Origin of the sequence: Silvimonas terrae (genome assembly GCF_014202765.1) — a bacterium.
GTDB lineage: Bacteria > Pseudomonadota > Gammaproteobacteria > Burkholderiales > Chitinibacteraceae > Silvimonas > Silvimonas terrae.
Genome location: NZ_JACHHN010000003.1, coordinates 286,194 through 515,023, shown reverse-complemented (window position 1 = coordinate 515,023; position 228,830 = coordinate 286,194). Strand labels below are relative to the sequence as shown.

Genomic DNA, 228,830 nt, shown 5'->3' with positions numbered 1-228,830 from the left:
CCGCGCGGGACAGGTAGTGATAAACACGCTCGTCCCAGTAGCCAAAGTTGTAACCCTGGGTAGGGCGATCGCTGGCGACCTTGACCCAGGCCCCAGCACGTTGCTGGTACCAGGTGCAGTAGAACCCGTTGAGGTCGATCTCCAGTTTGATAGCCTGGGTGGTGAGGGTGGCGCGCTGGGCATCAACGGCCAGTTGGTAATCCGGCCGGGAAAAACCAGGCAGTGCGCGGGCATCGTGGCCGTGCAGCGGTACATCGGTCATGCCAGGGGCGATGGTCCAGCTGCGTGCACGTGGCGCGGTGCCGGCGGGCAAGACTTCCACGCGGATCAGGTCTTGTTCCAGCACCTCAATCTGGACTGCATGCCCCGCTGGCGCGCTAAAGCGCAGGATGGCCTGCCGGGGTTGATCCAGACTGAATACGGGGGCGACGCGCCCGCTGGTATCGTAAAGCTGGGAAGAAATGGTAATGGCCATGAGTGATCACCTGAACATACAAAAAGTTTAAGCGGTTAAAACGGGTTGGCCAGGTCGCTTTGCAAGCGGCCTGGCCCTCAATCAGGCGGTGTGCGGGATCAAGTCCGGGCTGCCACGCCCGCGCTCCCACAAGAGGCTGATCATGATGACTGCGCCGATCAGGTCAAATAGCCCAAGGCAGACAAACACGCCGGTGAAGCCGGCCGCGCCCCAGACAGTGGTGACATGACCAATAACCAGGGTGGAAATGGCCGCAGCAATCCAGGCAAACGAGCCGCGCAGGCCGTTGGCGGTGGCAACTTGCGCTAGCGGCGTGGTTTCCATCACCAGCACGCCCAGCATGCTCGACACCAGCTGGTGGCCAAGGCCGCCCATGGAAATCAGCAGTACTGCCACGTAAGGGCTGTCAACAAACGCGGCAGCCACCAGACTCACCATGACCACCGCGCCGCTGGCAGAGGTCACAATGGCGGCGTTGATCCGGGACAGGTTGAAGCGGCGGCTGATCCACGGTGTGAGATACCCACCTGCCAGGCTGCCCAGGTCCGCCAGCAGAAACGGCAGCCAGGCAAACATGGCAATCTCTTTGAGTTTGAAACCGTGGACCTGGGCCATATACAACGGCACCCAGAAACCCAGCGCTTGCCACGCCGGTTCGGACAAAAAGGCGGGCAGGCCAATGCCGTAGAAGCGCTTTTGCCGCAACAACCCGCCCAGCGAGGTCCACAGCGAGATGTTCGATTTTGGGGGTGGCGGGTCCTGGTCGGCCACGATGTAGTCGCGTTCCGCCGGGTTGATCAGCGTGCTGTCCCGCGGGGGGGCATAGACCTTGAACCAGACTGCCGCCCAGAGGATGCCCAGCATGCCGGGCACCACAAATGCGGCTTGCCAGCCAAAGACCGAGTGCAGGCCATAGATGAGCGGCGGCGCCAGCATGCCGCCGAGAGAGAACCCCACGCCGCCCCAGCCATTGGCCACCGTGCGTTCTTTTTTGGGAAACCACTCGGTCATCACCTTGGTATTGGCCGGTGCCGCAGCGGCTTCGGTGGTGCCCATGAAAAACCGCAGAATGGCCAGATGCAGCCAGCTACTGGCGCCAGAGTGAAAAATACAGGTGACGGACCACAACACGGCGCACACGGCAAAGCCGATTTTCAGCCCGATAAAGTCAATCAGCCAGCCGCACACGGGTTGGGCCAGGGTGTAGGCCAGCTGGAATGCGGTGGTGATATAGCCGTACTGCTCGTTGCTCATGTTGAACGTGGATTTCAGTTCCGGCGCCATGATCCCGAGCGAATTGCGGGTGATGTAATTGAGTGTCACCCCGGAAATAAACAGAACAATGATCATCCAGCGCATGTTGCGAAATCCGGTTTTGACCGGTCGCGATAAACTTGTCTCTTGCATATTCATGGCAATACCTCACCGCCGGAGCACGCGCACCGGGGCTGTCAGAGCAATGGGGGAAGGCGGCCGGGGAGACCGGCCGCGTAGCGCAAAACACACTCAGAAACGCAATACCGAGCCGATGCGCAAACGCCACTCGTTATCGTCGTTAGCGAGGCTGGCCACTTTGCCCAGATAACCCACTTCGGCGTAGGGGATCAGGTTGGGCTGGACGGCGTAGCTGACCTTCAGGTTGTTGAGGTACTGCCAGTTGCGGCCATTGTTGTAGACGAACTGGTTATCGTCTTTGCGGTTCCAGGCGTAGTTGTACTCAATGGCGGTTTTGTCACCAATCCATTTGGTCAGCCAGAAATCAAACTGCCATTGATCATTGCGGCCGTAATACGTCTGGTCAGCCGGCATATGCCAGTTGGTGCCCACGTCATAATTGTTGTGGTCATAACGGGCGCGCACATCGGCTCGCCAGGTGGGGGCGAAACTCCAGTTCACGCGCACATAGGGTTTGATGGCGGAACCGGCGCTACTCCAGGTAAGAAAACCGCCAGGAATCACCGTCAAGTCAGGGCCGGTCTTGTACAGATACCAGGCTTCGATCTCGTTGTAGTCAGACTTGAACTCATTGAGCGAGCCCTTGCCGTTGAACATGCCGGCTTCAAGGGAGGCGCCAAAATTGTTCTGCCATTGGTTGCCCACCTTGATGCGTGAACGCCAGGCTTCGCTACCGGTACGGTATTCGCCACGAACATCCACATCAAAGGCGTGGGCTGCGGCGGTCACAGTCAGCAGGGTTGCCGCCAGAACGAGTTTTTTATGGTTTGCTTGCATGAGACTCCCCCTCTTATGGGTTTTGTTGGTCAGCAAGCCGCGGTCGTGCGTTTCTGTGGGGTAAAGCTGCCCTTGACCCCGGCCGGTTGGCGGGCGGGGCTGGCATGTTCTGATCTATTTGTGTGTGCGGGGCGGGCTAGACGCCGGAGTAAGCGGCAAAGCCGCCATCTACCGGGATGACCACGCCATTTACAAACCCGGATGCGGCCGGGCTGGCCAGCCACAATGTCGTGCCGGAGAGTTCGGCTGATTGGCCAAACCGCCCCATCGGCGTGTGCGCCAGAATCTTGCCGGCGCGCGCGGTGGGCTCGCCACTGGTCTCATCGAACAAGAGCTTGTGGTTCTGCGCGGTCAGGAAGAACCCCGGTGCAATGGCGTTCACCCGAATGCCGGTTTTGCAAAAATGCACCGCCAGCCACTGGGTGAAATTGCTGACCGCCGCTTTGGCCGCGCTATAGGCCGGTATTTTGGTCAGCGGGCAGAAGGCGTTCATGGAAGACACGTTGATGACGGTACTGCCGGGCCGCGCCAGACCATCTGCTTGTAACATCTGCCGGGCAAACACCTGGGTGGGCAGTAGCGTACCCAGGAAATTGAGGTTGAACACAAAGCCGATGCCGGCGGGGTCCAGATCAAAAAAACTGGTCAGAGAGGGATCCGCCAGATCGCCTGGTTCCAGCCACTCTTTGCTGGTAGTGCCCTTGGGGTGATTGCCCCCCGCCCCATTGAGCAGCAAGGTGCAGGGCCCCAGTTCGGCCTCAATGCGGGCGGCGGCGTGTTCCAGCGAATCCCGCTGCAATACATCCGCACCGATGCCAATGGCTTCACAACCGGCGTCGCGCAGACGGGCCGCGATGGCTTCGGCTGCCTGCGGGTTCAGATCAAGTAGCGCCACTTTCATGCCGGCATAGGCCAGCACGCTGGCCAGTTCGCTGCACAGTACGCCGCCGGCGCCAGTCACCACGGCAACCTGGCCGGCGAGATCGGTCGGCATGAAGGGCAGGACGGTCTCATGAGTTGTGTTCATTGCGCGCTCCCTTGAGTGGCAGCGGCTTCTTTGGCAATGCCTTCCCACAAACCGTTGAGATAAACCGCACCCAGCGCACGATCGTACAAACCATACCCGGGTTTGCCGGTTTCGCCCCAGATCATGCGGCCATGGTCTGGCCGTACATACCCTTCAAACCCGGCATCAAAATACGCGCGCATGATTTCCGCCATATCCAGCGAGCCGTCCGCAGAACGGTGGCTGGTTTCGTAAAAGTCACCCGCTTCGTTATTGCGGACGTTACGCATATGGGCAAAGTGGATGCGGCCACGGCCGGCAAACTCGCGCACCATGGCGGCGATGTCGTTGTGGCAATCTGCCCCCAGAGAGCCAGAGCACAGCGTCAGCCCGTTGGCCGGGCTATCGACAATAGCCAGCAGCCGTTCCAGGTCTTGCCGGTTCTTGACGATACGCGGCAAGCCAAAGATGGGGCGGGGCGGATCATCCGGGTGGATGGCCATTTTGATGCCGGCTTGTTCGGCCACCGGAATCACACGCTCCAGAAACCACGCCAGGTTCTTCCACAGTTGTTCTTCGCCAATGGCGTTGTATTCGGCCAGCAAGGCTTTCAGGGCCTCGGGTTTGTAACTGGCATCCCAACCTGGTAGCTGGATGCCTTGGGCAGGATCAATCTGGTTAACCGTCTCTACTTCGAAGGCGAGCGTGCTGGAGCCGTCTTCCAGCTTTTTTTCCAGCGTGGTGCGGGTCCAGTCAAACACCGGCATGAAGTTGTAACAGACCACCTTCAGGCCACATTGAGCCAGGTTTTTCAGGGTCTGGGCGTAATTGGCGACCAGTTGCTCGCGACCCGGCTTGCCCAGTTTGATGTCTTCATGCACCGGCACGCTTTCAATCACTTCAAACTTCAGGCCCTGCGCTTCGATTTTCTGTTTGAGTGCCATGATGTTGGCGACTGGCCAGACGTCACCTACCGGCACGTCGTAGACGGCACTGACAATGCCGTACATGCCAGGAATCTGCCGGATGTATTCGAGCTTGACGGGGTCGGCATCGCCGTACCAGCGGAAGGTCATTTTCATGGGGATTGCTCCAGTCACGCTTGTGGTCATGTGGTATGGTGGTCAGGCCACCTGAAAGTGATTGCAGTATTGCCACCTAACCGGCGATCCGCAAGGTGGGCAGATTGACGTATGGCAAAGAATGTTCAGCCAGTACCGCCGGTCTTTGACATAACCCCAAGGGGCACGGCACATTTCGTCAGGTAGCCGTGTTTATTTCAGGAAAATCTCAGGAAAACTAGTATGGATTTACCCACGCTCAAGGTCGAACGCCTTTATCGGCAAATTTCCAGCCTGATCATCCAGTACATCAAGGATGGCCGCTTCAAGGTGGGTGAAGCCTTGCCGGCAGAGCGGGATCTGGCAAAGCAACTGGGGGTGGGGCGCTCTTCCGTGCGGGAGGCGCTGATTGCGCTGGAGATCGCCGGGTGGGTGGAAATTCGCACCGGGACCGGCGTATTTGTGCTGGCGGCACAAGAGCCAGTGGTGGCCGCGCAAGGTGCAGATGTCACCAGCGCCACGGCATTGCTGGAGGCCCGCATTCTGTTTGAGGGTGATCTGGCGGCCGTGGCTGCAGAACGCGCTACGACGGCGCAAATTGCTGCCCTGGGTCTTTTGCTGGAGGAAATGGCGAACGAGGGTGAAGAAAACGCGGCGTTCCACGATAGTGACCGGCGTTTTCACTGGCTGATTGCCGAGATGACGGGTAACGAAGTACTGCAGGAGATGGCGCAGACGCTGTGGAACAAGCGTTACTCGCCATTATTTCAGCAACTGGAAAACCACTATGGTGTGGCACAGTGGGCACCGCAGGTGGTGGCGGAACACCGGGCCGTACACGCCGCGATTGCGGCGCACGACCCGGTTGGCGCACGCGCAGCCATGCAGTACCACCTGGAACGCGTGCTGGACAAACTGTTCCGCCAGACCTGATCAAGCCCCGCTGCGGGTGGCATCGATCAGGGTTTTTACGCCGGCTTCATCCCAACCGCTTTGCAGCACTTTCAACAGCGCCACGCGTTCATCCGTGAGCACCACAGCCTCTTTCACGCCCTGCAGTGCGGATAGATCAGCGGTCAGGCCGGCCGCGTCGCCACGCCAGTTTTCGCCAATGTGGAACATCTGGGTCTTGACCGGCAAGGGTGGTTGCAGACCCAGCGTGACCACCAGCCACAACGCCATCAGCCCGGCACACAACCAGAACACCGGCGTTGCGCCGGCATGCTGGTACAACAGCCCGGCGGCGGCGGAACCCACAAACATGGCCAGCGACTGACACGTGTTGTACACGCCCATGGCAGTGCCTTTGGCGGCCGTGGGGGCAATCTTGCTGATCAGGCTGGGCTGGGTAGCTTCCAGAATGTTGAACGCAATGAAGTACACCCCCAGCCAGATGCAGATCATGGTCAGATTGGGCATGTAAAGCGCCATACCGGTCTGCGCCACCAGCATCAGCGCAATGGCCAGCAGAAACACATTTTTGAGCTGGTTGCGCTTTTCCGCCACGATCACGGCCGGCACCATGAAAATAAAGCCGACGATAACCACGGGTAGATAGATTTTCCAGTGACTATCCACCGGAATATGCCCAAGGCTGGCCAGCAGCAACGGCATCACGGTAAACATGGCCATCTGCGCCGCATGCAGCGCAAATACGCCGTAGTTCAGCCGGCGCAATTGCGGGTGTTTGAGCACGGCGGGCAGGCGTGCGGCGCTGGCTTCGGCGTCCGAGTGAAAGCGCGATACCGCCGGGCTGGGGATGATCTGCCAGACGCCAATGATTGCGGCCACCGTGAGCACCGCAGTCAACAAGAAGATGCCCGGCAGGCCAATCCAGTTTGCCAGTTTGGGCGCGGCCACCAGGGATACGGCAAAGGTCATGGCAATGCTGCCGCCAATCATGGCCATGGCCTTGGTGCGGTTTTCTTCACGGGTCAAATCGGCCAGCAGTGCCGTAATGGCAGCAGAAATCGCCCCCGCGCCTTGCAGCGCCCGGCCCAGGATCATGCCTTCGATACTGGTCACGCTGGCACACACCAGGCTACCAATGGCAAACATCACCAGCCCGAAGTAAATCACCTTCTTGCGGCCAATACGGTCAGACCACATGCCAAAGGGCAACTGCAATACGGCCTGGGTCAGGCCGTATGCACCAAAGGCCAGACCCACCAGCGTGTGGTTGTCGCCGCCTGATAAATGGGCGGCGTAGACCGCAAATACGGGCAAGATCAAAAACATGCCCAGCATGCGCAGGGCGTATAGCCCGGCCAGGCCGAGTGAAGCTCTTAGTTCCAGAGGTGTCATATTCAGTCCGGCAGCCTTGCGGCCGCCAGTTATTGTTTTGCGGGTTGTTCCAGATTAGGCAGGAACGCAGTCAACAAGCCAATCAAGGGCAGAAAAGCGCACACCTGGTACACATATTCAATGCTGGTATGGTCGGCCAGCGTGCCCAGCACGGCCGCGCCGATCCCGCCCATGCCAAAGGCAAAGCCAAAGAACAGCCCGGAGACCATGCCCACCTTGCCGGGGATCAGTTCTTGCGCGTACACCAGAATGGCGGAGAACGCGGACGCCAGAATCACGCCGATGATGGCGGTCAGCACACCGGTCCAGAACAGGTTGGCGTAGGGCAGCATCAACGTAAACGGCGCTACACCCAGGATCGATGCCCAGATCACATATTTGCGGCCGATACGGTCACCCACCGGGCCGCCAATCACCGTCCCGGCTGCCACGGCAAACAGGAAAATAAACAGATGGACCTGCGCGGCCTGCACCGTCAGGTTGAATTTATGCATCAGGTAGAAGGTGAAGTAACTACCAATGCTGGCCATGTAGAAATACTTGGAGAAAATCAGCAGCAGCAAGATGCTGATGGACCAGCCCACCTGGCGACGGCTCAGGTTATGCACCATCTTGCGCCCACCCTTGCCACGCGCGCCCAGGTGGTGCGCCTTGTACCAGCCACTGACCTTGACCAGCACCGCAATCGCCAGCAAGGCCGCGACCGAGAACCAGGCAATGCTGGGCTGGCCGAACGGCACAATGATCGCTGCCGCCAGCAAGGGGCCGAGCGATGAACCCAGGTTGCCACCCACCTGGAACAACGACTGCGCCAGGCCATGCCGCCCACCCGACGCCATGCGCGCCACGCGGCTGGATTCCGGATGAAAGATCGACGAACCGGTACCGACCAGTGCAGCAGCCACCAGCAAAATGGCGAAATTGGGAGCAACCGACAGCAGTAACAGCCCGCTCAAGGTAAAACCCATGCCAATGGGCAGGGAATACGGCTGGGGTTTTTTGTCAGTGTACAAACCTACCAGCGGTTGCAGCAGTGAGGCGGTGATCTGGTAGGTGAGGGTGATCAGGCCAATCTGCGCAAACGAGAGGTTGAAACCGCCCTTGAGAATGGGATAGATGGCGAGGATCAGCGACTGGATCATGTCGTTGAGCAAATGCGAAAAACTGATCGCGCCCAACACTTTGAAGGCCGTGCCCTGTTCGCTGGGAGCGGCCGTGCTGGCCGGTGTGCTCAGGCTGTTTTGCATGCTATTGCAAGTAACTGTATCGGGAGGAAGTGTGTAGTTTATCAAATTGCCAGGAGCGGCGTGGGAGGGGTTGGTACGGGGGTGTGTGCTGAGCGCCTGCAACCCAAGGCGTGGCCGGTAAGGTATGGCCGCCACTTCTCTGATTTACCCGATTGAGCATACCTGTGTCTCTGTGTCTCAGCTGGAATCCGGCGCAAGGGGGCCGCCGAGGTGGAATTGCGGAGCGAAAAAGTCCGGGGGTCGCTTTTCTTTTGGTTACTTTTCTTTGGCGAAGCAAAGAAAAGTAACGTGCTCCGGCCACCGCCGGTATGTAAAACAACCGCGCCATCAGGCGCTAACAGGTGTTCAAGGTTTTCTTGCTTAAGCCAGCAAAGGCCCCCTGCGGGGGCCGTACTGGATTCCCGCCTCCGCGGGAATTACGAGTCATCAGAACTCATGCACCTCATACTCGCAAAGATCCGGCGCGACAGGATGTCAGCCGCAGCGAAAGGCGGCGCTCAGCCCAACGCCAAGTAAGCACCAGCACCCCAGCGCACCCACCCCGCGAGCGGCGGGCAGCAAGCCTGCCAACTCCCTCCCCACTGGAAATCCCGTAAAAACCCCATATCTGTTCCAACATGTTTAACCGGTCGATTCTGTTATATTGACGGATTGGCCTTTCCGACTGGCACACGGCGCATGAACTATCGTCCCGCTATCGAACAAGATATTCCGCTTATCCGCATTCGCGGCGCACGTACGCACAATCTCAAGAACGTGAACCTGGATCTGCCCCGCGGCAAGCTGGTGGTGATCACCGGGTTATCGGGCTCGGGCAAGTCTTCGCTCGCGTTCGATACCCTGTATGCGGAAGGCCAGCGCCGGTATGTAGAGTCGCTCTCTGCATATGCCCGCCAGTTTCTGCAACTGATGGAAAAACCCGATGTAGACCTGATTGAGGGCCTGAGCCCGGCGATCTCCATCGAGCAAAAAGCCACCAGCCACAACCCGCGCTCCACCGTGGGTACGGTGACCGAAATCCATGATTACCTGCGCTTGCTGTTTGCCCGCGTGGGGACGCCATACTGCCCGGACCATGAGCAGCCGCTGGAATCGCAAACCGTCAGCCAGATGGTCGACCACGTGCTGGCGCTGCCGGAAGACACGCGCCTGATGATCCTGGCGCCGCTGGTGATTGGCCGCAAAGGCGAGAATCTGGAGTTGTTTGACGAATTGCGCGCACAAGGTTTTGTGCGGGTGCGCGTTGACGGTGAGGTGTGTGAGCTGGACGCCGTCCCCAAGCTGGACAAGAACAAGAAGCACACGATTGAGGTGGTGATTGACCGCCTTAAGGTGCGTGACGATGTCAAACAGCGCGTGGCCGAATCGTTTGAAACTGCGCTGCGCCACGCCGATGGCCGTGCTATTGCCGTTGAGATTGAATCCGGCAAGGAACACTGGTTCTCCGCCAAGTTTGCCTGTCCGGTGTGCAGCTTCAGCCTGCCGGAACTGGAACCACGGCTGTTCTCGTTCAATAACCCGATGGGCGCGTGCCCCAAGTGTGATGGTCTGGGGCAGATCACGTTCTTTGACCCCAAACGGGTGGTCGCGCATCCGGAACTGAGCCTGGCGGCCGGTTGTATCAAGGGTTGGGACAAGCGCAACCAGTTTTACTTCCAGATGCTCACCAATCTGGCGGCGCATTACGATTTTGATACCAATACCGCGTGGGAAGACCTGCCCGAGCGCATCCAGCAAGTGGTGCTGTTTGGCTCCGGCAAGGAAGAAATCACCTTCGTGTACCTGAACGAGCGCGGCAGCCGGTTTGAGCGTGCGCACACGTTTGAAGGGATCATCCCTAACCTGGAGCGTCGCTACCGCGAAACAGACTCTGTGGCGGTGCGCGAAGAACTGGCCAAATACCAGAACAACCAGTCCTGCCCGAGTTGCGGGGGCTCTCGCCTGCGCCGGGAAGCGCGTTATGTGCGTGTGGGCGATGAAACACTGCACCAGATTTCGCAAATGGCGCTGCGTGATTCCAGCCAGTTTTTCACTGCGCTGAGCTTTGACGGCAACAAGGCGCAGATTGCCGAGAAGATCGTCAAGGAAATCCGCGAGCGGCTGGGCTTCCTGGTCAATGTGGGGCTGGATTACCTGAGCCTGGAGCGCAGTGCAGATACGCTTTCGGGCGGGGAGGCGCAGCGGATTCGCCTGGCGTCACAGATTGGCTCTGGCCTGACTGGCGTGATGTACGTCCTTGATGAACCGTCGATTGGCTTGCACCAGCGCGATAACGATCGCCTGATTGCCACGCTGATGCGTTTGCGGGACCTCGACAACACCGTGATCGTGGTCGAACACGATGAAGATGCGATCCGCGCGGCCGATTACCTGGTGGATATGGGCCCCGGTGCGGGCGAGCATGGCGGCCAGGTGATTGCCGAGGGCATTCCGGAAGCGGTGATGAAGAACCCGAATTCGATCACTGGCCAGTTCCTCTCTGGCGCACGCCGGATCGAACTGCCGCCGGCGCGTCGCCAGCCAGACCCGGACAAATGGTTCACGCTCAAGGGCGCACACGGCAATAACCTCAAGTATGTTGATCTGGCACTGCCGGTGGGCCTGCTGGTGTGCGTCACCGGGGTATCTGGCTCCGGCAAGTCCACGCTGATCAATGACACGCTCTACGCCATTGCCGCACGGGATCTGAATGGTGCGTCGACCGAGCCTGCGCCGTACCACGAAGTTCACGGCATGGATCATTTCGACAAGGTCATCAATGTCGACCAGTCTCCGATTGGTCGTACGCCGCGCTCCAATCCGGCCACCTATACCGGTTTGTTTACGCCGATCCGGGAGTTGTTTGCCGGTGTGCCGGCGTCGCGTGAGCGGGGTTACGGGCCAGGTCGCTTCAGTTTCAACGTCAAGGGCGGTCGCTGTGAAGCCTGCCAGGGCGACGGCGTACTCAAGGTGGAGATGCACTTTCTGCCGGACGTGTACGTGCCTTGCGACGTTTGCCACGGCAAGCGCTACAACCGCGAAACACTGGAAGTGCAGTACAAGGGCCGCAACATTACCGAAGTGCTGGAAATGACGGTCGAGCATGCGCTGGAATTCTTCAGCGCGGTGCCCTCGGTTGCGCGCAAACTGCAAACGTTGATGGATGTCGGCCTGGGGTATATCCGCCTTGGCCAGTCAGCCACAACACTGTCTGGTGGTGAGGCCCAACGGGTGAAGCTGGCGCTGGAGCTGTCCAAGCGCGATACAGGGCGCACGCTGTACATCCTGGATGAGCCAACTACGGGTTTGCATTTCCACGATATCGACCTCTTGCTGGGCGTGGTGCGGCGCTTGCGCGAGCACGGCAATACCGTGGTCGTCATCGAACACAACCTGGACGTGGTTAAAACCGCAGACTGGATTGTGGACCTTGGGCCGGAAGGGGGCGCAGGGGGTGGGCAGATTATTGCTGTTGGGACACCGGAAGATGTGGCGAAGAGTTCGGCGTCACATACCGCCAAGTACCTCAAACGCGTGCTCGATAGCCACCAGTAAACTGTCGGGCTGACCCGACAAAAAAAGCCTCCGCATGCGGAGGCTTTTTTTATTGGCCTGGCCGGGCTGGTAAAAACCAGCCAGAACCGACTGCTTAGCCGTTAGGCTGGTAGATCACCAGATGCACGCCCGGCGTAAACGATTGTTGCGGGTTCCAGCGCTTGATGTCGGCGCTTTCCACATTGTGGCTGCGGGCAATGGAGTTCAGCGTGTCGCCGCGCTTGATGACGTACTTCTGGGCCACTGGCGAGGTATAGCTGATCCGCTTGATGCCGGCAGTGTTGCCGTTGCTGGCCAGCTTGAGGGTTTGCCCCAGCTGGATGTGGTTGCTGTGCAGGCCGTTCATGGTCTTGATCGATGCCACCGTCACGCCATAGTGTTTGGCGATACTGAACACGGTATCGCCACGGGCAACACGATAAGAAATCACGCCACTGGCGCTACTGTCATCGCGCACCGCAACCGGGGCGAGGCGACGCGCTTGCGGCTTGTCATTGGCGCCGGTATCCAGCGGATCTGCGGCTCGGTTGGCCGCCAGTGCAAGCAGTGTTTGTTGTTCCGCAGAGTTCACGTCCGCATTTTTCGGCACCAGAATGGTCTGGCCTCGGGCGACGCGCTCACGCGGGTTGATGTCGTTGACATCTTTCAGCTTGTCCCCCGGCATGCCAAACGAAGCGGCCAGCTTGTCGAGGTTTTCACCCTGACGGGTGACATACGGTTGCCAGTTCAGCAGCGGCTTGTCGTAGCTGGCCAGGTTCTTCTGGAATACGTCGACCTTATCGGCCGGTAACACCAGCAAGCGCTCATCCTTGTGCGCGATCACCGGGCGGATAAATCCCGGGTTCAGACGCAGCAATTCTTGTACCGGTGTCTCGGCCAGTTCTGCCGCTACTTTCACGTCCATATGGCGATCAGGGCTGACCGTCGCAAAATAGGCGCGATTGGGAATGTCATTCAGCTGAATGCCATAGGCGGCCGGATTTTGCACAATGTTGCGGATCGCCAGCAACTTGGGCACGTAGTCGCGGGTTTCATTCGGCATGCGCAGGCTGTTGAAATCGGTCGGCAAGCCCGCTGCCTGGTTTTTGGCGATGGCACGGGCCACCGCGTTTTCACCCCAGTTGTACGATGCCAGCGCCAGTTGCCAGTCACCAAACATGCCGTGCAGCTCTTGCAGGTAATCCAGCGCGGCCTGGGTAGCAGCCACTACGTCACGCCGGCCGTCGTACCACCAGGTGCGTTCCAGCCCGTAGCGCTTGCCGGTATCCGGAATGAACTGCCACATGCCAGCCGCCTTGGCAGAAGATTCCGCCTTGGGGTTGTACGCACTCTCAATCATGGGCAAGAGCGCCAGTTCCATCGGCATGCCACGCTTTTCTACTTCGCCGGAGACAAAGTACATATAGCGCTGGCCGCGTTCCAGAATCCGGTTCAGGTATTCCGGGCGGGCGGCGTAGTAGTTTTCCCACTTGGTGACGAGCGCGCTATCGGTGTCGTCCATGGCAAAACCGCCACGCAAACGATCCCACAGGGAGTCATACGATGCCGTAGTCACGGCTGGCGCGACGGCAGAGGAACCCTCTCCGAACAGGGCAGACACGGTCTGGCGGGTGTCGTCGTTGATCTGGAAAGCGGGGTCGTGGAGTTGGTAATCAAGCCGGGCAGTTCCGACTGGTTCTCCTTCAGCAAACGTCGCTGTACTGAGCAGGCTGGCAATAACGCCAGCGAGCAGTCGGTATTTCATGATGCCAAGGCCCTGATTAATTTCAAATTGAACGGATGTTGCCGGGGCATGCCCCCACTGTCAACAAGGCAACTCTGAGAAATCAGGAGGATGAACGGCTCACCCGCGAAATTCATCCTTCCACCGGCGCAAAGCTGCAAAAACACCAACCGGTTGCCGGGTTGCCGGGTCCCGGTTTTGTGCTGCGGCAATGACGGCGGGTTCAGTCGTGCGCAAGAACGGGTTGGTTGCCAGTTCCAGGCCAATACTGGAAGGTAGTGTGGGCTGGCCGGTTTCGCGTTTTGCGGTTTCGTTCAGGATGCGGGCAGCCAGTGGCGCGCTGTCTGGCTCGACTGCGCGGGCAAATCGCAAGTTGGAGAGCGTGTATTCATGGGTGCAATACACCTGGGTGTCCTGGGGTAGTGCCGCCAGGGTGGAGAGCGAGTGGAACATTTGCGCTGGCGTGCCCTCAAAAAGGCGACCGCAGCCGGCAGCAAACAAGGTGTCGCCACAAAATACCCCACCGGCGCCGACATAACCGATATGGTCCAGCGTGTGTCCGGGCAGGCCAATAATCCGGAAGTCCTGATCGAGCAGACGGATGGTATCCCCATCTGTGACCGGATTGGTCACACCGGCAATGCTGCCGGGCCCATACACCGGGCAGGGCGCGGCGCTGGCCAGAACAGGCAGGCCACCCACATGATCAGCATGGTGATGGGTGGCCAGAATGGCGACCAGATTGAGGCCGTGGGCCTTGAGATAATCCAGCAAGGGTTCGGCGCTGCCAGGATCAACCGCTACAGCGTCGGTGCCCTGTTGCAAAAGCCAGATATAATTGTCATCAAAAATCGGAATCGGGGTGATCTTGAACATGGACATGCCCGTCAGCGTGGAAAACACGTTCGACTATTTTGCCGCCTGGCTGCAAAGCCCGCTAGGCAGTTATGTACTAGCGGAAGAGGCAAGCTGGTTTGACCGCACAACGGCCGATATTTTCGGCTACAAGGCGGTGCAGCTGGAATTGCCGCAAGTAGACTGCCTGCGCAATAACCGCATGCCCTGGCGTGCCATCGCCGGGCAGTCGGCGGGTGTGCGCGTGCGCTGCATGCCAGAGCTGTTGCCGTTTGAGAACCAGTCGCTGGATTTGCTGGCATTGCCGCACGTGCTGGATTTCTGCAAAGACCCGCATCAGGTGCTGCGGGAAGCCGAACGTGTGCTGGTGCCCGAAGGGCGTTTGCTGATCACGGGTTTTAATCCGTGGAGTTTGTGGGGCATGAAGCGCTTGCGGCATCGCCAGCACAGCGTGCCCTGGCAGGGGCAGTTCATTGCCTTGCCAAGGCTGAAAGACTGGTTGTCACTGCTGAATCTGGAATCCATGCGCGGCGAGTATCTGTGTTACAGCTTGCCGGTGCAGCAGGAAAAATGGCTGCAGCGTTCCCGCTTTCTGGAAAACGCCGGAGATCGCTGGTGGCCGGCCGCCGGTGGCGTGTATTGCCTTGATGTGGTCAAGCGGGTGCGTGGTGTCCGGGTTATTGGCCCCAAATGGAAGCGCGTACCGGCCCCCGCGGGCACGCCCGCCACCGCCATCGACAAAATGCGCCTCCAGGCCGAAAAAGACCGCTGCAAACCGTGAGCCCGCCGGGTGAGTGGCGTCTTGGTTAGTTGCGCTCATCCCGATCGCAGGCTTTGGCCGTATCGTTCAGGTCTTTCAGGACTTTTTGCGCCTCGTCGCGGTTTTTGACCTGAATATGCAGATCATGGCCGCTGCCCAGGTTGCCACCGCCAAAGACAATGTGGACGTCGTTATCGGTGACATCAACGTATTGCACCACGGTCAGATTCAGCCAGCGATCCGGTTTACCCTGCATGTCCTTGCCCCAGGGGGCATGCCACAAGCAAAATGGCGCAGCCTCGGCCGCGGCAGACGTCAGGCCGGCGGCCAGGAAAGCAAGCAGAAAGACAAAACGCATTGTGTGCTTCTCCATAAACACATAAACAAAAACCGGACGCTAACACGGGCCAGTGCGGTGATGTCCCCAAGGGGACAAGGCACGCGAAACGAAGACAGTACGATCAGTATGGCAAGTGAGCGTAACGCAGCCAGCAGGGCAGTGTTTGCGGCTCAGGCCCTAAGGAATTGAATGCCCATTGTAGAGATGTATACCGACGGTGCCTGCAAGGGCAACCCTGGCCCGGGTGGCTGGGGCGCTTTGTTGCGTTATGGCGATAAGGAAAAAGAACTCTTTGGCGGCGAGCCACACACCACCAACAACCGCATGGAGTTGATGGGCGTGATCAAGGGTTTGTCGCTGCTGTTGCGCGCCTGTGAAGTCACGGTGTTTACCGATTCACAGTACGTCAAGAACGGGATTGAAACCTGGATTCATGGCTGGAAACGCAATGGCTGGAAAACGGCCGACAAAAAACCGGTGAAAAACGCCGATCTCTGGCAAGAACTGGACACCCAGGTGCAACGCCATCAGGTGACCTGGCGCTGGGTGAAAGGCCACGCCGGTCACGAATTCAATGAACGCGCGGACCAGTTGGCTAACCGCGGCGTTGACCAGGTGCTCGGGCGCCTTTAAGTAACCGATAGAAAACCATCATGCGTCAAATCATTCTTGATACTGAAACAACCGGTCTGCGGGTCGATGACGGCAACCGCATTCTGGAAATTGCTGCGCTGGAAATGGTCGACCGCAAAATTGTGGCCGAACACACCTTGCATCTGTACATCAACCCCGGGCGCGACAGTGAAGAAGGCGCGTTGAATGTCCACGGATTGACCACGGAGTTTTTGTCCGACAAACCCAAATTTACCGCGATTGCGGATGAGTTTCTGGCGTTCGTGAAAGACTCGGAACTGATCATTCACAACGCCCCGTTTGACGTGGGCTTCCTGAATGCCGAACTGGGCCTGTTGGGGCGCGGCAAGATTACGGATTACGTCGCCAACGTGATCGATACGCTGGCGATGGCCAAGGATCAGTTTCCCGGCAAGCGGAACAGTCTGGATGCCCTGTGCGATCGCTTTGAAGTGGACCGCTCCGCCCGGGTGTTGCACGGCGCGCTGATCGACTGTGAGTTGCTGGCGGAAGTCTATCTGGCGCTCACGCGCGGCCAGGATAGCCTGCTGATTGATTTCCAGCCCGATGACAGCCCGACCGGGCTGGCCAGCGCCAATGCCAACCGCGCGGCCCGCAAGCCGCTGACCATTTTGCAACCGACTGCCGATGAACTGGCCGCCCACGCAACCTATCTGGATGACCTGGACAAGATCGTCAAAGGCCAGTGTCTGTGGCGTGCCATTGAAGACCCGGCCCCGGCTGAATCCGGAACGGTGCAATGAGCATTATTGCGCTGTTGCCAGCTGCCGGGAACGGTAGCCGCATGGGGGCGGCTATCCCCAAGCAATATCTGCCCTTGTGCGGCAAAACCGTGGTGGAACACACGGTCGCCGCGCTGCATGCCGTGCCGGAGATTGATCTGGTGGCCGTGGTCATCTCGGCCGATGACACGCGCTGGGATGAGCTGGCCTGGCACGGTTTTGAGCGACTGTTGGTGCTGCGTTGCGGCGGCGATACCCGTGCTGCGTCGGTTTGCAACGGGCTTGATGCCTTGCGCGCCGCCGGCCATGACGCGCAAAGCTGGGTGCTGGTGCATGATGCCGCCCGCCCGTGCATTGCTCCGGAACTGGTCTCCGGCATGATCAGTGAGCTTGCCGATGATCCGGTCGGGGGCATTCTGGCCGTGCCGGTGGCCGATACGCTCAAGGCGGCAGATGCAGACCGGCGTATTGCTGCTACACGCCCGCGGGATGGTCTGTGGCAAGCGCAGACGCCACAGATGTTCCGCCTGCAACCGTTGCACGATGCGCTCGTGGACGGTATGGGGCCGGATATCACCGATGAGGCCAGCGCCATTGAAAAAACCGGTCAATCGCCAAAACTGATACACGGTAGCCCGTGGAACCTGAAGGTGACCTACCCGCAGGATTTACACCTGGCCAGCCTGATCCTGGCCAGCGCAACCATCGACAAGGATTAAGAAAAACATGGCAGAAACACTGGTGATCGAGGGCGGTAGCAAGGCAGAACGCTACCAGTCGCTGGAAAAGCAACTGATCGCCTTGCTGGATGGTGAGCCCGACCCTATCGCCCGCATGGCCAATACCGCTGCGGCACTGCAAATGACCTTTGGCTGGCTGTGGATCGGCTTTTACCGGGTGGTGGGTGAGCAACTGGTGCTCGGACCCTTCCAGGGACCGATTGCCTGCACGCGGATTGCCTGGGGCAAGGGGGTGTGTGGCGGGTCCTGGGCACAGAACAAAACGCTGGTGGTGCCGGATGTGGATGCGTTCCCCGGCCATATCGCGTGTTCTTCGCTCTCTCGCTCTGAAGTGGTGGTGCCGCTGCACGACGCCGATGGCAAAGTGACTGGCGTGCTGGATGTCGATAGCACAGAACTGGCGACGTTTGACGATGAAGATGGCTATTGGCTGGAACGCCTGATGGCCGTGATGACGGGCGTGTCATACAAGGTGCCGGCATGAGAATCGGTCAGGGCTGGGACGTTCATCGGCTGGTTGAAGGGCGCAAGCTGATCCTGGGGGGCGTGGAGATTCCGTTTCATTTGGGTCTGCTGGGCCACTCGGATGCCGACGCCTTGCTGCACGCCATTACCGATGCCGTGCTGGGCGCGGCCGGCCTGGGCGATATCGGCCGGCATTTTCCGGATACTGACCCGAATTTCAAAGGCGCGGACAGTCGCGTGTTGCTGCGCGAGGCGGTGCGCCGTGTTGGCGAGGCCGGCTGGCAGGTGGGCAATGTCGATGCCAGCATCCTGATCCAGCAACCTAAAATGGCCCCGCATATCCCGGCCATGGTGGTCAATATTGCGGCGGACCTGGGTGTGACACCAGGGCAGGTGAATGTCAAAGCCAAGACCTATGAAAAACTGGGCCCGGTGGGGGCGTCCGAATCTGTAGAGGCCCAGGCCGTTTGCTTGCTGCTGCCTCGTGAACACGGCGTCATTGCCCAGTGAGCACAGCGCGTGAAGTGATCTTGCTGGACGGCGGCATGGGCCACGAACTGGCGCGCATTGGTGCGCCGTTCCGCCAGCCGGAATGGTCGGCGCTGGCGCTGATGGAGGCCCCGCAGTCCGTGCGTTCAGTGCATGACCACTTTATTGCAGCTGGCGCACAGGTCATTACCACCAACAGTTACGCCGTCGTGCCCTTTCATGTGGGCGAAGCCGTGTTTGCGGTCGAAGGCCGGCAACTGGCCGCACTGGCAGGCCAACTGGCGCGGGATGCGGCCACGGCGGCGTCGCATCCGGTACGTGTGGCTGGTTCGTTGCCGCCCACTTGCGGCTCTTACCGGGCCGATTTGTTTGATCGCAAGCAGGCTGATCGCATTCTCGCCTGCCTGATCGGTGGCCTTGCACCGTTTGTCGATGTCTGGCTGGCAGAAACCCAGAGCACCACCGCAGAGATCGTCGCCGTGCGTGCCGCCCTGAATGCGCAAAGGCAGACGCAACCGCTGTGGGTGTCCTACACGCTGCAAGACGAACAGCCGGATCCCGCACACCCGCGTATCCGCTCGGGCGAGGCTGTGGCAGAGGCTGTCAGGGTTGCGGTAGAACTGGGTGCGGCCGCAGTGCTGTTCAATTGCAGCCAGCCAGAGGTGATGAGTGCGGCGGTCAAGGCGGCGCAGACCATGCTGGCGAATCTGCAAGCCAGCGTGCCACTGGGCGTCTACGCCAATGCTTTTCCACCGCAAAGTGTGGATGCCGAAGCCAATGGCGCGCTCGATGAATTACGCCCGGATCTGGACCCGCCAGGTTATGCCCGGTGGGCGCAACGCTGGCTGGACGAGGGCGTGAGTATTGTGGGTGGCTGCTGCGGGATCGGGCCGGATCACATTGCTTGCGTGCATGACGTGATTGAACGTCACCGCTAACCGGTGTGGGTGTATCAGTGAACGTGCGCCGGGCCGCGCAACCCGGCTTGGGGCTGGCCGGTTTCATCCAGTAACGCGGCATCTTCCAGCGTGCGCATGGCCCATTCGCCATCTTGCCATTGCAGATATCCCCCCGCGCCGGCATACCAGTCTGGCAAAACCCAGCGCGTGCCAAACGAGGCCTTATGTCGCGCCGGGCGATGGGTGTGGCCATGAACCAGCACGTCCGTCCCGGCCTGGCGTAGCGCGCCTTCAATCGCGGCCGCATTGACATCCATGATGGCGTGCATCTTGGTCTGGTTGGCGGCAGAAGACTGTGCCCGCAATTGCCCGGCTTTGCGGTTGCGCCAGCGATAGGGCAGGGCCGACCAGATGGCCTGGGCCCAGCGGCTGCGGACAATCCGGCGAAACTTCATATAGCTGACGTCGTCGGTGCAATACGCATCACCATGCGCCAGTAACACCGGCTTGCCGTCATCCAGTGTGATGACGGATGGATCAGGCAGGATACGCAAGCCGGCTTCGCGCGCCAGCCGTTTACCGCAGAGAAAATCCCGGTTGCCCGGCATGAAATAGATGGCCACACCGCTGGTGGCGAGCGCCTTGATCGCCTCGGCCATGCCGGCGTAGTACGGCTCTGAGAGCTGGTCATCCCCGATCCACGCGTTAAACAAATCGCCCAGGATGTATAGCCGGCTGGCGGTGCGAGCGTGTCCAGCCAGAAAACGGCAAAATGCCGCCGTCGTGGCCGGGTCAGCCTCAGACAGGTGCAGATCAGAAATAAACAGGATGGGTCGGGTCATCATGAATCAGCAGGATACAAAAAGCGCGGCCAGATGACCGCGCTTTTTTGTGCCACAAAGGTCAATCGCTTATTCGAGGACTTCTGCGCTGTCGATGGTGACATCGTCGCGCGGCACGTCCTGGTGGAAGCCCTTGTTGCCGGTCTTCACGCCCTTGATCTGGTCAACAACGTCCTTGCCCTCTACCACTTTGCCGAACACGGCATAGCCCCAGCCTTGCGGTGTCGGAGACTTGTAGTTCAGGAAGTCATTGTCAGACACATTGATAAAGAACTGGGCCGAGGCGGAATGCGGTTCCGGCGTGCGGGCCATGGCCACGGTGTACGCGTCGTTCTTCAGGCCATTCGCCGCTTCGTTTTCAATGTTCTCGCGAGTCGGCTTTTGCTTCAGGCCAGGCTCAAAACCGCCGCCCTGAACCATAAAGCCATCAATGACCCGGTGGAACACCGTACCGTTGTAGTGGCCGTCTTGTACATATTGCACAAAATTGGCGACGGTTTTCGGTGCTTTGGCTTCGTCCAGCTCCAGCACGATATCGCCCATGGAGGTGGCAAGCTTCACTTTGGTCGTCATGGTCTAGTGTCCTTTGATGGGTTCTACAAATTTCAAACGTTATTTGGCGCTGCCGGCGCGGGCGCTTTTGAGCAGCACCGGCGTAGTGGGAACATCACCCGGCTGGGTCGGTGTGTTGGCAATGGCGTCAACAACGTCCATGCCCTTGATCACCTTGCCGAACACGGTATAGCCGTAACCATCACGGCCAGGGTAATTCAGGAAATCATTGTTCTTGAGATTGATATAGAACTGGCTGGTGGCCGAATCCGGATCAGCGGTGCGGGCCATGGCCAGCGTGCCGCGATCATTCTTCAACCCGGCCTTGTATGCGCGGGCCGCTTCGTTTTTGACGGGTGCGCGCGTCGGACGTTCACTCATGTTGACGTCCATACCGCCGCCTTGCACCACAAAGTCCTTGATCACCCGATGAAAGATAGTGCCATCGTAGTGTTTGTCTTTTACATATTGCAGAAAGTTGGCGACGGACGCCGGAGCGGCATCCGGGTACAACTCGACCGTGACCTGGCCTTTGGAGGTTTCCAGAACCACTTGCGGATTGGCCGCTGCAGCCATGCCTGCGATCAGTGTCAGGCCCAGTGCCAGCAAGAACTTTTTCATGCGTAATGACTCGATGAGGGACAAGAGCGGCAATGATATCACGGCATGCAAGCGTGTCCTTGCGCTAGAATATGGACCAGTTTGCGCCTGCAAACCGGTTGATTACTGGATACCCTCGCCATGCTGCCTTTGCCTCGTCTGCCCGTCCTGCCGTCCGTTGATCGCCTCATTGGCGAGTTTGATGTCATGTTGCGCACCCTGGCCGCGCCGGCCATGAGCGAACGGGCACATCCGGATGCGCATATCGATGAGGCCGACATGACCGAGGCTGACAAGGCGCATGCCGCCGGCCTGATGCGCGTCAATCACACCGGCGAAGTCTGCGCCCAGGCCTTGTATCAAGGTCAGAGCCTGACTGCACGTGACCCGGCTGCGCGAAATGCCTTGCGCCATGCTGCGCATGAAGAAGTAGAGCACCTGGCCTGGACCGAACACCGTCTGCATGATCTGGGGAGTCACCCCAGCGTACTCAACCCACTATGGTACGCAGGTAGTCTTGCGCTGGGCGTGGCAGCTGGTGTGATCGGGGATAAGTGGAATCTGGGTTTCCTGGTCGAAACCGAGCGCCAGGTTGGGGCGCACCTGCAATCACACCTGCTGGAATTACCGCCGCAAGACGCCAAAAGCCGTGCTGTCGTTGAACAGATGCATACCGATGAAATGCAGCACGCCCATCTGGCCGAAGACATGGGCGGGGTGCCGCTGCCCGCCCCGGTAGTGCGTCTGATGGCGGGCACTTCAAAGATCATGACATCCCTGGCGTACCGCTTCTAACGGTCTGTAAATCCGCCAGAAGGAGGAGGTCACGTGGGCGACCTCCCGAAATGCTTGATTTGAATCAATAAATCTCCAGGACAAAGTGCCGGGTCGGAACTTGTTCACAGAGTTGGCCCGCGTCCGACGCGTATAACTGCATGTCATATCATTTGACCTTGCGGGTGCGGCATGTCGCTTCTACGTTCTCCTTCTGAAATTGTCGATTACATGGCCCATCACGGCACCGAGAAAGCGCGGATGCCTGTGTGGCGCTTGGGCCTGATGGCGGTACTGGGCGGGATGTTCATTGGCCTTGGCACCCTGCTGGCCATGGAAGTTGCCGGTGGCGCTACCGGCCTTGCGGCGACGAACCCGGGGCTGGTGAAGCTTTTGTTCGGCGCGGTGTTTCCGCTGGGCTTTATTGCCGTCACCCTGACCGGGGTCGATCTGTTTACTTCTAATTGCGCCGGCGGCTTCACCGGCTGGTGGCAGGGTGGTATCGGCCACAAACTGCTGGTGCGCTTCTGGGTCATCTCTTTTGTTGGTAATGCCATTGGTGCTGTGGCGACCGCATGGTTGTTCGGGCTGGAAACGCATTTGCTGACGTCGGACGCGGCCACCCAGTTCCTCGTCAATATCGCCCAGGGCAAAGTGTCACACCCGTTCTGGATGACCTTCACCAAGGGGTTGCTCGCCAACATGCTGGTCTGCGTGGCCTCCATGCAGGGTTATTCCGCCAAAGATACCTTTGGACGCATGCTGGGCATCTGGTTCCCGGTGATGGCCTTTGTTACGCTGGGTATGGAGCACAGTATCGCCAACCTGTTCATCATCCCGGCGGCCATGATGGCCGGTGCAGATATCAGCATGAGCCAGTTCATCATCGGCAACCTGATTCCTGCCACGCTGGGCAACCTGGTGGGCGGCGCACTGATGATTGGCCTGCCGTATGCGCTGATTTATCTACCAGCCCGTAAAAGCCAGCCAGTCAGCACAGCTGAGCCAGAAGTGACGCAAGGCTGCGTGCCAGACCTCGTTCCCTGAACCCTCTGCACCTGCAAACAGAAAAGGCCGCTTGTCAGCGGCCTTTTTGTTTTTCTTTTCTATATAGGGCGCCAGCCCAAGGGGCTTATTCGGCCTCGCGAATCTCAAAATCATGGGTAATGTCGGCGGTCTTGCCCAGCATGATGGAAGCTGAACAGTATTTCTCTGCCGACAGTTTGATGGCGCGTTCCACCAGCTCGGGCTTGAGTGCCTTGCCAGTCACAATGAAATGAAAGTGGATGCGGGTGAATACTTTCGGGTCTTCCGTGGCACGGTCGGAGTCGACCTCCACGACACAGTCGCGCACGTCGGCACGGCTTTTCTTCAGGATATGGATCACGTCGTACGTGGTGCAGCCTACGGTGCCCATCAGCACCAGTTCCATCGGGCGCGGACCCAGGTTACGGCCACCGCCTTCTGGCGCGCCATCCATCAATACCGCGTGGCCGGAACCGGATTCGGCCAGGAAGCTGACTGCTTCAACCCATTTCAATCGTGCTTTCATTATCAATCCCGCGTGTCGGTCTGAATATAAAGATTATATGTGGTGCAAGATTGTAGCCTTTCAACCTGGCGTGCGGCCAGCCGCGGCGGACTTTGCCTGGATTGCGGCATTGCAACAATTTCTGCTTGAAACGATTTAGCTGTTTGTCATATACTCAAATCGCAACGTCAAGGTTCGCCTTGATGTTGTCTCCTCCATCCTCCTTCTTTGGTGGAATTCAGCGCAATCCAGACCAGGATTGCGTTTTTTTTACCACCGTATGTCAGTGTTAGCGCATCCCGACACATTCAGGTTTGACAGAGCCTTGAATACAGGGATAAAATCCGCGACTTTCTCCAAATCGAATTGTGGATACGAGCAGTTATGAAAACTTTTTCTGCCAAGCCGCACGAGGTAAAGCGCGAGTGGTACGTCGTTGACGCCACTGACAAAGTGCTGGGTCGTCTCGCGGCTGAAATCGCCAAGCGTCTGCGTGGCAAGCACAAGGCCGAGTACACCCCTCACGTTGATACGGGCGACTACATCGTAGTGGTTAACGCAGACAAACTGCGCGTAACCGGTGACAAGGCAACGTCCAAGATTTACTACCGTCACTCCGGCTTCCCGGGTGGTATTTACGAACGTACCTTCACCGAACTGCAAAACAAGTTCCCGGGCCGCGTGCTCGAGACCGCAGTGAAGGGCATGCTGCCCAAGGGCCCTCTGGGCTACGCCATGCTCAAGAAGCTGAAGGTTTATGCTGGCACTGAGCACCCGCACTCTGCCCAGCTGCCGCAAGTTCTGGATATCTAAGGAAAGCCCACATGGTAGGCAAATACTATTACGGTACCGGTCGTCGCAAGAGCGCAGTTGCTCGCGTGTTCCTGACCAAGGGTACTGGCAACATTGTTGTTAACGGCAAGCCGCTGGACCAATACTTCGCTCGCGAAACTGGTCGCATGGTTGTTCGTCAGCCGCTGGAACTCACCCAGAACCTGCAATCCTTTGACATTCTGGTCAATGTGGTTGGCGGTGGTGAAACCGGTCAAGCTGGCGCGCTGCGTCACGGCATCACCCGCGCTCTGATCGACTTCTCTGCTGAACTGAAGCCGACTCTGAAGGCTGCTGGTCTGGTGACTCGTGATGCCCGTGAAGTTGAACGTAAGAAGGTTGGTCTGCGCAAGGCCCGCCGTCGCAAGCAGTTCTCCAAGCGTTAATTCGCTGCGAGCACTTGCTGCACAGAAAACCGCCCCTTGTGGGCGGTTTTTTTATTTTCAGACTTTGCGAACTGGCGATCCGTCTGGGCTTCATGGTTTCATCACCGGCTTTTGATGGCGGACGAGCGGTGTGCGTCGGCAGACTTGCGATGGCATGCGTTACAGAGATGCCAGTAAGGTTGGCGCTTTAGTCTGTTAGAATCATCAGTCTGATTTTTAGCCATGGGAGACGAGCAAACATGATCAACGTAGGCATTGTTGGCGGCACAGGTTACACCGGTGTAGAACTGCTGCGTCTCCTGTCGCGCCATGGTGGCGTCAAGATCAAGGCCGTGACCTCCCGCAAGGAAGCCGGCATGCCGGTGGCAGACATGTTCCCCAGCTTGCGCGGCTGTGTGGATGTCGCATTCTCCTCGCCGGATGACTCTGACCTTAAAAAGTGTGATGTTGTCTTCTTTGCCACGCCGCATGGTGTGGCCATGGCCCAGGCGCGTGAACTGCTGGAGGCCGGGGTCAAGGTGATCGACCTTGCCGCCGATTTCCGCCTGAAAGATCCGGCTGAATTCCAGAAATGGTATGCCATGGAGCATACCTGCACGGATTTGCTGGCCGAGGCCGTGTATGGTCTGCCGGAAGTAAACCGCGATGCCATCCGCAAAGCCCGTCTGATCGGCATGGCGGGGTGTTATCCGACTTCGGTACAACTGGGCTTCAAGCCCTTGCTGGAAGGCGGCAAGAAGCTGATCGAAACCGACACGTTGATTGCCGACTGCAAGTCCGGCGTGTCCGGCGCGGGTCGCAAGGCAGAAGTGGGCACCTTGTTTGCCGAAGCTGGTGACAACTTCAAAGCGTATGGCGTGAAAGGCCACCGCCATTCGCCGGAAATGGTCCAGGGCCTGACCGCCATTCATGGTGCACCGGTCCATCTGACCTTTGTGCCGCACCTGACCCCGCTGATTCGGGGTATTCATTCCACGCTGTACGCCCGCATTCTGCCGCAAGCGCGCGATACCGATTTTCAGAAACTGTTTGAAGAATGCTTTGCCAATGAGCCGTTTGTGGATGTGATGCCGGCCGGTGCCACACCGGAAACCCGCTCTGTCCGCGGTTCCAACTATGCGCGTATTGCGGTACACCGCCCGGGTAATGGTGACTTGTTGATCATCCTTGTGGTGGAAGACAATCTGGTGAAGGGCGCGTCGGGTCAAGCCGTGCAAGTGATGAATCTGATGTTTGATCTGCCGGAGCAGCAAGGGCTTGAAATTGTTCCGTTGCTGCCCTGAGCGCGGCTGACGCATGCGACGTCTTTATCGTTTACAGCGGGCGCGGCTGACAGCCGCGCCTTTGTCTGTCAAGCCAGCGCCGGGCCTGACCGGCCGGTTGTTGCAACTGGCTACGCTGGTCGGCGTGCTATCGGCAGCCGTGGTGGCTGGCGTATGGTGGGGTTACAAGGATGGCGCCCGCCAAGAGCAGGAACGCCTGGGGCAGGCCGCCAGAGCGTCGATTGCCAACGCCAGTGCGCTAGCGCAAGCCAGCTTGCAACTAGCAGAGAAAACCCAGCAATTGCAAATGGCAGAGGCCGCCCGCACGGCACTGGCCAGTGATCTGGCGAGTGCGCAGCAGGAACTGGCCGGTAGTCGCGAACGGCTGGCTTTTTTTGAGACATTACTGACTGCCAACGACCGCGCTCATCAGGTAAGTTTCGCCTCCTGTGAATTTGAGCCGGGCGAATTGAACAAATGGCATTACCGTCTCACCGTGGTACAAGGGGTAGACCGCGCACCGGAGTTTGATGGTGTGCTCAATATTGCGGCGACCAGCAAGGCCAAACCTGCGCGGATTGAATTTGCGCAGCAAACGGTGCGGGTCAAGCACTACCAGCGTATTGAGGGTGATGTGACCATGCCCGAGGGCGCACGGCCGGAACTCTTTGAGGCCACGCTGGGTGTCAAGGATGCCAGGACGACGCTGGCGCAATGTCAGAAGAAAGCCGGAGGAATTTGATGTTCAAGAATAAAAAAGGTAACCAGCGTATCGATAGCCTGATCGGTCAGGGCAGCACGGTCAGTGGCGATGTCGTATTTGCTGGCGGCCTGCGGGTTGATGGCACGATCCGCGGTAGCGTGACAGCGGCCGATGAAAAAAACGGTACGCTCGTCGTCTCGGAAAAAGCACGGGTTGAAGGCAAGGTGCGTTGTAGCCATCTTGTACTGAACGGCGAAGTGCTGGGCCCGATTGAGGTCTCGCAGTTCGTGGAGTTGCAGCCCAAGGCGCGGGTGAAGGGTGACCTCACCTACAAAACCCTGGAAATGCATCCGGGTGCGGTGATTGAGGGCCGACTGATTCCGCTGGCTGGTGCATCGGTGGTGACACCGGCGAGCACGGACAAGCCGCATCAGGTGGCGCAAGAGAAAGAAACCGCCCACGTTTGAAGCGGCGCACCGCACTGGCGATGTCCGCTTTGCATAATGTGATGGATTGACCGCCCGCCATGCGAGGCGGATAATCCAACTATATTAGTCAACTATTGCAGGAGCATCCCATGAATGCGGTAGCCGAAATGCCGAGCCCGTTTATTTTTACTGATTCTGCGGCCGGCAAGGTACGCGATCTGATCGAGGAAGAAGGCAATCCTGATCTGAAGCTGCGCGTGTTCGTCACCGGCGGTGGCTGCTCTGGCTTTCAGTACGGCTTCACTTTTGACGAAATCGTCAATGAAGATGACACCGCTGTTGAAAAGAGCGGCGTGACCCTGTTGATCGATCCAATGAGCTACCAATACCTGGTGGGCGCTGAAATCGACTACGTAGAAAGCCTGGAAGGTTCGCAGTTCACCATCAAGAACCCGAACGCCACGTCGACCTGCGGTTGCGGTTCGTCGTTCTCGGCCTGATCCTGCGTCTTGGGGTCAAATCAAAAAAGGAAGTCTGCGGACTTCCTTTTTTCATGCCTGCGACATCCATAATGATGATTTTCCGCACGCAAGGGTCAATACATGTTTGAAGCGGCAGAGCTGGGTCATCATATCGACAAGGCCACCTGGAAGGCAGAGGAACCACCGCTGCGCGAGGCGCTACTCGACCTGCAATACCAGATGCATGAGCGGGCCGAGCGCTCCGTGGTGATTTTGCTGGCCGGCGTGCCCACGGCCGGCAAGGGTGAAATGGCCAACAAGCTGATGGAGTGGATGGACCCGCGCCATATCGCCACCCACGCTTTCAGCACGCATCCGCTTGATGATGCTGGCCGGCCGGAGATGTACCGCTTCTGGCGCAGTCTGCCACCCAAAGGACAAATATCCATCCTGTTTGGTGGCTGGTACGCCGGGCCCATCTGGGCCGGGGAGCACCAGCAAGACGCCGCCACCTTGCAGCGTGAGGCGGAAAAGATAGCCCGCTTTGAGCGCATGCTGGCGTCGGAAGGCGTGCTGCTACTCAAATTCTGGTTGCATCTGTCTGCGCCGGAACTTAAAAAACGCATGCAGAAACTCTCTGACAACCCGCTCACCGCCTGGCGGGTAGCGGATGAGGATCATGCGTATCTCAAGCATTACCCGCGCAACCTGGATAGCGCCCGCAAACTTTTGATGGCGACCAACCTGGCCTTGGCCCCGTGGCGTGTGGTGGAAAGCGTGGATGAGAATTTCCGTGCGCTCACCGTGGGCCGCCAGCTCAAGGACGCGCTTTCTCACCATGTCGCGCGCAGCGCTGAGGCTGAAAACCGGGTTGAGGCGCCGCCACTATTACCGCCGGTGGATGGTCTGCGGTTGCTGGATACCCTCAAGCTCAACCATGAGCTCGACAAACACGATTACCAGCAACAACTGGAAGCGTTGCAGGGGCGCCTGAACGGACTGAGCCGCGACCCTGGTTTTGCCAAAATGGCGGTAGTGGTGGCATTTGAAGGGATGGATGCCGCAGGTAAAGGTGGCGCCATTCGCCGTATTACCGGCGCGCTGGATGTCCGCCAATATCGGGTGGTGCCGATTGCGGCCCCCACCGATGAAGAAAAAGCCCAGCCCTGGTTATGGCGCTTCTGGCGGCATGTGCCGGCGCGTGGCCGTTTTACCGTATTTGACCGTACCTGGTACGGCCGCGTGCTGGTCGAGCGCATTGAAGGTTTTGCCAGCGTGCCAGAATGGATGCGCGCCTACAACGAGATCAATGATTTTGAAATGCAGCTGGATGCTGCTGGCGTCGTTGTCGTGAAGTTCTGGTTGTCGATTGATCAGGACGAGCAACTCAAACGCTTCCAGTCCCGCGAAGAGATCGGCTACAAGCGTTTCAAGATCACCGACGACGACTGGCGCAACCGCGAAAAATGGAGCCAGTACGTAGAGGCCGCCAGCGACATGATCGAGCGCACCAGTACGCCGCATGCACCGTGGCACCTGATTGGCGCCAATAACAAGTATCATGCGCGGATCAACGTGTTGCAGACCTTGTGCGACGCCATTGAAGCAGGGCTGGCCCGGCAGGCCGGCGCTGTGACCCGGACGTCGCACAAGAAAAAATGATGACCTGAACCGGATGCCGGCCGCGTTGCGGTCCGCGCATCTTTTATTGCTTGCCGGAGATTAGTGCATGAAACCGATTCTTGACGCCGCCGTGCTTGATCAATTGTTCAACAACGCGCGCACCTATAGCCATTTCAAACCGCAGGAAGTGACGGACGCGACGCTCAAGCGCCTGTACGAACTCTTGCGCTACGCCCCGACCGCTGCCAACGCCAACCCGGCCCGTTTTGTGTTCGTCAAATCGCAAGCCGCCAAAGAAAAGCTCAAGCCAGCCCTGTCCGCCGGTAACGTAGACAAAACCATGGCCGCGCCGGTGAACGTCATCGTCGCCTACGATCTGGAGTTCTACGAAAAGCTGCCCAAGCTGTTCCCGCATGCCGATGCCCGCAGCTGGTTTGCCGGCAATGATGCTGCCATTCAGAGCACGGCATTTCGCAACGGCAGCCTGCAAGGCGCTTATCTGATCGAAGCGGCCCGCGCGCTGGGGCTCGATTGCGGTCCGATGTCCGGTTTTGATAACGGCGCGGTCGACGCCGCATTCTTTGCCGGCACGCCGTGGAAATCCAATTTCCTCATCAACCTGGGTTATGGGGACGATACGCAACTGCATCCGCGTAATCCGCGCCTGGATTTCGACGAAGCCTGCCGTATCGATTAAGCTTGTCTCCGGCCGCCACCGCGCGGCCGGGCAGGGCGCCTGCGCAACGCGGGCGCCCTCTATGCACAGAACAATGATAAAGCCGCATCGGGTGTGCTAACCTGGTGCCGGACGTGGATGGACGCATCCACTTTGGGGATCGCACGCAACATGAGTGACTGGAGTGTCTGGAAAGCGCTGGAAGACTGGCGCAGCCGCAAGCACGAACTCGACCCGATGTTTGCCGCTGCCGGCGTTGCGCCGGAGCTGGAATCCATGGTGTCGCGCGTGCTGGTGGATGTCCGCCGCGCTCCGCCGACCCCGCCGCTGCAAAGTGGCAACAAGCCCCAGGACGACGACGAATACAAGCGCTACACCGAGGCTTTCTACCGCCATTACGATGACAGCCTGTTCAAGGCCGAGTCTTTGTTGCGCCACGCCTGGGTGCCAGAGGCTGAACCGCTGGCCCGCAATGTCCGTACCGAAGTGGCCCGATTGCGTCAGGCCATGGCGGCCAATCCGGGCAAACTGCCCGACTTTGCCCGGCTGGAGGTCTTGCTAGGGCATTACCTCAAGCTCGACGACCCGGCGCTGCCCATCAACCCGCAAATGCTGGCGGCCCGCAAGCAGACGCTGATCGAAATAGCCGGCTACCCGCTGCTGGTCCAGCATTCGCAATCGCACCAGTTCAACGATCTGCTGCCGCCGCTGGCTTCCAGCTCGTTTGAGGCTGACTTCAACCAGCATCTGCAAACTTACCTGGAAACGCCGTGGTTACACTCCCGGCTGATTTCACAGTGGTATGCGACGGTCGTGGTGGATATGGCCATCGCCCGGCGCAAGCGTGATGCCGTGGATGACGAACGTATTCGCGAGTCCCTGGGCTGGCGCTGGCCGGCCCCCTCGGTATGGCTCAAGGATTTCGACCAGGCTGACCAGATGTGGTATCTGGTGTTGGTGATCATTGCCATCTCTGCGCTCTTTATGGAGTGGTGGTGGCTGGCGTTGGCCTTGATTGTCTGGATGAACCTTTCGCTGGGTGCGTTTCGACGCGAACAGAAAGAGATCGAACGTCGCCGGGCGCATATCGTGGCCCGCTTGCACCTGCTCAAGAAAGTGCGTGACCGGTTTGCCAATGGTCACACGCCGCTGGAACGGCTGGAAACCCAGCTCCATCAGCTTGACGAAAATGGTGACCTTTTGAACGAGCGCGTGTTGCAACTTTTGCGCCTGCACCAGCACACCGCGTAATCCGGACCCGATCTGACCGAAGACGGCTTGCCGCTGCCCGCGCTGCGGTACAATCACGCCTTTCTTGCTGTTGGCACTTATGTCCGCCCGTCCCGCACCTCTGGAAATCCTCCAGCACGTTTTTGGTTACCGCGATTTTCGCGGTATGCAGACCGATATCGTCCAGCATGTGACTGAAGGCGGTGACGCGCTGGTGCTCATGCCTACGGGCGGCGGCAAATCCCTGTGCTACCAGATTCCCGCACTGGCCCGGCCCGGCTGCGCCGTGGTGGTATCCCCGCTGATTGCGCTGATGCAGGACCAGGTGGATGCCCTGCGCCAGCTGGGTGTTTCGGCGGCGTTTCTGAATTCCACCTTGAGTGCAGAAGAATCACGCGAGGTCGCACAAGCCTTCGTCAACGGGGACTTGCAGCTGCTGTACGCTGCGCCAGAACGCCTGGTGACGCCGTCCTTCATGGCGCTGTTGCAACAAGCGCAGATTGCCCTGTTTGCCATTGATGAGGCGCACTGCGTCTCGCAATGGGGGCATGATTTCCGGCCGGAATACCTTGGATTGTCGGTGCTGGCCGAACAGTTTCCGGGCGTGCCGCGCATTGCCCTGACCGCCACGGCTGACCATGCCACCCGGGAAGAAATCGTCACCCGGCTGGCCCTGCAGGACGCGCGCCAGTTCATTACCAGTTTTGATCGCCCCAATATCACCTACACCATCGTCGAGAAAAAGAACGCGCGCGATCAGCTCCTGACCTTGCTGCGACGGGAGCACGAAGGTGAGGCGGGCATTGTCTACTGTTTGTCCCGCAAGAAAGTAGAAGAAACAGCCGCCTGGCTGCGGGAGCGCGAGATCAAAGCGCTGCCGTATCACGCCGGACTGGACGCCAGTACCCGTGCCAAACACCAGCAACTGTTCCTGCGCGAAGAGGGCGTGGTCATGGTGGCGACCATTGCCTTTGGCATGGGTATCGACAAGCCGGATGTGCGTTTTGTGGCGCACCTGGATTTACCCAAGAGCATTGAAAACTACTACCAGGAAACCGGCCGGGCCGGCCGGGATGGCCAGCCGGCCACCGCCTGGATGGCCTATGGCCTCAACGATGTGGTGTTGCTGGCCGAGATGATCGAGCAAGGCAATAGCGGCGACACCCAGAAACAAGTAGAGCGCCGCAAGCTGGATGCCATGTTGGGTCTATGTGAGGCCACCGGCTGCCGTCGCCAGGCGCTCCTGAGTTATTTTGGTGAGCAAACCGCGCCTTGTGGCAACTGCGACAATTGTTTGAACCCGCCTCAACTGACCGATGTCAGCGAATCGGCGCGCAAAGCGCTGTCCTGCGTGTTTCGCACCGGTAACCGCTTTGGCGTGGGGCATCTGGTGGACGTGTTACGCGGCAAACTCAATGACAAGGTCAAAAGCTGGAATCACGACAAGACCAGCACTTTTGGCATTGGTCAGGATGTCGATGAAGCCACCTGGCGCGCCATTTACCGCCAGTTGCTGGCGCGGGGGGCCTTGCAAGTCAGCGGCGATGGCTTTGGTGGCCTGACCCTGGGCGATGCCGCCCGGCCGATCCTGCGCGGCGAAGCGCCGCTGTACCTGCGTGCCCGCACCGAGAAGTTCAAGGTGCGTGAACGGGATACCAGCGAGTTCCTGGAGCCAGAAGACAAACAACTCTGGGCTGCACTGCGCCGTAAACGCAAGGAGCTGGCCGATGCGCAAAACGTGCCGGCCTACGTCATCTTTGCCGACGCCACACTCAAGGAAATGGTCCGCCTGCGCCCGGCAGACCGGTACGAGATGGCGCGTATTTCTGGCGTGGGTGATCGCAAGCTGGAGAAATACGCCGAGGACTTCCTCGCCGTGATTGCCGAGCGGGGGTGACGAATACGCATCCCGCGGGCTCGTCATTCCGCTCCTCGGCGGCCCCCTTGCGCCGGAATCCAGGGGGCCTTTGCCGGCAAGTACCACCAAGTAGCCCCGAATGCCCGGCCGTAGGCCTTCATCCGGGCTGCGAGTTCGTCTTATGCCGGATCACGCAACAGCGTCAATGCCGTCACCCGGCTCAATCTGCGCCGCTCCCAAGCCGTCACCGCGCTGGCCAGGGCCACGCCACTGACCACACTCACCAGCGGTAGCCATGCATTGAAGCTGACCGGCAAATCGAGCACCTGCTTACCCAGCGCCCAGCCTGCCACGCTGGCGCCCAATCCGGCCACCAGACCCGCCACGGCGCCAATCGCCAGACCTTCCCAGCGCTGGATCGCGGCAATGTGCTGCCGCTGCGCACCCAATGCGCGCAGGATGGCGACCTCACGCTGACGTTCTGGCGCGGTGGTTTCCAGCGCGGCGACCAGCACCACCAGCGCCGCGACCAAGCAAAAGGTAAACACCAGGCTTAATGCGCTGGTCGCCAGTCCCAGCACGCGGCGGACTTCGGCCAGCACTTCGCCCACATCAATCACCGTGACGTTGGGGTAGGCGTTGACGATCTGCGGCACCAGCGTGGTATTGCCCGGCGGCAGATAGAAGCTGGTAATCAGGCTGGCCGGCAAATTGCGGAACAGCGCTCCCGTGCCGGTGACAAAGAAATTGACCTTGAACGAATCCCAATCCACCTTGCGCAGATTGATGACGCGGGCGGTGATGGGGGTGCCGGCGACGTCAAAGGTCAGCTCGTCACCGACTTTGATATGTAGTGTCTCGGCCAGGCCGCTCTCAACCGAAAAACCGGGTGCGGATTCGCGCAGTGGCACACCGGCCTGCAGGCGGTTGTCCTCCCGCAAGGTATCGCCCCAGGACAGGTTGAACTCGCGCTCCGCCAGTTGCCGGGCGCGATCATCTTTCAGGCCATCCACCTTCACGGGCTGCCCGTTGCGTTCGGTCCAGCGGCCCCGGATCATGGGTTGCAGCGGGGCATCGGTGACACCCGCGGCGGCCAGCGTGCGGCTGAATGCCATGGCCTGAGCAGGCTGGATGTTGATCGCAAACTGATTGGGGGCATGCTCCGGAATCTTGCTTTGCCAGGTCGCCAGCAGATCATGCTCCACCACGGTCAGCAGCCAGACTCCCAATAACCCCATGGCCAATGCCGCCATTTGTGCCATCGATAGCCACCGCCGGCGGATCAGCTGGCGTAACGCAATCCGCGCCGCAAAACCCCGGCTGAAGCGGCTTAACAGGCTCAGGCAGGCCCAACCAAGCAGTGCGGACACCACCAGCGCCCCCGCCATGGCCCCCAGTACGATGAGCGTGAGTTTGAGGCGCCCGCCCAGCCAGAACATCAGCGCAATGGCGCACAGTCCGGCCAGCAACCAGGTGGCCCAGACGGATGCTGGCGCGGTGCTGTCGTGGCGCAAAACGCGCACCGGTGGCGTGCGTGCCAGTTGCAGCAGGGCAGGGCCGGCTGTTCCCAATAACAGAATGCCGCCTAGACCTGCCGCAATCAGCCAGTGCCCCAGGTCGCCCGGTGGCAGCGGTGCGGGCAGGCGGTCCTGCACCAGCCAGCCCAGCCCGGCCTGGGCGCTCCAGCCGATGGCGCCGCCGATCAGCGCTGCCAGTAACCACAGGATGAAGAGTTCGGCCCAGAGCATGCCGGCAATACGGCGGCGGGATGCCCCGATCGCGACAAACAAGGCCACGGCGTCGGTCTGGCGCAGCGCGTGCCGGCGTGCCGCCAACAATACGGCGGCCGACGCCAGTGCGGCGGCCAGCAGCGTGACCAGACGCAAGAAGTCTTCTGCGCGTTCTAGTGTCACTTTGACTTCCGGCCGGGCGCTACGCACATCTTCCAGTCGTTCACCGCGTTGCAAGTGGCCTTTGGTGGCGGTTTTCCAGGCGGTGACGTCGGGTACGGCGCCGGCCACGAGCAGACGGTAGCGTACCCGGCTGCCAAACCCGAGCAAGCCCGTTGCGGGCAGGTCGGCGGCGTTCATGGTCAGGCGAGGCTGCAGGCTGGAGAAATCCAGCGCGGCATCGGGTTCCTTGTCCAGCACGGCGGCCACTTTAAAGTGGCTTAAGCCCAGATCCAGCGTGGAGCCCACCTTGAGACCCAGCAAGACCCCCAGGCGCGGATCGATCCAGACCTCGCCGGGGGCAGGAATCCCCTTGGCCGGGCGCACACCCGGGCCGTCTTGCAGGGTCACCGTACCGCGCAAAGGATAGCCCGCATTCACCGCCTTGATGGCGGAAAGGCGGGCTTTGCCATTGGCGCTGACCATGCTGGGAAAGCCCGCGGTATGCGTGCTCGTCAAATGAGACGCGCTGGCGCTTTGCTGGTACTGGTCAGGCACCGGATGGTCCGCAGACAGCACGGCATCGGCCGCCAGCAGGGTATTGGCCTGGGCATTGAGCAAACTGCCCATGCGGCCCGTGAGGATGCCCACGGCGGTCAGCGCGGCGACGGTGACGATCAGCGCCGCCAGCAAGGTGCGATAGTCTCCGGCCACCAGACCGCGCCGGAAGCGGCGAAGCGTCAGTCGCCAGATCATGCGTTGACCCATTCAAGCATACGACCGGCTTCCAGCCGCAGGCGCGCACCACAACGGGCGGCCAGGGTTTCATCGTGCGTGACCAGCACCAGCGTGGCCCCGGTTTCGCGGTTGAGTTCAAACAGCAGGTTGGCGACATGTTCGCCGGTATGGCTATCCAGGCTACCGGTGGGCTCATCCGCAAACAGAATGTCGGGCTGGGTGGCAAACGCACGGGCCAGTGCCACGCGCTGCTGTTCACCCCCCGACAGTGTGCGCGGGGTGTGCTCCAGCCGTTTACCCAGACCCACCCGGTCCAGCCAGTGGCGCGCGGTTTCGCGCAATTGCGCGGCGGGCACTTTGTTGCCCAGGAGTTCCAGCGGCAACATCACGTTTTCCAGCGCTGACAGCTCAGGTAACAGCTGAAAAGACTGAAACACAAACCCGGCATGCGCGCCGCGCAAGCGGGCACGGCCATCTTCATCCAGCGTCGAGAGGGTTTGCCCGGCCAGCCGTACCTCGCCATGGCTGGGGGTATCCAGCCCGGCCAGCAAAGACAGCAGCGTAGATTTACCCGAGCCCGATGCGCCCACAATCGCCAGACTCTGCCCGCGGGTGAGTGTGAACGAGATATCCTGCAGGATGTCGATGGTTTCATCGCCGGCAATGACGCGCTTGCCCAGTGCGTCCGCCGCCAGCATGTCAGGAGAAAGAGAATTGCGTAGATCGTTCATTGTGGCTGCTTTGATCCTGTTGATCAGCAAAGTGGCATGTGCGGCCGCCGTTGCGCCGGTAATGCTGGTGTTTGGCGATAGCTTGTCCGCCGGTTACGGGCTGGCGGCCAATCAGGCCTGGCCCAGCTTGTTGCAACGTGATCTGGCTGGCAGCAAGACGCCATATCGCGTCGTCAATGCCAGTGTATCGGGTGAAACGACCGCGGGCGGCCTGACGCGGCTGCCCGCAGCACTGAAAGAACATCATCCCAGACTGGTGGTGCTGGAACTGGGGGCCAACGATGGCCTGCGCGGCTTGCCACTGGATGTCGCCCAGCGCAACCTTGCCCGGATGATCGAACTGGCACAAGCGGCCGGTGCCAAAGTCCATTTGATCGGCATGCAGATGCCGCCCAATATGGGGCCGGACTACACCCGCAGTTTTGCCAATATGTACCCCGCACTGGCCAGACAGTATCGCACCGGTTTGACGCCGTTCTTGCTGGCCCCCGTCATCATGCACCCGGATATGTTCCAGGCCGACCAGTTGCATCCTACCGCCGCAGGCCAGCCCTTGCTGGCAACGCAAATCCGCAAAGACCTGGCACCGCTGCTTTGATTTCGATTTGCCCTGCGCGGGCATAAGACAACAAAAAAGGTGCGAAGATTCGCACCTTTTTTGTTGAGGCAGATCATCAGTTACGATCAGCCGGACCTTGTGGCTGGTTTTCCACCAGCTTGACCACCTGTTCCACCCCGGAAACCACGCTAGCTGCCTGTGCCGCACGGTCCGCCACATCCGGCTTGGCAATCCCCAGCAGGTACACCACCTTGCGCTCGGTGACGACCACCAGATGCAAACCGCTGGAATCCATGCCGCTCTGACTGACGATGGAGGTCTTCACCCGCGTGGTCAGTTGCGCGTCGTTCAGGCGGTCGGTAGTCGATGACACCGGGCCGGCGACCGTGGAGTTATACACGCGGCGCACGCCGGGCTGGCTTTGGGCTATCTGCTGCACGCGGCTGCGGGCGGCTTCGTCCGGCACTTCGCCGGTCAGCAGTACGTTGCCATTAAAGATATTCACGTTCACGTGCGCCTGGTCTTTCCAGGTGTCGTTAATGTTGGCGCCAATACGGTTGCCCAGATCCACGTCAGCCTTGATGGTTTCGGCCGGGCGCGGGTCAGTACCAATCAACACGCCCAGTGCCGCACCGCCGGCAAAGACTAGCGGTACGCAGCCTTGCAGGCCAATCATCACCGCCACGCCAGCGGCTGCCAGCCCTTTCTTGCTCAACAATCCTTTCATGGCTTACTCGCCCCCTAACAGCAAATAGTCGATGGCATCACACATCGCATGGATGATGGTGACGTGCATTTCCTTGATGCGCGCACTGCGTTCTACAGGCACGCACAACAGTGTGTCTTCATTGGAAAGAATGTCAGCCACCTGGCCGCCATCCCGCCCGGTGAGCGCAACCACGCTCATTTGCCGGTCATGTGCCGCATGTATGGCAGAAATGACATTGGCAGAGTTCCCGGATGTTGAAATGGCCAGCAGCACATCGCCTGCGCGGCCAATGGCGTGGACCTGGCGCGAGAACACCATGTCAAAGTCGTAATCGTTGGCAATGGCCGTCATGGCCGAGGTGTCGGTCGAGAGCGCAATGGCCGACAAACCGGGGCGCTCGCGCTCAAAGCGGCCGACCATTTCGGTGGCAAAGTACTGTGCATCGGCGGCGGAACCACCATTCCCACAGGTCAGAATCTTGCCGTCAGCAATCAGTGTTTGCATCAGGCGCTCGGCCGCCTGGGCAATTTGCGGCGACAGAATTTCGCGCGTCAGTTCGGCGGCGGTGATGCCATCGTCAAAGTGCTGGCGCACGCGTTGCATCAAATCCATTCAATTAATATCCGTCAGAAGCGTCGATACAGTTTTTCAGCCAGTGCAACTGATTGCCTTCAATGATGATGGCGTCGAAGCGGCACGGCGGCTGGGGCTGCAATTGGGCCAGATAAAGGGTTGAGGTGGCAAGTAACCTGGCTTGTTTAGCCGGGGTAATGCTAAAGGCTGCACCGCCAAAACGGGTGTTACGGCGCTGGCGTACCTCCACAAATACCAGTGTTTCGCCTTCTTGCGCAATCAAGTCGATCTCACCAAAGCGGCAATGCCAGTTGCGGGCGAGCAGGGTCAGGCCGCGGGCAGCCAGGTAATCTGCTGCGCGCGCCTCCGCCGCATCTCCCTGTTGCTTCATGGCGCGGAAGCTGGGGCTGGATCGGGCGCTTCGGTGTAGCCGGGCGCTTCTGCGTTGGGAATGCTGACCGACAAGGTGCCAGGCACCAACTCGCGCTGAACGATGTTGTGCGGGTCCATTCGCAAACGGCCAGTCAGGCCATCTTTGATGGCCAGCTGGTCCGGCGGGGTAAGTAATAGCGCGGCGGCAATCTTCCAGGCATCTACCCCCATGGCAAACAAACGCTCCAGATCGTTGGAGGGCGAGCGGGCGTGTTCGTAAATCTTGTATTCAGGGGTATCCGGGTTGATCAACCAGGGCATGTCCAGATAATGAATACCGGCCAGATCCAGCATGGCTGTCGTCGGCAATTTACCCGTGTTGATCTGGCTGCTGGCATAAATAGGTCGCCCCGTGCCAATAAACGGACGCACCCGGCGCGCGGTGCGCTCATCCATGGCAAGGAACACGGCATCTGCATCCATCAGCTCCAGTTGCCCCTTAAGCAAGGCGAACTCTTTGGGCCCGACTTTGAGCACGGATGCACCCTCAACGCCCTGAGCGCGCCAGCCATCGGTAAAGCCCTGGGTCATGCGCAAGGGCAGGGCCCCATCGACCGAGATCACCACGGGGCGAGAGACACCATCGGATCGCATCTGTTTGGCCACCTGGGCGGCTTCGGCTTCCAGCGACAGGCTAAAGCTGAACAAGTGGGGCTGGCGCGGCGTTTCGCCATCAAAACTGTTAAGGGCCAATACCGGAAAGGAGAATTCGCCACTGTCTGCCAGCTTGTTGACCGCGCTTTTGGTCAACGGCCCGATCACCGCTGCGGCACCCATCTGACTGGCCCGCTCAAACTGCGTCAGGACGTCTTCATCGGCATCGGTCGTATCAAAGATACGCAAGGGGGGCTGGTTACCGTCAGAAAGCGCGGATTCCGCCGCGAAGAGACCGGCCTTGATCGCCTCTACCGCCGGTCGCCATGCTTTGGCTTTGGCGGGCAGTAATACCGCAATGAAATTACCACCCTTGGACGGGGCCGCTTGTGGCGCTGAGGCGCTGGCTGACGCGGGCAAAGACATCGGTACGCTCGCCGCCTCGCTGGCCACCGGCGCCGAGGCAATCCGCATTTGCAGGACGGGTTCTGCATGCAACGGGCTGGCCGCCAGCATGGTCAGGCCGTATAGTACGGCCGCGACACCGCGCATTACCGCAGGGAGAACCCGAGCGTGCATACAGAGCCTTTGATTGTCAGTAAGTCTTCATTATATGTGGTGGCCACGCCCATCGGTAACCTGCAGGACCTGACCCCCAGGGCCATCGACGTGTTGCGTGGCGTGAACGTCATTGCCGCTGAAGATACCCGCGTCACCGGCCAGCTACTCAAGTATTTTGGCATTAACACGCCCATGATCAGCTTGCGTGAACACAACGAGCGTGCAATGGCCGAGAAACTGGTACAGCGTCTGCAGGCTGGTGACGCTGTCGCCCAGGTATCAGACGCCGGTACGCCCGCCATTTCTGACCCCGGCGCGCAACTGGTCGCCGCCGTGCACGCCGCTGGCCTGCGCGTGATCCCGGTGCCGGGTGCATCCGCCCTGACCACCGCGCTCTCTGGCGCCGGCTTTACGTGCCCGCATACATTGTTCTACGGTTTCTTGCCGCCCAAATCCCGGCAGCGCCAGGACGCCATCGCTCCGTTAGTCACACTGCCTTATGCCACTGTATTTTATGAAGCCCCCCACCGCATCCTTGATACCCTCAAGGACCTGGCCGACGGCTTTGGTCACGACCGCACCGCCCTCATCGCCCGCGAACTGACCAAAACCTTCGAAACCCTGCGCCGCGCTCCGCTGGGCGAACTCTTGCCTTGGGCTGAAGCCGACAGCAACCAGCAACGCGGTGAGTTCGTCATTGTCATCGACGCCGCCCCGCCGGCCGCGCCAGACGAAACCAACGCCCACGACCACGTCCTGCACCCCTTGCTGGCGGAACTCCCGCTCAAACAAGCCGTCGCCATCGCCCAAACCATCACCGGTGCCCCCCGCAACGCCCTGTACGAACGCGCGTTGGAACTAAAAAAAGCAATGCAATCGTAACAAGCACTTGCCAGCCGCCCTGCATCTGGTTAATAATCCCGCCTCCTGCCCGAGTGGTGGAACTGGTAGACGCGCCGGACTCAAAATCCGGTTCCGAAAGGAGTGTCGGTTCGATTCCGACCTCGGGCACCAGACACTAGGTCACGCAAGTGACCGAATAACCCGCAAAGCCCCGTAGTACAAGGCTTTGCGGGTTTTTTTATTCCCGCTGTTTTTGTCCCGTCTCCGCAATAAATCGCAGTTTTACACTACACTGTGTCCCGTCAGTGTCCCCGTGAGTGTCCCAAAATGGCGACCATAGAGAAGCGCTCAAATGGCCATTACCGCGCCCGCATCCGCCGTGGCGACGTGAATGTCTCCGAAACTTTCCGTACCAAGGCTCAGGCTGTTGCTTGGGCCGCACAAGTCGAAAGCGATATGGAGGCCGGCCGGCTGGGCCTGATCCCCAATAAAACCTTTGCTGAGCTCCTCGAGCGATACATCGAAGATGTTATCCCTTCCAAGCGGGGCGCTACTCGCCTTGCTTCTAAGGTTGATGTGATGACCTTGGCCAAGATCAGCGGACATCGAGATCTTCGCATCCTTCAGAACACCTACTACGCTCCAGATATGAGTTTGGTGGCCAGTAGACTGGATTAAAAATGAGCCGAACTGCAGAAACCGCGAAAAAAGCTGCCGAATGTTTTCTCCAAGGCGACCTAGCAGACATGGCTAGTGAGGTCTCGATCATTGATGCCCAGACACAAGAATTCCCGGCAGGTTGGGTTTACTTCTATCAGGCCTCGAAGTTTCTGGAGACTAACGACGTTCACTATGCACTTGTCGGTAACGCGCCAGTTTTTATCCCGCGAGCTGCAGGCGCGGGCTGGTTTCTGAATTACCACCGGTCACTGGATGAGGCAATGAGCGCATATGAATATTGCGGTGACCCTAACGCGCTAGCAAATGCTGAAATCGACTTGTTGGGTTGGCGAGCTGATGCAGAAAAAATACAAGCAACTCAAATCGTGAGAGCTAAAAGTGGCTGGCCATTGGGGGCTTCTAAACAAGCCATCGATAGTTGTCTGGATAGACATAGAGTGAAAATCCCAATGACATCTGTAGCTGCAGCGCAGGAATGCGTCTCGGAGCTAGATAGAATAGGATTTAACGCGACGGTGTCATATGGAAAGTAAAAAAGGCCGAACCCGGCCTTTTTTTATTTGCGCTTTTCTTGGCGAGCTTCAGCCCAGCGAATAACCTCTGTAGCCCGCCAGCGTCGAATAGCGCGCTTTTCGCCCTCAGTGGGTAGGTGGATGGCCTTGGGGAAGTCCGGCCGACATGCATAACGTTCTGAGGCATGACGGGCGGATATATCCCGCACCCGCTGCTGTCGCGCACCGAGTTCTCGAGCTTCGTGACTGACTACCTGGTGTTCGGCAATGCCGACTTTGAGAGGATCGACTCGGTCATGGGCAAGCCGCTGGCATTACGGGCGGCGCTGGCCAAGTACACACGGCGCGGTGTGGATCTGTCTCAGTATTTCCCCGCCACGCCTGCCCGCTAAATAGGTCGCTTTTCTTGCAGCCTTGCACCAGTCCGGTCACCTTTTGTTGCTGCGGGGTTTCGGCGGATTTTTAGGGGTAGAGGAATCTTGCAATTTCGTGCGTTTTCTTGCAGCCCTGCGTTGTTTTCTCGAAGACTATTTTTTGAGGTAAATCAGGAGCCGGCTTTGACCATCCCTACGCAATCGAATATCTTTGTAAGACGAAGCCTACGTGGGTGAGGTTTGGAACGCCTATATTCAGGGGGAATATGGAAGACCTTAATGCTTTGAAGAGATTAGATGTCGATGGAGCAACGTACAAAGGTTATATTGTCGGAATAATAGGTATCATATTTGGTGTTTTTTCTTTAATAATTGGTATTTATCCTTTGTTTAATAAGGATGAAAATTACCGGTATCTCGTTCTTTCAGGATGGGGTGCCGCTATTATTATATCTGCCGTTTTATTTTTTATAATCTGCAAATTAGTAAATGTTATAAATGAGCAATTTTTGCAGTTGCAGAAAATTGCAGAAGAACGAGAGCAGATAAAGGCAGCAAATCAACGGCTTATTGAAATTGATGCGTATGTTATTGGAAATGCTACAAGACGAACGGCAGAAAGAAGAAGAAAATCTAACGAAGTCCCCGGTGTTGAAAATTCAGTTGATGAAGGAAAAGAAAAGTGAGCATTTCTATCGATTTCAATTCAAAGAATTATTATCCGGCCCTTCGTTCTAGGCCTGCCGAGATATTGGGGTATAAAAATTTAAAAGATTCTGTAAAGGACAAAATAATCCCGACATTTACTTTGGGAGCTTGGCCGAGGCACCAGGATTTAAAAGAGGGACTCAATAATACGTTAGCTGCTGTTGGTGGTCGGCCTTTTATTTTGGACCTCTCCAAAGAGCCTTTGCATCAGACGGATGATCTTCAAAAGCTATTGGACCCTAACGATGGTTTTTCCCTCTGGAAGGAGTTTACTGCAAATATAGAGAACGTGATTCCCGTTGTCCAAATAACCTCATCTTCTAAAATGGCACAGGTGATTCGGCAAGCGAGAGCGTTTGAAAGCAGAGGGCTCGGAAAGCTGGCCTTTCGCTTACCGTTTAATCCACAAATCATTTCATTTGCGTCTGCTGCTCTTGCCTCTCTCGACTCTGCAGACAATGCGTTGGTTATAGTGGATGCGGGATATATCCGTGACTCTATGGCTTCGTCACTTATCGCATCTGTGAATACTATCAATGAAATAAGAGATGGAGTTGAGGAGGCAACTATTGCCGTAATTTCCTCGAGTTTCCCGTCCTCAGTAACATCTTTCCTGACGGGGGGGCCATCCACAGGAGTGATCGGGATCTTGGAGCGCGACTTGCATGAACAGATTGGGGCAGATGCGGCCATCTATGGCGACTACGGGTCGATTCACGCTAAGGTTTACGTAACCGGAGGGGGGCGATATACCCCACGTATCGATTATCCTTCGCCCGAGGACTGGTGTTTTGAACGCAGGCCGGATACAACTTCGGAAGGCTATATCGATGCCGCACAAGCTTTGTTAGACAAGATCCCATCTATCGCGAAAGAGGATACGTGGGGGGCGGAAATGATTCGAAAAGCGGCTGCCGGCAGCATCGATGGTATGAAAACTCCATCGAGCTGGATTGCAGCACGCGTCAATATGCACATTGAACGACAGGTGAACGTATATCCAGCTACGTTTGCTGATGATTTTGAAGATTTAATCTAATTTTTTTCGTGTCCTAATAAATACGGGGGCTCCTGCTGGGAGTTCCCCATATTTTCTTGAAAAGACATCGTAATCAAGAATGCGGCGCTCAATATTTTCTGGCGAAATATGCGCCAAGCTGATTTTAGGTAAATCGCTGATCTTTCTTAATCTTGTAAGGTCGTTAATGGTTATTCGATGGGCAAGGCCATTTATAAATTGGTCGTGAGTTTTTTTGTATCTATTTTTAAGGCAGTCTAGTAAATGTTTACGAACCAAGTTGACGGATATGATTTCTGAAGCTTGTATCAGGCTTTCTTTCTTTTGATACAGCTTTGAAGAAATTCCATTCTTCTTTAGAAGGGTGAAAATTTCAGCCTTGGTTAAATGGCTACACAATGCATCATGCCCTGATACTTTATCGGTTCTGCCTCTTTTAACGACCTTTAGTGAAATTTTTTGATTGGAAGCGCTTGCGACCCATAACTCCACATTGTTTGGAATCATGCTTGCGATTTGAGTTGCGTGCTTTTCTGTTGTTACTACGGTAACTTTATCAAAAGTCTGGAGATACGTCGCAAGTTGCCCATCCAAACGTCTCAGGGTGTCGACGTCACTTTTAATTTCGAATGCATGCAACTTACCATTGGCTACGGCTAAATCAACCCTCCGCGACCAATTGGCAACGACCATTTCATTGATTAAGACCGCATCATTAAGTGCGCCGGACTCAATCAAACGCTCAATAACTGCGCATTTGATATGCGCTTCATTCAATAAAGTGTTTTTCATGAGCCGTTAAAGTAAGTCAATCATTACCTTGGTTATAATAGTTCAAAACTCAGTGTGGGACTCTCCGAGCCGACAGATAGCCAAGTGGCGCCGCCGGATTGTATCTCCAATCACTGTGTCGTTGGTAGATGGTGTAGTGTGCGTCTTCTTTCTCGCGTTCGGAAGAGAGCTGTGTTGTGCCGACGTGAGGAATAGCAGCTTAGTGCTTGCCTTCGATCAGAACCGGATCTCTAGTCGCTACCACGCTTTCGATAGTCTTGGGGGGGAGTTTGGTTCCTTTATACGGAATCGCACCGAGCTGTGTCGGACATCCATCCGGGTGGAAATAGTGTCCCAAAATTGTCCCAAGATGACAAAGTTTGGCTGTATTTATAGATTTTAGTTTCCGACCTCGGCACCAGATTCCCTTCCAAAGTTGCCTTAGGAAGGCTCAAAACCCCAGAAGAATCAACGCTTCTGGGGTTTTTTGTTTTCCGGGTTATTCAGAAAAACCTGGTCAAGGCAGCCTGAATTGTGAGGCTATATCGCATATCACGCAGCCTTCTGCACAAGCGCTTGTTCCCCCGGCTGGATAAGCAAGCGGTTGGCAAAGAAACAGATTAGCGCCAGGATCAGGTAGACCACCAATAGTGCTGGCGCGCTGTGTACCGACAACAGGCTTAGCAGGAAGGAGGTCACGCTGGTGATCAGGATGTTGATCAAGAACATCAGCGCGGTGGCGGTGCCGGCAATATGCCGGAACAAAGACAAGCCGCGACCCATGGACATGGGGAACAACATTCCCTGGCCGAAGAACATCAAGGCGCTGATGCCGCACAACAGGGGCAGGCTTTCTGGCCAGAATTGCGAGAACCCAAGCCCCACCAGTACCACGGCCAGCAAAAGGCTGGTCATGACGTGCTGCACACGCGCAACCGGAAACCGCTTGACCATGTAGCGGCAAACAAAGGTGGCGAGCATGAATACGCAGCCTAGCCCAAAGGCAATGTGGCCAAACATGATGGGGGAGTAATGCCAGGCGCTCTGGATAATGAAGGGGCCGACGGTGTTGAAGGCAATGCTCATCGAATAAATGGCCCCCATCAGTATCACCATGCCCATAAATTGCCGATGCCGGATGACCTCTGCCAGATTACGGCGGATGGTGGGCAAGGCCAGTGGGTGGCGGCGAAAATGCGTTTCCGGTACCAGAAAGACGACCAGCAGCCACATTAGCGTCATGGAGACGGCAAAGAACACAAAGCAAGCCTGCCAGCCCGCGTACACCTGCAGATAACCACCCAGGACCGGTCCGATGATCGGGCCAAGGCCGAACATGCTGCCGGAGAGCACGCCAATCTTCACCAGTTCATGCGATTCCAGTACGTCCGGAAAGATGGAGCGCGCCACGACCGAAATGGTGCCCACCATCAAACCCTGAATCAGCCGGGTAGCCAGCAGCACCGGCAGCGTGGGCCAGCACAAGGGCAGCAGGCTGATCAGTACGAACCCGGCCATGCCGCCCAGCAGCAATTTGCGGCGCCCCCAGGCATCGGTCAAAAAGCCGGAAAAGAAGTTACCCAGCGCGTAACCCAGCAGATACAGGCTGATCAGGTTTTTGACGGCGCCGTCGGATTGGCCCAGCGCCACGGCCATGGCCGGTAATGATGGTGCGATCAGGTCGACGGCCATCCCGAACAGCGGCATCAGCAGTAACAGTACAGCCAGCAAGCGCTTCTGCTGCCCGGGCGCCAGAGAGAGTGTGTTATTGGTCATTTATTGATCCTCGTCGGGCTGCAGGTTGGCTTGCATCCTGGTCAGCATGGTGTGCATCAACGCAAGTTCGTCTTTGCTGAAGCCGCTAAACAACTGCGCCTCTACGCTGTTCATGGCTGCAAGCAAGGCGGGCATCCGCTCGTTGCGGCAGCGCTCGGTCATTTCGACGAACATGCAGCGGCGGTTTTCCTGCCAGGGGCGGCGCGATACGTAGCCGTCTTTTTCCAGTGCATCCAGCGTTCTGGCCAGTTGTGCCGGGTCCATATCCAGCCGGCCCAGCAGGCTTTTCTGCGTGCCGTCGCCATGCACATGCAGCATGAGCAGCACCTGGCACTGCGGTCGGGTGATCCCGGCACTTTGCAGGTAACTGTCCAGCCGGCGGCGCTTGAGGTTAACGATGTGCGCCAGATTGTGGCCAAGGTAGGGAAGCATGCTGGCTCCTGCGTTGATTTATACAACAATTGTATTTATCAATTCATGACAAAGTCAATTGTCATGTGCGGTGCAGCAAGAGTTCTCTAAAGCAGGAGGGTCAACAAAGCATGAAGCAGCCGTGCAATTACCGGCTCAGGTATTGCATACCGTACAACAGCGCTAACGTCCCCAGCGCCCACCACGGGGCGGCCTCGCGCTGCACCCATTTGCGGCTGCGGGTGCGCCAGGGCGTTTCAACGTAGCGATGCAACAAGACTGCCGCGCCCAGGGTGATGGCCAGAAAGACAAGATAGACAAGCAGCGCTTCACCCAGATAGAGATGCGGCAAGTTGCTGCCATCATCCGGGAGACGGTCTGGGAGGCCATAAAACAAAGTCAGAAACAGCAGATACAGCACAAAGGAATGCACCATATAGATGGCATAAGAATGCTGGCCCAGCCATTGCAGCGCCCGCGCGCGCAGCACGCGCTGAAACACGCCCGGCCGGCCGCAGACAATGCCCAGAATCAGCAAGCCGGCCAGCGGGAAGATCGCCACATCGTTGCGCACGCTGTGGTTAAACTGCAAAAACGCCAGTAACAAAGCCAGGGCCAACCACGGGGTAAAGGCTGGCAGGGCGGGGGCGCGTGCCTGAACCAGCGCGGCAATCAGACAGCCCAGGAAGAACCCGGCCACGCACCACACCAGGTTGATGTAATCCGCGCCGATTTTGGCCCACATCATGTACATGGCCGCCGTTGCCAACACGGCGCAGACCCACAGTTTGATGCGCGGTAGCAGACACACCACCCCCGCAAACAGCAGGTAGGTATAAAACTCCACACTGATTGACCACGCGGGCCCGTTAAAAGTGAAACCGGCGTTATGCGGGCCAATGGCCTGGATCAGCAACAGTTGCTGGAAGAAGGCATGCCAGGTGTTAGAGACAAACGGGGTGCCCAGGTCATAACCCATTTGCAGCAACGGTGCCTTGAGAAACTCCATCAGCACAAACGCGGCCAGCATGACCAGATGCACCGGGTATAAGCGCCCCAGCCGCAACAACTGAAAGCGCAGCACCGCGCCGCCGGACTGCAATTTCTGACCATACGCGGTGTACATCACAAAGCCGGACAAGACGAAAAACAACTGCACCATCAGCGCGCCGTTGCGGATGATTGCGACATCATGCAATGCGCTATTCCAGCCGGGAACATGAAACAGCACCACCAGCAATGCCGCCAGCCCGCGCAGGCTTTCCAGTTCAGCGTAGCGAGGGGCGCCAGCGGGCGCAGGGGGCAAGGAGGACATAACGGCGACGGCAGCACGGAAAAGGGGCCTGGATCGTAACCGATGCCCTGCAAACCGGCAACTTTGCCCGTAATTTCAGCAGGATGGCTGTTGGCTGGCGCTGACAAGAGACCGGGATGATGCGCACACGCTGAATGACACGACCCTGGGGCTGGCGATGTTTTGGGTAGCACATCTGCGAGAGGAGCAGGTGTCGCGGTTACGAACGGTGCCCCGCCCGGGTTTTGCGTCGAGAGCGGCAAGGGGTTGGCGTCAGAGGGCGCCCAGATATCTGATCTGATTGATATTTTTCTTGAATCCTTGGGGTCAGCACCTAGGCTTAGCCATGCGGTCCAGGCCGCCTTTCCCTCTAACCTGCTTTCATTGGAGGTGCCCGGTGACAAGATCCATCAGTACTGATACCACTGCAACGAGTGCGAAGGAGTCTGCACTGGCGCGCATCGCAAAAGGGCGGCGCGTTGATGCGTTGTTCAGAGCGATGGAGCATGACTATCTGCTCCAGCAACAGTTTGTGACGGATCCGGCCCAGATCATTGCTGAATACGTGAAAGGGCGGTCCATCCCGGCAAGGGAGGCGGAGGAAAGCAACCGGCTGATATTCGCGGTTTTTGCGAACCGGTCGTTGCTTGTGTGGCTACACGGATATGGCCGCGAGAACCTTGGCCAGACGGTGAGCCGGCCACGGTTTTTCCAGGACTTTGGTGCCGCCTTGATTGAGACGAAGGGACACCATGTCCTTTATGCCTTGATGAGCGAGCGAACAACGGGCCAATCCTTGATGCTCTCGGCAGAACCACTACTCGATATTCTGTTCAGCCCTGGTTTTCTTGGCCTCCCGGGGAGTCGGGGTGGCCGAATCGCCGATGAGACCGAGGATGGGACCAACGACGGGACCAATGACGGGACTAACGACGGGACCAACGACGGCACTAACGACGGGACCAACGACGGCACTAACGACGGGACCAACGACGGCACTAACGATGGGACCAACGACGGCACTAATGACGGCACCAATGACGGAACCAATGACGGAACCAATGACGGCACTAACGATGGCACTAACGATGGCACCGATGACGGCACGGGCCCCCAAGGTGGCTCGACCTTGACTGCGGTGGTATGGAAGACATTCCTGCCCCCGACAACTCAGCCACCACCGCCTCCCTCGCCGCCCATTACCCTGACCGGGACGGGGTTCACGCGATCACCCTTTACACGAACAGAGACCGCTTCTACGCTCCAGGTACAACCGGAGGACCCGGATGATGAGCGCTTCCGGTTGATTGGCTCGACTTACGCCCGCCCCACGCTTGATGCACTACACCAGTTTGCGCTGGAGTTGGCACAGCTTGGCGAGCTCAATGGTATTGAGTTGGCTGGCGATGCGTAGTCAGGGTGCCTACGCCGAAATTGCCTCGCCGGTGCAAAACCGTCGGTTCGACCGGGCACTGGCCGAGCAATGGATACGAAATGGTGAGCTTTCGCGGCTAAGGCCACTGCTTTACGAGGCCGCAGTCGATGCGGTGAGTGAACTGGAGTGGTTGCAGCGTGTGGCGTCGGCGGCAATGCGGCGCGGTGAACTGGCGCTGGCAAGCCGCTGCCTTCAGCTCGTGGCGGAAATCCGCTGGGGAACCGCCATTCGGCCACAAACTGCAGAGTTCGTTGGGCGGCCGCTGCCACTCCATCCTGAACCCCGGTTTCTGACCGCCTCGAAACTCGTCCACGACGCAGCCCAGTTCCGCTATCTGCAGTCGCTTGGGGTACTTGGCGCGGAGTTCGACCCCGTCATTGGAGAATACGAAGCCATCAGTCGTGAACTCAAGGCGGGTCACGCGTGGCGAGTGCCGCTTGATGGCCCACTTTACGAGCGAGTCGGTGCGGTTTTCAATCTGATGGCCAACACACGGGAAACGCCCCGCTTGCAACGGGCTTTGTCCTTGACGTGGGATGGTGCGGCAATCGAAGCCGCTTACGATGCGGCGCCATTGGGCGTGGTCGTGATCGACAATTTCCTGACCGCAGACGCCCTTCGCGAGGTGCGAGCTTACTGTCTGGAGTCCACGGTCTGGACCGGCAATCGCTATGCGCACGGCCGGCTGGGGGCGTTTTTTCATGACGGCTTCAACTGTCCACTCCTGATACAGATTGCGGAGGAAGTGAGAGGCGCGTTTCCCAACCTGTTGGGAAATCGTTATCCACTTCGGCAGTTATGGGCATTCAAGAACACGGAATGTCTACCCGCCGATGTCACCACGCACGCGGATTTCGCCGCCGTGAATGTGAACTTCTGGATCACACCCGACGACGCCAATCTTGAACCTGACCGGGGTGGGCTTGTTGTCCACGGTGTCGAAGCGCCGCTTGGGTGGGGCTTTGACACGTATAACTCCCGCAGCGACGTTATTCGCGCATTTTTGCGGGCGACCAGAACTGAGCCCTTAAGAATCCCGTATCGCCAGAACCGGGCCATCATCTTCAATTCCGATCTTTTTCATGCAACGGACAAAGTCACGTTCAGACCGGAATACGAGAACCACCGGATCAACGTGACGATGTTGTTTGGGGATCGGCAAAACGATCACGCGCATCACGTTGGTGCCACGGCGGGACAGGGACTACCGGCCAGCCGTTCCTGGCGCTCAAAGTCCTTTTCGCTTGCTCGCAGGATGCGCTAGGTCGGCATTGATTGCGCGTTGATCTTGTCTATTTGTTGTTCCACTCATGCTGATGCAGCGGCAAATGGCCGGTCCCTTTGCCGATCAACCCTTTCTGCGGTCAAACGGCGCAAACACCCCCTGGGCCCAATCGGCAAACGCCAGCAGCTTGGCGCTGCGGTGCCGATTGAGCGGGTACAGCAAATGGAGTGGGTGATGTGGGCGGGTCCAGTCTGGCAAGACTTGCCGCAACTGGCCGTTGTCCAGCCAGGGCTGCGCGGCAAAGCGGAAGGTCTGGCCTATGCCGACACCCGCCAGAAGGGTGCTCAGGTGTGCGGTGCTTTCGTTCACGGCAACGGCGGGATCGGCCTGGACCAGACGCCGTTCGCCATCCTTGTGAAACTCCAGCGCAAAAGCCCGGCCGGTAAGTGATGAAAAATAGCCGGCGATGGCATGGCCTGGCAGGCGTGCGGTGTCGTCGGGGCGGGCCGGCTGCGTCTGCAAGTCATCCGGGTGCGTGGGTTCACCACGTGCTTTGAGGTAGACCGGGCTGGCGACGGTGACCCAGTCCAGATCTGCCAGATGGCGTGCCACCATCGAGGTATCGGGCAAGTCTCCACCGCGGATCACGCAATCTACACCTTCCCCGATCAGATTGACCGGCCGGTCGCTCACGCCCAGGTCGACGTGCAATTCCGGATAACGGGCCCGCAAATCCGGCAGCGCGGGGATCAGGATCTGGTTTGCCAGCACCGAACCCACATCGACGCGGATGCGCCCGCGCAATTGTGCGCGGGCATTGGAAACGGCCTCATCCATTTCTTCCAGTTCGGCAATCAATCGGGCTGCCCGTTCGTAATAGGCTGCGCCTTCCGGCGTGACGCTGACCTGACGTGTCGTCCGGTGCAAAAGCTTCACACGCAGATGCTTTTCCAGGTCCTGGATGAGCTTGGTAGCGGTGGCGCGCGGCAGGTTCATGGCGTCCGCGGCTTTGGCAAAGCCGCCGGCATCCACAATCCGCACAAACACGCGCAGGGCGAGGAGGTTATCCATGGTAGGGATTATTCATGAGTGGAAATTATGAAATGAGTTTTGGCTAGTTTATCCATGGGAGCGAATTGAATAAAGTGGCTTCACCTCTTCACCACACATGAAACAAGGAGCACATCATGGCTAATCGTCTTGCTAACAAAGTTGCAGTGATCACCGGCGGTACCACAGGGATTGGTCTGGGCGCAGCCAAGGCATTTGCTGCCGAGGGCGCGGTTGTTTACATCACCGGTCGCCGCAAAGCGGAACTGGATGCCGCTGTCGCCGCCATCGGCCCCAATGCCCACGGCGTCCTGGCAGACTCCACCAGGCCGGACGATCTGGACAAGCTGTACGCCCAGATCAAAGAGCGCCACGGCCGGCTGGATGTGCTGTATGCCAACGCCGGGGGCGGCGATATGTTGCCGCTGGGGGAGCTGACAGAAAAACACGTGGATGACATCTTTGCCCGCAACGTCAAAGCCGTGATTTTCACCGTGCAAAAAGCATTGCCGTTGCTGGATAAAGCGGCGACCGGGGCTTCGGTCATTCTGGCGGGTTCAACCACCTCGGTCCTGGGTACGGCGGCGTTCAGCATCTACAGTGCGTCCAAAGCGGCGGTACGCAACCTGGCGCGGAGCTGGATTCTTGACCTGAAGGGCCGTGCTATCCGCATCAACACCCTCTCGCCCGGCCCGATCCAGACTCCGGGGCTGGTGGAACTGGTTGGTAACGATGCCGCGCAGCAGCAGGGCTTGCTGGATTACCTGGCGTCGCAAGTACCGCTGGGCCGCGTGGGGCAACCGGCTGAAATCGGCAGCGCCGCAGTTTTCCTGGCGTCTGATGAATCGTCTTACGTAAATGGTGTGGAACTGTTTGTGGACGGCGGCATGGCGCAGGTTTGATCCGCTTGACCAGACACAGCACAACGGGCTGCCAGCAGGCAGTCCGTTTTTTTTGACTGGCGTATCTATTGAATGCGCTTTGGCTGCAGCGGCATGTTAATGATAATTTCTGATATATTGGATGCGTTTGATATTCTCTATTGGACTAAAAATGATTGGTTCATCCCGCAGCATCTGGCGAGAAGGCAAGGTGGTTCATGTCATTGACCAGACCCGGCTGCCGCATCACACCCAGGTGAAACAACTGACCACGCTGGCGGAGGTGGCTCAGGCCATTCAGGACATGGTGGTGCGCGGCGCGCCGTTGATCGGGGTGACTGCGGCTTATGGGGTGGCGCTGGCGCTGCAAGCGGCGGCCGATGACGCCAGCCTGGCGACGGCCGTGCAAACGTTGATTGCCACGCGCCCCACGGCGGTGAACCTGCGCTGGGCAGTGGAACACGTGGCGGCGCAACTGGCGACGGTGGCACCGGCGGCACGCGCAGAACACGCTTTGTTGCTGGCGGATGAACTGGCGCAAGCGGACGTGCACACCAATGAAGCCATTGGCGAGCATGGTGCCGCCCTCTTGCAACAGCGCTGGCAAGCGCTGGGTTATCCGGCCAGGCTCAATGTGCTGACCCATTGCAACGCTGGCCGCCTGGGCTGCGTGGATTGGGGTACGGCACTGGCCGCCATCTACAAGGCCCATGCGGCTGGCGTGCCGGTGCATGTCTGGATGGATGAAACCCGGCCGCGCAACCAGGGCGCCAGCTTGACCACGTGGGAACTGGCAGGGCGGGGCGTGCCGGCAACCTTGATTGTCGATAACGCGGGCGGCCTGTTGATGCAGCAGGGGCAGGTGGATGTCTGCATTGTCGGCGCGGATCGCATCAGCGCGCGGGGTGACGTCTGCAACAAGATTGGCACCTACCTCAAAGCGCTGGCGGCGCAAGCGCATGCCATTCCGTTTTACGTTGCTGCACCGCTGAGTACCCTGGACTGGGGCATTGTCGATGGTGTGCACGAGATTGAAATCGAACAGCGCAGCCCGCGTGAGGTAACGCATATCTCCGGTCGCAACGAGGCGGGCGAAGTGGTCACAGTGCAGTTGGCCCCTGACGGCACTGCGGCGCTGAACCCGGCATTTGATGTCACCCCGGCCGTGCTGGTGACCGCCATTGTGACGGAGCGCGGCGTAGTGCCGGCCAGCCATGCGGGCCTAGCGAGCTTGCGGGAACCGGCGCTGGCCTGATCCGCGCGGCTTATCCGGCCAGGTGGAGTGTGACCGGAGTGTCGATGCGGATACCGGCAAAGGAGTCCACCGGGGTTTGCCCTGGCAACGGGGGCGCGGGGAGCGCTGCGTCGTTGCGGGTGATCAGCAGCGCATGCCAGCCGGCCGCAAGCGCGGCGGCGACTTCTGCACTGTGATCAGACAGGAACAACAGGGTGGAGGGGGGGTGGCCCAACTGGCTGGCAATACGCTGGTAAGACCCGACCGCCTGCTTGGCGCCGGTTTCGGTATCGAACCAGTGACTGAACAAGGGGCGCAGATCGCCTTCATTGGTGTGGCCAAACAGCAAGTGCTGCGCCGCCACCGAGCCCGATGAATACACACCCAACGTGATGCCGGCAGCATGCCAGGCGGTGAGCGCGGGCAAGACGTCCGGGTAAACCGGCGCAACCAGGCTGCCATCGGCGTAGCCCGCCTCCCAGATCAAACCTTGCAGGGTTTTGAGCACGCCAATCTTGCGGTCCTCGTCACTCCATTGTTCCAGGCGGGAGATCGCTTGTTCCAGGCTCAAGGGCTGGCCGACTTCTTGTTGCACCTGGACCAGCACACTGCTGGCGGTTTGACTCTGGGCGTGTTCTCGCAACCATGGCCTCAGGCGCGGGCGGGCATAGGGGAACAGCACGTCACGCACAAAGGTCAGGGGCGTGGTGGTGCCTTCTATATCGGTAATGATGCTGCTGATGCGTTCCTGCAAGACGTTATTCCCCATGTCGTGGAAACTGGCGGGCAATGGGCGAGCCGGTAAAGTGCCCCACCCAGCCGGCCGGATCAATAAACAGCCGGATGGCGGTGAAGTGGGGTTCGGGACCCATATCAAACCAGTGGGGCGTACCGGCTGGCACGCTCAGAAGATCCCCCTTTTCGCAGGTCAGCTGGAATACACGCTGGTGCAGGTGCAGATAAAACGCCCCGCTGCCGGCCACGAAAAACCGTACCTCGTCCTCGCTGTGGGTGTGTTCATCCAGAAACTTCTGCCGCAATGTGGCGCGGTCGGGATGGCTGGGACGCAGGCTAACCACGTCGGCGGTGATATAGCCGCCCAATTGGCGCAGCCGGGCAATATCGTCGCTATAGGCAGCCAGAATGCTGGCCTGGTCGGCGTCGTCGGTGAGTGCGTGGGTGGCCTGCCATTGTTCAAACGCCACGCCAACACGAGCCAGTTCGCCGGCAATGTCGCGGGCGTCGGTCAGGCTGGCCAGCCGCGTTTGCGGGGCGTCGTCGGCATAGATATCAAGTTGGCTCATGCGGTGATCCTTTCCCATTCAAGCTGTAACTGCAGCAAGGCATCAAACGCCTCCAGATGGCGCTGCGCTTCTGCACCGTTGCGTCCCCATGCGTACAAACCGTGACCGGCCAGCAAGTAGCCGGGGGCCAGTGCGTCGGCCGGAAAATCCTGCAGACGTTGTTCCACCTGACCGGCCAGGGTGGGGATGTCCTGGCTGTTGGCAAAGACCGGCACCCGCACGCTTTGGGTGTGAGTGTGAATGCCGGCAAAGGCCTTGAGCAGTTCCCAGCCGGCCACTTTGATCTCGCCTTGCTGCTCATGGCGGCGCGAGATCACGGCGGCGTTTACCGCATGCACATGAAAAATCGCTCCGATGGCGGGGTCGGCCCGATAGCGGGCGATGTGCAGCGGGGCTTCGGCGGACAAGCCAGCGGGCAGGGGTTCCGCCAGCGCGACCAGTGCCAGGTCGGCCTCGGTCAACTGGCCTTTGTCCCGGCCTGACAAGGTGACGACGGCATGATGGGCGTCGACCCGTGCAGAAAAATTGCCACTGGTGGCCGGCACCCAGCCGCGTGCGGCGGCAAAACGGCCGGCGGCGATCACCTGCTGTCGGGCCTCATGGACTGCTTGTGTGCTGCTGCTCATGCCACGGCCTCCAGACGGGTGTGGTTGGGCGTGTCCTGGCGGAGTTGGGCCAGGAGCGTGTCGATGTCCGCAATGTCTGCGCTGTGCAGCAACAGATGCTCGGCCAGTTGTAATGCGGCCGCTTCTGCCGCTGCCCGCGTGGGGCGGTCGGCAATGCTTTCAAAATCCAGGTTATGCGCAAAACCCAGAATGCGACGGATGATTTCGGCCCCGGCAAAGCCCAGTGCATCGGCAAACACGGCGCGGATACGCTCGGCGCGTTCGGTGGCAAATGCCGCTGCGGTGGCGGGGGAGTCAAACAACCGCGCCGGCCAGGCATCGCCGCTGGCGTGCGCCTGCCACAGCGCGTCATACCGCTGGGCAAAGTGCTGCCAGAACAGGCGTACCTGCTGCAGAATGCCGTCGGCAAAGGCCTGGCGATTGTCCTGGGCGGTGGCGTGGCCGGGCTGGGCAAACCAGGCCATCAAGAGATTGGCCATGAACAGACCGGCATCGAACCCGACCGGCCCGTATACGGCAAACTCGGGGTCGATCACGCGGGTGTCATCGGCGCTGACCATGACTGAACCGGTGTGCAAATCACCGTGCAGCAGCGCTTCTTTGCGGGTCAGGAAGGCATGGCCCAGCCGCGCCACGGCGGCCCGCACTGCGGCGTGGTTGCGGATGGCGGCGGCGGCATGGTCCAGCTCGGGCGTGGTCCAGCGGTTGCGTACCAGATCTTCAAACGGATCGGCAAAGATCAGTTCTGCCGTGACCCGGGTCAGCGCGACATTGCGGGAGAACACGGCGCTGTGTGCAAACACCGTCTCAAACGGCTGGGCGAGCGGAGAGGTCAATACCGCGCTGCGGGCGACGAACTCCGCCACTGCAAGGGCCGCTTGCGGGTAAGCGTGGCCGGCCACCAGTTCCTGGCGCAAAATGCGGTGCGGGCTGAGTAGCTCAATCACGCTGGCAAACAAGCGTGGGTCGTAATGCCAGCTTTGCGGGATCAGCCCGGCCAGGTGCGGCCCGGCAATGGCGTAGTGCTGATGCTCAAAAAACGCCCGTTCCAGCGGCATGGGCCAGCTTTCGCCAGCCGCCCGCACGTAAGGCAACGATTGTTTGACGCACACGCCACCCGCCGGGCCACGCACCAGGAACACCAGGTTCAGGTTACCGTCACCGACTTCTTCAATCTGCCAGGCTGCGCTGTCGCCACCCAGTTTTGCGGCAAGGTGCGGCAACCCCGCCAGCCAGGCGCGCAGGCGGGCGTCATCCAGCGTCTGGTATCCCTCAGGTACGGGCAAGCTCACGATAGGTTCTCCGGTGGGCTGGATGGGTGAACAGGATGAATGAACAAGGATTAGTGAACGGCCGGAATCCATGCCGCCAGGGCGGCGTCGCTACGGCCAAAAGCAGGCAGTTTGCTGGCCAGTTCATCCACTGTTTTGATGTCGTACTGATCCAGTTCGGCGCGGGTAATCAAGACCGGTTTGATGGCAATGTGTTGCGGCGGGTTGGCACCGGCCACGGCCAGGGCGGCGGCGCGCACGCTGGTGGCGCCGACCACGGACGGATTGGTGGCGGCGGTGGCCACCCACGGGCTGCCGGCTTCACGGATTTCTGCAATATCGGCGGTAGAGACATCCGCGCTGTAAATCTTCAGCTTCTTGCCGCTGCCCAGATCGGTGGCGGCCAGCTTGGTGCCACGGGCAAATTCATCCCACGGCGCAAACACCACGGTGATATCCGGATTGGCGCGCAAAGCGGCGTTGGCTTGCGCGGCGACCGAGGTGGCCACCGGGGCTGAAACGGTGCCCCAGCGGGCTTTTTCCACAATGCCCGGATTGGTCTTCTTGACGCTGCTCCACACCGCATCGCGGCGATCAAGCGGGGCGAAGCCCGGGACATAGACATAGCCGGCCTTGAAGGCCTTGCCGTTATCTTTCAGCGCCTGGCCCAGCACGGCTTCGGCCAGGTCCTTGTCGCTTTGCTCAATCTGCGTGACCTTGGGGTTATCCAGGTTCACATCAAACGCAATGACCTTGATACCGGCGTCGACGGCTTGCTGGACGACATCCTTGAGCGCTTCCGGCTGGCCGTGATTGATGATGATGGCCTTCACCCCCAGGTTGATGGCTTGCTGAATCTGGTCACGTTGCAGGGCGGCGTCTTCCTTGCCGGGAAATACGCGCAGATCAATCCCCAGGGCACTGGCCTGGCGCTGGGCGCCGTTGTCAAAAGCGCGGAAGAAATCCCCGCCAGAGATATACCCCACCAGGGCCACCTTGACGCCGCCTTTGTCAAACGGGGCGGGGGCGCCCTTCAAACCCTCGGCGTGGGCGCTCAGGCCGGCAACCAGTGCGGCAATACCTGCCAGGGATTTCAATGTGAACGATGTGCGCATGCTGCTCTCCTGCAAAGATGTGGTTATGGTGTGGTGATGATGTTTTCAGGCCCGGCCGCGACCGGGGCCAAAAGTGAGAGCCAGTGCGCCAACCAGCACCAGCCCTTTGACAAAATCCTGGGTATAGAACGGCACGTTGAGCATGGTCAGGCCGTTGAGTAGTACCCCGACAAACAAGGCCCCGACGACGGTGCCGACAATGTGCGGACGGCGCGCGTTCAGTACGGCAAAGCCGATCAAGGTGGCGCCCACACTATCGAGCAACAGCGAGCCGCCGCCCGAGACATCTCCCCGACCCACCCGCGCGGCAATGATCACGCCACCCAGGGCCGCCAGCGTGCCGGAAAGCACATAGGCCAGCGTGCGGTAACGCGCCGTGGGTGCGCCCGCCAGCGCGGCGGCTTGCTCGTTGCCGCCGGTGGCATAAAACACGCGGCCCCAGCGGGTACGCTGCATCAGCAACCACAACGCCAGCGCAATCACGGCAACGATGATCACCGGTACGGGTACACCCAGTAGCCGCGCCCGGCCCAGCGCCAGGAAGCCCGGGGCAAAAGTGCCGCTGGCGCTGCTACCGTCCGGCAACATCAATCCGGTACTGATGGATTGACCCCCTGTGGGGATCAGTTGCAGCCCGCCCAGCAGGAACATGGTGCCCAGCGTGGCCAGCAAATCCGGAATGCGCAGACGCACCACCAGCAAGGCGTTGAACAGGCCAATCGCCGCGCCACTCAACAGCCCGAACAACACGGTAGGCACGGCGCCCCAGTGCCAGACCACCATGGCGTAACTGCTGGCAATCAGGGCGGTAGAGGCGGTTGCGCCAATCGACAAATCAAACCCGCCGGCAATCAGCGCCACCGTGACGGCCAGCCCCAGCAGCGCTTCAACCGAGGTGGATTGCAAAATGCTCAAGAGATTGGCGGGTTGTACAAACGCCGGCTCTTTGCTGGCAAAGCCTGCGATCAGCAACAACAAGATCAAAAACAGCGCATGGCGGCGTAACAGGGCGAGCGAGAAAACCGGCTGCGGCAGCTGGTGCGTCTGGGTGTTCATGCAAGGGCTTCCTCAGCGGGGTTGCTGGCCTGGCCAGCAAAACGTTCCAGTTGTTCGATGTGATCCAGCAACGATGCGCCGTCACGCAGCGGGCCAGGATCGTAAATGCCGTGCTGATCCATGATCAGCACACGGTCAGCGACTTCTACGGCCTCTTCCAGATCGCTGGTGGCAATGAGCACGGCGCGGTCGGTACTGGCGCGGATGGCGTTGACCAGATCGTGCCGCGCGCCAATGTCGACGCCTTGAAAGGGTTCATCCAGCAGCAAGACCTGGGCGGGCATGGATTGCCAGCGCGCCAGCACCACCTTCTGCTGGTTGCCGCCAGACAACTGATCCGGCGTGGCCTGCGGGCCGGGTGCGCGGATGCCCAGGCGGGCGATCCAGCTGATAGCGCGTTCATCCAGCGCGGTGTGATCCAGCCAGCCGCTTTTGAACAGCTGCGGCAGATGGGGCAGGGCGATCAGATCGGCCAGGGTGGCGCCCAGCGTGGTCGTCGGCAAAAAGCTGCTACGCCAGCGGTCTTCTGCCGCCATAAAGACGCCAGCCGCAATGGCTTGCGCCGGATTGCGGGCCCGCCACGGCTGGCCGTTGAGCAGCACCCGGCCACTCGCCAACCTGCCCGCACCAAACAGCACGCGCAGCAAATGGCTTTTGCCAGCACCCAGATTGCCGGTCAGCGCCACCACTTCGCCGGCACGCAGTGTCAGGTTGATGGCCGGGCTCTCTGGTAACAGCCGGACCGCGTCCAGTTGCAGGCGCACCGGGCCGGGTGCGGTTGGCGTGAGCGCCTTGCTGCGGAGCGGCAGCGTACCTCCCGTCAGCACGCGCAAGGCGGCATCCAGATCCAGCGGCGCGGCAAAACCACCCGCCACCTGGCCGTTGCGCAAGACCACGGCCCGGTCTGCCAGGCGGCGCAGATCAGCCGGGCGGTGAGAGATATACAACACCGCAATCCCGGCGGCGCGCAGTTGATCTACCGCCGCAAACAGGCGCCGGGATTCGTGGGCGGAGAGGCTGGCAGTGGGTTCATCCAGAATGACAAGGCGGGCGTTTTCATAGAGGGCACGTGCCAGCGCCAGTAGCTGGCGCTGCGCAGTGGTCAGGTCGGCAAAATCCGCGGTCAGGGGCAGGCCGCCCGCTAGGTCTCCCGCCACGCGCGCGGCTTCTGCCAGCAGTTGGCGCGGGCTTTGCAGCACCGGGCTGGCCGGATCGCACAATTTGCCCAGCAACAGGTTCTCGGCCACAGTCAGACCGGGCACGCCCAACTGGCTGGTTTGCTGGTGGACCGTGACCACGCCGGCAGACAGTGCGGCGCGTGGCGAGCCAAACGTCACCGGCTGACTTTGCCACAGCACCTGGCCGGCATCGGCGCGTTCTACCCCGGCAATGATCTTGACCAGGGTAGATTTACCCGCGCCGTTCGCCCCCATCAGCGCCAATACTTCACCGGCATGCAGGGTCAGATCCACGCCATCCAGCGCCACGGTCGCGCCATAGCGCTTGCGAATCTGGCGCAGGGCGAGCAAGGGCGATGAGGTGTCCGGTGTTGTCATGGGGCATATCAGTAAACAGAGGAGCCCAGCCTACACCGCACTCTATATTCCACAAAATAATTACAAATGATTTTTACAGATCAATTTGTTTGTTAATTGCTGGGGCTTTGGCGGGGTGGAAAATTGGCAATATCAAACCGCGTTGTGGCCCCAGCGCACGCGGCCTAGTACTGGATCACCCCCGGAATGCCGCCACCGGCGGGCAGCACCGCGCCATTCAGTGCCGTGCTGCGGGGCGAGGCCAGAAAAGCCACGATGTCTGCGATCTCGCTGGCATCTACAATGCGGCCGATGGTGTTGTGCCGGGATGCGGTACGTTCGGCCTCGGCATCCGTGCGCTCCGTGCGGGTGTGACCAGGGTGGACCGTCACCACGCTGATGCCGTGCGGCCCCAGTTCATCCGCCAGGTTTTTGCTGATCGCGGCCACGCCGGCATTGCGCAAACTGGCAATGGGCCGGCCGGTGCGATACAACGCCAGGCCGCCAATATTGATGATGCGGCCCCAGCCATTGGCTTGCAGATGCGGCGCCACCGCGCGGGCGGTGCGCAGATAGCCGATCACTTTCAGATCAACGTCCAGCAAGGCTTCTTCATCCACAACCTCTGCCAGGCTCCGTGCGGGCGAGATGCCACCGGGCACCGCAGCGGCATTGATCAGAATGTCTACGCCCCCAAGCGCTTCCACCGCATGTGCGACCAGGGCGTTGACCGAATCGGCATTGCCGGTATCGGCCACCACCGCAACTACCTTGCGGCCGGTTTCGCCGGCCAGTTCTCTGGCCGCGCGCTCCAGGTCTGATTGCCCGCGTGCGGCAATCACCACGTCTGCACCTTCACGCGCCAGTTGCCGCGCAATGGCTTTGCCGATGCCTTTACTACCGCCAGTCACAATGGCGCGTTTGCCTTCCAGTTGCAGGTCCATGCTGTGGTCTCCGTCAAGAATCAGGTGGCGCCGTGATCCACGGCATCACCCCTTGTTGAGCAGAAGGCGTGCCAGCGACAAAACCGGTCAGGACGACGGTTTTGCCGCTGTGATCAGCAAGCGTTGTGTGAAACGGGACAGCCGGCGCGACACATTGTGTGGTTTACGCGCGGCGGCGTGCGGATCACGCCGCGTCTTGGGGGTGCCGCGCAAACAAATGCGCCGACATATAGTCGACAAATACCCGCAGCTTGGGCGATAGATGCCGGCTGGAGGGCCAAAGCAAACGGAACGTGCCCGAGTGCCGGGTATGCGCCGCCAGCACCTGAACCAGCCGGCCCTGCGCCAGTTGCGGCCTGATGGAAAAGTCGGGCAGGCACGCAATGCCGAGGCCCTGTTCTGCCATATAAATCAGCGGTTCAATCGTGTTGACCACAGCGGACACCGGTAATTCCGGTTGTGCCAGCGGCCACGGTTCCAGCTTGCCGCTGGTGGCAAAGCGATGATGCAGGCAGACATGAGCTTGCAGGTCTGCCGGCGTGGCGGGCAGACCCTGGCGTGCCAGATAGGCGGGCGAGGCCACCAGCAATAACTCAAAGGTGCCCAGCACGCGGGACATCAGGCGTGAGTCACTCAGTTCACCGGCGCGGATCACCGCATCAAAACCCTCTTCAATGACCTCCACCAGCCGGTCGCTGAAGTCGATCTCCAGGGCGATTTCCGGGTAGTGTTGCATGAAGGCGCTCAGCGTGGGCATCATCAGCATGCCGGCCAGCGGTAGGCTGATGCGCAGGGTGCCGCGCGGTGCCTCCTGGCTGTGCATCAGTTCCTGCTCGGCGGCTTCGATCTCGCTGAAGATGCGGCGGCAGCGCTCCAGAAAACATGCGCCTTCCGGGGTGAGCGTGATGGCGCGGGTAGAGCGATGAAACAAGCGCACGCCCAGTTTGTCTTCCAGCCGCGTTATCGCCTTGCCGATGGCCGAAGAAGACACGCCCAGCTTGCGCCCGGCGGCCGTAAAACTGCGGGTGTCTGCGGCCTGCACAAAGGCACTCAGTGAACCAAGGCTATCCATGATTTGAGCATTTTTGTCCGATATGTCAGGAACTATAGCCTGATTGTCCGCAACGGCGCTGGCCCATATCGTTAGGGCAAGCGGTAAAGCGGCCTGATGCCGGCTATCCGTACCTTGTTTCCTGGCAACCTCGGAGGAGATACACCATGTCTGCGACAACCCCATCCACTGACCGCTTGCCCTTGCCCGCCTTGCTGGCGCTGGCCCTGGTGGCATTCATTACCGTGTTGACCGAGGCCTTACCGGCCGGATTATTGCGCCAGATGAGCGCAGGGCTGGGGGTGTCGGAAGCCCTGGCCGGCCAGTTGGTCAGCCTGTATGCCCTTGGCACCTTGCTGACCGCTATTCCGCTAACGGCCGCTACCCAAAGCTGGCGGCGGCGGCCGCTGCTGGCCGTGGCCATTCTGGGCTTTGCCGTCACCAATGCCGTGACCGCGTTGTCCGGCCACTATGAACTGACGCTGGTGGCGCGCTTTTTTGCGGGCGTATTTGCCGGGCTGTTGTGGTCTCTGGTGGCTGGGTATGCCTCCCGGCTGGTGCCCGATCAGCTCAAGGGCAGGGCAATGGCGATCGTCATGGCGGGTATTCCGCTGGCGCTGTCGGTGGGTATTCCGGCGGCCACCTTTCTGGGTATTCATGCGGGCTGGCGGTTTGCCTTTGGCGGCATGAGCCTGATTGCGCTTGGGCTGGCCGGCTGGATGTGGCTGCGGATTCCGGACTACCCTGGGCAAACAGCGGGGCAACAGCGGTCGATTGCAGAGGTGTTCATGTTGCCCGGCATTCGTGCCGTCCTGTTTGTGACGCTGACCTTTGTGCTGGCGCATAACCTCTTGTACACCTACATCGCCCCGTTTCTGGTGCCGTCCGGGCTGGCCGACCGGGTTGATCTGATCTTGCTGGCCTTTGGCATTGTGGCACTGGCCAGCGTGTGGGTGGTCGGGCTGCTGGTCGACCGCTGGCTGCGGCAACTGGTACTGGCCAGCACCGTGCTGTTTCTGGCGGCGGCAGGCGCGCTCGGGTTCTGGAATCACAGTGCGGTGACGGTGTTTGGCGCCATTGCGGTGTGGGGGCTGGCCTGGGGCGGGGCGGCGACCTTGTTCCAGACCGCATCGGCCAAAACGGCAGGCAGTGCGGCCGAGGTGGCGCAGTCCATGATCGTGACGGTGTGGAATATCGCCATGGCGGCGGCCGGTGTTGGCGGCGGTTTGTTGTTGCAGCGCGAAGGCGCCACGATCTTTCCGTTTGCCTTGATAGCCTTGCTGTTGCCCGCACTGATTGTGACCTTGCGCTCCCGCCGGCATGGTTTTCCGTCAGCAGAACGCGTTTAGCCGGGCGGCGTATCAGTCTTCCGTCGCAATCCCGCGCAGGATCAAATCAATCCCGGTCAAAAAATCCGCCCGATCATCGTGCGTGCGCAAGCAGGTGGCCATGCTGCGGGTAAAGCCAAACTCATCCGCGTCGAGCGCCAGCCAGGTATTGGCCATACTGGCCAGAAACCCGTCCCGCTCAATGCCTTCTTGCCGGGCAAATTGGGCATTGGCGGCGTTCTGGCCGCCGACGCCCACCATGTAATTGACCAGGGTACAGGCCACCACCCATTGCGTTGCCTCCGGCACGCCCAACTGGCGTACCTGCTGGCCGATGTGTTCCAGCAATCGCACATGGGGCAACTGCCCCGGTGCCTGCGTCAGCGCAGAGCCCACCCAGGGGTGAGCGTCGATGGCCTCGAACACCGCCAGCGCGATGGCCCGCACGGTGGCATGGGGCGTCGCCGCACCCGCACCCCCGGCCGCTTGCAGGGTACGGGCAATGACTGCGTCGCAAACCGCGGTCAGCAAATCATTTTTGTGGGCGATATGCCAATAGATGGCGCCTGCCCCGGTGGCGAGTGCATCGGCCAGTGCCCGAAAAGTCAGACCACTTTCGCCGCTGGTATCGAGCAGGGTGATGGCGGCTTCAATGATCCGTTCGCGTGATAACGCGTCTTCCCTTTTGTCCGGGCTGGGGTTTTTTCTGGGCATCGCTCGTCTTGACATGAATGGAACAATGTTCCAATACTAGCATGGAACAACGTTCCACAAGCTACGCATACGGCGGTTTGTGGGATCACACCAACGCCATCAGCAAAGTGCAATCTAATGAAAACTACGAATCCATCCATCGCCATTATCGGGGCCGGCCTGGGCGGCCTGATGCTGGCCCGTGTCCTTCATGTTCACGGCATTGCCGCGACGGTCTATGAGGCCGAGGCGTCACCCGCCGCACGTACCCAGGGTGGCTTGCTGGATATCCATGATTTCAACGGTCAGCTGGCGCTCAAAGAGGCGGGCCTGTACGCAGAGTTTCTCAAGCTTATCCACCCTGGCGGCCAGGCCAGCCGGGTTTTCGATCAAGGCGGTAATCTGCTGTATGCCGATGAAGACGATGGCAGCGGCGGCCGCCCGGAAGTGCGCCGGGGCGAACTGCGCCAGATTTTGCTGGATGCCTTGCCCGCGCAAACTGTGCAATGGGGTCACAAACTGGCCAGTGCATCTGCGCTGGGGCAGGGCCGCTACAGCCTGGGTTTTACCAATGGCAGCACGAGCACGACAGACCTGCTGGTGGGTGCAGACGGGGCGTGGTCCAGAGTGCGTCCGCTGCTCTCTGACGCGCAGCCGGTGTATGCCGGGTTGTGCTTGATTGAAACCTGGCTGTTTGATGTGGATCAGCGGCACCAGGCCACCGCCCGGATGGCGGGTGGCGGTTCCATGTTTGCGCTGGCCCCCGGCAAGGGCATCCTGACTCATCGCGAGCCAGAGGGCGTATTGCATGCCTATACCGTGCTGCAAAAGCCGCTGGACTGGTTTGCCACAATGGACCAGACCCGCATCGCCGCAGAATTTGCCGACTGGGCACCGGCGCTGACCGCACTGATCACCGCCAGCGATACCGATCCGGTACTGCGGCCCGTGCATGAACTGCCGGATAACCACTGCTGGCCGCGTATGCCTGGTGTGACCCTGCTGGGGGACGCCGCGCACCTGATGGCGCCATCGGGCGAGGGGGCTAATCTGGCGTTACTGGATGGTGCAGAACTGGGCAAAGCCATTGCCGCGCACCGGGGCGATATGGAAGCGGCGTTGCGCCAGTACGAACCCGCACTGTTTGCCCGCAGCGCGGCCGCAGCGGCGCAGGCCAGAGAATTGCAGCAGATTTGCTACGGCGAACATGCGCCGCAAAGTCTGGTCGAGATGTTTTCCGGGCCTCAGACGTAAGGCGTACCGGCCAGCGCGGCTTTCACGCCCTGCGTGCCCTGATCGATCAGCGCCAGAAACGCCACGTTGGCCGCGGCGGTATCCCGGCGGGTCTGAAAAACGCGGTGCGCGTGCAGAAACGCGACCGTCCAGGTGGCCACCAGCAGATTTGCCGCCAATTGCGCGTCGGGCTCTGCAGCTTCCTGCCCGGCACTTTCAGCCAGTGCCGTAGCCGCCGTCTGTGCCAGTTCATCCCGCATGGCGCGCGCCCGCGCTTTCAGGGTGTCGCTGTTTTCTACCGTTTCGATAAACCCTTTGCTCTCGGCCGAGAACGTCACAAACGGGCTGCGGGCAGCAATCAGCCGGTGTGCCAGCAGGCGCAGGGTTTCGATGGGAGAGACACCCGCTTCGCGCTGGCGCAAGGCCGCGCGCAGGGCATCGTGCGCTTCTTCATCCCGGTCAAAGAACATGTCTTCTTTGCGCGGGAAATAGTTAAACACCGTCATCCGCCCGACGTCTGCGGCGGCGGCGATTTCATCCACCGTCACGTTATCAAAGCCGCGCTCAAGAAAGAGGCGTGTGGCGGCATTGGAAATACTTTGCCGGGTGGCAAGGCGTTTGCGGGTACGCAGGTCAGATGGCATTGACATGCCGGCGATGATAGCACATGCTATTTTGTACTCAGTACATGTTTATATTTAATCCATGAACAAATCCCTTGTTGTGATCTTTACGGCGATTGGTCTTGATGCCGTCGGCATCGGCTTGATCTTTCCCATCTTGCCGCGCCTGTTGGCAGAGGTAACCCACGCGGCCAACGTGGCGTACTGGATCGGCCTGATGACCGCGTTGTACGCCGTCATGCAGTTTATTTTTGCGCCGGTACTGGGGGCGTTGAGTGATCGGCTGGGGCGGCGCCCGGTGTTGCTGATTTCGCTGGGCGGCGCGGCCATCAATTACCTGCTGATGGCCTTTGCGCCCCAGTTATGGATGCTGTTCCTGGGCCGGGCTATTGCTGGTTTGACCAGCGCCAATATTGCGGTGGCCATGGCCTATATCACCGATGTTTCAGCGCCGGATCAGCGCGCCCGGCGCTTTGGGCTCTTCAACGCCGTGTTTGGCGCGGGCTTTATCATTGGCCCGGTGCTGGGTGGCGTGTTGGGCGACTACGGCCTGCGCTGGCCGTTTATGGCGGCGGCAGTGCTGAACGCGGCCAATTTCTTGCTGGCACTGTGGGTCTTGCCAGAATCACGCACCCCCACGCGGGCGAAAATCGACTTTGCCGCGCTCAACCCGTTGCGGCCCTTGCGCTGGGCGCTCTCCATGAAGCCCTTGCTACCGGTGATGCTGATCTTTTTTATCCTCAGCGCCACCGGCGAGGTCTACGGCACGTGCTGGGCCTTGTGGGGCAATGATGCATTCCAGTGGAACGGCCTGTGGATTGGGCTTTCACTGGGGGCGTTTGGCGTGTGTCAGACCCTGGCCCAGGCGTTTTTGCCGGGGCCGGCAGTCAAGCTGCTGGGGGAGCGTGGCGCGGTGCTGGCCGGTATTGCCAGCGTGTGTGTGGCATTGACGGTGATGGCGCTGGCCCGGCAAGGCTGGTGGGTGTTTGCCATCATGCCGGTGTTTGCGCTGGGCGGGATTGGATCGCCGGCCTTGCAAGCCATGGCCACCCGCCAGGCGGATGAAAGCCGGCAAGGGCAGTTCCAGGGCGTGCTGGCGTCGGTGGTCAGCCTGGCCTCCATCATTGCGCCGCTGGTGTTCTCCACGCTGTATTTCGTGGTGCGTACGCAGTGGCCTGGGGCAATCTGGTTGTCGGTGATGGCGTTGTATGTGATTGCCGTACCGCTGGTGCTGGGCTTGCAGTTTGGCCCGGCCGAACTGCACGCCACCGGGGCTGCGGCGCAAGAAGCGTAGCCCCCGGTGGTGATCTGTTTGCCAGGTGTGCCGGTTTTCGCGGTACGCTGCCGGCTTTGTCGCCGGCACCAGACCGGCTCCATGACTGGAAGAAACAACCATGGCATCTCTTCACGCGCCTTCACCTGATTGCGACACTGCACTTGCAGCGGCCCTGATTTCTGCCCGCCTTGATCGCCTGCCCGCCACGCGTACGGTCTGGAAACTGGTGGTTCTGCTCAGTCTGGGCTTCTTTTTTGAGCTCTACGATCTCTTGTACACCGGTTATATCGCACCCGGTCTGGTGAAGGGCGGGCTGCTCACGGCCACCACGCAGGGTCTGTTTGGCACCACCGGGGTGGCCAGTTTTATTGCGGCGTTGTTTGCCGGTTTGTTTATCGGCACCAGCGCCTGTGGTTTTCTGGCTGACCGCTATGGCCGCCGCGCCGTCTTTACCTGGTCTTTGCTGTGGTATTCCGTAGCCAACGTCGTCATGGCGTTTCAGGACACCGCACTGGGGCTCAATCTCTGGCGTTTTCTGGCGGGTATTGGCATTGGTGTAGAGATGGTGACCATTGGCGCGTACATCTCTGAACTGGTCCCGCGTGAAATCCGTGGCCGCGCTTTTGCCTGTGAACAAGCAGTGGGTTTCATGGCGGTGCCATTTGCGGCCTTTCTGGCGTATTTGCTGGTGCCGCATCCATTTTTGGGCCTGGATGGCTGGCGCTGGGTGGTGTTGATTGGCGCGCAAGCAGCCATTGGGGTGTGGTGGATACGCCGCTCGTTGCCGGAAAGCCCGCGCTGGCTGGCCCGGCAAGGGCGCGTGGCCGAAGCCGAACAGATTGTGGGCGCGCTGGAAGCACGTGTTCAGGCCGAACTGGGCCACCCGTTACCGGAGCCGGGCGCGCCTGACCTGGCAGAACAGACTGAGGCAAAGGGTCGTTTTGCGGATATGTGGGTTGCCCCGTATCGCAAACGCACCGTCATGCTGGTGATCTTCAATATTTTCCAGACCGTGGGTTTTTTCGGTTTTGCCAATTGGGTGCCAACGCTGTTGATCAAGCAGGGCATTACCATTACCACCAGCTTGATGTACTCCAGCCTGATCGCCATTGCCGCGCCGGTGGGGCCGCTGATCGGCTTGTATATTGCCGACAAGATTGAACGCAAAACGGCCATTGTCGTCATGGCCGCAGTGATCATGATCTGTGGTCTGGGCTTTGCCCACAGCACCGATGCCGCCATGCTGGTGACGCTGGGTATTTTGATTACCCTGGCCAGCAACATCATGTCGTACAGCTATCACGCCTATCAGGCAGAACTGTTCCCCACCGCCATCCGCGCACGGGCGGTGGGCTTTGTGTATTCCTGGAGCCGTTTTTCCGCCATCTTTTCCTCATTCATCATCGCCGCCGTGCTCAAGGGCTTTGGCACGCCAGGCGTGTTTGTGTTCATTGCCGCTGCCATGCTGGTGGTGATGCTGGTGATTGGTTTGATGGGGCCAAAGACCAACGGCCTGGCGCTGGAAAAAATCTCGCACTAAGGCAACTGCGCCATCCAGTCGCGCACCGCCTGCACAAACAGGCGCAGGGCGGTGGGCGGATGGCGGTTGGCCGGGTAGTACAGACACAAGCCGGGGAACGATGGGCTCCACTCGCCCAGCAAGCGCACCAGCCGCCCGCTGGCCAGGTGTTCTTCAATTTGCGCTTCGTTGATCCAGGCAATGCCAATCCCCTGCACGGCGGCTTCAATGGCCAGGCGCATGCTGCCCACGGTGATGGGGCCAGTGACATCCAGGTTGATGGGGCGTCCGCGCCATTGCATATCCCAACGGTAGAGTGCGCCGCTCTCAAAGCGGAAACGGATGCACCGGTGCTTGAGCAGGTCCAGCGGCACCTGGGGTGGGGCATGCCGCGCCAGATAGTCGGGCGAGGCCACAGCGGCAAAGCGGATGTCTGGGCCAAACTTCACCGCAATCATGTCTTTGGGTACTGCCTCGGCAATGCGTATGCCGGCGTCGTAACCGGCGGCGACGATATCCACCAGCCTGGAATCCACCACAAACTCAATGTGGATATCCGGATAGCGCGCCAGAAAATCCGGCAGCACGTGCTGGAGCAGCGGCATGGCCGCCGATTCTGAACTGTTGATCCGCAATGCGCCGGAAGGCCGCTCCCGCGCGTTGGTGACTTCCTGCAGGGCATCATCGATATCGGTCAGCGCCGGGCGGATGCGGTTCAGCAGTTTTTCGCCGGCCTCGGTCAGCGCCACGGAGCGGGTCGTGCGATTGAGCAAACGCGCACCCAGCCGCTCCTCCAGTGCACGCATGGCATGACTGAGGGCAGAGGGCGAGACCTCCAGCGTGCGCGCTGCCGCCCGGAAGCTGCGTTGCTCGGCTACGGCCATAAAGGCGGCCAGTTCAGAGACACCGGTTTTCAACATTGATGAAAATCCTTCATCAAGAGATGCCATTTTGGCTGGATTGTTCAGTTTATCACTGGGCCATACACTTTCCCCATCGACATCTGCAAAGGCAATCACCATGACACAGCAGCGAACCTGGCTCATTACCGGCATCAGCAGCGGCTTTGGCCGTCACCTGACGGAGCAATTGCTGGCGCGCGGTGACCGGGTGATTGGTACCGTGCGTGATCTGGCCAAAACAGCCGATCTGGGCGCGCAATACCCGCAGACCTTTAGCGCGCAGTTGCTGGATGTCACCAGTACCGACGCCATCGGCAATCTGGTGGAGCATGCATTTGACCAGTTCAAGCGTATTGATGTGGTCATCAGCAACGCCGGTTATGGGCTGTTTGGCGCGGCGGAAGAGCTATCCAATGCACAGATTGACCAGATGATTGCCACCAATCTGGTTGGCTCTATCCAGTTGATCCGTGCGGTGATTCCGCATCTGCGGGCGCAGGGCGGCGGGCGCATCATCCAGCTGTCGTCTTATGGCGGCCAGGTGGCGTTTGCCGGCAATTCTTTGTACCACGCGACCAAGTGGGGAATTGAAGGCTTTGTGGAGGCCGTGGCGCAAGAGGTTGCCGGATTTGGCATTGGCATGACGATCGTGGAGCCGGGCGGCGCCCGGACCGAGTTCCGCTACGGTAGCGCGCAAGTGGCCAGCTTGCTGTCAATCTATGACGACACGCCTGCCCATGCCTTCTTGCGCATGCTGGACCCGCAAAACGGCCTGGCGGCGGGGGACCCGGCCCGCATGGCCGCCCGGATCATAGAAAGTGCGGACATCCACCCGGCGCCGCTGCGCATGGTACTGGGCTCGCAAGCATTGCAAAGCACCATCGACACCTTGCGTCAGCGTCTGGCCCATTTTGAAACACAGACCGCGCTGGCGGCATCGACCGATTTTCCGGCCGGCGAATAAACACACCAGGAGTACACCATGCAAACACGCACATTAGGTCACAGCCAACTGGAAGTCTCTGCGCTGGGTTTGGGCTGCATGAGCATGAGCGCCGCATACGGGCCACCGGCCAATCAGGCCGACATGATCCGCTTGATCCGCAGCGCACATGATCTGGGCGTTACGCATTTTGATACGGCAGAAGCCTATGGCCCGTTTGCCAATGAAGTCCTGGTGGGGGAGGCCCTGCGGCCCATCCGCAATCACGTGGTGATTGCCACCAAATTCGGGTTTGATATTGATCTGGAGACGGGCGTGCGCAAATCAGGCGGCACCAACAGCCGTCCGGAACACATCAGAGCGGTGGCAGACGCCGCGCTCAAGCGTTTGCGCACAGATCACATCGATCTGTTTTATCAGCACCGGGTTGATCCGGATGTTCCCATGGAAGAGGTCGCAGGCGCAGTCAGGGATTTGATCGATGCCGGCAAGGTACGCCGTTTTGGCCTGTCAGAAGCCAGCGTGCAGAGCATCCGCCGCGCGCATGCGGTGCAGCCGGTGACCGCTGTGCAGAGCGAATACTCATTGTTCTGGCGCGGGCCAGAGGCCGAACTGCTGCCCACCCTGGCCGAACTGGGCATTGGTTTCGTACCCTTCAGCCCTTTGGGTGCAGGTTTTTTGACCGGCAAGATCGACGAACACACCCAGTTTGACCCGAGTGATTTTCGCAATCACGTACCCCGTTTTTCACCCGAGGCCCGTAAAGCCAATATGGCACTGGTGGAGGTGGTAAAGCGGCTTGCCGCCAGCAAAAACGCCACGCCTGCGCAAGTCGCGCTGGCATGGCTATTGGCGCAAACACCATGGATTGCGCCCATCCCCGGCACCACCAAGTTGCACCGGCTGGAAGAAAATCTGGGTGCACTGACGCTGGCGCTGACGGCGGACGACCTTGCCACCATCAATACCGAAGTCGCCAAAGTAGATATTCAGGGCGCGCGGTTGCCGGAGGCGAATCTGAAAATGACCAATCTGTGATTCGCCCCGGCGGCTGGCCGTCACGGAGCGCTCCTTATTTTTGCGGTTCCGGCTTGGTGTCTTGCGGCTCGGACGCGGTCATTTTGCTGGTGGCCGGCACCGTGGTGCTCTTGTGATGTTTGCTGGACTTGTGCGTGGAGGAGTGCGCAGCGGCGCTGGCAGGCTGGGCGCCTGATGCACCCTCAGCCAGGGTAAAACCAGAGAAAGCAAAGCCCGCAAGGGCGAGAGCAGCGATAGCAAGTTTCATGATGTGTCTCCTGTTTGATTCATCTCGACCGATTTCTATCGATCACAGGAAACAGCTTGCGCTGAGCACAAAGTCAACACTATCAGTCACTTGCAGACGCTGCTGTAGGTCATTCTGAAACCGGGTGCCAGCTAAAGACCCAGCCAGCCGCCTGATTGGCTGGCATCAGTCCGCGTACCCCTTGGGGGGCCGGGGTGGCGCCGTACTGGCGCGCGGCTTGAGCACGGGCTCGGACGTCACGCGCATCTCGTCCGCTACGTCTGCCGGGGCCGGTTGCTTGATCAGTTTGCGCAAGAGATCGACCGCCATTTCGGCCGCCTCTTGCGTGGGCACGGCGACGGTGGAGAGTGCCGGCCGGGTTTCCTGCGCCATCTGGATATCGGTAATGCCGATCACGGAGAGGTCGTCGGGCACGCTCAGTTTCAGGTCGGTGGCGGCATGCATGACGCCAATAGCGGGCAGGTCATTGGTGGCAAAAATAGCGCTGAGGCCCGGTTGATCCAGCAACAAGGCCCGCGCCGCCTCGTAGCCGCCCTGTACGGTATCGAGGCCATTGCGGCAGTGGCTTTCCGGCAAATCAACCCCGGCTGCACGCACGGTATCAATAAAACCCTGCATCCGCGTGGTGTGCACGCCGCCCTTGCCGTTGCCGATAATCACGCCAATCTGCCGGTGCCCCAGCCGCAGCAGATGTTCCGCCGCCAGTTGCCCGGCCAGGCGGAAATTCACCGCCACACAAGGCAGGCCAGGCGGTTCTTCCGGTTTTTCCCACATACACAACACCACCGGCGCGCGGCTTTGGCGCAGGGTGCCGAAATCCAGATTGCAGTTCATCACCAGCACGCCTTCCGAGAGCGAACCCGACAACTGATTCAGATAGGCATAAGCGGTGGCGGGGTCATCGTTGGTATTACACAGCAGCATAAAGCTGCCGTGATCGCGCGCGGCTTGCTCCACCGCCAGCGCAAATTCCGGATAGAACGGGTTGGCAATGCTGGACACCATCAGCGCCAGGGTCGGGCCACGACCTTCGGCCAGAGCACGCGCGTTCAGATTGGGGCGATAACCCAGCGCACTGATCGCGGCCATGACGCGCTCGCGGGTTTCCTGACTCACCCGCCCCCGGTTGCGCAACACGTTGGAGACGGTGGCGGGGGTGACGCCAGCGTGACTGGCAACCTCTGAAAGTGTAGTCATGATGTTTTTGTTACCTGTTCTGGCGCTGGCCGCCATCAAGGGTGTGGTTGACGTCTATCCCGCAGTGCTGTTGATTTCAATGCATTTTACGCTGCAGGGCAGCATGAAAAGTGTGCGGCAATAGCATGCCACTGTATTGCAAATGACAAAAATCTGCTGATATAGTCCGTAGCAACTGATCGCAAACTACATCCGGGCAGACGCTGCCAGTTCAGTTTGATGTGGCTGGCGGCTTTTTTTTGAAATGCATGATTAAGCGCTTAATCATATGGCGCAATCACACCACGGAGCCAGGTTGATGGCAAGCATTTCGTTGAGAGGGGCGCAGAAAAGCTATGGCGATCACCAGCAGGTGATCCGCAATGTGGATCTGGAGATTGGCGACAACGAGTTCTGCGTGTTTCTGGGGCCATCGGGCTGCGGTAAATCCACATTGTTGCGGATGATTGCCGGTCTGGAAGACCTCACCGATGGTGAACTGCGCATTGGCGGCCGCCTGATGAACGAGGTCTCTTCGGCCGAACGCGGCGTGGCGATGGTGTTCCAGAGCTACGCACTGTTCCCGCATATGACGGTGTTCGAAAACATGGCCTTTGGCCTGAAGCTGGCCAAAACGCCGGTGGAGACCATCAACCAGAAGGTCAACGCCGCCGCCCGCATTCTGCAACTGGAAAACCTGCTGACGCGCTATCCCAAGGCGTTGTCTGGCGGCCAACGCCAACGTGTGGCGATTGGCCGCGCCATTGTGCGCGAGCCGGGCGTGTTTTTGTTTGACGAACCGCTCTCCAATCTGGATGCCACCTTGCGCGGGCAAACCCGGATCGAGATCGCCCGCCTGCACAAGCAGTTTGCTGCCGCCAGCGTGGTGTACGTCACGCACGATCAGATCGAAGCCATGACCCTGGCCGACAAGATCGTGCTGCTGCATACCGGCAAAGACATGGAGCGCCACGGCAGCATTGCCCAGGTGGGCGCGCCGCTGACGCTCTATCACCGGCCGGTCAGTCGTTTTGTCGCGGGGTTTATTGGCTCGCCGCGCATGAATTTTCTGGAAGCAACAGTCAGTGCGCTGCCCGCTGGCGGGGTGGAGGTCGTGCTGGATGGCGCTGGTGAAACGCTGACCGTGGCTGTGTCTGGCGCAAAGCTGGCCGTCGGGCAGGGCGTGACGCTGGGCATCCGGCCAGAACATCTGGAAACCGTGGCGGATGCCGCAAACCAACCCCAGACCCTGCGTCGCACGGTCACGCTGATTGAAGCGCTGGGCGAACTCAGTTACCTGCATCTGAATGCCGTGGGCGAAGCGCCGCTGATTGCCAAAGCACCGGGTGATGCGCAGGCCCGGGTGGGCGATACGCTGACCTTTCGCGCCCCCGCCGCGTTGTGCCACCTCTTTACCGAAGACGGTTTTGCCGTGCCCCATCTGGAGACCTTGCCGTGAACCAAAACGACGCAGCCATGCGCCTTGGCGTGTGCTATTACCCGGAACACTGGCCTGAAACCATGTGGGCAGATGACGCCCGCCGCATGCGTGAACTGGGCATTGATCAAGTGCGGATTGGTGAATTTGCCTGGAGCCGCATTGAGCCTGAACCGGGTCGCTTTGACTGGGGCTGGCTGGATCGGGCCATTGAGGTGCTGGGCGCAGCGGGGCTGAAGGTGGTGATGTGTACGCCCACCGCCACGCCGCCCAAATGGTTGATTGATCAATATCCGGACATTCTGGCGATCAATGCCGAAGGCCGCCCGCGCCGCTTTGGCTCACGCCGGCACTATGATTTTTCTTCCCCCGCCTGGTTTGAAGCGTCGCAACGCATCTGTACCGAGATCGCCCAGCGTTACGGCCAGCACCCGGCGGTGAAATTCTGGCAGGTGGATAACGAATACGGTTGCCATCACACGGTGGTGAGTTATTCGGCGGCCGCCACCAAGCGGTTCCGCCAGTGGCTGCGGGCACGCTATGGCGATATCAACACGCTCAATGAAGCCTGGGGCACCGTGTTCTGGAGCATGGAATACCGTGGCTTTGAAGAGATCGACCCGCCGGTCGATGCCGTCACCGAGGGCCATCCGGCGCATCGCATGGACTATCGCCGTTTTGCCTCGGACGAAGTGGCGCGCTACAACCGCATGCAGGTGGATATCTTGCGGGCGCATTCGCCGGGTCGGCCGGTGGTGCACAACTTCATGCAGATGTTCAACGAGTTTGACCACTACAAGGTAGCGGCCGATCTGGATGCCGCCAGTTGGGACAGCTACCCGCTAGGCGCGCTGGAAGAAATGTGGTTTGCCCCCGAGGTCAAAGCGCGCTGGCTGCGCACCGGTCATCCGGATTTCGCCAGCTATAACCATGACCTGTACCGGGGGATGTCACGCCTGCCGTTCTGGGTCATGGAGCAACAACCTGGCCCGGTGAACTGGGCGCCGTGGAACCCCGCACCGCTGCCGGGCATGGTGCGCTTGTGGACCTGGGAAGCATTGGCGCATGGCGCGGGTTGCGTATCGTATTTCCGCTGGCGGCAAGCGCCATTTGCGCAAGAGCAGATGCACGCCGGTCTCAATACGCCGGACAACCAACCGGATATTGGCGCGGCGGAAGCCGCCCGTGCTGCCGATGAAATCCGCCGCGTGCTGGCCAGCGGTGCGGATGGCGCAGTGAACACGCGGGTCGCGCTCATTCATGATTACGAAGCCAAATGGCTGTTCGAAATCCATCCGCAGGGTGCAGATTTTCACTACCCGCGTTTTGCCTTTGGTTACTACAGCGCGCTGCGCAGCCTGGGGTTTGATGTGGACATCATCCCGGCCAGCGCCAAGCTGGATGGCTATCAATTGATTGTGGTGCCGCCGCTGCCGGTGGTGCCGGATGATCTGGCGCAACGCCTGGCGGACAGTGGCGCCCAAGTGATCCTGGGGCCGCGTACCGGTTCCAAGACCGCCAGTGTGCAGATTCCGGCGCAATTACCACCTGGTCCGCTGGCCAGCATCATGCCCGTGCGCGTCTGGCGCGTAGAGTCGTTGCGCCCCAACGTCACGGAAGCCGTAGATGCCGTGGCACCGGGTTTGCCACGGCTGGTGGCGCAGCACTGGCGTGATCTGATCGAGGCCACGCCGGCCGTCGAGGTGTTGGCCACGTTTGCCGATGGCGCGCCGGCCATCCTGCGTCACGGCAAGGTGCATTACCTGGCCAGCATTTTCAGTGATGCCGGCACCCGCGCCATTCTGGCCGGGGTGGCCCAACGCGCCGGGCTACAGCCGCAGGTGCTGGATGAAACCATCCGCATCAGCCGGCGTGGTGATCTGGTGTATGTCTTCAATTACGGTGAGGTCGCATATGACATCGCCGGTGTCGAGGCGACCGCGTTTGTGGTGGGTTCAGCGCGTGTCGAGCCGCAAGGGGTGGCAATTTATCGTCAGCCCGGTCAAGTGCAGTGAAGTTCCGGTTCAGTTCTGATATCAGGCACACAACATGTTGCAGGAGATAACAATGAGCATGAAAGTACGCACTCGCATTCTGGGTTTGACACTGGCCGCCGCCGGCTTGTGTTACGGCGCGCTCGCACAGGCGGGCACGCTGGCCATCAATGTGGCCTTCAAGGGCGCCAGCCAGCGCGCAGTCTGGCAATCCGTGTTTGATGATTTCAAAAAGGCCCATCCGGATATCGACATGAAGGTGGCGTTTGTCGATGAAGAAGCCTACAAAGTGCAACTGCCTGGCTGGCTGGCCTCAGTGGCGCCAGACGTGGTGAACTGGCATGACGGCGAACGCATGGCCTACTACGCCCGCCGCGGCCTGCTGGAGGACCTCTCGGGCGACTGGGCCAAAAATGGCTGGAACGAGACCTACGCCTCGACCAAAGAGGCCTCGTCCTGGAATGGCAAGCAATACGCCGCGCCGACGGTGTATTACTCCTGGGGCATGTTCTACCGCAAGGACCTCTTTCAGAAGGTCGGCATCAGTGGCGAACCCAAAACCTGGGACCAGTTCATTGATGCATGTAAAAAGCTCAAGGCTGCCGGGATTGCCCCGATTGCCGTGGGTGGGCGGGACGCCTGGACGCTGGCCGGCTGGTTTGATTATCTGGACCTGCGCATCAACGGTAATGCCTTCCACCAGAAGCTGATGGCCGGTGAAGTGCCGTATACCGATGCCCGCGTGAAGAAGGTGTACACCACCTGGAAGGGTTTGATTGACGATAAGTACTTTATCGACAACGCCCTCTCTTACGATCTGGATGCCGCCCAGCCGTTCCTGTTCCAGGGCAAGGCCGCCATGATGCTGATGGGCACGTTTATCTCGGCCGGTTTCCCCGCGACCGTCAAACCGAATATGGGTTACTTCCAGTTCCCGATCATTGACGCCAAAGTGCCGACGGCAGAAGACGGCCCGGTAGAGTCTTTGCATATTCCGGCCAAGGCCAAAAACAAGGCAGATGCGCATACCTTCCTGGCGTTTGTTGGCACGCCGGAAATCAGCGGACGGCTGGCCAAGGGGCTGGGTTCTTTGCCGGCCAACAGCAAGGCAGAAGAGCCGGAAGATCCCATCTCCAGAATCGGCTTTCAGATTCTGTCGCAAACCCGCGGGGGCATCGCCCAGTTCTATGATCGTGACATGACCAAAGAAATGGCGGACGAAGGTATGAAGGGCATGCAACAGTTCTTGTCTGACCCCAGCCAGATCGACAGTATTCTGGCTCAGCTGGAACAAACCCGTAAGCGCATCTACAAGAAGTAAGACCGTGCCGTCCGCTGGCCTGGCTGGCGGGCGGCCAATCTTTCATACCGGCCTGGCCTGGAGATGAACGCGTGATCGATTCGGTAACGGATATTGCGTTGGCCGCACCGGCTGCCAAAGCGGTCAGCAAGCGCTTGTCGCCCAGCGCCCGGCGGCAGCGGCGGGCCGCATGGTTGTTCCTCGCGCCGGCGTGCATCATGGTCGCCCTGTTTGTGCTGTACCCGATTCTCAAAAGTATCTCGCTCAGCTTTTATAACTGGGATGGCATGACCGACAAAACCTTTGTCGGGCTGGCCAACTATGTCGAGTTGTTTCACGCGCCCACCTTTTACACCGCGCTCAAGAACAATCTCTTGTGGCTGCTGCTGTTCTTGCTGGCGCCACCCATGGGGCTGGCCATTGCGCTGTATCTGAACCAGGCTGTGGCCGGCATCCGGCTGATCAAATCCCTCTTCTTTGCGCCATTTGTGTTGTCGGGTGTGGTGGTAGGGCTGATTTTCAGCTGGTTTTACGACCCCACTTTTGGCTTGCTGGCGCTGATTCTGGGGCACGGTATTCCGGTGCTGGGGGATGCGCATTACGTGACCTTTGGCATTGTGTTTGCCGCGCTGTGGCCACAAACCGCCTATTGCATGATTCTGTATCTGACCGGCTTGACCGGGCTGAACGCGGAGCAGATTGAAGCCGCGCGCATGGAAGGCGCTCGGGGCTGGACCCTGCTGTGGCACGTGGTGCTGCCGCAATTGCGCCCGACCACCTTTATGGCGATGGTCGTCACCATCATCGGCGCGCTCAGAAGCTTTGATCTGATCTCGGTGATGAGCAGTGGCGGCCCGTTCGAGAGTTCAACCGTGCTGGCGTATTACATGTACGACCAGGCGATCAAGTACTACCGCTATGGTTATTCCGCCGCCATTGCCGTGGTGCTGTTCGCCATCATGCTGGTGTATATCGCCTGGCATTTGCGGCGCTTGCTGCGTAACGAGCATTAAGACCGACCAGAGAGACCGCCATGTTCCCCATGCCCATAGAACACTGGAAGCCGCTGAACCGGCGGCTGTACAAGCTGACCCTGCCACTGGCCTTGCTGGTCTGGCTGCTGCCGTTGATTGCGGTGATGGTGACCTCCATCCGTTCCACGGAAGAACTCACCGAAGGCAATTACTGGGGCTGGCCCAGGCACTTTGCGCTGATATCCAACTACCATGAGGCGCTGACCACTTCGCCCATGCTGCATTACTTCTTCAACAGCGTGATGATCACCGTGCCGGCCGTGATTGGCGCCATTGCGCTGGCCGCCATGGCCGGGTTTTCGCTGGCGGTGTATCAGTTCCGGGGCAACCTGGCACTGTTTGCCACCTTTGTTGGCGGTAACTTTGTGCCAATCCAGATTCTGATGATCCCGGTGCGTGACCTCTTTTTGCAGATGGGGCTCTACAACACGCTGTGGGCGCTGATGTTGTTCCATATCGCTTTCCAGACCGGGTTTTGTACGCTGTTTTTACGCAACTTCATCAAGCAGTTGCCGTATGAGTTGATTGAAGCCGGCCGCATTGAGGGAGCAGGGGAGTGGGCTATTTTCTGGCGCATCATCCTGCCGTTGATTCGCCCGGCACTGGCCGCGCTGTCGATCCTGGTGTTCACCTTTGTCTGGAACGACTACTTCTGGGCGCTGTGTCTGACCCAGGGCGACGAAGCCGCGCCGCTGACGGTAGGTGTAGCGGCCCTGCGCGGGCAGTGGGTGACCGCCTGGAACCTGGTGAGCGCGGGTTCCATCCTGGCAGCGCTGCCCTCGGTCATGATGTTTTTTGCCATGCAGCGGCACTTTGTGGCCGGGCTGACCTTTGGGGCGACCAAGGGCTGAATGCGTTTTACCCCCGCCCGCCCTCGATCGCCCGCGCTTTGATTAGCGGCTCATCTCTGCGGAATAAGCCGCCATTTCTTCCGCCAGCGCCCGCGCTACGCTGGGGCGTTGCTTGAGTGCCTGTGCATAGGCTTGCAACTGCGGCCATTCTCTCAACTCAATACCGGCATAGGGCGACCAGTTGAGCACGGTCATCAGATAGGCATCCGCCACCGTAAAGTAGCCCAGCAGATAATCTTGCCCTGTCAGTTGCTGGCTCAGATAGCCAAAGCGCAAGGCCAGCTTTTGCCGGGCAAACGCTTTGGCGCCGTCCGGGCTGTGCCGATCCAGCAGCGGGATGTAAGTGGCCTTGTGCAATTCTGTGGCAATGAAATTGAGCCACTGCTGCAAGCGGTAGCGCTCCATGCCACCCGCAGGCGCCAGGTGGGCTTGCGGGTATTGATCCGCCACATACTGCAGCACCACCGGGTTTTCTGTGATGATCTCGCCATTGCGAGTCCGGATCGCCGGTACCTGCCCCATTGGATTGATAGCGTGAAAGTCTGAACCATCTGCCAGCAAGCGCTCGCCTGGCCTGGTGTGGATATCCACATAGATAAATTCTGCTTCCGCCCCGGCTTGTGCTTCATAAAGTGCAATGCGTGTGGCCGCCGAACAGGCCAGTGGCGCAAAGTAAACCTGCATGATGCTGCTCCTGGTGGTTGATTTTTGTACCGTGTAGTAATAAATTATTCCGGTGATTCTCACTCGTCAAGAAATTAATTTACCAAATGGTACGAAAATCAGCAGAACCGGCTGCCTTGCCGCAAAGCCCCACGCCAGAACCGATCAGCGGCGGTCTCCGCCCTCGTGGTCGCCCCAAAGCCTACGATGCCGGGCACGCCCTGGAGCAAGCGCGGGACGCCTTCTGGGATAGCGGCTTTAACGGCACTTCGCTGGATGATCTGACTGCGGCGACCGGCATGAACAAGCCCAGCCTGTACGGTGCGTTTGGCGACAAGCACACCTTGTATCTGCAGACCCTGGCGCGCTATCGGGAACTGGGGCGCAACGCCATGCGCGAAGAACTGGCCAGCCACCCGGGTCTGGCGCAAGCGCTACGCGCAATCTATGCCCGGGCCATTGCCATCTACACCACCGGCCAGCGCGGTGCGCGCGGTTGTTATCTGATTGGCACTGCGGCGACCGAGGCCGTCAATGATCTGGCCGTGCGGGAGGCTTTTGCCGCCGGCCTGCATGAACTGGATGACCTGCTGGCAGCACGTCTGCGTGACGCCGTGGAGAGCGGGGAACTGGTGACCGCCATTGAACCCGCTACCCTGGCGCGGGTGTTGTGTGGCGTGATGAATTCACTGGCGTTACGTGCCCGCGCGGGGGAGTCGACCGCCCAGCTTGAGGCGATGGCAGAAGGGGCGGTACAACTGGTTCTGCCCTGACCCAAAGGACCGCTGACGGCCCTTTGGGTGATGCGGCAAAACCGGGTTTACTTCGTGCTGGCCGGGGCAGGCGCGGGGAGCAACGCCGGGACATCGCACAGCTTGGCTTCAACCAGCGCAAACACGCTGTCGTCGGTGTACGGCGTCAGTTTGCTGTCGTGCGGCGGGGTCTTGTTGACCAGCTTGTAGCCCTGGTCAAAATAAAACGAATCAACAATGCGCGCCTTGTGCGCCGTACAGTCCAGCTCGAGATCGCTCAGGGCGTTGGCAATCCGCGGATCTTTGTCCAGCTTCAGGCCGCTGGTGGCCATTCTGACCGTGACCACATTGCCCATGCGTTTGACCGAATCCATATCGATCTGGTTGGTGCCGTCGAGCGAAAAGAGTGTGGTAGCAAGAAGAAGAGGCAGCATAGCGTCGGTTGTCGTGGTGGTTGATCAATTGTTGTGAACCCGGCCTGTAGCGATCGTACGGGCTGGGGCAATAACGGGGCAGCGGGCCGGATGGTTTACTGGTTATGACGTTGGTATTGCAACGGGTGCAGACTCAGCCTTCGACCAGCAAGCGCACGCGTTCGACATCTTGCGCCGTCGCCGGACTGTACACCACCATGCTGAGTTCGGGCTGCCCATCGACCGCAAACACGGAATAATCCAGAGAGAGCGGCCCAACTACAGGATGCAGGATCTGTTTGGTGCCCTCGCCATGGGTGCGCACCTCGTTACGGTGCCACAGGGCGGCAAACTCCGGGCTGCTGGCCGTCAGTTCTTCCACCAGCATCCGCACACTCTCTGGCGCGCCGACGCGGGCAGACTCCGCCCGAAAGCTGGCGACGATGGCCTCGGCATCTTTTTCCCAATCCACCATGCGCGCTCGCACCATGGGGTTACCAAACAGCATGCGCAAGGAGTTGCGTTCGTGTACCGGTAACTGTCTGTAGTCGGCCAGCACTTTGGTGGCGGCGTGGTTCCACGCCACGATATCCCAATTGGCCCGGCGGACAAACGCCGGGCTCAGTGGCATGGCATCCAGCACGCGTTGCAGGCGTGGCGTGACCATGCCGGGGGCCTGGCCGCGAATTTCCGGCGGGCGGTCCTGCGCCAGTAAAAACAGATGCTCACGCTCCGCCGCCGTCAGATCAAGCGCAGTGGCAATGCGCTCCAGCACCGCAGTAGAAGGCACGCCGCCACGGCCTTGTTCCAGCCAGGTGTACCAGGTGGCGCTGATACTGGCCCGCAAGGCGACTTCTTCCCGCCGTAGTCCGGGCGTGCGCCGATTGGCCGCGGTATAGCCAAACGCCGCCGGGTTCAGCCGGGCGCGGCGGTTTTTCAGGTAATTGCCCAGCCGGTTTTCTTCAAGCGTGCTCATGGTCTGCCTGTGGGTTGCCATCCCGCGATCATGCTACGGGCTCAGCACCCGAGAATAAACGCATGCACAGCGTAGCGAAAGGTGGACCGACCTGCGTGTTTTGCTCAAGCGCGGCGGGCGCGCTGGACCGCGCCAAAATGCAGTGCCAGATGGGTGCCGATGGCTAATGCACCCGCTACCAGTACGCCAAATGGCAGGTTCAGCGCAGGTGCGACCGGGTGGGTGGTGACAATGGCCGTCCCCAGCAAAAGATTGAACAACCCCCAGTAAAAGTTAACCAGCGGCGAGGAATCACCCCGACCACGGGGCTTGGCAAAAGGCGTCGGAAACGGCAGGCCAGACAAACCCATCGCCAGATGAGGCAGGGCGTTGCACAACAGTGCGCCGGCAAGAAACAACAGAACAAGGCTCATGAAATTCACACCTGGTTAGAGTGGGTAGAAGGGGCGCGGGCCGATTGCGCGGCCATGAAACGCGCCAGAAACGGGCTCAGGATCAGTACGGTCATGAAGCGGCAGACTTGCATGGCCATGACAAATGGCACATCGACATGGCTGGATGCGGCAATGATGGCCACCGTATCCGCGCCACCAGGGCTGGTTGCCAGATACGCGGTGAGCGGGTCGATGCCGGCCACATGCACCAGTACGGCAGCCAGACCGCCGCAGGCGGCAATCAGGGTGAGGGTGCACAGCAGCACGCGCGGCAAGGCACGCGCCGCGTAGCGCAACAGCGGGCGGGTAAATTGCAGGCCGATGCGCCAGCCGACGATGGCATAAGCCACCACCAGCAGGGCAGGCGGCAACTCCACCTTCATCAGGCCAAAATGCACCAGGGCCATGCCGCCAAACATGGGGAGCAGAATCGCCCCGGCGCGGATTTTGAAACGCTGGGTGATCAGGATGCTGACCGCGCACAGCGCCAGGGTGGCGCCCAGTTGCGGCCAGTCTGGCAAGTGCAGCCAGTCTACCGTGGCCGGGCCATGCGGCGCATGTGCGCCCATGATGCGGGTGATGACGCTGGCAACGGCCGCCACCAGCATGACCCGCAGGTATTGCATCAAGGCCACCAGCCGGGTGTCTGCCCCAAAGGCTTCTGCCATCAACGTCATGGTGGTGGCCGCACCAGGGCTTAAGCCCCACATGGCGGTGGAGCCGGGCAGCACCCGCAGGCGGGTCAGCAACAGACCCAGCCCGGTGCTGATGGCCAGGACGGAGAACACACCGGCAATAAACAACCACCAGTGTTGCCCCACGCCACCGCCCACCCAGGAGGGCAAGGCGCGGGCGATCATGCAGCCGATCAGCGCTTGCGCCACCAGGAACGGCCATGAGGCGATCTGACAGTTGCCGCCGTTGGCCGTCACCAGAATGCCGGCGAGCATCGGCCCCAATAACAGCGCCGCCGGCAAGCCGGTGCGGCCCAGCACTGCGCCAGACAGGGCGGACAACAGCAGCAGCGCAAGCCATTGGGCACGCGGGGACATCCTGGCAAATACGCCGGCACGGAGGGCTTCGGTCTGGTTTGGGTTCATGGTGCGCGCTGATTGGAAAACAGGCGAATGGATACTTTCAAAAATAGTAGAGGATATCCTCGCATATTGCAATGATGGGGAGACGAAAGCAGACCCTATATGTTTTCAAATCGTTATTTGAAAGGAGGTTTGCGTCGTCACGCCATCGACTTATAATGCGAGGATTATTCAAATATACCTCGCATCCATGAATGATCATCTGACCAGCCCCCAGCTTGCCGCGCCCAGCATAGAACCCCGGCAGGAACGTGGCCGCCAGCGTGTAGCGGCCATCTTGCAGGCGGCGGCAGCGCTGTTTGTGGAAAAGGGGTTTGATAAAACCACCATGACCGAAATTGCCGCACGGGCAGAGACGGCCATCGGTTCGCTGTACCGGTTTTTTCCGACCAAGGGCGCGGTGGCGGATGCATTGTTGCTGCGTTACGCGCAAAGCACGCTGCAGGGGCTGACCGCGCTGGAACAACAGGCGTCGCAGCTGACGCTCGATGGACTGGCTGAAGCCCTGCTGGATTTGCGCCAGGGCTTGCTGGATCAGCGCGGCGTGGTGCTGGCGCTGGTGGAGGCACGCGGTGGTAGCCAGGATATCCGCCAGGAGTTCCGTGACCTGTCCCGCGCGGCCATGAGCCGTGTGTTGCAACAGGCTATTCCCGGGCTATCCGTCGCCCGGTCAGACGCAATGGCGGTGCTGATGCTGCACGTGCTTAAAGGGATGACGATTGTCAGTGAGGAATCGCCAGCACTGCGCCATATGGTGCTGGCGGAACTCCGGACACTTTTACACCTCTGGCTGCACAGTGCGGCTACATCTGCTTGAACAGACCGGCGCAAGCGCGGCTGACGGGCAGGGTTTCGCTGCGGTCGCGCAAGTGAATGCGCAGGCGGCCCAGTAAGTCCCGCTGCACATGATCAATGGCGGCCAGCGCCACAATGACGCCGCGATGCACCTGCACAAAGCGTTCCGGGTCCAACCGTTGCGCCAGGTCTTTCAAGGGCGTGCGGATCAGGTGGCGTTTATCTCCCACCACGACCTCTGTGTATTTGTCGGTCGCCTGGAAAAAGGCCACATCCTCCACCGATACCAGGTGCGTGGTGTCGCCCAGACCCACAGTCAGCCAGCGGATCGGGCCCTCGTCTTTGGCCAGCGGTGGCGCTGCGGTGGGGCTTTGCGCTGGCGCGCCGCGTTGCAGCCGGGCAATACAGCGCAGCAGGCGTTCATCACTGAGCGGCTTGAGCAGGTAATCGACTGCCGAGGCGTCAAAGGCTTCGACGGCGTATTCGTCATAGGCGGTGACAAAAATGACCCGCGTATCGCTGGCCAGTTCTGCCACCTTCAGGCCATCCAGCCCTGGCATGCGGATATCCAGAAAAGAGAAATCCGGCTGGGTGGCGTTGATTTGCGCCAGCGCTTCAATGCCGTTACGCGGCATGGCCACAATGGTCAGTTCTGGCCAGAAGCGGCCAAGGCGCTCCGCCAGTTCAGCGGCCAGATTGGGTTCGTCGTCGGCAATCAGGGCGGTGGGCATGCAGGTTTCTCAAAGCGGAAGGATCAAACGGGCGGTGACGCCAGGCCCGGTATGGGTGCTGATCGACAAGCTGGCCTTGTCACCATACAGCGTGAAGAGGCGCGTGCGCACGCTGGATAAGCCGACTCCGCCATGAACGTGGCTGCTGACGCCCAGCCCGACACCGGTATCCACGACACTGAGCACCAGCTTGTCGCCTTCCCGCGTGGCGGTCACCGTGATGCTGCCGCCGTCTACGGCCGGTTCAATCCCGTGCAACAGCGCGTTTTCCACCAGGGGTTGCAGCAGCAACGGTGGCAGGATGACGTCGCGGAGCGCCATGGGCACATCCAGGCGATATTGCAGGCGCTCACCCAGGCGGATGGCGGCAATGGATAACAGTGCTTCGATCAAAGAGAGTTCTTCGGCCAGTGCCGATTGCGGTTTGCGCGTGCGGGAAAGGCTGGCGCGCAGATAGCGATTCAGGTGATCGAGCATCTGCGTGGCGCGTTCCGGGTCGCGGCTGATCAGGCTTTGTACGTTGGCCAGCGTGTTGAACAGAAAGTGCGGTTCGATCTGGGCCTGCAGCATGGCGAGCCGCGCTGCGGTTTCAGCCTGCCGTAATTCGGCGGCACGCCGTTTTTCGGTTTCCAGTGCGGTGCGCATGCGCATGGATTGAAACAAAATGGTGACCAGCGCGCACACCATGCTGGCGACAATAAAGGTCGGCAGCAAATGCAGCCAGATTGCAGCGGCACCTGGCCCGAAAAAGCCGGGCAACTGGCCGGTGGTCAAGGTGGTCAGCGCCACGCCGACGATCACACTTACCGGGGCAATAAACAAAATACGCACCAGCATGCCAGGGTGGCGGCCTCCGGCCAGGAACAGCCGGCCAAACCCCCAGGCGACATACCCGATGCTGTTGGCGATCAACAGATCAAACCACAGCACGTCCCCGCGTCCGCCCAGCCAGAAGCCCAGGCCAATCAGGCTGTTGAGCACGAGCAACGTGAGCGCAAACCAGCCTGAACTGCTATCGGCCAGCTTGGCCCAGCGCGCTGGTGCGCTGACAAGGCGTGGTGCCACGTGCTGATTCATTGACCCGCTCCGGACCACTGTGCCGAGGGGGTTTGTGCTCGCTGACGGCGAACCAGCACATTGAGCGCGCGGCCTGCCGGCATACCGGCCAGAAAACCCCAGAGCGCCAGCGCAGTCGGGACGAACAGCGTGGAGGTAATCCAGGAAACATGCGCAGCGATGGCGAAATGCAGCACGAATTCAAATCCGAAAGTGAACAAAATGATGATCAGCAAACCGGGATCACCCGGCATGCGGACCAGACTGCCGTCGAAGGATAGTGTCCAGCGCCTGGCGTGATGCCAGCCTGCGGCCAGCCCGATCAAGCCGGCCAGCACGGCAGCACCCCAGTCAATGACCCCGGCGTGGGGAAATAGCCCCAGCATGCTGTTCAAGCCACTGCCCACAATCAGCAGCGGAAACAACAAAAGGCGCTCTGGCTTGACCGTACGCGGCATGCAACGTTTGACGCCAATGTAAATCAGCACCGCGAGGATGACAAAAACATATCCGGGAACGTGTGACATGAAAGGCTCCTTGAAAGGGGTGGAAACTGGAGCCCAGTGTAAAGAGCACGTCGACCCGGCCGATGGTTGTGCGATAAAGCGCGACAATCCGGGATGAAATGCGCCCGGCGCAGATGAACTGCACCGTCGTGCTGGCTGGCAAGTTCAGGCGCGGCGGGGCGCTGCGTGTGGCCAGGCCAGCAGCACGCAGATAAATTGCAGCGCCGCACCACACGCCATACTGGCTCTGAGTCCGGCGGGCCCTGCGCCAGCCACACTGTAAAGCGCGCCCAGTATGGCGACACCCAGCGTCGCGCCGGTCATGCGCACAACATTGATGAGGGACGACGCCGTGCCGGCACGCGTGCTGGCAACGGCCCCGACCGCAGCGCCCATCAAGGGGCCGGTGGCCAGACCCATTCCCAAGCCGGTGAGGGCCAGACCGGTTTCGATCGGGATCAGGCTGGCGGCGTGGGCAAACAGGGCAATCAAGGCAAGGCCGCTGGCAATGATCAGTACGCCGCCACAGGTCATGACGCGCGCGCCCCACCGGTGAACCCCGGTGCCAGAGAACGGCGAGACGAGCACAAACGTCAGCGCCATGGGCATGAGTGCCAGCCCGGCCTGGGTGCTGGAGAGATGCCAGGCGCTTTGCAGCGTTAGCGGCAACAGAAACAAGGTGCCATACATACCGAAAGTCATGCCCAGCGTACCGATCACTGCGCTGCGAAATGCCGCCACGCCAAAGAGATCCAGCGGCACCAGGGCCGCCGCGCCGTGCCGCCGCTCAATGCGCAGGAAGACGGCGCAGGCCAGCAGGCTGATGACCAGCGCAATGACCGCCAGTGGCCAGTGTTCACGCACTTCAATGGCGGCAAAGGCCAGCGCCGCCAGCGTCACGGCACCAGCGACTTGTGCGCCAGCATCAAAATGGCGCTGTTGCGGATCGGCAGATTCCGGCACGGCCAGCGCAGCCAGTACCACGGCCGCCAGGCTAAACGGCACCACCGAGACAAAAATACTGCGCCAGCCCCAGTAGTGGATCAGCACCCCGCCCAGCGTCGGGCCAATCGCCATTGACAGCCCGTTGCATGCTGCCCAGATCCCCAGCACGCGGCCCCGTGCGGTCGGGTCTGGCCAGATCACCCGGATCAATGCCAGCGAGGCCGGAATCAACAGCGCCGCGCCCAGGCCGGCCAGTGCGCGCCCGGCGATCAGTACGTTGACATTGGGCGCAACCGTACACAGCACAGAGGCCACAGAGAAAAGCGCAGCGCCAATGATGAAGATGCGACGCCGGCCGGTCAGATCCGCCAGCAAGCCGCCGGTGAGCAACAGCGCGGCGTACACCAGGTTGTAGCTATCAACCACCCATTGCAACTGGCTGGTGCCCACCGATAATGCGTTGCCAATGGCACGCGCGCCCAGATTGACGATGGCGGTATCGACCTGCGCCACCAGCACTGCAAGGCATAGCGCCACGATGGTGAGATAGTGCGCCGGCACGCGGGTCTGGCGCGTGACGGGCGGGATGGAAAGATCACTCATGCTGGTTTGTCCAGGTAGGCCAGGAGAGTTCAGTCTATGGCCCTGACTGGTAGCATGCTTCGATGCAGACCGAAATGTCGCGGCGGGGTGCAATCGCATCTAACGGCCAACAAAAAGACCCGCCAGGGCGGGTCTTGTGTCGGTCTTGCCAGCGGGCCTAGACGCCGCGCGCCAGCCAGGGCGGCGGCAAACCGGCTTTGGCCCAATGCGCCTCCAGCCGCTCCCATACCACTTCACGTTCCGCCTCACTCATCATGACCCATTGCGAGACCTCGATAAACGTGCGGCCGCAGCCACGGCAGACGTCATCGCCCATACCGGTGGAACACACGGCAATGCAGGGGGTAGCGGGGCGGGCAGGTTTGTTCATGATGGGGCAGGCAGGCAAAAAATCCGGGACTGACTATCGACGCAGCAAGGGCAATGTGTCAAGGCGCAGCCGCCTGGCGTGATTCATGAAGCCGTCATCAAACCGACGCGTAGTTGTCATTTGATCTATGCAATATGCGCCAAACCAACGGCTGGGACTTCGACATGGCGGATCACGCGCTGAAATTCCGCAGTATCTGGATCTCCGACATCCACCTTGGCACCGCTGGCTGCCAAGCCGATTATCTCCTCGATTTTCTCAAGAATACCGAATCCGAATACCTCTACCTGGTGGGCGATATCGTCGATGGCTGGGCAATGAAGCGTTCCTGGTACTGGCAACAAAGCCACAACGATGTGATCCAGAAAGTGCTGCGCAAAGCGCGCAAGGGCACCCATGTGATCTACATCCCCGGCAACCACGACGAGGCGGCGCGCCAGTTTCTGGGGCTGATGTTTGGCGACATCCGTATTGAGGATGAAGTCATTCACCAAACCGCAGATGGCCGCAAATTGCTGGTGCTGCATGGTGACCGATTTGATGGCGTGGTCCAGTGCGCCAAGTGGCTGGCGATTGTCGGTGACCGCCTCTACGGCATCACGCTGCGTCTTAATTACTGGTTTAACCGGCTGCGCGCCCGCATGGGCCTGGGTTACTGGTCCTTGTCGCAATACCTCAAGCACAAGGTCAAAACGGCGGTGAATTTTGTTAGCAGCTTTGAAAACGCAGTCGCACAAGAAGCACGCGAACGCGGGCTGGATGGCGTGGTCTGCGGCCATATCCACAAAGCCGAGATGCGTGAGATTGAAGGCATTTTGTACTGTAACGATGGTGATTGGGTGGAAAGCCTGACCGCGCTGGTGGAGCTGCCCACGGGCGAGCTGCGCATCGTGACCTGGCAAAAATACTTTGAAGAACAATCTGCCCAGATCGCGGCGCTGGCCATGCCGGCGTCCGATACCATGGGTCTGCAAGGGGCTGCCGCATGAAAATCCTGATCGTGACCGATGCCTGGGAACCCCAAGTCAACGGTGTTGTTCGTACACTCAAGCAAACCCGCGCTGAACTGATCAAGATGGGCCATACGGTCGAGCTGATCACGCCGCAGCAGTTCCGCACCTTTCCGTGCCCGACGTATCCGGAAATCCGCCTGTCCTGGCGGCCGGGCAAGAAAATCGCCCAGTTCATCGATACCTTCAAGCCGGATGCGATCCATATCGCCACCGAAGGCCCGCTGGGGATGGCGACGCGCCGTTACTGCATCAAGCACAAGCTGCCGTTCACCACGGCCTATCACTCGCGTTTCCCGGAATACGTGCAACTGCGCTTTGGCATTCCGCTGTCCTGGACTTATGGTTTTCTTGCCCGTTTTCACAACGCCGCAGAAGCCATCATGGTGCCGACCCGCGTGGTGGTCGAGGATCTGGAAGCCCGTGGTTTCAAGAATGTGGTGATGTGGTCACGCGGTGTCGACCTGGACATCTTCAAGCCGGGTGCGCGTGAACGCCTGCAAACCCGCCATCCCATCTTTGTGTACGTGGGGCGCGTGGCGGTAGAAAAGAATGTGGAAGCCTTCCTGCAACTGGATTTGCCCGGTTCACGCTGGGTATGTGGGGATGGCCCGGCGGCCGCCACGCTCAAGGCCAAATATGGCGAAGCCCAGGGCGTGCACTGGCTGGGTGTACTCAACCAGACTGAACTGGCCGAGGTCTACAACGCCGCAGACGCCTTTGTGTTCCCGTCCCGTACCGATACCTTTGGTCTGGTACTGCTGGAAGCCATGGCTTGTGGTTGCCCGGTCGCTGCTTACCCGGTAACCGGCCCGATCGACGTGATTGGCACTGATGGTCCGGGCGCATTGAACGACGATCTGGGCAAGGCATGTCTGGACGCGCTGCGGGTGGATCGTGACGCCGTGCGCAAACATGCAGAGAAGTTCTCCTGGGCTGCGGCCAGCCGCCAGTTCCTGACCCACCTGCATCCGTTTACTGCCCACGCCCAGCAAGAAGTCGCGCTGGTGGTAGAAGGCGCCGGCCAGTAACCTTGCCGCAAGACCGCCGCCTGGACATCAGCTTGAAATGTCCGGGCGGCCCCCTCACCTCAATCGGGTTACTCATCAACCGGTTGAGTCTGCATGTTCGGATTTCTGCGTCAGCGCCGCCGCGCCAGTTTTCTGGCGGCCAACCCCATCGACGATACGCAGTGGCAAACGGCGATCAATCTGCCCTTGTTCATTGGTCTTTCTGCGGAAGAACGGCAGCGCCTGCGTGAGCATGCAGCCTGGTTTTTGCACACCAAAACCCTGACGCCCTTGCACGGACTGGAGCTGGACGCCCAGGCGCGGGTGATCCTTGCGGCCCAGGCCGTCTTGCCCATCATGAATCTGGATTTTGACGCCTATGACGACTGGTCAGAGGTGGTGCTGTATCCGGGCCAGTTCTTGACGCGCGACCGCTATACCGACCACATCGGCGTGGTGCATGAGGTCGAACAGCATCTGGCGGGGCAGGCGCGGCCGGAAGGCCCGGTGTTGTTCTCCTGGCTGGATGTCTCGCAATCGCCCTGGCTGGATGGCTGGAATGTGGTGATCCACGAACTGGCACACAAACTCGATATGCGTAACGGCGATGCCAATGGTCGCCCACCGCTGCATGCCGGGATGGATGCGGCTGTGTGGAAAAGCGTATTTTCAGAGGCTTATGATCATTTGACCCGGCTTGCCAACCACGAACTGTACAGCCCCATCGATCTGTACGCGGCCGAATCCCCGGCGGAGTGTTTTGCGGTCTTCAGCGAGTATTTCTTTGAAACACCGCACGCCCTGGTCACCCACTACCCGCGTGTCTACGAACAACTCAAACTGTTCTACCGACAAGACCCACTTCAGCGTTTGCCGCTGGTACGCTACCGCCCGGCCTTCGAACCGGTAGAATTCGGCCCGGTGGTGTTACCAACAGCGGTACCAGGAGGCTGGGCATGAGTATTGGCGTGATCGCGCCGGTGGGGAGTATGGGTGCGGCGCTGGCCGCGCAGTTTGATTTACCCTTGCTGGAGAGCGCACCGGCGACAGGCCATTATCTGGTCTGGGACCGGGAACGCCTGGCGCTGGCCGAAGCCGGCGAAAAAGCGCGGGTTGAGGTAGACCTGCTGGAAGGGGCCCAGGCTCACCGGCGCAAGTTTGGTGGTGGTCGGGGGCAACCGGTCGCTAAAGCCGTGGGCCTGAAAGCCGGTAACACGCCCACCGTGCTGGACGCCACGGCGGGTCTGGGCCGGGATGCCTTTGTGCTGGCAACACTGGGCTGCACAGTCGATATGCTGGAGCGCAATCCGGTGGCCTGTGCCTTGCTGGCCGACGGTATGCGGCGCGGGACGGAGGATGCGGCTATCGCGCAGATCGTCGCCCGCATGCGCCTGCAGCAACAAGATGCCCGCAACTGGCTGCCCGAGCACGGCCAGCCGGCCAGTTACGACGTGGTTTATCTTGACCCGATGTTCCCGGAGCCGGACAAACGCGCGCGCGCCAAAAAAGACATGCACGCGTTCCAGACCTTGATTGGCGGGGATGCCGACGCTGATGTGTTACTGGCACCAGCCCGGCGTATCGCCCGCCAGCGCGTGGTGGTCAAACGCCCACGCACCGCGCCGTGGCTGGCAGGCGTAAAACCGGACTTCTGCTTTGATGGCGAAAGTACGCGCTTTGACGCGTACTTGCCGATGCTGTGACTCAGACCTCGTTCCCGTCTTCAATCAGCCGCTTGTAGCGATACAGTGTGGCGATGGAGACATCCATATACTTGGCAATATCACGGGTATTCAGGCCATTGCGCAGACGCTCGGCAATCTGGCGCATGGCATCTGCATCCAGCTTGGGCCGGCGACCACGGCGCTTGCTGAGCTGGCGCGTGTTGCCCGGGCGCTCTACCCGCAATTGATGAATCAGCAGTTCCAGCAAACGTTGCTGACCTTCCGGCGTATTGGATTGCAACTGCGGCGAGCCGATTTCCAGGGTGGCGCCGCGCCGGTCAATCTGCTCCAGCAAAGACAGAAACTGGAAAGCGCTGAAACCGGCCTGTTTGAGGGAATCAATCACCAGCACGTCGTGCCCCACCATGCTGGTCAGGGCCATGGAAAGCTGCCGCCGCGTGTGTGTGCCCTGATCTACAAAGACCGCCTGGCAATGCAAGCGCTGCATCATGTGCCGGCGTTGTTGGTCCACATCCATATTGCTGTCGTATAACAGGTACCCGATTCTCACTTGTTCGCTCCAGTTCTGGTCAACCGGCGCGCTCAGTATCACGCCGCATGTAGTCGCTAAAGTTATCGACTGGGCGAATTACGCTCCATGAGATTGATCTTATTTTCGCATAAGGCAATCACCACATAATTGCAAATTCGTGACAGGTCTGACCATCTGGCAGGGCAACACGCATGTTGCCTTGCAGCGTGCCCGGGTGCGTCTGCGTATAATTCAGCCAATGTTTGCGTGCGCTGGCGCACGCCGGTTCTGGCAAGGAATACGAATGGCGCGTTACGTGATCGGGGATGTACAAGGCTGTTTTGAAGAATTGACCTTGTTGCTGGGCAGGCTGGATTTTGATGCAACGCGGGATCGCTTGTGGCTGGTGGGTGATCTGGTGAATCGTGGTCCTCAGTCACTGGAGGTGCTGCGCTGGGTGATGGGGCAGGGGGGCGCGGTGCAAACCGTGCTGGGTAATCATGATCTGCATCTGCTGGCCGTGGCGGCGGGCATTGCCAAGCGCAAGGCAGGCGATACGCTCGATGCCATTCTGGACCATCCGCAATGCGCTGCCTTTTGCGAGTGGCTGCGTTTTCAGCCCCTGATCATTGATCTGGATGATTTCTTGCTGGTGCATGCCGGCATCTGGCCTGGCTGGAACAAGGACAAAGCGCTGGAAGCGGCGGCGGCGGTGGAAGCCACGTTGCGTGGCGAACAGTGGCGTGTGTTTTTGCAAGACATGTACGGCAGCCAGCCCGCGCACTGGAGCGAAGCCAGAAACAAAACCGAACGCTTGCGTTTTACGATCAATGCCTGCACCCGCATGCGTTTTGTAGACGAACACTTGAACCTGCAACTCAAGTTCAAGGGTGAACTGGAGCAAGCACCACCGGGGTTGCAGCCCTGGTTTGCCGCGCCGGGCCGTAAACGCACGCCACGCGTGCTGTGCGGGCACTGGTCTGCGCTGGGATTGCGGATGCAGGATGAAGTCTGGGCCACGGACACGGGGTGTATCTGGGGTGGTCAGTTAACTGCGGTGAATCTGGATACTGCGCAGGTGATCCAGCAGCCTGCCTTGCAAAGCTATCAGGCCGTCACGGTGGAATAAACCTGATGAGGCTGGATGCAGCAAAAAGGCCGGCCCTGAGAAGGGCCGGCCTTTTTGTCGCGTGTCGATGAGATACGGGGATCAGATGGCGATTTGTCGCGGCGCCAGGGGTTCATCCAGATCGGTCGGCACGCTCTGGACATCCGGCTGGCTGGCCGGGGCAAACAGGGCCTCGCACGGGCCGTCCCCATCATTCAGGGCGCGATGGGCGGCAACGATGCGGGCTTCTACAAACTGGGTGAGGTGACGGCGGTCTGCGTGGTCCGCCGGGAACGGCGCAAGGAAGTTGACCTCGGCATGCAAGCCACGAGCACCCAGCACCTGCCAGAGCGAGCTGACAATGGACATATCGTCGACATACGCCGGCACCGGGTTGTAGTTGCCGTCTGCATCGGTGTAGCGCAGATACACCGGCTGGATCGTGGCACGGCTATCGAGCGCGGCCTGCATCAGCGAAGAACGAAACGGCAGAATGCGCGAGCCATCCGAGGTCGTGCCTTCCGGGAACACCGCGACACAATGTTCAGACTGCAGTGCTTCGATCATCACGTTGTTCACGCGATGTGCGTCACGCTTTTTCTCGCGCTCGATAAACAGCGTGCCGGTGTGGCAGCACAACCGCCCAATCAGCGGCCACTCACGGATTTCCGATTTGGCGACAAAGCGCGACACGGTCACCGCGTTGAGCATGAAAATATCCAGCCAGGAAATGTGGTTGGATAACAACAGATGATTGGGTGGGTAGAGTCCGGGCGCAATGCCTTGCACGCGCACGGTAATCCCCAGGATTTTTGCCAGTCTGGATGACCACCAGTGGGTGTAGTCAATCCGCTCGGCCTGGCTCATATGCGGAAAGCGTAGGGCGCCCACGTACAGTGCACGCGTCAGGTGCAAGGCAAAGCGGGATAGACGACAGATACGCAGCGCGGTACGGGTAAGCGGCATGGCAGTCGATACAGCGGGACACGTTTCTGTTCTACCTCAGTATTCTGAGGAAAAAACGCACCCCAACTGTTTCAATTTTGATCAAAGACAAATCAGTTTAGCTGCTTGTGTCGGGTGTCGAAATGGTCATATTACAGACTGTCTCGCCCAGACGACTAAACTGCGCTCAACGCATGAAATGGCGGGCGTAACGGTTGTCTACCTGATGCATGGACAACAACAAAAAGAGGTCTGCCGTGTTGAAGTCCGGATCCCAGGCTGGCGTGCCGCACAGTTGCGCACCCGCGCGCAAATAGCCTTTGATCAGCGGTGGAATTTCGACATCCAGTTTCTGATTCAGCGCAGCCAGCGGCAGCGGACAACGCGGGAACACACGCCACTCAACCGGCCCCATCGCCGTTTCCGCCAGCTTGTTGTAGATGCTGGCGGCCGTGTGGCCCCCATCAGCCAGCGATACACTGGCACAGCCCACCAGATAGCGGTAATTGCGTTCGCGCATATAGCTGGCCAGACCACTCCACAGCAGGGTGATGGTGGCGCCAGTACGGTAGTCCGGGTGTACGCAGGAGCGGCCGATCTCGACGATTTGTGAGCGGATATGCGCCAGGCGGGTCAGATCGAATTCGGTATCAGAATAATAGCTGCCCAGTTTCTGGGCTTGATGCGGCGGCAGGATACGATAAGTGCCAACGACTTCGCCCGTATCTTCGTCCTGGACGAGCAGGTGATCGCAATAAGCGTCAAACAGATCCTGATCCAGGCCAGCTTCGCGGGCGTGGATGCGGGCGCCCATTTCTTCAGCAAATACGCGGTAACGCAGGGCCTGGGCAGCACGGATGGCGTCTTCATGTTGAGCCAGGCTGACGGTCAGACGACGCTTCTTGGTAGCCGGTGCGGTATTGTGGGTCTGGAGCATCATTTCCCTCCTGTGGGTATGGAGAGAAATTAAGCGGAACGCGTGACCATGCAATGACGGTTTATTGAAGAAACCGTGACGCCACGATGGCCAAATTATGACAGGTGCGGCGGGACGGATTCGTCGAACGGGTCGTTTTCGACTGGCACGCGATAACTTTCGGACGCCCAGCCACCCAGGTCAATCAGGCGGCAGCGCTCGCTGCAGAAGGGACGGAACGGATTTTCGGCCGAATATTCGCTCTGCTTTTTGCAGGATGGGCAGGTGACCTGGCGGGGTTTACTTTGTGTCATGGGTGTTTCGGTCTTTTCGCAACCAGGTTGCGTCTTGATGCATCTGTTGTTACAGATTGCAGTAGCTCAGGGCAAATTCAATATCCGCTTCCACCACTTTGGTGCGATCCCCGGAGGTAGAAGGCTGGATAAAGCGCACATTGATGGCGTAGCGGTTGGCCGAGAGTTCAGGCACTACCGGCAGATCAGACGGCAAGGTGACGCGCAGCATCTGGATGGTCTTGCCGCCCGACATTTGCTGGAACGAGCCCTGGCGCGCCGTAAAGTGCGACACCTTGGCCGAATCGCGCAACAGGCGCAGTACGATCTGGATGCCATGGCGGATTGGCATCAGTGGCCCAAGCCAGCGTTCCAGATCGGCTTTACGCCGCTCTGGCGCTTGCTGGCGCCAGTAGTGATAGGAGGGCAGGTCAAACTCACAGGCACCGCCAGGAATGGCCAGACGCTGCTTGATGGCCATTAGCCACTCGTTTTCCCGCAGGTATTGCCCCACCTTGCCGGTCATTTGCAACAACTGGCCATGTGTTTCTTCGATATCCGACAGCACACGCTCCAGCGCTTCTTCTGAAATATGCGGGTTGTGGCGTAAAGCCGACAACGACTGCCGTTGACGCTCCAGTTCCTGCAGCAGATCGGATTTCAGATCGGCCCGACTGGCGACTTCCATAATCTCGAATAACCCGACCAGCGCAATGTGATGGTCAAGCGGATGCTCCCGCGCTGCTAGCGTGGTGGTCCGGTCGTAGATGTCTTCCAGACGCAGCAGGGTGCGAATCCGCTCGTTAATGGGAAATTCGTAGCTAATCACAGTGTGCCGGGCAGGTAGGGGAGGCAAAGATGATCAATTTTGCAGCAAGCCAGGACGTTTGAAAACCCGTCGTCCCGTTTGCGAGTGCCAATTTCACATGAATCGCGCCTGATTGAGCGTTATTGCTGCTAACAATAGGCGAAAAAATGGGCCTATGCCGGATTGTCTGCTTCAGTCTGCACTGAAACGGGCATGCCATTGCCTGACCTGAGTGGTCAGCGCCTCAAGGCTGCCGCTGTTATCGATGACGGCGTCGGCGCGGGCCAGCCTTTGATCTCGTGTGAACTGCGCTGACAGCAAGCGATCAATGGCCTGTTCATCAAGCCCCCGCTCTGCCAACCGGGTGCGCTGCTGTTCCAGCGGGCAATCCACCACCAGCGTACTTTCTACCAGTTTCAGAAAATTCCCAGTCTCAAACAGTAAAGGCACGACCAGTAGCGCGTAATCGTGCTGCTTGCCCAGCCCGTCCAATGCCGTTTGGGCAGCGGCCAGAATTCGCGGATGAAAAATTGCCTCCAGCCGCGCGCGCGAGTTGGCATCGGCAAAGACCAGTTCACGCATGCGGCGGCGATCCATCGTGCCGTCAGCGGCGATGAATTGCTCGCCAAATGCATGGCGCACGTCATCAAGGGCGGCAGACGGTGGTCTGGATAAGGCGTGAGCAATGTCGTCGGTATCGATCACGCCCGCGCCCATGTCGGCAAACAGCCGTGCCGCAGTGGATTTACCACTGCCTGCGCCACCCGTGAGGCCGATAACCCGCATGATCAAATACCCCGCTTAGCCAGCAAGGCCGCCAAATAAGAGTGCTTGCAAATGATTGCCCCAGATCAGCATCGCCCAACCCGCCACGGCCAGGTAGGGTCCAAAGGGCATGGGCTTGCCAAAGCCGCGCTTGGCCGCCACAACCATCACGATGCCCAGTACCGCACCGGCAACCGAAGACAGCAAGACGATGACGGGCAGGCTTTGCCAGCCAAACCAGGCGCCCAGAGCGGCCAGTAGTTTGAAATCGCCATAGCCCATGCCTTCTTTGCCGGTGGCCAGTTTGAACAGCCAGAACACGGTCCACAGCACCAGATAGCCTGCCGCAGCCCCAACGACAGCAGAGGTCAGGCTGGTAAACCCGTCGCTGATATTGAACAGCAACCCGGCCCACATGAGTGGCAGGGTGATGCTGTCGGGCAGTAGATAAGTGTCGGCATCGATAAAGAACAGTGCAATCAGCGCCCAGGTGATCAGAATACCCGCCGCCGCATGGGCGCCAAAACCCAGATGCATGCCGGTCAAGGCAGTCAGTATGCCGGTGAGTAACTCTACAGCGGGGTAACGCACACTGATCGGCGTGCGACAGCGACGGCATTTACCCCCTAGCACCAGCCAGCTCACCACCGGAATGTTTTCCAGCGCGGTGATCTGGTGGCCACAAGAGGGGCAGGCCGAACGCGGTACCACCAGATTGTAGCGACTCGCTGGTGGCGGCAGCGGTGCATCCGGGGGCAAATCGATGACCGCGCACTCCTGGCGAAACTGAGCCTCGATCATTCTGGGCAGGCGGTGAATCACCACATTCAGAAAACTGCCCACCAGCAGCCCGAGAATTAAACAAAACCCGCCGAACAACAGCGGGTTTTGGGAAAACAACGTTGCATACATCTGCATTAGCCGACCGCCTGACCCATCTTGAAAATTGGCAGATACATGGCGACGACAAGACCGCCAATCAAAGTACCCAGCACCACCATGATGACCGGTTCCATCAGGCTGGACAGTGCTTCCACCGCGTTGTCGACTTCTTCTTCGTAGTAATCGGCCACTTTGCCCAGCATCGAATCCAGGGCGCCTGACTCTTCACCAATGGCGGTCATCTGCAACACCATGTTGGGGAAGACGTTGGTGTTTTGCATGGCCGAGGTCAAACTGGTCCCGGTGGCTACTTCCGTCTGGATTTTGCGGGTCGCTTGCCGGTAAATGTAGTTACCGGATGCACCGCCCACAGACTCCAGAGACTCCACCAGCGGTACGCCTGCGGCAAACATGGTCGACAGTGTCCGGCTCCAGCGAGCCAGTACCGAGTTACGCATGATTTCGCCGAGAATCGGCAGCTTGAGCGTCCAGCGGTCAATAGCGATCTGTACGACTTCGGAGCGGCGCCACAAACGCATGAAGCTCCAGAAACCACCGAAAATCACCCCAAAGATCAGCCACCAGTAATGCACAAAGTAATCGGAAATCGCCATCACGACCAGGGTCGGGCCAGGCAGATCGGCACCGAAACTGGAGAACAAGTCCTTGAATGCCGGGATCACGAAAATCATGATCACAGCGGTAATGACGAAGGCGGCCACAATCACCGCCGTCGGGTAGAACATGGCGGATTTGATCTTCTTTTTGACCGACAGCATCTTTTCCTTGTAGGTCGCCAGACGCGCCAGCAGCGTGTCCAGAATACCGGCCTGCTCACCCGCTTGCAGCAGGTTACAGTACAAGGCATCAAAATACTTGGGGTGCTTGCGGAAAGCCTGCGTCATCGACGAACCGGACTCGATTTCGGCCTTGATATCCAGCAAGAGTTTGGTCACTGACGGGTTGCTATGCCCCTTGGCCACAATATCAAACGACAACAGCAGCGGCACGCCCGACTTGAGCATGGTCGAGAGCTGCCGGGTGAACATGGTGATATCTTCATCCGTAATACGCTTGCCGCGGCTGACGCGCTGGCGCTTGACGCGGATGACGTTGATGCCCTGGCGGCGCAGGTGAGTTTTGATCACCGCATCGCCGCTGGCCCGGGATTCTCCCTTGATGATCTTGCCGTTGCGATCCTTGCCTTCCCAGCTGTAGGTATATTCTTTGACCTTGAGCTGTTGTTGTCTGGCCGGCCGTGCCGTGGTTGTCGCCATATGCTGGTCCTTGTGTGACACGCTCTGGCGTGTCCGGTGGCTGCGATTATTCGTTGGTGATCGCCATGATTTCTTCAAGCGAGGTCACGCCTTGCTTGACCTTCAGCAGACCGGATCTGCGCAGGTCACGCACGCCTTCCTGGCGTGCCTGGTCCGCGATATCGATCGCCGTACCATTTTTCATAATGATACGGTTCATTTCATCCGAGATCGGCATGACCTGATAAATGCCCACGCGGCCCTTATAGCCGGTACCTTTACATGTGTCACAACCAACAGGTTTGTAGGGAGTCCAGCTGCCGTCCAGGTCGGATTCCTTGAAGCCGGCATCCAGCAAAGCCTCGTGCGGGATGTCCACCGGCTGCTTGCAGGCCGCGCATAAACGACGGCCCAGACGCTGCGCCGTGATCATGATGACGGAGGAGGCGACGTTAAATGGCGCCACGCCCATGTTCAGCAGCCGGGTCAAGGTGGTCGGCGCATCGTTGGTGTGCAGGGTGGAGAACACCATGTGACCGGTCTGCGCCGCCTTGATGGCAATATCCGCAGTTTCCAGGTCACGGATTTCACCGACCATGATCACGTCAGGATCTTGCCGCAGGAAGGCCTTGAGGGCCACCGCAAAGGTCAGACCAGCCTTTTCGTTCACGTTGACCTGGTTGACCCCCGGCAAGTTGATTTCAGCCGGATCTTCCGCGGTCGAGATATTGGTGCCCGGTACGTTCAACAAGTTCAGGCAGGTATAGAGCGACACCGTCTTGCCCGAGCCGGTCGGCCCGGTGACCAGCACCATGCCGTAAGGCCGGTTGATGGCATTAAGCAAGTGTTCCTTCTGGTCCGCGTCATACCCGAGTGCATCAATCCCCAGCGTCGCGGACGTCGGGTCAAGAATACGGATACAAATCTTTTCGCCGTGCAGGGTCGGCAAGGTGGATACCCGGAAATCAATGGCGCGGGTGCGGGAGAGCACCAGCTTCATCCGGCCATCTTGTGGCACGCGTTTTTCCGAGATATCGAGTTTGGAAATCACCTTGATCCGCGAGGCAATCTTTTCCTTGATGGCCAGCGGAGGTTGCGCCACTTCACGCAAAATCCCGTCTTGCCGATAGCGGATACGGTAGAACTTTTCGTAGGGCTCAAAGTGGATGTCGGATGCTTCTGCCTTGATCGCATCCAGCAAGATTTTCTGGATGTATTTGACGACCGGTGCATCATCGACCTCAATGGTCGCGACGTCCTGCTGGGGCTGTTCATCGTCGCCCCCTTGCAGTTCCAGATCGGCATCATTGACCTGCAAGTCTTTCAGACTGGAGCCAGAAGCCTCAATCAGCTTGGCTTGCAGCACCAGCAGCTTGCCGTCTTCCACCACAATGGGTTCGATCTGCTGGCCGGTCTGAAAGCGGACCTCTTCCAGTGCCTGCAGATTGGTGATGTCCGAAATGCCGATAAACAGCCGTGTGCCCCGCTTGAACAGCGGCACAATCCGCTGTGCGCTCATCAGCTTGGGGTCGAGCACACCCTGCGGGATATAGGTGTCGTCGATCTGATCCAGGTCCAGCAGGGGGTAGCCGAACGCCTGTGAGCTGAATTCAGCTACTTCTTTGCCGGTCATTTTCCGGCTCTGGATCAACTGTTCGATAAACGAGGTTTTGCCATCACCGGCATTGCCATGAATGGCTTCGATATCGGCTTCAGCCAGTCGCCCGTGCTGAACCAGCAAACGCGCCAGGCCGGAAATGGGGGCAGTAGTGGTAGACATGATCGCCGTATTCAATTCGTGCAGGTTAATTGACCAACACCAAAACAATGGATTGCGGTATTGCCAATCCGCTTTACCGGCCCTGTTCGTCAGCCTGCAGACAGATATTGTGCCTCGACGAGTTCAATTGCGCCGAAATTGCAGGTTTGGGCGGGTATTAACCAGTCTAGCAAAGACAATAGCGTATTGTGCGCATTCTGGGCCTTTCGGCAAGTCACCGAAACGCGGCGCTAAACGGTGTCGCGCTTTCGGCACAAATATGCGTACGGGTGGGCAGTATTGCCCGGATTGCCACCGCAATCAATGCGTCGTGGCGAGCGGATACAAACGAATCACTTTGATACTTCGATCCTGGGTTTGCACAATTTCCAGTCGTTCTCCGGCAATGGCAAGACACGTGCCGGCGTCGGGAATATCCTGAAAATATTCCAGCACGAGCCCATTGAGCGTCTTGGGGCCATCCAGCGGGAAATTGCGTTTGAGTTTGCGATTGAGTTCACGCAGGCTCATGGAGCCATCGAGCAAATAACTGCCATCGGATTGTTTTTCCAGGCGCGATCCGGCCGATGGGGCATTGGTAGTGAATTCGCCAATAATCTGCTCAAGAATATCTTCCAGCGTAACCAGGCCCCGCAATTCACCGTATTCATCCACCACCAGGCCGATCCGGCGACGGTTTTCCTGGAAATTCTGTAATTGCGTGAACAGGGGTGTGCCGGAAGGAATGAAGTAGGGTGGCCGGATCAGCGTGCGCAATGTCTCCCCGGTCAATTCATCCTCACCCAGCGAGAGCGCCTTGCGGGTGTGCAAAATCCCGACCATGTTGTCGGCATTGCCCTCATACACCGGCAAGCGGGTGTGATGGCAGGTATACAACTGGCGGGCGAGGACTTCTTGCGGGGCATGCAGGTCCAGCGCCTCAATTTGATGGCGTGGCGTCATCACGTCATCCACGGTGATGTTGGTCAGTTCAAACAGATTGACCAGAATCGTGTGATGCTTTTTCTCCATGAACCGGCCGGATTCCAGCACCAGCATGCGTAATTCTTCCGGGCGCAGGCTGGCGTGGTCATGCTTTTTGCCTTGTAAATGCAAGAGGCGCAGCAGGCCATGCACAAACAGATTGATGAACCAGACCGCCGGATAAAAGACCCGCAGCAACAATGTCAGCGGATAGCTGGCCAGCAAGGCAGAGCGATCCGGGTGGGTGGCGGCAATGACCTTGGGCGTCGCCTCGGAAAATACCAGAATGGCAAACGCCACCGTCAACGTAGCCAGTCCCAGTGCCACATGGTCATCCCCGAACAGCCGGGTGGTGATGAGGGTGGCCAGTGTCGCCGTGGCGGTATTGATCAGGGTGTTGCCCAGCAAGATCACGCCCAGCAGGCGATCCGTGTGATCCAGTAGTTTGAGCGTGAGCAGCGCGCCGCGATTGCCCTGCTGGGCCAGCGCTTTCAGTCGGAAACGATTCACCGCCATCATGGCGGTTTCTGAGGCAGAGAAAAAAGCAGAACTAAACAGGCAGAGGATCAGCGCTGCGATCAACTCGCCTATGGGGATGTCGTCCAAAGCGGCATTCCGGAATGGTAATGGGACGGATTATAGCAGTGCTGCCCCTGGCTATTGAAAGCAGGGAGGACGCGTATCACGCTTGCTGCTCCGGGCAACGCCGCCAGTCCTGGTTTTGCACGGCATGCTACGGCGGCTGAGAAGGGCGATCTGGCAAGGCGCCGCAACGCAGCCAGCCCTGATTTTGTACAGCAATGCTACGGCGGCTGAGAAGGGCGATCTGGCAAGGCGCCGCAACGCAGCCAGCCCTGATTTTGTACAGCAATGCTTCGGCGGTTGAGAGAGGCGATCGGGCAAGGCGCGGCTACGCAGACAGTACGTACAAGTACGGCAAGTGGCCGCAACGCAGCCAGCCTGGTTTTGTACAGCAATGCTTCGGCGGTTGAGAGGGGCGATCTGGCAAGGCGCGGCCACGCAGACAGTACGTTATAAGTACGGCAAGTGGCCGCAACGCAGCCAGCCCGGTTTTGTACAGCAATGCTTCGGCGGTTGAGAGAGGCGATCTGGCAAGGCGCGGCCACGCAGACAGTACGTACAAGTACGGCAAGTGGCCGCAACGCAGCCAGAGCGCCGCTCTCAGCCGCGTACCATGCTAGCCGAGGCCTGGGCGGTGCAGGATGACATCCAGCACAAACCGGCTGCCGATATAACCCAGAATCAGCAAAAAGAAGCCCGTCGTTGTCCACAGTGTGGCCACACGCCCACGCCAGCCCCGCAAGCGGCGGCCCAGCAGCAGCAAGCCGTACACCAACCAGGCTGCCACGGAGAGCACAATCTTGTGATTGAACTCCAGCGCCCGGCCAAAAATTTCTTCGCTAAAGGTAATGCCGGTGACCAGGGCCACGGTCAGTAGCAAAAAGCCGGTGCTGATGCAGGCAAACAACAGGCGTTCCAGTGCCAGCAAGGGTGGAAGTTTTTGAACCAGCAGATTGGCAGAGGCGTGATGCAGGCGGCGGTCTGCCAGGCGCATCAGAATGGCAACGCCGGTGGCGTTGGTAAACAGGCCATAGGCCAGCATGGCCGCCAGAAAATGCAGGCGCGAGACGCCGTTCTGGGTATAGGTCAGCACATGGCCAGGCGGCAGAACGAGGCTTAACCCCAGCAGAACCACCGTCAACCCTATGACCGGCGGTTGCAGACCTTCCAGCGGAAAAGCAAGGTGGCCCAGCAGGTAGGTAATCAGGGCCAGCCAGGCAATCATCGAAAGCGCTTCTGCGGCACCAAAATGAAGTGGCGGTTCAGCCAGTGCAGGCCAGAGCGCCAGCCCGTGTATGGCCAAGGCCAGCAGCAGAATAGCGTTCTCTGCGCCGGTGTGAATAACCCCGCGTCCAGCCAGACGGGTGCGGCAAAAATGCCACCCCAAAGTCAGATAAATGAACAAGGCGATGAACGCGAGCCAGGACACGGGTATCAAATCAGTTAGAATTGCGGAATCGTTTAGTCTAACAGAGCCCGCTTGTCCGTCGAGCAGGGTCGGGAATTATTTATGCTGGATAACCTTTCCAACCGTCTCTCCGGCGTCGTCAAGACGCTGCGCGGTCAGGCGCGCCTGACTGAAGACAACATCCAGGACGCTCTGCGCGAAGTACGCATGGCGTTGCTGGAGGCCGATGTGGCCTTGCCCGTGGTCAAGCAGTTCATTGCAGACGTCAAAACACGTTCGCTCGGCCAGGATGTCATTGGCAGCCTGACACCGGGTCAGGCGTTTATCGGCGTGGTCTATGAAGAACTGACCCGCCTGATGGGCGCGCAAAATGATGCCCTGAACCTGGCGGCGGTACCGCCCGCAGTCGTGTTGATGGCAGGTTTGCAGGGGGCGGGCAAGACGACCACGTCCGGCAAGCTGGCCAAGCGCCTGAAAGAGACCCAGAAGAAAAAAGTGCTGCTGGTGTCTACGGACGTTTATCGCCCGGCGGCGATTGAACAGCTCAAGACCCTGGCTGCCCAGATTGAAGTGGAATGGTTTCCGTCGGATGTCTCGCAAAAGCCGGCAGATATCGCTAGTGCCGCGCTCGACTACGCCAAAAAGCATTTCCACGATGTACTGATCGTCGATACGGCGGGTCGCCTTGCCATTGATGAAGCCATGATGGCGGAAATCAAGGAACTGCACGCCAGTATCAATCCGGTTGAAACCTTGTTTGTGGTCGACGCCATGCAAGGGCAGGATGCGGTGAATGTGGCGCGTGCGTTTAATGAAACGCTGCCGCTGACCGGGGTGATTCTGACCAAACTGGATGGTGACTCGCGTGGCGGTGCGGCGCTGTCGGTGCGGCAAGTAACCGGCAAACCGATCAAGTTCATCGGTGTGGGCGAAAAACTCAATGGTCTGGAGCCATTCCATCCAGACCGGATGGCCAGCCGTGTGCTGGGCATGGGTGACGTGCTGTCGCTGATCGAAGACGTGCAAAAGAGCGTCGATGAAGCCGAAGCCCTCCAGATGATGAAGAAGGTCAAATCCGGCAAGGGTTTTGACCTGGAAGACTTCAAGGCCCAGATCGGCCAGATGAAAAAGATGGGCGGCATGGGCGCTTTGCTGGACAAGTTGCCCGGCCAGGTCAGCCAGATGGCCAATAATCAGGTCACCGACAAATCCGTGGCGCGCATTGAAGGCATTATCAATTCGATGACCCCGCTGGAGCGCCGCAAGCCGGAGCTGATCAAAGCCAGCCGCAAGCGCCGCATTGCTACCGGTGCTGGCGTGTCGGTGCAGGAAGTCAATCGTCTGCTCAAGCAGTTTGAAGAGACGCAGAAGATGATGAAGCAGTTCAGCAAGGGCGGCATGATGAAGCTCATGCGTGGCATGAAGGGCATGCTGCCGGGGATGTAAACGGCAAAAAATTTTAAGCGGACGATCGGCGCCAGGTGGCGCCGATCGGTGCTTGAAGTGGTGGTAAAGGGTTCTTCCTGGCGCAAGTTCAGCTTTAAAGGCTTGTATTGACTTGTGCTTTTCACATACAATCGCTGGTTTCGCGTAAACCGATTTCAAACTGGGTATCAATCATGGTTGTGATTCGTCTGTCCCGCGGCGGCGCCAAAGACCGTCCGTTCTACAATGTTGTTGTTACTGATTCGCGCAATCGCCGCGATGGCCGCTTCATCGAGCGCGTGGGTTTCTACGACCCGTCCGCCGGTGAAGGCCAGGAACCGACCCGTTTCGCGCTTGACCGCGTGAACTACTGGGTTGGCGTTGGCGCGCAAGTCAGCGACACCGTGGCTCGCCTGCTCAAGGGCTACAAGCCGGCTGCTGCCTAAGCAGTTGACTGTGACCAGCAATAAACCGACTGCCCCGCAAGTCACGCCCACAGCGGTACCGGACGATCTGGTATCCATGGGTTACATCAGCGGGGCTTTTGGTATTCGTGGCGGTGTCAATATCGTCGCGGATACCGAGTCCCCGGATAGCCTGCTCGACTACAAAACGTGGTGGATCGGGCGTGATGGCAACTGGCGTGCTTACAAAGTGGCAGAAGCCTCGGTGCAGCCCAAAAAGCTGTCCGTGCGCTTTGTCGGCGTTGATGACCGCGATCAGGCATTTGCCCTTAAAGGCTGCCAGGTAGCGGTTCCGCGCAGCGAGATGCCACAAGCTGGTGAAGACGAGTATTACTGGGCTGACCTTGAGGGTCTGTCTATCGTCAACACGGAAGGCCAGAGCCTGGGTGTGGTTGAAAAGTTGTTCGAGACCGGAGCCAACGATGTGATCGTGGCGCGTGACGGTGACACCGAACGCCTTGTGCCCTTTGTCGGGCATGTGGTGCTGAAGGTTGATCTGGCAGCCCGCGTCATTACGGTGGACTGGGGTCTTGACTACTGAGGGCACGCCACAGGTCAACAGCGCGCATATGCATTTCGATGCCATCACGCTGTTTCCTGACATGTTCGAAGCCATTACGCGCTTTGGGATTACCCAGCGCGCGGTGGAGCAGGGCATTATTGATTTCGTCGGCTGGAACCCCCGGGATTTCACGCATGACAATTACCGCCGTGTCGACGATCGCCCCTATGGCGGCGGTCCTGGCATGGTGATGCTGCCGCAACCGCTGGAAGACGCCATTGATGCGGCCCGACAGCGCCAGGCGCAATTGGGCATTACGCCCAAAGTGGTTTATCTGTCGCCCCAAGGCGCACCACTCACGCATGAGCGAGTGCTGCAACTGGCGGCAGAACCCGGCCTGATCCTGTTGTGCGGCCGTTATGAAGGTGTCGACGAGCGCGTTTTGCAGCGCCAGGTTGACCTGGAAATATCGGTTGGCGACTACGTGCTCTCTGGCGGCGAATTGCCTGCCATGGTGCTGATGGATGCAGTAGCAAGACACTTGCCTGGTGTGCTGAATACCGCCGCCAGTGCAGTGGAAGATTCATTCGTGGACGGGTTGCTGGATTGCCCGCATTACACCCGTCCCGAAGAATACCGCGGTATGGCGGTGCCGGAAGTGCTGCTTTCGGGTAATCATGCCAATATACGTCGCTGGCGTTTGAAGCAATCGTTGGGCCGCACCTGGTTGCGTCGTCCTGATCTGTTGCAACAGCGTCCGCTTTCAAAAGAGGAAACTCGTCTTCTGGCCGATTTCAAGGCGGAGTATGCGGCACAAGCCGGCTCCCTCCAGTCCGGAGAAGAAGGAACAAGTTTCGTACAGGAGTAAGGTCATGAACCTGATTCAAAAGCTCGAACAAGAAGAAATCGCCCGTCTGGGTAAAACCATTCCTGAATTTGCACCGGGCGATACCGTTATCGTTCAAGTGAAGGTAAAGGAAGGTAACCGTGAACGTCTGCAGGCGTTTGAAGGTGTTGTGATCGCCAAGCGTAACCGCGGCCTGAACAGCGCGTTCATCGTGCGCAAGATCTCCGCCGGTACCGGTGTTGAGCGTTCCTTCCAGACCTATTCCCCGCTGGTTGCTTCCGTTGAAGTGAAGCGTCGCGGTGATGTACGTCGTGCCAAGCTGTATTACCTCCGCGATCGTTCGGGCAAGTCCGCACGTATCAAGGAAAAGCTGCCTGCACGCAAGATCAAGGAAACCGCTGCACAATAAGTTGTGGCGATTTTCTGAAAACGCGAAGCCTGAGGGCTTCGCGTTTTTTTTCGTCCGCGGTTTGCCGCAAGCAGGTAGCATGATGTTTTGCCCCGTCTCCTACGGCCATGTCTGAATCCCCGCGTTCTTTCAACGATGACTTCACCGAATACCACTACGACGCCGTGATTGACAGCCCAGTGGGGCGGCTGGGATTGATAGCGCGGGATGAGGCCCTCAGCCGGATAGACTTCGCGCTCCCGCAGACCCCGCTGCAGGCACCGCAATCCCCGTTGTTGCTTGAGGCCGCCCGGCAACTTGGGCAGTGGTTTGCTGATCCGCACTTTGCTTTTGACCTGCCCCTTAAACTGACTGGCTCGCCGCATGAGCGGGCCGTGTGGGAGCAGATCGCGCAAATTCCCTGTGGCCAGACGCGTACCTACGCCGAGATTGCCACGGCGATTGGCTCTGTCGCCCGCGCGGTGGGTGGCGCTTGTGGTCAAAACCCGCTACCCCTGGTGATTCCTTGCCACCGCGTGGTCGCAGCCAACGGCGTGGGTGGTTTCAATGCGCACCGTGGCGGGGTGGATTGGGTTCCGATCAAGCGCCGCTTGTTGCTGAAAGAAACCCCTGACCTGTTTTCCGATTTCTGAGCGCGCATGGCATTAACGGCAAATGAGCAGCAGCAAGGCTGGATTGATCAGTTCATCGACCACATCTGGCTGGCTGACGGTCTGGCGCAAAACACGGCAGAGAGTTATCGCCGGGACCTCGTCATCTGGGCAGTCTGGTTGCAGGGTGAAGAGAAGGACATGCGCCAGGCCCAGCGTGCTGACGTGCAGGCTTTCCTTGCAGCGCAAGCCCGGGATAGCAAGGCTGCAACGATGGCTCGGCGTATGGCCAGCCTGCGCAAGTTCTACCAGTACTGGATCAACAACGGCCAGATTGCCCATGACCCGACCCTGACGCTCAATACCCCCAAGCGCGTGCGGCCGCTTCCCAAAGAGCTATCTGAAGCGCAGGTCGAAGCCTTGCTGGATGCGCCGGACACCGACACGGATGCTGGCTTGCGGGACCGTGCGATGCTGGAGGTCATGTACGCTACCGGTTTGCGCGTATCTGAACTGATTGGACTCGATAGCTCGGTGCTGCATCTGAATGAAGGGTATCTGCAGGTGGTGGGGGGCAAAGGGGGCAAGCAGCGGCTGGTGCCCCTGGGTGAAGAAGCGCGTCACTGGCTCCAGCAATACCTGGCCCGGTCGCGGCCCCTGCTGACGGCAGGCAAGAGCGTGGCGCTGATCTTTGTGAACCAGCGCGGAGACCCGCTCACCCGTCAAGGCGCCTGGTTCATCATCAAGGGTTACGCCAGTCAGGCAGGCATTGATGCATCACGGTTGTCGCCGCACGTTTTGCGTCACGCCTTTGCCACACATCTGTTGAATCATGGTGCTGATCTCAGAATGGTGCAGGTCTTGCTGGGGCACGCCGATATTGCCACCACCCAGATTTACACCCACGTCGCGACCGCCCGTTTACAGGCGTTGCACGCCAAAAATCACCCGCGCGGCTGAAAGGTGAATTTTCGGTAATTTGTGCCAGGCTGAGATATCACTTTTTTCTCATGCAGCCATTTCAACCGGAGATTTACATGGATTTGAACGCCGATTCTGTCGTCCACTACAAAGATGTCCTGATCGGGATACTCACCGCGTTCGGCGTCAAAATCATCGGCGCGATCCTTTTCTGGGTGGTTGGGCGCTGGTTGATCAGTTTTGCCGTGCGCATGGTGGAACGATCGCTGGAAAAACAGAAGCTGGATCCCACCGTGCTGCGTTACGTCGGCTCGATCATTACCGTCACGCTCAACGTGCTGCTGGTCATTGGTATTCTGGGGTATTTCGGGGTTCAGACCACAACCTTTGCGGCGTTGATTGCTGCGGCAGGTGTCGCCATTGGCCTGGCTTGGTCCGGTTTGCTGGCCAACTTTGCTGCAGGTGCATTCATCATTGTGCTGCGCCCGTTCAAGGTAGGTGATTTTGTGACGGTGGCTGGCATTACGGGTTCAATCAAGGAGATTGGCCTGTTTGTCACCGCCGTGAATACCCCGGACAACGTGCTCACGCTGATCGGGAATAACAAGATTTTTAGTGATGTCATCCAGAACTACACCGTGAACGAATTCCGCCGGGTTGATCTGAAAGCCCAACTGGCAGGTTCGACCGATCATGCTGCCGCCATTGCCTTGTTGAAGCAGAAAATCAGCGCGATTCCCAATGTGATTGCAGAACCGGCAGTAGATGTGGAAATCCTGGAGTTCAACCTGGTCGGCCCGGTGCTGGCCGTTCGTCCGTACTGCCATAACGACAATTACTGGCAGGTTTATTTTGATACCAACAAGACGATCCGCGAGAGCTTTGGCGAGGCCGGTTTTGCCGCGCCCATGCCGGCGCAGGCCGTGATCGTGCAGCAACAAGCCTGACTGACCGCCGTGAGGCGGTGATTCAGGTGGTACGGGCTGAGCCCGTACGGGGGAGTTTGCAGGGGCGGCATCAAAAAGAAAAAGACAGCGATGAACCATGCCAGGCGAGGGGCAGGGCATCGTTTTTTCTGTTCCGGTAACGAGTCATTCACCGGCGCGATGCTTCGCGCCTAGTGACCGCACCTGCAAATGCACAATGTGGCTGTCTTCCTCGCGCAGATGTGAAGGATGAACATGGCCAGTACAGAAGAAAACACCGGCAAGGGGCAAGCCGGAATCCATGAAGGATTATCGTCTACCCTGGATGACCTGCGTGCGCAGATCGAGCAATACCTGGAAAAAGGGTTAGACCCGGTCGGGCATGAACGCCTCCTGCACCGGATCGGCCAGTTGCATGACACCGGTGCAGGCTGGGTGGCGACTGGTGTGCGCTCGGCTGCCCAGTCGCTGGAGCGGCTGTACCACGAATACCAGAGCAGCCCGCCAGAAGCGCAGGGTGCAGCCCAACTCCGTCAGGGTGTGGATCATCTGGCACAGGCCATTGCTCATTTTCTGGCTTCCGGGCTGGAACATCTGACTGGCGCTATCCCCGGTGTCGCGCAACCGCCCGAGAACGTGGTGGTGATCAGTACGGATATGGTTTCGGCCGAGCTACTGGAAATTGAGTTGGCACTGCAATTGCCTGGCGCCCATGTCACGGTGCAAGCTGGATTGCCTGACCAATCGGTGGACCTGCTGTTTCTGGATCTGGACGATCAGGCCGCGCCGTTCGTAGCGCTGTCAGACTTTTTGCCCAACGGTGCTCGGGCACCGGCGCGGCTGGTTTGTTTGTCCAGCCACACCGATATCGCCACGCGACTTGTGGCGGCGCGGTTTAATGCCCAGGCATTTGTGCATAAGCCGATCCACCCGGGCGAACTGGCCGAACTGATTGCCCGACTGGAAGAAGAGCGCAAACACGCGGCCTATCGCATTCTTATTGTCGATGACGAACCCGATATCGCAGAGTACTACGCCGAAATCCTCCGTGAGGCCGGTATGGCGGTCGCGCTCGCCAACGGTCCGGTACAGATGTTTGAGAAGATTGCGCAGCTTAATCCGGAATTGATTGTGCTCGATCTGTACATGCTGGGCTGGAGCGGCCTGGAAATCGCCAGTGTGTTGCGTCAGCAGCCGGCCTATATGGGGGTGCCGATCGTCTTCCTGTCTTCTGAGCATGCTCAATCCAAACGGCTGGAGGCCATGCAGCGCGGGGCGGATGACTTTCTGGTCAAGCCGATCGAGCCCGATTATCTGGTCGCAGCCATCCGCACCCGCGCCTCCCGTTTTCGCCTGCTGCGCGAACAACATACGCGGGATGCGCTGACGGGCGTGCTGGGGCGGCAAGCCATTTTGCAATTGCTGGATATTGAAGCCGTCCGCTGCAAGCGCAATCAGCAACCACTCGCCGTGGTGATGCTGGATATCGACCGCATGCAACAGATCAACCAGGCCTTGGGGCACCAAAGCGGTGACCAGTTATTGCGCGCTTTGTGTGCCTTGTTGCGGCAGCGCCTGCGGGTGAGTGACGGTATCGGGCGCATCAAAGGTGGTTTGTTCTTGCTGGTACTGCCCGATATTGAACAGAGCGACGCGCTGGGGTTGATTGAGTCATTGCGTTTGCGCTTTGGCCAAACGGTGTTGCCCGGTCACCGGCTGGTGCAGCCGCCCGGATTCAGCGCGGGAGTGACCATCAAGCGGGTCTCCGAGACGATCCCGGCGTTGCTGGAACGCGCAGAGAACGCTCTGCATCAAGCTAAAACCGCAGGCGGCAACCGGGTCTATAGCCATTTTGAATGAGTGGTGGCTGCGGCAAAACAAAAGCCCCGCCGGTTTCCCGGTCGGGGCTTTTTCTTGTCAGCCTGCCTGAGCGATCAAGCCGGAACGGCTTGTTCGTCTTCTGCGAGCTTGAGTACCACCTTGTCGTCCTCATCCAGATCGATCGTCACCTCGCCGCCGTGCGCCAGTTTGCCGAACAAGAGTTCGTCAGCCAACGCCTTGCGGATGGTGTCCTGGATCAGGCGCGCCATCGGGCGTGCACCCATCAGCGGATCAAAGCCTTTCTCTGCCAGCATGTCTTTCAGTGCCGGCGTGAAGTGCGCTTCCACCTTCTTCTCTTGCAGTTGCAGTTCCAGTTGCATCAAGAACTTGTCCACCACCTGCAGGATGATCTCGTGGCTCAGCGGCGCAAACGAGATAGTCGCGTCCAGCCGGTTACGGAACTCCGGTGTAAACAGGCGCTTGATCTCCACCATTTCATCGCCGGTTTCTTTCTTGGCGGTGAAACCCATGATGGTCTTGTTCATGGCCTCAGCACCGGCATTGGTGGTCATGATCACGATCACGTTGCGGAAATCCGCCTTACGCCCGTTGTTATCGGTCAGCGTGCCGTGGTCCATCACCTGCAGCAGCACGTTGAAGATATCCGGGTGCGCCTTCTCGATTTCATCCAGCAACAGCACGGAGTAGGGGTGCTTGGTGACTTGCTCGGTCAGCAGACCGCCTTGCTCAAAACCCACATATCCCGGCGGTGCGCCGATCAAACGACTGACCGCATGACGTTCCATGTATTCGGACATATCAAAGCGGATCAGCTCGACACCCAGCGTATAAGCCAGTTGGCGTGCTACTTCGGTTTTGCCCACCCCGGTCGGGCCGGAGAACAAAAAGGCACCGATCGGTTTTTGCGGATTACCAAGACCGGCACGCGACATCTTGATTGCTGCGGACAGCGCATCAATGGCCGGATCTTGCCCGAACACCACACTCTTCAAGTCACGATCCAGCGTCTTCAAGGTGCTCTTGTCGTCGTTGGACACGCTCTTGGGCGGAATACGCGCAATCTTGGCCACGATTTCTTCGATCTCGGGCTTGCCAATGGTCTTCTTCTGCTTGGACTTGGGCAGAATCTTCTGCGCCGCGCCGGCTTCGTCAATGACGTCGATGGCTTTGTCCGGCAGATGACGATCGTTGATGTACTTGGCCGCCAGCTCTGCCGCAGCAGACAAGGCCGTGGCCGTGTACTTCACGGTGTGGTGTTTCTCGAACTTGTCTTTCAGGCCCTTGAGAATCTCGATGGTCTGCTCGACAGTCGGCTCCACCACGTCGATCTTCTGGAAGCGACGCGACAGCGCGTTGTCTTTTTCGAAGATACCGCGGTATTCCGTGTACGTGGTCGCACCAATGCACTTGAGCGTGCCGTTGGACAGCGCCGGCTTCAACAGATTGGACGCATCCAGCGTACCGCCCGAGGCCGCACCCGCACCGACCAGCGTGTGGATCTCGTCAATGAACAGAATGGCGTTACGTTCTTCGGTCAGTTGCTTGATCACCGCCTTGAGGCGTTGCTCAAAGTCGCCGCGATACTTGGTGCCAGCCAGCAACGCGCCCATGTCGAGTGCATAGACAGTAGCGTCCGCCAGAATATCCGGCACTTCGCCTTCCACAATCCGGCGAGCCAGACCTTCGGCAATGGCGGTCTTGCCCACACCGGCCTCGCCCACCAGCAACGGGTTGTTCTTGCGGCGACGGCACAGAATCTGCACCACGCGTTCCAGTTCGGAATCCCGGCCAATCAAAGGGTCGATCTTGCCGGCCAGCGCTTGCTGGTTCAGGTTCTGGGTAAAGTTCTCCAGCGCACCGCCAGGGCTGACCTCGGCGTCATGTTCTTCAGAGCCTTGATCCGAACGCGGCGGTTGCGATGCGTTCGGCGTGCTCTTGGTAATACCGTGGCTGATGAAATTGACCACATCCAGCCGCGTTACCCCTTGCTGATGCAGGAAATAAACGGCGTGACTGTCCTTCTCGCCAAAAATGGCGACAAGCACATTGGCACCGGTCACTTCTTTCTTGCCGGAAGACTGCACGTGCAAAATCGCACGCTGGATCACGCGTTGAAAACCAATGGTCGGCTGGGTTTCAACTTCACCCGTCCCGGAGACCACCGGCGTGTGTTCGGTGACAAAGTCCGACAACTGATGGCGCAACTCGTCCATGTTGGCGCCGCACGCACGCAGTACTTCTGCGGCGGAAGGGTTGTCGAGCAAGGCGAGCAGGAGGTGTTCCACGGTGATGTACTCGTGGCGCTTTTGTCTCGCCTCCATGAAAGCCATGTGCAGGCTGACTTCTAGTTCCTGGGCGATCATTCGTTTACCTCCATGATGCATTGGAGCGGGTGCTGATGTTGGCGGGCGTGCTCGGTAACCTGCGCCACTTTTGTGGCGGCGATGTCCTTGGGGAACACGCCGCAAATGCCTCGTCCTTCTGTATGGACTTTGAGCATAACCAGGGTTGCCTGTTCACGGTCCATCGTAAAAAAAGTTTGCAGAACGGCAACCACGAATTCCATAGGGGTGAAATCGTCGTTTAAAAGTACGACGCGGAACATGGAGGGAGGCCCGGCCCGGATCTCTTTCTCTACTAATTCCCGCTCTATTTGATGCTGTTGCGTCATAACTATCCAACCGTGTTTCATTTCTCATTTTGGCCCGGAACAGGGCTTTTTCAAGCGTTTCCTGGAAACAACAGTTTGCATCTTCCAGCTTTGGCTTGCTTGACCTCGCAAGTAAATATCGCGTAAAACGAATGCGCGTTTGATGGACAAGTTTCATGCTGTGCCGGTCTAACCCGCTGTACAGGTCTTGACTTCAAACCTCTGGTAATGCGTTAACTGTTAATCTTGGAGAAAGACCTAATATGGCAACCGGTACCGTCAAGTGGTTCAATGATTCCAAAGGCTTTGGCTTTATTACCCCGGACGAAGGCGGCGAGGACATCTTCGCTCACTTCTCCGCGATCAACATGCCAGGTTTCAAGACCCTGAAAGAAGGCCAGCGTGTTTCGTTTGAAGTTGCTCAAGGCCCGAAGGGCAAGCAAGCTGCAAACATCCAGACCGCCTGATCAGCTTCTTGCCTGATCATGAAACCCCGCCTCAGCGCGGGGTTTTCTGTTTTTCGGCCCTCACAAACTGTCTTCGTTCTGCCGTTCCACCTTGATACTGTAAATGGAGCGGGGGCGGAAAAATACAATAGCCTGCCGAATGTGTTCCCACGCCACACCTTTTTGGCGGGCATGAAAAAGCCCCACCAGGGTGGGGCTTTTGTGTGGCATGCTTGACCGAATCAGCGCTTACATGCGCTCGACGATCGCCTTGCCAAAGGCGGAGCAACTGACTTCCTGCGCGCCATCCATCAGGCGGGCAAAGTCGTAAGTCACGATCTTGTCCTTGATGGTCTTTTCCATGGCGCTGATGATCAGATCAGCGGCTTCCTTCCAGCCCATATGGCGCAGCATCATCTCTGCCGACAACAGCAGGGAACCCGGGTTGACCTTGTCCTGGCCGGCGTACTTCGGCGCCGTGCCGTGAGTGGCTTCAAAGCAAGCCACGTTGTCAGACAGGTTGGCACCCGGGGCAATACCGATACCGCCCACTTCTGCAGCCAGTGCGTCAGAAATGTAATCGCCGTTCAGGTTCAGCGTGGCGATCACATCGTATTCAGCCGGGCGCAGCAGGATCTGTTGCAGGAAGGCGTCAGCGATCACGTCTTTGATCACGATGCCGTTCGGCAGTTGTACCCACGGGCCGCCGTCGATCTCGACGCCACCGAACTCGCTCTTGGCCAGCTCATAACCCCAGGTACGGAACATGCCTTCCGTGAACTTCATGATGTTGCCCTTGTGGACAAGCGTCACGGATTTGCGGTTATTGTCGATGGCGTACTGGATGGCCTTGCGGACCAGACGCTCGGTGCCTTCCTTGCTGACCGGCTTGATGCCGATGCTGGACGATTCCGGGAAACGGATCTTCTTCACGCCCATTTCGGTCTGCAAGAACTCGATCACCTTGCGGGCGCCTTCAGACTGTGCATCCCACTCGATACCGGCGTAGATGTCTTCGGTGTTTTCACGGAAGATCACCATGTCGATCAGTTGCGGTTGCTTGACCGGGGAAGGCACGCCTTCAAAATAACGTACCGGGCGCAGGCACACGTACAGATCCAGTTGCTGGCGCAGGGCCACGTTCAGCGAGCGGATACCGCCGCCAACCGGCGTTGCCAGCGGGCCCTTGATGGACACCACGTACTCTTTGAGCGCTTCCAGCGTTTCCTGTGGCAGGTAAGTGTCGTTGCCGTAGATGCCGGCGGCCTTCTCACCACAGTAGATTTCCATCCAGTGGATCTTGCGGCTGCCGCCGTAGCTCTTGGCCACAGCTGCATCAACCACGTCTTTCATCACGGGGGTGATATCGGCGCCGATGCCATCACCTTCGATGAACGGGATAATGGGATTATCCGGCGTGGCGAGATTTGCAACGATCTTCGCGCCTTCTTTCGGTACTTGAATGTGGCTCATTAGGTACTTCCCATGCTTAAGATCAGGAAAACGCCGTGGCGTGGCTAACAAAAAGCGGCTGCCCGGTGATTTGGCGTGACGCGCGGTACAACCGGCTTGTGTTAGCCACTCTTGGTGGCGTGGGCAAGCTGCGATTATCGCGTGAACGGGGGCGAAAGCCAAGCGCAGCGGCATGTTTGCGCTGTACATCGCCGCAGAAGGTTAGAATGGCAGCATGAACAAACTGATTCTCTTTAACAAACCTTACGGCGTGATTTGCCAGTTCTCGGCCAGCCCGCCGCATGAATGTCTGGCTGATTACATTCCCGTCAAAGAGGTGTATGCCGCAGGCCGGCTGGATACCGACTCGGAAGGATTGTTGTTGCTTACCAATAATGGTGCATTGCAACACAAGATTGCCAATCCCAAACATAAATTACCCAAAATCTACTGGGTACAAGTTGAGGGTGAACCGGACGCCGCCGCACTGGCGCCACTGAAAAAGGGCGTGGACCTGGGCGATTTTATAACCCGGCCTGCCGGCGTGCGCCGCATACCAGAGCCCGCCGGCCTGTGGCCGCGCGTGCCGCCGATTCGCGAGCGCAAAAGCATCCCCACCAGCTGGCTGGAAATCACGATCAGCGAAGGTAAAAACCGTCAGGTACGACGCATGACCGCCAAAGTGGGTTTCCCGACTTTACGGCTGATTCGATATGCAATTGGCGAATACACCATTGCTGATCTGTTGCCCGGCCAATACCGTGAATTGCCGTTGGCAGGCAAATAAAACAAAGTTGTTTGTTGCGTTTTGCCGTAATTGATTCTGAAATAATTACCCGTAATCAGGATCGGCCGGCGCAATCGCGTTATATCCAGTTATATCCATATTCTTTCTGCCTTTGTGGCGCTAATTGCGGCGCAATGCATTGGCCAGATTGGTGCAGATAAGCGCAATCCGCCAATGGCAATATGGATATATCACGCCAGATTGTTTGCCGGCTAAAAAAACCGCTGGTTTTGTCATGCGCGGGTGCGCGGCCTGCAAGCAGAAAAGGGCCCCGCTGACGGGACAGCGCCGTTCGGGTAAAATCTCTTTTTGATTTCAGTGGTTTGCATGATGTTCAAGCCCAATGCCACCGTGGCCGCCGTGATCGAACGCGACGGCCGCTTTTTGTTTGTGCAGGAACGCATCCTGGGCGAACTCAAGCTCAATCAGCCGGCAGGTCACCTGGAGCAGCACGAGTCCATCGTTGCCGCTGCCGTGCGTGAAACGCTGGAAGAAACCGCGCACCACTTTGCGCCGCAATGGCTGACCGGCATCTACCAGTGGACCCCGCCCGAGCGCCCGCATCTGACCTATCTGCGCTTTGCCTTCACCGGAGACATCACCGGTTTTGAGGCAGATCGCCCGCTGGATGCGCCGATTGTACAAACCGTGTGGTTGACTCGGGACGAACTGGCCTCACGTAGTGATGAGCATCGCAGTCCGCTGGTGCTGGCCTGCGTGGATGATTATCTTGCCGGCCGGCGCTATCCGCTGGACATCCTGCAAGACTTTGACCGGAAGTAAACATGAAAGACAAGATTGTGGTGGGCCTGTCTGGCGGCGTGGATTCGTCCGTTACGGCGCACCTGTTACAGCAGCAAGGGTATGACGTTGTCGGCGTGTTCATGCAGAACTGGGAAGACGACAACAACGACGAGTATTGCTCGATCAAGGAAGACAGCATGGATGCCATCTCGGTGGCTGACCTGCTGAACATCGACATTGAACTCGTCAACTTTGCCAAAGAATACAAAGACCGCGTGTTCAGTTATTTCCTGGCGGAGTACTCGGCTGGCCGTACGCCCAACCCGGATATCCTGTGTAACAGCGAAATCAAATTCAAGTGTTTCCTGGATTACGCCATCAAGCTTGGCGGCGTGAAGATGGCGACTGGCCACTACGCCGCGAACCGCGTGCGTCCGGATGGCCGCACGGAGCTGATCCGGGCGGCGGACCAAAGCAAGGACCAGACCTACTTTCTGTACCGTTTGAGCCAGGAACAGGTCAGCCAGGCGGTGTTTCCGCTGGGCCAGCTGCAAAAGACCGAAGTGCGCGCCATCGCAGAACAGATCGCTCTGCCCAACGCCAGAAAAAAAGACAGCACCGGCATCTGCTTTATTGGCGAGCGCCCATTCCGCGAGTTCCTCAACCGTTATCTGCCCAAAGTGCCAGGCCTCATGGTCACGCCGGAAGGCCGCAAGGTGGGCGAACATATGGGCCTGATGTACTACACCATCGGTCAGCGTCAGGGCCTGGGCATCGGTGGGGAAGGCTTGCCCTGGTTTGTGGCAGGCAAAGATATGGAAAAGAACGAGTTGATCGTGGTGCAAGGGCATGATCACCCGCTCTTGCTCAAAAACGACCTGGTTGCGCTGGATTGCTCGTGGATTCTGGGCGAAACCCCTGCGCCGGGCCGCTATACCGCCAAGACGCGTTATCGCCAGCAAGATGCTGCGTGTACGCTGGCCGTGATTGATGGCGGCGTAAAGCTGACATTTGATGAGCCGCAATGGGCCATGACGCCTGGCCAGTCGATGGTGCTGTATGACGGCGACGTGTGTATGGGCGGCGGGATTATCCAGTAACGCCGCTCCGGCACCGTGCAGCAAAACAAAAGGCCACCGCGAAGGTGGCCTTTTTCATGACAGACAGATTGACTTACTTGCTGCCCGCGGCAGGTTTGCTGGCCGGTGCCTTGACGGCCGGTGTGCCGCCGGTGGCATCAGACACCGCATGCTGCACTTGTTCCCAAGGCAGCGGTACATCAACACCATTGAGGATGAACTTGCCGTTTTCCAGTGAAGCCGTGGCCGCCACGGTGTCACCATCCACGCGGATCAGTTTCTGATCGGCCATGCGATCAAGCTGGCCTTCCACAAACTGGCCGGCGAGGTAATCCAGATCCGCCTGCGACACGCCATTGTCGGCATTGCCAAACATATTGCGCGCCTGCCAGGTCACCACCGTCGAGATCACCTTGCGCGGCACATTGAAGTCCGCCTTGGCAACGAGCTTGCGCATGAACACCACCGGCTGATCCAGGTCTTCCGGCTTGAAGCCGTGCAGACCTACTTCACCCGACAGATGAATGCTGCTATCTGGCAGTTTGATATCCAGATGGCGGATCGCCAGATGCGGATCATGCGTTAGCAGCGGCATGCCCTGGGTCTTGGCCAGTTTGACCAGTTCAGTGGTCAATTGGTCGCGGCTCAGTTGCTGCTTTTGCAAACGGTTGAATTCATCACCCAGGCGGGCCAGCGTCGGGCCGTGCAGGTGATTGGCTTCTGCCAGCAGTTCAGCCGGGCCATAAGGCTGATCATTGAGTGTGAGCTTGTCGAGGCGGAACAGCGCGCTACCATCCACCAACTCGCCGTTCTCGGACAGCTTGCCGTCGTAGGAGACGTTCTGCAGCGCCACCTTGAAGGGCGCATCACCCGGCATGTCCAGATTGAAGCTATCAATCTTTGCCGTCGACTCGCCAATCATCAGACCGGTCTTGCCACGGACATGGTCGACCGTGAAGGTCAGGCCATTCAGGCTGAAGTTGCCCTTGCCCTTGGCTTCACCCGACAGCCCTGGGGCCTCGGCATTGAGTTTGACCCGATTGAAATCGCCGCCGTAATCCAGCGTGGCGTTCAGCCCTTGCCACTTGGCCTTGACGCCAGAAATGGCCTCTTCGTAATCAAAAGCCGGCACCTTGATGGTGATGACGCCATCGTCATTGAAGCTGATGCGGTTTTCGATGTTGATGGGCTTTTGCGTGCCAAAAAACCGGGTCAGGAATTTCTGGGTTTCCGGCGCAAACTCAAACTCGGTGGTGACCACGGCCTTGTACGGGTGCGGATTGCCACGCGTGAACAGGAGCGGCAGCGGACCGTGCTGGATATTCTGCGTATACGTCACTTCAAACGTCGGCAGCGGCTCGCCTTCCTTTTCCAGGAAAAAGCGATACATCTGCGGATTGATCTGCAACGTGGTCTTTTCAGTGGATGAGAACCAGCCGCGGTGATACTCGCGGTTTTTCACGATGAAATAGGGCAGGTTGGAGAGCCACTGGTTCTGCTTGTCGAGCGTGTCTTGCACAGAGCGACCAGCCTTCCATGAGCCGCCCACGTAAGCGACGCCCAGCAGCACAACGGTCAGCGTGCTGGCAACCAGTACTTTGCGTTTCACCGGGTAAATCTCCCCTTGTTGCGATCAGTGCCGGCGGCTCATCGGCCGCCAGCTATGCGAGTATTACCGCGTCTGTAGCTCAGATGCGGTTGGCCAGCGCCACTGCGGTACCCAGGTAGGTCCACGGGGTCAGCGCTTTGAGCCGGGTTTTTTCAGATTCCGGAATAGCCAGACCATCGATAAAGACGGCCAGCGCTTCCTTGGTAATGCCACTCTTGCCGCGGGTCAGTTCCTTGAGTTGCTCGTACGGGTTAGGCACCCCGTAGCGGCGCATCACGGTCTGGATCGGCTCAGCCAGCACTTCCCAGTTATCGTTCAGATCGTCCAGCATGGCTTGACGATCAGCCAGCAACTTGTTCAGACCCTTCAAGCAAGAAACATAACCCAGTTGAGCGTAACCGACACCCACGCCCATATTACGCAGTACGGTAGAGTCAGTCAGGTCACGTTGCCAGCGCGAAATCGGCAATTTTTGCGACAGGTGCGTCAACATGGCATTGGCCAGGCCGAGGTTACCTTCCGCGTTTTCGAAGTCAATCGGGTTGACCTTATGCGGCATGGTCGAGCTACCCACTTCGTTCTTGTTCACGCGCTGCTTGAAGAAGCCCAGCGAGATATAACCCCAGATGTCCCGGTTCAGGTCGATCAGGATGGTATTGACGCGGGCCACCGAATCAAACAGTTCGCTCATGTAGTCATGCGGTTCAATCTGGATGGTGTACGGATTGAACGTCAGACCGAGACTTTCGACGAAGCTGCGGCAGAATTGTTCCCAGTCGATGTCCGGATAGGCCGACAGGTGCGCATTGTAGTTGCCCACGGCACCATTGATCTTGCCCAGGACCTCGATCTTCTCCAGACGGGCCAGCTGGCGCTCCAGACGGTAAGCCACGTTGGCCATTTCTTTACCCATGGTGGTCGGCGTGGCCGGTTGACCATGGGTACGGCTCATCATGGCCGCGTCGGCCAGTTCATGCGCCAGGTCTTTGAGCTTGGCGACGATTTCGCGAATCTTGGGCAGGGTGACGGCATCGCGCGCGGACTTGAGCATCAGCCCGTGCGAGAGGTTGTTGATGTCTTCAGACGTGCAGGCAAAGTGAATGAACTCGCTGGCGGCAGACACTTCATGGTTGCCGGACAGACGTTCTTTCAGCCAGTACTCCACGGCCTTCACGTCATGGTTGGTGGTGCGTTCAATGGTTTTGACTTCCAGCGCGTGCTCTGGCGAGAACTGCGCTACCACCTGATCCAGTTCTGCAATCGTCGCGGCGGAAAAGGGGGCAATCTCTGCAAGAGCAGCATCGGCGGCCAGCGCTTTCAGCCACGCAATCTCTACCGTGACACGGTGTTTGATCAGCGCGTACTCGCTGAAATACGGACGCAAGTCGGCCAGTTGCTTTTCGTAACGGCCGTCGAGAGGGGAAAGCGCGGTCAGTGCAGAGAGATCCATATCGGTGAGGGCTAGCCAAGCAGTTGAATCGAAGCGCGAAATTTTAACACACCCGCGCGACAAGCTCCTGGCTGCTTACAGGTGGCAGTTTTTGGTGGATGTAAAAAGTTGCGCGGGGTGAGCGCGCCTGCCAAAAGCATACGGTTTGTTGCTGTTGCTGTTGCTGTTGCTGTTGTTGTTTTTGACTTTCCTCCCCCATCAAAGCCAAGCGCCGAAGGAGTGGAGGGAGACCCCAGGCTCCCGACCGACTGAGGGAAGCCCGGAGGGCCGCCAGGTTGGGGTCGCCTTTCTTTGGTTCCTTTCTTTGGCGAAGCAAAGAAAGGAACGTGCTCCCGCCACCGCGGGTATCAAATGTGTTTAAAACTCGCGCCGTCAGGCGCTAACAGCTGTTCAAGGTTTTGCGCCGGAGCCCAAGCATGCATCGCAGCTGGATTCCGGCTCAAGGCCGGAATGACGAGTCAATGGAATGGATAAGTACGGCAGTCCTTGCCACAACCGTTGCAGCTGGGTTCCCGCCTCCGCGGGAATGACGAGTTAGTGGGACAGGAATCGCATCCTTCCCCTTGCAAATATTGCTGCTGGATTCCGGCGCAAGGGGGCCGCCGAGGACCGGAATGACGACTGCAATTCTGGCAATCGGCCAAATCTCCTACCGTAAAGCAGCCCGACTGTTGCGCCTGTTGTGCTCAACTGACCAGTATGGGTGACACGCGCCCCGCCAGCGGTTAAAAATGGCAATACAAGAAAAGCCCGACGCTGTACTCACAAAAATCGTGGATGGATGAGCCTATGGAAAAAATCACCAACATTTCGCCAGACTGGCAAAAATGGATACTGGATAACCTGGCGCGAGGCTGTACTGCGCAGTCGTTGATTGATGTGATGGTCGAGAAAAATTTCGACCCCATGTTCGCCAGCGCAATCGTGTTTCATTTCTCCACCGCGCACAAAGGCAGCGGCGGCCCCGTGGCGGTAGCGCAACTGGCTGCCCAGCCGGCGGCCAACAGCATCAAGGATAAAGTTCAGACCAACAGCAATACCTACAGCTACGAAGCACCGCGCTTCAAGCCAGGCAACTTTATCCATACCCACGACCGTGTCGTCCAGGTAATGGGCCGGGTGGAGAAGCCTTACATTGCTGTGCTTGATAATGTCCTTAGCCATGAAGAATGTGATGAGCTGATCCGGCTCTCGCAGGCCCGGCTCAAGCGCTCCACCATCGTGGACCCCACGACAGGCAAGGACGCGGTGATTGAAGAGCGCACCAGTTTTGGCACCTTCTTTCATGTGAACGAGAACGAATTCATTGCCCGCCTGGATAGGCGCATTGCCGAAGTGATGAACTGGCCGGTGGAAAACGGTGAGGGTCTGCAAATCCTCAATTACAAAGTGGGTGGCGAGTACAAACCGCACTTTGATTACTTCCCGGAGCATGACCCGGGTAGCAAGGTGCATCTGAACAACGGCGGTCAGCGCGTTTCTACGCTGGTGATGTATCTGAACGACGTGGAAGAAGGCGGGGCGACGGTTTTCCCGGAGTTGGGCATGACCGTGGGGCCGAAGAAAGGGGCTGCGGTGTATTTTGAGTACACCAACAGCAAGAACCAGGTTGATCCGATGACCTTGCATGGTGGTATGCCGGTGCTGCAGGGGGAGAAGTGGATTGCGACGAAGTGGATGCGGCAACGTAAATTTGGTTGAGTAATGGCAGGCAGATAAAAAAACGGAGCGTAGCGCTCCGTTTTTTTATTGCAGTTGTTGTTGGGGTTGCTGTTGATTTTCTTTCCCCATTAAAGCCCAGCGCCGAAGGAGTGGAGGGAGACCTGAGGCTCCCGACCGACTGAGGGAAGCCCGGAGGGCCGCCAAGCCAGGGTCGCCTTTCTTTGCTTACTTTCTTTGGGGCCGCCGAGGTGGCGAAGCAAGTTGCACGATAAATGTGTACTGCAAATTAGGGTGCTCCGGCCACCGCCGGTATCAAAATGCGTTTAATGCTGCGCCGTAAGGCGCTAACAGCAGTTCAAGGTTTTACGGCGATCTAAGGTGGATTGTCGCGTTGCTCCGAATCCACCCTACTTTGGTGCCTGGGTAGATGATCACCCCAACGCCTTACCAATCCGCTCCAGTGCCTTTTGCAGATTCTGCATGCTGGTGGCAAACGAGATCCGAAAGTACCCCTCAGCGCCAAATGCTGAACCGGGAACCACCGCGACGTCTTGTGTTTCCAGCAGGTACGCCCCCAACGCCATATCGTTGGCTTCGGCGATCTTGCCCTCTGCGTGTAACTGCTGGATCGCCACACGGGCATCAACAAAGGCGTAGAACGCCCCACCAGCTTGCAGACATTTCAGGCCGGGAATGCGGTTGAAGGTATCGACCACAAAACGATGCCGTTCGTTGAACGCCGCCAGCATGGGTTTGATGCAATCCTGGCTGCCAATCAGCGCGGCTTCGGCCGCCACTTGCGAGATCGAGGTCGGGTTGGAGGTCGATTGCGACTGGATATTCTCCATCGCCTTGATCAACCGTGCCGGGCCGCCCGCGTAGCCAATCCGCCAGCCCGTCATGGAATACGCCTTGGACACGCCATTGAGCAGAATGGTCTGTTCGTACAGTTCCGGGCAGGCATTCAGGATGTTGTAAAAGCGCGTGTCGCCCAGCATCACGTGTTCATACATGTCGTCCGACGCAATCAGGATGTCGGGATGTTTTTTCAGCACCTCGCCCAGCGCCTTGAGTTCATCCAGCGTGTACACCGCGCCAGTGGGGTTGGAGGGGCTGTTGAGCACCAGCAGGCGGGTTTTGGGGGTGATGGCCGCTTCCAGTTGGGCGGCGGTCAGCTTGAAACCTTGTTCGATGCCACATGCCACAATCACCGGCTTGCCTTCGGCAATCAGCACGATATCCGGATAAGACACCCAATACGGCGCAGGGATAATCACCTCATCACCGGGGTTGATATAGGCCTGGCACAGGTTGAAAAAGCTCTGTTTGCCGCCCACAGAAACCAGAATCTGGTTGGTGGCGTAGTCCACCCCGTTGTCGCGGCGAAATTTCTCGATGATGGCCTTTTTCAGACCGGGTGTGCCGGATACCGGGGTGTACTTGGTGAAGCCCTTGTGGATGGCTTCAATGGCCGCTGCCTTGATGTGATCCGGCGTATCAAAGTCGGGCTCGCCTGCGGCCAGCGCAATCACGTCACGGCCTTCCGCCTTCAGTTTGCCTGCCTTGGCCGTAATGGCCAGCGTGGGAGATTCCTTGATGGCCAGTACGCGGTGGGAGAGCTGCACGATTTGATCCTTTCAGGATGCATGAGAACGGGAACCCCGATTTTACCGCGCCGTGCTACCCCGGCCCAAGCGTAACAGCGTATCAATACGGTAAATGTCAGGCGGTATGCTGCGGCGCGTGTCCGGTGTTTTTTCCAGGGCGCTGGTCCTGGCCAGTTCACTCGTCGGCAAAAGGTCCTGACACGCTCTAAGCTCAAACAGACATTCCGACAGATCTATATCACCGTACCTTTACCGCATCCGCGTGATGCGCACTCAGGATCCTTGCATGGGCTGGCTCAAACGCACGTTCCGATGGCGTCACTATCCACTGCATATCCATATTGCGTGGCTGTTTATCCTGCTGATCGTGGCGTATGCCTTGATCAACAACTGGTACAACGACCGGCAAAGCCGGCGCATGTTACTGAGTTCTTCCCAAACCCTGTTTAACGAGATTGGCGCCCGGACGGGCGATACGGTCTCCAGCCTCTATGCCAGTACTGGCCTGGCGGTGGATTTGCTGGCGCGGGAAAAACTGGCCCGCGCCCGCACGCTGGATGAACGCCTGCAAAGTCTGCCCTATCTGGTGCAGATTCTGCGGGATCAAGCCGCCGTGACGGCGGCATACGCGGGCTATACCAATGGTGACTTCTTTTTACTGCGACGCATTCCGGATACGCCTGCGCTGCGCCAGCCCATGAACCCGCCAGCGGGCGCCACCTTGCTGGTACAAAGTTTTGTGGTCAGCGCGGGCAAATCACAAGGGCGCTATTTGTACTTTGATGACCGCCTCAAATTGATCGAAAGTCGGGTGCGGGATGATTACCACTACGACCCGCGTACTCGTGACTGGTACAAGCGGGCCATTGCAGAGAGCGGCCGCGTGGTCACGCAGCCCTATGTGTTTTTCACCACACACGAAATCGGCACCACGTTCTCCCGCCGCAGTCTGGACCGTAATTCGGTGGTGGGGGTCGATGTCACGCTGGCGGCACTCAGCGCCATGCTGGCCGGGCAGCACGTCACCACGCACAGTGAAATGGCCTTGCTGGACCCGGACGGTCAGGTGCTGGCCTGGCATGACACCACCCGAGTCGTGCGGCCTGATCAGCGCGGTGGTTTCAGGTTGGCGCATGTGCGGGACCTGGGCATTCCGGCGCTGACCACCATGATGGCGCACCCGGACGATTACAAAGGCAATACCGCGTCCATCGACCTGAATGGGGCCACCTGGTATGGCTATCTGGCCCCGCTGCAATTGCCGCAGGGCAATACGCTCTATCTTGCCGTTGCCGCGCCAGATGAAGAGTTGTTGGCGGATGCCCATCAGCTACGCAAGGAAACCGCGCTGATCTCCATCCTGCTCTTGCTGATTACCGTGCCGGTGGCCATGTGGGTGTCGATGATTGCCTCGCGCCCACTCAAAGCGCTGATTGCGCAAGCCAGAGATATCCAGGCCATGCGCTTTGATTCACCAGTGGTGGTGAACTCGGTGGTGCGGGAAATCCATGAACTGGCCGATGCCATGCGCCGCATGAAACAGACCATCGCCCAGTTCCGCGACATTGGCGACGCACTGGCAGATGAACGAGAGTTTGGCCGACTGATTGAGCGCATCCTGAACGAAACGCTACACATGGCCGAAGCGCGCGCCGGGATTATCTATCTGACTGAAACCGACGGCCGTCTCTCGGCTGAACAAGCCTGCCGCTCGGACCAGCAAGCGGTGGATGAAGCGCAACTGCCCGTGCTGATCCCGGAGCACGAAGTCCAGCACCCCGCCGTGATGGCCGACGCCACCGGCCAGACGCAATCGGTCTGGCTGGAACCCTCTGAACTGAATGCCTGGTTCGGCGCGCTGCGTCAGTTTGAGCATGCCGCTGTCGTGGTGGCGATTCCGCTGATCAATCGCCAGGAAGAAACCGTCGGCGTGCTCACGCTGTTTATTGAGGCTGCTGAAGCCTTGCGCGGTGGTCATCCCATGCTGGCCATGCTGGAAGCCGTTTCTGGCACCGCCGCCGTGGCGATCGAAACCCAGCGCCTGATCAAAGAACAACAGGCGCTACTCGAATCCTTCATCCAGTTGGTGGCCGGTGCCATTGACGCCAAGAGCCCGTATACCGGCGGCCACTGCCAGCGTGTGCCAGAGCTGACCAAGATGCTGGCGCACGCCGCCTGCGACACCCAGGAAGGACCGTACCGGCACTTTGCGTTGAGTGAAGAAGAATGGGAGGCCCTGCACATTGGCGCCTGGCTGCACGATTGCGGCAAGGTCACCACGCCGGAATACGTGGTCGATAAAGCCACCAAGCTGGAAACCATCTACGACCGTATTCATGAAATCCGCATGCGCTTTGAAGTGCTCAAACGCGACGCCTGGATCGCCTACTGGCAGGGTGTGGCGCAAGGCGGTGACGCGCATGTGCTGGCCAGAACGCGCGACCAGTTATTACATGATCTGGATGAAGAGTTCCGCTTTGTGGCCCGCAGCAACGAAGGCGGCGAAGCGATGGCCGAGGCTGATATCGAGCGCCTGTACGACATTGGCCGGCGCACCTGGCAACGCACGCTCGATGACCGCATCGGTATCTCTTATGAGGAACAGCAACGCAAGGCCCGTACACCTGCGCCCAAGCTGCCGGTGACGGTGCCATTACTGGCAGACGCGCCAGATCACGTGCTGTACCGGCATGAGCGCGACCAGTTGCCCCAAGGCTACGGTTTTGAAATGAAAGTACCGGAATACCTCTACAACCGGGGGGAGTTGCACAACCTCTCGGTCAAGCGCGGTACGTTGACCGAAGAAGAGCGCTACAAGATCAACGAGCACATCGTTCAGACCATTGTCATGCTGGAGAAACTACCCTTCCCGCGGCACCTCAGAAATGTGCCGGAAATTGCCGGTGGTCACCACGAAAAAATGGATGGCACGGGTTACCCGCGCCGGCTCAAACGGGAAGAAATGAGCCCGCTGGCGCGCATGATGGCCATTGCCGATATCTTTGAAGCGCTCACCGCCGTCGATCGCCCCTACAAGCGCGGCAAAACCCTCACGGAAGCGATCAACATCATGGCGCGCATGCGGCGCGAACAGCATATTGATCCAGAGTTGTTTGAGCTGTTTCTGCGTTCTGGCGTCTATCTGGAGTACGGCCGCCGTTATCTGCAACCCGACCAGATCGATACCGTGGATGTAGACCGCGCCCTGGCTTGATCAGCGATCATGCCGCCGGATGACGGCGTTATGCAGCGGCAGCCCCTGCTCCGCACAGGCAGCAATACTGCTGTGCGGTTCGGTGATGCGATAACCATTCCGGGTAAGCTAGGTGTCGTTGTAATACGAATGCGCGTAGCGATCGCCGCTATCGCACAGCAGCGTGACAATCGACCCGGCTTCGCCCGCCGCGCGCATGGTCAGCGCCAGTTGCAGCACGGCCACAAACTGGCAGCCCGTAGACCCGCCTACGCGCCGACCCAGCTTGCCGGCCAGCCAGCGGGTGGCGGCAATCGACCATACGTCCGGCACCTGGAACATGGTGTCGATGACGTCCGGCATGAAGGAGGACTCCACCCGGGGCCGGCCAATGCCTTCAATCTTTGAGCCGCAATCGAGCATGTGATCACGCCGGCCGCTCACAAAGGCATCAAAAAACACACTGTTGTCCGGATCGACACAGGCAATGCCTGTGTCATGACGGCGATAGCGCACATAACGCCCCAGCGTGGCCGACGTACCGCCTGTGCCGCAACTGGCGACAATCCAGCGCGGCTCCGGATAACGCTCCAGCTTCATCTGCCCAAATATGGACTCGGCAATATTGTTGTTGGCACGCCAGTCAGTGGCGCGTTCAGCATAGGTGAACTGATCCATGAAATGCCCACCGGTTTGCGCCGCCAGTTGCTGGGAGCGTGCGGCGATTTGCGTCGGGTCGGCCACCAGATCGCACTTGCCGCCCTGAAATTCAATGGCAGTGATTTTGTCCGGGCTGGTGGTGGCGGGCATGACCGCAATAAACGGCAGCCCCAACAGCCGCGCAAAGTAGGCCTCGGACACCGCCGTGGAGCCGCTGGACGCTTCAATCACCGGTTTGCCTTGCTGCAACCAGCCATTCGCCAGCGCGTACAGAAACAAAGAGCGCGCCAGGCGGTGTTTGAGGCTACCCGTCGGGTGGCTGGATTCATCTTTCAGATAAATGTCGATGTCCGGAAAACCAGCCAGCTTGAGCGGAATCAGATGCGTGTCGGCCGAAGGGTTGAAATCGGCTTCAATGATGCGGATGGCTTCGTTGGTCCAGCGGCGGGTGCTTTGCATGGGGCGGGAGTTTATTTGCGATGGTCAAACAGAGGGTTTGAGCATGGCACTGGGGCAGGGCCGCGCCAAGGTTCAGCTTGCTGGGTGGTTGTGGGGCACAGTTTTATGCTGGTGGGATGCCATGTACTGCGCGGTGGTTGGAAATCGCGTTGCGGGGCTCGTCATTCCGGTCCTCGGCGGCCTCCTTGCACCGGACTCCAGTACGGCCACTGCAAGGGGCTTTGCCGGCAGATGCCACTTCGTAGCCCGGATGGAGGCCATCTGGCCGGGAATCCGGGGTGGCGGACCTGGTTCATATTGTTGCGGGCGTAGGGTGGATTCGGAGCGGTAGCGACAATCCACCAGGGCTGGCTTAAAACCATGAACCGCTGTTAGCGCCTACGGCGCAGTGTTTTACAACCCGGCGGTGGCCGGAGCACGTCCCTTTCTTTGGGGCCGCTGAGGTGCTTCGCCACCTCGGCGGCCCCCTCCGTCGGTCGGGAGCCTAAGGTCTCCCTCCCTTCTTCGGCGCTGGGCTTTAACGGGGGCGGAAATTCAAAAGCAACGGCAACCCCAACCCCAACCCCAACCCCGCAAATCAGCTGTGCGCAAGATTGTTGCGGATGTTCGTCCACTACCTCGTCATTCCGGCGGAGGCCGGAATCCAGCCGGCCGCCGCAGGCGGCCTTTGCCCGTCGGAACGATATCGTTGACAGGTCAGTCCCACCGTCCTTCAAAACAAAGTCTGTTGCCCATCCGGCTTGCCCACCACCGCCGCATCGACCGCTTCATCGGCAAACCGTACCCGAATCCGGTCACCCGCATGCAGCTGGGCGGCGTGTTGAATCACCTGGCCTTTGGGCGTTTCCACCAGGGCATAACCGCGTGACAGCACGGCATTGGGGTTCAGCGCCTGTAACTGGCCGCGCAATTGCGCCAGTCGGGCCGCGCGCTGGTCGTGGGCGCGGGTGCCGGCAACGGCCAGGCGGCTGGCGGCCTGGTTCAGGCGGTGGCGGGCGGTGTCCAGCGCCGGGCTGGCGTGGGCGAGGCGCAAACGCAGTTGCGCCAGCGCAGCCACTTTGCGATCCAGCTGGCGTGAGGGCGCGGCATTGAGCCGTACAGACAACATGGCCAGCCGTTCGCGTTGCCGGGTCAGCGTGTCGCCGGGATGGCGCAGGCGGCGGGCCAGGTTATCCAGCTTTTGCATGCGCAACTGTAATTGGCGCTCAAATGCGCGTTGCAGATGGCGTTGTTGTTCTGCAAGGCGGGCCAGCCATTCAGCGCGGTTGGGGCTGGCCAGTTCTGCGGCGGCGGTGGGCGTGGCGGCACGCACGTCCGCAACAAAATCGCTGATCGTGAAGTCGGTCTCGTGACCCACGCCGCTGACCACCGGAATAGGGCAGGCGGCAATTGCACGAGCGACCACTTCCTCATTAAAAGACCATAGGTCTTCCAGACTGCCGCCGCCCCGGCAGACGATCAGCGTATCGACTTCTTTACGTTCAGCCGCTTTGTTGATGGCATTGGCGATCTCGGCCGCCGCACTGGCACCTTGCACCGCGCAGGGGTAGAGGATGACGGGCAGGGCGGGCATGCGCCGGCCCAGCGTGGTCAGTACGTCGCGCAGGGCTGCGGCTTTGGGCGACGTCACAATGCCGATGGCACGCGGGAAGGTTGGTAGCGGTTGCTTGCGGGCGGCATCAAACAAGCCTTCGGCGGCCAGTTTGGCCTTGAGCTTTTCAAAGGCTTCAAACAGTGCGCCAAGGCCCGCCGGGCGCATGGCTTCGACGGTTAACTGATAATCCCCGCGCGCCTCATACAAGGTGACCACGGCGCGGATTTCCACGCTCATTCCTTCCCGTGGCTGAAAGTCTAAAAGACCGGCGCGGTTACGGAACATGACGCAACGGACCTGCGCATTCTTGTCTTTCAGGCTGAAATAGCAGTGGCCGGAGTCGTAACGTTTGAAGTTGGAAATCTCGCCGCTGACCCACAAAACAGGCAGGCTGCCTTCCAGCAGTTCGCGTACCGTGCGGTTAAGGTCCGACACGCTCAAAACGGCGTTTGAAAGACTTGACAAGTTAGAGAACATGCGTGGGAAAACCCGAAATAATCCACAAAAGCCATGCTGCTCAAGGCATAGCGCCGGTTTTGCGGGTTGTAGTTGATGTAGTGTGTGTAACTTGTTGATTTTTATTGGTTATGGCAAAACGCCCAATTTGCAGGCAACTTGTCTGCAATCCTTTGCAGACAGGCGTTTAGGGTGTATCTGATCCAGTTGTTCACAAAGTTATCCACAGCTTGTGTGGGTAATGCAAAAAAACCAAGGCGGGACGGGGAGTTACCCGTATTCCTTCACCTGGAGTCAGCCATTTCTGGCTCCGCCGACAGTGGTAGTCGGACAACTTTTATGCGCTGTTCTGCCGGGCAGTTACAAATCTGTCCTCCGGCCGCGTATGCTGCGCGTTATTCTCCGTCCGTGTTTCGCATTTGCCCGCGCGGCAGGCCGGCCCTTCACGATCAGGGGCAATCCGGCTAAAGTTACGCGATTCACGGCAGCGTGCCTACCCGCTAACAAAACAGGCGCGCTGTTCCAGGACACTCAAAACGCACCACAGGAACCCTTATGCTGGAGATTATTCAAGCCGCTGGCTGGCCGATCTGGTTGATCATTGTTGCCTCCGTGGCTGCGCTCACCATCATCATTGAACGGCTGCTGACGCTGCGTAAAGGCGTGGTTGTACCCGAAGGCCTGCTGGCTCGCGTGGTACAGGAATTGCGCGCCAGCGGCGTGAACGCTGAAATGGTATCCAAACTGGCCGCCTCTTCGCCGTTGGGCAAAGTGCTGGCCGCCGGTCTGAAGAACGTGAAAAGCTCCCGCGAGATCATGAAAGAGTCGATCGAAGAAGTGGGCGGCGCAGTGGCACATGACCTGGAGCGGTATCTCTCCGCATTGGGCACCATTGCCGCCATCACCCCGCTGCTGGGCCTGTTTGGCACGGTGGTCGGCATGATCGAAATTTTCGGCGCGCAATCGCCAGCCACTGGCGCCAACCCGGCTGCGCTGGCACACGGTATCTCTGTGGCGCTGTACAACACGGCGTTCGGTATCATCGTGGCGGTGCCCAGCCTGTTGTTCTATCGCTATTTCCGCTCCCGCGTGGACGGCTACCTGGTGGAGATGGAACAACAAGCCATCAAGCTGGTAGAAGTGGTGCACGGTGAGCGTCAGCTCGGCGCCTCCAAATAAAGAACGGGGCCGGATATGAATTTTCGACGTGGTCGCAAGCGGGAAGAACCGGAAATCAATTTCGTCCCGCTGATCGACGTGCTGCTGGTGATCCTGATCTTTGTCATGGCCACCACCACGTACTCCAAGTTTGCCGAACTCAAGATCAACCTGCCGACGGCCAACGCAGAGAAAACGCCGGATAACCAGCCACAAGCAGTCAATGTGGCGGTATCGGCCAACGGTCAGTACAGCATCAACAACGAACTGGTGACGTTCAGTTCCCCGGATGACTTTGCGCTGTTGCTGCGCAAGGCCGCTGGCGGCAATCAGGACCCCATGATCGTGATTGATGCCGATGCCCAGTCCACGCACCAGAGCGTGGTCAACGTGATGGAAGCGGCGCGGGTGGCAGGCTACGGCAAGCTGACCTTTGCGACGCAAAACCAGCAGGGCAAGTAATGGCGCAGTCTGAAACGGGCTTTGCCAGACAACTGGTAGACGCTTGGTACAAACCCGGTCTTGATGGCCGGGTTTTGCTTTTTATGCCTTTGGCCTGGGTTTACGGGGCGGTTACCGCGCTGCGGCGCGGGTTGTTTCGTCTTGGGCTCAAACACAGCGCGCGCTTGCCGGTACCGACCATTGTCATCGGCAATATCACCGCAGGCGGCAGTGGCAAAACGCCGCTGACCATTTATCTGGCGCAGCAACTGCACGCCGCTGGTTTCACGCCAGGCATCATCAGTCGCGGTTATGGGGGCTCTGCCCAAACCGTCACCCCCGTTTCTGCCGGCAGTGATCCGGCCGTTACGGGTGACGAGCCGGTGTTGATGGCGCAAGCCACGGGTGTACCGGTAATGGTGGGGCGTGATCGGGTTGCTGCCGGGCTGGCGCTGCTGGCGGCCCATCCGCGTGTGGACGTGATCTTGTGTGATGACGGCCTGCAACACTACCGGCTACAGCGCGATATTGAACTGTGTGTGATCGACGGTGCACGTGGCCTGGGTAACGGACAGTTGATCCCGGCTGGACCCCTGCGTGAAGGCAAGGGGAGACTGCGGCAGGTGGATGCCGTGATCGTCAATGGCGCAGGCGCAACCGATTGGCACCCACACACCTGGACCATGCAATTACAAGCCGGTGCGATTTACCATCTGGCGGACCGTACCCGGACCGATGATCCGGCGGACCTGGCCGGGCAGACCTTGCATGCGGTGGCGGGTATCGGTAATCCGGCGCGCTTTTTTGCAACGCTTGCGGCCTTGGGGTTGCAGACGCAAAACCATGCTTTTGCGGACCATCAACACTATGTCCCCGCTGATTTGCCGGCGGATGGACTCATCATCACCACAGAAAAAGATGCGGTGAAACTGACCTCTTTGTCCGGGATTGCCCTTACGGATGATAGAATCCGGGTTTTGCCGGTACGCGCACAGCTGGATGACGGGCTGATGACGTGGCTGGCGGCAAGGATCAAAGAGGTTAGCAATGGACGCCAAGCTGCTTGAAATTCTGGTTTGCCCACTGTGCAAGGGCCCGCTGGTTTTCGACAAAACCCGCCAGGAACTGATCTGCAAGGCAGATCGCCTGGGCTTCCCGATCCGGGACGGTATTCCTACCATGCTGGAAACCGAGGCGCGCGAGCTGCCAGCGGATGAGGAAATCAAGGCGTGAGCTATGTGGCGCTGATCCCGGCCCGGATGAAATCCACCCGGTTGCCAGATAAACCCCTGGCCGACATCGCCGGGCAGCCCATGATCGTGCGCGTGGCGCAGCGTGTGGCGTTGTCTGGCGCCGTGCGCGTGGTGGTAGCAACCGATGACACCCGCATTCTGGAAGCCGTAGAGGCTGCCGGTTTTGAAGTGGTGATGACCCGTGCGGATCACCCCTCTGGCACGGATCGGCTGGCCGAAGCGGCCGACCTGTTGCAACTGCCCGACACCGACGTGGTGATCAACGTGCAGGGCGACGAGCCGCTGATCGACCCGAAGCTGCTGGATCATGTGGCCGGGCAACTGCTGGCTGATCCAGACCTGCCCATGTCCACCGCCGCGCATGTGATTCATGACGCGGCCGACTTCTTCAACCCGAATGTGGTCAAGGTCGTCACCGACGCCCGCTCGCGCGCGCTGTATTTCAGCCGTGCCCCCATTGCCTGGGCGCGGGACGCTTTTGCCAAAGACACGCACAGCCTGCCTGATGGCCTGGCGCCGCTGCGTCACATCGGTATTTACGGCTATCGCGCCGGGTTTTTGCGCGCCTACAGCCGGCTGCAACCTTCCGCGCTGGAAGGCTGGGAGGCGCTGGAACAATTAAGGGTGCTATGGCATGGTTACGCCATTGGGGTGCATGTGGCAGCGCACGCCCCGGCGCCAGGCGTTGATACACCCGAAGATCTTGAGCGCGTTCGCAAGCTGTTTGCTGCGGGCGTGTAAAACCGATTTCGTTCGACCATTTTTATCTTTAATTCCAATAAACGAAACCACAGGGACCGTACAATGAGGTTGATTCTGCTTGGCGCACCGGGTGCTGGTAAGGGCACTCAAGCCACCTTCATCAAAGAAAAATTCAACATTCCGCAAATCTCCACGGGCGACATGTTGCGCGCGGCCGTCAAGGCTGGCACGCCGCTGGGTCTGGAAGCCAAGGCCATCATGGATGCCGGCGGTCTGGTTCGCGATGACATCATCATTGGCCTGGTGAAAGAACGCATTGCCGAGCCGGACTGTGCCAACGGCTTTCTGTTTGACGGTTTCCCGCGCACCATTCCGCAAGCAGAAGCCATGAAAGATGCCGGCGTCACCATCGACTTCGTGGTGGAAATCGACGTACCCGATAGCAGCATCATCGAGCGTATGGCTGGCCGTCGTGTCCACGTGGCATCGGGCCGTACCTATCACGTCAAGTTCAACCCGCCCAAGGTGGAAGGCAAGGACGATGTGACCGGTGAAGAGCTGATCCAGCGTGCTGACGACGAAGAAGAAACCGTCAAGAAGCGTCTGTCCGTGTATCACGAACAGACCGAAGTGCTGGTGGGCTACTACGGCAAGCAAGCCGCGTCCGGTGATGCCACCGCCCCCAAGTACGTCAAGGTGAACGGTGTGGGCGATGTGAACGCCATCCGTGACGGCATTTTCAAGGCACTGGGCGCCTGATTCAGGCCGACACCCACGCTCTTGCAAAACAAAACCCCGCAATCGCGGGGTTTTGTTTTTGGATCAGATGATCCGTGGTTATTCCAGAATGCCCGGATCAAGGTGGGATACATCGCCCCACTTGACCACGCTGAACGCAGCGCCATCAAACGCAATCCGGTTAATACTGGCGTTCAGCAGTGTATGCTCGCGCGGCACTTCCAGCCCCTGGCCGGTAGCCAGACGCCACGCAATATCCAGCACCCCGCCGTGACACACCACCAGCACCTGCTGGCCTGCGTGTGCTTGGGCAATGCCGCGTAACACGCGGTCCACCCGGTCTGCAAACTGGCGAATGCTCTCACCGTCAGGAATCTGGTAGTCAATCTGGCGTGCCTTGATGGCTGCCGAGGCCTCGGGCTGTTCGGTGGCAATCTCAGCGCGGGTCAGGCCTTCCAGAATGCCGTAATTGCGCTCACGCAATTGCGGATCCAGCAGCAAAGGCAGACCGATCAGCGCGCTGGCCGGTTCGGCAGTCTGGCGGGCGCGGGTCAGGTCGCTGACGCAGAACGCGCCAAAGGGCTGGCGCGCATGTTCAAGCGCCAGCCGGGTGCCCAGCATGGCGGCTTGTTCCAGCCCGGTTTCATTGAGCGGGATATCGGTGTGGCCTTGCATGCGGCCTGCTGCATTCCAGGCGGTTTCGCCATGGCGGATCAGCCAGAGGGTGGTGGTCATGCCTTCTCCTTGGTCCGTGAAGGGTTCGAGCGTACCGTAAAAGGACAAAGGCCGCCCGCAGGCAGCCTTTGTTTTTTTGCACGCTAACCAGAGATCTGGCTATGCCGTACCGTGTTTTTGTTTTTGTACGGCGAGATGTATGTTGGTGTTCTGCGCTTAGCGCGGGGTGACGTTCACTTCAACCGGAATGCGATCACCCGGTTGTTGCGGCAGGTTGGCGCTGAACTGCCGACCCTTGTAGTCATAGGTTACGTGGTAGCCGGTCACCTGATCTTGCCAGGCATCGACCTGACGGCAGCGCTGTACTTGCTGGTTCTGCACTTGCGGCTGGCCGCTACCCACTTCATTACCGATCAACGCACCACCAATGGCACCGGCCACCGTGGCGACGTCCTTGCCACGACCGCCGCCCACCTGGTGACCCAGTACGCCGCCAGCAACGCCACCGATGATGCTACCCACCACGCCACCGGCCTGGTTCTGCGTTTGCACTTGCTGGTTTTCGGTCCAGCATTCCTGGCGTGGGGCGTTCACACGCTGCACGATGGCGGTGGAGCTGACCACGCGTGCGTAATCGGGGTAGGCGTCAGCCATGGCAAATGTGGCGGACAACGTCAGTACGGCAGCGATCAATGTTTTGAATTGTGTCTTCATGGTTTTCTCCTCGTGTGTCGCTATGACATGGAGATTAAAACGCATAAAGCAGCCTTCGGCTTACGACAAATTCACACTCTGACGCTTTGTTACACGCGGACACACGCGCCGCGTGAAGGCCATCACATGAAAACTTACTGTCGTATTCAAGAAGCGGGCGGGGGAGGCTGGGTGTCGATGAACGAAGGGCGCTCGTTCAGCCGCACCCGCAATTTCAGCAGATTGGGGTACTGCGTTTGCCATTGCAGATCGGGAAAGCGCAAATCCAGATAAGTCAGCAAACACCCCACGGCAATGTCGGCCAGGGTAAATGTGTCGCCCATACACCACTTGCGTTCTGCCAGATCTGACGCCAGTTGCGCCAGCCCGCGATCAATGCGGCCTTGCTCATGCGCCATGACCCCGGCCAGTTGAAACTCGGGTGGGCGGCGCTTTTCCCGCACAATCAGAATGGCGGCATCCAGAATGCCGTCACACAGTGCCTCCCAGCGTTTGGCGCTGATGGCCTGGCGCGCGTCGGCCGGGATCAGTTTGCCGACCGGGGAGATGTGATCCAGGTAATCCACAATCACACTGGAGTCATACAGCGCGCGGTGGTCATCCAGCACCAGCACCGGCACCTTGCCCAGCGGGTTGATCGCATTGACCGGGCTGTCCGGCGTGCCGGTAGTCACTTCTACCAGTTGTATGTCGATCCGTTTTTCCAGACAGACAATACGGACCTTGCGGCCATACGGGCTGGTGAGAGAGGTATAAAGCTTCATGGCGGCACGGTCGCGTCGGTCAGATCTAAAGCCAGATCAGAATTGATTCTAGTTGCCAACGCCGGTGACAGCCAACCCAGTTGCTTGAATACGACTGATGTCAGCCGTCACGCTTTGCTTTTTGAGCGCGCGAGGGCTACGGCAAAGTCTCTGCTGCCAGTTTGCGCCGCAATGCGCGTCCAGCCAGGTAGACCGCACCCGCAACCAGCGGGATGGATGTCGCCATGACCAGTTCAGTATTCAGTGGTACCCCCGCTACTTTCAGCCCCTTGGCCAGATAACCAATCAGCGCCACGGCATAGTAAGTGATCGCGGCCACCGACAGCCCCTCCACGGTTTCTTGCAAACGCAATTGCAAATGCGCGCGCCGGTTCATGGAGCTCAACAACGCCTGGTTCTGCCGTTCCCGCGAGATATCCACCCGTGTGCGCAAGAGGGCAGAGGCCCGGTTTACACGCTCGGCCAGGGTACGTTGCCGGGCAGCGGCAGACTGGCAGGTATCCATGGCGGGGCGCAAACGTCGTTCCATAAACTCGTGAAACGGCTGGATGCCCTGTATGCGGACCTCCCGCAGTTCTTCAATACGTCGTCGCACAATGTCGTAATACGCGTGGGAGGCCGAAAACCGGTAGTCCGTCATCGACAACGCGCGTTCGACCCGCGCCGCCAGTTGGGTCAGGCGGTCCAGCACTTGCGGCTCATCGGCCAGCCGCGCTTCGGTCATCGCATTGGTCAGCTCGGCCAGTTCCCGATCCGCCTGGGCCAGTTCCGGCGCAATGCTCTTGGCCAGTGGTAGCGCCAGAAACGCCATCATGCGGTAAGTGTCGATCTCGAATAGCCGCTGCAGCATGCGCCCGGCCTGGCGCTGTCCCATATGCCGATCTACCAGCAAATAGCGGGAGAAACCGTCACTGTGGATACGAAAATCCGTGAGCACCCGGGCCGCCCCTTCCCCAATTTCCGAGCCGATCAAATCCTGCCCGTCAAAGAAGAGCGCCGCCGCATCGGCCGTACTGGCCGGGGCGTCATCTTCGGTGAGCAAGGCCGCATGCGCGGCCACCAGTACCTGGCCGGGCAATTGCTGCAACCAGCCCGCTGGCACGGTAGAGAGTGCCGGGCGCACAAAGGGCTCGGGAATCCAGCCGGGGCGGGTGAAGGTGTAGGACGAAAACTCGGAATGCCGCGCCCACTTGATACGCATCATGCCGACGTCCACCGAATAATGAATCTGGGTCGCATCTGGCAATGGCACGTCGTATTCCGCACAAAGCTGGCCCAGCAGGTTGTGTTCCTGCTCCAGCGAGCAATTGCGGTTCAGGAACGCGATATAACTGATCTGGCTTGGCGCGCTGACCGGGTCAAACGGTCGGGCATGGGCCTCGGCGGCCAGATCATGCCGCAGCGGATGATCCACCAGCCGCAGTGAAGCGGGGGCATCAAGTACCAGCATTGTTCTCTCCAGGTGTGGGCAGGGACAAGCTGATGATAGTTGCTGCCGGCAATAATTGTTGCTATGCAGCATGAGCGGTGATTTGTAGTGGAAATCGCGCCACTTCAAGAGACGCTGCCCGCAAATGAAAACGCCACGGTAAACCGTGGCGTTTGCCTGTAACGTGTAATTACGCTCAGATTTCCTCGTACAGCGGCAGAGTCAGGAACTCGGCAAAGTCTTCGCTGGTGCTCATCTTTTCAAAGATTTCGGCTGCGCGCGCGTACGGGATGCGGTGGTAGGTCGCATCGCCATGCTCTTTGCGGATATCTTCCAGCACCGGTGCAATCAGCCCGCGCACCATGTCTGCGGTCACTTTGCGGCCATCGTCCAGCACGCCTTTGGTGGAGCGAATCCACTGCCAGACCTGGCTGCGGCTGATTTCTGCCGTCGCCGCATCTTCCATCAAGTTGTGGATCGGCACGCAACCATTGCCGGACAACCACGAGCCCAGATATTGGATACCCACATCGATATTCATGCGCAGACCGGCTTCGGTAATGGGTTGTTCGGGCTGGAAGTTCAGGAGGTCGGCCGCCGCGGTGGTGACGTCATCACGTTGCTTGCTGATCTGATTGGGCCGATCGCCTAACACTTTTACCCATTCTTCCATGGCCAGCGCCACCAGCCCCGGGTGCGCGACCCAGCCACCGTCAAAACCGTCACCTGCGTCACGGGTTTTATCGGCACGCACGGCAGCCAGTGCTTTTTCATTGGCGACCGGATCATTCTTGATCGGAATCAGCGCGCTCATGCCGCCAATGGCCGGGGCATTGCGCTTGTGGCAGGTCTTGACCAGGTTCAGTGCGTAGGCGCGCATAAACGGCACGGTCATGGTGATCTGTGCCCGATTGGCGAGGCAGAAATCCTTGTCGGTCTTGAATTTCTTGATGCAACTAAAGATGTAATCCCAGCGGCCAGCATTGAGGCCAGACGAGTGTTCACGCAACTCGTACAGGATTTCGTCCATCTCGAACGCGGCCAGAATGGTCTCGATCAACACCGTGGCGCGGATGGTGCCACGCGGGATGCCCACTTCTTCCTGCGCCAGGATGAAGATGTCATTCCACAAACGCGCTTCCAGGTGCGATTCCATCTTGGGTAGATAGAAATACGGGCCGGTGCCGCGGGCCAGTTGTTCTTTGGCGTTGTGGAACACAAACAACGCCAGATCAAAAATGCCGCCAGAGACGCGCTGGCCGTCCACCGTCACGTGTTTTTCATCCAGATGCCAACCGCGCGGGCGCACGATCAGCGTGGCAATCTTGTCGTTGAGTTTGTATTCCTTGCCCGCCTCGTTGCGGAACGACAACGTACGGCGTACCGCTTGCTTGAGGTTGATCTGCCCCTGAATCTGGTTGTCCCAGTTGGGGGTGTTGGAGTCCTCAAAGTCCGTCATATAGCTATCTGCGCCAGAGTTGAGCGCGTTGATGATCATCTTGCGCTCAACCGGGCCGGTGATTTCCGCGCGGCGGCAGGCCAGATCAGCCGGCAGCGGGGCAATCGTCCAGTCGCCTTCTCGGATGTGTTTGGTCTCGGCCAGGAAATCCGGACGCTTGCCGGCATCCAGCTCTTGCTGGCGCAGCACGCGGCGCGCCAGCAATTCTTGCCGGCGGCCTTCAAAGGCGCGATGCAGTTTGGCCACCAGGGCCAGCGCTTCAGGCGTGAGGATTTCGGCAAACTCAGGCGAAACGGGCGCGTTGATGACAACGCCTTGGGGCAACTGGCTCATGGTGTCGGTCCTTGATGTGGGTAGCGGAGTGATTTTTGACTACAGCCAGTGTAGTGACCCCCACCTGGATGAAAAAGCGCTGTTTATGCACATCATCTTTTACTTTTAAGTACATAATTGGTGAAGCGTGAGCAGACTGGCACACCCCTACCGCGTCATTCCGGTCCTCGGCGGTCCCCTGGATTCCTGCTTCCGCAGGAATGACGAGGTAGTGGCGGGGGCTGGCTGGCGCGATTTGGCGATCGCTGCAATCTGACCCCGAACCCGCATTGCGGCCACCTGCCTCCGCCGACATCACAGCGGCCCAGTCCCGCAGCCCGTTACACAAACCCCGTTGTCATCCAGCCAGAACAAACGTTATGAGCGAACTCAAACAACTACAAACCTTTATCGAAGTGGTCAATCATGGCTCGCTCAGTGCTGCGGCACGGGTAGAAGGCGTCGTCCCCGCGGTGATCGGCCGCCGGCTGGACGCCCTGGAAGAACGCCTGGGCGCGCGCTTGCTGGTACGCACCACCCGCCGCGTTACCCTTACGCAAGAGGGCGCGGCGTTCTATGAAGATGGCCAGCGCATCCTGGCCGAACTGGAAGAAGCCGAAGCCGCAGTGGCCTCCGGCAACAGCCGCGTGCGCGGACACTTGCGTGTCACCGCGCCAGCGGGGTTTGGGCGGCGGCATGTCGCGCCACATCTGGCGACTTTCCAGCGCCTGCATCCGGATTTACGCGTCACGCTGGATTTGTCTGACCGACTGGTTGATATGGCGGCAGAACGCGTCGATTGCGCCATCCGTATCAGCGAGATGGCGGACTCCAGCCTGGTGGCGGTGCGACTGGCCGAGAACCGGCGGGTGGTGGTGGGGGCGCCGGCATATCTGGCGCAACATGGCATTCCGCACACGCCAGATGATCTGGAACGCTACGAGTGCTTGTCGCTAGGCGCCAGCCAATCCCGCGGCTGGGTGTTCCGGGTCAATGGCGAACTGGTGAACCGGCGCGTAACTGGTGTGCTTGAATGCAATGACGGCGCCGTACTGCACGAATGGGCCTTGAAAGGCTACGGCCTGGCCTGGCGCTCTTTGTGGGAGGTTAAAGACGATCTCACCGATGGCCGCCTCGTGACGGTGCTGGACACCTTTTCTACGCCGGATTACCCCGTCTACGCCATGATGCCGCAGCGTAAATTCATGCCACTACGGGTGCGGCACTTTGTCGATCACCTCAGGGCGGTATATAGCGAGCCGGGCTATTGGGATTAACCAACTGCCATATTTTTGTATATGCTATGCACGCTGAGTGGCCCCGCCACCGCTTGTTTTTGTACCCGATGTGTTTGAAACCACTCACCGAACCAAACGGAGAATCACCGTGTTGAAAGTATGGGGAAGACGCAATTCGCTGAACGTGCAAAAGGTCATGTGGATCATTGGTGAGCTGGAACTGGAACATGAGCACATCAATGCGGGCGGGGCTTATGGCGGGCTCAATACGCCAGAATTCCTGGCGCGTAACCCGCACGGCAAGATCCCGGTGATTGATCACGACGGGGTGGTGGTGTGGGAGTCTCAGGCCATCTTGCGCTATCTGGGCGCGACGTTTGGCGAGGGCTCGCTCTGGGCGACCGATCCGGCAGAGCGTGCAGTGGCTGATGGCTGGCTGGACTGGTCGCTGGCGACGCTGCAACCGGCATTCATTGACCTGTTCTTTGGTTTTTACCGCACGCCTGAAGCCCAACGGGATGCCGGCCGGGTAGAGCGCGCTACGGCGCAGTGCGCCAGATTATATGGCTTGCTGGACCAGCAACTGGCGCAGCGGCCTTATCTTGGCGGCGATACCCTGACACTGGCGGATTTCGGTGCTGGTACGACGGTGTTTCGTTACCTGACCATGGGGGCACAGCGGCCGCCGTTGCCGCATGTGGAGCACTGGTTTGAGCGGTTGTCGCAGAGCGCTGCGTATCGGGAACATGTGATGATGCCGTTTGAAGATATGTTCGGGAAATTGCCGTGATGGTGGGGCGTAGCCACCCCGCAAAGAACCGTCGCAAACCCGCCATTTAAACCCGTTGTGTGCTTGCAGGAAATTCCGGATGACTCGACTCTTTTGCAGTCTGAGGGGGATCGCATTGTTGGCGGTCCTGATCGGCGGTGCCAACCCGGTGGATGCCGCGACCACCATTGCTCCGGAAGGTGTGACGGATATTTCGGCGGTATCCGCGAAGCACCAGGTGATCGTCAGAATAAGCACGCACACAGTACCAATCAGTCCGTCGGACACCGCTGCGGCTCATGGCGGGAACAGTTCTGGCTGTACTTTCAGCCGGGCTCCCTGCAGCCTGGTCGACTCCCTGACGTTGACGGTCGATGGGCGCGCCTTGTTTGTGGCGCGCTCGGTCTTTGCAGACCTGGCTGATCTACAGACCGCCACTGTGCGCCAGCAGAACAAGCAGTTTGTGTTAGTCCTGCAAGGGGGAGATGCCTCTGAGAGTTATTCAGTCGACATCAGCTTTGATGCCGACAGGGTCAGGCAGCGAACCGTGAGCGACTATGACGGTCGGGATTTGCTGCAGAAAACCATCTACTACAAGCCGCCCGTGCTGGATAACTGAATATCGAGCGAGAGGCCAAGTCACAGCCTGATCGGTGCATCGACCTGTGAGCTTGTCTTGAGAAAAAAGACCGCCCAGTCAGGGCTGCCTACAGTGGATTACCCGCACTGCTCCGAATTTAGCCTTCAGGGCATGCATGCATTGCAGCTGGATTCCGGCTCCAGGCCGGAATGACGAGTCAATGGGATGCGTGTTGAATTGGCCGTGGCCGTGGCCGTGGCCGTTGGGGTTGGGGTTGCAGTTGGGGTTGCTTTTGACTTTCCTCCCCCATTAAAGCCCAGCGCCGAGGGCGTGGAGGGAGACCCCAGGCTCCCGACCAACCGAGGGAAGCCCGGAGGGCCGCACGGCTGGGGTCGCCTTTCTTTGCCTACTTTCTTTGGCGACGCAAAGATAAGTAGGGTGGGCCCGGCACCCCGGGTATCAAAATGCTTTTAAACCCGCGCCGCAAGGCGCTAACACTTGTTTTTAATCTTTCCAGGCAAACCACTTACGTCAACCACCCCCCCAAAAAAAAGACCGCCCGTTCAGGGCGGCCTATCAGAGCGTGAAGACAAGAATTGCGGCTACAGCAAAACGGTCCTGCCACAGCGGCGTGCGGGTCGCGCCGCTGTGCGCAATATTGATTCGGACTCAAGCCCGGATCAGTGGAACTGTTCTTCCTCAGTCGAACCCTTCAACGCGGTCGTCGACGACTGACCTTGCTGGATGGTCTGCGTCACCGCGTCAAAGTAACCAGTACCCACTTCGCGCTGGTGCTTCACGGCGGTGAAGCCGCGCTCTGCGGCAGCAAATTCGGCCTGCTGCAGTTCCACAAAGGCGCTCATGCCGGTACGGGCGTAGCCGTGGGCGAGGTTGAACATGCCGTAGTTCAGCGAGTGGAAGCCCGCCAGGGTAATGAACTGGAACTTGTAACCCATCTTGCCGAGTTCTTGCTGGAACTTGGCAATGGTGGCGTCGTCCAGGTTCTTCTTCCAGTTGAACGATGGCGAACAGTTGTACGACAAGAGCTTGCCCGGGAATTTGGCGTGGATGGCCTCGGCAAACTTGCGGGCGTATTCCAGATCCGGCTTGCCGGTTTCGCACCAGATCAGATCGCAGTACGGCGCGTAGGCCAGACCACGGCTGATGGCTTGTTCCAGACCGGGTTTGGTCCGGTAGAAGCCTTCCGGCGTGCGCTCGCCAGTGCAGAACGGCTTGTCGTTGTCGTCCACATCGCTGGTCAACAGATCAGCGGCTTCCGCGTCAGTGCGGGCCACCAGCACAGTCGGCACGCCCATGACGTCGGCCGCCAGACGGGCCGCTACCAGTTTTTCGATGGCTTCACGCGTTGGCACCAGCACCTTGCCGCCCATGTGGCCGCATTTTTTCACGCTGGCCAGTTGGTCTTCAAAGTGCACGCCTGCCGCGCCCGCTTCAATCATGCCCTTCATCAGTTCGTGGGCGTTCAGTACGCCGCCGAAGCCGGCTTCCGCATCGGCCACGATCGGGGCGAACCAGTCGATGCTGTCGTCGCCTTCGGAATGAGAGATCTGGTCAGCGCGTTGCAGCGTGTTGTTGATGCGACGCACGACTTGCGGTACCGAGTTCGCCGGGTACAGCGACTGGTCCGGGTACATTTCGCTGCCCAGGTTGGCGTCTGCCGCCACCTGCCAGCCAGAAAGATAGATGGCTTTCAGGCCTGCTTTGACTTGTTGCATGGCCTGGTTGCCGGTCAGCGCTCCCAGCGCGTTGATATACGGCGTTTCATGGAGCAGCTTCCACAATTTGTTGGCGCCGGTACGGGCCAGCGTGTGCTCGACTTGTAGTGAGCCACGAAGTCTTTCAACATCTGCGGCCGTGTAGGGCCGTGTGACGCCTTTCCAGCGCGGGTTTTCTCGCCAATCCTGTTCAAGCTGAGCAATGCGTTGTTCACGAGTGGTCATGGCGTTCTCCCGCAGTAGTCTTGGCTTTGCAGCCGGTTAAAGGGTGTGTTGCACTTTGTTTTGCAATGATTATTGCGGTGCACCATCAAATGTAGTGAATTTTTTATGACTACATATTGGGGCTTACCCCAAGGGGCGGATTTCAAATAAAAAACAAGGCCGTAAAACCGTCAGCTACTGCGTTTTAGCGCGCTCCAGCCGTTTGTCATGTCGTTGCGGCGCAACAATGACAGGCGGTGCGGCGATCCAGCACCTTGCCTGTTTCTGCTGTTTTTCTTCACCATGCCGGGTTTGCGCAATGGCGGGCGGGGAGCTTTGTGTACTGCAGAAATAATCTGGCAGCTTGATTTGCCTGAGAAAAACACTTCTGTATGCAAATACCCTTGAAATGGGTGGGGGCATCCCCATTTCTGCCTGCATCGTTATGGAGGTATGGCAATGTCTGGTGAAAACGAAAATCAACCGAACCTGGAAAATGCAGCTGAACTGGAGGCCGGCGCCGCCGAGCTGAACGGGGCCGATGACGGCCAGCTGGATACCAATCTGGCGACGCTGCTGGCCGAGCTGGATAAGGCCCGTCAGGACGTGTTGTATGTCCGGGCTGAAGCAGAGAACATTCGTCGCCGCGCTGCGGAAGACAATGAAAAGACCCGCAAATTTGCGGTCGAGAAATTTGCCCGTGAACTCCTGGCGGTGCGTGACTCGCTGGAAATGGCGCTGGCAGATCAGTCCGGTTCGTTCGAGAACCTCAAGGTGGGCGTTGAGCTGACCAACAAACAATTGGCTGCCGCATTCGAGAAAGCTGATCTGACAGAGATCAACCCGCTGGGTGAGAAGCTGGACCCGAACAAGCACCAGGCGATCTCGATGGCGCCGGCCGATGCCGAGCCCAACACGGTGATCCAGGTCATGCAAAAGGGTTACGAGCTGTCTGGCCGCGTGGTACGCCCCGCCATGGTGGTGGTTGCGGCCCCCAAGTAAGTGCGGATTGATTCGCCTTATCAGGGAAATAGCGAATCGCTATCGTTTCTCTTGAAAAGGCTCAGTACATCCCCACTTCTGGATCAAGGTTATTTGAACTGAACGCCGGCGCTCCATAAGCGACGGCAAGCACAAAGCATTGAGAGGACTATATAAATGGCAAAAATTATTGGTATTGACCTGGGTACCACCAACTCGTGTGTGGCCGTGATCGAAAACGGTCAGCCCAAAGTGATCGAAAACGCCGAAGGCGCACGGACTACGCCTTCCATCATTGCGTATCAGGAAGACGGCGAAACCCTGGTGGGCGCACCGGCCAAGCGTCAGGCCGTGACCAACCCGAAGAACACCCTGTACGCCGTGAAGCGCCTGATTGGCCGCAAGTTTGGCGAGAAAGAAGTGCAGAAAGACATCGACCTGATGCCGTATTCCATCGTCAAGGCTGACAATGGCGACGCCTGGGTTGAAGTGCGTGGCAACAAGATGGCCCCGCCGCAAATCTCCGCCGACGTGCTGCGCAAGATGAAGAAGACCGCCGAAGACTATCTGGGCGAAGAAGTGACCGAAGCCGTGATTACCGTACCGGCCTACTTCAACGACAGCCAGCGTCAGGCCACCAAGGACGCCGGCCGTATTGCCGGTCTGGACGTCAAGCGCATCATCAACGAGCCGACCGCTGCCGCGCTGGCGTTTGGTCTGGACAAGAATGAAAAGGGTGATCGCAAGATCGCCGTGTATGACCTGGGCGGCGGTACGTTTGATATCTCCATCATCGAAATTGCCGATGTGGATGGCGACAAGCAGTTTGAAGTGCTGGCGACCAACGGTGATACCTTCCTGGGTGGTGAAGACTTCGATCAACGCCTGATCGACTACATCATCAGCGAATTCCAGAAAGACACCGGTATCAACCTCAAGCAAGACGTGATGGCCCTGCAGCGTCTGAAAGAAGCTGCCGAAAAAGCCAAGATCGAGCTTTCCAGCACCGCGCAGACTGAAATCAACCTGCCGTACGTGACCATGGACGCCACTGGCCCCAAGCACTTGACGCTGAAGATTACCCGCGCCAAGTTCGAAAGCCTGGTTGACGAACTGGTTGAGCGCTCGATCGAGCCTTGCCGCATTGCGCTGAAAGACGCTGGCCTGAAGATCACCGATATTGATGACGTGATTCTGGTCGGTGGTCAGACCCGTATGCCCAAGGTGATGGACAAGGTCAAAGAGTTCTTTGGCAAAGATCCGCGTCGTGACGTGAACCCGGACGAAGCCGTGGCTGTAGGTGCTGCCATTCAGGGCGCCGTGCTCTCGGGCGATCGCAAGGACGTGCTGCTGCTGGACGTCAGCCCGCTCTCTCTGGGGATTGAAACCCTGGGCAGCGTGATGACCAAGCTGATCCAGAAGAACACCACGATTCCGACCAAGGCATCGCAAGTGTTCTCCACGGCAGATGACAACCAGAGCGCCGTGACCATTCACGTGCTGCAAGGCGAGCGTGAAATGGCTGCCGCCAACAAGAGCCTGGGCCAGTTCAACCTGGAAGGCATCCCGGCTGCACCGCGTGGCACACCGCAAATTGAAGTGATCTTTGATATCGACGCCAACGGCATTTTGCACGTGTCCGCCAAGGACAAGGCCACCGGCAAGGAAAACAAGATCACCATCAAGGCGAACTCGGGTTTGTCGGAAGACGAAATCCAGCAAATGGTGAAGGACGCCGAAGCGCACGCCGAAGAAGACAAGAAGGCGCGTGAACTGGTTGATGCCAAAAACAGCGCTGACAGCCTGATCCATCAGGTCAAGAAGTCGCTGGTCGAGTTTGGTGACAAGGTGTCGGCGGAAGAAAAGACCGCCATCGAAGCCGCGATCAAGGAACTGGAAGAAGTCATCAAGTCTGACGACAAGGCTGTGATCGACGAGAAATCCAACGCCCTGATGCAAGCCAGCCACAAACTGGCCGAGCAAATGTACGCGGCACAAGGTGGTGACGCAGGTGCTGCCGGTGCCGCTGGCGCACAGCAAGGTGGCGCTGCACCGGGCAAGGATGATGGCAACGTCGTTGACGCTGAGTACACCGAAGTCAAAGACAACAAGTAATATGCGGCGGTAACACAGTCCGCATCGGGGCACGGCGCTGTATTTACAGTGTCCGTGCCTTTCTTGTTTAGCGAGAGAAAGCAATGTCAAAAAAAGATTTTTACGAAGTATTGGGCGTGAACCGCGATGCTTCGGACGATGACATCAAAAAGGCGTATCGCAAACTCGCGATGAAGTTTCACCCGGACCGTAATCCGGACAGCAAAGAAGCCGAAGACAAATTCAAGGAAGCCAAAGAGGCGTATGAAATCCTCTCTGACGGCCAGAAGCGCGCGGCCTATGACCAATACGGCCACGCCGGGGTAGACCCGCAAGCCGGCATGGGCGGCGGTGGCTTTGGCGGCGGCGGCTTTGCCGATGCGTTCTCGGACATCTTTGGCGACATCTTTGGTGGTGGCCAGGGTGGCGGTCGCGGCGGGCGCAGCAATGTGTATCGCGGTTCTGACCTGCGCTACAACATGGAAATCACGCTGGAAGAAGCCGCGCGCGGCGTCGAGCGCCAGATCAAGATTCCGGCGCACGAAGAATGCGACGTGTGCCACGGTTCCGGCGCCAAGCCAGGCACTGAAGCCAAGACCTGCCACACTTGTAACGGTCAGGGCCAGGTACGTGTGTCGCAAGGGTTCTTCTCCATCCAGCAAACCTGCCCGACCTGCCACGGCAGCGGCAAGTACATTCCGGACCCATGCCGTAACTGTCATGGCACGGGCCGTGTGCAGACCACCAAGACGCTGGCAGTGAAGATTCCGGGCGGCGTGGACGAGGGCGATCGCATTCGTCTGTCGGGTGAAGGTGAGCCCGGTGTGAACGGTGGCCCGCATGGCGACCTGTACGTGGTCATCCACATCAAGCAACACAGTGTGTTTGAGCGGGAAGGCAACGATCTGCATTGCGAAATGCCGATCAGCATCACTGCCGCCGCACTGGGTGGCGAGATTGAAATCCCCACGCTGGATGGCAAAGCGCGCATCTCCATCCCGGCCGGTACGCAATCGGGGCAGGTGTTCCGTCTGCGCGGCAAGGGCATCAAAGGTGTACGCAGCGCGGTCACGGGTGACTTGATGTGCCACGTGATGCTGGAAACCCCGGTCAATCTGACTTCGCGCCAGAAAGAGTTGCTGCGCGAGTTTGAACAGATCAGCCAGGACGAACCGGCCAAGCACAACCCGCGTGCCAAGTCCTTTATGGACAAGGTGAAGGATTTCTTCGGCGGCTGAATGCGCCGTGGGGTCTGACTTGGTTTGTGTTCACAAAAAACCCGCCTTGATGGCGGGTTTTTTTATGCAGGGTCTGTAGGGAGGATTCGGAACGTAGTGACAATCCACCGGCGCGATGGTGGATTGTCGCGCTGCTCCGAATCCACCCTACGGCACGTTGACCGCAATCATTTACCCGCGTCGAGCCGCCTCGATGGCCGCAATATCAATCTTGCGCATCCCCATCATGGCCTGAAACGCCCGCCCGGCGGCGGCCTTGTCGGGGTCAGAGACAGCGGCCATCAAGGCGCGTGGCGTGATCTGCCACGACAAGCCCCATTTATCCTTGCACCAGCCACATGCACTCTCTTCGCCGCCATTGCTGACAATGGCGTTCCACAGGTGGTCCGTTTCGGCTTGATCTTCCGTGGAGACCTGGAACGAAAACGCCTCAGTGTGCTTGAACGCCGCGCCCCCGTTCAAGCCCAGACACGGAATGCCCATGACGGTGAATTCCACGGTCAGCACATCCCCCGTTTTGCCAGACGGATAATCGCCCGGCGCGCGGTGGACTGCTTTGACTTCACTATCCGGAAACGTCCTGGCATAGAACTCCGCCGCTTCCTGCGCGGTGCCGTTGTACCAGAGACAAACTGTGTTCTTGCTGGGCATGCTGGTTCTCCTGAATGGGTGGCGGTACGCGCCAACCTTAACCCGCAAAATAGAACGCCGGATCAATCGGCACAATCTCAACCCGCAACTGGCAGGTTATCTCGTCAAACTGGCTACGGAAGGTGTCCTGCAACACGGCCACGATCGCTTTGCCCAGGCGCTGTTTGAGTTCGGCGCTACGAGTGGTCATGGTGGCGACGGTAACATGCACGAAGGATTTTTCTGGGGCCTCGTTCAGGCCCACCTGAAAGGTGTCGATCTGGAACGCGCGGCCTTTAACGTCGGCCATGGCAAATTCGCCGGTATCGGCAAAGGCCTGATGTACGCGGGCGAGCAGCGCGGCGGGGTCGAATTGGTGGGCGAGGTTGGCGGTGTATTGCAGGGTGACGTTGGGCATGGTGTTGATCCTGAGGGGGAGAGGGTGATGATGCTCAGGCGGCGGCGTAAAGTGCAACTGTTTCGGCGGCCCGGCCGCCTGCCGGGTCTATTCTGGCCAAGGGCCACTTCGTAGCCCGGATGGAGGCCGTCAGGCCGGGAATCCGGGGTGGCTGACCTGGTTCATGTTGTTGTGGGTGTTAGCGCCTTCGGCGCGGATATGAAAGGCGTTTGATACCGGTGGTGCCCGGAGCACGTTACTTTCTTTGGGGCCACCTCGGCGCCCCCCCGTACTTCGCTGCAATGCTCGGCGCTACCGGAGGGGAGGTACGTCAAAGCAACCCCAACCCTGCAGACCCTTTGCTTGCAAGAATGGTTTATCCCGCTAACCACATCGTCATTCCCGCGGAAGCGGGAATCCAGTCCGCAGCCCAGCGGGCTGCTTGCGGTGGATTGTCGCTGCGCTCCAAATCCACCCTACAAAACCCGCATCCAGACGATCCGGTTGTTGATGTTGTCTTTGACTTTCCCCCGCCATAAAAGCCCCGCGCCGCAAGGCGCTAACACCCGCAATGGTTCTTGCCAGAGAACGGGGCCGTTCCGGCCCCACTGGATTCCGGCTCAAGGCCGGAATGACGAAGTGGCAGAACTAGCCCTGTGCATTGGTGGCTCAGCACGTTTGCAATTGGCAGCGCCACAACAGCCATACCAACAAAAAACCCCGCATCTGCGGGGTTTTTCTGTTTCAGCAATCAAACAAGCACTTACTCGCCCACCACCACAGTCCGGCTCTTGCGATTAGTGCTGCTGAACGTCGCCAGCTTCACATCACCAGAGGCGCTGATCGGGCCTTCATATACTGCGCTGAAGGCGCCCGGTTCGCTGCCATCCGTGGTGTAGCGGACGGTCAGGCCCGGTGCGCTGGTATTGGCAATGATCTTGCCGCCTTCCAGCACCACACCCGGCAGCGGGATGCGATAACCGTAGCCGCCCACAAAGCCGTCCAGCCGTGCCAGTTCGCGCTGGCCCAGACGGTTGGCAAACTGGTTCCAGTCGGTCGCCATCTTCTCGTTGCGTTCGGCTTCATCGGCAATGAAGGTCCAGCCCGGATCAACCGCCCAGGCGCGTTCGGCCAGGGCCAGCAGGCGCGGCGCGGCCAGGTATTCCACGCGGCCGGCGTCGCGGGCGTTTTCACCCCACAACTGGCCCTGGATACCCAGTACGTTTTCCGTGCCGGTCTTGGTCAGGCGGGCCATTTTGTCCAGTGCATCGCGGTCCAGCGGGTGGCCGAACAGGTTGACGGTGGCGGTGGTGTAGATATCCAGCGGGCAGAACCAGAAGGGTTTGCGCGTTTCAATGAAACCGCCCCAGTAGTAGCCAGGCTCTGCCGGATCTTTGGCGTAGGCCAGGTCAAAGTACAAGTCAGTAACGTTGGAGAGCACCACCTTGTAACCGGCGTTGGCCAGTTGGTAGGCAATGTCTTCCTGGCCCCAGCCCCAGACGTTGTTCCAGATGTAGGGACGGAAGTTGGCGTCCTTGAACTTGGGGTTTGGCGCGGGTTTGTGGCTGCCGTCGGGCTGCTGTTCTTTGATCAGGGCAATTTCTTCCCAACCGGCAAAGTCCAGCTTGTGGCGGGTAAGGATTTCGCGGAAGCGGGTCAGGAAGTAATCCTGCAGTTCCTGGATGGTCTTCATGCCCTTGTCGGCCATAAAGGCCTGGCAGACGGGCGAACCCTCCCATGCGCCGTGCGGTACTTCGTCGCCACCGGTATGCAGGGCCAGGAACGGTGCGCCGGCCTCGACAAACATGGCTTCAATGTCCGACACCACGGTTTCAATGAAGCGGTAGCTCGATTCCATGGCAATGCAGATTACGTTGTCGTGCCACAGCTGCACGGACTCATACTTTGACTGATCGGCAAAGTCGGTCAGCAGGTATTCCTCGGCCTCGCGTTGCAGGCCTTGGGCCTTCAGGCGCGTGTAACGCACGTTCATGGCCTTGATGGCGGCGCGGGCGTGGCCCGGGACGTCAAACTCCGGGATCACTTCAATGTGGCGGGCCGTGGCAAAGCGCAGGATTTCAATAAACTCTTCGCGAGTGTAGTAGCCGGTGCCGTGCGAGCCTTCTACCTGGGCACCAGAGCCAAAGCACGGTACCAGGTTGTCGGTTTCGTCCAGGGTAAAGCCACGTTTGGAACCGATCTCGGTCAGTTCTGGCAGGGTGGGGATTTCCACGCGCCAGCCTTCATCGTCCGTGACGTGAAAGTGGAACTTGTTGAGTTTGTACAGCGCCATCAGGTCCAGCAAACGCAGGATGGTCTCTTTGCTGGAGAAGTTGCGGCCCACGTCAATGTGCATGCCGCGATAGGCAAAGCGCGGGGCATCGGCCACTTTGACGGCGGGTACGGCCAGCACGGCTTGCGGATTGACCCAGGCGGCGACCGGCAGCAACTGGCGCAGGCTCTGGATACCGTTAAAGATGGCGTGTGCGGTGGTGCCGGTAATGGTGACGCCGTGGCTGTCGACGTTGAGTTCGTAAGCCTCGTCGGCATTACCGGTGACTTGGGTTGCAGTCACTTTGGCCAGCTTGAGCACAATGCCGTGGCCTTGCGCGGCCAGTGCCGGGCGCACGCCAAGGTCCGCCAGCGACTGTTGCAGGAAGGCCGCTTCGCCCGCCAGTTCAGCCGGATGCACGATCAAGGTGGCGGCGTCGATGACGAATTCGCCGTGACCGTGCAGCAAGGATTGCGGTGTCGGGGTAATCAGACCCACTTGCGCAGCCGGCAGCAGGCTCAGGTCCTTGTTATCGGCAAAGCGGCTGGCGGCCGTCACTGGCGGCACTTTGTCGTTGGCGTTGCGGTTGCGTTGTTCCGGGCGGCTAAAGGGGACGATTTCCGGGTCGCCAATAACTTCGGCACGAGCGGCCGGGGTGCCATCGTCATAAACCACATAAAAGCCCAGCGGCGCATCGGTTTCCTGGATGACCCAGAACATGCCCTTGTAACCAATGGTGCGCGATTCGCCAGCGGCCAGCGTGCCAAAATCTGCCGTCGGGGTCAGCTTGAATAAATCGCCGTTGATCTGGCTGATGGCGACGCCACCGGTGACGGATTCAGCGTAGATCTTGCGGCAGGTATTGAAATACAGTGCCCAGTCATTGCCGGCAAGCGCGTTGTCTGAGTGGTTGGTGAGGACGAGTTCGGCAAGGAAGTTGTCGCCTTCATACGCATTGGAAAGGCATTCCCACTTGAGTTTGAGCTGGGAACCACTGGGTCGGGTCATGTTTCGTCTCCTCGACGGTTTCGAAGTGAGCTTCTTGCCATTCGTCCTGGCTACAGGGGCGCAGGTTCCGTTACAGGCCAGAGCAATCATTATTGGTTTGGGTATTCCGCTGTCCTGGCGCCGGTCATGGCGCTGGATCGCGGTGGTCGAGCATAGGCTTTTGGCCGATGCACGGCGCATGACCGGGCAATATCGGCAAATTCTGGCAAGCCCGGGTGCGCTAGGTAGTATGCCTTATGGGGTGGGGTAGGGCATTTTTCAGGGCACGCCTATTGGCAGCAATGCCACAATCCAGACCAAAGGGCTGAAACCTGCAGGCTTTGGCAGATTACCGGGGCGGCGGGAAGGGTAATTTTTCGGTATGATTACGCCTCTGTTTACTCTGGCAAATCCGGATCAGACCCACATGGCAGATGTCCTCAAATTGCGCGGCGGTGCTGCGCTCTCCGCGTTCCGTGTCGAAAAACTGCTGGCTGCTCTGGCAAGCCAGGGTATCAAGGCGGATATTCAGGCCGAATTCTGGCATTTCGCTGAAACCAGCGCTGCGCTGACGGCGGCAGAACAATCCACCCTGGAACGCGTCCTGCATTACGGTGATCCGGCCCCGGCCGAGAGTGGCAAAGGCTCGCTGCTGCTGGTGTTGCCGCGTCTGGGGACGATTTCCCCGTGGTCTTCCAAAGCAACGGATATCCTGCAACACACCGGCCTGTCCAAGGTCAGCCGGATTGAGCGTGGTGTGGCGGTGTATGCCAGCAAAAATGGCCAGGCGCTGTCTACCGCAGAAAAAAATCTGCTGCTGCCGCTGATCCATGACCGCATGACCGAGCAGGTGTTTGAGACACTGGATGCCGGCAACGAGTTGTTCCGCCATCTGGACGCCAAGCCGTTCCAGAGTGTGGATATCCTCAAAGGGGGGCGCGCCGCACTGGAATCGGCCAACCTGGAATTCGGCTTTGCCCTCTCGCCAGACGAAATCGACTATCTGGTCGAGAGCTATAAAAAGCTCAATCGCAACCCCAGCGATGCCGAGCTGACCATGTTTGCGCAGGCCAATTCCGAGCACTGTCGCCACAAGATTTTCAATGCCGAATTCATCATCGATGGCGAACAGCAATCGCACTCCTTGTTCGGCATGATTCGCGAGACACACAAAGCCCACCCGCAAGGCACCGTGGTGGCGTACAACGACAACTCGTCCGTGATTGAAGGCGCCGACATTGGCCGCTTCTTCCCGCAGCCGGGCAGCGCCGAGTACGGTTACAACGATCAGACCACCCACATCCTGATGAAGGTGGAAACCCACAATCACCCGACCGCCATTTCGCCGTTCCCTGGCGCGGCGACGGGCTCGGGCGGTGAAATTCGTGATGAGGGCGCAACGGGCCGTGGCTCCAAGCCCAAAGCCGGTTTGTCTGGTTTCACCGTCTCTAACCTGAATATTCCGGGCGCTTTGCAAGCCTGGGAAACCGAACAGTACGGCAAGCCGGATCGCATAGCCTCGCCGCTGCAGATCATGATTGAAGGCCCGATCGGCGCCGCTGCGTTCAACAACGAATTTGGGCGCCCCAACCTGGCCGGTTACTTCCGTACCTTTGAAGAAAACTGGAACGGCGAGCGCCGTGGCTACCACAAGCCCATCATGCTGGCGGGCGGTCTGGGCAATATCTCGGCCGCGCACATTGGCAAGAACGATATTCCGGATGGCTCGCTGCTGATCCAGTTGGGCGGTCCGGGCATGCTGATTGGTATGGGTGGCGGTGCGGCCAGTTCCATGGCGACTGGTGCCAATGCTGCGGATCTGGACTTTGATTCGGTCCAGCGTGGCAACCCGGAAATCCAGCGCCGTGCGCAGGAAGTCATCGACCGCTGCTGGCAACTGGGTGACCACAACCCGATCCTGTCGATTCATGACGTCGGCGCGGGTGGTATCTCTAACGCCTTCCCGGAGCTGGTCGATGGCTCGGATCGCGGTGCGGTGTTTGAACTGCGCAAAGTGCCGGTAGAAGAAAGCGGCATGGCCCCGCGTGAAATCTGGTCCAACGAATCGCAAGAGCGTTACGTGCTGGCGATTCCGCCGGAAAGCCTGCTGGCATTTGAAGCCATTTGTGAGCGCGAGCGTTGCCCGTTTGCCGTGGTGGGCCGTGCGACGGCTGAAAAGCGTCTGGTGGTGGCCGATGAGCATTACGGCAACAACCCGGTCGATATGCCGATGGACGTGCTGCTGGGCAAACCGCCCAAGATGACACGTGACGTGAAGCGCGTGCCGGTGAAGGGCGAAGTGTTTGACTCGTCCACGCTGGAACTGAAAGACGCCATCTACCGCGTGCTGCGTCTGCCGACCGTGGCCAACAAGTCTTTCCTGATCACCATTGGTGACCGTACCGTGGGCGGCATGACCGCGCGCGACCAGATGGTTGGCCCGTGGCAAACCCCGGTGGCTGACGTCGCCGTCACCGCCATGGGTTACAACACGGTGCTGGGCGAAGCCATGAGCATGGGCGAGCGCACCCCGCTGGCGCTGCTCAACGCACCGGCTTCCGGCCGCATGGCCGTGGGTGAAGCGCTGACCAACCTGGCCGCCGCACAGATTGCGGATCTGGGTGATGTGAAACTCTCCGCCAACTGGATGGCCGCTGCGGGCCATACCGGTGAAGACGCCAACCTGTATGACACCGTCAAGGCTGTTGGCATGGACTTGTGCCGCGACCTGGGTGTGAGCATTCCGGTGGGTAAAGATTCGCTGTCCATGAAGACCGTCTGGCAAGACGACGGCCAGAAAAAGGAAGTGATTGCTCCTCTGTCGCTGGTGATCTCCGCCTTTGCGCCGGTCACCGACGTGAAGAAAACCCTCACGCCGCAACTGAAGACGGAACTGGAAAGTGACCTGATCCTGATCGACCTGGGCGATGGCAAGTGCCGTCTGGGAGGTTCCGCGCTGGCGCAGGTCTACAACCAGGTAGGCCAATGGGCCCCGGACGTGGTCAGCACCGAGCGTCTGAAGGCGTTCTTCGATACGGTCCAGAAGCTCAACCGTGAAGGCCGCATCCTGTCGTATCACGACCGTTCTGACGGTGGCGTGATTACCGCCGTGGCGGAAATGATGTTTGCCAGCCACGTGGGCGTAACGCTGGAAATCGACGAACTGTGTATTGAGCGTCGTCGTCGTGGCCGTGAAGAAGACGAACAGACCTCTGCCGAAGGCATTGCGCGTGAAGAAAACGGCCGTGTGATGGGCGTGCTGTTCAACGAAGAACTGGGTGCTGTGCTGCAAGTGAAACGGAGCGACACCTCGGCGGTGATTGCCGAGTTTTCCAATGTCGGCATCCGTAGCGAACTGCATGTGATCGGTACGCTGAACCATGACGATCGCTTGAAGATCAAGAAACGCAACCGCCTGGTGCTGGACGAAACCCGGGTCGAGCTGCAAAAAGCATGGTCGGAAACCAGCTTCCAGATTCAACGTCTGCGGGATAACCCGGTGGGCGCCGATGCCGAATTTGCCCGCATCAGCGACAAGCACGACAAGGGCCTGTTCGCCAAACTGACGTTTGAACCGGCACAAGATATTGCCGCCCCGTTCATCGCCACCGGCGCGCGCCCGGCCATTGCCGTGCTGCGTGAGCAAGGCGTGAATGGTCAGGTCGAAATGGCCGCTGCGTTTGACCGCGCTGGTTTCAAGGCCGTCGACGTGCACATGAGCGACATCATCAGCGGCCGACTCTCGCTGGCCGACTTCAAGGGGATTGCCGCTTGCGGTGGCTTCTCTTACGGTGACGTGCTCGGGGCCGGTGAAGGCTGGGCCAAGAGTATTCTCTTCAACGCCCGCGCCCGCGAGCAGTTCGAAGCGTTCTTCCAGCGCGCTGATACCTTCGGTCTGGGTGTGTGTAACGGCTGCCAGATGATGGCTAACCTCTCCGGCATTATTCCGGGCGCCGAGGCCTGGCCGAAGTTCACCCGTAATCGCTCCGAGCAGTTTGAAGCGCGGCTGGTGATGGCTGAACTGACGCAATCGCCGTCGTTGTTCTTTGGCGGTATGACTGGCTCGCAAATTCCGGTGGTGGTCTCGCACGGTGAAGGCTTTGCCAACTACAGCCAGCAAGGCGACATCAACAAGTCGATTGTGGCGATGCGTTATGTCGATAGCCACGGCAAGCCGACCGAAGCCTACCCGCTGAACCCGAACGGCAGCCCGCAAGGTATTGCCGGTGTGACGACGGCGGACGGTCGCTTCAGCATCATGATGCCGCACCCGGAACGCGTGTTCCGCACGCTGCAGATGTCGTGGCACCCGGCGGGCTGGGGTGAGGATAGCCCGTGGATGCGGATGTTCCGCAACGCCCGCCACTGGTTGGGGTAAGCACCCGTAAAAGCTCCTCTGGACTGCGTTACGCTCGCTTGTCGTACCTACTACCTGCGCTCGCGTGCCTTGCCAGCGGGGTTTTTGCGGCTGCCGATGCGTGCGTGGTCTGCGCGCGGTAGAAACAAAAAAAGCGTGCTTCGGCACGCTTTTTTTATGTTTGTCGTCGGTGGTACATCCATTACTCGCAGCCAAAGCCTCGTCAATCCCGCGGAGGCGGGAATCCAGTTCGCAGCCCAGTAGGCTGCCTGCGGTGGATGGCCACAAGGACTTCGAATTCAGCCTGAATAGTAAACATGCATTGCAGCTGGATTCCGGCGCAAGGAGGGGCGAGGACCGGAATGACCAGTTTATGGGATGCGTGTTGCACTGGCTGTGGCTGTGGCTGTGGCTGTGGCTGTGGCTGTTGGGGTTGAAGTTGTTTTTGACTTTCTCCCCCTTTCAAGGACTTTTCCGATTGAGGGAGGGAGACCTTAGGCTCCCGACTGATTGAGGGTATCGCGGAGCGAAAAAGTCCCGGGGGTCGCCTTTCTTTGCCTACTTTCTTTGGGGCCGCCGAGGTGGCGAAGCAAAGAAAGTAGGGTGCTCCGGCCACTGCCGGTATCAAATGCTTTTCAAGCCCGCGCCGAAGGCGCTAACCCGCCACAACCCGTTGCAAACAGACCCCCATTGCTGCACCGCGTCTTGAACCGCCGCCCGCCTCACGGTATCCAACTGACATGACAACCCCCAAGGGCCAAGCCATGTCCGACCGTTACCGTTCCTTCTCTGCGTTTTATCCCTTCTACTTAAGCGAGCACCGTAACCCGACCTGTCGCCGGCTGCATTTTGCGGGTTCGTTGGGTGTGCTGGTCTGTCTGGTCATGCTGCTGACCGGAAATGGCTGGGGCTGGCTGCTGGCGGGTCTGGTCTGTGGCTATGGCTTTGCCTGGGTGGGGCATTTCTTCTTTGAGCACAACCGGCCGGCGACATTCCAGTATCCGTTTTACAGTCTGCTCGGTGACTGGGTCATGTTCAGCGACATCTGCCGCGGTCGCATCCGGTTGTAGCCGCGCGGGTTCAGGTGGCCTGGCGTTGCCGGGCGCGCTGGCGGGCTTGCAGGCCGGCGGCCAGGGTCAGCAAATCGGCCATGCGTTTATTGTTGCCGGCTTGGGCCAGCGAGAGTGGGGTTTCACCATCCAGGTGGCGTGCCGTGGCGTCTGCGCCCAGGTCAAGCAGCGCCACGGCACTGGCAAGATGGTTGTTGGCGACCGCTTTATGCAGTGCGGTCCAGCCTTCGTTGGTGGCGGTATTGGGGTCCGCGCCAACGGCAATCAGCTTGCGCACCACGCGCTCATGTCCCTGGCTGGCGGCTTGCAACAGCGGCGTAAAGCCTTGCAGGCTGGGCTGGTTTACATTCACGCTGCGGTCCAGCAACAGTTGAATGATCTGCTCGTGACCGGTCAGGGCCGCCCAGTGCAGCGGGCCGTAACCGTCGCGATCCGTGGCGTGGATGTTGGCGCCATGCTGAAGCAACACCAGCGCCATGGCGTCATTGCCTTCAAACGCGGCGCGGATCAGCGGGGTCCATTCGCCTTCGGCCTCACGGTGGTCAACCGCCAGGCCTGCGCCCAGAAATAGCAGCACGGCGGCGACATTGCCCTGTGATACCGCCCGCTGAAAGCCGTCGGCCGAGGCCTCAAACCCCAGTTCGGTCAACTGGCTTTCAATGGATTCGCGGACATGTTCCCAAACGTCGTGATGCTCTTCCTGCATGCCCATGATCTGGTCGTGGGCCATGGAAACACTCATCAGTTCCGCACCAATCTCTGCCGGAAAACCCTGCCGGTCATGTCGGTCCATGATGAGCAATTCATCAAAATAGGCCTGCAGATTGGGCGTTCCCCACAACTCCATGATCCGGGTCACAATGCGCGGAAAGCGTGCGGCAAGTTGCTCCGGGTAACGGTGTTCCAGCTTGTAGGCAGCCAGTTTTTCGCGCAGAGGATCGGTCATGTCGGGCGAGCAGTTGAAGTGATGACATATGCGGCGCGGGCAGTTTTACCAGGCCGCTATTGATATGGTGCTAACGTAGCACTTTTATGGCTATCTGTAAGGGCTAGTTGTTTCATTCTTGCTGGACAAGCGCAAACACTATCGCTAGAATGCCGCCTCTTGCTCCCGGAAGGGGGTAAGGCAATGCCGACATGGTGGAATTGGTAGACACGCTATCTTGAGGGGGTAGTGACTGCGGTCGTGAGAGTTCGAGTCTCTCTGTCGGCACCAAAGAATACCTCAACAAAAAGCCCGGAGCTGCTGCTTCGGGCTTTTTGTTTTTCGGTTGTTTTTCGGTCTCAGGCCGCGTACAGCACAAACACCGTAGGCCGTTTGTGTAGCTCGGGTATCCCGAGTTTTTTCCACTGACCGATGTCGCGCGTCACGATCATTTCATCATCGGTGGTGATGTCCCGGGCCACGGTCAGCAAGGTTTGCGGGCGGCAACTGGACAGCAAGGCATCAAAGAGCGCGCTGTTGCGGTAGGGCGTTTCGATGAACAACTCGGCTTGTTTGAGTTTGTTCGAGTCCTGCTCCAGCTTGCGGATCGCCTCAATGCGGGCTGCACCCTCTGCCGGCAAGTAGCCATTGAAGCGGAACTTCTGCCCGTTGGCACCACTGGCCATCAACGCCAGCAGAATGGACGATGGCCCGACCAGCGGCACCACCCGGATTCCGCGAGCATGCGCCAGGCGGATCAGATTGGCGCCAGGATCCGCCACGCCGGGGCAGCCGGCCTCGGACATCAGCCCGACATCCTGCCCGGCCAGCAAGGGCGCCAGCAGCGCGGCCAGTTCTTTATCCTGCGTATGTTCGTTCAGTTCCTGCATCCACAAACTGCGCAGTTCATGGGGTGTGCCAAACGCCTTGAGCATGTGTCGGGCGGTTTTGGGGGCCTCGACAATAAAGTGCGTCAGTCGGCGTGCAATATGGATGACATCTGCCGGGAGGACAGTCTCCAGTGTGTCTTCGCCCAGCGGTACGGGGATCAGATACAGCGTTCCGGTGCTCACAGGACCTCCACACCATGTTGTTGCAAGAGATTGCACAGCGCGATCAAAGGCAGGCCGATCAGCGCAGTGGGGTCGGTTGATTCTACGGCGGCGATCATCGCAATACCCAGGCTTTCCACCTTGGCGCTGCCGGCGCAATCGTAGGGTTGTTCACGGCGCAGATAGTGTTCAATCTGTGCGTCGCTGTAATGACGCAGGGTCACGCGGGTAATGTCAGTGGCGCTGTGGGTCACGCCGGATTGGGCGTCGTGTACGGCCACGGCGGTGTGAAATGCCACTGTGCGGCCACGCATCAGGGTGAGTTGCGAGACTGCGCGCTCGTGCGTGCCGGGTTTGCCCAGTTGCTGGCCATCCAGGAGTGCAACCTGGTCTGACCCGATCAAGAGCGCGTTGGGAAAAGCACCCTTAAGTGCAACAGCCTTGGAGATAGCCAGACGCAAGCTGGTGTGGGCTGCGGTTTCGCCCGTCTGCGGGGTTTCATCGACCATGGGCGAGGCCGTCTCAAAAGGCAAACCCAGCCGGGACAAGAGTTCGCGGCGATAAACGGATGTTGAAGCCAGGATCAGCGGTCTGATTGGAAGAGCTTGTTTTTGCATGGGAAATTCTTGTGCTTTGACTCAAAAAGCCTTTGACAGAAGGACGTCGCGGATTATATCATGCGCGGTTTCTTGGCTCGAACCTTGGCGATGACAGTGATCGACAGCGCGGCTTTTTCGCGCGAGCAGCAGCAGTTGTCCGGCACCATTGCGGTGTCGTCGCTTACGCGTCTCTTCGATCAACTGGCTGATCAGTCGGGTTCGGCAGAGTGGAAGTTGCAAGGCGGTGTCGACAAGATCGAACGTCCCTGGCTCAATCTGGTGGTAAAAGGTCAAATGCGTCTGGTGTGCCAGCGCTGCCTCAAGCCGATGGATTGGCCGTTTGCCATTGAGACGCTGCTGACGCAGTTCTCTGATGAAGCAAAGCTCGACGAAGCCGAAGAGCAGGACGAAGACCTTGAAGGCATGCTCATCGATCCGGCGCTGGATATCGAAGCGCTGGTCGAAGAAGAAGTGATCCTCGCCGTACCTTTTGCGCCCGTGCACGATCAGTGCGGCGGGACAGAAGGCGCGACAGAGGCAGGCAAGAAACCCAATCCGTTTGCTGTCCTGGCTGGTCTGAAAACCAGGAAAGCGGAATAAAAGAACCTGTACTTTGTACTGGTTCTACGGACGAGACCGTAAAGCCGGATGTGCTTATAGCGTCGTCCGTCGTTCATCAAATACATAACTGGTTTTCAAGGAGTACCCAAATGGCTGTTCAACAGAATAAAAAGTCCCCGTCCAAGCGCGGCATGCATCGCGCCCATGACTTCCTGACCGTGCCGGCGCTGGCTGTTGAAGCGACCACCGGTGAGGCTCACCTGCGCCACCACATCAGCCCGAACGGTTTCTACAAGGGCCGTCGTGTGATCAAGGCCAAGGGCGAATAATTCGCTACGGGTGAAAACCCTTAATAACCATATGGTTATGTCAGCGGCGCAAGCGGGAGAACCTGCTTGCGCCGTTCGCCATTCTGGCCAAGCGATTCGCAAAGCAGACCAAAGCTGATGGATATTACTGTAGCTGTCGACGCGATGGGCGGTGACCATGGTACTCATGTCACCGTACCTGCCGCACTGCGCTTTCTGGACGAACACCCCGATGTCAACATCGTGCTGGTGGGGATGCCGGACGCCATTGAGGCTGAACTCAGGGCGCGCCACCGCACGCTCGGCCCGCGCCTGCGGGTGCAGCCGGCCACTGAGGTGGTCACCATGGATGAGGCGCCGCAATCGGCGCTGAAGAACAAGAAAGACTCGTCCATGCGAGTAGCAATCAACCTGGTTAAATCCGGTGGTGCCAACGCCTGTGTCTCGGCCGGCAATACCGGTGCCTTGATGGCCACAGCACGTTTTGTGCTCAAGACCATCAAGGGGATTGACCGTCCGGCCATTGCCAAAATGCTGCCGACGCGCAAAAACACCTTTTCCTGCGTGCTGGACCTGGGCGCCAACGTCGATTGCACTCCGCAGCATCTGGTGCAGTTTGCGATCATGGGCGCCATGCTGGTTTCCGCCACGCGCCAGCAGGCTCGCCCGACTGTGGGTCTGCTCAATATTGGCGAAGAAGAAATCAAGGGTAATGAGGTGGTCAAAGAGGCCGCTGAACTCTTGCGCCGTTCCAATCTCAATTTCCATGGCAACGTGGAAGGTGACGATATCTATGCCGGCACGGTTGATGTGATCGTGGCTGACGGCTTTACCGGCAATGTGGCCCTCAAGACCTCTGAAGGTCTGGCCAAGATGATTGCTGAGCAGTTGCGTGAAGAATTCCTGCGCAACTGGTGGTCGCGCTTGTTGGCCGGGCTGGCCTGGCCGGTATTGTCCCGGTTCAAGAAGCGTGTTGATCCACGGCGGTACAATGGCGCATCTTTGCTCGGCCTCAATGGTATTGTGGTAAAAAGCCATGGCGGAGCGGATCGCATGGCGTTTTACTGGGCACTTTCACAAGCTGTGGATGAAGCCCGCGCCGGTGTGACCCAGCGCATTGCCGAGCAGGTGCAGCAAGAGCTTGAATTGCTCGCCGCGCAGCCGGCTGCCGTCTCCCCCGATACGCCTTTAGCCTGAGCGGGCCTAACGCCCGTTCAGATCCTGCCAGGAGAATAAATCCATGTATTCGCGCATTGCCGGCACAGGTTCTTACCTGCCGGCCAAAACGCTGACCAATCAAGAACTGGCGCAGAAAGTGGAAACCAGCGACGAGTGGATCGTTTCGCGGACCGGTATCCGCGAACGCCGTATCGCCGCCGAAGGTGAAGCCACGTCTGACATGGCGCTCAAGGCCGTCGAACAAGCGCTGGCCGCAGCGGGCAAAACGCCTGAAGATATTGATCTGTTGATTGTTGCGACCACCACGCCAGACAGCGTGTTCCCGTCAACGGCCTGCATCTTGCAAGACAAACTGGGCGTGCATGGTTTCCCGGCATTTGACGTGCAAGCGGTCTGTTCCGGCTTTATCTATGCCCTGGCGACGGCCGACAAATTTGTGCAGACCGGTGCAGCCAAATGCGCCGTCGTGATCGGTGCGGAAAAGCTCTCCAATATCGTTGACTGGAATGACCGTGGTACCTGCATCCTGTTTGGGGATGGCGCCGGTGCCGTGGTGCTGACGGCAAGTGAAGAGCCGGGTATTCTGCAAACCCGTTTGCGCGCTGATGGCCGTTATCGTTCCATCCTGAAAGCAGATGCCCGTCTGCAAGGCGGCGAGATTTCCGGCAATCCGTATATCTATATGGAAGGCAACGCGGTCTTCAAGTTTGCCGTGCGCGCGCTGGCCGATATCGCGGTGGAAACCCTGACGGCCGCCGGTCTGGAAAAATCCGATATCGACTGGTTGGTGCCGCACCAGGCCAACCTGCGCATTATCGAATCCACAGCCAAACATCTGCATCTTTCCATGGATCAGGTCATTGTCACGGTAGACCGGCACGGTAATACTTCGGCCGCGTCGATTCCGTTGGCGCTGGATGAAGGTATCCGCAGCGGCAAGATTCAGCGAGGGCAGACTTTGATGCTCGAAGGCATTGGTGGCGGTTTTGCCTGGGGCTCTGCGCTGATCCGCTACTGAACTCAACGGCGCTTTATGCGCCGTTTGTTTTTTCAAACAGTCATTTGAATTTGATCGTTCGCGATCAACCGGATAAAGACTTCGCGCTTGCAGCCATCGCTCCGCGATGTGTGTGGGGCCAGGCCAATAAGCGCGAGGCAAAAGGAGAACATCCATGAAACTGGCATTTGTCTTTCCCGGTCAGGGTTCCCAGGCGATTGGCATGATGAACGCATGGGCGGATGTGCCCGTGGTCAAAGCCACGTTTGATGAAGCCTCTGGCGTATTGGGTCTGGACCTGTGGCAAATGGTTGCCGAAGGCCCGGCCGAGGCGCTCAACGCCACCGTCAATACCCAACCTGTCATGCTGACCGCTGGCATTGCCGCCTGGCGCGCATGGCAAGCCCGTGGCGGCCGTGCGCCAGACCTGCTGGCGGGTCACAGTCTGGGTGAATACGCCGCGCTGGTCGCTGCGGGCTCGCTCGCCTTTGGTGATGCGCTGCAACTGGTGCGCTTGCGGGCCGAAGCCATGCAAAATGCGGTGCCGGCTGGCGAAGGTGCCATGGCCGCCGTGTTGGGTCTGGATGACGCCGCCGTGGTCGCCGCATGCGCGCAAGCCGCTCAAGGCGATGTGGTACAGGCCGTTAACTTCAACTCGCCCGGTCAGGTGGTGATTGCCGGCTCCAAGGCCGCTGTTGAGCGTGCGTGCGAAACGGCCAAGGCGGCCGGCGCCAAGCGTGCCATGCTGCTGCCGGTTTCGGTGCCGTCGCACTGTGATCTGATGAAGCCTGCGGCCGAGGTCCTCAAAGCGCGTCTGGCTGCCGTCACCATCGCATCGCCTGAAATACCGGTGGTGCACAATGCCGACGTCGCCGCCTATAGCGATCCTGACCGTATTCGCGACGCCCTGGTGCGCCAACTGTATATGCCGGTGCGCTGGGTCGAGACCGTACAACATATGGCCGCCGCCGGCGTGACCGTGATCGCCGAATGCGGTCCGGGCAAGGTACTGGCCGGTCTGAATAAACGGATCGCCACCGAGGCCCAGCAATTTGCGCTGACCGACCCGGCCGCGCTGGATGCTTTGGCCGCCGCGCTCTGAATCAAGCCGCGGCGTGAAGAGCTGCCTGGACTGGCCGCCTTCATGATCGCGTTAAACGAATTTGAGGAGATCAACCCATGAGTCTTGAAGGCAAGATTGCGCTGGTGACAGGCGCGTCGCGCGGTATCGGCCAGGCGATTGCACTGGAACTGGCAAAACAGGGCGCCACCGTGCTGGGCACGGCAACGTCTGACGGCGGTGCCGAAGCCATTACCGCCTACTTGAACGCCGCTGGCGCCAAAGGCCAGGGCCTGCGCCTGCAAGTGACCGAAGAGGGCGCGTGCGAAGCAATTGTTAGCCAGATTGAAAAAGAATTTGGCGCAATCACCATCCTGGTCAACAATGCCGGCATTACCCGCGACAATTTGCTGATGCGCATGAAGGATGAGGAATGGGACGCTATCATGGCGACCAACCTCAAGCCCGTGTACCAGCTTTCAAAAGCGGTCATTCGTGGCATGATGAAGGCCCGTTGGGGCCGGATTGTGAATATTGCCTCTGTGGTGGGGGCAACCGGTAACCCGGGTCAAACCAATTACTCGGCGGCCAAGGCGGCCTTGTTTGGTTTTACCAAATCCCTGGCGCGTGAAATTGGCAGCCGTGGGGTGACCGTGAATGCCGTGGCACCAGGCTTTATTGATACTGATATGACCAAAGTGCTGCCGGAAGAACAAAAGGCAAAACTGGTCGAAAGCATTGCGCTGGGCCGCCTTGGCGACCCGCAGGACATTGCCGATGCAGTGGCGTTCCTCGCCAGCGACAAAGCCGGTTATGTCACCGGCAATACGCTGCATGTGAACGGCGGCATGTTCATGAACTGATTCTTGCCGGCAGGCGTTTTGACTCACGCGTGCCGGAGAATGGAAGTAGTGTTACCACCGTATGGCGTGTGCATTTTCATCAATTGAAAGCTGTGGTGCTTGGCGCGCCGGTTTTTTTTGGTAGAATGCGGACGCATTTTTCCGAATCTTAGAAAGGCTTGGCTAAACCCATGGAAAACATCGAACAGCGCGTGAAGAAAATCGTTGCTGAGCAACTTGGCGTACCGGAAACCGACGTCAAAATCGAATCGTCCTTCGTGAACGATCTCGGCGCCGACTCCCTCGACACCGTTGAGCTGGTGATGGCACTCGAAGAAGAATTCGAATGCGAGATCCCGGACGAAGAAGCTGAGAAGATCACTACTGTTCAGCAAGCGATTGACTACGTCAGCGCCCACCTGAGCAAGTAATCGTTCCGATTCGTCGCCATGGCCGCTTTGCGGTTGTGGTCAGAGCGGTGCGCAAGACCAACGCCTGCATCAGTGACTTCAATCCGTCTTCTCAATACGCTTTGTGTGTTGAAAGATTGATTGGGGAAGTCTGACTGCGGGCGCTGCGCCATTGCCACCGCTCTTGTTACATCCGGTTCACTCTCGGAGATTACCGTGTCCAAACGTAGAGTAGTCGTTACCGGCCTCGGTCATGTTTCGCCCGTGGGCAATGACGTGGCAACAGGCTGGGCGAATCTTCTCGCCGGCAAATCCGGCATCAGCAAGATCACCCGCTTTGATCCGACAGACTACGCCTGCCAGATCGCCGGTGAAGTCAAAGAATTCGACATCAGTACCTATATTTCGCCCAAAGACGCGCGCCGTATGGATGTGTTCATCCATTACGGGATTGCTGCGGCTTTCCAGGCCATTGCCGATTCGGGCATTGAAGAAGTCGCTGATCTGGACAAGACGCGCGTTGGCGTAAATATCGGTTCTGGTATTGGCGGCCTGCCGTTGATCGAAGAAACCGGTGCCACCTTGCTGGCCGGTGGCCCACGCAAGATTGGTCCGTTCTTCATTCCGGGCTCGCTGACCAACCTGATTGCCGGTCACGTGACCATTTACAAGGGCTTTCAGGGCCCGAGCTATGGCATTGTGTCTGCGTGCACGACCGGTGCGCATTGCATTGGCGATGCGGCCCGCATGATCCAGTACGGCGATGCCGATGTGATGGTGGCGGGCGGCGCAGAAGGCGCAGTGACCGGTCTGGGTATTGGTGGTTTTGCCGCCATGAAGGCGCTGTCTACCCGTAATGATGATCCGGCTGGTGCTTCCCGTCCGTGGGACAAGGGTCGCGATGGCTTTGTCATGGGCGAAGGCGCTGGCGTGCTGGTGCTGGAAGACTACGATCATGCCGTCAAGCGTGGCGCAAAGATTTACGCCGAGCTGGTTGGCTTTGGCATGAGCTCCGACGCGCACCACATCACCGCACCGAGTGCCGAAGGCCCGGCGCGTGGCGTGGTCAACGCGCTGCGTGACGCAAAGATCAATCTGGACGAAGTGGATTACGTCAACGCGCATGGCACCTCGACCCCGCTGGGCGATGCCAACGAAACCAATGCGTTGAAGATGGCTTTTGGTGATCACGCCAGGAAACTGGTGGTGAACTCCACCAAATCCATGACCGGCCACTTGCTGGGCGGCGCGGGTGGTGTAGAAGCCGTGTACTCGGTCCTGGCGCTGCACAACCAGGTGTCCCCACCGACCATCAACCTGGATGACCAGGACATTGAAGGCGGTTGCGATCTGGATTACGTGGCCAACACGGCGCGTGATATGAATATCCGGGTGGCGATCTCCAACTCCTTCGGGTTTGGTGGTACCAACGGTACGCTGGTGTTCAAGCGCGTTTAACTGCGTTTGTTCCAGACAAAAAGGGCTGCCACTGTGCAGCCCTTTTTATTTGCGCCGTTGATGAATGATTGTCATCGCAAAGCCAGGGCGCAAGCCTGATAAAATTGCGAGCATGACCTCTGCATTTCATGTTCGCGATCTCTCTGGCCCGGTTGATCTGGCCGACCTGCACGCCGTTGCGCCGGCGCGGTTTCCCTTGTTGATGCAATCTTCCGGCCAGACGGGCTGGGATATCCTGCTGGCGTTGCCAGAGACAGGGCGCGTCTACCGCCAGGCAGAGGCCGCGCAGTTTCTGGCAGACCTGGCGCAACTGCCTGTGAATGCCGGCCCCGGTAGCGACTTGCCATTTACTGGTGGCTGGGGCGTATACGCCGCGTATGAGTTGCTGGAGCAGTTTGAGCCCACCGTCGCGCACCGGGATTGTGGTGATGTACCGGTCGCGGCCTTATGGCGCTGTCCGGCGGCGGTGCTGCATGAACGCGACAGCGGGCGCTGGCTGCTGGTCGCTGAATCTGCCGCTGCGCTGGACGAACTTGCCAGTGTGATCGGCGGTCTGTCCGCGTCAGCCACGACGCCTGTGCAGGTAGCCCATATTACCGAAGAAGACCCGCAAGCCTTCCTGGATGGCGTGCTGGCGTGCAAGCGCTATGTCTACGAGGGCGACGTGTTCCAGGTCAATCTGTCGCGTGCCTGGGACATTGAATTGGCCAGTGGCGGGGCCAGCGATGTTTACACGCGCTTGCGTACCGCCAATCCGGCGCCGTTTTCCGCGATTTGCCATCTGGATGGCTACGACATCATCAGTTCCTCGCCGGAGCGCCTTGTGAAAGTCCGCAACGGCATCATCGAAACCCGGCCGATTGCCGGCACCCACCCGCGCTCAAGTGATCCCGCAGAAGATGCCCGCCTGAAAGAACAACTGCTGGCCACCGTCAAAGAACGGGCCGAGCACATCATGCTGGTTGATCTGGAACGCAATGATCTGGGGCGCGTGGCTGAACCGGGTAGCGTGCATGTTGACGAATTGATGGCGGTCGCCAGCTATGCCTTTGTGCATCATATTGAATCCAATGTGCGTGCCCGCGTGCGGCCAGATGTGAACCCGGCGCAGGTGCTGCGCGCGCTGTTCCCCGGCGGCACCATTACTGGTTGCCCCAAGGTGCGCTGCATGCAAATCATCCGCGAGCTGGAACAGCGCCCGCGTCATGCTTATACCGGCAGCCTGGGGTATATCGGTAATGATGGCAGCATGGATTTCAACATTCTGATTCGCACCTTCCTGATGCATCAGCAGCATCTGTATGTGCGCGCTGGCGCCGGTATCGTGGCCGATTCCGATCCGGAACGCGAACTGCAGGAAACCCGCCATAAAGCACGCGGCCTGTTACGGGCGCTGGGGCTGGAGAGCGCGCCATGAGGCTGATTAACGGCCTGCCCGCCGAGCGGCTGGATTTGTCGGATCGGGCCTTTCAGTTTGGCGACGGGGTATTCCGTACCTTCTACGCCCGTGACGGCAAGGTTCCTTTCTTGCTGCGTCATCTTGCCCGTTTGCGTGCTGACGCGCTCGCGCTGGGCATCCACGCCCCGGATGACGCCACCTGGCTGGCAGACCTGGGCAGAGCCGTCACCGGTGATGCCACCATCAAGTTAATCCTGACCCGGGGCGAGACGCCGCGGGGATATACCTACCCGGCGGACATACAGCCCAACCGCATTGTGCAGATCAGCCCATTGGCCCCGCCGCGCGCGTTTGCCGAGGGTGGCGCCCGCGTGCGCGTGTGCGCTACGCGGGCAGGCTGGCAGCCGCGTCTGGCCGGGATCAAGCACCTGAACCGGCTGGAAAACGTGTTGGCGCGGGCGGAGTGGCAAGACCCTTCCATTTTTGAAGGGCTGTTGCTGGATCGGGATGATCAGGTGATTGAAGGCTGCATGAGCAACATCCTGATGCTGGAAGATGATCAATTGATCACGCCGGTGCTGGATGGCGCAGGCGTCGCTGGCGTTATGCGCGACGTGGCGATGACTGCGGCCGGGCAATTGGGCTGGCCGGTCGCGCAAGACCGTATTTCATTGCCGCGTTTGCTGGTGGCGCAGCAGGTCTGGCTCTGTAACAGCTTGATCGGGCTTGTCCCGGTGGGGCAACTGGCCGGGGTGAATCTGGCGCTCGATCAGCGCGATGCCGCACTCAGGATGGCGACTGAAATAGTTGCCAGTAAGGAAAGTTTCAGCCTCTAAGCGGGGTTGACAGGCCCGTTTGACGAGGCTTGCAGCGTGTTTGGTAACCCCGGCGAAACAGACCATCAACCCCGTTGGTCTGCCTGTTCCGTTTGTCTTGCCACCCCGCCAGGCGCGTGATGCCTGCGCTATCACTCCTTCAAAGCAAAGCGGAAGTCGCGGCAATTACGGCGGCCACTGCAACCAGAATTCGTGCCGGTTTTCCGATCCGAGGAGAGGTGAGGAATGCGCGTCGTGCTCGATCACGAGGACGCGGAGCGGCTTGCCTTGTCGCTACGCCAGCACGGCTTGCCTGACGAGATTGAAACGTCCGGGGCGGGCGAGGGCGCGCTGGTCGTGGTGGTGCTGGCGGGCTCCGGCACCGTGGCGGCGGCGGCGGAGCACTGGCTGCGCCATTTGCCGCACCCTGGCGCATTTATCGTTGGCTGTACCGCACGCACGCGCGCAGCTTGCCAATGCGAAGACTGGTGGCCCGAAGGGATCTGTGACCTGGTCACCGCACCGGATGACGACGCCCTGCAGACTGAACTGGTGATGCGCCTGGTACGGCTGGCGGAGCTGGAAGCCATTCTGGATGCCGACTGGCTGCATGAGCGCGCAGTGGGGACTTCACCCGTGTGGCGGCGCACCCTGCAACTGGTCGCGGAAGTCGGCCGCTTTGGCCATGGCGCTTGTCTGCTGCAAGGTGAAAGCGGCTGTGGCAAAGAGTTGCTGGCGCGGCTGGTTCACGATCTTGATCCGGCCCGGCGACGCGGGCCGTTTGTGGTGGTCGATTGCACCACGCTTAGCCCGGAACTCTCCGGCAGCGAACTGTTTGGTCACGCCCGTGGTGCCTTTACCCATGCCTTGAACGCGCGGGATGGCGCGGTGGCGCTGGCTGATGGGGGCACCCTGTTTCTGGATGAAATCGGTGAACTGGAACTCCCGCTCCAGGCGCGTTTGTTGCGGGTAATCCAGGAGCACACCTACAAACGCGTGGGCGAGGATAACTGGCGGCAGTCGGATTTTCGGCTGACCTGCGCCACCAACCGGAATCTGGAGGCCGATGTCCAGAGTGGCCGCTTCCGGGGCGATCTGTTTTTCCGCATCACGCAATGGACGGTGCGTGCGCCCAGTCTGGCGGAACGGCGTGAAGATATCCCGGCGTTGGTACAGCATTTTCTGGCACAAGGCGGACAGCGCGTGCCACAAATCATGCCGGAGGTGATGGCGCGGCTGAAAGCGGCCGATTATCCCGGCAACGTGCGTGAACTCAGAAACGTGGTGTTGCGAATGGCGGATCGGCAACGCGGGTTTGGCGTACTCAGCACCGGCTGCCTGCAAGGCATGATCCCGACGCGTGCGTTGACGCAGACCCCGATCACTTGGGAGCAGACGCTGGCCAGCGCGGTCGAAGGTGCGCTGGATGCGGGTATGGGTCTCAAGGGAATCGGGCAACTGGCCGAATCCATGGCGGTGCAGATGGCCGAACAGCGGATGGGCTCGACCACGCGGGCGGCAGAACTTCTGGGGGTGACGCCGCGCGCACTGCAATTGCGGCGGCGTGGTCGCCAGCCAGAGGCCGGTCAGTGAGCCTGGCGTCTGGCTTGCCACAACTGGGCACGCCGCAACAAGCGCAGGGCATTGCCCCCGGTCATCTGGCGCAACGCCGCGCGGTCGGGTTTGAGGGCGTAGACCTTGGCCAGCTCCAGCCCCGGGTGCAAAAACACGCCGTCCGAGCCAAACAGCAGCTTGCCGGGGCCGGCGCGCTGCAAGGCCTCTTCCAGCAAGTCAAACCGGCGGATGCCGGCCGTATCCGTAAACAGGTTGGGGTGGCGTGAGATCAGATCGATCACCTGCCGCTGCGCCGCCCAGTCATCGGCAAAGCTGCCCAGGTGGGCGATGACAAACGGGACATCCGGGTGCGTTTGCGCCAGTAACGCCAGCGGGCCGATCTCTCCGGCCGGGTCATACAGCACAGGCAGATGCCAGCGGCGGGCGGCATCACAAATCTGCCGGTTGATGCGTGCATCGTGATGATGCACCTTGATGCCGCAAAGACCCAGTTGCAGCACGGCTTCTTCGATCATGGTGTGGATGCGTTCGCGGTCCCGCGTGGCATGCACCATGGCAAAGCCGAACCAGCGCTGGGGCTCGGCGCGGACCAATGCGGCGATATCCCGATTGCCCTGGCGATAGTCAGACTGGAATACCGGCAGCAAGACGGAGTGCGTAATACCCGCCTCATTGGCGCGGGCCACGTATCTGGCCAGCGGCGCGGTGGTATCCCAGGGGCCGGTCATGCCATCGCCCTGGCCCGCGTGGACATGAAAATCGATGATCATGGCGACCACTCGAATTGCGCACCCGGATTAAGCCGCAGTGCATTGCCACTGATGCGGGGCGAGGTAATGCCCGGTGGCAGCAGATTGCTGATCGACAGGCCGTCTGGCCCGACACTGAGTGGCTGTTGCAACTGGAGATTGGATACGCGGCGTCCCAGTGCGCGGACCAGGGTGTGTTCCACCGCCGGTATCCAGGCCAGATTGCTGATGTTGGCAGTGTAAACATTCAGTCCGCCATCCTGGTGTTGCGCCGCGCAGGCCGCATGTTGCCGCAAGCGGGCCGCCAGACTGTTGGCCATGCCCACGTACACCGGCTGCCCGTTGCGCATCAGCACATAAACACCCGGCCCGCCCACGCTCTGTACTGCTTGGGGGAGTGTGAACGCGCCTTGCCATTGCAGCGCTACATTGGCCGAGCGCGGGGCGGTTTCCAGTTCGTTCAGTTCATTGAGTTCGGTTTCAAACTCACCCACCCCGGCAATCGACAGGCCCACCAGTTCCAGTACGTCCCGTCGTTGTTGGGCCAGCAGGCAAGCCTGGCAGCAGGTGCCTTTGCTTTCATAACGGCGGGTGCCAATACGCGGGTTGCCGCCGCTGCGCCGGGCGCGGGCGATGATCTGGCGCAGGTCCTGGATCAGGGTATGTGGCGGCGTGCCGGCCGGGTAATGTCGGGTATCGGCAATCAGACGCAGCAAACGTCGCATGCGCCAGGGTGCCAGCTCCAGGGTTTCGCCCTCTGCGGTTTTAAACATGCTCGCGTTCCTCCAGAAAAAAACGCCCACCGGCAGAGGCTTGATCGCTGACTGCCGGCAACCGTGAAGCCACCGTGGCCATTGCGCGCAAAAGCGCATCGATTTCGCTGGCCGGATGATCCGCGCGGACGATGACCGCCACGGCGTACCGGCCGTCCCGCTGCCGTAACAATGCGGTGCGGATGCCCAGTTCGCGCAGGCCGCTGTGTAACGCTTGCGTGCGCGCTGCCGTAGCCAGGCACAGATGCTGCATCGGGTGCGGCTGGCGTGACAGACGCAAATCCGGCAAGACCGAGCGGGCCAGCCGGCGCAAACCCTGCTGCAGCCGGCGCAAGGCTTGCCACAGGTTTTGCCGCAAGCGCCCACCGTGTTGCCGGTTGAGGGCCAGCGCGTTAAGCCCGGCACGCAACGCCGCTTCACTGGCGCTACTACAATGCGATTGCGTCGGACCTTCGCGCGCCAGGTCGCTGATCAGCGTCAGTGGCCCGCATAGCGTGGCCAGTGGCGCGCCAAAGGCTTTGGACCAGGATGCCAGCAGCAGGATGGGTTCATTCGCGCCCAAACCTGCATGCCGTAATGCCCCGCCGCCACCCCGTCCCCAGGGCATCAGCAAGGAGGGCTGCTCCCCCAGTACGCCCAGCACCTGACTGTGATCCACCACCACCACGCCGCCATGCTTGCGCGCCAGTTTGAGATAGCGCGCCAACTGGACCGGCGCACCTTCACGCCGGGTGGCGTCCGTGATGATGGCGGGCGGGCGGCCGCCCCAGCGCTGGCGTACGTGGCGGGACAGGTCGGCCAGATCGGCATGACGAAACCACGCCACTGGCACCCCCATGCCCATCACCCGTTCCAGCCCCCAGCGCATGATCGGGTAGATGGATTCATCAGCGATCAGCGCATGGGTCCGGGCCAGTTTGTCAAACACGTCGATGGCCAGATGCAGGGTGGAAGGGGCAGCCATGCCCGCCTCGCACCCTTGCAAGCCGGCGGCCTGGGCGGCCAGCACTCTGGCCAGCGGTGCGGCCGCCAGCGATGCCGGCGTGCCCGTGGTCAGCGCCGGGTAACAACCCAGTTGCCGCGCCGGGTGCGTCAGGCCCAGATACAAGGCAGTTGAAAAATCGATCATGGCGCTACGCCACTCTGGCCCCCTTGCGTTCCTGCAGTCGTCGCAACAGGTGGATGCCGGGCACTTGCACGTCCACCGGTTCAGCGCAGACATCAATCCCGGTTACGGCGCGGTAGGAGTGGATATAGGTCTGGATCTCCGGCCGGAAGAAGGTCGCCCAGTTGGCGGCGTTGACCGGGTCGTTGATGGAGTTCCAGTCACCCCAGCGGATCGACGCCACAATCTGTTCACCCATCGTCGCCAGTTGCCAGAACTGATAGGTGTTGGTGTCACCCCAGCCTTGCAGCTTGCGCATGCTTTCCACTGAATGCATCCACGGTTCCGGATAGGCCACCATGGCGCGCCGTGGCAGAAACTCGCGGAACTCGGGCCGCGCCAGCAACCATTGCTGCATCATCATTTCCACGCGCGCCGTGGTCGGCAGATCGCGGAACTGGTTGTGCGCGCCTTCCGAGAGGATCAAATGCACCTCCCGCAGGGCGTTCAGGAGCGGGAAGCCATCCGGCACCACGGTGGTGTCGTCGGCCTGACGGAAGAACGGCACGCACAGGTTCAAGAGGGTATGGAAGGCCTCCAGGAACTTGCTGCGGTTATCTGCCGGCCGCGCACTGGGCACCGCTTTGCCGAAAATCTGGAAGCCATAGTGATGGCAGTATTCCAGCGCGCGGCGCTCGATCGGCAGGCGGTGTTGCTCGTCTTGCACCCAGCCCCAGATCAGATTGTTGAGTGGGCGCAGTGGATCAAGCTCCAGTTGTGCCAACGGGTCTCGCGGGCCGGAAGACACATTCTGAAAGCGCCGCGTCACCGCGTTCATGGTCTGCACCAACTGCATTTCTTCCATCCAGTAACTCCAGATGAGTTCAATCAGCGGTGCATGGGTGAGTTTGGCGGAGATATCGTCGTTCCAGTGGTTAAGCCATAAGCAGCCCTCACCGCACATCCCGGCTGCCGCTGGCGTTTTCTGCATCTGGTGCACCACGGCGGTTTGTTGTTCCAGCGCGTCTTCAATCACCACGGCCGCATCGGTGCCCTGCAGGGCCATGGCAATGCGTTGCAGATAAGGCAGGGTAGGGCTGCTGCCGCTGCCAAAGTACTGATTGCTCAAGGCGCCAGGCATGGTGATGTTCAGCCCAAGACGTTCGTTCGCCAGCGCGACTGCGGCCGGATCGATGGCGAGCATGTTCTGCAAAGCCCGGGTATCTGGACCGCGCGGGGCCACGCCCCCCCAGGTCACCACAAAGGCTTCGGTGGCGACTTTGAGGGCCCGGTAGGCATCGGTATCGGTAAACGGCAGGAAACGGCGGCGACTCAGTTTTGCGGCATCCGGATAGATGGGCGCTTTCTGGCTGCCGGCAGGGTCGGGCTGCGTGGCGCTGGGGCCATCCGGAAAAAACAGCAGATCCATCTGGCGCACGTAGTTGTCAAAACTCAGCGTGTCGGCATTGAGTTTGATCAGTAGCCAGAGCGCGACATCTCCGGTGAGCGGACGTGACGTGCGTTGCAGACTGACTGCCGTCGGGGAGGCGTAATCGGCCGTTTCGGTCGGGCCGGATAACGCGGCGATGGGGTCGAAATTGGGGCCGAAACCGCCAGGCGTACTCCCCACCACAATGGGAGTGCCTCCTGCCACGGCATCAGGCACATTGATCGTTCCGTTGAGCGTGACATCACCGCCATTCACAAGGTTGACGGCGGCATCAATCAGCGCCTGTCCTTGAGGGATAGCCGGGTCTAGCAAATGGCTGATTTCTCTTGCGATCTCAAAACCACTTGCGGCGGAGAGGTCGGCTTTTTTGTGCTTGGTGGTCAGCGTGATATACGCATTCACCGGGGTGAGTTTGTCTACGGCAGCGATCACCGGCTGATCCGCGGTGTAACTGGTATAGGTCAACAGCTTGTTGGGCAAGAGATGAACCGGAACCTGCACAACATAACTATTGGGGTCGGTGGCATTGGGCTGCAGGATCAAGGCCAGCCCTTGAAGCGTCACGGTGCTCATTGTCTTTCTCCTTTATTCATGCAAAGGCGGCGGCAAGGGGCCGGCGCTGGTTCAGTACGACAGAGAGTTCCTTGCTGCCCGCCCGCCATGGCAGGTATCCGGCCAGCGCCCAGCGTTGCAGCAACTCGGCAATCACTTGCAGTTCCTGGCTGGCGGGTAGCAAACCGCTGAAACGGGCCTGGCCCAGTACCGCAAAAGCCAGCGTGGGGGTGTCGGCCAGCATTTGTTGCGGGCGCGCCCTGACGGTTTGCCAGCGCGCCAGCAAGGCGTGCGGATGGCGATCAGGCAGGCGTAGCGCCGCGCCCAGGCTATGGCCGCTCAAGGCGGGTGGAGACACGGCCAGCAACATGTGGATGAACTCGCCGATGGATTGGTCCAGTTGGGCAAATGTCTGGCGCTGTTTGTCGCTCATCTGCGAGCGCGGGTACTGCAGCTCCCAGATGTGTGCCAGCCGCGCCCATTGCGGATGCGGATAAAGCGCATTACCCATCGCCAGCGACAACTTCACCCGTATCCACGGTGCCGGGTGCGGGTCGTCCAGATTGATCCGCAGCACAAACGCACGCGGTAGACTCACCACACTCATCAACCCGCAGGTCGCGGCAATTCCCACGCGGGAGACCGCCCACAGATCCGCCAGGATTTCACTGATCCAGCGATCCCACGCCTGCCAGACCGGCGGCGGTGGTTGGCTGCTGCCAAACCGCTGCTGCAGCGCCCGTTTGAATGCATTGACCAGGCCCAGCAAGGCCGCCGCCTGATGCCCCACCTCATGAAACAGTGAGGCCGCGATCCCCGTGCCCACCATGCGCTCCCGCGGCATGCGGATCACGGATACCGGATTGTTGCCGCCCCCTGGCAAGCGGGTGCGCGCCCGCCGGATCGCTCCGCCATGCCCGCGTTCGACATAGCAGATCACCGGTGGGACATCCTGCAGCAGCCCCGGTTGGCGCAAGCCATCTTGCGCGGCGACATCCAGCCCGGATAACCACACCCCTGTACCGTGCTGGCTACGCTGCGTGAGCACTTCAGCAAAAATCTCGAAGTGCGTCAGCGCGGCGTGAAAATACAGCTTGAGCAGGGCGTACCGGTGCTGGGCATCGGCCACGTTACGGGGCGTTGGCTGCATTTGCCGCAAACGGCGCAGGAAGTGGGCGATCCGCAAGCGCAATTGCCGCCGCGCGGCCTGCATATGCTGTTCGATGGCGGCCATGGCGGCGTCACTGACGTTGGCCGCCGGCACCATCGGCATCTGCAAGGCGTAGGGCAACTGCGCATCAAGCCGGGCGCGGATACCGTGGACTTCCTGTTCCAGCAATCGCAAGGCCTGGGTACATGCATCCATCACGCTCACCAGTTCTGGCGCGGCGGAGCCAGCATGACGATGATGGCCCGCCCGCTACGTGAACGCCGCCAGGTCCCGCCCTGGGGGATGCCCCCGCCCTGTACCGGTGTGCCGCAGTTGGGGCAACCGGCGCTGGCCACGGGCTGGCCGCCATAGCCCTGGCTGGCGGAGGGGGCCCGTACTGCGGCCGGTGCAGCATAGCCGCCCTGACCGCCCTGACTGGCGTAGGCTGGTTGTTGCTGGCCACCATAATCCTGCCCCTGTCCCTGCCCATAACCGCCCCAGGGCTGCACCGCATAGCCGCCGCCATATCCGCCACCAGACCCATACCGCCGATGATGATGCCGACGGTACGGCCGGGCCACGCCAGGGATTGCCGGCCCAAAGATCGGGGTGCCGGCTTGCCGTGCCGCCGCCACACCCTGCCGGGCAATGACCCGCATGGCGGGCAACAGCCCTGGTGCCACCTGGCGTGCGGCTTTCAGGAATGCCACCTTGGCCGCTTTGGCCGGCGGGATATGGGGCGGGACGATAGCCAGATGGCGTGTGGCCTGCTGACCAATCCGTACCAGCCGACGGGCCACTTCAAATTCGCGGTCTTCATTGGAAAGGCCCTCCAGCTCCAGTCCCAATGCGCTGCCCGCCATACCGGCCAGCTTGCCGCCAATCATGCCGCCTACGCCCGGTACCACCATATTGCCCAGTGCGCTGCCCACAATCGGCAAAGCGGATTTGGCCGCCGTTTTCAAAATGCCGCCCAAGGCCTTGCCGGCAGACGATTTGGCAAAGTTGCTTGCCACCCGGCCCACGGACTTGATCAGGCCGCCCAGGAACTGTTCCATCTCCTGTTCGTTGTTCACCGACAGCAATTCTGCGGCCAGCTCCATTTCCTGCATCTCGCCCGAAACTTCAGTTTCGAACTCGTTTTCAAACTCGCCTTCGAATTCGCCCTCGAACTCACCTTCAAATTCGCCTTCAAACTCGCCCTCGAATTCGCCTTCCAGTTCCTGGCCAGACTCACCGGACAGTTCGGGGGAAAGCTCCTGTTCAAACTCGTTGTAACCAGGACCCCAACCGCCGGGCCTGGAGGTGCCGATATCGTGCATTTGCCGCTCCTTGTCTATAGAAGTTGGCGAGAGACTGGGCCCCGCACAGGCTTGTTATGTGCACGATACGTGCCAGCTTGAAGAAAACCCGGCAGTGCCTTGAAAACAAAGGAGTTTGATTTAAAAGGGAAAACAGGCGGCGCGAACCCGCCTTCGCGGGCGTGGATGCCGTCTGGCGGCTGGCGCGAAGATATCTTCGTTTGTAAGGTTTTTGGGCTGGTGCGACGCAGCAGGGATGACTATGGTAGTAAACGGTTCGCACGGGGTGGCGGCTGTGGCGTTCACAAACCGCATGAGCATCTGTCAGAGCGAGCCCGACAAGAGAATGCTGCAAGAGCCTGGGGTGACGGCAAGGGGTCCCGGCTAGAATCTGCCCGTCTCGCATCAGCTGGCGGGTTGCAGCAAACCTGGCGCACAAATGCGAAAGGCCGCTTCAGAAGGCGGCCTTTCAAATGGGATGTTGCTGGCGGAGAGGGGGGGATTCGAACCCCCGGTAGGCTTGCACCTACGCCTGATTTCGAGTCAGGTACATTCAACCACTCTGCCACCTCTCCGCAGCAAGAGGGCGGATTCTAGCCCGTTTCACAGGCGCTGCCAAGTCTTTACATTTGTGCTGACACAACAAAATTGGCAGAATGCCGGTTCCTCAACGATCAGGAGTCGCATGAAACGCTGGTTGATCTCTATGGCCGTAGTGGCATTGGTGGGGTGTGGAGGCATGAACGAAAAGGCTTCCGACCAACAACACCTGATGTCATGGAAAGATTCGAAAGAGCTTGTTGTACTGGTCCAGAACGGGCCTACCGCGCTCTATATCGATGCCGAAGGCAACTATGCAGGTTTGGAATACGACCTGGTGACGAAATTTGCCCAATCCAATGGCCTGAAAATCCGGTTTGTAGTGGACAACAGTTACGCGAGTCTGCTGCAAAGGCTTCAACGCAATGAAGCGCATATTGCTGTCGGTTTACATAACGACGGCGCGCATCCTGGCATTGCGTTCGGCCCATCCTATCAATCGGTTTCCCCTGTGCTGGTTTTCAATAGCAGCATGACCGAAGCTGCCGCCTGGCAGAAGCTCTACAACGGGGAAGCCACCATCAAGACCCTGCCGCAATACGTGCCAACGCTGACCGCCTTGAAGGCGCAGCATCCTTCCCTGGCATGGCAGGTGGTTCAAGACCAGGATAGCGAGACCCTGATTCAGGGTGTTTCAACCGGCGACACAGATTTTGCGCTGGTGGATTCGCACGCCGCTGATGTGGCACAGAACTACTTTCCCCAAGTGGGCATGACCGACACCCTGGGTAAGCCGCAACAACTGGCGTGGGCCAGCAACGCAAGTGACAAGGAACTGCAGGACATGGTCCAGAAGTTCTTTGGCCAGGCGATTGCTGACGGCACCCTGCGCCAACTGATGGATCGTTACTACGGCCACGTCAACCGCGTTGACCAGATGGATGCCCAGGCATTCCTGGACAAGCGTGAAGACGTACTGCCCACGTTCCGCAAATGGTTCCATGAAGCCCAGCAGAAAACCGGGCTGGATTGGCGTCTGGTCGCGGCCCTGTCTTATCAGGAGTCGCACTGGGACCCGGCTGCCGCCTCGCCCACGGGTGTGCGCGGCATCATGATGCTGACCACCGAAACCGCGCAGCGGCTGGGGGCGGATCGGCTTAACCCGTACCAGAGCATTCTGGCCGGAGCACGTTACATTGCCACGTTGCGGGACGGGCTGGATCAGGCGGTGCCTGAGCCGGATCGCACCTTCATGGCGCTGGCAGCGTACAACGTGGGGCTGGGGCATTTGCTGGACGCACGCGAACTGGCACGCAAGATGAACAAGAACCCTGATAGCTGGGCCGACGTGAAAACCACGCTGCCTTTGCTGCGGCTGCCCAAGTATTTCGGGCAGACCAGATTCGGTTTTGCCCGTGGTGGCGAGCCGGTGGTGTTCGTGGAAAGCCTGCGTACCTACTACGATGTGCTGGCCCGGTTCGAGCCGCCCATGGGGACTTCACAGCCGACATTGTCGAGCGAGATTGAAGTGCGCAACCCGCGCAACCTGCCGCTGGAAATCAACAGCGCTTTGCGTCCGGTGCAGGCTGCGGCCTCGTTGCCGGCAACCGTGGCAGCGGGGGCGGTCAAGCCAGCGCCGGTGCGGTTGGCGATGGTGCATCAGTAACGGTTATTTCAGCGTTTCATGTGGTATGAAAACCCGGCTTGGCTTTGTGCCAGCCGGGTTTTTTGTTTTGTGGGGAGGAGGCAAGCATGGTGGCTCGACCTACCACTACCTCGTCATTCCCGCGGAGGCGGGAATCCAGTTGGCCACCGCAGGTGGCCTTCGCTGTCCAGAACCACGTCGTAGCCCGGATGGAGCGGTAGCGGGAATCCGGGGTGGTGATATTGGCAAACATGATTTCCTGCCGCTTTCACTGACTCGTCATTCCGGCGAACGCCGGAATCCAAGTTGGCCACCAGCGGTGGCCTTTGCCGGCAAGAACCACGCGTAGGGTGGATTCGGAGCGCAGCGACAATCCACCATTGCAATGGTTGTTAGCGCCTGACGGCGCGGGTTTTAAAAGCATTTGATACCCGGGGTGCCGGGCCCACGTCACTTTCTTTGCGCCTCCAAAGAAAGTAACCAAAGAAAGGCGACCCCAGCCTGGCGGCCCTCCGGGCTTCCCTCGGTTGGTCGGGAGCCTAAGGTCTCCCTCCACGCCCTCGGCGCTTGGCTTTAATGGGGAGGAAAGTCAAAAACAACTTCAACCCCTAAGGGCAACAGCAACGACCCAACCCCGATACCACTCGGGCCTGGCGCTGTTTTCCTGCGTCCCGCCAGCCGCTTTTGGCGGCAGGCGCGCTAGCCGGTACAATGGCCCACTTCCCGGCCATTATTCATTGAGAGCCCACTGTGACCGTCCGTACCCGTTTCGCCCCCAGCCCCACCGGTTTGCTGCATATCGGTGGCGTGCGCACTGCGCTGTTTTCCTGGGCTTATGCCCGCAAACATGCCGGCACGTTTGTGCTGCGGATCGAAGACACCGATCTGGAGCGGTCCACGCCAGAGTCGGTCAAGGCCATTCTGGATGGCATGCACTGGGTGGAACTGGATTACGACGAAGGTCCGTTCTATCAAATGCAGCGCATGGATCGCTACAAAGAAGTGATCCAGCAAATGCTGGCTGCGGGTACGGCCTACTACTGCTATTGCAGCAAGGAAGAACTCGAAGCCATGCGCGCCGAACAGGAAGCGCGGGGCGAGAAGCCGCGTTACGACCGTCGCTGGCGTCCGCAGGCCGGCAAAACCTTGCCGGCCATTCCGGCAGACGTGAAGCCGGTGGTGCGTTTCCTGAATCCGATCGAAGGCGTGGTGGCGTGGGATGACCAGGTCAAAGGCCGTATCGAGATCAGCAACAATGAACTGGACGATCTGATCATTGCCCGTCCGGATGGCACGCCGACCTATAACTTCTGCGTGGTGGTGGATGACTGGGATATGAAAATCACCCATGTCATTCGGGGTGATGACCATGTGAATAACACCCCGCGCCAGATCAACATCTTCAAGGCACTGGGCGCGACTCTGCCGCAGTTTGGCCATCTGCCGATGATCCACAATGATCAAGGCCAGAAGTTGTCCAAGCGCCGTGATGCGGTGAGCGTGGTGGATTACGACCAGGCCGGTTTCCTGCCAGAGGCGTTGCTGAACTACCTGGCGCGTCTGGGTTGGGGTCATGGTGATGATGAATTCTTCACCATGGCACAATTTGTTGAATGGTTTGATCTGAAAGACGTCAGCCCCAGCCCCAGCCGCTTTGATCGTGAAAAACTGTTGTGGCTGAACGCCCAGCACATCAAGGTAGCGGATGCCGCCCGCCTGGCGGCCCGGGTGGCGCAGTTCCTGGCCGAGAAGGGCGTTGATACAGCCGGCGGCCCGGCCCTGACCGGCGTCTGCGCGCTGTTGAAAGACCGTTCGCAAACCCTGGTGGAAATGGCTGACCAGGCCGAATACTTCTACCGCCCGCTGACTCCGTCGGCCGAGGTGGTCGAAAAACATCTGACGGCAGATGACCTGACCCGCCTGGCTGCATTTGCCGCGGGTGCAGCGGCACTGGCCACCTGGGATCAACCGACGCTGGGCCAGTTCATCAAGGACTTCGTCAAGGAACAGGGGGTGAAGATGCCGCTGGTGGGCATGCCGGTGCGTGCCAAGGTGCTGGGCACCACCCATACCCCGTCGGTCGATGCGGTGCTGGCCTTGCTGGGTCGCGAAGAAGTCCTCAAGCGTCTGGCTGCTTGATCGTGAAAAAATGGCGTGATGGATCAAATCTCACGCCATTTTTTGTCTCTGCCTCATCTCTTGTCTCCCACGCCATGAACCTCTCGCTTAAACGGAAAATCGGCCAGCTTTTGATGGTGGGCTTTGACGGCCTGACTCCTAATGCCCACATCGAACATATGCTGCGCGAACGGCAGGTGGGCGGGGTGATCCTGTTCCGGCGCAATGTCGATCATCCGGCGCAGATTGCGGCATTGACCCGGCGTTTGCAGGAAATCAATGCAGAACACAGCCATTTGCCGCTCATGATCAGCATTGATCAGGAAGGCGGCATGGTGGCGCGCATTGAGAATGGCGTCACCCCTTTACCCTCCGCGCTGGCGTATCGCGCGGCGGGTTCGGTGGCGGATTGCGAAACGCTGACCCGTTATGCCAATGAAGAGCTGCGGTTGCTGGGTTTCAACGTCAATTTTGTGCCGGATGTGGACGTCAACAACAACCGCCGCAATCCGGTGATTGGCGTGCGGGCATTTGGCGAAACGGTGGACGAAGTCACCACCTGGAGTCTGGCCGCCCTGCGTGGTGTCCAGGCGGCGGGCATGATCTCTGCCGCCAAACACTTTCCAGGACACGGTGATACGGACGTGGACTCTCACCTTGGCTTGCCGCGTGTACCGCACAACCGGGCCCGGCTGGACCAGGTGGAACTTGCCCCGTTCCGCGCCGCCATTGCAGCAGGGGTCGATACGGTGATGAGTTCGCATGTGGTGTTCCCCGCATTTGAACCGGACCCGGACACCCCGGCGACCATGTCCCGCGCTGTGCTCACCGGTCTCTTGCGCGAGGAGATGGGTTTTAACGGCGTGTTGTTTACAGACTGCCTGGAAATGGATGCCATCGCCAAAGGCCCTGGCACAGTGGCGGGTGCGGTGGCGGCCTTCAAGGCAGGTGCGGATGTCCTGTTGATTTCGCATACTCAGGCGCGGCAAGAAGGCTTTCTGGACGCGCTGGCAGACGCGGTCAGTCGCGGCGAGATCAGCGAGTCGCGCATTGACGCATCATTGGCCCGCATCCTGGCGCTCAAATCACGCTACCCGCTGGCCTGGCGGGATTTGCCACTCGACCCGACCCCCTTGCTGGCACAACCCGCAGCATTGGCTTTGTCGCAATCCGTGCATCAGCGCGCAGTGACAGTCGCGGGCGAGTTGCATCCACTCCAGCCGCAGCAGCCTGTCTTGCTGATCACCGTCGAAGTGCGTGAGCGGACCGAGATTGACGAAGTGCAAGCCCGGCCAGATACGCTGGCCGCACCGCTCAGCGCTGCGGGCTTCATGGTGGAAGAGATCCGTATTCCACTGGCTGTTACCGAGGCTGATCGGGCGCGCGTGCTGGACAAGGCCGCGACGGCAGCGCAGGTGGTCATGGTCAGCTACAACGCGATTTTGCAGCAGGCACAGCAAGCGCTGATTGCCGCGTTGCCGGCAGAAAAGCTCTGGCTGGTGGCCGGGCGTTTACCCTACGATCTTGACCTTGCTCCGGCTGCCCTGGGCCGTCTGACCGTGTTTGCCAATCGCCCGGCTGCGCTGGCTGCCATTGCTGCGCGTTTGCAGGCAGGCTAAGGCCCGGTTTAGTCCTGCCAGTGCATGCCATTTGTATATCTGGATGAACGCACTTCGGCTGCGGCGCTCTGATCGTTATACTGCAACTCTTTTGCGATTCGTGCGTTAGCTTGTAACGTCTGTTTTTTCCACGACCCGCGTCGGCTCTGGCCGCGCTTTACCCAACGTTTTCGGGAATCTGTATGAAACGAATTCTGGCGCTGTGCCTGAGCGCACTGCTGGTATCGGTAACTGTCTACGCTGAAGACGCACCGCTGCCGTTTGATGATCCCTCTTCCGCACCGCCCGCTGGCAAAGCCCATGCCGCGCCTGCCGGCAAGTCCACGACCAGCACCCACACCAGTACCCACACCAGCGGCAAGCATAGCACTCACGCGAGTACCGGCAAAAAATCCGCCAAACACACCAGCAAGAGTTCTTCCGCCAAGGGCAAGAAGACGCCAGCCAAGAGTGCCAGCCACAAGAGCCACCAGAGCAGCGCGGCCAAGCCAGCGTCTGGCAAGAAAGCCCATCAGGCAGCACCAGCGGCAAGCGGCAAGCCCGCGGCCAAGCAACACAAGACCAGCAAGTCGGACAAGTCAGCAGCCGATAGCCACAAGAAAACACATCCGGCCAAGGCGAAAACCCACGCCAAAACCGCCTGAGTTCACTTGGGACCACCATAAAAAAGGGCCGGATGTTCCGGCCTTTTTTATGTCTGAACCACACGCTGTCTGTTTATTTGGTCGTCAACTGACCGGTTTTGGTCAGTTGTTCCAGCCAGAACAGCCCGGTGATGGTCTTGCCATCGGTAATGCTGCCATCCAGTATGCCGGCCACGAGTTCAGCCTGCTCCTTGATGATCAGCTCCACAAACTCACCTTCATCCAGTTGCGCCTCACCCGCCGTCAGCCCCTGGGCGAGGAAAATATGAATTTCCTCGGACGTATAGCTGATGATCGGATGCAGCACGCCCAGCTTGCGCCAGTGCTGCGCGGTATAACCGGTTTCTTCCAGCAACTCGCGCTTGCCGCAGGCCAGCGGGTCCTCGTTCGGGTCCAGCTTGCCGGCCGGGAACTCCAGAAACACGCGCTTGAACGGATAGCGGAACTGGCGTTCCATCAATAAACGCCCATCGTCCAGCACCGGGATCACCATCACTGCGCCGGGGTGGGGAATGTATTCCCGGATCGCTTCAGAGCCATCGGGCAGGCGTACGGTATCGCGGTTGATATGGAGCAACGCGCCATCAAACACACGCTCGCTGGCAATGCCGGTTTCGATCAGGTGGCTATCGTCTTTCATGTCCCAGTCTCAAAAATTGCGCAAAGGCGCATTATGCACGCCCCCATGCAAACGGGGCGACCATGGCCGCCCCGCGCTTGATGGTGATGCAGGTCAGAGTTTCACCGGCTGCACGTTCCAGATTTCTTCCGCGTATTCCCGGATCGTGCGATCCGACGAGAAATACCCCATGCCGGCCACGTTCTGTACCGCTGCCAGCGTCCACGCCGCCTTGTTGTGATACAGCTGATCAACGCGGTCTTGCGCATCAATATAAGAGCGATAGTCGGCCAGCAACTGGTAATGATCGCCCCAGTTCACCAGCACGTCGAAAATGGCGCGATAGCGTTCCGGGTCATCCGGGCTGAAATGGCCGGAGGCCAGCAGGTTAAGCACTTCGTGTAGTTCGCTGTCTTTATCGTAGAACTCGCGTGGGTTGTAGCCCTTTTTGCGCAAGGCTTCGACTTGATCTGCAGTGTTGCCGAAGATAAAGATATTCTCCGGGCCGACATGGTCGCGCATTTCCACATTGGCCCCATCCAGCGTGCCCATGGTCAGCGCGCCATTGAGCGCAAACTTCATGTTGCCGGTGCCGGATGCCTCCGTGCCCGCCAGCGAAATCTGCTCAGACAAATCTGCCGCCGGGATGATCAACTCCGCCAGGCTCACGCCATAGTTGGGAATGAACACGACCTTGAGCTTGTCGCCAATGGCCGGGTCATTGTTGATCTTGCGACCCACGTCGTTGATCAGCTTGATGACCAGTTTGGCCATCTTGTAGGCCGACGCGGCCTTGCCGGCAAAGATCACCACGCGCGGCTGCCAGTCTTTTTCCGGATGCTTGATGATGCGGTTGTAGCGTGTGATCACATGCAGCACGTTCAGTAACTGGCGCTTGTATTCGTGAATCCGCTTCACTTGTACGTCAAACAAGGCATGTGGATCGACCACGCCGCCCATCTTGCGCGCAATGTACTGGGCCAGGCGCTGCTTGTTGGCAAACTTGGCTTCAGCCACGGCATCAATGAACGCCGGGAAATCGACATGCTGTTTAAGCTCGGCCAGTTCATCCAGATTGCCGCGCCAGGTTTTGCCAATGTAATGGTCGATGACACCGGCCAGCGCCGGGTTGGCCTGTGCCAGCCAGCGGCGCGGGGTGATGCCATTGGTTTTGTTGCAGAAGCGATCCGGGAACAGTTTGGCGAAGTCGGCAAAGATGGATTGCACCATCAGATCCGAATGCAATTGCGATACGCCATTGATCTTGTGGCTGGCCACCACGGCGAGCCAGGCCATGCGCACACGGCGCTCGCCGGATTCATCAATCAAAGAGATGCGGCGGATGAGGTCCACATCATCTTTATGCTGCTCGCGCGTGTCGTCCAGGAAGCGTTCGTTGATTTCAAAAATCAGCTTCATGTGGCGCGGCAGGACGCGGTTCATCAACTCGACCGGCCAGGTTTCCAGCGCTTCTTGCATCAGCGTGTGATTGGTATAGCTGAACACCTTTTGCGTGGTCGCCCAGGCGTCGTCCCACTTGATTTCAAAATCATCAATCAGGATGCGCATCAGTTCCGGAATCGCCAGCACCGGGTGTGTGTCGTTCAGGTGGATGGAGGTTTTCTCGGCAAAGCGCGTGAAGTCCTCATGTGTTTGCCGATAGCGGCGGATGATGTCCTGCAGGCTGGCGCTGGTGAAGAAGTACTCCTGGCGCAGGCGCAACTCCTTGCCGCTGTAGGTCGAGTCATCCGGGTAAAGCACGCGGGAGACATTCTCGGACAGGTTCTTTTCTTCCACGGCGGCAAAGTAATCGCCCTGGTTGAACTTGGAGAGATTGATCTCGTTGGACGAGCGCGCCGACCACAAGCGCAGCGTGTTGGTGGCCGTGGTGTCGTAACCGGGGATGATCTGGTCATGCGCGACGGCAAACACGTCCTGCGTTTGCAGCCAGCGCGTGCGCGAGCCTTCCAGCTGCAGATGGCCGCCAAAGCGCACCAGATACTGCACTTCAAACCGCTCGAACTCCCATGGGTAGCCATTGGCCAGCCAGTAATCCGGCGCTTCGATCTGGTTACCGTCGATGATGCGCTGCTTGAACATACCGTAGTCGTAACGGATGCCATAGCCATAACCTGGCAGACCCAGCGTGGCCATGGAATCCAGGAAACACGCCGCCAGCCGGCCCAGGCCACCGTTGCCCAGCGCGGCATCCGGCTCCAGTTCCACCAGTTCGTTGTAATCCATGCCCAGTTCATCAAGCGCGCCGCGCACCTCGTCATACAGACCCAGGGCAAGCAGGGCATTGGTCAGCGCACGGCCGATCAAAAACTCCATGGAGAGGTAATACACGCGTTTGACGTCTTGCGAGTACTGCGCGCGGGTGGTGCGCATCCAGCGTTCAATCAGCCGGTCCCGCACGGCCAGGAAAGAGGCATTGAGCCAGTCTCTGGGCTGGGCGGAAATCGGGTCTTTGCCAATGGCAAACACCAGCTTGTTGGCAATGGAGCGTTTGAGCGAGGCTACGTCGGTGTTCGGGGAATCATGAACGAACGAGACGGTCATTGTGGTTCTCCTGGCAGGCGGTTCAGGCCAGCAATTGTTCATAAAGCGTGAAATACGAACGGGCGGCGGCCTCCCAGCCAAAGTCCTGTTTCATGGCAACTTGCCGCACCGCTTTCCAGTCTTTGGGGCGTCCCCACAGCGCCAGCGCCCGGCGCAAGGCTTGCCGCATGCCCTGCGCCGAGAATTCATCAAACACAAACCCGGTGGCTTGCTCGTCGGCCATGTTTTCCAGCGAGCTATCGACCACCGTATCCGCCAGGCCACCTACACGGCGAACCAGCGGCAATGCACCATATTTGAGCCCATACAACTGTGTCAGCCCGCAGGGCTCGAACCGGCTGGGCACCATGACAACATCTGCCGCCGCCATCAGCCGGTGCGATTGTGCCTCGTCATAGCCAATCTGCACGTTGATCTGGCCGGGATCACGCAATGCGGCGGTGGCAAACGCTTGTTCCAGACCCTGATCGCCGCTGCCGAGCAAGGCAAACTGCGCGCCGGCGGCTACCAGTTCCGGAAGCAATTCCAGTACCAGGTGCAAACCCTTTTGCTCGGTGAGCCGGCTGACCACCACAAACAAGGGTGCGTCCGCATCGGATTGCAGTGAGGTATGTTCTTGCAACGCCAGTTTGTTGCGGGTCTTGTTTTGCGGTTTTTCCGCCGAATACGTGGCCGGGATCAAGGCATCACTGGCCGGGTTCCAGATGGCGCCATCCACACCATTAAGCACGCCGGTCAGCGAGTGCTGGCGGTCTCGCAGCAGACCATCCAGCCCGCAACCTTGTTCCGGCGTGGTGATCTCGTGCGCGTAGCTGGGGCTGACGGTGGTGATATGGTCGGCATAGAAGAGGCCGGCTTTCAGGAAGGACATCTGGCCGTGAAATTCCAGCCCGTGCATGCCAAAAAAATGGCCGGGCAAGCGCAAATCACCAAACTGCCAGGCCGGGAATACGCCCTGATAGGCCAGGTTATGGACGGTGAATACCGACTTGGCCGGCCGCCCGCGGGCCGCCAGATACGCTGGCACCAGCCCCGCATGCCAGTCATGCCCGTGCACGATCTGTGGCCGCCAGAATGGGTCCAGCCCGCTGGCCAGTTCCGCCCCTACCCAGGCCAGCAGGGCAAAGCGCAGATGATTATCGCCATACGGTTCCTGGTGCGGGTCCAGATAGGGGTTGCCGCTGCGGTCATACAGGCCCGGCGCGTCGATGACATACAACTCCAGCCCGTTCTCTGGCACACGGCCAAACAACACGCGGATACGGCCGGCAAAGGTATCGAGCGTGGCGACCTCACCTTCTTCTTCCATCCCCGCGCGGATAGCCGGAAAACCCGGCAACAGCACACGGGTATCTACATCCAGTTGCTTGAGCGCCAGCGGCAACGCGCCGGTGACATCCGCAAGCCCCCCCGTTTTAAGCAGTGGAAACAATTCAGAACATACGTGCAGCACTTGCATGTCAAATCTCTCCCGGCGTTGCCACGTTGGCAAACGTATTGGGCGCCGTGCAGGTTGCAGGCAGATAAAAGTAGTCAATAAAACTGACGCGTTTTTGTGCAGAGTGATCGCGCTTTTGCAGTGGTTGTTCTTGTATGTTGCTGTTTGCTGTTTGCTGTTTGCTGTTTGCTGTTTGCTGTTTGCTGTTTGCTGTTTGCTGTTTGCTGTTTGCTGTTGGGTTGCGATGTTGCCGTTGCTTTTGACGTTCTTCCCCTATTAAAGCCCAGCACCGAGGGCATGGAGGGAGACCTCAGGCTCCCGACCAACCGAGGGCAGCCCGGAGGGCCGCAAGGCTGGGGTCGCCTTTCTTTGGCGAAGCAAAGAAAGTGACGTGGGCCCGGCACCCCGGGTATCAAATGCCCTTCAATTCGCGCCGAAGGCGCTAACACGGTCAACAATATGAACCAGGTCAACCACCCCGGATTCCCGCTTCGCTCCATCCGGGCTACAAGGTGGTTCTGGTCGGCAAAGGCCACCTGTGCTGGCCAGGCCTCGGCTGCCCCACTGGATTCCCGCCTCCGCGGGAATGACGAAGTGGTATGCGTGGCATCAGGCCCTCAGGCGGCCCAAACCACCCCCATCACAACTTCCCCAACATCTCCCGCGTAATCAGCACCACGCCTTCTTCGCTGCGATAAAACCGTTTGCTGTCTTCCTCTGCGTTTTCACCCACCACCAGGCCATCCGGAATCACGCAGCCCCGGTCAATCACGCAGCGGCGCAAGCGGCTGGAGCGGCCGACGCTGACGTCTGGCAAGATCACCGCCGAGTCAATGGTGCAGAACGAATGCACCCGCACGCGGGAGAACAGCACGGAGTTGATGACCAGCGAGCCAGAGACAATGCAGCCGCCGGATACCAGCGAATTGAGCGTCATACCGTGGCTGCCGTTGCGGTCTTGCACAAACTTGGCGGGCGGCAGTTGTTCCTGGTGGCTCCAGATCGGCCAGTCGCGGTCATACACGTCCAGTTCCGGTGTCACGGAGGCCAGGTCCAGATTGGCTTTCCAGTACGCGTCAACCGTACCGACATCGCGCCAGTAGGGCGGGGATTCCGGGTCGGTGGACACGCAAGAGAGCTCGAACGGATGAGCAAAGGCTTTGCCCTGGGCTACGGCCTTGGGGATCAGGTCTTTGCCAAAATCGTGGCTGGATTTATCGTCCTGGATGTCTTCTTCCAGAATCTGGTTCAGATAGGCGGCATTGAAGATATAAATGCCCATCGAGGCGAGAGAAGATTCCGGCTTGCCTGGCATGGGGGGCGGGTCGGCCGGTTTTTCCACAAAGTCGATAATGCGGCGGTATTCATCCATGTGGATGACGCCAAACGCGCTGGCATCTGCTCGGGGCACTTCAATGCAGGCCACGGTGCATTCGCCGCCTTGCTCGACGTGATCGAGCAACATGCGCGAGTAATCCATCTTGTAAATGTGGTCGCCAGCCAGGATGACCACATACTCGGGCCGGTAACCGCGGATGATGTCCAGGTTCTGGTACACGGCGTCGCCGGTGCCGCGATACCAGTGTTCTTCATCAATGCGTTGCTGGGCGGGTAGCAGGTCGACGAACTCGTTCATCTCGTTGCGCAGAAAGGACCAGCCGCGCTGCAAATGACGTAGCAGGCTGTGTGATTTGTACTGCGTAATCACGCCAATGCGCCGAATGCCGGAGTTCAGACAGTTAGAGAGGGCAAAGTCGATGATGCGGAACTTGCCACCGAAATGGACCGCCGGTTTGGCCCGGCGATCCGTCAGGGCTTTCAAACGGGAACCACGACCACCCGCCAGCACCAGCGCCACCGATTTATTCGGTAATTGCCGGGCCAGCGTGATCTTGTCCATGATCGGATATTGCATGGTGGTCTCCACGGTTTTCTGGTGAGCGCCCATTGTTCTGCCCCTCTTTGTTGGTGGTGTTTATCAGGTCACAACCGTGGGTTCGGTGCGTCCTGTGATCTGTGAGATGCGGGCCAGTTCGCGCGAGGTGGTGATCAGGTCAGCCAGCGCGTCCTGAGTCGGCGTGGCGTGACGCGCCACATCGGCCTCGTAGCTTTCAAGATAGACCCGCAATGTCGCGCCTTCCGTACCCGTGCCGGACAAGCGGTAGATGAGCCGCGCGCCGTCTTCAAAAATGATGCGCACACCTTGCTTTTGGGTGGTCGAACCGTCGACCGGATCATGGTAGGCAAAGTCATCTGCCAGTTTGACCTTGCGGTGTGCCAGTTGCGTGCCGGCCAGTTGCGGCAAGCGGGCGCGCAACTCATCCATCAGCGTGTTGGCAGCGTCGGTATCGATGCCTTCGTAGTCGTGGCGCGAATAGAAGTGACGGCCATATTTGGCCCAGTGTTCGGTGACGATCTGGTTCACGCTCTTGCCGGTGGCGGCCAGAATGTTCAGCCAGTACAGCACGGCCCAGACACCATCTTTCTCGCGGATATGGTTGGAACCGGTGCCGTAGCTTTCTTCACCACACAAGGTGGCTTTGCCGGCGTCCAGCAAGTTGCCGAAAAATTTCCAGCCGGTAGGCGTCTCGTAGCAAGGGATGCCCAGCGCCTTGGCGACCACATCGGCCGCTTGCGAGGTCGGCATGGAGCGCGCAATACCACTAATGCCTTGCTTGTAGCCCGGTGCAACCGTGGCATGCGCGGCGATGATGGCCAGGCTGTCAGAAGGGGTGACGACCAGGTGGCGGCCCACGATCATGTTGCGATCGGCATCACCGTCTGAGGCGGCGCCCATATCCGGCGCATCGGCAGCGTTCAGGTGATCGACCAGATCGCTGGCATAAACCGGGTTGGGGTCAGGATGATGGCCGCCAAAGTCTTCCAGCGGTACCCCATTGACCACCGAACCCTTGGGCGCGCCCAGCAGGTCTTCAAAAATATGTCTGGCGTACGGGCCACCCACAGCGGAAAGGGCGTCGTAACGGATGCGGTGGCCGGCGGCCAGCCACTGCTTGATGGCGGCAAAGTCAAACAATTGCTGCATCAGCTCGCTGTAGTCGGCCACGGGGTCGATGATCTCGACCATCATGCCATCGAGCGTGCCGCTGGCGATGGTGTCGATATCGTAGTCTGGCGCGTCGGAAATCAGATATTGCTGGATGGTGCCGGTTTTGGCGTAAATGGCATCGGTGACTTTCTCCGGGGCCGGGCCGCCATTATCAATGTTGTACTTGATGCCGAAATCGCCCTCCGGGCCACCCGGGTTGTGCGAGGCCGACAAAATGATGCCGCCAGAGAGCTTGTGCTTGCGGATCACGCAACTGGTGCCCGGGGTCGACAGAATGCCGCCCTGGCCGACCATGACTTTGCCCACGCCATTGGCGGCCGCCATTTTCAGGATGATCTGTACCGCCGCGCGATTGTGGTAGCGGCCGTCGCCACCCAGTGCCAGCGTTTTGCCCTTGACGTCGCCCAGCGCATCAAAGATAGCCTGGACGAAGTTCTCCAGATAATGCGGCTCTTGAAACACCCCGACTTTCTTGCGCAGCCCTGATGTCCCCGGCTTCTGACCGGCAATGGGCTGGGTGGTGATGGTTTGCGTACTCATGATATTGCCCTGTTCTAAAGCACTGTTTGAACCAAGCGACCGGCCCGCCGGGCCGGATGCCGCGTGGGTACAGTCGCTCTCATGATTGAGCCGGGCCGCCGTCCACCGTCATGACGGTGACACTGCGCGGCGAGGCACGATATTCGTCCTGGTGCAGACCTGATTCTTTGGCTTCGGCGCTGGCCAGTTCAACGCGCCAGCAGCCGGGGGGTAAACGAAACTCCAGTTGGTGCGCAGAGCCATTGATCAGCAGCAAGATGTTGCCCTTTAATGCCAACATCATGGCGCGCGCCGCACTGTCGTCCCAGTCATGCGATTTCAGTACCCCGCCAGACGGATTGAGCCATTGCACATCGTATTGCCCATCCGGCGAGGGCGTATCTTGCCACCATTGGCCGTTGACCAGAATGGGGCAAGCCTTGCGCAAGGCAATCAGGCGGGCCACAAAGCTGATCATTTCGTCATCGGCGTTGTGCCAGTCCAGCCAACTGGTGGCGTTGTTCTGGCAGTAGGCGTTGTTGTTGCCGTTCTGGGTCTGGGCGAGTTCATCGCCCGCCAGCAGCATGGGTGTGCCTTGCGCCAGCATCAGCGTGGCGAGCAGGGCGCGGCGGGAGCGCGTGCGCAACAGGGTGACGTCTTCATCCTCGGTCGGGCCTTCTTCGCCGCAATTCCACGAGTAATTCTCGTTATGGCCGTCGCGGTTGTTTTCGCCATTGGCCTTGTTGTGCTTCTGGTTGTAACTGGTCAGATCAGCCAGGGTGAAACCGTCATGCGCTGTCACCAGATTGATCGATGCCCACGGCTTGCGGCCCGCTACGCCAAACAGGTCGCTGGAGGCCGCCAGCCGCTGCGCCAGTTGCCCACGATTGATGCCGTCACGCAGCCAGAAGCGGCGCAGCGTGTCACGGTATTGGTCGTTCCACTCGGCCCAGCCGGGCGGAAAGTGTCCCAACTGGTAACCACCGGGACCGACATCCCAGGGCTCGGCAATCAGTTTGATGTGAGCCAGCAGCGGGTCCTGCGCAATGGCGGCAAACGGGCCGGCTTGCGTGGTGTAGCCACCACCCGCACCCCGGCCCAGGACCGGGGCCAGATCAAAGCGGAAACCATCGACATGACACTCGCTCACCCAGTAGCGCAGGCTGTCCGTCAACAATTGCAGCATGCGCGGATGGCTTAACTTGAGCGTGTTGCCGCAGCCGGTCCAGTTTTCGTAACTGCCGTCGCTGGCGATATGGTAGTAACTGGTGTTGTCGATGCCGCGCAAAGAGAGCGTCGGACCTTTTTCATCCAGTTCTGCGGTGTGGTTGAACACCACATCCATGATGACTTCCAGCCCGGCAGCGTGCAGTGCCTTGACCAGATCACGAAATTCGGAGAGCGGCGTGGAACCCTCCCGGCCGGACCAGTAGGCAGATTCGACCGCCATCAGCGCCAGCGGGTTGTAGCCCCAGTAGTTGGAGAGATTCATGCGCTGCAGCCGGGGTTCATCGGCATGCAGCGTCACCGGCATCAGTTCGACGGTGGTGACACCGAGGCGCTTGAGGTGCGCAATCACCGCCGGGTGGGCAAAGCCGGCGTAGGTGCCGCGCAATGGCGCTGGCACTTCTGGATGCAGCATGGTCATGCCACGAACATGGGCCTCGTAGATGACGGTGTGCGCCCACGGCACATGCGGTGACTGATCTGTACCCCAATCATAGGGCTGCGGGTTGACGCGTGCTTTGGGTGCGAGTTCTGCGCTGTCGGTGGGGTCGGGCTGGCCGGGGTTTTCCAGATCGTCGCCCAGAAAATTGGAGTGATCATGGGCATGGCCGATCACGTCGGTGGCGTAGGGGTCCAGCAGCAGCTTGTTGGGGTTGAAACGGAAACCTTCGCGCGGTGCATAGCGGCCACTGACCCGGTAGCCATACACCTGACCGGCTTTGCCGCCAGGCAAAAAGCCGTGCCAGATATTGTTCTCGTGCGCGGGTAGCGGCAAACGGGTCTCTTTGCCGTCAGCATCAAACAAACACAACTCGACCGCGCTGGCGTTTTCGGAAAACAGCGCAAAGTTGATGCCGTCGTTCTGGAGTGTGGCGCCCAGTGGATACGGGCGGCCATCCGCAAGACTCATGGGGCCACCCGTTTGAGGTAGATGGTAGCCAGTGGCGGCAGTGTCAGCACCAGGGAGTGCGGCTGACCGTTGCAGCCTTCTTCCGTGGTGTATTGCGGCGGGTTGCCCACGTCACTGCCCGCGTAGTAGCGTGAGTCGGTGTTCAGAATTTCGGCGTACTGCCCGGCTTCGGGCACGCCAACCCGGTAGCCCTCACGCGGTAGCGGTGTGAAATTGCAGATCACCACAATGCTGTCGCCCGGGCTATTGCCATGACGAATGAACGGGTAAACCGAATTGGCCGTGTCGTCAGCGTTGATCCAGCTAAAGCCGGCTTCGTTGAAGTCTTGCTCATGCAACGCACCTTCGCGCTTGTAAACCTGGTTGAGATCACGCACCAGTGATTGCACGCCCCGGTGCCAGTCCACATCCAGCAAATGCCAGTCAAGGCTCGATTCATGCGTCCACTCACGGCCCTGGCCAAATTCGCAGCCCATAAACAGCAGCTTTTTGCCCGGATGCGCCCACATGAAGGCGTAATAGGCGCGCAGATTGGCAAACTGTTGCCAGGCGTCCCCAGGCATGCGTGACAGCAAGGAGCCCTTGCCGTGGACTACCTCATCATGCGAGAGCGGCAGCACAAAGTTCTCGTGCCAGGCGTACATCAGGCCAAACGTCATTTTGTTGTGGTGATATTGGCGATGCACCGGGTCCAGCTTCATGTACGACAGCGTGTCGTTCATCCAGCCCATATTCCACTTGTAGTGGAACCCGAGGCCCCCGTCTGACGGCGGGCGGGTGACGGCGGGGAAGGCGGTGGATTCTTCGGCAATGGTGATGGCTTCCTGGCGCACGCTGCCGACGGTTTCGTTCATGCGCTTGAGAAAATCCACGGCCTCCAGGTTCTCGCGCCCGCCAAAGCGGTTAGGTACCCATTCGCCTTCCTTGCGGCTGTAATCGCGGTAGAGCATGGAGGCCACGGCATCCACGCGCAGCCCATCGATGCCGTAGCGTTCAATCCAGTACAGCGCGTTGCCGATCAGATAGTTGCGAACTTCGTTACGGCCATAGTTGAAGATCAGCGTGTTCCAGTCCTGATGAAAGCCTTCCTTGGGGTCGGCATGTTCATACAAGTGCGTGCCGTCAAAGCGCGCCAGACCATGCGCATCAGACGGGAAATGCCCCGGCACCCAATCAAGAATGATGCCGATGCCTGCCCGGTGCGCGGTATCGATCAGATGACGGAAATCATCCGGTGTGCCAAAGCGGGACGTCGGGGCGTACATGCCCAGCGGTTGATAGCCCCAAGAGGCATCAAACGGGTGCTCATTGACCGGCATCAGTTCAATGTGGGTAAAGCCCAGGTCTTCCACATAGGGGATGAGCTGATCGGCCAGTTCACGGTAAGTGAGCCAGCGCTGGCCGTCTTCCGGCACGCGTTTCCAGGAACCAAGGTGGACTTCATAAATAGAGACCGGGGCGTTAAACGCATTGGCTTTGCGGCGGGCGTCGCTGGGCTCTACCCATGCTGGCAGCCGGGCGACCTTGCTGGCCGTGCCGGGGCGCAGTTCCATGGTCAGGCCGTAGGGGTCTGATTTGAGGAAAATCTCGCCGTTCTGGTCGCGAATTTCGTATTTGTACATCTGGCCGATCTGCGCACCGGGCATGAAGATTTCCCAGACGCCGCATTCCGGCCGAAAACGCATGGGGTGACGGCGGCCATCCCAGTAATTGAAATCTCCCACCAGTGCCACACGCTGGGCATTGGGCGCCCACACTGCAAAGGCCACGCCGCCGACACCATCAATAGTGGTGGGGTGCGTGCCCAGCTTTTCATAGGGCCGGGTATGGGTGCCTTCCGCCAGTAGCCAGACATCCATATCCCCAAGACTGGGGCCGAAGCGGTAGGCGTCTTCCAGATCAAACTGCCCGTGTGCCCAGGTGACCAGCAACCGGTAGGCAAAGCGGTTTTTGCGGCGCGGGATCAAGCCTTCAAAGAAGCCGCGTTCATCCGTGCAGGGCAGGGTGACCAGTTTGCGGCCGCTGGTATCAACCACCGTAACGGCGGAGGCCTGCGGCTGAAAAGTACGGATCACCAGCCCCTCATCGCTTTCGTGCAGACCCAGTACGGCAAAGGGATCGGTATGGTCGCCGTCAAACAGGGCGTCGCGGGCAGCTGCATCAAGCAAGTAGGGCATGGGGCACGATCTCTTGGTGGATTTTGTCGGGAAATCAATCTGGTTCACGTGCTATATAAGCAGCGGTGCAAGTGCAGCATGACACCTGCACCGTGTAGCTGCTGTTAATTTATAGTCCAACGGTGACACGCATGCTGTATTGCAAGAAAGAGTTTGTATATCCGTTTTCAGACATATCTCGGCGCGGTATCAGATAGCGCTTACAAAACCGGAATGCTGATTCAAAGGGGAGCAATACATGGCCAGATCGACCAAAACCTGGTGGCGCGGCGCGGTGATTTACCAGATCTACCCGCGCAGCTTCATGGATAGCAACGGCGACGGTGTCGGCGACTTGCCCGGCATCCGCCAGCATGTGACGTACCTGAAACGGCTCAATATTGACGCAGTCTGGATCTCGCCGTTCTTTACCTCTCCGATGAAAGACTTTGGCTACGATGTATCCGACTACCGGGATGTCGATCCGCTGTTTGGCACACTGGCAGACTTTGACGCTCTGGTTGTTGATCTGCACAAGGCCGGGTTGAAGGTCATCATTGACCAGGTGCTGTCACATTCCTCCGACGCGCACCCCTGGTTTACCGAGAGTCGCGCCAGCCGCGATAACCCCAAGGCCGACTGGTATGTCTGGGCCGATGCCCGCCCGGATGGCACGCCGCCTTCCAACTGGTTGTCCGTGTTTGGCGGCTCTGCGTGGCAGTGGGATACCCAGCGCCGCCAGTACTATCTGCACAACTTTTTGACCAGTCAGCCTGATCTGAACTTTCACAATGAAGAGGTCCAGCAAGCCACCCTGGATAACATCGAGTTCTGGCTCAAGCGCGGGGTGGATGGTTTCCGGTTTGATGCGTGCAACTATCATTTTCATGACCGCAAGCTGCGCAGCAATCCGCCGGCGGAAGACGCCGATGAAATGACCGTGACGCTCTCCAACCCCTATGGCATGCAGCAGCACCGCTACGACAAAAGCCGCCCGCAGAACCTCAAGTTTCTCAAGCGCGTGCGTAAATTGCTGGATCAGTACAGCGCGGCCAGTGTGGGCGAAGTGGGGGACGATGATTCGCTGGCGTGCATGGCCCAGTACACCTCTGGCGGGGACAAACTCAACCAGGCCTATAGTTTCAACCTGCTGACCGAAACGCACTCTGCGGAATATATCCGTACCCAGGTGGAAGACCTGGAAGCGCAACTGGCCCTGCACGACAAACCCGGCTGGGCGTGCTGGTCGGTGGGTAATCATGACGTGCCGCGCGTGCTCACCCGTTGGGGCCATAACACCGACGACACGCAGTTTTCAAAGCTGGCGCTGGCGCTGGTCACCACCTTGCGCGGCAGTAGCTGTTTGTATCAGGGGGATGAGCTGGGCTTGCCGGAAGCCGACATTCCCTATGCCTTGTTACAAGACCCGTATGGCAAAGCATTCTGGCCAGAATTCAAAGGCCGGGATGGCTGCCGCACCCCGATGCCCTGGCGCAAGAACGCGGCATTTGGCGGGTTCTCTACGATCCAGCCCTGGTTGCCGGTGCCTGGTGAACATCTGGCGCGCGCGGTTGGCGTGCAAGAGCGGCCGCCGGAATCCGTACTCAACTTCACCCGGCATTTTCTGGCGTGGCGGCGTGGCTATCCGGCGCTGATCCGGGGCGATATTCACTTTCACAAAGTGCCGGAACCCGCCTTGTTGTACACCCGCAAGCACGAGGGCACGACGGTGCTGGTGGCTTTTAACCTGAGCAGCGCCAAGGTGCGCGTCAAGCTGCCCAATAGCGTGCGTGATGTCATTCCGCTCTCCGGGCACGGTCTGGGGCGCGGCCTGATTGAAAACGGCATGCTGGAACTGGGTGCATTTGGCGGGGTGTTTGCCACGGTGCGCTGATCCGGGTTTGGGGGCTGACACAAGCCGGGGACTTCCTTTTGTGCGGCCACGCCCGCACGATAGCGCTTTGGGCCGCGCCCGGAGCAGATTGCAACCATGCTTGAACTTGATCCATTGATGGCCCAGCGCATCGCCGACCGGGCCATGCAGGCCATCGACTGCAATGTGAATGTGATGGATGCCCACGGCATCATCATTGGCAGTGGCGACAAACAGCGCCTGGGGTCTTTGCATGAAGGTGCGGTACTGGCGATCTCCCGCGCCCGCACGGTTGAAGTTGATCAGGCCGCCGCCGACCAGTTACGCGGGGTGCGGCCCGGCATCAACCTGCCGCTACGGGCACAGGGCCACATCGTCGGCGCCATTGGTTTGACGGGGGAGCCGGCGGCCGTGCGCCAGGTGGGTGAGCTGGTGCGGATGACGGCAGAAATGATGCTGGAACAACTGGCGCTCACGCACTTGCTGGAACGTGATTCCCGCCTGCGTGAAGAACTGGTGCTGCATCTGATTCGGGATGAACCCTTGCCCGAGAGCCTGATGGCCTGGGCGCAGCGCCTGCAACTGGATCTGACCATGCCACGCGTGGTGGCGGTGGTAGAAATCGACAGTAGCAATATGGCGGTGGATGAGGCGCTGCAAGAACTACAGCAGGTCCATGCCTTGCTGGTCAGCCCGGCGCGGGACAACCTGGTGGCCACGGTGTCGCTGACCGAGTTGGTGATTCTCAAGCCGGCGCTGGATCACAACGGGCAATGGCAACCGGAGGTTCATCGCAAGCGCGTACACGCGCTGTTGGGGCGCATGCATGAACCGCGCCGCTCTACGGTACGCATTGCGCTGGGCCAGTATTTTGCCGGGAGCGGCGGGATTGCGCGGTCCTGGCGCACCGCCCGCGCTACGCTGGCCGTCGGTAAATCCCGCCAGCCTGGCCAACAGGTGTTCTGCTATCAGGACCTGGTGTTTCCGGTGCTGCTGGATGGCCTGCGGGAAGGCTGGCAAGCGACAGAAATCCGCCAGCCCTTGCTGCGTCTGGCCGAACAAGACCCGCGCGGGCAGTTGCGCCGTACCCTGGCGCAGTGGTTTGCCCACAATATGCAGCCGCTGGCGACGGCCACGGCGTTGCACATTCACCGCAATACGCTGGATTACCGTTTACGCCGGATTGAAGAAATCAGCGGCCTGCGCCTGGCGCAAACGGACGATTGCATGCGTTTGTATCTGGCCCTGCAACTGGCTGATCCGGCCTGACCTGCGCAGGTGCTCGCCGGTTGTTTTGTATGCGAAAGTCATGACCACTACAAATAAAGTCTAAAACGGCTGCGTATGGGTAAATGGATTGGGCGGATGCCCAGGTTGTTGCATATTTTTGTTTGTAAAAATCTGGCGTTTGCATGGGGTTTTTCTGCGTACACCCCGGTAATGTAGTGATCGTTAACTTAACTACATTCGGCATGAAATCGGGCTGCGTGGGTCTGGCACAAGCCGGGCCGGCTCGCCCGGACGACGACTGCACATGCCATTCAACCGGGAATTGCCATCATGACAAGCACCGCAGCGCAGACCAATGAGGTTGTGCTGGAGCAGGCCTACAAGAAAGTCACCCTTCACCTGCTGCCTTTTATCTTCATTTGTTATCTGTTCAATTATTTTGACCGTGTGAATGTCGGCTTTGCCAAACTGCAAATGCTGGATGATTTGCACCTGAGCGAAACCGTATACGGCCTGGGCGCCGGGATATTCTTTGTCGGCTACGTGCTGTTTGGCGTGCCCAGCAACCTGATGCTGCGCAAGGTTGGCGCACGGCGCTGGATTGCGGTGCTGATGATGCTGTGGGGTTCGCTCTCGGCCAGTTTGATGCTGGTTAAATCGCCCACCTCATTCTACGTTCTGCGGTTTTTGACCGGCGTGGCAGAGGCGGGGTTCTTCCCTGGCATCGTGCTCTATTTCACGCACTGGTTCCCCTCTGCCCGGCGCGGCCGGATCATGGCCCTGTTCATGTCCGCGATTCCGGTTTCCGGCTTGCTGGGCGGCCCGTTCTCCGGCTGGATTCTGGATCACTTTGCCCAGGGTCAGGGCGGGCTGGCCGGCTGGCAATGGCTGTATCTGCTGCAGGGTATCCCCACCGTGCTGCTGGGCGTGGCCGTCTTGTTCTGTTTGAACGATGGCATCAAGCAAGCGCGCTGGCTGGATGAACGTGAACAAACCCTCCTGCTGGCTGCTTTGGCCGAGGACGAGCAGAACAAACCCAAAGGTGCAGCGGATTCATTTGCCAGCGTGCTGCGCAATCCGGCGGTGTGGATGCTGGGCATGATCTACTTCTGTATTCAGAGCGGCGTGTATGCCATCAATTTCTGGTTGCCTTCCATCATCAAAACGCTTGGGTTCCAGAATGCGCAAGTGATTGGCTGGCTCAGTGCCATCCCCTATCTGATTGCCGGGATTTTCATGGTGCTGGTTGGACGCTCTGCCGACAAACATCATGAACGGCGTTGGCATGTGATGGTGCCCATGCTGATGGGCATGACCGGACTGATTGTGGCTGCCAATTTTGCGCATAGCCCGCTGATTGCCATGCTGGGTCTGACCTTGGCGACCATGGGTGCGCTGACCGGTTTACCCATGTTCTGGCCGCTACCGGCTGGCTACCTGAGCGCGGCGGCTGCAGCAGGCGGGCTGGCGCTGATCAATTCGCTGGGGCAAATGGCTGGTTTTCTTAGCCCCTATCTGGTGGGCTGGATCAAGGACGCCACGCACAGTACCGATCTGGCGCTGTATATCCTGGCGGGCGTAATGCTACTAGGCGTGCTGCTGGTGTCGCGCATCCCGGCAGCCACGGTCAATCGCTAAACCGGTCATCACAAGATTGCGCCGCCGAATGGCTGACTTGCAATCGCTCTGGAATAAAAAGCATGAAAATTGTCATTGCGCCTGACTCTTACAAAGAAAGCCTGACGGCGCTGGAAGTGGCGGAACACATCGAAGCCGGTTTTCGCGAGGTGTTTCCGGCCGCACAGTACGTCAAGGTGCCGATGGCAGACGGCGGCGAAGGCACCGTGCAAGCCATGATTGAAGCCACGCAAGGCCAGCGTATTGCCGTCACGGTAACCGGCCCGCTGGGGCAGCCGGTGCCGGCGTTTTACGGCCTGACCGGCGATGGCCATACGGCGGTGATTGAAATGGCCGCCGCCAGCGGTCTGGCGCTGGTGCCCCCCACCCAGCGCAACCCGTTGCTGACCACCAGTTATGGCACGGGAGAGTTGATCCGCGCCGCGCTGGATAAAGGCGCGCGGCGATTCATCATCGGCCTGGGTGGCAGCGCGACCAATGATGGCGGCGCGGGCCTCGCCCAGGCGCTGGGGGCGCGCTTTACCGATCTTGCAGGGGCCAGTATTGGCCCGGGTGGTGGCGCACTGGCTCAACTGGCGCACATTGATTTCAGCACGCTGGATGCACGGCTGGCGCAATGCCAGATCGATGTCGCATGTGACGTTGATAATCCGCTCACTGGGCCGCAAGGCGCCTCAGCCATCTTTGGGCCGCAGAAAGGCGCAACCCCGGCCATGGTGGCGCAACTGGACCAAAGCCTGGCCCACTTGGGGCAATTGCTGGCGCAGGTGGTCGGTTCGGGCGTGGCGGATTGCCCCGGTGCGGGCGCTGCGGGTGGCATGGGCGCCATGCTGCTGGCGTTGGGCGGTCATTTGCGCCCCGGCGTAGAGATCGTGACCGACGCCGTTGCGCTGGCAGCGGCGCTGCAGGATGCCGATCTGGTCATCACCGGAGAAGGGCGCATGGATAGCCAGACCATTCATGGCAAAACCCCCATGGGCGTGGCACAGGTTGCGCAACGCCAGGGGATTCCGGTGATTGGTATCGCCGGCTGTTTATCCAGCGACGTCGCCGTAGTGTATCCGCATGGTTTTGCTGCCGTCTTCAGTGTGATGCACGCGGCCAGTACGGTGGAAGAAGCGCTGGCGCAGGCGGCCGGCAACGTCCGGCTGGCCGCTCGCAACGTGGCGGCGGCGCTGCGGGTTGGGCAAGCGCTCAGGGGCTAAAGTTGCCAGACCGGTCAGTGTGAGTGGCCATGTCTCGCGGCGGTTTTAATGGCCAGACGTCGCCATGACCTCAGCACTCGCCAGTGCGGCTGCCCTGGTCCTGGCCGCCAGATTGTCCGGTCTGGTGGTACGCCTGGCCAATGAAACGCTGATACAACACGGCGCCCAGCACCCCGCCGACGATGGGGCCAAGGATGGGAACCCACCATATGCCTTGAGCGAAACCGGTGTTCTTGAACCCGGCGATACCTGCGAACAGGCGCGGGCCGAAATCCCGTGCCGGGTTGAGTGCATAACCATGCATGCCGCCGAAGGCAATGCCCATCACCATAATCAACAAAGACACGGCCAAGGGTGTGAGCCATTGGGTATGTTTCTGCGGCAGCAGATCAGCCAATGCAAACAGCAGACTGACCAGCAGGCCGGTTCCCACAATCTGGTCAATCAAGCCGGGCAAGAAATGGCCGGTGATCGCGGGGAAGGTGGTCAGCACACCCGCCGTGTATGCCAGTTGTGGATCAAACTCCACCCACTTGGCGTGGTAAACCACAAAGGCCAGTGCTGCCCCAAGGAAAGCCCCGGCCAGTTGCGCCACGATGTAATGCGGCAGCTTGCGCCAGGGGAAGCGGCCACAAACGGCCAGCGCAATGGACACAGCCGGGTTCAGGTGTGCGCCGCTAATCCGGATGCTGATCACAATGCCAAACATCACGGCCAGCCCCCAGCCGATCACGACATGGGTATAGCCGCCGTTGACCAGGGTGCCCACGTGGGGGGAAAACAGCGTGACCATGCAATTTGTACCGCTGCCGAGCAAAATCAAAACAAAGGTGCCCAGGAGTTCAGCAACAAACTCCTGGCGTCGGGAAAAACGCATCATGGTTCCATGCACAGAGAAGGGGGCGGGGTACGGGCACCACGGACAATGGCCAACACGGGGTGCCGTTCAGGTGTATACCGCATTTTGCGACGCAAGCCGATCTGCCGCTTTGATGAAAGTGCCGTAGCGGGCGCGCTGTGTGAATTTTAAGAGCCAAAATGGCCAGAGTCATCTGCCCTGGCCGCTTTACAATCACTGGCTTTGCCTGAGGATTCTGCTGTGAGCAACTTGCCCTCCTGTCCGAAATGCCATTCTGCGTTCACCTGGGAAGACGGCGCAATGCTGGTCTGCCCGGAGTGCGCACATGAATGGCCCGTGAACGCCGCAGAAACGCATGATGACGAGGTCAAAGTGATCAAGGACGCGGTGGGTAACGTATTGCAGGATGGCGATACGGTCACGGTGATGAAAGACCTGAAAGTGAAAGGGTCCTCTCTGGTGGTCAAGGTGGGGACCAAGGTCAAGAATATTCGTCTGGTCGACGGCGATCACGATATTGACTGCAAGATCGACGGTATTGGCGCCATGAAACTGAAGTCGGAGTTCGTCAAGAAGGTTTGACCCCGGCCCGCCCAGACCGGGCGGGCACACGCTTAGTGACCGAATGTGGCGACGACTTCTGCGTTGCCGAGTGCCTGCGCCTTGATCTTGTCTGCCAGATTGTCCGGGCTGTCGCTGGCCTCTGCCGCCAGTTTGCCGGTTTTCAGCGCGTAGACGGTGAAATGGTAGTGATGCGGCTTGTCCCCCGCAGGTGGGCAGGCGCCGCTGTACGAGTTACTGCCGCTGCTGTTGCGACCTTGCAGCGCACCTGCAGGCAAGATCTTGCTGTTGTACTCGCCGGTATTGCCCGCCACGCTGCTTACACTGGCGCGTATGTCGAACAAAACCCAGTGATACCAGGTGCGCGCGCCGGGTGCATCCGGGTCCCACACCACAATGGCGTAACCTTGCGTGCCGGCGGGTGGATTGTGCCAGGCCAGGTCCGGCGAGAGATTCTGGCCCTTGCAGCCATCGCCATAAGCAATTTGTTTGGGGTTGAGCGTGCCGGGCGTGACATCGTGGCTGGTGACGGTAAAGCTGGCGGCCTGACTGAGGCCGGTCGCGAGTAACAGCGCACCGGCCCAGGCTGGAAAGCGTCTCATGATGGTGTTCCTTCTCTCTGAATAAAAAGGCAGTGCTGGTCAATGGCGCGGTATGAATCCGCTTGCACTGCGCCAACCCATCATAGAAAAACCGGACCGGCGTATGTCGCCCGATCCGGTCAGATTCTGGCCTGAACCGGTCACGCCAGGCTGAGCTGGCTATCCATATGCGGGCTGGCCACAGGGGTCTGGAAAGACGCGCGCAACGCCAGGGGGGATAACCCGAAACGCTGGCGGAAGGCCCCGGCAAAGCGCGACGGCGAGATATACCCGCAGGCCTCGGCAATGCGCTGGATAGGCGTGCTGCCATCCATCACCATCGCCAGCGCGCGCTCCATGCGCACATCCAGCAACAACTCGCTGAACGAGGCCCCCTCGTCGCGCAGACGCCGGCGCAGGGAAGACTCACTCAGCGCCAGTTTGCGGGCGACTTCATCGGCATGCCAGTCTGCCGCGACATTGCCATAGAGTGTCCAGACCACGCGTTCACGCCAGCGGCCCGGCTGCGCCAGCACCACATCCCGCGCCACGCCCTGGCGCGCCAGTGCCAGCCACAGCGCTTCCCAGCGCAGTTCAACCAGCGCGTCAGACAGTTTGTCGTGCCGGGTGATGAGAATTTCGCTGATGTAGTCGTGCAGCGCCTGGCGGCAGGCGGTATCCGGTGCCAGCAAAGGGTGGTCGTCCAGTTGCGCGGGCAGAACACTGGCATAACGCTGGCGAAAGCGCTGCATCATGCTGGCGTCTGCGGCAATCACCACCGCCGCAAAAAAGCCCTGGGCCGGATCGGGCACGTTGGTAAAGGTGATGCTGGTGCCGGCGCTCACGGTAAACCAGTCGCCCGCGCGGCAAACGTACTCGCCGCTGGTCGTTTTGATGTGCTTTTCCCCGGCCAGCACCGCAATCAGGCACGGTATGAAATACGGCGTGCGCTGCACCTGCACCCGGTGATGAAAGCGAAATAACGCCGCGCCGCCCACAAATGTGCGCTCGGCCAGATGGGGCAAGGCCATGAGTTGCGATAACAGGGTTTGGTGCATGGAACGACCCCGACCGGTTGGGATGGGCGCATAGCCTACCCCCAGTTCATGACATTGGCTTGGCTTTGCTTGCCAACGGCAATGAAGGTGTCGCGTCCACGCGCCAGCCAGCAGGCGGCGCAGGCGCGTTGTTGCCGCTGTTTTCTGACAAGACCAGCCACTCTTGTCAGGATTGTTTGAAAATATACTTATATATCAATGACTTGTGTTTTTGGTTGTGACTGGTTTTACAGATAAAAGTCGAGTAAAATAGTCGGCTTTCCAACCCTTGCCAGAAAGCAGCCAGCCTATGCTTGATCGCTTGCGTGAAGACATCCGGGCCATTCTTGAGCGCGATCCCGCCGCACGTTCCATCTGGGAAGTGGTCATCTGTTATCCGGGTTTCCAGGCGCAAACGCTGCATCGCATCGCGCACGGCCTGTGGCTGCGTGACTGCAAACTGCTGGCCCGCTCGATCTCGCACTTTGGCCGCTGGCTGACCGGCATTGAAATTCATCCGGGCGCCACAATTGGCCGCCGGGTGTTTATTGATCACGGCATGGGTGTAGTGATTGGCGAAACCGCCGAGATTGGCGACGACTGCACCTTGTACCAGGGCGTGACCCTGGGCGGGACGTCATTGCATGAAGGCAAGCGCCACCCGACGCTGGAAGAAGGCGTGGTGGTCGGCGCCGGTGCCAAGGTGCTGGGTGGTTTCACCGTGGGGCGGGGTGCCAAAATTGGCCCCAACGCCGTGGTGATCAAACCCGTGCCGGCCGGTGCCACCATGGTGGCCAGCGTGGCACGCATGGTCGACAAGGCGCGGGACAAGGTTCGCGCCGAGCAGGCCGAAAAAATGGGCTTCACGGCGTATGGTTTATCTGCCGACATGAATGACCCGACGGTCAAAGCGATCCATGGCTTGCTGGATCACTCGGTCAACACCGACAAGCGTCTGGACATGATCCTGGCCCGTCTGGAACAACTGGGTGTGGATTGTTCCAAAGAGCGCGCCGAACAAGACGCGTTTGACCCCAATTACCTCAACCGGATTGTCGAGGAATAAGAGCAGCATCCAAAACCCTGCCGGCGATGTTGTGCTCGTACTACTTGTACTGTCTTCGTTTCGCACGCCTTGCCGGCACCGCTTCGCCGGGTTTTGTTAGCCGCTTCAGGCCCTCGGCAAGCCGGTATTTTGCCGGTAAAAACCCACTGAACTACCAGGGTTTTTAGTTGACTAAATTTGTAGGGTATTTTACGATGCGCCCTATACGATCAACCAGGACAAAGCGATGCGACTGACGACCAAAGGCCGGTTTGCCGTAACGGCAATGCTCGACCTGTCCCTGCGCCAGGCCAAAGGCCCGGTGACGCTGGCAGGGATCAGCGAACGCCAGCAGATTTCGCTTTCTTACCTGGAACAACTGTTTGGCAAGCTGCGCCGCCGTGAACTGGTGGAAAGCGTACGCGGCCCCGGTGGTGGTTACTGTCTGGCGCGTGGCGCCGACCTGATCACCGTGGCCGAGATCATCAAGGCTGTCGATGAACCGATCGACGCCACGCAATGCGGTGGCAAGGAAAACTGCCTGGAAGACCACCGCTGCATGACTCACGATCTGTGGGCCAGCCTGAACAAAACCATTTACGACTATCTGTCGTCCGTCACGCTGGCGCAGCTGGTTGAACAACAGCACGAAAAAGCGCGCCGCCGCGAGCAATGCCAGCAAACCGTCCTGATGGACCAGCGCCCAGGCAGAGCGACAGAAGCCGTCAGCGTGTTGCCGGGTCTGTAAGACCCGCTGCACCGAAACAGCATTACAACGCACAGATTGAGCACGGAGTACCTGTAATGGACCGCAAGTTGCCGATTTACCTTGATTACTCTGCCACCACCCCGGTTGATCCGCGCGTGGCGCAGAAAATGATTCCTTACCTGACCGAACACTTCGGCAACCCCGCGTCGCGTTCGCACGCCTACGGCTGGGAAACGGAATCGGCCGTGGAAGAAGCGCGTGAGCAAGTCGCCGCGCTGTTGAACTGCGATGCCAAGGAAATCGTGTGGACTTCCGGCGCTACGGAATCTGACAATCTGGCGATCAAGGGCGCCGCGCACTTCTATCAATCGAAGGGCAAGCACCTGATCACCGTGAAGACGGAACACAAGGCGGTGCTCGACACCACCCGTGAACTGGAACGCGAAGGTTTTGAAGTGACCTACCTGGATGTGAAGGCCGATGGCCTGATCGATCTGGATGTACTGAAAGCCGCGATCCGCCCGGACACCATTCTTATCTCGGTCATGCTGGTGAACAACGAAATCGGCGTGATTCAGGACGTCGACGCCATTGGTGAACTGTGCCGCGAGAAGGGCATTGTGTTCCATGTCGATGCCGCGCAAGCCACCGGCAAAGTGGTGATCGACCTGCAAAAGTCCAAGATTGACCTGCTGGCGCTGTCCGCGCACAAGACCTACGGCCCGAAGGGCATTGGCGCGCTGTATATCCGCCGCAAGCCGCGTATCCGTCTGGAAGCGCAAATGCATGGTGGCGGCCACGAACGGGGTTTCCGTTCCGGCACGCTGGCGACACACCAGATTGTCGGCATGGGTGAGGCGTTCCGCATTGCCCGTGAAGAAATGGGCACGGAACTGGAACGCATCCGCATGCTGCGTGATCGTCTGTGGGCCGGTATTTCGGATATCGAAGAGACCCATCTGAACGGTGACATGGATCAGCGCGTACCGCATAACCTCAACGTGAGCTTTAACTTTGTTGAAGGCGAATCCCTGATCATGGCGCTGAAAGAACTGGCCGTGTCTTCTGGTTCGGCCTGTACTTCTGCCAGCCTGGAACCGTCTTACGTACTGCGCGCGCTGGGTCGTTCGGATGAACTGGCGCATTCGTCCATCCGTTTCACCATTGGCCGCTTTACCACGGTTGAAGATATCGATTTCGCCGTCAAATTGATCCATGAAAAGATCGGCAAACTGCGTGAACTCTCCCCGCTGTGGGAAATGTTCAAGGACGGCGTGGACATCAGCCAGGTGCAGTGGGCTGCCCACTGATTGTGTGTGAGGGGTGAGGTGTGAGGAGAAAAACCGCCACGCCCCTTGGTGTGCAAACAGATTGAAATCAGGTCGTGAGTGCTGGTGCTTAAACGGGTTTTACCCCTGACACCTCACCCCTCACACCTCACTGGAGACTTCCAAAAATGGCTTATAGCGAAAAAGTAATCGACCATTACGAAAACCCGCGCAACGTTGGTTCCTTTGAAAAAGGCGACGAAACCATCGGTACCGGCATGGTTGGAGCACCGGCCTGTGGCGACGTGATGAAGCTGCAGATCAAGGTGGGCGCGGATGGCGTGATTGAAGATGCCAAGTTCAAGACCTACGGCTGTGGCTCGGCCATTGCTTCCTCGTCGCTGGTGACCGAATGGGTCAAGGGCAAGACGCTGGATGAAGCGCTGGCCATCAAGAACACCCACATTGCCGAAGAACTGGCGCTGCCGCCGGTGAAAATCCACTGCTCCATCCTGGCGGAAGACGCCATCAAGGCAGCGGTTGAAGATTACAAGCAAAAGCATACCGCCTGAGTACGGCTGGACCGGATGCCGCTGCCATCAGGGTATCCGTAACAAGACAGGACTGGAGTTTTTGTATGGCTTTGACTTTGAGTGAACGTGCTGCGAACCACATCTCTGGCTACCTCGCCCGCCGTGGCAAGGGGCTGGGCGTACGCCTGGCGGTAAAGACCTCCGGTTGCTCCGGCATGGCTTACAAGCTGGAATTTGTTGACGCGCAGGCAGAGACCGATCTTGTGTTTGAGAGCTTTGGCGTGCAGATTTTTACTGACGCCAAGAGCCTGCCGTACATTGACGGCACCGAGCTCGATTACGCCAAAGAAGGGCTGAACGAAGGCTTCAAGTTCAACAATCCCAATGTGAAGAACGAGTGCGGCTGCGGCGAGAGTTTCCACGTCTGAGCGGCAGGGTTTGAATCACCCCGGCTGACGCGCACCCTCCTGCGCGCGGCGGGGCAGCGGTAAAAAAAACGGGTTTAGCCCGTTTTCTTGTTAATCTGCAGGTTCACGACCGAGTCCAGCACAGCCCGATGAATTTCGACTTCAACCAGAACCATTTCGACGTGTTCCAGCTTCCCGCCGTTTTCGCACTGGATGCCAAAGCGCTGGAAGCCCAATACCGTGCGCTCCAGGCCACCTGGCATCCGGACCGCTTTGCCGGCAGCGACGATGCCCAGAAACGCCTGTCACTGCAGGTGGCCACCCGCCTGAATGAAGGCTATCAAACGCTCAAGTCGCCCGTGTCCCGCGCGCGCTATCTGCTCCAGCTCAATGGGGTCGATACACAGGAAGAAACCAATACCGCCATGCCGATGGATTTTCTGATGAATCAGATGATCTGGCGTGAACATATTGCTGAAGGCAAAGCCTCGCAAAATGTTGAGCGGCTGGAAGAACTCAACCATGAACTGCGCGAGGAAATTGGCGCGCTGGAAGATGAACTCTCCCGCTTGATTGACCGTGAAAGCCGCTATGCAGACGCCGCCATGATTGTGCGCAAGATGCGTTTCATGGAAAAGCTGGATCAGGAAATCGGCAACGCCATTGAGTCTGTGCTGTACTGATACACGCGGCCAGACCTGAGTCGGCCGTTTGCTGTTTCATTCTGACCGGCCCCGCCCATCAACTGGGCGCGGCAATCCGGGTTATTGCCAGAAGCGGTTTTTCTGGCCCCAATCCAGGCGCGCGGCAGCAACAACGCGCGCCTTTTTGACTTTACGAGCTATGGCCTTACTGCAAATCGCCGAACCCGGCATGTCCACCGCCCCGCATCAGCACCGCCTTGCGGTGGGGATTGACCTTGGTACCACCAACTCGCTGGTTGCTACCGTGCGTAGCGGCAGCGCCTTGTGCCTGCCGGATCATGAAGGCCGCTCTTTGCTGCCCTCTGTGGTCAATTACGCCGCTGACGGCGCCGTCGTGGTAGGTCGCGCCGCGCAGGCGCGCCAGAACAAGGACCCTGCCAATACGGTGGTGTCCGTCAAACGCTTTATGGGTCGCGGCCTGAAAGATATTGCAGAGTTGGCAACGCCTTATCGCTTTGTCGATGAACCTGGCATGCTCAAGCTGCAAACCGCAGGCGGCATCAAAAGCCCGGTTGAAGTCTCCGCCGACATTCTGCGGGCGTTGAAAGACCGTGCCGAAGAAAGTCTGGGTGGTGAACTGGTCGGTGCCGTGATTACCGTCCCGGCGTATTTTGATGATGCCCAGCGCCAGGCCACCAAAGACGCCGCGCGTCTGGCCGGACTCAACGTGTTGCGCCTGTTGAATGAACCCACCGCCGCTGCCATTGCTTACGGTCTGGATAACGGCGCGGAAGGCACCTACGTCGTATATGACCTGGGCGGCGGCACGTTTGATGTCTCCGTACTGGAACTCACACGGGGCCTGTTTGAAGTGCGCGCAACATCTGGCGATTCGCAACTGGGGGGCGATGATTTTGATCACCGCATCCACTGTTGGGCGATGGAGCAAAATGGCCTGTCGCGCCTGAACGCACAAGATTCACGCCTGTTGCTCACCCGCGCGCGCGAAGCCAAAGAAGCGCTCACCGATCACGACAGCACCCACCTGACTGCCATGCTCTCTGACGGCCAGATGGTTGACCTGGAACTGACCGAGGCCAAATTCCACGAGCTGACCGCACACCTGGTGCAAAAAACACTGTTGCCGGTGAAGAAAGCGCTGCGTGACGCCAAACTCACCGTGGCCGATATCAAGGGCGTGGTGCTGGTTGGCGGCGCTACACGCATGCCGCAAGTGCGCCGGGCTGTCACTGAACTCTTTGGCAAGACCCCGCTGACCAATCTGGACCCGGACAAAGTGGTCGCGCTGGGCGCGGCCATGCAGGCCGATGTGCTGGCCGGCAACAAGGGTGATGACGAATGGCTGCTGCTGGACGTCATTCCGCTCTCCTTGGGACTGGAAACCATGGGGGGCCTGACTGAAAAGGTGATCCCGCGTAACTCCACCATCCCGACCGCGCGCGCCCAGGAATTCACCACCTACAAGGACGGCCAGACGGCCATGGCAATTCACGTTTTGCAGGGTGAGCGTGAGATGGTCAGTGATTGCCGGTCTCTGGCGCGCTTTGAATTGCGCGGCATTCCGCCCATGGTGGCCGGTGCTGCCCGGATCCGCGTCACATTCCAGGTAGACGCTGACGGCCTGTTGTCCGTTTCGGCGCGTGAACTATCCACCGGGGTGGAAGCCAGTATTGCCGTCAAACCTTCTTACGGTTTGTCTGATGAAGAAATCGGCCGCATGTTGAGCGAGTCGATGACCCACGCGGCTGATGACATGACGGCCCGCAAACTGGCGGAAGCCAAGGTGGAGGCCATCAGCCTGGTGCAGGCGACCCAAGCCGCGCTGGAGATCGATGGTCATCTGCTGGACGCCGCCGAGCTTGGCCCCATTCAGGCCGTGCTGGACGATTTGCGCCAGCACCTGGCCGGCAGCAATGCCGACCTGATCCGCACCACGGCCGAAGCCTTGAACCAGGCCACGGTCGATTTTGCCGGTCGCCGCATGGACGCCGCGGTCAAACGCGGTCTGGCCGGCCACAAAATTGGCGAACTGTGAACGCGGCCCGTCAACCGTGCATTGAATGAATATCCGCTACCCGAAGGGACTGTAACGTGACTCAAATCGTTGTACTGCCTCATCCCATGTTGTGCCCGGATGGTGCGGTGATTGAAGCCGAACCTGGCACGTCGATCTGCGATGCGCTGCTGGAAAACGACATCGAGATCGAACACGCCTGCGAAAAATCGTGTGCCTGCACCACCTGTCACGTCATCGTGCGCGAAGGCTTCAACAGCCTTGAAGCCAGTGACGAGCTGGAAGACGACCTGCTGGACAAAGCCTGGGGCCTGACCGCGCAATCGCGCTTGTCTTGCCAGGCGCTGGTGGAGCAAACCGACCTGGTGGTCGAAATTCCCAAGTACACCATCAACCATGCCCGGGAAAACCACTGATGGCCGAGGTGTCCGCCAGTCAGCAACGGGTGGCAGACGTACTCACGCAGCATGGTATCGCTGCGCGCATCGTCAGCTTTGATGCATCCACCCGCACGGCGGCAGATGCAGCGGCGGCGATTGGTTGTGATGTGGCACAAATTGCCAAATCCATTATTCTGAAAACGCGCCAGAGCAACCGCCTGGTGCTGGTGGTGACCAGCGGCCGCAACCGCGTTTGCGAAAAAAGTGTGACGGCGCTGATCGGTGAGAAGGTTGGCCGCGCCGATGCGGACTTCGTGCGTGAGAAAACCGGTTTTGCCATTGGCGGCGTTGCCCCGGTGGCGCACCTGGAAACCCCGCTGGTGCTGGTTGATGAAGACCTGCTGGCCTTGCCCGAACTGTGGGCGGCGGCAGGCACCCCCAATAGCGTATTCCGGCTGACCCCGCAGGAACTGGTGGCGCTGACCGCCGGCCGCGTGGCCCGCATCAAAGAGGAGAGTGCAGCATGAAGTGGACTGATTCGCGCGACATCGCCATTGAACTGGCCGACCGTTTTCCGGAAATTGACCCCAAGACCATCCGCTTTACCGAACTGATGGAATGGGTGTTGGCGCTGGATGATTTTGACGACGAACCCAACCGTTGCGGCGAAAAAATCCTGGAAGCCATTCAAGCGGCCTGGATCGACGAAGTCTGACCCTTTTTGTCGGGTTGTCTCATTGCAACGCACCCGGTTTGACCAGAGTGTCTGGTTGAACCCTACAATGCAATATCAACCCAGACCACGGACTCACCACTGACATGCCTGCCGCGCAACGCGACACCGTGACATCTTCCGCCAGCGCTGCGCGTTCTGTCGCCAGTCTGGTGCTCAACGCCCGTTTCAAGCTGTATGACCTGTTGCAACTCCAGCCCGGTCAGGGTGATTTCACCCAGCGTGTGACGGATATCGTCTGGCAACTGCAGCTGGCCTGTGAGCAAAATCCGGACGTCGCGCTGGCGGTGATTCTGCACGCGCAAGAAGGCAAATACAGCATCCGGCACTCGGTCGATACCGCGCTGGTGGTCGATCTGGTGTGTGAGCGCCTCGACATGAACCCGCTGGATCGCCAGTCGGTGGTCAGCGCCGCGTTGACCATGAACCTGGGCATGATCGCCTTGCAAGAGGCGCTCTCTGAACAATCCACCCCGCTGACCAGCGCGCAACGCGAAGAAATGCACCGTCACCCGCTGGTAGGGCGCGAAATGCTGCGCAAACTCGGGGTGTCGGACCAGTTATGGCTCGATTGCGTGCTGCAGCACCACGAAATGCCGGATGGCGGTGGCTATCCCGCACGGTTGCAGGGCGAAGAGCTGCGGTTTGAAGCGCGGCTGATTGGTCTGGCCGATCGTTATTGCGCCATGCTGACCCAGGCCGCCTGGCGTAGTGGCAGCGTGGTTGATAGCGCCCTGTTCCGTACGCTGCGTGCCCATGGCAGTGCGGCGGATGCCAAACTGGGGCGCTTGTTTGGCGACACGCTGGGTCTGTTTCCGCCAGGGGCGGTGGTGCGCCTGGCCAATGGCGAGAGTGGTGTGGTCAAGCAATACGCCAATGAAGCTGCGCCGCTGGTCACCGCCCTGTTTGATGACGCGGATATGCCGCTGCTGGAGCCGGTTGACCGGGACACCAGCAAGCCACAATTTGCCATTACCGAAATGCTGGAGCCGGAAAGCCTGATCGGCCGGGTGCAGTTTGAACAAGTCTGGGGCGCTGCCGCCGCCGGGCTGTAGTACCCATCTGCTGCGCTCCCGTTGTTCTTTTTTGATGATCTTGTCCCACTGAAAACGCAGGAATTGATTCATGCAATTTGCTGAAGTACTGGCTGGTTTGCCTACCGTTGACCACCTGGCTGGCCTGGAACTGCTGGATGGTGAAACCGTCGCCGCGCGTCTTGAAAACAAACCCGGCCAGGCCGGCAGCGTGCGGGTTTACCACGCGCTGTACCAGGAATTTGGTGCGATCGACAGCGTAGCGGCCGATAAGGGCTTGCGTCTGTATGCCGAGCACACGGTCGATGCCCGCGCCAATCCCGGCAAGCATCCCAATATTGATCGTCTGCTGACCCTGGCCGAAGGTGGCCAGCCGTTCTCGGTGCGCTTGCTGCCGGCGTGATGTCGTAGCCCGGATGAAGCCGAAGGCGGGAATCCGGGTTGCGCCGTTCGCAAGATCGATATCTCCATCGCGTTACGCCCCCGGGACTGGATAACCATTCTTGCCAATATCGCTACCCCGGATTCTCGCTCCGCTTCATCCGGGCTACGGGGTCGCGTTGGCGACCTGGGCAAACAAAAAGGCCAGCATTTGCTGGCCTTTTTGTTTTGGCGGTCATCGCACGGATGCAATCACTCTTCTTCTTCCGGCTCCGGCTCACTCATCAACAAGGAGCCCTGCACCACATCACGGGTCAGGTGGGGCGAGAAGAGTTCAATGAAGTCAAAGGCATAGCCACGCAAGTAGGCATCACGACGCACGCCAATACGGGTGGTGGAAGGTTCAAACAAGTGGCCGGCATCCAGCGCCACCAGGCCACGATCCCGTTCCGGCTCAAACGCCATCGTCGCCAGAATACCCACGCCCAGGCCCAGGGTGACATACGTCTTGATCACGTCCGAGTCGATGGCGGTCAGCACGACATTTGGCGTCAGGCCCTGTTTTTCAAAGGCACGGTTGATCAGGGAGCGGCCGGTAAAGGCAAAGTCATAAGTAACCAGCGGGTAGGCGGCGACATCGTCCAGCCCCACTTTACGGTCCAGCGCGGCCAGCGGGTGGCCTTCCGGCACGACAATGGAACGGTTCCACTCGTAGCACGGCAGCATGGCCAGTTCCGGATAGTGGTCGATGCCTTCCGTGGCAATGGCAATATCGGCCTCACCCTCGACGACCATTTCACTGATCTGGGTCGGGCTGCCTTGCTTGATCGATAGCCGTACCTTGGGATAGCGCGACAGGAACGCCTTGATGGTCTTGGGCAGGGCGTAGCGGGCCTGGGTGTGCGTGGTGGCAATCGTCAGGCTACCGCCTTCCACATTCACAAACTCTTCACCAATCCGCTTGAGGTTCTGCGCCTGCATCAAAATGCGTTCGGCAATATGCAGAATCTCCCGGCCCGGTGCGGTCACATCGACCACGCGCTTGCCGTTGCGGATAAAAATCTGCACGCCCAGTTCGTCTTCAAGCAAGCGGATCTGTTTAGAGATTCCGGGCTGCGACGTGTGCAGCTTCTCGGCCGCTTCAGAGACGTTGAGTCCTTGCTTGGAAACTTCAACCAGGTACCGCAATTGCTGTAATTTCATGGCCTTCCTAATAAATAACCACGCATTCTAAAATCTTAACATAACAGTCTATAGCATTATAAACCCAATGATATGATCGCCAGTTCCGGGGGAAAACACAGCTTGCTCATCCCTCAATAAAGGGATGTATCAATGGCAGTGGGTTTCATTGTTTCCGGCCTGTTGGTCGGATTTATCGTCGGCATGACCGGCGTGGGCGGCGGCTCCTTGATGACGCCGATCCTGTTGTTTTTTGGTATCAATCCGGCCACCGCAGTGGGCACGGATTTGTTGTATGCCGCCATTACCAAATCCGGCGGGGTGTGGGTTCACCACCGCAATCGCAATATCGACTGGAAAATCACCGGCTGGCTGGCGCTGGGCAGTGTGCCGGCGGCGCTGGTTACCGTGATGTTTCTGCATCGCTCGCAGGCAGATCAGGCGGTCATCAACGGCTTGATCAAACATATGCTGGGCATTGCGTTGCTGCTGACGGCAGTGGCGATCCTGGCCAAGCCCTTGATCCAGCGCGTGACCTTCTCCGGCGAAATGACACTCAAAGCCGATTCCAACACCCGCCGCATCATCACCGTCATCGTCGGGCTAGTGCTGGGCGTGATCGTAACGCTGTCGTCCATTGGCGCAGGCGCTCTGGGGACCATTGCGCTGTTTCTGCTTTACCCGTTGATCCCCACGTCCCGCCTTGTCGGCACCGAGATCGCCCATGCGGTGCCGCTGACATTGGTCGCGGGGCTGGGTCACGCCGGTCTGGGCAATCTGGACTGGGGCATTCTGGGCTTTCTGCTGATTGGTTCTTTGCCGGGTATTTATCTGGGCAGCCAATTGTCCGGCCGTCTGCCCGATCGCTTGTTGCGCCCCTTGCTGGCCTTGATGCTGGCGCTGGTCGGCAGCAAATTAGTCTTTTGATTTTCTGGTTTTCCTTTTTTCTGAATTCATCGCATCCGGAGTTATAGATGGATCTCGACAGCAAGATTGCCGATACCCTGGCACTGCTCAAGCGCATTGCCGCTGACTATTCGCCGGCCGTGTTTGCCAACTCGTTTGGCGCAGAAGACATGGTGCTGACCGATCTGATTGCGCGCCACAACATCGGGATTGCCGCATTCAGCCTGGATACCGGTCGCCTGCCCGAAGAAACCTATGAGCTGATGCAGACCGTGCGCCAGCGTTATCCGGATCACGCCGTGCAGGTGTTCTTCCCCAATGCGGCAGCGGTGGAAAACTACGTGAAGGACAACGGCGTTAATGGTTTTTACGACTCTGTTGATCTGCGCAAATCCTGTTGTCACATCCGCAAGATCGAGCCGTTGCAGCGTGCGCTGTCCGGCAAAAAAGCCTGGGTTACCGGCCTGCGCCGCGAGCAATCGCCTACGCGGACCGATCTGGGCAACCAGGAATACGATGCGGGCAACGGGCTGGAGAAATTCAACCCCTTGATCGAGTGGACCGAGAAAGACGTCTGGGCTTATATCAAGGCCAACGATGTGCCCTACAACAAGCTGCACGACCGTCACTACCCGTCTATTGGTTGCGCACCCTGTACCCGCGCCATCGCCATGGGTGAAGACGTGCGCGCTGGCCGCTGGTGGTGGGAAAACCCGGAAAACAAAGAGTGCGGTCTGCACGTGAAAGAGGGCGGCGAGGTGAGTGCAATCTCGTTTGTTTCTTCGGTTCAACGCTGATTGATTACTGATTGAGCGCCGAAGAATCACTGGCGGATCGCTGATCGATTCGCAACGTACTGACCAGACTCGTTGCCTGATTCTTACAATGCCGCCATCATTATGGCGGCATTGTCGTTCTGGCTATGGCAATGCTGCATTGCACCAAGTGTGTGATGACAAAAAGAAAACATGAAACAAAAACCTGAGCACCGGTTCAGGACAGAGGAAAGGATTCGAACATGAGTGGCATTCAATACCTGATTGGGGTTGATGGCGGCGGCACGGGCACGCGCATCTGTATTTCCGGGCTGGACGGCAAGGAGCTGACGCGCGCCGAAGGGGGGGCATCGGCACTGCAACAAGGTATCGACAAAGCCTGGGACAATATCGTCGCCACCATCCGCAGCGGTTTTGCCGCGCTGGGGATCAGTGCGCCTGACTTTGCCCAATGCGCGGTCGGCTTTGGTTTGTCCGGTGTGCACAACCGCGCCTGGGCGGCTGAGTTTGAAGCCAAAAATCCGGGCTTTGCCCGCATCATCGTCGAGACCGATGGTTTCTCCACCTTGCTGGGCGCCCACCACGGTCAGCATGGCGGCATCATCGCCATCGGGACAGGTTCGATTGGTGAAGCCTGGTTGCCGGATGGCCAGCGTATCGAGGTGGGCGGCTGGGGCTTTCCCACGTCCGACGAAGGTTCCGGCGCGTATCTGGGCCTGAAAGCCATTAACCACGTACAGCGCCTGTTTGATGGGCGCCAGCCCATGACCGACTTTGGTCGCGCGCTGTTTGCCGTGGTCGGCGATACCAAAGAAAAGATTTTTGAATGGATGGGCAAGATGAAGCAGGGTGAGTGCGCCTCGCTCTCGCCCATCATCGTGCAATTCGCCGGGACCGACGCCGTAGCCCGTGGTTTTCTGGAAGACGCCGGCCGCGAGGTCGAAATCATTGGTGCAGCCCTGCGCGCCAGCGCGCCGACCTTGCCGATTGCCATTTGCGGTGGGGGTCTGTCTGAGGCCATGCGTCCGTATATTCCGGCAGCCTTCCTGGCGAGTACCACACGGGCACAAGGCGATTCATGTGCCGGTGCGTTGATTCTGATCCATAAGGCGGTAACAGCCTGAGTGTCTGGTAGCGCGCGGCGGGCCACACGGACCCGCCGCCAGGCATTGTTGACCGGCCCGTACAGGGCCTTGCCAATCTGGGGAGTGCAGGATCATGGATCAGCAGCAAAAGCTGTTGTTTCTCAAGCCCGAAGCGGACAGCGCCACGCCGTTGTATCTGCAACTGAGTCACAAACTGGCGGCGGCCATCCACGCGGGGTTCTGGAAAGCGGAAGACCCGCTGCCGTCTGAACGGACATTCTGTGAAGTGCTGGGCCTGTCGCGCGTGACTGCACGCAAGGCGCTCGATCTGTTGTACGAGCAAGGCATGATCGTGCGCCGTCAGGGCGCCGGTACCTTCATTACGCCCAAACTGGAGCAGCCGCTCTCACGCCTGACCAACTTGTCTGAAATGCTCAAGCAGCGCGGCTTTGTGCCGGGCAGCCGCTGGCTCAAGCGCGAAGTGGCGCCGGCCTCGGCCGAAGAGTTGATGCGGTTGAACCTGGCGCCCAACGCACGCGTCTCGCGGTTATTGCGGGTCCGGACTGCCAACGACGTGGTGATGGCGGTTGAAGAGACCGCTTTGCCGCATCATCTGGTGGCCGATCCGCTCAAAATTGGCGACTCGTTGTATGAATACATGCAGAACGCCAGGCTAGGTGTTGTAAGAGCGATACAGAATATTGCTGCAGTGAACGCAAATGCCCGCCTGGCAAGCCTTGCAGACATTCCAGAAGGGCAGGCCATGTTGCATTTGGTGCGTGTGGGCTATCTGGAAAGCGGCTTGCCGGTGGAATTGACACACTCCTGGTTTCGCAGTGACTACTACGACTTTGTGGTCGAATTGCATCGGCAAGTGTAGTGTTTCCGCGGCCTTGGGGCTTTTGCTTAAGGTGTTTGCTGTAGTCAGGTGTTTTACGTAGGTGTAATTAACTACAAAATATGAGAATCTAACCGTTCATCCGGCAAGCCCCGACGCAGGGGCCCCAGAGAGTGGCAGGCTTCGAAGTGATTCACCGTATTGATAAATTGTTGTAATCTGCCAAAGCCTCGAGACACGAGGCGGCATGGCCAGGCGCAAAAAACAGCCGGCCAGGAACCAGAAATAACCGGCAACGACCGGACGCATGAGGATGGGGAAGTGGCCGCTCACTGGACGGTACTCCCTGGGAAACGAAAGCAAGACAGGTATTTTTGGCGGGTGCAGCCAGGCTGCGCTACGTCGTGTGCAGCCCGGGAGAAGGTGCGCGCACGGCCGTCAGTAGTATCACGCCTTTTTTTCGGTTCAGATTCCTTTCGCTATTTCTGTGTTCCATGCATGTACTGACCGCTTGCGGCCAGTGCCCATGACACCAGTTTGAATAGAGGATGAGGAATCAAGATGAAGTTCAGGCAGTCCGTTCTGACCCTTGTCGCCGCAAGCTGCGTCCTCACGTCGCTTTCTGCTGGTGCGGCTGACAAAGTAAAGGTCCAGTTCTGGTCCAATAGCCTGTCGCCCAAATTTGATGCGGTGATGAAAGATCTCACCGCGCGCTTTAACGCCGCCAATCCTGATATTGAAGCCGTGTGGTCGGATGTGGACTGGGATGCCTTCCAGCCCCGTTTTGTCGCCGCACTGGCCGCCGGTAACGCGCCTGACCTGGTGAATCTGCCGGTGCCCTGGGCTGCGGAATACGCCCAGAAGGGCCTGTTGCTGCCACTGGATGGCAAGATCGCCAGCTTCAAGGGCATGTATACCGATGCCGCGCTCAAAGACGTGACCTACAAGGGCAAGGTCTACGGCCTGCCGTGGTACAACTCGGTGTCCATCATTGCTTACAACAAAGGCATCTTCGACAAGGCCGGCATCAAATCTGCCCCCAAGTCGCTGGATGAACTCTTTGCGTACTCAAAGCAGATCAAGGACAAAACAGGCGTTGCCGGGTTTGCCCCCAAAGTCCAGGAGTTCTCCAGCTGGTTCATGTATCAGGGCCTGCCGGTGATCCAGAATGGCAAAGCCGTGTTCAACAGCCCGGAACACGTGAAGTTTGTGGAGCGTTTTGCGCAAGCCTGGAAAGACGGCGCCATCCCCAAAGACGTCTTCAAGATGGAGTTCGAGCAGGAAATTGCAGCGTATGACTCTGGCAAGATCGCCATGATGACCACCTCGCCGCAAGCGCTCAAACGCACGCAAACCGACGCCAAACCCATTTACGCCCAGACCGTGACGTCTTCGTTTCCGGTGTCTGCCGGCAATACACCCTTTGGTGGCTACCTCTTTTTCTGGTCCGTCCCGCAAGGCTCAAAGCATGCGGATGCGGCCATCAAGCTGGGTCAGTTTCTGACCAATGATGCCAATCAGCTGGCGTTCTCCAAGGCCACTGAAACCACCTTCCCGTCGACTCGCAAAGCGGTGAACGACAGTTATTTCCAGAGTGGCGCCCAGTCTGCAGACCCGATTGAGCACGGCCGCGCCGTGGCCGCACTGGCCATTCGCGATGCCCGCACGCTGACCGTGACCGGCCTGCCGGATGAAGCGGCCATGAATAAAAAGCTGCAAGACGAACTGGAAGAAGCGATCTCCGGGCGCAAGCCGGTCAAGCAAGCGCTGGATGAAGCTGTCGCATTCTGGAACAGCAAACTTGGCGCCAAATAAGGCGTTGGTGGATTAGGTGTAATTCACAATTGACAATTGTGAGAACAGAATTTGCGCTGTGGGTAATCTGTTACACTCCCGCAGCGTGCTGAAATCCGCATGGTCTGGTGGGCACACGCCGGATCAAGTGTGGTGTACCGCAAGGAAAAGATTCCTGGCGTATTTGTCGATAACTCCAAGAGGAAGACAAGATGAAGCTCAAGAAGATGTTGGCCGTTGGCGCAGTGGTATTCGGTTTTGCTTCTGTTTACGCACAAGCTGATACTGAACTTGAATTCTGGACCATGAACCTGGCTCCGAAATTCAACGATTACTTCAACAAGTCCGTTGCTGATTTCAACAAAGCCAACCCTGGCCTGACCGCCAAGTGGGTTGACATGAACTGGGATCAGATCCAGCCCAAGCTGATCGCTTCCATCGCTGCTGGCAACCCGCCGGCCCTGGTGAACTTCAACGTGCCCTGGGTGCATGATTTTGCCGCACAAGGCAACATCCTGCCGGTAGACACCTACATGGGTGCCGCCAAGAACAACTACTCTGTTGGCGCAATCAAGGACGTGACTGTTAACGGTAAGGTTTACGCCTTCCCGTGGTACAACTCCGTGTCCATCATTGCCTACAACAAGGACATCCTGGCCAAGGCCGGTGTGAAGGCTGCGCCGAAGAACTTTGACGAATTCGTCAATGACGGCAAGCAAATCACCGCCAAGACTGGTGTTCCGGCTTACGCACCGAAGCTGGGCAACTTTGTGGGCTGGTTCTACTATGCTGGCCTGCCTGTTGTTGAAAACGGCAAGGCCGTGTTCAACAGCCCGAAGCACGTCGCTTTCGTACAAAAGTTTGCTGACCTGTACAAAGCTGGCGTAATGCCGAAGGACGTGTTCAAGGTTGAGTTCGAGCAGGAAATCGCTGCATACAACTCCGGCAAGATCGCCATGATGACGACCGCGCCGCAAGCTCTGAAGCGTACTGAAACCGACGCAAAAGACATCTACGCCAAGACTGGTGTGGCCAAGTTCCCGGTTGACGCCGGCAAGATGGCCTTCGGCGCATGGCTGATGGACTTCGTGATTCCGAAGGGCACCAAGGACCCGGCAGCTGCCGGTAAGCTGGGCGTGTTCCTGACCAACGATGCACAGCAAGTTGGCTTCTCCAAGGCAACCGAAACCACCTTCCCGTCCACCAAGAAGGGCAACCTGGATCCGTACTTCCAGGCTGGTGCCAAGAGCGCCGATCCGGTTGAAGCTGGCCGTGCTGCTGCTGCCGCGTCCATGGACAACGCACGCACTCTGACCATCCCGCCGGGCGTGCTGCCGGATGAAGCTGCCATGACCAAGAAGCTGCAAGACGAAATCCAGGACGCTGTTGAAGGCCGCAAGCCGGTCAAGGCCGCTCTGGACGAAGCTGTCGCTGCCTGGAACGAAAAGCTGAAGAAGTAAGCAGTCTGAAGTAGTGAAGTTCCTGAGCGGGACTGCCCCCGGGCAGTCCCGTTTCAGTCCGTTAGATAAAAAAATAAAGACACAGTCGAGTTGCGTCGTGAAGACTTCAAACAGTTACACCACGATTGCCTATCTGTTCCTGGCTCCGGCCTTGATCCTGATGGGTGTCCTGACGTTCTGGCCTGTCGGCTATAACACCTACCTCGCGTTCCAGGACTACAGCATTGCAGATGGTTCATCCACCTGGAACAATTTCGCAAACTTCAAATACATTGCTCACGAAGAGCTGTTCTGGAACGCCCTCAAGAACTCTGCGCTTTATCTCTTGATTGTGCCGGTGATCCAGTTGGCAGCGCTTATCGTGGCCAAAATGGTGAACAACAAGCTGCCGGGCATGACCTTGTTCCGCGCCTTGTTCTATATCCCGGTTATCACCTCGATTTCCATTGCGGGCGTCGTGTGGGCCAACGTCTACAAGTACGATGGCGTGCTGACCTGGCTGCTGCAAAGCCTCGGGCTGCTGCATGATCAGGTGAACTGGCTGGGCGAGCCGTCCATTGCGCTCTACATGCTGATGATCTTTACCTTCTGGAAAGGGATTGGTTATTACATGGTGCTGTATCTTGCCGGTCTGCAAGCCATTCCTTCCGAAGTGGAAGAGGCTGCCATTCTGGACGGTGCCAACGCATTCCAGCGCTTCTGGAAAATCACCGTACCGATGGTCAAGCCGACCATTCTCTTGTGTACGCTCCTCAGTACCATTGCCGCCATCAAGGTGTATCTGGAAGTGATCGTGCTGACCAAGGGTCAGGCCGATACCTATACCGCGCTGTTCTATGTGTATGACCAGGCCTTCCGCAACTACAACTTCGGCCGTGCTGCGGCTGCAGGTGTAGTGGTGACGTTGATCTGCGTGGTGCTTGCAGCGATCCAGTTCCGCCTGTTCGGCGACGACAAGAAATAAGCCGGGGAGACATAACATGGCGCTTGGCAAAACCGCTCGCACAGTCATTGGCCGCACACTGCATTACGCCGGCCTCGTCCTGTTTGCGATTTTCACTGCTTTTCCGTTTATCTGGGCTCTCTCGGTAGGCCTCTCGCAAGACGCATCCAATATCTGGATCTTCCCGCGGGCGTTCTGGCCAACGGACCCCAGCTTTGGCTGGTTCATCCGTGTGTTCCACGAAATGCCGTTCATGACTTATCTGGGCAACTCTGCCTTGATGTCGTTCTGGACTGTCGTGGGCGTGACCGTGGTGTCGGTGCTGGCAGGTTACCCGCTGGCCCGTCTGAAGTTTGCCGGTCGTAATTTCAT

The 228,830-nt window shown here is 59.3% G+C and carries 219 protein-coding genes and 3 tRNA genes (2 of these 222 cut by a window edge); 123 read left to right on the top strand and 99 right to left on the bottom strand.

The genetic code is table 11. From position 1 onward, the window contains the following. The 5 genes from HNQ50_RS09620 to uxuA form a co-directional block, all read right to left on the bottom strand. Positions 1-475: the start of a glycoside hydrolase family 31 protein gene (locus tag HNQ50_RS09620; RefSeq protein ID WP_184099942.1), read on the bottom strand. 1,967 nt of this gene lie to the left of the window's left edge; the window shows 475 of its 2,442 coding nt (coding positions 1-475); it begins with the start codon at positions 473-475; its stop codon lies off the left edge, out of view. Positions 476-556: 81 nt separating this feature from the next. Then, the gene (locus HNQ50_RS09615; RefSeq protein WP_221303104.1) at positions 557-1,834 is read right to left on the bottom strand and encodes an MFS transporter; all 1,278 of its coding nucleotides are present in this window, start codon (positions 1,832-1,834) and stop codon (positions 557-559) included. A 147-nt stretch (positions 1,835-1,981) separates the two neighbouring features. Beyond that, entirely contained in the window at positions 1,982-2,707 is a 726-nt protein-coding gene (locus HNQ50_RS09610) for an oligogalacturonate-specific porin KdgM family protein (RefSeq protein ID WP_184099938.1), read from the bottom strand. Between the two features lie 136 nt (positions 2,708-2,843). Further along, positions 2,844-3,734, bottom strand: coding sequence for an SDR family oxidoreductase (locus HNQ50_RS09605; protein ID WP_246428645.1), 891 nt, complete (start codon positions 3,732-3,734; stop codon positions 2,844-2,846). Then, positions 3,731-4,795, bottom strand: a complete 1,065-nt coding sequence (gene uxuA, locus HNQ50_RS09600) for a mannonate dehydratase (RefSeq protein ID WP_184099936.1) — start codon at positions 4,793-4,795, stop codon at positions 3,731-3,733. The genes HNQ50_RS09605 and uxuA overlap by 4 nt, the downstream gene beginning before the upstream one ends. Before the next feature lie 222 nt (positions 4,796-5,017). On the opposite strand from uxuA, the gene HNQ50_RS09595 reads away from it, so the two are divergent. Then, positions 5,018-5,707, top strand: coding sequence for a FadR/GntR family transcriptional regulator (locus tag HNQ50_RS09595; RefSeq protein ID WP_184099934.1), 690 nt, complete (start codon positions 5,018-5,020; stop codon positions 5,705-5,707). Here HNQ50_RS09595 and HNQ50_RS09590 read toward each other — a convergent pair whose 3' ends face one another. After that, positions 5,708-7,078, bottom strand: coding sequence for an MFS transporter (locus HNQ50_RS09590; protein WP_184099933.1), 1,371 nt, complete (start codon positions 7,076-7,078; stop codon positions 5,708-5,710). 29 nt (positions 7,079-7,107) lie between these two features. After that, positions 7,108-8,325 (bottom strand): MFS transporter, encoded by a 1,218-nt coding sequence (locus HNQ50_RS09585; protein WP_184099931.1) that lies wholly within the window; start codon positions 8,323-8,325, stop codon positions 7,108-7,110. 678 nt (positions 8,326-9,003) lie between these two features. Between HNQ50_RS09585 and uvrA the strand changes: the two genes are divergently transcribed. Next, positions 9,004-11,859 (top strand): excinuclease ABC subunit UvrA, encoded by a 2,856-nt coding sequence (uvrA, locus tag HNQ50_RS09580; protein ID WP_221303103.1) that lies wholly within the window; start codon positions 9,004-9,006, stop codon positions 11,857-11,859. Positions 11,860-11,953: 94 nt separating this feature from the next. Here uvrA and HNQ50_RS09575 read toward each other — a convergent pair whose 3' ends face one another. Next, positions 11,954-13,603: a lytic transglycosylase gene (locus tag HNQ50_RS09575; protein ID WP_184099929.1), complete on the bottom strand. Its 1,650-nt coding sequence runs from the start codon at positions 13,601-13,603 to the stop codon at positions 11,954-11,956. 99 nt (positions 13,604-13,702) lie between these two features. Beyond that, positions 13,703-14,458 carry a hydroxyacylglutathione hydrolase gene (gloB, locus tag HNQ50_RS09570; RefSeq protein WP_184099926.1) on the bottom strand — a complete coding sequence of 252 codons (756 nt, stop codon included), beginning with the start codon at positions 14,456-14,458 and terminating at the stop codon, positions 13,703-13,705. A gap of 4 nt (positions 14,459-14,462) precedes the next feature. Here gloB and HNQ50_RS09565 point away from each other — a divergent pair, with 4 nt between their 5' ends. Next, positions 14,463-15,218 (top strand): class I SAM-dependent methyltransferase, encoded by a 756-nt coding sequence (locus tag HNQ50_RS09565; RefSeq protein WP_184099924.1) that lies wholly within the window; start codon positions 14,463-14,465, stop codon positions 15,216-15,218. Between the two features lie 25 nt (positions 15,219-15,243). Here HNQ50_RS09565 and HNQ50_RS09560 read toward each other — a convergent pair whose 3' ends face one another. Further along, positions 15,244-15,555, bottom strand: coding sequence for a hypothetical protein (locus tag HNQ50_RS09560; protein WP_184099922.1), 312 nt, complete (start codon positions 15,553-15,555; stop codon positions 15,244-15,246). A 171-nt stretch (positions 15,556-15,726) separates the two neighbouring features. Between HNQ50_RS09560 and rnhA the strand changes: the two genes are divergently transcribed. Genes rnhA through HNQ50_RS09530 form a run of 6 tightly spaced genes read left to right on the top strand, consistent with a single transcriptional unit; the run spans position 15,727 to position 19,545 of the window. Further along, positions 15,727-16,170, top strand: a complete 444-nt coding sequence (gene rnhA, locus HNQ50_RS09555; RefSeq protein ID WP_184099920.1) for a ribonuclease HI — start codon at positions 15,727-15,729, stop codon at positions 16,168-16,170. A 20-nt stretch (positions 16,171-16,190) separates the two neighbouring features. Then, complete coding sequence (gene dnaQ / locus HNQ50_RS09550) at positions 16,191-16,934, top strand: DNA polymerase III subunit epsilon (protein WP_184099918.1); 744 nt, start codon at positions 16,191-16,193, stop codon at positions 16,932-16,934. Next, on the top strand, positions 16,931-17,632 hold the full coding sequence (gene ispD / locus HNQ50_RS09545; protein ID WP_184099916.1) for a 2-C-methyl-D-erythritol 4-phosphate cytidylyltransferase: 702 nt from the start codon (positions 16,931-16,933) through the stop codon (positions 17,630-17,632). Before dnaQ ends, ispD begins: the two co-directional genes overlap by 4 nt. Before the next feature lie 7 nt (positions 17,633-17,639). After that, positions 17,640-18,137 (top strand): free L-methionine (R)-S-oxide reductase MsrC, encoded by a 498-nt coding sequence (msrC, locus tag HNQ50_RS09540; protein ID WP_184099914.1) that lies wholly within the window; start codon positions 17,640-17,642, stop codon positions 18,135-18,137. Further along, positions 18,134-18,628 carry a 2-C-methyl-D-erythritol 2,4-cyclodiphosphate synthase gene (ispF, locus tag HNQ50_RS09535; protein WP_184099912.1) on the top strand — a complete coding sequence of 165 codons (495 nt, stop codon included), beginning with the start codon at positions 18,134-18,136 and terminating at the stop codon, positions 18,626-18,628. The genes msrC and ispF overlap by 4 nt, the downstream gene beginning before the upstream one ends. Beyond that, positions 18,625-19,545 (top strand): homocysteine S-methyltransferase family protein, encoded by a 921-nt coding sequence (locus HNQ50_RS09530; RefSeq protein ID WP_308419149.1) that lies wholly within the window; start codon positions 18,625-18,627, stop codon positions 19,543-19,545. The genes ispF and HNQ50_RS09530 overlap by 4 nt, the downstream gene beginning before the upstream one ends. A 14-nt stretch (positions 19,546-19,559) precedes the next feature. Here the strand turns inward: HNQ50_RS09530 and HNQ50_RS09525 are convergent, their stop codons facing one another. The 3 genes from HNQ50_RS09525 to HNQ50_RS09515 form a co-directional block, all read right to left on the bottom strand. Then, a complete protein-coding gene (locus HNQ50_RS09525) occupies positions 19,560-20,351 on the bottom strand; it encodes a UDP-2,3-diacylglucosamine diphosphatase (RefSeq protein WP_246428644.1) in 792 nt (263 codons plus the stop codon). Positions 20,352-20,417: 66 nt separating this feature from the next. Beyond that, entirely contained in the window at positions 20,418-20,921 is a 504-nt protein-coding gene (locus HNQ50_RS09520) for a peptidylprolyl isomerase (protein WP_184099910.1), read from the bottom strand. Between the two features lie 39 nt (positions 20,922-20,960). Continuing rightward, a complete protein-coding gene (locus tag HNQ50_RS09515; RefSeq protein ID WP_184099908.1) occupies positions 20,961-21,521 on the bottom strand; it encodes a peptidylprolyl isomerase in 561 nt (186 codons plus the stop codon). Between the two features lie 120 nt (positions 21,522-21,641). Here HNQ50_RS09515 and coq7 point away from each other — a divergent pair, with 120 nt between their 5' ends. Next, positions 21,642-22,295, top strand: a complete 654-nt coding sequence (gene coq7, locus HNQ50_RS09510) for a 2-polyprenyl-3-methyl-6-methoxy-1,4-benzoquinone monooxygenase (protein WP_184099906.1) — start codon at positions 21,642-21,644, stop codon at positions 22,293-22,295. A 171-nt stretch (positions 22,296-22,466) separates the two neighbouring features. Further along, positions 22,467-23,321 (top strand): formate/nitrite transporter family protein, encoded by an 855-nt coding sequence (locus HNQ50_RS09505; RefSeq protein WP_184099905.1) that lies wholly within the window; start codon positions 22,467-22,469, stop codon positions 23,319-23,321. 85 nt (positions 23,322-23,406) lie between these two features. On the opposite strand, the gene HNQ50_RS09500 is transcribed toward HNQ50_RS09505, so the two are convergent. Further along, positions 23,407-23,826: an OsmC family protein gene (locus HNQ50_RS09500; protein WP_184099903.1), complete on the bottom strand. Its 420-nt coding sequence runs from the start codon at positions 23,824-23,826 to the stop codon at positions 23,407-23,409. Positions 23,827-24,189: 363 nt separating this feature from the next. Here HNQ50_RS09500 and rplM point away from each other — a divergent pair, with 363 nt between their 5' ends. The 10 genes from rplM (at position 24,190) to recQ (ending at position 33,302) form a co-directional block, all read left to right on the top strand. Next, entirely contained in the window at positions 24,190-24,618 is a 429-nt protein-coding gene (gene rplM, locus HNQ50_RS09495) for a 50S ribosomal protein L13 (RefSeq protein WP_184099901.1), read from the top strand. 11 nt (positions 24,619-24,629) lie between these two features. Then, the gene (rpsI, locus tag HNQ50_RS09490) at positions 24,630-25,022 is read left to right on the top strand and encodes a 30S ribosomal protein S9 (protein WP_184099899.1); all 393 of its coding nucleotides are present in this window, start codon (positions 24,630-24,632) and stop codon (positions 25,020-25,022) included. Positions 25,023-25,261: 239 nt separating this feature from the next. Then, the gene (gene argC / locus HNQ50_RS09485; protein WP_184099897.1) at positions 25,262-26,305 is read left to right on the top strand and encodes an N-acetyl-gamma-glutamyl-phosphate reductase; all 1,044 of its coding nucleotides are present in this window, start codon (positions 25,262-25,264) and stop codon (positions 26,303-26,305) included. Positions 26,306-26,318: 13 nt separating this feature from the next. Further along, positions 26,319-27,026 carry a DUF6776 family protein gene (locus HNQ50_RS09480; protein WP_184099895.1) on the top strand — a complete coding sequence of 236 codons (708 nt, stop codon included), beginning with the start codon at positions 26,319-26,321 and terminating at the stop codon, positions 27,024-27,026. Then, positions 27,026-27,454 (top strand): bactofilin family protein, encoded by a 429-nt coding sequence (locus HNQ50_RS09475; protein WP_184099893.1) that lies wholly within the window; start codon positions 27,026-27,028, stop codon positions 27,452-27,454. Before HNQ50_RS09480 ends, HNQ50_RS09475 begins: the two co-directional genes overlap by 1 nt. A gap of 110 nt (positions 27,455-27,564) precedes the next feature. After that, positions 27,565-27,915, top strand: a complete 351-nt coding sequence (gene erpA / locus HNQ50_RS09470; RefSeq protein ID WP_184099891.1) for an iron-sulfur cluster insertion protein ErpA — start codon at positions 27,565-27,567, stop codon at positions 27,913-27,915. Between the two features lie 102 nt (positions 27,916-28,017). After that, the gene (pap, locus tag HNQ50_RS09465) at positions 28,018-29,538 is read left to right on the top strand and encodes a polyphosphate:AMP phosphotransferase (RefSeq protein WP_184099889.1); all 1,521 of its coding nucleotides are present in this window, start codon (positions 28,018-28,020) and stop codon (positions 29,536-29,538) included. 67 nt (positions 29,539-29,605) lie between these two features. Further along, complete coding sequence (locus tag HNQ50_RS09460; RefSeq protein ID WP_184099887.1) at positions 29,606-30,196, top strand: malonic semialdehyde reductase; 591 nt, start codon at positions 29,606-29,608, stop codon at positions 30,194-30,196. A gap of 117 nt (positions 30,197-30,313) precedes the next feature. Beyond that, on the top strand, positions 30,314-31,426 hold the full coding sequence (locus HNQ50_RS09455; protein ID WP_184099885.1) for a hypothetical protein: 1,113 nt from the start codon (positions 30,314-30,316) through the stop codon (positions 31,424-31,426). A gap of 79 nt (positions 31,427-31,505) precedes the next feature. After that, positions 31,506-33,302 (top strand): DNA helicase RecQ, encoded by a 1,797-nt coding sequence (gene recQ / locus HNQ50_RS09450; protein ID WP_184099883.1) that lies wholly within the window; start codon positions 31,506-31,508, stop codon positions 33,300-33,302. A 140-nt stretch (positions 33,303-33,442) separates the two neighbouring features. Here the strand turns inward: recQ and HNQ50_RS09445 are convergent, their stop codons facing one another. After that, positions 33,443-35,908, bottom strand: coding sequence for an ABC transporter permease (locus HNQ50_RS09445; RefSeq protein ID WP_184099881.1), 2,466 nt, complete (start codon positions 35,906-35,908; stop codon positions 33,443-33,445). Further along, positions 35,905-36,621 carry an ABC transporter ATP-binding protein gene (locus HNQ50_RS09440; RefSeq protein ID WP_246428643.1) on the bottom strand — a complete coding sequence of 239 codons (717 nt, stop codon included), beginning with the start codon at positions 36,619-36,621 and terminating at the stop codon, positions 35,905-35,907. Before HNQ50_RS09440 ends, HNQ50_RS09445 begins: the two co-directional genes overlap by 4 nt. On the opposite strand from HNQ50_RS09440, the gene HNQ50_RS09435 reads away from it, so the two are divergent. Then, on the top strand, positions 36,605-37,219 hold the full coding sequence (locus HNQ50_RS09435) for an arylesterase (RefSeq protein WP_246428642.1): 615 nt from the start codon (positions 36,605-36,607) through the stop codon (positions 37,217-37,219). The genes HNQ50_RS09440 and HNQ50_RS09435 overlap by 17 nt on opposite strands. Before the next feature lie 76 nt (positions 37,220-37,295). On the opposite strand, the gene HNQ50_RS09430 is transcribed toward HNQ50_RS09435, so the two are convergent. The 4 genes from HNQ50_RS09430 to HNQ50_RS09415 are packed head-to-tail and all read right to left on the bottom strand — an operon-like array spanning position 37,296 to position 40,067. Further along, positions 37,296-37,907 carry a BON domain-containing protein gene (locus HNQ50_RS09430; RefSeq protein ID WP_184099877.1) on the bottom strand — a complete coding sequence of 204 codons (612 nt, stop codon included), beginning with the start codon at positions 37,905-37,907 and terminating at the stop codon, positions 37,296-37,298. A gap of 3 nt (positions 37,908-37,910) precedes the next feature. Next, positions 37,911-38,501 carry a phosphoheptose isomerase gene (locus HNQ50_RS09425; protein ID WP_184099875.1) on the bottom strand — a complete coding sequence of 197 codons (591 nt, stop codon included), beginning with the start codon at positions 38,499-38,501 and terminating at the stop codon, positions 37,911-37,913. 4 nt (positions 38,502-38,505) lie between these two features. Beyond that, positions 38,506-38,853, bottom strand: coding sequence for a YraN family protein (locus tag HNQ50_RS09420; RefSeq protein ID WP_184099873.1), 348 nt, complete (start codon positions 38,851-38,853; stop codon positions 38,506-38,508). Continuing rightward, positions 38,850-40,067, bottom strand: a complete 1,218-nt coding sequence (locus tag HNQ50_RS09415) for a penicillin-binding protein activator (RefSeq protein ID WP_184099871.1) — start codon at positions 40,065-40,067, stop codon at positions 38,850-38,852. Before HNQ50_RS09415 ends, HNQ50_RS09420 begins: the two co-directional genes overlap by 4 nt. On the opposite strand from HNQ50_RS09415, the gene rsmI reads away from it, so the two are divergent. The 7 genes from rsmI (at position 40,062) to HNQ50_RS09380 (ending at position 44,206) form a co-directional block, all read left to right on the top strand. Then, positions 40,062-40,931 carry a 16S rRNA (cytidine(1402)-2'-O)-methyltransferase gene (gene rsmI / locus HNQ50_RS09410; RefSeq protein WP_308419148.1) on the top strand — a complete coding sequence of 290 codons (870 nt, stop codon included), beginning with the start codon at positions 40,062-40,064 and terminating at the stop codon, positions 40,929-40,931. The two genes, HNQ50_RS09415 and rsmI, sit on opposite strands and share 6 nt — an antisense overlap. Positions 40,932-40,978: 47 nt before the next feature. Next, positions 40,979-41,063: transfer RNA gene (locus HNQ50_RS09405), tRNA-Leu, on the top strand. Positions 41,064-41,219: 156 nt separating this feature from the next. Further along, on the top strand, positions 41,220-41,570 hold the full coding sequence (locus tag HNQ50_RS21910; protein ID WP_221303102.1) for a hypothetical protein: 351 nt from the start codon (positions 41,220-41,222) through the stop codon (positions 41,568-41,570). A gap of 2 nt (positions 41,571-41,572) precedes the next feature. Then, on the top strand, positions 41,573-42,106 hold the full coding sequence (locus HNQ50_RS09395; protein WP_184099869.1) for a YrhB domain-containing protein: 534 nt from the start codon (positions 41,573-41,575) through the stop codon (positions 42,104-42,106). Positions 42,107-42,270: 164 nt separating this feature from the next. Then, entirely contained in the window at positions 42,271-42,477 is a 207-nt protein-coding gene (locus HNQ50_RS09390; protein WP_184099867.1) for a hypothetical protein, read from the top strand. Between the two features lie 248 nt (positions 42,478-42,725). Further along, positions 42,726-43,145, top strand: coding sequence for a hypothetical protein (locus HNQ50_RS09385; protein WP_184099865.1), 420 nt, complete (start codon positions 42,726-42,728; stop codon positions 43,143-43,145). Further along, on the top strand, positions 43,142-44,206 hold the full coding sequence (locus HNQ50_RS09380) for a beta family protein (RefSeq protein ID WP_184099863.1): 1,065 nt from the start codon (positions 43,142-43,144) through the stop codon (positions 44,204-44,206). The genes HNQ50_RS09385 and HNQ50_RS09380 overlap by 4 nt, the downstream gene beginning before the upstream one ends. Here HNQ50_RS09380 and HNQ50_RS09375 read toward each other — a convergent pair. The 4 genes from HNQ50_RS09375 to HNQ50_RS09360 all read right to left on the bottom strand — a co-directional run bounded on the left by HNQ50_RS09375 (position 44,198) and on the right by HNQ50_RS09360 (position 48,458). Beyond that, positions 44,198-44,977: a sce7726 family protein gene (locus HNQ50_RS09375; protein ID WP_184099861.1), complete on the bottom strand. Its 780-nt coding sequence runs from the start codon at positions 44,975-44,977 to the stop codon at positions 44,198-44,200. The two genes, HNQ50_RS09380 and HNQ50_RS09375, sit on opposite strands and share 9 nt — an antisense overlap. 531 nt (positions 44,978-45,508) lie before the next feature. After that, a complete protein-coding gene (locus tag HNQ50_RS09370) occupies positions 45,509-46,732 on the bottom strand; it encodes a Bcr/CflA family efflux MFS transporter (protein ID WP_184099859.1) in 1,224 nt (407 codons plus the stop codon). Further along, on the bottom strand, positions 46,733-47,164 hold the full coding sequence (locus tag HNQ50_RS09365; protein ID WP_184099857.1) for a MarR family winged helix-turn-helix transcriptional regulator: 432 nt from the start codon (positions 47,162-47,164) through the stop codon (positions 46,733-46,735). It lies immediately after the preceding gene. Between the two features lie 127 nt (positions 47,165-47,291). Beyond that, entirely contained in the window at positions 47,292-48,458 is a 1,167-nt protein-coding gene (locus HNQ50_RS09360; RefSeq protein ID WP_184099855.1) for an acyltransferase family protein, read from the bottom strand. 376 nt (positions 48,459-48,834) lie between these two features. On the opposite strand from HNQ50_RS09360, the gene HNQ50_RS09355 reads away from it, so the two are divergent. Both HNQ50_RS09355 and HNQ50_RS09350 read left to right on the top strand, forming a co-directional pair. Next, the gene (locus HNQ50_RS09355; protein WP_184099853.1) at positions 48,835-49,851 is read left to right on the top strand and encodes a hypothetical protein; all 1,017 of its coding nucleotides are present in this window, start codon (positions 48,835-48,837) and stop codon (positions 49,849-49,851) included. Continuing rightward, complete coding sequence (locus HNQ50_RS09350) at positions 49,823-51,136, top strand: hypothetical protein (RefSeq protein ID WP_184099852.1); 1,314 nt, start codon at positions 49,823-49,825, stop codon at positions 51,134-51,136. Before HNQ50_RS09355 ends, HNQ50_RS09350 begins: the two co-directional genes overlap by 29 nt. Positions 51,137-51,220: 84 nt before the next feature. Here HNQ50_RS09350 and HNQ50_RS09345 read toward each other — a convergent pair whose 3' ends face one another. Next, complete coding sequence (locus tag HNQ50_RS09345) at positions 51,221-52,168, bottom strand: LysR family transcriptional regulator (protein WP_184099850.1); 948 nt, start codon at positions 52,166-52,168, stop codon at positions 51,221-51,223. Positions 52,169-52,284: 116 nt separating this feature from the next. On the opposite strand from HNQ50_RS09345, the gene HNQ50_RS09340 reads away from it, so the two are divergent. Both HNQ50_RS09340 and mtnA read left to right on the top strand, forming a co-directional pair. After that, entirely contained in the window at positions 52,285-53,049 is a 765-nt protein-coding gene (locus HNQ50_RS09340; RefSeq protein WP_184099848.1) for an SDR family NAD(P)-dependent oxidoreductase, read from the top strand. Between the two features lie 151 nt (positions 53,050-53,200). Beyond that, positions 53,201-54,283: an S-methyl-5-thioribose-1-phosphate isomerase gene (gene mtnA, locus HNQ50_RS09335; protein ID WP_221303101.1), complete on the top strand. Its 1,083-nt coding sequence runs from the start codon at positions 53,201-53,203 to the stop codon at positions 54,281-54,283. Between the two features lie 10 nt (positions 54,284-54,293). On the opposite strand, the gene mtnC is transcribed toward mtnA, so the two are convergent. The 9 genes from mtnC to HNQ50_RS09290 all read right to left on the bottom strand — a co-directional run bounded on the left by mtnC (position 54,294) and on the right by HNQ50_RS09290 (position 63,185). Continuing rightward, positions 54,294-55,052 carry an acireductone synthase gene (gene mtnC / locus HNQ50_RS09330; RefSeq protein WP_184099845.1) on the bottom strand — a complete coding sequence of 253 codons (759 nt, stop codon included), beginning with the start codon at positions 55,050-55,052 and terminating at the stop codon, positions 54,294-54,296. Beyond that, positions 55,021-55,566: a 1,2-dihydroxy-3-keto-5-methylthiopentene dioxygenase gene (locus HNQ50_RS09325; RefSeq protein WP_184099843.1), complete on the bottom strand. Its 546-nt coding sequence runs from the start codon at positions 55,564-55,566 to the stop codon at positions 55,021-55,023. Before HNQ50_RS09325 ends, mtnC begins: the two co-directional genes overlap by 32 nt. Next, positions 55,563-56,192, bottom strand: coding sequence for a methylthioribulose 1-phosphate dehydratase (mtnB, locus tag HNQ50_RS09320; RefSeq protein WP_184099841.1), 630 nt, complete (start codon positions 56,190-56,192; stop codon positions 55,563-55,565). The genes HNQ50_RS09325 and mtnB overlap by 4 nt, the downstream gene beginning before the upstream one ends. Further along, positions 56,189-57,484, bottom strand: coding sequence for an S-methyl-5-thioribose kinase (gene mtnK / locus HNQ50_RS09315; protein ID WP_184099839.1), 1,296 nt, complete (start codon positions 57,482-57,484; stop codon positions 56,189-56,191). The genes mtnB and mtnK overlap by 4 nt, the downstream gene beginning before the upstream one ends. 50 nt (positions 57,485-57,534) lie before the next feature. Then, the gene (locus tag HNQ50_RS09310; protein ID WP_184099837.1) at positions 57,535-58,578 is read right to left on the bottom strand and encodes a substrate-binding domain-containing protein; all 1,044 of its coding nucleotides are present in this window, start codon (positions 58,576-58,578) and stop codon (positions 57,535-57,537) included. A gap of 45 nt (positions 58,579-58,623) precedes the next feature. Further along, complete coding sequence (locus HNQ50_RS09305) at positions 58,624-59,634, bottom strand: ABC transporter permease (RefSeq protein ID WP_184099834.1); 1,011 nt, start codon at positions 59,632-59,634, stop codon at positions 58,624-58,626. After that, positions 59,631-61,190 (bottom strand): sugar ABC transporter ATP-binding protein, encoded by a 1,560-nt coding sequence (locus tag HNQ50_RS09300; protein WP_184099833.1) that lies wholly within the window; start codon positions 61,188-61,190, stop codon positions 59,631-59,633. The genes HNQ50_RS09305 and HNQ50_RS09300 overlap by 4 nt, the downstream gene beginning before the upstream one ends. A gap of 164 nt (positions 61,191-61,354) precedes the next feature. After that, a complete protein-coding gene (locus HNQ50_RS09295; RefSeq protein WP_184099831.1) occupies positions 61,355-62,113 on the bottom strand; it encodes an SDR family NAD(P)-dependent oxidoreductase in 759 nt (252 codons plus the stop codon). A 184-nt stretch (positions 62,114-62,297) separates the two neighbouring features. Then, complete coding sequence (locus HNQ50_RS09290; RefSeq protein ID WP_184099829.1) at positions 62,298-63,185, bottom strand: LysR family transcriptional regulator; 888 nt, start codon at positions 63,183-63,185, stop codon at positions 62,298-62,300. 146 nt (positions 63,186-63,331) lie between these two features. Here HNQ50_RS09290 and HNQ50_RS09285 point away from each other — a divergent pair, with 146 nt between their 5' ends. Beyond that, a complete protein-coding gene (locus HNQ50_RS09285; protein ID WP_184099827.1) occupies positions 63,332-64,513 on the top strand; it encodes an MFS transporter in 1,182 nt (393 codons plus the stop codon). 12 nt (positions 64,514-64,525) lie between these two features. On the opposite strand, the gene HNQ50_RS09280 is transcribed toward HNQ50_RS09285, so the two are convergent. Beyond that, positions 64,526-65,206 (bottom strand): TetR/AcrR family transcriptional regulator, encoded by a 681-nt coding sequence (locus HNQ50_RS09280; RefSeq protein ID WP_184099825.1) that lies wholly within the window; start codon positions 65,204-65,206, stop codon positions 64,526-64,528. Between the two features lie 117 nt (positions 65,207-65,323). Here HNQ50_RS09280 and HNQ50_RS09275 point away from each other — a divergent pair, with 117 nt between their 5' ends. Then, positions 65,324-66,439 (top strand): FAD-dependent oxidoreductase, encoded by a 1,116-nt coding sequence (locus HNQ50_RS09275; RefSeq protein WP_184099823.1) that lies wholly within the window; start codon positions 65,324-65,326, stop codon positions 66,437-66,439. Here HNQ50_RS09275 and HNQ50_RS09270 read toward each other — a convergent pair. Next, the gene (locus HNQ50_RS09270) at positions 66,430-67,062 is read right to left on the bottom strand and encodes a TetR/AcrR family transcriptional regulator (RefSeq protein WP_221303100.1); all 633 of its coding nucleotides are present in this window, start codon (positions 67,060-67,062) and stop codon (positions 66,430-66,432) included. The genes HNQ50_RS09275 and HNQ50_RS09270 overlap by 10 nt on opposite strands. 61 nt (positions 67,063-67,123) lie before the next feature. Here HNQ50_RS09270 and HNQ50_RS09265 point away from each other — a divergent pair, with 61 nt between their 5' ends. Together HNQ50_RS09265 and HNQ50_RS09260 are read left to right on the top strand one after the other, a co-directional pair. Beyond that, positions 67,124-68,335: a TCR/Tet family MFS transporter gene (locus tag HNQ50_RS09265; protein WP_184099819.1), complete on the top strand. Its 1,212-nt coding sequence runs from the start codon at positions 67,124-67,126 to the stop codon at positions 68,333-68,335. Positions 68,336-68,435: 100 nt separating this feature from the next. Then, complete coding sequence (locus HNQ50_RS09260; protein WP_184099817.1) at positions 68,436-69,857, top strand: MFS transporter; 1,422 nt, start codon at positions 68,436-68,438, stop codon at positions 69,855-69,857. On the opposite strand, the gene HNQ50_RS09255 is transcribed toward HNQ50_RS09260, so the two are convergent. Further along, positions 69,854-70,756, bottom strand: coding sequence for a LysR family transcriptional regulator (locus HNQ50_RS09255; protein ID WP_184099815.1), 903 nt, complete (start codon positions 70,754-70,756; stop codon positions 69,854-69,856). The two genes, HNQ50_RS09260 and HNQ50_RS09255, sit on opposite strands and share 4 nt — an antisense overlap. A 100-nt stretch (positions 70,757-70,856) precedes the next feature. On the opposite strand from HNQ50_RS09255, the gene HNQ50_RS09250 reads away from it, so the two are divergent. Next, a complete protein-coding gene (locus tag HNQ50_RS09250) occupies positions 70,857-71,702 on the top strand; it encodes an SDR family oxidoreductase (RefSeq protein WP_184099813.1) in 846 nt (281 codons plus the stop codon). An 18-nt stretch (positions 71,703-71,720) separates the two neighbouring features. Then, positions 71,721-72,719, top strand: coding sequence for an aldo/keto reductase (locus tag HNQ50_RS09245; RefSeq protein ID WP_184099811.1), 999 nt, complete (start codon positions 71,721-71,723; stop codon positions 72,717-72,719). 34 nt (positions 72,720-72,753) lie between these two features. Here HNQ50_RS09245 and HNQ50_RS09240 read toward each other — a convergent pair whose 3' ends face one another. After that, positions 72,754-72,966 carry a hypothetical protein gene (locus HNQ50_RS09240; RefSeq protein ID WP_184099809.1) on the bottom strand — a complete coding sequence of 71 codons (213 nt, stop codon included), beginning with the start codon at positions 72,964-72,966 and terminating at the stop codon, positions 72,754-72,756. A 165-nt stretch (positions 72,967-73,131) separates the two neighbouring features. After that, on the bottom strand, positions 73,132-74,163 hold the full coding sequence (locus tag HNQ50_RS09235; protein WP_184099807.1) for a LacI family DNA-binding transcriptional regulator: 1,032 nt from the start codon (positions 74,161-74,163) through the stop codon (positions 73,132-73,134). Between HNQ50_RS09235 and HNQ50_RS22330 the strand changes: the two genes are divergently transcribed. The 6 genes from HNQ50_RS22330 to HNQ50_RS09210 all read left to right on the top strand — a co-directional run bounded on the left by HNQ50_RS22330 (position 74,162) and on the right by HNQ50_RS09210 (position 80,759). Then, positions 74,162-74,287: a hypothetical protein gene (locus HNQ50_RS22330; RefSeq protein ID WP_281386161.1), complete on the top strand. Its 126-nt coding sequence runs from the start codon at positions 74,162-74,164 to the stop codon at positions 74,285-74,287. The genes HNQ50_RS09235 and HNQ50_RS22330 overlap by 2 nt on opposite strands. Positions 74,288-74,461: 174 nt before the next feature. Continuing rightward, entirely contained in the window at positions 74,462-75,601 is a 1,140-nt protein-coding gene (locus HNQ50_RS09230) for an ABC transporter ATP-binding protein (protein WP_184099805.1), read from the top strand. Next, positions 75,598-77,595, top strand: coding sequence for a beta-galactosidase (locus HNQ50_RS09225; protein WP_221303099.1), 1,998 nt, complete (start codon positions 75,598-75,600; stop codon positions 77,593-77,595). The genes HNQ50_RS09230 and HNQ50_RS09225 overlap by 4 nt, the downstream gene beginning before the upstream one ends. Positions 77,596-77,647: 52 nt before the next feature. Next, a complete protein-coding gene (locus HNQ50_RS09220) occupies positions 77,648-78,895 on the top strand; it encodes an ABC transporter substrate-binding protein (RefSeq protein WP_184099803.1) in 1,248 nt (415 codons plus the stop codon). A 71-nt stretch (positions 78,896-78,966) separates the two neighbouring features. Next, entirely contained in the window at positions 78,967-79,887 is a 921-nt protein-coding gene (locus HNQ50_RS09215; RefSeq protein WP_221303098.1) for a carbohydrate ABC transporter permease, read from the top strand. A 20-nt stretch (positions 79,888-79,907) separates the two neighbouring features. After that, on the top strand, positions 79,908-80,759 hold the full coding sequence (locus tag HNQ50_RS09210) for a carbohydrate ABC transporter permease (protein WP_184099801.1): 852 nt from the start codon (positions 79,908-79,910) through the stop codon (positions 80,757-80,759). A 42-nt stretch (positions 80,760-80,801) separates the two neighbouring features. Here HNQ50_RS09210 and HNQ50_RS09205 read toward each other — a convergent pair whose 3' ends face one another. Beyond that, complete coding sequence (locus tag HNQ50_RS09205) at positions 80,802-81,443, bottom strand: glutathione S-transferase family protein (RefSeq protein WP_184099799.1); 642 nt, start codon at positions 81,441-81,443, stop codon at positions 80,802-80,804. An 86-nt stretch (positions 81,444-81,529) separates the two neighbouring features. On the opposite strand from HNQ50_RS09205, the gene HNQ50_RS09200 reads away from it, so the two are divergent. Continuing rightward, on the top strand, positions 81,530-82,195 hold the full coding sequence (locus HNQ50_RS09200) for a TetR/AcrR family transcriptional regulator (RefSeq protein WP_184099797.1): 666 nt from the start codon (positions 81,530-81,532) through the stop codon (positions 82,193-82,195). Between the two features lie 47 nt (positions 82,196-82,242). Here the strand turns inward: HNQ50_RS09200 and HNQ50_RS09195 are convergent, their stop codons facing one another. The 4 genes from HNQ50_RS09195 to HNQ50_RS09180 all read right to left on the bottom strand — a co-directional run bounded on the left by HNQ50_RS09195 (position 82,243) and on the right by HNQ50_RS09180 (position 85,049). Beyond that, positions 82,243-82,608 (bottom strand): surface-adhesin E family protein, encoded by a 366-nt coding sequence (locus tag HNQ50_RS09195; RefSeq protein ID WP_184099795.1) that lies wholly within the window; start codon positions 82,606-82,608, stop codon positions 82,243-82,245. 133 nt (positions 82,609-82,741) lie between these two features. Then, positions 82,742-83,563, bottom strand: a complete 822-nt coding sequence (locus HNQ50_RS09190; protein WP_184099793.1) for a helix-turn-helix transcriptional regulator — start codon at positions 83,561-83,563, stop codon at positions 82,742-82,744. Positions 83,564-83,667: 104 nt separating this feature from the next. Then, positions 83,668-83,976 (bottom strand): hypothetical protein, encoded by a 309-nt coding sequence (locus tag HNQ50_RS09185; RefSeq protein WP_184099791.1) that lies wholly within the window; start codon positions 83,974-83,976, stop codon positions 83,668-83,670. 5 nt (positions 83,977-83,981) lie between these two features. Beyond that, complete coding sequence (locus HNQ50_RS09180) at positions 83,982-85,049, bottom strand: AbrB family transcriptional regulator (RefSeq protein ID WP_184100162.1); 1,068 nt, start codon at positions 85,047-85,049, stop codon at positions 83,982-83,984. Positions 85,050-85,284: 235 nt separating this feature from the next. Between HNQ50_RS09180 and HNQ50_RS09175 the strand changes: the two genes are divergently transcribed. Further along, positions 85,285-85,911: a TetR/AcrR family transcriptional regulator gene (locus HNQ50_RS09175; protein WP_184099789.1), complete on the top strand. Its 627-nt coding sequence runs from the start codon at positions 85,285-85,287 to the stop codon at positions 85,909-85,911. Here HNQ50_RS09175 and HNQ50_RS09170 read toward each other — a convergent pair. The 5 genes from HNQ50_RS09170 to HNQ50_RS09150 all read right to left on the bottom strand — a co-directional run bounded on the left by HNQ50_RS09170 (position 85,898) and on the right by HNQ50_RS09150 (position 90,100). After that, entirely contained in the window at positions 85,898-86,620 is a 723-nt protein-coding gene (locus tag HNQ50_RS09170; protein ID WP_184099787.1) for a LytR/AlgR family response regulator transcription factor, read from the bottom strand. The two genes, HNQ50_RS09175 and HNQ50_RS09170, sit on opposite strands and share 14 nt — an antisense overlap. A 9-nt stretch (positions 86,621-86,629) precedes the next feature. Beyond that, positions 86,630-87,697 (bottom strand): sensor histidine kinase, encoded by a 1,068-nt coding sequence (locus HNQ50_RS09165; RefSeq protein WP_184099785.1) that lies wholly within the window; start codon positions 87,695-87,697, stop codon positions 86,630-86,632. Next, entirely contained in the window at positions 87,694-88,203 is a 510-nt protein-coding gene (locus HNQ50_RS09160) for a hypothetical protein (protein WP_184099784.1), read from the bottom strand. The genes HNQ50_RS09165 and HNQ50_RS09160 overlap by 4 nt, the downstream gene beginning before the upstream one ends. 144 nt (positions 88,204-88,347) lie before the next feature. After that, a complete protein-coding gene (locus HNQ50_RS09155) occupies positions 88,348-89,730 on the bottom strand; it encodes an MFS transporter (RefSeq protein ID WP_184099782.1) in 1,383 nt (460 codons plus the stop codon). Positions 89,731-89,887: 157 nt separating this feature from the next. Further along, positions 89,888-90,100, bottom strand: a complete 213-nt coding sequence (locus tag HNQ50_RS09150) for a DUF1289 domain-containing protein (RefSeq protein ID WP_184099780.1) — start codon at positions 90,098-90,100, stop codon at positions 89,888-89,890. 134 nt (positions 90,101-90,234) lie between these two features. Between HNQ50_RS09150 and HNQ50_RS09145 the strand changes: the two genes are divergently transcribed. The 4 genes from HNQ50_RS09145 (at position 90,235) to HNQ50_RS09130 (ending at position 93,823) form a co-directional block, all read left to right on the top strand. Further along, positions 90,235-91,089 carry a UDP-2,3-diacylglucosamine diphosphatase gene (locus tag HNQ50_RS09145; protein WP_246428641.1) on the top strand — a complete coding sequence of 285 codons (855 nt, stop codon included), beginning with the start codon at positions 90,235-90,237 and terminating at the stop codon, positions 91,087-91,089. Continuing rightward, positions 91,086-92,141: a glycosyltransferase family 4 protein gene (locus tag HNQ50_RS09140; RefSeq protein WP_184099778.1), complete on the top strand. Its 1,056-nt coding sequence runs from the start codon at positions 91,086-91,088 to the stop codon at positions 92,139-92,141. The genes HNQ50_RS09145 and HNQ50_RS09140 overlap by 4 nt, the downstream gene beginning before the upstream one ends. Positions 92,142-92,234: 93 nt before the next feature. Next, positions 92,235-93,080 carry a M90 family metallopeptidase gene (locus HNQ50_RS09135; RefSeq protein ID WP_184099776.1) on the top strand — a complete coding sequence of 282 codons (846 nt, stop codon included), beginning with the start codon at positions 92,235-92,237 and terminating at the stop codon, positions 93,078-93,080. Next, a complete protein-coding gene (locus HNQ50_RS09130) occupies positions 93,077-93,823 on the top strand; it encodes a class I SAM-dependent methyltransferase (protein WP_184099774.1) in 747 nt (248 codons plus the stop codon). The genes HNQ50_RS09135 and HNQ50_RS09130 overlap by 4 nt, the downstream gene beginning before the upstream one ends. A 1-nt stretch (position 93,824) precedes the next feature. On the opposite strand, the gene HNQ50_RS22325 is transcribed toward HNQ50_RS09130, so the two are convergent. Beyond that, positions 93,825-94,355 (bottom strand): helix-turn-helix domain-containing protein, encoded by a 531-nt coding sequence (locus tag HNQ50_RS22325; protein ID WP_184099772.1) that lies wholly within the window; start codon positions 94,353-94,355, stop codon positions 93,825-93,827. A gap of 265 nt (positions 94,356-94,620) precedes the next feature. On the opposite strand from HNQ50_RS22325, the gene HNQ50_RS09120 reads away from it, so the two are divergent. Beyond that, positions 94,621-95,445 (top strand): symmetrical bis(5'-nucleosyl)-tetraphosphatase, encoded by an 825-nt coding sequence (locus HNQ50_RS09120; RefSeq protein ID WP_184099770.1) that lies wholly within the window; start codon positions 94,621-94,623, stop codon positions 95,443-95,445. 81 nt (positions 95,446-95,526) lie between these two features. On the opposite strand, the gene HNQ50_RS09115 is transcribed toward HNQ50_RS09120, so the two are convergent. The 10 genes from HNQ50_RS09115 to HNQ50_RS09070 form a co-directional block, all read right to left on the bottom strand. Then, positions 95,527-96,390, bottom strand: a complete 864-nt coding sequence (locus tag HNQ50_RS09115) for a lysophospholipid acyltransferase family protein (protein ID WP_184099768.1) — start codon at positions 96,388-96,390, stop codon at positions 95,527-95,529. A 166-nt stretch (positions 96,391-96,556) separates the two neighbouring features. Further along, positions 96,557-97,309 carry a GNAT family N-acetyltransferase gene (locus tag HNQ50_RS09110; protein WP_221303096.1) on the bottom strand — a complete coding sequence of 251 codons (753 nt, stop codon included), beginning with the start codon at positions 97,307-97,309 and terminating at the stop codon, positions 96,557-96,559. Between the two features lie 92 nt (positions 97,310-97,401). Further along, positions 97,402-97,599 (bottom strand): DNA gyrase inhibitor YacG, encoded by a 198-nt coding sequence (locus HNQ50_RS09105; RefSeq protein ID WP_184099766.1) that lies wholly within the window; start codon positions 97,597-97,599, stop codon positions 97,402-97,404. A gap of 49 nt (positions 97,600-97,648) precedes the next feature. Further along, on the bottom strand, positions 97,649-98,407 hold the full coding sequence (gene zapD / locus HNQ50_RS09100; protein ID WP_184099764.1) for a cell division protein ZapD: 759 nt from the start codon (positions 98,405-98,407) through the stop codon (positions 97,649-97,651). Positions 98,408-98,578: 171 nt separating this feature from the next. Then, positions 98,579-99,172: a dephospho-CoA kinase gene (gene coaE, locus HNQ50_RS09095; protein ID WP_221303094.1), complete on the bottom strand. Its 594-nt coding sequence runs from the start codon at positions 99,170-99,172 to the stop codon at positions 98,579-98,581. 15 nt (positions 99,173-99,187) lie between these two features. Further along, positions 99,188-100,063 carry a prepilin peptidase gene (locus HNQ50_RS09090; RefSeq protein ID WP_281386171.1) on the bottom strand — a complete coding sequence of 292 codons (876 nt, stop codon included), beginning with the start codon at positions 100,061-100,063 and terminating at the stop codon, positions 99,188-99,190. Between the two features lie 5 nt (positions 100,064-100,068). After that, positions 100,069-101,310 (bottom strand): type II secretion system F family protein, encoded by a 1,242-nt coding sequence (locus HNQ50_RS09085; protein WP_184099760.1) that lies wholly within the window; start codon positions 101,308-101,310, stop codon positions 100,069-100,071. Between the two features lie 46 nt (positions 101,311-101,356). After that, a complete protein-coding gene (gene pilB, locus HNQ50_RS09080; RefSeq protein ID WP_221303093.1) occupies positions 101,357-103,069 on the bottom strand; it encodes a type IV-A pilus assembly ATPase PilB in 1,713 nt (570 codons plus the stop codon). A gap of 300 nt (positions 103,070-103,369) precedes the next feature. Beyond that, complete coding sequence (locus tag HNQ50_RS09075; protein ID WP_184099758.1) at positions 103,370-104,638, bottom strand: HlyC/CorC family transporter; 1,269 nt, start codon at positions 104,636-104,638, stop codon at positions 103,370-103,372. Between the two features lie 592 nt (positions 104,639-105,230). Next, complete coding sequence (locus tag HNQ50_RS09070) at positions 105,231-106,043, bottom strand: cytochrome C assembly family protein (RefSeq protein WP_184099756.1); 813 nt, start codon at positions 106,041-106,043, stop codon at positions 105,231-105,233. 81 nt (positions 106,044-106,124) lie between these two features. Between HNQ50_RS09070 and ffh the strand changes: the two genes are divergently transcribed. From ffh to HNQ50_RS09025, 9 genes are all read left to right on the top strand, one after another. After that, positions 106,125-107,468 (top strand): signal recognition particle protein, encoded by a 1,344-nt coding sequence (ffh, locus tag HNQ50_RS09065; RefSeq protein ID WP_184099754.1) that lies wholly within the window; start codon positions 106,125-106,127, stop codon positions 107,466-107,468. A 173-nt stretch (positions 107,469-107,641) separates the two neighbouring features. Beyond that, complete coding sequence (gene rpsP / locus HNQ50_RS09060) at positions 107,642-107,893, top strand: 30S ribosomal protein S16 (protein WP_184099752.1); 252 nt, start codon at positions 107,642-107,644, stop codon at positions 107,891-107,893. Positions 107,894-107,903: 10 nt separating this feature from the next. After that, the gene (gene rimM, locus HNQ50_RS09055; RefSeq protein WP_308419147.1) at positions 107,904-108,452 is read left to right on the top strand and encodes a ribosome maturation factor RimM; all 549 of its coding nucleotides are present in this window, start codon (positions 107,904-107,906) and stop codon (positions 108,450-108,452) included. A 28-nt stretch (positions 108,453-108,480) separates the two neighbouring features. Beyond that, positions 108,481-109,281, top strand: a complete 801-nt coding sequence (trmD, locus tag HNQ50_RS09050) for a tRNA (guanosine(37)-N1)-methyltransferase TrmD (protein WP_184100151.1) — start codon at positions 108,481-108,483, stop codon at positions 109,279-109,281. 4 nt (positions 109,282-109,285) lie between these two features. Further along, the gene (gene rplS, locus HNQ50_RS09045) at positions 109,286-109,669 is read left to right on the top strand and encodes a 50S ribosomal protein L19 (protein ID WP_184099750.1); all 384 of its coding nucleotides are present in this window, start codon (positions 109,286-109,288) and stop codon (positions 109,667-109,669) included. A 107-nt stretch (positions 109,670-109,776) separates the two neighbouring features. Beyond that, complete coding sequence (locus tag HNQ50_RS09040; RefSeq protein ID WP_184099748.1) at positions 109,777-110,301, top strand: methylated-DNA--[protein]-cysteine S-methyltransferase; 525 nt, start codon at positions 109,777-109,779, stop codon at positions 110,299-110,301. A 6-nt stretch (positions 110,302-110,307) separates the two neighbouring features. Next, positions 110,308-111,219 carry a site-specific tyrosine recombinase XerD gene (gene xerD / locus HNQ50_RS09035; RefSeq protein ID WP_184099746.1) on the top strand — a complete coding sequence of 304 codons (912 nt, stop codon included), beginning with the start codon at positions 110,308-110,310 and terminating at the stop codon, positions 111,217-111,219. Positions 111,220-111,296: 77 nt separating this feature from the next. Further along, positions 111,297-112,127 (top strand): mechanosensitive ion channel family protein, encoded by an 831-nt coding sequence (locus tag HNQ50_RS09030; protein WP_184099744.1) that lies wholly within the window; start codon positions 111,297-111,299, stop codon positions 112,125-112,127. 234 nt (positions 112,128-112,361) lie between these two features. Continuing rightward, positions 112,362-113,966 carry a response regulator gene (locus HNQ50_RS09025; RefSeq protein WP_184099742.1) on the top strand — a complete coding sequence of 535 codons (1,605 nt, stop codon included), beginning with the start codon at positions 112,362-112,364 and terminating at the stop codon, positions 113,964-113,966. 74 nt (positions 113,967-114,040) lie between these two features. Here the strand turns inward: HNQ50_RS09025 and clpA are convergent, their stop codons facing one another. Continuing rightward, the gene (gene clpA, locus HNQ50_RS09020; protein ID WP_184099740.1) at positions 114,041-116,311 is read right to left on the bottom strand and encodes an ATP-dependent Clp protease ATP-binding subunit ClpA; all 2,271 of its coding nucleotides are present in this window, start codon (positions 116,309-116,311) and stop codon (positions 114,041-114,043) included. Further along, positions 116,308-116,619 (bottom strand): ATP-dependent Clp protease adapter ClpS, encoded by a 312-nt coding sequence (clpS, locus tag HNQ50_RS09015; protein WP_184099738.1) that lies wholly within the window; start codon positions 116,617-116,619, stop codon positions 116,308-116,310. The genes clpA and clpS overlap by 4 nt, the downstream gene beginning before the upstream one ends. Before the next feature lie 242 nt (positions 116,620-116,861). Here clpS and HNQ50_RS09010 point away from each other — a divergent pair, with 242 nt between their 5' ends. Further along, the gene (locus HNQ50_RS09010; RefSeq protein WP_018748498.1) at positions 116,862-117,065 is read left to right on the top strand and encodes a cold-shock protein; all 204 of its coding nucleotides are present in this window, start codon (positions 116,862-116,864) and stop codon (positions 117,063-117,065) included. 228 nt (positions 117,066-117,293) lie between these two features. On the opposite strand, the gene icd is transcribed toward HNQ50_RS09010, so the two are convergent. Next, positions 117,294-118,517 (bottom strand): NADP-dependent isocitrate dehydrogenase, encoded by a 1,224-nt coding sequence (gene icd, locus HNQ50_RS09005; protein ID WP_184099736.1) that lies wholly within the window; start codon positions 118,515-118,517, stop codon positions 117,294-117,296. A 214-nt stretch (positions 118,518-118,731) separates the two neighbouring features. Between icd and HNQ50_RS09000 the strand changes: the two genes are divergently transcribed. The 3 genes from HNQ50_RS09000 (at position 118,732) to mnmA (ending at position 121,127) form a co-directional block, all read left to right on the top strand. Beyond that, a complete protein-coding gene (locus HNQ50_RS09000; RefSeq protein WP_184099734.1) occupies positions 118,732-119,283 on the top strand; it encodes an rRNA large subunit pseudouridine synthase E in 552 nt (183 codons plus the stop codon). 327 nt (positions 119,284-119,610) lie between these two features. Beyond that, complete coding sequence (locus HNQ50_RS08995; protein WP_246428640.1) at positions 119,611-120,066, top strand: NUDIX hydrolase; 456 nt, start codon at positions 119,611-119,613, stop codon at positions 120,064-120,066. Positions 120,067-120,068: 2 nt separating this feature from the next. Next, positions 120,069-121,127 (top strand): tRNA 2-thiouridine(34) synthase MnmA, encoded by a 1,059-nt coding sequence (mnmA, locus tag HNQ50_RS08990; RefSeq protein WP_184099733.1) that lies wholly within the window; start codon positions 120,069-120,071, stop codon positions 121,125-121,127. A gap of 73 nt (positions 121,128-121,200) precedes the next feature. On the opposite strand, the gene HNQ50_RS08985 is transcribed toward mnmA, so the two are convergent. Both HNQ50_RS08985 and purB read right to left on the bottom strand, forming a co-directional pair. Then, a complete protein-coding gene (locus tag HNQ50_RS08985; protein WP_184099731.1) occupies positions 121,201-122,715 on the bottom strand; it encodes a YdgA family protein in 1,515 nt (504 codons plus the stop codon). Positions 122,716-122,794: 79 nt separating this feature from the next. Continuing rightward, positions 122,795-124,165 (bottom strand): adenylosuccinate lyase, encoded by a 1,371-nt coding sequence (gene purB, locus HNQ50_RS08980; protein WP_184099729.1) that lies wholly within the window; start codon positions 124,163-124,165, stop codon positions 122,795-122,797. A 789-nt stretch (positions 124,166-124,954) separates the two neighbouring features. Between purB and HNQ50_RS08975 the strand changes: the two genes are divergently transcribed. Beyond that, positions 124,955-125,866, top strand: a complete 912-nt coding sequence (locus HNQ50_RS08975) for a 2OG-Fe(II) oxygenase (RefSeq protein WP_184099727.1) — start codon at positions 124,955-124,957, stop codon at positions 125,864-125,866. Positions 125,867-126,258: 392 nt separating this feature from the next. Here HNQ50_RS08975 and HNQ50_RS08970 read toward each other — a convergent pair whose 3' ends face one another. Further along, positions 126,259-127,452, bottom strand: a complete 1,194-nt coding sequence (locus HNQ50_RS08970) for a pyridoxal phosphate-dependent aminotransferase (RefSeq protein WP_184099725.1) — start codon at positions 127,450-127,452, stop codon at positions 126,259-126,261. 268 nt (positions 127,453-127,720) lie between these two features. Here HNQ50_RS08970 and HNQ50_RS08965 point away from each other — a divergent pair, with 268 nt between their 5' ends. Next, complete coding sequence (locus tag HNQ50_RS08965; RefSeq protein ID WP_184099723.1) at positions 127,721-130,648, top strand: HD domain-containing phosphohydrolase; 2,928 nt, start codon at positions 127,721-127,723, stop codon at positions 130,646-130,648. Positions 130,649-130,756: 108 nt separating this feature from the next. Here the strand turns inward: HNQ50_RS08965 and HNQ50_RS08960 are convergent, their stop codons facing one another. Continuing rightward, positions 130,757-131,746 carry a PLP-dependent cysteine synthase family protein gene (locus HNQ50_RS08960; RefSeq protein ID WP_184099721.1) on the bottom strand — a complete coding sequence of 330 codons (990 nt, stop codon included), beginning with the start codon at positions 131,744-131,746 and terminating at the stop codon, positions 130,757-130,759. Between the two features lie 712 nt (positions 131,747-132,458). After that, the gene (gene xseA, locus HNQ50_RS08955) at positions 132,459-133,817 is read right to left on the bottom strand and encodes an exodeoxyribonuclease VII large subunit (protein ID WP_184099719.1); all 1,359 of its coding nucleotides are present in this window, start codon (positions 133,815-133,817) and stop codon (positions 132,459-132,461) included. A gap of 534 nt (positions 133,818-134,351) precedes the next feature. Here xseA and HNQ50_RS08950 point away from each other — a divergent pair. The 6 genes from HNQ50_RS08950 to adk all read left to right on the top strand — a co-directional run bounded on the left by HNQ50_RS08950 (position 134,352) and on the right by adk (position 138,109). After that, positions 134,352-134,975, top strand: a complete 624-nt coding sequence (locus tag HNQ50_RS08950) for a MotA/TolQ/ExbB proton channel family protein (protein ID WP_184099717.1) — start codon at positions 134,352-134,354, stop codon at positions 134,973-134,975. A 15-nt stretch (positions 134,976-134,990) separates the two neighbouring features. Then, positions 134,991-135,416 (top strand): ExbD/TolR family protein, encoded by a 426-nt coding sequence (locus HNQ50_RS08945; protein WP_184099715.1) that lies wholly within the window; start codon positions 134,991-134,993, stop codon positions 135,414-135,416. Continuing rightward, positions 135,416-136,462 (top strand): tetraacyldisaccharide 4'-kinase, encoded by a 1,047-nt coding sequence (lpxK, locus tag HNQ50_RS08940; protein ID WP_184099713.1) that lies wholly within the window; start codon positions 135,416-135,418, stop codon positions 136,460-136,462. The genes HNQ50_RS08945 and lpxK overlap by 1 nt, the downstream gene beginning before the upstream one ends. After that, on the top strand, positions 136,443-136,628 hold the full coding sequence (locus tag HNQ50_RS08935) for a Trm112 family protein (protein WP_184099711.1): 186 nt from the start codon (positions 136,443-136,445) through the stop codon (positions 136,626-136,628). Before lpxK ends, HNQ50_RS08935 begins: the two co-directional genes overlap by 20 nt. Continuing rightward, positions 136,625-137,389 (top strand): 3-deoxy-manno-octulosonate cytidylyltransferase, encoded by a 765-nt coding sequence (kdsB, locus tag HNQ50_RS08930; protein ID WP_184099709.1) that lies wholly within the window; start codon positions 136,625-136,627, stop codon positions 137,387-137,389. Before HNQ50_RS08935 ends, kdsB begins: the two co-directional genes overlap by 4 nt. A gap of 63 nt (positions 137,390-137,452) precedes the next feature. Further along, a complete protein-coding gene (gene adk / locus HNQ50_RS08925) occupies positions 137,453-138,109 on the top strand; it encodes an adenylate kinase (protein WP_184099707.1) in 657 nt (218 codons plus the stop codon). 78 nt (positions 138,110-138,187) lie between these two features. Here the strand turns inward: adk and HNQ50_RS08920 are convergent, their stop codons facing one another. The 5 genes from HNQ50_RS08920 to aceB all read right to left on the bottom strand — a co-directional run bounded on the left by HNQ50_RS08920 (position 138,188) and on the right by aceB (position 143,462). After that, complete coding sequence (locus tag HNQ50_RS08920; RefSeq protein ID WP_184099705.1) at positions 138,188-138,823, bottom strand: histidine phosphatase family protein; 636 nt, start codon at positions 138,821-138,823, stop codon at positions 138,188-138,190. 156 nt (positions 138,824-138,979) lie between these two features. Further along, positions 138,980-139,477: a glycine zipper 2TM domain-containing protein gene (locus HNQ50_RS08915; RefSeq protein ID WP_184099703.1), complete on the bottom strand. Its 498-nt coding sequence runs from the start codon at positions 139,475-139,477 to the stop codon at positions 138,980-138,982. 146 nt (positions 139,478-139,623) lie between these two features. After that, complete coding sequence (locus tag HNQ50_RS08910) at positions 139,624-140,241, bottom strand: glutathione S-transferase N-terminal domain-containing protein (protein WP_184099701.1); 618 nt, start codon at positions 140,239-140,241, stop codon at positions 139,624-139,626. A gap of 136 nt (positions 140,242-140,377) precedes the next feature. Further along, positions 140,378-141,691 (bottom strand): DUF3422 family protein, encoded by a 1,314-nt coding sequence (locus HNQ50_RS08905; protein WP_184099699.1) that lies wholly within the window; start codon positions 141,689-141,691, stop codon positions 140,378-140,380. A 175-nt stretch (positions 141,692-141,866) separates the two neighbouring features. Continuing rightward, complete coding sequence (gene aceB, locus HNQ50_RS08900; protein WP_184099697.1) at positions 141,867-143,462, bottom strand: malate synthase A; 1,596 nt, start codon at positions 143,460-143,462, stop codon at positions 141,867-141,869. A 359-nt stretch (positions 143,463-143,821) separates the two neighbouring features. Here aceB and HNQ50_RS08895 point away from each other — a divergent pair, with 359 nt between their 5' ends. The 3 genes from HNQ50_RS08895 to HNQ50_RS08885 all read left to right on the top strand — a co-directional run bounded on the left by HNQ50_RS08895 (position 143,822) and on the right by HNQ50_RS08885 (position 146,067). Continuing rightward, positions 143,822-144,718 (top strand): LysR family transcriptional regulator, encoded by an 897-nt coding sequence (locus HNQ50_RS08895; RefSeq protein ID WP_184099695.1) that lies wholly within the window; start codon positions 143,822-143,824, stop codon positions 144,716-144,718. A gap of 109 nt (positions 144,719-144,827) precedes the next feature. Then, complete coding sequence (locus HNQ50_RS08890; RefSeq protein WP_184099693.1) at positions 144,828-145,469, top strand: glutathione S-transferase family protein; 642 nt, start codon at positions 144,828-144,830, stop codon at positions 145,467-145,469. Between the two features lie 79 nt (positions 145,470-145,548). Then, positions 145,549-146,067 carry a hypothetical protein gene (locus tag HNQ50_RS08885; RefSeq protein ID WP_184099691.1) on the top strand — a complete coding sequence of 173 codons (519 nt, stop codon included), beginning with the start codon at positions 145,549-145,551 and terminating at the stop codon, positions 146,065-146,067. 641 nt (positions 146,068-146,708) lie between these two features. Here HNQ50_RS08885 and aceA read toward each other — a convergent pair. Continuing rightward, entirely contained in the window at positions 146,709-147,989 is a 1,281-nt protein-coding gene (gene aceA, locus HNQ50_RS08880) for an isocitrate lyase (protein WP_184099689.1), read from the bottom strand. 438 nt (positions 147,990-148,427) lie between these two features. Between aceA and grpE the strand changes: the two genes are divergently transcribed. The 3 genes from grpE (at position 148,428) to dnaJ (ending at position 152,281) form a co-directional block, all read left to right on the top strand. Then, entirely contained in the window at positions 148,428-148,970 is a 543-nt protein-coding gene (gene grpE, locus HNQ50_RS08875) for a nucleotide exchange factor GrpE (RefSeq protein WP_184099687.1), read from the top strand. 156 nt (positions 148,971-149,126) lie between these two features. After that, positions 149,127-151,064 carry a molecular chaperone DnaK gene (dnaK, locus tag HNQ50_RS08870; RefSeq protein ID WP_184099685.1) on the top strand — a complete coding sequence of 646 codons (1,938 nt, stop codon included), beginning with the start codon at positions 149,127-149,129 and terminating at the stop codon, positions 151,062-151,064. A gap of 83 nt (positions 151,065-151,147) precedes the next feature. Further along, a complete protein-coding gene (gene dnaJ, locus HNQ50_RS08865) occupies positions 151,148-152,281 on the top strand; it encodes a molecular chaperone DnaJ (protein WP_184099683.1) in 1,134 nt (377 codons plus the stop codon). Between the two features lie 171 nt (positions 152,282-152,452). Here dnaJ and HNQ50_RS08860 read toward each other — a convergent pair whose 3' ends face one another. The 3 genes from HNQ50_RS08860 to HNQ50_RS08850 form a co-directional block, all read right to left on the bottom strand. Beyond that, positions 152,453-152,932 carry a VOC family protein gene (locus tag HNQ50_RS08860; RefSeq protein ID WP_184099681.1) on the bottom strand — a complete coding sequence of 160 codons (480 nt, stop codon included), beginning with the start codon at positions 152,930-152,932 and terminating at the stop codon, positions 152,453-152,455. Positions 152,933-152,969: 37 nt separating this feature from the next. After that, a complete protein-coding gene (locus HNQ50_RS08855; protein ID WP_184099679.1) occupies positions 152,970-153,329 on the bottom strand; it encodes a 5-carboxymethyl-2-hydroxymuconate Delta-isomerase in 360 nt (119 codons plus the stop codon). 742 nt (positions 153,330-154,071) lie between these two features. Then, positions 154,072-156,588: a family 20 glycosylhydrolase gene (locus tag HNQ50_RS08850; protein WP_184099677.1), complete on the bottom strand. Its 2,517-nt coding sequence runs from the start codon at positions 156,586-156,588 to the stop codon at positions 154,072-154,074. On the opposite strand from HNQ50_RS08850, the gene HNQ50_RS08845 reads away from it, so the two are divergent. The 3 genes from HNQ50_RS08845 to HNQ50_RS08835 all read left to right on the top strand — a co-directional run bounded on the left by HNQ50_RS08845 (position 156,587) and on the right by HNQ50_RS08835 (position 161,994). Then, a complete protein-coding gene (locus HNQ50_RS08845) occupies positions 156,587-156,838 on the top strand; it encodes a hypothetical protein (RefSeq protein ID WP_184099675.1) in 252 nt (83 codons plus the stop codon). The two genes, HNQ50_RS08850 and HNQ50_RS08845, sit on opposite strands and share 2 nt — an antisense overlap. Positions 156,839-156,994: 156 nt before the next feature. Then, positions 156,995-160,945 (top strand): phosphoribosylformylglycinamidine synthase, encoded by a 3,951-nt coding sequence (gene purL, locus HNQ50_RS08840; RefSeq protein WP_184099673.1) that lies wholly within the window; start codon positions 156,995-156,997, stop codon positions 160,943-160,945. Positions 160,946-161,688: 743 nt separating this feature from the next. Beyond that, positions 161,689-161,994, top strand: coding sequence for an Mpo1-like protein (locus HNQ50_RS08835; RefSeq protein ID WP_221303091.1), 306 nt, complete (start codon positions 161,689-161,691; stop codon positions 161,992-161,994). A gap of 10 nt (positions 161,995-162,004) precedes the next feature. Here HNQ50_RS08835 and HNQ50_RS08830 read toward each other — a convergent pair whose 3' ends face one another. Then, positions 162,005-162,940 (bottom strand): ankyrin repeat domain-containing protein, encoded by a 936-nt coding sequence (locus HNQ50_RS08830; RefSeq protein ID WP_184099669.1) that lies wholly within the window; start codon positions 162,938-162,940, stop codon positions 162,005-162,007. 185 nt (positions 162,941-163,125) lie between these two features. Between HNQ50_RS08830 and HNQ50_RS08825 the strand changes: the two genes are divergently transcribed. Beyond that, positions 163,126-163,210 (top strand) — tRNA-Leu (locus HNQ50_RS08825). A 68-nt stretch (positions 163,211-163,278) separates the two neighbouring features. Here the strand turns inward: HNQ50_RS08825 and HNQ50_RS08820 are convergent. Together HNQ50_RS08820 and HNQ50_RS08815 are read right to left on the bottom strand one after the other, a co-directional pair. Continuing rightward, on the bottom strand, positions 163,279-163,992 hold the full coding sequence (locus HNQ50_RS08820; RefSeq protein WP_184099667.1) for an SAM-dependent methyltransferase: 714 nt from the start codon (positions 163,990-163,992) through the stop codon (positions 163,279-163,281). Continuing rightward, positions 163,989-164,588, bottom strand: coding sequence for a Maf family nucleotide pyrophosphatase (locus HNQ50_RS08815; protein WP_184099665.1), 600 nt, complete (start codon positions 164,586-164,588; stop codon positions 163,989-163,991). Before HNQ50_RS08815 ends, HNQ50_RS08820 begins: the two co-directional genes overlap by 4 nt. 60 nt (positions 164,589-164,648) lie before the next feature. Between HNQ50_RS08815 and HNQ50_RS08810 the strand changes: the two genes are divergently transcribed. From HNQ50_RS08810 to HNQ50_RS08760, 11 genes are all read left to right on the top strand, one after another. Further along, positions 164,649-165,170: a YceD family protein gene (locus HNQ50_RS08810; protein ID WP_184099663.1), complete on the top strand. Its 522-nt coding sequence runs from the start codon at positions 164,649-164,651 to the stop codon at positions 165,168-165,170. A gap of 110 nt (positions 165,171-165,280) precedes the next feature. Beyond that, positions 165,281-165,460 (top strand): 50S ribosomal protein L32, encoded by a 180-nt coding sequence (rpmF, locus tag HNQ50_RS08805; protein WP_184099661.1) that lies wholly within the window; start codon positions 165,281-165,283, stop codon positions 165,458-165,460. 117 nt (positions 165,461-165,577) lie between these two features. Next, positions 165,578-166,636 (top strand): phosphate acyltransferase PlsX, encoded by a 1,059-nt coding sequence (plsX, locus tag HNQ50_RS08800; protein WP_184099659.1) that lies wholly within the window; start codon positions 165,578-165,580, stop codon positions 166,634-166,636. Between the two features lie 43 nt (positions 166,637-166,679). Beyond that, the gene (locus HNQ50_RS08795) at positions 166,680-167,636 is read left to right on the top strand and encodes a beta-ketoacyl-ACP synthase III (RefSeq protein WP_184099657.1); all 957 of its coding nucleotides are present in this window, start codon (positions 166,680-166,682) and stop codon (positions 167,634-167,636) included. A gap of 154 nt (positions 167,637-167,790) precedes the next feature. Then, positions 167,791-168,717: an ACP S-malonyltransferase gene (gene fabD, locus HNQ50_RS08790; protein WP_184099655.1), complete on the top strand. Its 927-nt coding sequence runs from the start codon at positions 167,791-167,793 to the stop codon at positions 168,715-168,717. Between the two features lie 77 nt (positions 168,718-168,794). Then, on the top strand, positions 168,795-169,538 hold the full coding sequence (fabG, locus tag HNQ50_RS08785; RefSeq protein WP_184099653.1) for a 3-oxoacyl-ACP reductase FabG: 744 nt from the start codon (positions 168,795-168,797) through the stop codon (positions 169,536-169,538). 170 nt (positions 169,539-169,708) lie between these two features. Then, a complete protein-coding gene (gene acpP / locus HNQ50_RS08780; RefSeq protein ID WP_184099651.1) occupies positions 169,709-169,948 on the top strand; it encodes an acyl carrier protein in 240 nt (79 codons plus the stop codon). Positions 169,949-170,143: 195 nt separating this feature from the next. Beyond that, positions 170,144-171,385, top strand: coding sequence for a beta-ketoacyl-ACP synthase II (fabF, locus tag HNQ50_RS08775; protein ID WP_184099650.1), 1,242 nt, complete (start codon positions 170,144-170,146; stop codon positions 171,383-171,385). A gap of 112 nt (positions 171,386-171,497) precedes the next feature. Continuing rightward, the gene (locus tag HNQ50_RS08770) at positions 171,498-172,802 is read left to right on the top strand and encodes an aminodeoxychorismate synthase component I (protein WP_184099648.1); all 1,305 of its coding nucleotides are present in this window, start codon (positions 171,498-171,500) and stop codon (positions 172,800-172,802) included. Beyond that, a complete protein-coding gene (pabC, locus tag HNQ50_RS08765; protein WP_184099646.1) occupies positions 172,799-173,620 on the top strand; it encodes an aminodeoxychorismate lyase in 822 nt (273 codons plus the stop codon). The genes HNQ50_RS08770 and pabC overlap by 4 nt, the downstream gene beginning before the upstream one ends. 225 nt (positions 173,621-173,845) lie before the next feature. Continuing rightward, positions 173,846-175,192: a sigma 54-interacting transcriptional regulator gene (locus HNQ50_RS08760; protein ID WP_184099644.1), complete on the top strand. Its 1,347-nt coding sequence runs from the start codon at positions 173,846-173,848 to the stop codon at positions 175,190-175,192. Here HNQ50_RS08760 and HNQ50_RS08755 read toward each other — a convergent pair. The 7 genes from HNQ50_RS08755 to HNQ50_RS08725 all read right to left on the bottom strand — a co-directional run bounded on the left by HNQ50_RS08755 (position 175,186) and on the right by HNQ50_RS08725 (position 182,829). Further along, positions 175,186-175,944 (bottom strand): amidohydrolase family protein, encoded by a 759-nt coding sequence (locus tag HNQ50_RS08755; RefSeq protein ID WP_184099642.1) that lies wholly within the window; start codon positions 175,942-175,944, stop codon positions 175,186-175,188. The genes HNQ50_RS08760 and HNQ50_RS08755 overlap by 7 nt on opposite strands. Then, on the bottom strand, positions 175,941-176,696 hold the full coding sequence (locus HNQ50_RS08750; RefSeq protein ID WP_184099640.1) for a GIY-YIG nuclease family protein: 756 nt from the start codon (positions 176,694-176,696) through the stop codon (positions 175,941-175,943). The genes HNQ50_RS08755 and HNQ50_RS08750 overlap by 4 nt, the downstream gene beginning before the upstream one ends. Continuing rightward, entirely contained in the window at positions 176,689-177,825 is a 1,137-nt protein-coding gene (locus HNQ50_RS08745; protein ID WP_184099638.1) for an aminotransferase class I/II-fold pyridoxal phosphate-dependent enzyme, read from the bottom strand. Before HNQ50_RS08745 ends, HNQ50_RS08750 begins: the two co-directional genes overlap by 8 nt. Positions 177,826-177,829: 4 nt before the next feature. Continuing rightward, on the bottom strand, positions 177,830-179,824 hold the full coding sequence (locus tag HNQ50_RS08740) for a hypothetical protein (protein ID WP_221303089.1): 1,995 nt from the start codon (positions 179,822-179,824) through the stop codon (positions 177,830-177,832). A gap of 16 nt (positions 179,825-179,840) precedes the next feature. Then, positions 179,841-181,169: a hypothetical protein gene (locus HNQ50_RS08735; protein ID WP_184099636.1), complete on the bottom strand. Its 1,329-nt coding sequence runs from the start codon at positions 181,167-181,169 to the stop codon at positions 179,841-179,843. Positions 181,170-181,174: 5 nt separating this feature from the next. Beyond that, positions 181,175-182,275, bottom strand: coding sequence for a hypothetical protein (locus HNQ50_RS08730; RefSeq protein ID WP_184099634.1), 1,101 nt, complete (start codon positions 182,273-182,275; stop codon positions 181,175-181,177). Between the two features lie 464 nt (positions 182,276-182,739). Beyond that, positions 182,740-182,829, bottom strand: a tRNA-Ser gene (locus HNQ50_RS08725). A 110-nt stretch (positions 182,830-182,939) separates the two neighbouring features. Here HNQ50_RS08725 and mltF point away from each other — a divergent pair. The 4 genes from mltF (at position 182,940) to HNQ50_RS08705 (ending at position 188,820) form a co-directional block, all read left to right on the top strand. After that, positions 182,940-184,460: a membrane-bound lytic murein transglycosylase MltF gene (gene mltF, locus HNQ50_RS08720; RefSeq protein ID WP_184099632.1), complete on the top strand. Its 1,521-nt coding sequence runs from the start codon at positions 182,940-182,942 to the stop codon at positions 184,458-184,460. Positions 184,461-185,189: 729 nt separating this feature from the next. Next, positions 185,190-186,578, top strand: a complete 1,389-nt coding sequence (gene gltX / locus HNQ50_RS08715; RefSeq protein WP_184099630.1) for a glutamate--tRNA ligase — start codon at positions 185,190-185,192, stop codon at positions 186,576-186,578. A gap of 2 nt (positions 186,579-186,580) precedes the next feature. Beyond that, complete coding sequence (gene nagZ, locus HNQ50_RS08710; RefSeq protein WP_308419145.1) at positions 186,581-188,176, top strand: beta-N-acetylhexosaminidase; 1,596 nt, start codon at positions 186,581-186,583, stop codon at positions 188,174-188,176. Positions 188,177-188,358: 182 nt separating this feature from the next. Continuing rightward, on the top strand, positions 188,359-188,820 hold the full coding sequence (locus tag HNQ50_RS08705; protein WP_184099628.1) for a hypothetical protein: 462 nt from the start codon (positions 188,359-188,361) through the stop codon (positions 188,818-188,820). Between the two features lie 73 nt (positions 188,821-188,893). Here the strand turns inward: HNQ50_RS08705 and HNQ50_RS08700 are convergent, their stop codons facing one another. The 8 genes from HNQ50_RS08700 to glgB form a co-directional block, all read right to left on the bottom strand. Further along, positions 188,894-189,460 (bottom strand): NUDIX domain-containing protein, encoded by a 567-nt coding sequence (locus tag HNQ50_RS08700; RefSeq protein ID WP_184099626.1) that lies wholly within the window; start codon positions 189,458-189,460, stop codon positions 188,894-188,896. A 93-nt stretch (positions 189,461-189,553) separates the two neighbouring features. Beyond that, positions 189,554-192,001, bottom strand: a complete 2,448-nt coding sequence (gene glgP / locus HNQ50_RS08695; RefSeq protein ID WP_184099624.1) for a glycogen/starch/alpha-glucan family phosphorylase — start codon at positions 191,999-192,001, stop codon at positions 189,554-189,556. 22 nt (positions 192,002-192,023) lie between these two features. Further along, entirely contained in the window at positions 192,024-193,460 is a 1,437-nt protein-coding gene (glgA, locus tag HNQ50_RS08690; RefSeq protein WP_184099622.1) for a glycogen synthase GlgA, read from the bottom strand. Positions 193,461-193,534: 74 nt separating this feature from the next. After that, positions 193,535-193,738 carry a hypothetical protein gene (locus HNQ50_RS08685; RefSeq protein WP_246428672.1) on the bottom strand — a complete coding sequence of 68 codons (204 nt, stop codon included), beginning with the start codon at positions 193,736-193,738 and terminating at the stop codon, positions 193,535-193,537. 341 nt (positions 193,739-194,079) lie between these two features. Then, entirely contained in the window at positions 194,080-195,354 is a 1,275-nt protein-coding gene (gene glgC / locus HNQ50_RS08680) for a glucose-1-phosphate adenylyltransferase (protein WP_184099620.1), read from the bottom strand. A 63-nt stretch (positions 195,355-195,417) separates the two neighbouring features. Then, entirely contained in the window at positions 195,418-197,049 is a 1,632-nt protein-coding gene (locus tag HNQ50_RS08675) for an alpha-D-glucose phosphate-specific phosphoglucomutase (protein WP_184099619.1), read from the bottom strand. Positions 197,050-197,128: 79 nt separating this feature from the next. Beyond that, positions 197,129-199,165, bottom strand: a complete 2,037-nt coding sequence (glgX, locus tag HNQ50_RS08670) for a glycogen debranching protein GlgX (protein ID WP_184099617.1) — start codon at positions 199,163-199,165, stop codon at positions 197,129-197,131. Further along, positions 199,162-201,342, bottom strand: a complete 2,181-nt coding sequence (gene glgB, locus HNQ50_RS08665; RefSeq protein WP_184099615.1) for a 1,4-alpha-glucan branching protein GlgB — start codon at positions 201,340-201,342, stop codon at positions 199,162-199,164. Before glgB ends, glgX begins: the two co-directional genes overlap by 4 nt. Positions 201,343-201,580: 238 nt before the next feature. Between glgB and HNQ50_RS08660 the strand changes: the two genes are divergently transcribed. The 4 genes from HNQ50_RS08660 to HNQ50_RS08645 all read left to right on the top strand — a co-directional run bounded on the left by HNQ50_RS08660 (position 201,581) and on the right by HNQ50_RS08645 (position 207,267). After that, positions 201,581-203,215, top strand: a complete 1,635-nt coding sequence (locus tag HNQ50_RS08660; protein WP_184099613.1) for an alpha-glucosidase — start codon at positions 201,581-201,583, stop codon at positions 203,213-203,215. A gap of 96 nt (positions 203,216-203,311) precedes the next feature. Next, entirely contained in the window at positions 203,312-204,463 is a 1,152-nt protein-coding gene (locus tag HNQ50_RS08655) for a sugar diacid recognition domain-containing protein (RefSeq protein WP_184099611.1), read from the top strand. Positions 204,464-204,754: 291 nt separating this feature from the next. Continuing rightward, a complete protein-coding gene (locus HNQ50_RS08650) occupies positions 204,755-206,062 on the top strand; it encodes an MFS transporter (protein WP_184099609.1) in 1,308 nt (435 codons plus the stop codon). A gap of 62 nt (positions 206,063-206,124) precedes the next feature. After that, positions 206,125-207,267: a glycerate kinase gene (locus HNQ50_RS08645; protein WP_184099607.1), complete on the top strand. Its 1,143-nt coding sequence runs from the start codon at positions 206,125-206,127 to the stop codon at positions 207,265-207,267. Between the two features lie 70 nt (positions 207,268-207,337). On the opposite strand, the gene HNQ50_RS08640 is transcribed toward HNQ50_RS08645, so the two are convergent. Next, a complete protein-coding gene (locus tag HNQ50_RS08640) occupies positions 207,338-208,147 on the bottom strand; it encodes an MIP/aquaporin family protein (RefSeq protein WP_221303088.1) in 810 nt (269 codons plus the stop codon). A gap of 219 nt (positions 208,148-208,366) precedes the next feature. Here HNQ50_RS08640 and HNQ50_RS08635 point away from each other — a divergent pair, with 219 nt between their 5' ends. Beyond that, complete coding sequence (locus HNQ50_RS08635) at positions 208,367-208,708, top strand: zinc ribbon domain-containing protein YjdM (protein WP_184099605.1); 342 nt, start codon at positions 208,367-208,369, stop codon at positions 208,706-208,708. Between the two features lie 32 nt (positions 208,709-208,740). Here the strand turns inward: HNQ50_RS08635 and HNQ50_RS08630 are convergent, their stop codons facing one another. Both HNQ50_RS08630 and HNQ50_RS08625 read right to left on the bottom strand, forming a co-directional pair. Beyond that, positions 208,741-209,289, bottom strand: a complete 549-nt coding sequence (locus tag HNQ50_RS08630) for a YbhB/YbcL family Raf kinase inhibitor-like protein (protein ID WP_184099603.1) — start codon at positions 209,287-209,289, stop codon at positions 208,741-208,743. A gap of 140 nt (positions 209,290-209,429) precedes the next feature. Beyond that, positions 209,430-210,326: an AraC family transcriptional regulator gene (locus HNQ50_RS08625; protein ID WP_184099601.1), complete on the bottom strand. Its 897-nt coding sequence runs from the start codon at positions 210,324-210,326 to the stop codon at positions 209,430-209,432. A gap of 268 nt (positions 210,327-210,594) precedes the next feature. Between HNQ50_RS08625 and cysE the strand changes: the two genes are divergently transcribed. The 12 genes from cysE (at position 210,595) to HNQ50_RS08565 (ending at position 219,496) form a co-directional block, all read left to right on the top strand. Then, positions 210,595-211,371, top strand: coding sequence for a serine O-acetyltransferase (gene cysE, locus HNQ50_RS08620; protein ID WP_308419144.1), 777 nt, complete (start codon positions 210,595-210,597; stop codon positions 211,369-211,371). A 226-nt stretch (positions 211,372-211,597) separates the two neighbouring features. Beyond that, complete coding sequence (iscR, locus tag HNQ50_RS08615; RefSeq protein WP_184099597.1) at positions 211,598-212,098, top strand: Fe-S cluster assembly transcriptional regulator IscR; 501 nt, start codon at positions 211,598-211,600, stop codon at positions 212,096-212,098. A 56-nt stretch (positions 212,099-212,154) separates the two neighbouring features. Beyond that, complete coding sequence (locus tag HNQ50_RS08610; RefSeq protein WP_184099595.1) at positions 212,155-213,369, top strand: IscS subfamily cysteine desulfurase; 1,215 nt, start codon at positions 212,155-212,157, stop codon at positions 213,367-213,369. A 146-nt stretch (positions 213,370-213,515) separates the two neighbouring features. Continuing rightward, positions 213,516-213,899 (top strand): Fe-S cluster assembly scaffold IscU, encoded by a 384-nt coding sequence (gene iscU, locus HNQ50_RS08605; RefSeq protein WP_184099593.1) that lies wholly within the window; start codon positions 213,516-213,518, stop codon positions 213,897-213,899. Positions 213,900-213,964: 65 nt separating this feature from the next. Further along, entirely contained in the window at positions 213,965-214,288 is a 324-nt protein-coding gene (gene iscA / locus HNQ50_RS08600) for an iron-sulfur cluster assembly protein IscA (RefSeq protein ID WP_184099591.1), read from the top strand. Positions 214,289-214,416: 128 nt separating this feature from the next. After that, positions 214,417-214,950 carry a Fe-S protein assembly co-chaperone HscB gene (gene hscB / locus HNQ50_RS08595; RefSeq protein ID WP_184099589.1) on the top strand — a complete coding sequence of 178 codons (534 nt, stop codon included), beginning with the start codon at positions 214,417-214,419 and terminating at the stop codon, positions 214,948-214,950. 160 nt (positions 214,951-215,110) lie between these two features. Then, on the top strand, positions 215,111-216,967 hold the full coding sequence (gene hscA, locus HNQ50_RS08590) for a Fe-S protein assembly chaperone HscA (protein ID WP_184099587.1): 1,857 nt from the start codon (positions 215,111-215,113) through the stop codon (positions 216,965-216,967). 56 nt (positions 216,968-217,023) lie between these two features. Next, complete coding sequence (gene fdx / locus HNQ50_RS08585; protein WP_184099585.1) at positions 217,024-217,362, top strand: ISC system 2Fe-2S type ferredoxin; 339 nt, start codon at positions 217,024-217,026, stop codon at positions 217,360-217,362. Next, a complete protein-coding gene (locus HNQ50_RS08580) occupies positions 217,362-217,853 on the top strand; it encodes a YbaK/EbsC family protein (protein ID WP_184099583.1) in 492 nt (163 codons plus the stop codon). Before fdx ends, HNQ50_RS08580 begins: the two co-directional genes overlap by 1 nt. Continuing rightward, entirely contained in the window at positions 217,850-218,041 is a 192-nt protein-coding gene (gene iscX / locus HNQ50_RS08575; protein WP_184099581.1) for a Fe-S cluster assembly protein IscX, read from the top strand. Before HNQ50_RS08580 ends, iscX begins: the two co-directional genes overlap by 4 nt. Before the next feature lie 104 nt (positions 218,042-218,145). Then, a complete protein-coding gene (locus HNQ50_RS08570; RefSeq protein ID WP_184099579.1) occupies positions 218,146-219,114 on the top strand; it encodes an HD-GYP domain-containing protein in 969 nt (322 codons plus the stop codon). Positions 219,115-219,184: 70 nt separating this feature from the next. After that, a complete protein-coding gene (locus tag HNQ50_RS08565) occupies positions 219,185-219,496 on the top strand; it encodes a DUF2322 family protein (RefSeq protein ID WP_184099577.1) in 312 nt (103 codons plus the stop codon). 230 nt (positions 219,497-219,726) lie between these two features. Here HNQ50_RS08565 and cysB read toward each other — a convergent pair whose 3' ends face one another. Beyond that, entirely contained in the window at positions 219,727-220,677 is a 951-nt protein-coding gene (cysB, locus tag HNQ50_RS08560; protein ID WP_184099575.1) for an HTH-type transcriptional regulator CysB, read from the bottom strand. 132 nt (positions 220,678-220,809) lie between these two features. On the opposite strand from cysB, the gene HNQ50_RS08555 reads away from it, so the two are divergent. The 8 genes from HNQ50_RS08555 to HNQ50_RS08520 all read left to right on the top strand — a co-directional run. Continuing rightward, positions 220,810-221,583, top strand: a complete 774-nt coding sequence (locus tag HNQ50_RS08555) for a sulfite exporter TauE/SafE family protein (protein ID WP_184099573.1) — start codon at positions 220,810-220,812, stop codon at positions 221,581-221,583. A 47-nt stretch (positions 221,584-221,630) separates the two neighbouring features. After that, the gene (locus HNQ50_RS08550; protein ID WP_184099571.1) at positions 221,631-222,359 is read left to right on the top strand and encodes a phosphoadenylyl-sulfate reductase; all 729 of its coding nucleotides are present in this window, start codon (positions 221,631-221,633) and stop codon (positions 222,357-222,359) included. 221 nt (positions 222,360-222,580) lie between these two features. Continuing rightward, positions 222,581-223,462 (top strand): glucosamine kinase nucleotide-binding domain-containing protein, encoded by an 882-nt coding sequence (locus HNQ50_RS08545; RefSeq protein ID WP_184099569.1) that lies wholly within the window; start codon positions 222,581-222,583, stop codon positions 223,460-223,462. 94 nt (positions 223,463-223,556) lie between these two features. Then, positions 223,557-224,303: a GntR family transcriptional regulator gene (locus HNQ50_RS08540; protein ID WP_184099567.1), complete on the top strand. Its 747-nt coding sequence runs from the start codon at positions 223,557-223,559 to the stop codon at positions 224,301-224,303. 519 nt (positions 224,304-224,822) lie between these two features. After that, positions 224,823-226,076 (top strand): ABC transporter substrate-binding protein, encoded by a 1,254-nt coding sequence (locus HNQ50_RS08535; RefSeq protein WP_184099565.1) that lies wholly within the window; start codon positions 224,823-224,825, stop codon positions 226,074-226,076. Positions 226,077-226,267: 191 nt separating this feature from the next. Continuing rightward, a complete protein-coding gene (locus HNQ50_RS08530; protein ID WP_184099563.1) occupies positions 226,268-227,515 on the top strand; it encodes an ABC transporter substrate-binding protein in 1,248 nt (415 codons plus the stop codon). A 97-nt stretch (positions 227,516-227,612) separates the two neighbouring features. Beyond that, a complete protein-coding gene (locus HNQ50_RS08525) occupies positions 227,613-228,479 on the top strand; it encodes a carbohydrate ABC transporter permease (RefSeq protein ID WP_308419143.1) in 867 nt (288 codons plus the stop codon). Between the two features lie 16 nt (positions 228,480-228,495). Beyond that, on the top strand, positions 228,496-228,830 hold the 5' portion of the coding sequence (locus tag HNQ50_RS08520) for a carbohydrate ABC transporter permease (RefSeq protein ID WP_184099561.1). Its footprint extends 505 nt past the window's final position; 335 of the gene's 840 nt are visible here — the first part of the coding sequence; its start codon is at positions 228,496-228,498; its stop codon lies beyond the right edge, outside the window.

Coding starts and splice junctions, on each gene's coding strand:
- HNQ50_RS08935 (WP_184099711.1), top strand. CDS start 136,443: ATGGACGCCAAGCTGCTTGAAATTCTGGTTTGCCCACTGTGCAAGGGC.
- HNQ50_RS09420 (WP_184099873.1), bottom strand. CDS start 38,853: ATGAAGCAACAGGGAGATGCGGCGGAGGCGCGCGCAGCAGATTACCTG.
- HNQ50_RS09120 (WP_184099770.1), top strand. CDS start 94,621: ATGGCGCGTTACGTGATCGGGGATGTACAAGGCTGTTTTGAAGAATTG.
- HNQ50_RS09040 (WP_184099748.1), top strand. CDS start 109,777: ATGTCTGAATCCCCGCGTTCTTTCAACGATGACTTCACCGAATACCAC.
- lpxK (WP_184099713.1), top strand. CDS start 135,416: ATGGCGCAGTCTGAAACGGGCTTTGCCAGACAACTGGTAGACGCTTGG.
- HNQ50_RS08650 (WP_184099609.1), top strand. CDS start 204,755: ATGACAAGCACCGCAGCGCAGACCAATGAGGTTGTGCTGGAGCAGGCC.
- HNQ50_RS08740 (WP_221303089.1), bottom strand. CDS start 179,824: ATGAGCACCGTGACGCTTCAAGGGCTGGCCTTGATCCTGCAGCCCAAT.
- HNQ50_RS09130 (WP_184099774.1), top strand. CDS start 93,077: ATGAGTATTGGCGTGATCGCGCCGGTGGGGAGTATGGGTGCGGCGCTG.
- rplM (WP_184099901.1), top strand. CDS start 24,190: ATGAAAACTTTTTCTGCCAAGCCGCACGAGGTAAAGCGCGAGTGGTAC.
- HNQ50_RS09415 (WP_184099871.1), bottom strand. CDS start 40,067: ATGCACGCTCGGGTTCTCCCTGCGGTAATGCGCGGTGTCGCGGCCGTA.
- HNQ50_RS09585 (WP_184099931.1), bottom strand. CDS start 8,325: ATGCAAAACAGCCTGAGCACACCGGCCAGCACGGCCGCTCCCAGCGAA.
- HNQ50_RS09175 (WP_184099789.1), top strand. CDS start 85,285: ATGAATGATCATCTGACCAGCCCCCAGCTTGCCGCGCCCAGCATAGAA.
- HNQ50_RS08905 (WP_184099699.1), bottom strand. CDS start 141,691: ATGCTGGTACTTGATGCCCCCGCTTCACTGCGGCTGGTGGATCATCCG.
- HNQ50_RS09300 (WP_184099833.1), bottom strand. CDS start 61,190: ATGACAACACCGGACACCTCATCGCCCTTGCTCGCCCTGCGCCAGATT.
- HNQ50_RS08810 (WP_184099663.1), top strand. CDS start 164,649: ATGCGCGGTTTCTTGGCTCGAACCTTGGCGATGACAGTGATCGACAGC.
- acpP (WP_184099651.1), top strand. CDS start 169,709: ATGGAAAACATCGAACAGCGCGTGAAGAAAATCGTTGCTGAGCAACTT.
- HNQ50_RS09200 (WP_184099797.1), top strand. CDS start 81,530: ATGGTACGAAAATCAGCAGAACCGGCTGCCTTGCCGCAAAGCCCCACG.
- coaE (WP_221303094.1), bottom strand. CDS start 99,172: ATGCGGGTTATCGGCCTCACGGGTGGCGCAGGCAGTGGTAAATCCACT.
- argC (WP_184099897.1), top strand. CDS start 25,262: ATGATCAACGTAGGCATTGTTGGCGGCACAGGTTACACCGGTGTAGAA.
- hscB (WP_184099589.1), top strand. CDS start 214,417: ATGAATTTCGACTTCAACCAGAACCATTTCGACGTGTTCCAGCTTCCC.
- coq7 (WP_184099906.1), top strand. CDS start 21,642: ATGCTGCCTTTGCCTCGTCTGCCCGTCCTGCCGTCCGTTGATCGCCTC.
- clpA (WP_184099740.1), bottom strand. CDS start 116,311: ATGATCGCCCAGGAACTAGAAGTCAGCCTGCACATGGCTTTCATGGAG.
- HNQ50_RS09010 (WP_018748498.1), top strand. CDS start 116,862: ATGGCAACCGGTACCGTCAAGTGGTTCAATGATTCCAAAGGCTTTGGC.
- HNQ50_RS08730 (WP_184099634.1), bottom strand. CDS start 182,275: ATGCACGATATCGGCACCTCCAGGCCCGGCGGTTGGGGTCCTGGTTAC.
- HNQ50_RS08630 (WP_184099603.1), bottom strand. CDS start 209,289: ATGAGACGCTTTCCAGCCTGGGCCGGTGCGCTGTTACTCGCGACCGGC.
- HNQ50_RS09290 (WP_184099829.1), bottom strand. CDS start 63,185: ATGGATAGCCTTGGTTCACTGAGTGCCTTTGTGCAGGCCGCAGACACC.
- HNQ50_RS08660 (WP_184099613.1), top strand. CDS start 201,581: ATGGCCAGATCGACCAAAACCTGGTGGCGCGGCGCGGTGATTTACCAG.
- HNQ50_RS08895 (WP_184099695.1), top strand. CDS start 143,822: ATGAGCGAACTCAAACAACTACAAACCTTTATCGAAGTGGTCAATCAT.
- HNQ50_RS21910 (WP_221303102.1), top strand. CDS start 41,220: ATGGCGACCATAGAGAAGCGCTCAAATGGCCATTACCGCGCCCGCATC.
- rpmF (WP_184099661.1), top strand. CDS start 165,281: ATGGCTGTTCAACAGAATAAAAAGTCCCCGTCCAAGCGCGGCATGCAT.
- HNQ50_RS08685 (WP_246428672.1), bottom strand. CDS start 193,738: ATGCCCTCGGTGCTGGGCTTTAATAGGGGAAGAACGTCAAAAGCAACG.
- HNQ50_RS09025 (WP_184099742.1), top strand. CDS start 112,362: ATGGCCAGTACAGAAGAAAACACCGGCAAGGGGCAAGCCGGAATCCAT.
- HNQ50_RS08760 (WP_184099644.1), top strand. CDS start 173,846: ATGCGCGTCGTGCTCGATCACGAGGACGCGGAGCGGCTTGCCTTGTCG.
- HNQ50_RS09090 (WP_281386171.1), bottom strand. CDS start 100,063: ATGTATGCAACGTTGTTTTCCCAAAACCCGCTGTTGTTCGGCGGGTTT.
- HNQ50_RS08920 (WP_184099705.1), bottom strand. CDS start 138,823: ATGACCACCACCCTCTGGCTGATCCGCCATGGCGAAACCGCCTGGAAT.
- HNQ50_RS09340 (WP_184099848.1), top strand. CDS start 52,285: ATGGCTAATCGTCTTGCTAACAAAGTTGCAGTGATCACCGGCGGTACC.
- HNQ50_RS08995 (WP_246428640.1), top strand. CDS start 119,611: ATGATGTTCAAGCCCAATGCCACCGTGGCCGCCGTGATCGAACGCGAC.
- HNQ50_RS08705 (WP_184099628.1), top strand. CDS start 188,359: ATGAAACGAATTCTGGCGCTGTGCCTGAGCGCACTGCTGGTATCGGTA.
- rpsI (WP_184099899.1), top strand. CDS start 24,630: ATGGTAGGCAAATACTATTACGGTACCGGTCGTCGCAAGAGCGCAGTT.
- HNQ50_RS08795 (WP_184099657.1), top strand. CDS start 166,680: ATGTATTCGCGCATTGCCGGCACAGGTTCTTACCTGCCGGCCAAAACG.
- HNQ50_RS08580 (WP_184099583.1), top strand. CDS start 217,362: ATGGCCGAGGTGTCCGCCAGTCAGCAACGGGTGGCAGACGTACTCACG.
- HNQ50_RS09260 (WP_184099817.1), top strand. CDS start 68,436: ATGGCATCTCTTCACGCGCCTTCACCTGATTGCGACACTGCACTTGCA.
- HNQ50_RS08535 (WP_184099565.1), top strand. CDS start 224,823: ATGAAGTTCAGGCAGTCCGTTCTGACCCTTGTCGCCGCAAGCTGCGTC.
- HNQ50_RS08855 (WP_184099679.1), bottom strand. CDS start 153,329: ATGCCCAACGTCACCCTGCAATACACCGCCAACCTCGCCCACCAATTC.
- HNQ50_RS09295 (WP_184099831.1), bottom strand. CDS start 62,113: ATGGACCTGCAACTGGAAGGCAAACGCGCCATTGTGACTGGCGGTAGT.
- HNQ50_RS09370 (WP_184099859.1), bottom strand. CDS start 46,732: ATGACCAATAACACACTCTCTCTGGCGCCCGGGCAGCAGAAGCGCTTG.
- HNQ50_RS09365 (WP_184099857.1), bottom strand. CDS start 47,164: ATGCTTCCCTACCTTGGCCACAATCTGGCGCACATCGTTAACCTCAAG.
- HNQ50_RS09395 (WP_184099869.1), top strand. CDS start 41,573: ATGAGCCGAACTGCAGAAACCGCGAAAAAAGCTGCCGAATGTTTTCTC.
- HNQ50_RS09190 (WP_184099793.1), bottom strand. CDS start 83,563: ATGAGCACGCTTGAAGAAAACCGGCTGGGCAATTACCTGAAAAACCGC.
- HNQ50_RS09160 (WP_184099784.1), bottom strand. CDS start 88,203: ATGTCACACGTTCCCGGATATGTTTTTGTCATCCTCGCGGTGCTGATT.
- ispF (WP_184099912.1), top strand. CDS start 18,134: ATGAGAATCGGTCAGGGCTGGGACGTTCATCGGCTGGTTGAAGGGCGC.
- HNQ50_RS08975 (WP_184099727.1), top strand. CDS start 124,955: ATGGAAAAAATCACCAACATTTCGCCAGACTGGCAAAAATGGATACTG.
- HNQ50_RS09170 (WP_184099787.1), bottom strand. CDS start 86,620: ATGCCCACCGCCCTGATTGCCGACGACGAACCCAATCTGGCCGCTGAA.
- HNQ50_RS09205 (WP_184099799.1), bottom strand. CDS start 81,443: ATGCAGGTTTACTTTGCGCCACTGGCCTGTTCGGCGGCCACACGCATT.
- HNQ50_RS09460 (WP_184099887.1), top strand. CDS start 29,606: ATGAAACCGATTCTTGACGCCGCCGTGCTTGATCAATTGTTCAACAAC.
- erpA (WP_184099891.1), top strand. CDS start 27,565: ATGAATGCGGTAGCCGAAATGCCGAGCCCGTTTATTTTTACTGATTCT.
- dnaK (WP_184099685.1), top strand. CDS start 149,127: ATGGCAAAAATTATTGGTATTGACCTGGGTACCACCAACTCGTGTGTG.
- HNQ50_RS09615 (WP_221303104.1), bottom strand. CDS start 1,834: ATGCGCTGGATGATCATTGTTCTGTTTATTTCCGGGGTGACACTCAAT.
- HNQ50_RS09350 (WP_184099852.1), top strand. CDS start 49,823: ATGGTATTGAGTTGGCTGGCGATGCGTAGTCAGGGTGCCTACGCCGAA.
- HNQ50_RS08625 (WP_184099601.1), bottom strand. CDS start 210,326: ATGCACCAAACCCTGTTATCGCAACTCATGGCCTTGCCCCATCTGGCC.
- aceA (WP_184099689.1), bottom strand. CDS start 147,989: ATGACCACTCGTGAACAACGCATTGCTCAGCTTGAACAGGATTGGCGA.
- HNQ50_RS08965 (WP_184099723.1), top strand. CDS start 127,721: ATGGGCTGGCTCAAACGCACGTTCCGATGGCGTCACTATCCACTGCAT.
- HNQ50_RS09265 (WP_184099819.1), top strand. CDS start 67,124: ATGAACAAATCCCTTGTTGTGATCTTTACGGCGATTGGTCTTGATGCC.
- HNQ50_RS09480 (WP_184099895.1), top strand. CDS start 26,319: ATGCGACGTCTTTATCGTTTACAGCGGGCGCGGCTGACAGCCGCGCCT.
- glgP (WP_184099624.1), bottom strand. CDS start 192,001: ATGACCGTCTCGTTCGTTCATGATTCCCCGAACACCGACGTAGCCTCG.
- pabC (WP_184099646.1), top strand. CDS start 172,799: ATGAGGCTGATTAACGGCCTGCCCGCCGAGCGGCTGGATTTGTCGGAT.
- HNQ50_RS09520 (WP_184099910.1), bottom strand. CDS start 20,921: ATGACGACCAAAGTGAAGCTTGCCACCTCCATGGGCGATATCGTGCTG.
- uxuA (WP_184099936.1), bottom strand. CDS start 4,795: ATGAAAATGACCTTCCGCTGGTACGGCGATGCCGACCCCGTCAAGCTC.
- ffh (WP_184099754.1), top strand. CDS start 106,125: ATGCTGGATAACCTTTCCAACCGTCTCTCCGGCGTCGTCAAGACGCTG.
- HNQ50_RS08555 (WP_184099573.1), top strand. CDS start 220,810: ATGGCAGTGGGTTTCATTGTTTCCGGCCTGTTGGTCGGATTTATCGTC.
- HNQ50_RS09440 (WP_246428643.1), bottom strand. CDS start 36,621: ATGAACGATCTACGCAATTCTCTTTCTCCTGACATGCTGGCGGCGGAC.
- HNQ50_RS09245 (WP_184099811.1), top strand. CDS start 71,721: ATGCAAACACGCACATTAGGTCACAGCCAACTGGAAGTCTCTGCGCTG.
- HNQ50_RS09185 (WP_184099791.1), bottom strand. CDS start 83,976: ATGAGCCTTGTTCTGTTGTTTCTTGCCGGCGCACTGTTGTGCAACGCC.
- HNQ50_RS08945 (WP_184099715.1), top strand. CDS start 134,991: ATGAATTTTCGACGTGGTCGCAAGCGGGAAGAACCGGAAATCAATTTC.
- glgC (WP_184099620.1), bottom strand. CDS start 195,354: ATGCAATATCCGATCATGGACAAGATCACGCTGGCCCGGCAATTACCG.
- HNQ50_RS08830 (WP_184099669.1), bottom strand. CDS start 162,940: ATGACCGATCCTCTGCGCGAAAAACTGGCTGCCTACAAGCTGGAACAC.
- iscX (WP_184099581.1), top strand. CDS start 217,850: ATGAAGTGGACTGATTCGCGCGACATCGCCATTGAACTGGCCGACCGT.
- trmD (WP_184100151.1), top strand. CDS start 108,481: ATGCATTTCGATGCCATCACGCTGTTTCCTGACATGTTCGAAGCCATT.
- mltF (WP_184099632.1), top strand. CDS start 182,940: ATGAAACGCTGGTTGATCTCTATGGCCGTAGTGGCATTGGTGGGGTGT.
- HNQ50_RS09360 (WP_184099855.1), bottom strand. CDS start 48,458: ATGTCCTCCTTGCCCCCTGCGCCCGCTGGCGCCCCTCGCTACGCTGAA.
- HNQ50_RS08910 (WP_184099701.1), bottom strand. CDS start 140,241: ATGAAGCTTTATACCTCTCTCACCAGCCCGTATGGCCGCAAGGTCCGT.
- rpsP (WP_184099752.1), top strand. CDS start 107,642: ATGGTTGTGATTCGTCTGTCCCGCGGCGGCGCCAAAGACCGTCCGTTC.
- HNQ50_RS09560 (WP_184099922.1), bottom strand. CDS start 15,555: ATGCGTTTTGTCTTTCTGCTTGCTTTCCTGGCCGCCGGCCTGACGTCT.
- HNQ50_RS09475 (WP_184099893.1), top strand. CDS start 27,026: ATGTTCAAGAATAAAAAAGGTAACCAGCGTATCGATAGCCTGATCGGT.
- iscU (WP_184099593.1), top strand. CDS start 213,516: ATGGCTTATAGCGAAAAAGTAATCGACCATTACGAAAACCCGCGCAAC.
- HNQ50_RS09280 (WP_184099825.1), bottom strand. CDS start 65,206: ATGCCCAGAAAAAACCCCAGCCCGGACAAAAGGGAAGACGCGTTATCA.
- HNQ50_RS09085 (WP_184099760.1), bottom strand. CDS start 101,310: ATGGCGACAACCACGGCACGGCCGGCCAGACAACAACAGCTCAAGGTC.
- HNQ50_RS09255 (WP_184099815.1), bottom strand. CDS start 70,756: ATGTTGAAAACCGGTGTCTCTGAACTGGCCGCCTTTATGGCCGTAGCC.
- rplS (WP_184099750.1), top strand. CDS start 109,286: ATGAACCTGATTCAAAAGCTCGAACAAGAAGAAATCGCCCGTCTGGGT.
- HNQ50_RS09270 (WP_221303100.1), bottom strand. CDS start 67,062: ATGCCATCTGACCTGCGTACCCGCAAACGCCTTGCCACCCGGCAAAGT.
- HNQ50_RS09310 (WP_184099837.1), bottom strand. CDS start 58,578: ATGCGCACATCGTTCACATTGAAATCCCTGGCAGGTATTGCCGCACTG.
- cysB (WP_184099575.1), bottom strand. CDS start 220,677: ATGAAATTACAGCAATTGCGGTACCTGGTTGAAGTTTCCAAGCAAGGA.
- HNQ50_RS09275 (WP_184099823.1), top strand. CDS start 65,324: ATGAAAACTACGAATCCATCCATCGCCATTATCGGGGCCGGCCTGGGC.
- rnhA (WP_184099920.1), top strand. CDS start 15,727: ATGCCCATTGTAGAGATGTATACCGACGGTGCCTGCAAGGGCAACCCT.
- HNQ50_RS09240 (WP_184099809.1), bottom strand. CDS start 72,966: ATGAAACTTGCTATCGCTGCTCTCGCCCTTGCGGGCTTTGCTTTCTCT.
- icd (WP_184099736.1), bottom strand. CDS start 118,517: ATGAGCCACATTCAAGTACCGAAAGAAGGCGCGAAGATCGTTGCAAAT.
- HNQ50_RS09305 (WP_184099834.1), bottom strand. CDS start 59,634: ATGAACACCCAGACGCACCAGCTGCCGCAGCCGGTTTTCTCGCTCGCC.
- adk (WP_184099707.1), top strand. CDS start 137,453: ATGAGGTTGATTCTGCTTGGCGCACCGGGTGCTGGTAAGGGCACTCAA.
- HNQ50_RS09230 (WP_184099805.1), top strand. CDS start 74,462: ATGGCAAGCATTTCGTTGAGAGGGGCGCAGAAAAGCTATGGCGATCAC.
- aceB (WP_184099697.1), bottom strand. CDS start 143,462: ATGAGCCAGTTGCCCCAAGGCGTTGTCATCAACGCGCCCGTTTCGCCT.
- ispD (WP_184099916.1), top strand. CDS start 16,931: ATGAGCATTATTGCGCTGTTGCCAGCTGCCGGGAACGGTAGCCGCATG.
- HNQ50_RS09445 (WP_184099881.1), bottom strand. CDS start 35,908: ATGATCTGGCGACTGACGCTTCGCCGCTTCCGGCGCGGTCTGGTGGCC.
- xseA (WP_184099719.1), bottom strand. CDS start 133,817: ATGTTCTCTAACTTGTCAAGTCTTTCAAACGCCGTTTTGAGCGTGTCG.
- iscA (WP_184099591.1), top strand. CDS start 213,965: ATGGCTTTGACTTTGAGTGAACGTGCTGCGAACCACATCTCTGGCTAC.
- HNQ50_RS08570 (WP_184099579.1), top strand. CDS start 218,146: ATGCCTGCCGCGCAACGCGACACCGTGACATCTTCCGCCAGCGCTGCG.
- grpE (WP_184099687.1), top strand. CDS start 148,428: ATGTCTGGTGAAAACGAAAATCAACCGAACCTGGAAAATGCAGCTGAA.
- HNQ50_RS08645 (WP_184099607.1), top strand. CDS start 206,125: ATGAAAATTGTCATTGCGCCTGACTCTTACAAAGAAAGCCTGACGGCG.
- HNQ50_RS09605 (WP_246428645.1), bottom strand. CDS start 3,734: ATGAACACAACTCATGAGACCGTCCTGCCCTTCATGCCGACCGATCTC.
- pap (WP_184099889.1), top strand. CDS start 28,018: ATGTTTGAAGCGGCAGAGCTGGGTCATCATATCGACAAGGCCACCTGG.
- HNQ50_RS09565 (WP_184099924.1), top strand. CDS start 14,463: ATGCCCGTCAGCGTGGAAAACACGTTCGACTATTTTGCCGCCTGGCTG.
- dnaJ (WP_184099683.1), top strand. CDS start 151,148: ATGTCAAAAAAAGATTTTTACGAAGTATTGGGCGTGAACCGCGATGCT.
- HNQ50_RS09430 (WP_184099877.1), bottom strand. CDS start 37,907: ATGAAAGGATTGTTGAGCAAGAAAGGGCTGGCAGCCGCTGGCGTGGCG.
- HNQ50_RS09135 (WP_184099776.1), top strand. CDS start 92,235: ATGTTCGGATTTCTGCGTCAGCGCCGCCGCGCCAGTTTTCTGGCGGCC.
- HNQ50_RS08815 (WP_184099665.1), bottom strand. CDS start 164,588: ATGCAAAAACAAGCTCTTCCAATCAGACCGCTGATCCTGGCTTCAACA.
- HNQ50_RS08655 (WP_184099611.1), top strand. CDS start 203,312: ATGCTTGAACTTGATCCATTGATGGCCCAGCGCATCGCCGACCGGGCC.
- mtnA (WP_221303101.1), top strand. CDS start 53,201: ATGATTGGTTCATCCCGCAGCATCTGGCGAGAAGGCAAGGTGGTTCAT.
- HNQ50_RS22330 (WP_281386161.1), top strand. CDS start 74,162: ATGATGTTTTTGTTACCTGTTCTGGCGCTGGCCGCCATCAAGGGTGTG.
- HNQ50_RS08885 (WP_184099691.1), top strand. CDS start 145,549: ATGACTCGACTCTTTTGCAGTCTGAGGGGGATCGCATTGTTGGCGGTC.
- HNQ50_RS08845 (WP_184099675.1), top strand. CDS start 156,587: ATGTTTCGTCTCCTCGACGGTTTCGAAGTGAGCTTCTTGCCATTCGTC.
- HNQ50_RS09155 (WP_184099782.1), bottom strand. CDS start 89,730: ATGAGTGATCTTTCCATCCCGCCCGTCACGCGCCAGACCCGCGTGCCG.
- HNQ50_RS09115 (WP_184099768.1), bottom strand. CDS start 96,390: ATGCCGCTTACCCGTACCGCGCTGCGTATCTGTCGTCTATCCCGCTTT.
- clpS (WP_184099738.1), bottom strand. CDS start 116,619: ATGACGCAACAGCATCAAATAGAGCGGGAATTAGTAGAGAAAGAGATC.
- HNQ50_RS08835 (WP_221303091.1), top strand. CDS start 161,689: ATGTCCGACCGTTACCGTTCCTTCTCTGCGTTTTATCCCTTCTACTTA.
- HNQ50_RS09210 (WP_184099801.1), top strand. CDS start 79,908: ATGTTCCCCATGCCCATAGAACACTGGAAGCCGCTGAACCGGCGGCTG.
- HNQ50_RS09250 (WP_184099813.1), top strand. CDS start 70,857: ATGACACAGCAGCGAACCTGGCTCATTACCGGCATCAGCAGCGGCTTT.
- mtnB (WP_184099841.1), bottom strand. CDS start 56,192: ATGAGCAGCAGCACACAAGCAGTCCATGAGGCCCGACAGCAGGTGATC.
- HNQ50_RS09105 (WP_184099766.1), bottom strand. CDS start 97,599: ATGACACAAAGTAAACCCCGCCAGGTCACCTGCCCATCCTGCAAAAAG.
- HNQ50_RS09150 (WP_184099780.1), bottom strand. CDS start 90,100: ATGAACAAACCTGCCCGCCCCGCTACCCCCTGCATTGCCGTGTGTTCC.
- HNQ50_RS08540 (WP_184099567.1), top strand. CDS start 223,557: ATGGATCAGCAGCAAAAGCTGTTGTTTCTCAAGCCCGAAGCGGACAGC.
- HNQ50_RS08565 (WP_184099577.1), top strand. CDS start 219,185: ATGCAATTTGCTGAAGTACTGGCTGGTTTGCCTACCGTTGACCACCTG.
- HNQ50_RS09610 (WP_184099938.1), bottom strand. CDS start 2,707: ATGCAAGCAAACCATAAAAAACTCGTTCTGGCGGCAACCCTGCTGACT.
- HNQ50_RS09345 (WP_184099850.1), bottom strand. CDS start 52,168: ATGGATAACCTCCTCGCCCTGCGCGTGTTTGTGCGGATTGTGGATGCC.
- HNQ50_RS09140 (WP_184099778.1), top strand. CDS start 91,086: ATGAAAATCCTGATCGTGACCGATGCCTGGGAACCCCAAGTCAACGGT.
- HNQ50_RS08675 (WP_184099619.1), bottom strand. CDS start 197,049: ATGAGTACGCAAACCATCACCACCCAGCCCATTGCCGGTCAGAAGCCG.
- HNQ50_RS09000 (WP_184099734.1), top strand. CDS start 118,732: ATGAACAAACTGATTCTCTTTAACAAACCTTACGGCGTGATTTGCCAG.
- HNQ50_RS08700 (WP_184099626.1), bottom strand. CDS start 189,460: ATGAAAGACGATAGCCACCTGATCGAAACCGGCATTGCCAGCGAGCGT.
- plsX (WP_184099659.1), top strand. CDS start 165,578: ATGGATATTACTGTAGCTGTCGACGCGATGGGCGGTGACCATGGTACT.
- glgA (WP_184099622.1), bottom strand. CDS start 193,460: ATGCAAGTGCTGCACGTATGTTCTGAATTGTTTCCACTGCTTAAAACG.
- HNQ50_RS09325 (WP_184099843.1), bottom strand. CDS start 55,566: ATGAGCCAACTTGATATCTATGCCGACGACGCCCCGCAAACGCGGCTG.
- HNQ50_RS09575 (WP_184099929.1), bottom strand. CDS start 13,603: ATGAAATACCGACTGCTCGCTGGCGTTATTGCCAGCCTGCTCAGTACA.
- HNQ50_RS08530 (WP_184099563.1), top strand. CDS start 226,268: ATGAAGCTCAAGAAGATGTTGGCCGTTGGCGCAGTGGTATTCGGTTTT.
- HNQ50_RS09195 (WP_184099795.1), bottom strand. CDS start 82,608: ATGCTGCCTCTTCTTCTTGCTACCACACTCTTTTCGCTCGACGGCACC.
- HNQ50_RS09390 (WP_184099867.1), top strand. CDS start 42,271: ATGACGGGCGGATATATCCCGCACCCGCTGCTGTCGCGCACCGAGTTC.
- HNQ50_RS09235 (WP_184099807.1), bottom strand. CDS start 74,163: ATGACTACACTTTCAGAGGTTGCCAGTCACGCTGGCGTCACCCCCGCC.
- HNQ50_RS08550 (WP_184099571.1), top strand. CDS start 221,631: ATGGATCTCGACAGCAAGATTGCCGATACCCTGGCACTGCTCAAGCGC.
- fabD (WP_184099655.1), top strand. CDS start 167,791: ATGAAACTGGCATTTGTCTTTCCCGGTCAGGGTTCCCAGGCGATTGGC.
- HNQ50_RS09165 (WP_184099785.1), bottom strand. CDS start 87,697: ATGAATCAGCACGTGGCACCACGCCTTGTCAGCGCACCAGCGCGCTGG.
- HNQ50_RS09425 (WP_184099875.1), bottom strand. CDS start 38,501: ATGGATTTGATGCAACGCGTGCGCCAGCACTTTGACGATGGCATCACC.
- dnaQ (WP_184099918.1), top strand. CDS start 16,191: ATGCGTCAAATCATTCTTGATACTGAAACAACCGGTCTGCGGGTCGAT.
- HNQ50_RS09590 (WP_184099933.1), bottom strand. CDS start 7,078: ATGACACCTCTGGAACTAAGAGCTTCACTCGGCCTGGCCGGGCTATAC.
- HNQ50_RS09455 (WP_184099885.1), top strand. CDS start 30,314: ATGGACGCATCCACTTTGGGGATCGCACGCAACATGAGTGACTGGAGT.
- uvrA (WP_221303103.1), top strand. CDS start 9,004: ATGAACTATCGTCCCGCTATCGAACAAGATATTCCGCTTATCCGCATT.
- HNQ50_RS08770 (WP_184099648.1), top strand. CDS start 171,498: ATGACCTCTGCATTTCATGTTCGCGATCTCTCTGGCCCGGTTGATCTG.
- gloB (WP_184099926.1), bottom strand. CDS start 14,458: ATGTTCAAGATCACCCCGATTCCGATTTTTGATGACAATTATATCTGG.
- iscR (WP_184099597.1), top strand. CDS start 211,598: ATGCGACTGACGACCAAAGGCCGGTTTGCCGTAACGGCAATGCTCGAC.
- HNQ50_RS08545 (WP_184099569.1), top strand. CDS start 222,581: ATGAGTGGCATTCAATACCTGATTGGGGTTGATGGCGGCGGCACGGGC.
- HNQ50_RS09375 (WP_184099861.1), bottom strand. CDS start 44,977: ATGAAAAACACTTTATTGAATGAAGCGCATATCAAATGCGCAGTTATT.
- HNQ50_RS08950 (WP_184099717.1), top strand. CDS start 134,352: ATGCTGGAGATTATTCAAGCCGCTGGCTGGCCGATCTGGTTGATCATT.
- HNQ50_RS09180 (WP_184100162.1), bottom strand. CDS start 85,049: ATGTCCCCGCGTGCCCAATGGCTTGCGCTGCTGCTGTTGTCCGCCCTG.
- msrC (WP_184099914.1), top strand. CDS start 17,640: ATGGCAGAAACACTGGTGATCGAGGGCGGTAGCAAGGCAGAACGCTAC.
- HNQ50_RS08735 (WP_184099636.1), bottom strand. CDS start 181,169: ATGGATGCATGTACCCAGGCCTTGCGATTGCTGGAACAGGAAGTCCAC.
- HNQ50_RS09515 (WP_184099908.1), bottom strand. CDS start 21,521: ATGAAAAAGTTCTTGCTGGCACTGGGCCTGACACTGATCGCAGGCATG.
- HNQ50_RS08915 (WP_184099703.1), bottom strand. CDS start 139,477: ATGAAGACACAATTCAAAACATTGATCGCTGCCGTACTGACGTTGTCC.
- glgX (WP_184099617.1), bottom strand. CDS start 199,165: ATGAGTCTTGCGGATGGCCGCCCGTATCCACTGGGCGCCACACTCCAG.
- HNQ50_RS08745 (WP_184099638.1), bottom strand. CDS start 177,825: ATGATCGATTTTTCAACTGCCTTGTATCTGGGCCTGACGCACCCGGCG.
- xerD (WP_184099746.1), top strand. CDS start 110,308: ATGGCATTAACGGCAAATGAGCAGCAGCAAGGCTGGATTGATCAGTTC.
- HNQ50_RS09505 (WP_184099905.1), top strand. CDS start 22,467: ATGTCGCTTCTACGTTCTCCTTCTGAAATTGTCGATTACATGGCCCAT.
- HNQ50_RS08610 (WP_184099595.1), top strand. CDS start 212,155: ATGGACCGCAAGTTGCCGATTTACCTTGATTACTCTGCCACCACCCCG.
- HNQ50_RS09110 (WP_221303096.1), bottom strand. CDS start 97,309: ATGATGCTCCAGACCCACAATACCGCACCGGCTACCAAGAAGCGTCGT.
- fabG (WP_184099653.1), top strand. CDS start 168,795: ATGAGTCTTGAAGGCAAGATTGCGCTGGTGACAGGCGCGTCGCGCGGT.
- pilB (WP_221303093.1), bottom strand. CDS start 103,069: ATGTCTACCACTACTGCCCCCATTTCCGGCCTGGCGCGTTTGCTGGTT.
- HNQ50_RS08850 (WP_184099677.1), bottom strand. CDS start 156,588: ATGACCCGACCCAGTGGTTCCCAGCTCAAACTCAAGTGGGAATGCCTT.
- HNQ50_RS08750 (WP_184099640.1), bottom strand. CDS start 176,696: ATGTTTAAAACCGCAGAGGGCGAAACCCTGGAGCTGGCACCCTGGCGC.
- HNQ50_RS09145 (WP_246428641.1), top strand. CDS start 90,235: ATGCGCCAAACCAACGGCTGGGACTTCGACATGGCGGATCACGCGCTG.
- HNQ50_RS08860 (WP_184099681.1), bottom strand. CDS start 152,932: ATGCCCAGCAAGAACACAGTTTGTCTCTGGTACAACGGCACCGCGCAG.
- HNQ50_RS09030 (WP_184099744.1), top strand. CDS start 111,297: ATGGATTTGAACGCCGATTCTGTCGTCCACTACAAAGATGTCCTGATC.
- HNQ50_RS09385 (WP_184099865.1), top strand. CDS start 42,726: ATGGAAGACCTTAATGCTTTGAAGAGATTAGATGTCGATGGAGCAACG.
- HNQ50_RS08960 (WP_184099721.1), bottom strand. CDS start 131,746: ATGCAAAGCACCCGCCGCTGGACCAACGAAGCCATCCGCATCATTGAA.
- HNQ50_RS08755 (WP_184099642.1), bottom strand. CDS start 175,944: ATGATCATCGATTTTCATGTCCACGCGGGCCAGGGCGATGGCATGACC.
- purL (WP_184099673.1), top strand. CDS start 156,995: ATGGCAGATGTCCTCAAATTGCGCGGCGGTGCTGCGCTCTCCGCGTTC.
- glgB (WP_184099615.1), bottom strand. CDS start 201,342: ATGCCCTACTTGCTTGATGCAGCTGCCCGCGACGCCCTGTTTGACGGC.
- mnmA (WP_184099733.1), top strand. CDS start 120,069: ATGAAAGACAAGATTGTGGTGGGCCTGTCTGGCGGCGTGGATTCGTCC.
- HNQ50_RS09595 (WP_184099934.1), top strand. CDS start 5,018: ATGGATTTACCCACGCTCAAGGTCGAACGCCTTTATCGGCAAATTTCC.
- recQ (WP_184099883.1), top strand. CDS start 31,506: ATGTCCGCCCGTCCCGCACCTCTGGAAATCCTCCAGCACGTTTTTGGT.
- HNQ50_RS09220 (WP_184099803.1), top strand. CDS start 77,648: ATGAGCATGAAAGTACGCACTCGCATTCTGGGTTTGACACTGGCCGCC.
- purB (WP_184099729.1), bottom strand. CDS start 124,165: ATGGATCTCTCTGCACTGACCGCGCTTTCCCCTCTCGACGGCCGTTAC.
- HNQ50_RS08640 (WP_221303088.1), bottom strand. CDS start 208,147: ATGATGCGTTTTTCCCGACGCCAGGAGTTTGTTGCTGAACTCCTGGGC.
- hscA (WP_184099587.1), top strand. CDS start 215,111: ATGGCCTTACTGCAAATCGCCGAACCCGGCATGTCCACCGCCCCGCAT.
- HNQ50_RS09285 (WP_184099827.1), top strand. CDS start 63,332: ATGTCTGCGACAACCCCATCCACTGACCGCTTGCCCTTGCCCGCCTTG.
- HNQ50_RS09525 (WP_246428644.1), bottom strand. CDS start 20,351: ATGATGACCCGACCCATCCTGTTTATTTCTGATCTGCACCTGTCTGAG.
- HNQ50_RS09500 (WP_184099903.1), bottom strand. CDS start 23,826: ATGAAAGCACGATTGAAATGGGTTGAAGCAGTCAGCTTCCTGGCCGAA.